Consider the following 230686-nt stretch of genomic DNA (forward strand, 5'->3'; position numbering starts at 1 on the left):
AAGCGCTGGAAAGGGCGGAAAAGTTTCGGCCGCAGATCGTGCTGCTCGATATCGGCCTGCCCGATCTGAGCGGTTACGAAGTCGCCAGACGGCTGCGCGAATTGCCGCAAACCCGGACTGCGCTGCTGATTGCCTTGACAGGGTACGGACAGTCCAAAGACATGGAACTGTCGCAGTCGGCAGGATTCGACCATCACTTGCTGAAACCGGTGGATTTCGACAAGCTGCTGGCATTGCTGCCTTCGTCCTGAAGCTCTCTGTTTTTAAAACGGGACCGATCCGGAAGATGCGAGCATCGAGCGCGAACGATACTCTGGAACCCAAGCGCTTCACAAAGCCCGGCGCCCGGACTTTTACCGACGGACTCTCAACAAACCGCTGGGCCTTTCACCGATCTATCGATAAAATGAGCGGCTTCTCTTAAAAACTTTAGTTCAGAGCGATAACGGCGCTAACAACTATTGGTCACCGCGAAAAACACCCATGTTTTTTATGAAAAATTTTTGACTCACCGGAACCTATCGTGATCATCGTCGCTGTTTTCTTTTTTTTCGCCGCCTTCGGACTGTTCGTAGCGGCCAGCCTCATTGTGGATCTGGCCTTGCCGCTACCGGCCGGAGCCGTGTTCAAGCTGGCTTCGATCCTGCTGCTGAGCGCCCTGCTCCTGTTATTGGCAACCGGCTTGTTGCTGATGGCCAAGACCGCCATAAGCTCCTGCTATCGATACTTTTCTTCCGCTCAGCGCATTCGGCGGCGGTGGCTGTTCATGCAAGGCGAGCAGGCCCGAACCGGCCGGCTGCTTTATTTTAGAAAGCAAACTCTCCGGTACGTGCATGGCCAGCGGATAAAGCGGCTGGAACAAGCCGATGAACGCCGGCACCTCCAGTCTCTGGCCAAGGCTGTCCACACGGATTTGATGGCCCGGAAAAAACATCTGCCGGTCACCCTCTTCAAAGAATTGCAGCGGGAGTACAGCCGTTACCGTACCAATCGGGACGGCGAAGCGTTGATCCGGCTGCAGCGAAAAATAGCCGACATGGCCTAAGCTATGGGACGCATTCGCAAATGGCTGGCCGATTGGATCGAAGTTTTTTATTCGGCCAAAGAGAAAAACCTACAGTGGCAATCGGCCAATCAGCAGTTAAAAGCCGATCTCAGACAGCGTCAGGCTCTCGCGGAACAGGCGCTGGCGGCCGAATTGAAAAAGAAGAGCGTGCAGCTCGAACACAACATTGCCTTGCTGAAAACCAAAAGCGCCGCCGAACTGTCGATGTTCAAGACCCGCTGCCGACAGGACGTCGAAGATTACAAGCAATATCTGGCCTCGCTCGACAAGTTGAAACAGTCGATCCGGAACAGCTATACGCATTTGCCTGAATCGGTCGCCTTTACCATTCACCATCACGCCAAATACCTGCTGCACAAGATGTGGGAGGCCGAAGATTTCGAAGAGAAAATGCGGCACGAAATGCAGTTGATCCAGTTCATGACCGCCGTGCATGAAGACGCCCGGCAATATCTGGAAGGCGCATCGGCCGAACATCTTCCGCAGAAAACGCTGAGCCTGATACAGCGGCAGTAGGCGGCTGATTCAGAGAGTCCGGATTTTCTCGGCGTTCCTCAATGAACTTCCGTCCGCTCCCGCGTTCGAATCGGGAAGTAAAAACGAACCGGACAATTCACATGGCTTTTTCGCAACATTCCGGCTCCGGCGCAGACAGTCCCATCCGTTTCGCCGTCGGCACCTCTTCGTTGGGCGCTGTTCTGGTGGCAGCGAGTCCCGAAGGCCTCCGCGTCATTTCGCTGGGCGACGACCCCGGCAGGTTGGTCCAGGAACTGCGCCAGCGTTTCCCCAAGGCCGAACGGGTCGACTACGACCCCGACTTCGGGCAACTGGTCGCCCAAGTAGTCCGTCTGATTGAAGCGCCCGCCGAGAACTTCGGCTTGCCGCTCGATCTTCAAGGCACCCCGTTTCAACGGCGGGTATGGCAGGCTCTTCGAGACATTCCGGCCGGCGACACCGTCAGTTACAGCGAGCTGGCCAGGCGCCTCGGCGTTCCGAAGTCGATCCGGGCCGTAGCCGGGGCCTGCGCCGCCAATCGGTTGGCGGTAGCGGTTCCATGCCATCGGGCGATTCGAAGCGACGGCACTCTGTCCGGCTACCGCTGGGGCGTGGAACGGAAGATCGAGCTGTTGAAGCGGGAAAAAAACAGGGTCTGATCCTGGACCATTGCCGCTCGGCTAAACGTCTGCCGGGTAGAGGCGAATTCATTCGCCCAAATTGCGCGCCGAGAGATTTCCTGCCGACAACACCGCCACTGCCGCCGCCGGCGCGCAGTCGGCAACGGTCAGCCCGGTCCCGGTTGATCTGATTTCGAACAAATCGGAAAAATCCAGATAGTCGTGGCCCATCGCATGCGCCAGCCTCCGCACCAGAAAGCGGCCGATCCCGGCGCCGATAAACGGACAACGGTTGTCCAGGTCCAGCCTCGATAATTGCCTTTCGCAGCCTTGCCGGATGGCGTGCAATTGCCGGCTGCGCAAGTGCTCGGCCAATTGACGCCAGCGCGGCAGCTCTTCGGGCCGAAAATCGCAGCCGATCATTCTCGACAACCGCCGGGCGCTGGCGGTTACGGTTTTTTCGCCGCCGTCGGCGGTATCGGATTGATCGTGGCGTTCGTCAAGCTCTCCGGTCAGGCGATAGACGTCGGCCGACGTCGCGAAATATTCGGCCATGAGCCCCACGGTTTTTCCGCGGTCGACCACGGAATGCGCCAGGGCCATGACCGCCGTCCTGACGACGCCGGTATAAATCAGCTCCCGGGAAATCAGGCGTTGATAATCGGTATAGCCTTCGGCCAGAACCTCTCCCCGATGCAGCAGCAGAATATCGGTGGTGGTGCTGCCGACGTCGACGAAAAGACCGTTGCCCGTTTTCCGCGCGGCGAAGGATGCGCTGGCCAGCCAGTTGGCGGAGGCAATGGCCTCGTGATGCCGTGCATCGATCTCACATGTCTTAAGAAAGCCCATGCGGCCGGCATAAATTCGGATATCGCAATTCGGGAAGAGATTCTCCATGGCGTTAATGATTCGCTCAACGCCGTCGCTCCGATGTTGAAACAAATCGACCAGCTCGCCGGTCATCGTCACGGCATGACGGTAACATCCCTCAGGCAGTGAGGATTCGATTCGTTTCACCGCGCTCTCCAGGCGCTCGATGCCCTGCCATAAAGGGCACGGTTCCTGATAAATTCCGAGCAGGACGCCGGCGCCGTCGGCGACCGCGGCTTTCAGATGAGCGCCGCCGACGTCCCAACCGATATTATACGAATTCATGAGTGTCCCGATGCAAAATAAGGGATACCGACTCGGAACGGCTCGGCCGAATCAGCGGGTCTCCGTCGAGTAGCCGCAACACCAGCGAGGCCGCATTAATGCCCAGGGCTCGGCCTATTCCGGCAAACGAGGTAGTCAGGCGCGGATTGATTTCCAGCACCAGAACGGTCTCCGGCGTTTCGATCAGATCGATGCCGGCATATCCCCATAATTCGGGAAAGGCTCGGGCCACGTCGGCCACCAGAGGCCGGAACGGCGTCAAGTCCCGCCCGTCATTGACGGCGATTTCGGCCAAATGATACTGCTGCCCGATCAGCTCGAATTTTTGCCGGTTGGCGCAGAGCAGCCAGCCCTCGCCGTTCCGGAACAAGCAGGACAAGCTGGTTTTGTCGCCCGCAACATGAGGCTGCACAATGTAGCGGCCTTTTCCCTGTATCTTTGACGATAAGGACTCCCGATCTTCTTTATCGATAATCACGTAACTGTCGGCACAGCCGATCCCGTCCACCGGCTTGACGATGTTTTCTCCCTGATAAAAACTGAAAGCCCGCTCTTCCAGCAACCGGGTCGGCACCGTGGCAATTCGATGTTCCAGGAGCCGGCGGTAGGTCGACAGCTTGTCGCCGGCAACCGAAACGGCCGACGAAGGCGACGTCAGCAATGTCACTTCTTTCCGTTCGACCGATCGGCACAGAGCCGACAGCACGCCGCCGTATTCCGGCGCTACCGGCCATACCGCATCGAACCGTTTGATAAGCCGGTCAAAACAGTCATGACAATCGTCTTCCCGGTCCACGACAACCGGAGTAAAACCGTGCAAGGGTATGGAATCGGCCAGACGCCGATCAAGCATCACCGTGACGTCGAGGCCTTTCATCGCCGCCAGGCCGTCGAGCAAGGCCTTAAGCATCCACCGGCCTTCCCGGGCCAGGGAAGCAGGCAATTCCTGACGGTTGAAACCGCCGCCGGTGATATACTCGAATACCAGTATTTTCATGTGGCTTCAGCGTTTGACTTGGGATAAAAAGATTAGAATCATGGACGGCAATCGAACGCCGGATAACCTGGAGTACGCGATTATTGTATCATTTGCCTTTCTTTTTACCGACCGAACACTGAACCCAGATGAAAATTATCCCGGTGATCGACTTGAAAGACGGCAGGGTCGTGCATGCCCGTCAGGGCCTGAGAGATCAGTACCGGCCGATCGATACCCCGTTGTGCCGGTCCCCGGAAATCGATCGAGTCATTCAGGCTTTTACGGAGCTGTACGACTTCGATACTTTTTATATAGCCGATTTGAATGCGCTCTGTTCGCAAGGCAATCACGATACGCTGCTCAGCCGGATCACGGCCCGGTTTCCCGGCAAGGAATTCTGGATAGACCGGGGCTATCGGCCGCCGTCTTCGCTGCTGGACTTTCCTGAAAACAACGTGCCGGTATTGGGCAGCGAATCGTTCGACGCCGGAACGGTTCATTTCCTGAAAAAATACCGGGAACGCTTTCTGTTATCGCTGGATTATTCGGTCTCGGGGACGCTCGGAGCCTCATCCTTGTTTACCGATTCGAACGCTTGGCCGGACTCCGTCATCATCATGACGCTGGCGCGGGTCGGCAGCGCTCAGGGGCCGGATCTCCCGAAATTAACGGACTATTGCCGGAACCATCCCGACAAAAACTTTATCGCGGCGGGCGGCATACGCAACCAACAGGATCTGATCGATTTGAAACGATTGGGCATACGAAGCGCTCTGGTGGCCAGCGCTTTGCATTCGGGCGCGCTTTCGGGCGAAGAAATTGCCGAACTGGCGGAAGATTGAAAAAGCCGGGGATTGCTTGCAGGGCCTGTGCTAAACTCGGGTTTTACTGAGATCTGTGCCTCCCCAGACTTTACTCAAGCCACCTTCCGGACAAAAAAATACCCCGATGAACGGGGTATTTTTTAACATCCTTACCTTACGGTAAAACTCAGTTAGGAGCAAACGGATGTTTTGCGGTGGCTTTGCCTTTTACGACTTCAGCAGCGGTCGGAGTGCCGGCAACGGCGCGTTTGATCGCTTCTTTGGTCGCTTCGTAGTTGTATTTCTGGATCTTGGCATCGTCTTCAGCCGCCCAGTGGATGAAAACACCGACGCTGACGAACAAATCATCGGCTTCATCGGCAGGAATGGTGCCGTCTTCTACGCAATCGGCAACAGCCATGGCAACACCGCGTTGAGCAGGGCCGAACATTTGAACTGCTTGTTTCGCGCCTTTAATGGTTACTTTATTGAACATTACTGTTGCAGGCTTAACCATCAGGTTAGGAGCAACTACAGCCAACAAACTGGAAAAACCGTCTTTGTTGTTTGTTAAGCAAATCGCAAATGCGCTTTCAGCAGCAGAACCTCTAGGCCCGATCATCAGGTCGATGTGAGCAACTTCGTTGCCTTCACCCACCAAAGACTCGCCAACGCACAATTTATTGATTTTTGCCATGCTTGTTTCCTCTATTGTAGAAAAATTCAAAAAATTTATCTGAAATTGATATGATTAATTCATCATATAATTATTGTAATTGCCGGGTGCCAGACTACCGGCAATCGTATTGCGAAGCACTGCGGCCATGCCCGAGGGCATCCTCCAACAATGCTGTTAACACCGTTGCTACGGTCAGATCGGCCGTCGTGCCAGGATTGATTCCTCGGCACTTGAAGTCCTGATCCATCCGGTAAAGCAACGGCAGAAGTTGCTCAGGATCGTCTGCTCTGTCGAGCGCATCACTAAGCGAAGCCATTTTGGCGGCTACCATCCCGGAAAATCGGTCACCGTATTTTCTTTCGATGTGACTGTCGGGAAACCGGCTGAGCAATCCTGCATAAACCGATACGGCTGCCCAATTCCGGCCAATCCTTTTACGCATAACATTGTAATACAAACCGATCGAAAAATCGAATATATCTTGATAATTTGTGCTATATTGAAAAGCTATGCGGTCGCGTTCGGCCGCGATTTTCATGGATTCCAGCAAGGTAACGGACGCTTTTTCCCTGACGTCTTCGGCGCAAGAACTGCCCAAACCGCCGGGCGCCGCCAGCGTAATGGCCCGGTAGGCCCAATCGGCATCGGCCACCGTGGTCTGGATTAACACCCGGGTCAGAGCCTGCCTGAGCGTCTCTCCGGAAGCCAGCATGGACGCCGCCTGAATCAGGGGAGCGCAGAGTAAGACAATGCCCAGATTGGTATTGCATCCCACCGCTTCGCGCGTCGCTTTGATCGAATAATAGATCTTCTCTCCCAGGGAATAGTCGGGCCGGCAAAGAGGACCGGCGCTGACCTCGGCGCTTGCCCTGAAATCGGCCACCGTCATGTCGTGGCCGTCGGCATAGACGCTGACGTTGCCGGGCTTGAAAGCCTGCAATTCGACTTCGCAGGCGGTCAGATACAGTTTTTGCAGAACTTCCAGGGCTATCATCATGCCGTTTCGGCCGCAAGACGCGGGCGTTGCGTCTTGAGGCAGCGGCCGATCAAGTCGTCGGCGAGCAAGTCGGCAATGTTGACGTCGCACACGCTTTGCAGCCCTTTCCACGCCGGAATGCTGTTGACTTCGATGATCGTGTAGCATCCTTCCTTATCGAGCATGATGTCGACCCCCGAATAATCCATGCCGAGAGTCCTGGTCGCCTCCACGGCCAGTCGGGCCATTTCCGAATCGGCATCGATCCATTCGCAGCTCGCTCCCTGGGCGACGTTATTCAACCAGGACTTTCCGCGCCGGCGCATTGCCGCGACGGACTGCCCGTTGATGACGAAAACGCGGTGATCGGAAAATCCGTCGCCCGAACAATGGACGAAGCGTTGCAGATAATAGACTCCGCCGCCGGCGGTCAGCCAGATCAAATCGGTCGTCTTTTCCAGTCGCCGGATACCCTCTCCCTGAGACCCGAACAAAGGCTTGCTGATCAAATGATGGCCGTTTTTCAGCTCGGTTTCGGCAATCGCCAGGGCTTCTTCGGTGTTGCGCAAAATCCAGGTCGGCGGCGTCGGCAGTCCTGCCCGATGCAGCAAAAAACTGGTCATGCCTTTGTCGACACTCCGCTCGATGGCGCGGCCATCGTTATAGACGGGGACGTTCATCAGCTTTAACGCATGGAGAATGTCCAGATACAGCACCACTTCCTCCAGGGTGCCGCCGGGCACGCCTCGGACGAATACGGCATCGGGAAGCGCGTGCTCGAATCCCGGCAGAATCACGGGCAGCCGGCCCGGCGCGACGGCGAAACGGCATTCCGTCAGCGAGATGAACTCGCCGTCAAAACCCCGGTCGGCGAAGGCAAGGCGCAACTGCTGGCCGTGCCAGCCGGGGTCGTCGGTGATGATGGCGATACGGCTCACTGTTTGCTCTAGGCTCCGAACGAAAGATCCAGCAACGCGTTATCCAGCTTGCCGGCGCGGAAACTCTTGCCCGATTCGACCGCCGTGACAATGACGCTGGCCGGGCTGAACAGCATCGCGTCGATCTTGAAAAAGTCGTAATTGTACTGTTTGAAAATTTCGGCAAACGGTTTGCCGTAATCTTTCGACGTCGAACTGGGCAGTTCGTTGGCCAATTGTTCGGCGGCGCTGTCGCTGCCTTTGACGAAAAGATGCACCTGTCCTGCGAACAGAATGGCGTCGTTGGTGCGTCCCATGGCCTTGACGAAGTTGGGATGAGGAGGACAGACCGGGGCGCTGCCGCTGCCGTCGATAATGTGTTCCAGCGGAAAATGCAGGGCGTGCGCCTTGTGCATCGCCACTTCCAGCACGCGCGCCACCACCTGAAGGCCGCCCGCCAGGCTGCTGGTCGGCGTGACGATGACGGTAAGCCTGGACGGATCGACCTGGCAGGCCGACGCCACTTTTTCGACGATCGGCAAAGGAGGAACGGCGTCGTTCTCGATCACCAGCACGGTGGCATCGGCTTCGTCGCGGTAATTTAATTCCTTATAGAGCTCTTCCACCGGTTCCAGTTGGCCGTCCTTGAGCTTGGTCGCCATGGCCCGGGCCGGACCCGAGCCCAGGGCGTAATATTTTTCATGGGAAAGGCTCCAGCCCGCGTACTGGCTGCCGAGACAGCCGAGTACGGGATTGCCGGTATGCACGTTGACCGTCAGCGGCCAGTTCGCTGTATAGGGACTGTGGCCGAGAGTCACCGTGCCCATGCCGCCGAGACAGATTTCGGCGATCAGCCGGCCCGCTTCCAGGCCGCCGGGGACGTTAATGCCGGCATCGATCACGGTGCAGCCGTTTTCCAGCGTCTGTACGGCCACTCTAAGCTTATCGGCATGAGTCTTGAGATGAGCCACCAGAGGTTGAGTCAATTTGTTAACGCTTGCTTTGTATTCCATGAGATTGAACCTTTATCATATTATTGACGATCTGTTGCCGGAGTTTCAGCAGGTCCACAACCTGCTGCGAATCGTTTTGGTGGGCAATGATACTGCAAACGGGTTGTCCTTTGCGACAAAGGCCTCCCTCGGCAGGCCGGTCGACGCAGCCTTCCGGCCACTCGAACCCGGCCGGAACCACCCAGTCCGACTCGGCATAGACGATCTGCATTCCCCTGACGCCGCTCCGCTCCGGTAGTTTGTCGGGAAACCGGCCCTGAGCGGCCAGGACGTGGCCGCTCAGCATGCCGTCATAAAGCTGCATGCTGGCCGAAGGCCTGGCGTTGATTTCCAGAACCAGGAGCCGGTCTCCGCTCTTGACGAAATCCAGAGAATTGATTCCTTTCAATCCAAACACCGGAACGCACCGCGAGAGCCAGCCCATAATTGCCGACCGTTGTCCACCGCTCAGCGGGCAGTCGTTGACGATTCCGGCAAAAACAAATTCCTGATCCGGCGGCAAAGCCACCGTCCACTGGGTATTAAAACCGACTATTCTCGCCTCTTGCCCGTTCGCCAGAAACAGCACCGAATGCGACGTACCCGGCTCAAACCTCTGCCAATAGACGGACGACGGAGCCGGGCAGTCGGGCCCGTACCGCCGGATGCCGAAGCCGCCCTGACCTTGCCTCGGCTTGACCAGCCAGCGTCCGTCCTTTTCCGGAGGAGCCGTAAAAACCACTTCCGGAAAAGGGATGTTCAGCTCGCTCAGAACCGAGAAAAATTCAACCTTGTTTTGCAACCGGATGAAGGTTTCCGGCGAATTGCCCAGGATGCGTATCCGGCCGTCTAAATCGCCGAGACTCTCCGGATGCGGCTCGATGCCGCTTCCGTACACCAGATGCCGGACGGGATAATGCCGCACAAAGTATTCCACCGACGCCATCAGATGCGCAGCATCCAGTGCCGGAACCGTGATGGAATCGATGGCGGAATTTCGCATATCGGCATCGCCGAACAGATCGACGACCAAAGGTTTCATGCCGGCCCTGGCCGACGCTTCGGCCAACGAGCGGCCGGAGCCGGCCACGATCAACAGGTATTCGGGAAAAACGGCCTCCGGCGCAGAGAATAAAGACGTATCGCTCTCGCCTGCCGGCCGTTTTGTCCGCCGGTCAGTCGATAAGGACATCGCCGCCCGTATTTCTGGCGCTGGCCGTTAAAAAGCTGAGCGTATTGTAATGGGCGAATTTCACCCTGGCCTCGCGGGTCAGCGTTTCGGCGAAGTCCGGTCCGTCCAGCGCGCAGAAGCCGGTCGGTCCCCACGAGGTCTGGCCTATCGCCACCGCCCCCCGCTCTGCGAGCCAGTGCATCGCCTCGGCCACTTCGGGACTGGTGAACACGCCGCCTTGAGCCGGAGCGAAATGTTCCCCCACCGACCGCTGCAAGCGGATAATCACTTCTCCGAATCGGACGATGTCGTTTTCGGCGACCGCGGGCAGAGCCTGCATTAATAGCAAATAGCACAGCCGCGCGGCTTCCTCTTGCGGAAACGGAGGCAGCCGGTCGAATGCCTGCACTTCCTGCACGCCGTGCAGCCCCTGACCGCGCTTGTCGAACGCCAGAATGAAACGCCAATCGGACGGCACGGCCATTCGCACCAGGAGCGGTGGCGTTACCGTATGTTCCCCGCGGCCACCGTCGACCACCAGTCCGCCCCGTTCGAATACGCCGATGCCGATGCCGGAACGCAGACCTCTGTCCAGAACCGAGGCGATGTCGCGCACGCTCAGCCCCAAACCGTAGCAGGCGTTCAGCGCGGAACCGATCGCCAGCGACATTTGCGTGCCCGAACCCAAACCGACGTGTTCCGGAATGGCCGAGTCGATGGTGATCTTTAACCGGTCCGGAACGTTCAATGCCCGGCACAGCATGTCCAGGCAGTGTTCGGCTCGTCGAGCCGAAGGACCGGTGACCGTACGCCGCGAAGCCTGAGCCACTGACAAGCGGATGGCGTGTTCATTGAGAGCAACGCCGATACTGCCGAAATGACGGCCTAACGATCCGCTTAAGTCCATAAACCCCATATGCAACCGGGCGGGGGCTATGACCGAGACTTTAGTATGTCGAACAAGCAAGGGCGATGACGGAAAAACAATGCTAAAAACGCCCATTATACACAACAAGAACCGCGCCGGATGCTCTTAATCGGAAATAATGGATTAATTCTCCGGAATGAAGCCGAAAAAACGCCGGCCTCACGGCAAACTCAAAAAGCATCCTGAAGTCATTCGCCCGCAAGCATTTTCTGCAATTGCGCAAGGTCGCCGGCTTGCAGAGTGCAAAGAGCGGCGGCCGGATGATTTGCAGGCGATGCCGACGGAATCAACGCCGACAAAGCGCCCGCCCTCGACGCAGCCAAAATGCCGACGGCAGAATCCTCCAGCACCAGGCATCGACCGGCCGGCACGCCCAGCCGTCTGGACGCCTGCAAAAAAAGATCCGGAGCGGGTTTGCCCTGCGCCACCTGATCGCGGCTGATCACGACCGGAAAAACTTGTTCCAGGCCGGCCCGCTCCAGGCATTCCCAAGCGTTCGCGCCATGACTGTTGGTCGCCAGGCAATAAGGAAGGCCTTCCTTAACCAGCCATTCAAGCAACGAGTGAAAGCCGTGTTTGACCTCGATGCCGTGAGCGGCGACGTGCCGCCGCCAGCTCAAAGCGCTCAATCGATTGAACTCGTCGACGTCGAAACCGGCGCCGCCCTGGGCTATTAAGGCGGCCATGACTTCTTCCGCCGGCAGGCCCGACAGACTTTCCCAGAACGACGTTGAAAACTCATGCCCCAGCTCCCGGGCTGCCTCGCGCCAAGCCAGCCGGAAGGTGCTTTCGGTATCGAGCACGAGACCGTCCAGATCGAAAATCACCGCGGAAAAATCGGCCCGGTTAACCATGGATGACCATGATGTGTTCGCCGTACGCTTCCCGGCTGGAGCCGACCACGATATGCCGGCTGCCGTCCGACGCTTCTTCGAGCAGGCCCGAGACTTCGACCAGCTCGCCGTTAAAAGCCTGTCCCGCATACGTCGCGGTGAAGCAAATTATCGAGCCGATGGCGTCGTATTCGATGCGATAGACCGCCGGATAATCGAAGGCTCGGCTATCGTCGGCGATTCGGCAGCGCAAGGTGACCGGCCCGAGTTTTTTATAGAGATCCGGCTCGCCGGCGTTCGGCTCGATCAGGCTTAAATCGAATTTACGACCGTTCACCACCGCTTTGTTGTATTTTCGCCGTTCGTGCCAGACATAATCGCCGTAGCTCAAGGAACAGCCGCGGCGCCGGTAGGATTCGCGCCAATCGCTGTCGTTCAAGGACTGCAATTGCCCCTGTTCGATCAATTCGCGGACCACCTCCCGGCAACGCAAAAACCCTTCCCTGCCGTAACAGACCAGATCGATGTCCGAACTGTCCCGTTGCACCCCGATCAGCAAGGAACCGGTCACCCCGACCTGCGCCAGATCCACGCCTTGCTCGGTCAGCAGCCCCGCCAACAGCAACACGTCGTCTTCGACGGCATCGCGCCCGCCGTCCTCCAGGATCGCCCGGAGCCGCCGCCTGGGCTGATGATGCTCGACAATTCGGGACGTTTCGACCGCGTGCAGGTGGGTATCGAGCCTCGGCGAATAATGCAGATAATCCGCATGCCGCTGACGCAAAAACAAGTTGGCTTCCTCGGTGGCTTTTTTGCGCCAGCCGCCGTCTTCCAGGACATAGCGTAAAAAGCAGAGCACCTTGCCTTGCTCCGGATGCGAATCGACCACGGCAAACACCAGCCCTTCGGCGGTTTCGATAAAATCTTTGGGATGGAACGTCGTCATGAGGAAGAGGCGGAGAAAGCTTGACCGAAACGATTATTTTTACGGGAGTAATTAACAAAGATCATTGTCAGCCTTTATAGTTCAGACCGCAGGCCAGGAAGATTTTTCTTTCAGATTGGCGATCGTTCTGCCCGGAACGATCGCATCGTGAAGAATCAATAGATAAAACCAAAGCTTGTCGCCATTAGTTTTTGCATATTCGTTCGCAAACCCGCACCGGCGGCAGGCTATATTTAACGATCGAGGCGGCGGTTGTCGTGACCATTACCGCCCCGCCAAGCTTCAGGCTGAAATACCGGCAGGCCCGGCGGGTCCCGGCGAGATCATCCGTCGGCACCGATGAGCGCCAAATATTCCTCCTCGCTCAGGATGGGCACGCCTTTTTCTCTGGCCGCATTGATTTTTGCCGCGCCGGCCTCGGATCCCGTCACCAGAAAATCGGTCTTGCCGGTAACCGAGCCGGCCACCTTGGCCCCCAGCCGCTTGGCATCGCGAATCATGTCGTCGCGAGTGCCTTTCAGCATGGTGCCGGTAAACACGAGAACCTTTCCGGCAATGGGGCTGCTGTTTTGGCGTTGTTCCGACAAGAGGGGCGTGGATGTCAGATTGAACCCCAACTGATAAAGCTGCATGAAATCCTGCCGGATGGTGGTCAGGCTGGTAACGACCGCTTCCGCCGTTTTCTCGGCAAAGCCTTCGATACTGACGATGTCGTCCCGGCTCAAATCGAAAATACCGGTCAGGCGGTAATGCTGCAGCAGCCGTTCGCAATTGCCCAGGCCCATCCGGTGAATGCCGAAAGCGCCGAGAAAACGCCAGTCTTCGATGGCCACGTTGCGGCTGCGTTGAAGTTCGCTCAGCAGATTCTGCGAGGTTTTTTCGCCGAAACCCATCGCCTGCAATTGCGGCAAGTCGAGTTGATAGACGGCAAATACCGAATTGACGCCGTGGGCGTGCAGCTTTTCGATGGTCTTCAATCCGAAACCGTCGACGTTCGCCAGCGTCCTGAAAAAATGTTCGATGCTGTTTTCGATCTGCGCCGGGCATTTCGTCGTGTTCGGGCAGAATAGATAATCGCCGTCCCAGATCAGTTCGCTGCCGCAGCGGGGGCAGCGCTCCGGAATTTGCGGCAAACTGGGCGCGACGACCCGTTCGATTTTCGGTATGACCATGCCGGAGCGGGTCAATTCGATAACCGTGCCTTCGCCGATGCCCATTTCCCGGACCATGCCGTAATGGTGCGCCGTCGCTCTCGAAATCAGCGCGCCGCTGAGCCGGGTCGGCTCCAGTTCCGCGACCGGATTGACCCGACCGGAACGCGAAGTCTGCGGAGTAACCCGCCTGACCTTGACCAGAGCCGTTTCGATGTTGCTTTTGTAGGCTATCTGCCAGCGATGGTGATGACGGGTAGCGCCGAGGAAACTTTTGAGCACCGGATCGAGCGCTTCGAGGATGAGGCCGTCGACGTCGTAGTCGACCATCTTTGGCACCTCCTGCACGATCGCCTCGAAGTCTTCGCGCAGCTTTTCGGCGGTCCCTTCCCATCCGGGCAGGACCGCAAACGGATAAAAGACCGCCGCCCGGTTCCGGATCGCCGCCAACGCGTGTTCTTCCAGGTCTTTTTCCTTGATGATGCTGGCCTGAAAATTCCGGGGATTTTCGAAATAAACCGCCAGATGGCTGTCGAAATAGCTGCGGCTGACGACGATCTCGCCGGCGCCCTGCCCTCTTTTTCCGTTGCCGGCGACGATCAGCCCGCGCTCGAAGACGCGGCTGATGTCGGTGCCTTTGCGTCCGTCGCCGCGCGTGTACAGCACGTGGCCGTCGTCGTAGGCGGCAAAGCCGTCCAGCTTGGGCGTCGCCTTGAAGCGCAGCGAAGCGAAATCGACCTGGCATTGCTCGGCCGCTTTTTCCAGACGGCTCAGCCACTTTTCGATGCCGTCCCGGGAATAGGTTTTTTCGGTCGACAGCATGTATTCCGGCAGGGTCACCGTCTTGCCGGCGAAGGCTTTTTCCGGTTCGACCGTTTCCAGATAGGGATGATTAGGATGCCTCCGCCGAAGCTCCTGCAAGAAAACGAAATCGTAATCGTAGTCGGAGATCAGCGGCGCGCCGCCGCGGTACAGGGCATTGCAGATTTGTAAAAACTCGACCAGTTGTTCGTCGGTCAATTGGGCAGTGTCGGCCTGTGCGGCCGTTTGCTCGATCTGCGCGATCGACAGGCGTGAAGGCGTCAGCCCGCTTCGTTCGAGAACCGCTCGTTGCTCGGCAGTCAGCATCGTTATGAAATTACAAACTTTGCCGGATCAACCGCACCGTGTCGTCGGTCAGAGGCTGGCGCTGATGATCCAGAATTCTTCCGTCCAGCTCCGCTGCGACCAGTTCGATCGTGTCCAGATAGTCTTCGAATACCGAGGCGGCATCTTCCAGTTCGGCCGGCTGCATGAAGAAAACGATGCCGGGACAGTAAAACGAGTCCAGATCCTGTTCGGGAAACGTGCCGGGAGGCACCATGCTGGCGACGCCGAAATCGACCAGGCGGTTGCCGTCGAGGCGTTCGAAAATTTTCAGGTTGCCGTATTCGAGTCCGGCCAATTGAAAAGCATTGACCAGGTCAAGGCCGTTGAATCCTTCTTCCGCCTTGGCGATCACGCTGAACTGAATGATTTGCGGGGCAATGAAGCGCGGCGGCGGCTCGTCTTCTTCGATCTCCGTTTCCGGTTCATCGATCTCCCATTCGGCCGGCTCTTCGTGCCGGGCATAGCGGTCGGGGATCTCCCGCTCGTCCGCCGTTTGCCCCGCCGGCCCCAGCGGAATGATGTCGAAATCGTCGTGATCGGTTTTGATGATCAGGGACTCGTCGATTTTTCCGATGACGTCGTCTCCGTAAAAATACGTATCGCGACGAGAACGCCGGCCTTTCAGGAAGGTCCACAGCAACATGCCGACGATGACCAGCAGGCCGGTTGCAATGATAACAATTCTTAACAATTCTTTATCCATTAGGTCTCTGCCAAACTTACTGCTTCTTCAATATCAACCGCAACCATTCGGGACACGCCCGGCTCTTTCATCGTCACGCCCGCCAGTTGCTGCGCAATTTCCATGGTCGCCTTGTTGTGCGAAATATAAAGAAACTGTACGGATGCCGACATTTCTTCAACCATTTTTGAAAAGCGACCGACGTTCGCGTCGTCCAACGGCGCATCCACTTCGTCGAGCAGGCAGAAAGGCGCCGGGTTCAGCTCGAAGATCGAGAAGACCAGCGCCACCGCGGTCAAGGCTTTTTCGCCGCCCGACAGCAGATGAATGGAGCTGTTTCTTTTACCGGGCGGGCGGGCGATAATGGCGACGCCGGCCTCCAGCGCATCCTGCTCGGTCAATTCCAGGTAAGCCTGCCCTCCTCCGAACAATTTCGGAAATTTTTCCTGCAAGCCGTTATTTATTTTATCGAAAGTTTCCTTAAAACGCAGCCGGCTTTCTTTATCAATTTGATTGATCGCCTGTTCCAGCGTCTGCAGGGCTTCCACCAGGTCCGCATGCTGGGCGTTCAAAAAACTCATCCGCTCGGATTGCGATTTGTATTCTTCGATAGCGGTCAGGTTGATCGTACCCAGACGTTCAATCTGGGCCGACAAATCATCGACCCTTTTTTTCCAGGCCGTCTCGTCGGCCTGTTCCGGCAAGCCTTTCAGCACCGTTTCCGGGTCGGCTTCGATTTCCCGCAACTGTTCATTGACGGTCTGCCGGCGGACCTGGCTTTCCTGCAGTTCGAAGCGCTTGGCGTCCAGCAGTTCCTTTTGTCTTTCCAGCGACCGCTGAAGGCGCGCCTGCTCTTCGGAGCGTTGCGTAATCTCGGCTTCGATGCGCTCCTGCAGCGTACGCTGCGCTTTCAATTGTTCCTCCAGGCTGTCCTTTTGCATCAGCAGCTCGTGCAAACGCGCTTTTTCATCATCGAGCGGCCGGATCGTTTGCTGCAATTTGTGTTCGAGTTCCTGAATGCGCTGGCCGGAAGCCTGATGCTGCGTCTGCAGGCGCTCGATCTGCCGGACCAGGGAGGTTTCGGACGAGCGCTGGGTTTCGATGCGGGTCTTGACCGCGTACACCTGATGGCGCGCTTCGCCGACGGCCTGCTCGGCCGCGGCCATCGCCCTCGTCAATTCTTCATTGACGGCTTCCAGATCCTGCTTTTTCAATTCCTGATCGAGCAGATTCCGCTCGGCCTGCTCTTGAAGGCTTTTCCATTCCGCCAGCCTTTCGCTGTTGTCGGCAGTGTCCCGGAAAATGTCTTCGATTTCGTTCAAGACGTGCTCAAGCCGGCGCTGCTGCTGTTCGAGCCGGGCCGATTGCGCGCTGAATTCCGCGCTTTTGACCGCCAGTTCATTGCCCAGGCGGCTGTCCTGCTGCTGCGCCTGATCTCGTTGCACTTCGGCTTCCTTCAATCCGGCTTCGGTGTTTTCCAGAGCTTCCTCCAGGCCCGCGATTTCAGTCCGCAATTCGTCCTGCCGCCGCTTTAACTGCCGCAGTTCCTTTTCGCGCTGTAAAACGCCGGCTTTACTGTCCTTGTCCCGAATGATCCTGACCCAACCCGGACCGAACCAGGCCCCGTCGGGCGTGACGATGGATTCGTAGGCCTTGATTTTCGCCGACGAAGCGCGGGCGATCTCGGCATTTTCGGCGCAATACACTCCCGTCAACAAACCGGACAGGCTCCACGGCGACGCTATCTTGTCCAGCAAGGGAACGAGCGGCCCCTGGACGGGAGCTGGGGCTTCGGCGCCGGTTTCGAAGAGCGTGACCGATTCGTCGTCCAGACTCTGCAAAAAAGAAACCGCCTGCTCGGCGCTGTCGAGGCAGATGGCGTCCAGATAGCCGCCCAGCACCGTTTCCACCGCCCTTTCCCAGCCGGACTGCACCTCCAGGAATTCGGCAAGGCGCCGATTGTCGTGCAGATGCACGGACTCCAGCCAGACGCTCAGTTTTTTGTTATCCTTGCCCATCGCATGCTGCTGCAATAATTCCAGCGAGGTGATCTTGCCCCGCACGCTCTGAAGTTCGGAACGGCGGCCGTGCAAATCGTCATGGATCTGTTTGAGCTGCTGCCGCCGGCTGCGAATCCGTTGATGCAATTCCTCGAGCTGGTCCCGCAGTTCGCTACGCTGGGCTTCGATCATTTCGACATGATTTTCCAGCGCTTCGATTTCGTCTTGCAAATGACTCGACTCCAGCTCGCTGCGTTCGCTTTGCAGCCTGTCCATGCGAATCTGCAACTGCCGATTCTGATCTTCCAGATGCTGAGCCTTGACCCGCTGCACTTCGGCCTGCTCCTTGTATTTTGAATTTTCGGTCCGGTAAGTTTCCCACTGCTGCTGCCAGGAACGCATTTTCTGCTGGGATTCCTGCTGCAACAGCAAGGTCTCCTGCTGGCGCTCCTCGGCGATCAGCAATTCTTCCTCAGCGGCGGACAGAGATTCCTTGATGCTTTCGAGCTGCTGCAAATCGGTTTCGAGCTCGACTCCGGACTGTTCGATCAGTTGCCGGGTGCGCTCGATTTCCCGCGAGGTTTCCTGCCGGCTGTTCTCGCTGTGCCTGATGGCCTGTTCCAGGCTGCCGACTTCGGCAACGGCACGGTAATAATCGCTTTGCGAACGGTTTAATTGCTGCTGCTGGCTTTTATGTTCCACCCGCTTGGCTTCAAGAAGGCTCTCCATCTCACGCAACTGAACGAACAATCGGTTGTGCTCGCCGGCCACTTCCTGAAGCCTGGCTTCCAGTGCTTTTCCGGCAAGATCATACGTATTCCAGCGCATCGCCAACAGTTCGAGCCTGAACTGGCGCTCCTGCTTCTTCAGTTCGGTGTATTTTTCCGCTTTTTCCGCCTGTTTTTGCAGATGTTTAAGCTGTTTATCGACTTCTTCGCGCACGTCCTCAAGCCGGTCGAGATTTTCTCGGGTATTGCGCATGCGGGTTTCCGTCTCCATGCGCCTTTCCTTATACTTGGAGATGCCGGCGGCTTCTTCGATGTGGACTCTCAAATCCTCCGGCTTGGCTTCGACCATCCTCGAAATCGTGCCTTGTTCGATGATCGCGTAGCTTCTGGAGCCGAGTCCGGTCCCCAGAAAAATGTCGGTAATGTCCTTGCGTCGGCAGCGCGCGCCGTTCAGCAAAAACAGGGACTGGCCGTCCCGGCTTACCTGGCGCTTTATGGAAATGGACGAATAATGGGCATATTCCCCGCCCAGTTTGCCTTCGCTGTTGTTGAACACCAGTTCGACCGAGGCGGTGCTGACCGGTTTGCGCGTGGACGAACCGTTAAAGATGACGTCGGCCATGCTGCCGCCGCGCAGGTGTTTGGCCGAGCTTTCGCCCATCACCCAGCGCACCGCGTCGATGATGTTCGATTTGCCGCAGCCGTTGGGACCGACGATGGCGGTCAGATTGCCGGAGATGGGGATCGCCGTCGGATCGACAAAAGATTTAAAACCCGAAAGTTTGATTTTTTCAAGCTTCATTAGGGGAGGAACCGTCGAGCGTTATGATTTATAACGAATAAACAAGCTATTATCGATGATATTGCATGATCTTTCGACTTTTTTATCGGCCCGCCGGGAAATGAGTTCAAGAAGGGCCTACTTTTCGGCCGCTCTTCCCTCACGCTCAAGCAGAGTTAATCAGCCGTGCGCCGATTCGGTAAAGCCGCGCCGTTAAAAGCTGTCCGCCTTGGCCCTGGCCTGACGGGCGCCTTTGTAGTCACGCCGCAATTCCCTGGCGTGGGCAATCAATAACCAACTGTGCCTTTTTAATTGCCTGTCCTTGCCGGCCAGCAGAGCGGATTTCTTCGCGAGATCTTCCGCTTCCTGAGGTTTCGACTGTTTTAGCCTTAACAAGGCCAGCTTGTAGTACAAAGCCGGATTTCTCGGCTCGATTTTAAGAGCCCGGTCGATGCTGGCCGCCGCCCCATCGACATTGCCGAGCTGGGTGCTCTGGTTGGCGGCAACGACTAACGCGCCGATCGCCGGCGATAAGGAGGCCGGAGGATCGATGGGCTGGAACGGAGTCATCGGCATGATCTCAGGCTCCGGAGCGATCTCCTGTTTTGGCGCTGCGGCCTGTTCGGGCGCAGGAACGGGAGCCGGCTTTTCCGTATCCGGAACCTCGGACGAAGGACTGTCGGTCTGAGACGGCTCCGGCTCGGCGAAAAATCCCTGTTGCTCCGAATCCTCGGCCCGTCCCTGATCCTGGACCGAACCGTCTTCCTGAGGCATCACTTCGATGGGCGTCAGTTTCTGCTCGAAGTTTTGAAGAGGCTCCGTTTTTACCACCGATTGCGGCGGCGCCGGCATGACCGGTTTAGTCATTGCCTGCGGGCTTTGCCTGGGGGGCGTAGCCTGAACGATTCTTCCTTGCCGGCCGCCGTATACGGGCGCAGGAGGCTGTTTTTCATATAAACCGGCGCAGCCCGCCAGCATCAAAGTAAAACAGAAAATCAAAAAAAATCGCTGATAGAACATGCTAATTCTCGATAAATTCCGGAATTTAACTTGGAAAGCCATTCAATTTCCGAACGGAGCCCTTTCCGTCGGCCCATAATAATTCATATCGGCAAGCATCCTGAGTTTCACGCCCTTGCCGTCGATGGCCAACCGTCGAAAGGCTTCGGAAATGACCATGCTTTTAATTCCGTCCACGGTACCATATCTGAGGCGAAACAATGTATTTTTCTTGCCTTCGGGCAGGCGGCTCATGAGTTCGGTTATTCTACGGTCGATCAGCTCTCTGGCGATTGCCAACTGTATTGCCGTCTCGTCCTTCGTTTCAGACCGGGAGCTTTTCCCGCATGAATCCGGGTTGCTCCGACTTCCTTTTCCAAAACGGCCGGCCATTTCACTCAATCGCTTGCTTTGACTCGGATCCAGGAGAGTGCGATGCTCGTCGACGTTTACTTTTAGTCGTTTTTTATCGTGGCTTTTTGAGTGATCTTCGGTCATCTCGAATTTTCGCTTTGGGAAATTAAATGCCGGCACCACACTAACGATTGTGGCTGCGCCGCTCGATGGGACGCCGTAAGATTAATCGCTTAGCAGCCATCAGGCCGGCAATCAACCGCCTCCTTTTTGCCCAGGAAAACAAAGAATCGGCCATCGGGAAGCGCGAAGGCAACCATCTCTCAATGGGTTTCCGAAAAAACAGGGTGGAGAATGAATGGGACTCGGCTCGCCCAGACTCTGCATCGAAAAGAATCTACCGATTCCAGCAATAATTACGGGAAAAGAAGAAAATAATGGTGAGGAAACACAAAACAAAGGCCGCTGCGGACTCGGTGCGAGCGGCCTAAGCATGACTTTATTTTGAAAACGGCTTATTGCTCGTCATCAGGATGTGGAGCAAATACCCATTTCAACAAGGCAAGCACTGCACCTACAACAACCAGTAAGCCAACAATGCCAGCCGGTGTTTTTAAAGTCTCAGTCAAATCTAAGATAAACCCCATATATGTCCTACCTATAATTTTAAATTTAAGAATTGCTAGATGATTAGCAAGTGGAAGCTACATAATACTTTAGGTGAAGCTAAAGTCAAGGCTTATTGTTGATGAAAGCGACTAAAAAACTCTATTATAGTTCATTATTGCCTTTGCAAAATAAATGCTCGATAGCCGTTGAGGTTTAGTTTAAACTTCGTGCTTTATTGATTTAAACAGGGCTGGAGATATGATCGAAAGATACATTAAAATAGCACCGCTGGCGGCGGTTTTTTGTGCTTTATCGGTGAATGCGGACGTCATGCTGAAAGACAAGTCCGAAATTCTCGGCAAATGGAAGTTGTATGCGGAAGCCGGCAAACTGGACGGAGAGAAAAAACATGTAGACATTGAGTGGGATTTTGCCAACGACGGTATTCTTCATACGACAGCGACGGATTCCCTTGGCCGGACCCAGGAAATGAAAATAGCGGTCAATTATTCGGTAGAAGACGGGTCGATCAAAAAGGAGATTGCTCCAGGCCGGGGAAAATACGAATACTGCAAGGTGGTCGAAAAAGACGACGCCAAAATGACGATAAAATGTACGTTTCAATACTTTTTTCTAACAAAAAAATAAAATAATAATTCACAAAAGGGTGTAGCTATGATCGGTGGTATAATAATGATTTTTACCGTTCTTTGGGTTTATCAATCGGCGGTAAAAGCGAAATCGGACAAAGTACTGATGTGGGTAGCCATCAGCGCCGGCGTGTTTTTTGCCGTGCAGATGCTGCTGGTCCAGGCCAATGTTTATATTCTCGAAGCAATCAGAGGCAGCGGTGCCGATAGCAATTACGAGCGGGATTTGCTGAGCGTGGGAGACCGCAAGAACGAAGGCGGTTTTCAAGGCGCCGGCGGATTTCTCCTGTCGGTATTTTTCGAATTAATGCCGCCTATCGCCGGCTTTCTGGCGGTAGCCGTGATGCGCCTCAAATTCATAACCAAAGAAAGCTTCAACGTCTCCAATTTGTTCGGCGGCATTAAAGACATGTTTAAAAGCGTGGCTCAAAGCTTCAAAGCGCCGGAATAAGGCTGTTCAGCCCATCATAAAAAAAAAGCTCAAGCCGGACTTGAGCTTTTTTTATGGGTTCGAATGAAGCCGGACTCTCAATACATTCGATCCCGGAAAAACCGTAACGAAAAATTACGAGCCGACAATCCTGGAAACAATGAAGATCAGCCCGCCGACAAAAAGCGCAATGAAAATCAATCCTGCAATGATATAAACGGGAAGCGAACCCTGTTCAAAATCCTTCAATCTGTTTTTATCGCTTTGCACGCCGAAGGCTGCTGACACTACGCTTTTAGCTACATCCAAAATTGTTGGTTTCGGCATACCGGTTTCCTCTCAAATGGAAAATACTATAGTGAATGATTGTCCTTCGAGCAATCCCGACTTGGGTCAACTGCATTAATCCGTGGCCGCCTTGATGAATAAAACCACTTTGTTAAAAAAGCAATTAGCGCAACGAATCCTGTTTCTCGACGGCGCCATGGGCACCATGATCCAGAGCTACAAACTCGATGAGAAGGACTACCGAGGCGAGCGCTTCGCCGCCTGGGACAGCGATCTTAAAGGCAACAACGACCTTCTGTCGCTGACTCAGCCGGCGATCATCAAGGCCATTCACAGCGCCTATCTGGACGCGGGCGCCGATATCATCGAAACCAATACCTTTAACGCCACCCGGATTGCGATGGCCGACTACCGCATGGAGTCACTGGCCTATGAAATCAATCTGGAATCCGCCCGCCTTGCGTGCGAAGCGGCGGCCGACTACAGCGCCAGGACACCGGCAAAACCACGCTTTGTCGCCGGCGTTCTAGGCCCGACCAACCGCACGGCGTCGATGTCGCCCGACGTCAACGATCCGGGTTTTCGCAACATCACCTTCGACGAACTGGCCGAGGCCTATACCGAATCGGTGCGGGGCCTGATCGACGGCGGCGCCGACATCCTTCTGATCGAAACGGTGTTCGATACCCTGAACGCCAAGGCGGCCATTTTCGCAGTCGAGCAGTATTTCGACTCGATCGGCTATAAATTGCCGGTCATGATCTCGGGCACCATTACCGACGCCTCCGGACGCACCCTGTCGGGGCAGACCGTCGCCGCCTTCTGGCATTCGTTAAAGCACGTCGAGCCCATCTCTTTCGGCTTCAACTGCGCCTTGGGCGCCCGGGAACTCCGCCAGCACATCGACGAACTGGCCTCGATTGCCGATACGCACGTTTCGGCTCACCCGAATGCCGGCCTGCCCAACGAATTCGGCGAATACGACGAAACGCCCGAAGCCATGGCCGAAGAACTCGCCGACTGGGCGCGAAGCGGCTATTTGAACGTCATCGGCGGCTGCTGCGGCACTACGCCCGACCATATCAGGGCCATCGTTGCCGCCGTGCAAAAATACCCGCCGAGAGCCCTTCCCGACATTCCGAAAGAATGCCGGCTCTCGGGGCTGGAAGCGATGTCGATAGGGCGGGACAGTCTGTTCGTCAACGTCGGCGAGCGTACCAACATCACCGGTTCGGCGGCGTTCAAGCGACTGATCGTCGAAGGCAACTACGAAGCGGCTCTGGACGTGGCGAAACAACAGGTCGAAAACGGCGCCCAGATCATCGACATCAACATGGACGAAGGCATGCTCGACTCCAAACAGGCGATGGTGCGCTTTTTGATGCTGATCGCCGCCGAGCCAGACATCGCCAAGGTGCCGATCATGCTGGATTCTTCCAAATGGGAAATCCTGGAGGCCGGGCTCAAATGCATCCAGGGCAAGGGCATCGTCAACTCCATCTCGCTGAAGGAAGGCGAAACCGTATTCATCGAACACGCCAAACGGGTCCGCCGTTACGGTGCGGCCGTGATTGTCATGGCCTTCGACGAACAGGGCCAGGCCGACACCCGGGCCAGAAAAGTCGAAATCTGCGCAAGAGCTTACCGCATTTTGACTCAAGAGGTCGGTTTTCCGCCCGAAGACATCATCTTCGACCCCAATATCTTTGCGATCGCTACCGGCATCGACGAGCACAATAACTACGGACTGGATTTTATCGAGGCCACCCGCGAAATCAAGCAAACGCTGCCTTACGCCCTGGTGTCCGGAGGCGTTTCCAACGTGTCCTTTTCCTTCCGGGGCAACAACCCGGTGCGGGAAGCGATCCATGCGGTGTTTCTGTATCATGCGATCCGGGCGGGCATGGACATGGGTATCGTCAACGCCGGACAACTGGCGATTTACGAAGACATTCCGCCCGACTTGCGGGACGCGGTCGAAACGGTGGTGCTCAACCTGCACTCGGGCGCCACCGAAGCCCTGCTGGAAATGGCCGAAAAATACCGCAGCATGGGCTCCGGAGAGGACGCCAGACAGGAACATCTGGAATGGCGGAGCTGGCCCGTCAAACAACGGCTGGAACACGCGCTGGTCAAAGGCATCACCGATTACATCGAGGAAGACACCGAACAGGCGCGTCTGGAAGCGGATAAGCCGCTGCAGGTCATCGAAGGGCCGCTGATGGACGGCATGAACGTCGTCGGCGACCTGTTCGGCGCCGGCAAGATGTTCCTGCCGCAAGTCGTCAAATCGGCACGGGTCATGAAAAAAGCGGTCGCTTATCTGATGCCGTTCATGGAAGCCGAACAGTCGGGCGAAAGGCAAACCAACGGCAAAATTCTAATGGCGACGGTAAAAGGCGACGTGCACGACATCGGCAAAAATATTGTCGGGGTGGTATTGCAATGCAACAACTACGAAGTCATCGATCTCGGCGTCATGGTGCCGGCGGAACAGATCCTGCAGACCGCGCGCCTGGAAAACGTCGACGCGATCGGCTTGAGCGGTCTGATTACGCCCTCGCTGGACGAAATGGTGCACATCGCACGGGAAATGCAGCGGCAAGGGTTTGCGATACCGCTTTTAATCGGAGGCGCGACCACGTCCCGCGCCCATACCGCGGTTAAAATCGAACCCAACTACGAAGGCCCCACGGTTTATGTTGCCGATGCCTCGCGCGCCGTCGGCGTGGCCGGCAGCCTGCTCAGCGCCGAACTGAAAGACAACTATATCGCCGGCGTGCGTCAGGAATACCGGGAAATCAGGGACCGCCACAAAGGCCGGGAAGCACAGAGCAGACAGCACAGCCTCGAGGAAGCGCGCAGAAACAAGGCCGTCTGGAGCCATTACGTGCCGGTCAGGCCGTCGTTTCTGGGCGTCAAGGTCATCGACCATTTTCCGCTGGAAACGCTGGTCTGGTATATCGACTGGTCTCCTTTCTTCCATACCTGGGAATTGGCGGGGCGCTATCCGAAGATTCTGGACGATCCTCTGGTCGGAACCGAAGCCAGAAAACTGTTCGACGACGCCCAGGTTATGCTGAAAAAAATCATCAGCGAACAGTGGCTGACCGCAAGAGCCGTCATCGGCTTTTTTCCGGCCAACAGCGAAGGCGACGACGTCATTCTGTACACGGACGAATCGCGAACCGAACAGCGCGAGATTCTGCGCCATTTGCGGCAGCAGAACGTCAAGGCGCCGGGCCGTCCGAACTATTGCCTGTCCGATTTCATCGCCCCGGCCGGCAGCGGCATTGCCGATTATCTGGGCGCTTTCGCGGTAACCACCGGCATCGGCATCGAACAAAAACTCCGGGAATTCGAACGCGAACACGACGACTACAGCGCGATCATGCTGAAAGCCCTGGCCGACCGGCTGGCCGAAGCCTTTGCCGAGTACATGCATCAGGCGGTCAGAAAGGACCATTGGGGCTATGCCAGGGACGAGAACTACGACAACGAGCAGTTGATCAATGAAACGTATCAGGGCATTCGCCCGGCTCCGGGCTACCCCGCCTGCCCCGACCACACGGAGAAGGCCAAATTGTTCGAATTGCTGAACGTGACCGAAAACACCGGCATAGAACTGACCGAAAGCTATGCGATGTATCCGGCTTCGGCGGTCAGCGGCTGGTATTTCGCCCATCCCGAGTCGCAGTATTTCAACGTCGGCAAAATCAACAAGGATCAGTTGCAGGACTACGCCCGACGCAAGGGCATCTCCGAAGAACTGGCCGAACGCTGGCTATCGGCTCATCTCAACCATTGAAACCCGAAACTCGCAAAATAACGGAAACTTTCATCAGGAACCTGAATTCATACGCATGACGACACAATCCCGCATTGAACGGACTTTGGAACGGCTGATGTACGCCAGCCGCTGGATACTGGCGCCCATTTATCTGGGCATGAGCCTGGCGCTGTTTACGCTGTTCGTCAAGTTTATCCAGGAACTGTATCATTTTATCCCCCATGTCCTGGAGATCAATGAATCCGATCTGATCCTGAAGCTGCTGACACTGGTCGACCTGAGCATGGTCGGCAGCCTTCTGGTTATCGTCATCTTCAGCGGCTACGAAAACTTCGTTTCCCGTCTCGACATCGAGGAGACTACGGAAAAGCTGGACTGGCTCGGCACGCACGACTACGGATCGCTGAAGATGAAAGTGGCCTCGTCGATCGTCGCCATTTCCTCGATTCATCTGCTGAAAGTGTTCATGAACATCATGGCCATCGATAACGCCAAGTTGACATGGTACGTGCTGATTCATCTCACCCTGGTCGTTTCGGCGCTGCTGATGGCCTTCCAAGACAAATTGACCAAGCATTGACCCTGCATCTGACGCTGTTCGGCACCGCCGGCTGCCACCTCTGCGAAGAAGCCGAACAGCTTCTCGGCGAGTACGATTCGTCCGGACGGAATAAGATTGCAGTCCGGACAATCGACATCGCCGAGCAGGAGGGCTGGCACGAACGTTATGCGCTCCGCATTCCGGTGCTGTCTCATCCCCAATCCGGCCTGGAACTGGCGTGGCCGTTCGACTTACTGCAATTGGAAGAATTCATCGCCAGAATCGGAAACTCGCTCCCGTAAGCCCGAGCCCATCGGGCTAATTCCGGATCTTTTTCGTTTAATTCATTTGCCTTCGAGGTCTGATCCAAGCAAAACAATTCGCCTCTACCCGGTGGGCAGCATCGAAAGGAAGACCTGCCAGGTTTTTAAAACCTGGCAGATCTCTTTTTAGGATGTGGCTAAAAATTACTTCCTGAAATGCAGCCCGATCGTTCCCACACTCTGCGCACCCTGAAGGGCATGAATGGGAACGCAGTTCGAACTGCTCTGCGGTTCGGGACGCCGAGCATCCTTGTCCCGAACCAGAAATTTTCGCACCAATATGGTTCAAACCCAACCGTGCCCACAGTAATTCTGGTGCATAAACCGGTCAACAGCACGAACCGAAACGCTCCGTTCCATCCATTAGCAATCAATAAACACGTAAAGTCCTCATAAAAATTAATTTGGCATACATTCTGCTTAATCTATTTACAAGATGTTCTCCTCGTGTGTTGTACCTTACCTAGGCGCTTTTCTCTCAAGAACAAGCGCCTTTTTTTAACAACATGCAAAGCAATTGGGTGCTCCCGGGCAAACGACTTTTTCGGAGGTGTGCGTTATGACGTCATTATGGGATTCCTACACCATCACCAATGCCTACGATGAAATGCGTTGCCCGGCGAATCAGGCGCGCGCCGCCGGCTACCATTTGAGCCGGTATCTGGACAATTTTGACGGGAACGCTCTGGTCGCCCGCAAAACGGCTGCCGAAAGGGCCATCATGGAAATGGGTATCACGTTTACCGTGTACAGCGACGAAGGCAATATCGACAGGGCCTGGCCGTTCGACATCATTCCCCGGATCATCGAATACAAAGAGTGGCAACGGGTCGAGAAGGGCCTGAAACAACGGCTGACCGCGCTCAACTGCTTCATCAACGACGTCTACAACGAGCAAGCCTTCATTAAGGAAGGGCTCATTCCCGAAGCGATTATCGCCAGCTCGAAAAACTATCTCAAAGAATGCGTGGGCATACGGCCCCAATACGGCATCTGGGCCAATATTTGCGGAAGCGATCTGGTCCGGGACAAGGACGGCACTTTTTATGTGCTCGAAGACAATTTGCGGGTGCCCTCCGGCGTATCCTATATGATCGAAAACCGGGTCATCACCAAGCGGGTGTTTCCCGAACTCTTCCAGGACCTGGACGTGCTGCCGGTCGACGAATATCCGGCTCATCTCTTCGAAATGCTGGTATCCATAGCACCGGAACGAACCGGCTCGCCCCGCATTGCCGTACTGACGCCCGGCGTATTCAATTCGGCCTATTTCGAGCATGCTTATCTGGCGCAACAGATCGGGGCCGAACTGGTGGAAGGCGAGGATCTGGTGGTCCAGGACGACGATTGCGTCTACATGCGCACCATTGACGGCCTGGAAAAAGTGGACGTCATTTACCGGCGCATCGACGATCAGTTTCTCGATCCGGAAGTGTTCCGCAAGGATTCCCTGCTCGGCGCCCCCGGGCTTCTGCGGGCCTGGAAAGCGGGCAACGTCGCTCTGGCCAATGCACCCGGCTCGGGCGTCGCCGACGATAAAGTGGTCTATGCCTACGTGCCGCAGATGATCCGTTATTATCTGAACGAAGAGCCGCTGCTGCCGAACGTTCCGACTTATTTATGCAGTAATTCGGATCAACTCGACTACGTATTGGCGCATCTTCCCGAACTGGTGGTAAAACCCGCCAACGAATCGGGAGGCTACGGCATGCTGGTCGGTCCGCACGCATCCGAAGAGGAAATCCGGAAGTTTCACAAAATCATTCGCGCGCAACCCCGCAACTACATCGCTCAGCCGACTTTGGCGCTGTCCACCTGCCCGACGCTCTGCAACCATCAACTGGAACCGCGCCATATCGATCTGCGCCCTTTCATCCTGCAAGGGGGAAAGAGCTTTGTGACGGCCGGAGGACTGACTCGGGTGGCGCTGAACAAAGGCTCGCTGGTGGTCAACTCGTCTCAAGGCGGCGGCAGTAAAGATACCTGGATCATCAATACGGATGCTTAAAGACATGTTATCACGCTCGGCAGAACGCCTCTACTGGCTCGCGCGCTATCTGGAACGGACCGAAAACACGGCACGATTGCTCAGCGTATACATGAATCTCATGTTCGATTTACCCATGAGCATAGAGTTGAGCTGGCGCAATCTGCTCAACATCTTCGGCGCGGAAGAAAAATTCTTTCAGACGTACAGCTTGCCCAACGAACAGAACACCATGCGCTTCCTGCTGGCCGATTCGGCCAATCCGGGCTCGCTGTTCTCTTCCCTGCATTTCGCCCGGGAAAATATCCGGACGTCTCGCGAACTGATGCCGGATGAAGCCTGGCAACAGGTCAACGAAATGTACCTCTTCGCCAAAAACGACGTCGATTCCATCGCCCATCGGCGCGGACGCCTGTTGCTGCTGAACAGGATCATGGAAGGATGTCAGCGTTTCACCGGTTTTCTCTCGGGCGCGATGAGCCGTAACGATGCGTTTCATTTTATCCAGATGGGACGGAACATCGAACGGGCCGACATGACCAGCCGGATTCTGGACGCCTGCCCTGTCCTTCTGGCCGACGACCGCAGTGCCAAAATGCGAGAATACGAAAGCAACCTCTGGCGGCATGTGCTGAAATCCCTCAGTGCCCTGCTGATGTACCGCAAACACCGGCGGCTCCACGTCAACGGCGGCGACGTGCTGGAGTATTTACTCAAGGACGGCGATTTTCCCCGCTCGGTGACCCATTGCATTCACGAAGTGCAAGACTGCATCACCCGTCTTCCGCACTCGGACGGGCTGATCGACAACCTGAAACGGCTGGACGACTTTATTGCCGACGTGGACGCGCACCACTTGTCTCCGGCGCAATTGCACGACTTGCTGGATGCCATCCAGGCCCGGCTGGGAATCACCCACAACCAGATTGCCTCGACCTGGTTTTTGTCGGAACCTGCGCCATGACGAAACGGTTGAGCTTCCACGAAACCGATGGCAAGGTAGTCCGTGCCCTCAGAGAAGACCGTATCGCTGTTGTCGGGGGTCCGGCTTGCCGCTTGATTTTCAGACTTCCGATGAGTAGGAAATAACTCAGAATGCACACGCACATGCCCTTAAGTTCCAGGCAACAGGATAGTTTCTTATGACCGTTCGCGTCGCCATACGCCATACTACCCGATACGGCTTCGACCGATCGGTCTCGCTGTCGCCGCACGTGTTCCGCCTCCGTCCCGCCGTGCACAGCCGGACGCCGATCCAGGGCTATAGCCTGCGCATCGAGCCCAAAGAGCATTTCATCAATTGGCAGCAGGATCCGTTCGGCAATTTCCTGGCGCGCGTTGTCTTCCCGAAAAAATGTCGGGAGCTGCGCGTGGAAGTGGAAGTGATCGCCGACATGACCGTGATCAACCCGTTCGACTTCTTTGTCGAGGATTATGCGAAAAACTATCCGTTCCGCTACGAAGATCAGCTCGTCAAGGAACTGCAACCCTATCTGGAAACCAATGAAAACGGACCGTTGTTAAGCGAATGGCTGACCCGGACCGATGCCTCGAAGCGAGGCATCATCGATTTTCTGGTGGACGTCAATCGCCGGCTGGCCGCCGAAATCGGATACAACATACGTCTGGAAGCCGGCATCCAAAGCTGCGAGGAAACCCTTGCCAAACGCAGCGGCTCCTGCCGGGACTCGGCCTGGCTGCTGGTGCAGATCCTGCGCCGTCAAGGTCTGGCGGCGCGCTTCGTGTCGGGCTATCTGATCCAGTTGACCGCCGACGTCAAACCGCTGGACGGGCCTTCAGGACCCGAACAGGATTTCACCGATCTGCATGCCTGGGCGGAAGTCTATATTCCGGGTGCGGGCTGGATCGGACTGGATCCGACTTCCGGGCTGCTGGCCGGGGAAGGCCACATACCGCTGGCCTGTACGCCCGACCCGGTCAGCGCCGCTCCGGTCACCGGAAAAACCGACCCGTGCGAGGTGCAGTTCGAATTCAGCAATACCGTCGAGCGGCTTTACGAATCGCCCCGCGTCACCAAACCGTACACCGACGAGCAATGGCATCAGATCGACATGCTCGGCCGGCAGGTGGACGAACGGTTGCTTGCCGACAACGTCAAGTTGACGATGGGCGGAGAGCCCACCTTCGTTTCCGTCGACGACATGGAAAGCGCGGAGTGGAACACGGCAGCCGACGGGGAACACAAGCGCGAACGGGCGCAGGAGCTGGCCAAGCGCCTTCGGGACGCTTTCGCTCAAGGCGCGTTGCTGCATCACGGACAAGGCAAATGGTATCCGGGCGAACCGCTGCCGCGCTGGCAATACGGCATTTTCTGGCGCAAGGACGGCACCTCTATCTGGCGTCATCCCGAATGGCTGGCCGATATCAACAAAACTTATGACCACACGGTCGACGACGCTTTATCGTTCGCAGAGCATCTGGCGCTGCACCTGGGGCTGATGCGCCATTATATTACTCCGGCTTACGAAGACATTTTTTATTGTCTTTGGCAGGAAGGCACTCTGCCGGACAACGTCGATCCTTACAAATACGATCTGAAGGATCCTCCGGAACGAAAAGCCGTCGCTCAATTGCTGGAAGCCGGTTTAGACCGGATTGTCGGATATGCACTGCCGCTCAAATGGAACGGCTACGGCCATTATTGGCAAAGCGGCCCCTGGAATTTCCGGCGCGGCCGCATGCATCTGATTCCGGGCTCCTCGCCGATGGGCATGCGCCTGCCTCTGAGCAGCCTGCCCTGGGTGGCTCCGGACAAGCGCGAGATCCAGGAACCGCAAAGCCTGTTCGCCGAGCTTCCGGAATTGACCGATTATTACGGCGACGTCGCCCGGCGCTACAGCCATTTCACGGCCCGCCTCGGCGATTATCCGCCGCGCATCGAACAGGAGCCCGGAGACGAGGAAACCGTACACGTCGAGGTTCCCCATACCGCCGTCTGCGTGGAGCCTCGGGACGGCCGGCTGCATGTCTTCATGCCGCCTCTGACCATGCTCGAACACTATCTGGATCTAGTGGCCGCCATCGAGGCGACGGCTGCCAAGCTGGGCCTTCCGGTCGTCATCGAAGGCTACGAACCGCCGCGCGATTACCGGCTCGAACGTCTGATGGTCACCCCGGACCCCGGCGTGATCGAAGTCAATATTCATCCTTCGGCAACTTGGCAGGAACTGGTCGAAAAAACCACGGTGCTGTACGATCAGGCGTTTCAGGTCCGGCTCGGCACGGAAAAATTCATGCTCGACGGCCGCCATACCGGCACCGGCGGCGGCAACCATATCACCGTCGGCGGCGCCACGCCTGCCGACAGCCCGGTCCTGCGCCGCCCCGACCTGCTGCAGAGCCTGATCACTTACTGGCAGCATCATCCGGGACTGTCGTATCTTTTTTCCGGCATGTTCATCGGTCCGACCAGTCAGGCGCCGCGCGTGGACGAAGGCCGGGACGAAAAGTTGTATGAGCTGGAAATTGCCTTCCAGCAGTTGCCTCAAGGCGAATCGCCGTCGCCCTGGCTCGTCGACCGCCTGCTCAGACACTTGCTCACCGACATCACCGGCAACACGCACCGGGCCGAGTTCTGCATCGATAAACTCTATTCTCCCGACAGTTCCACGGGCCGTCTCGGCATTCTTGAACTGCGCGCGTTCGAAATGCCGCCTCATGCGCGCATGGCGCTCGTCCAGATGCTGCTGCTGCGGGCATTGATCGCCTGGTTCTGGCGGGAACCCTACCGGCACGACCTGGTCCGCTGGGGCACGGAACTGCACGACCGTTTCATGCTGCCGCACTACGTCCGGGAAGACATGCGACACGTCGTCAACGATCTGCAACGCGCCGGCTACGGTTTCGAACTGGAATGGCTGGACCCGTTCTTCGAATTCCGCTTTCCGGCTTACGGCAGCACCGTGATCGACAACATGGAACTCGAGCTGCACTTCGCCATCGAGCCCTGGCACGTGCTCGGCGAAGAAGTCGGCAGCTCCGGCACGGCCCGCTTTGTCGATTCCTCGGTGGAACGGATGCAGGTTAAAATCGGCGGGTTTACCGAAGGCCGTTACGTGCTGGCCTGCAACGGCCGGCGTCTGCCGCTTCGAAACACGGGCCGCAAGGGAGAATACGTCGCGGGCGTCCGCTACCGCGCCTGGCAGCCGCCGTCGGCGCTGCATCCGACGATTTCACCGCACGTCCCTTTGGTGTTCGACGTCATCGATACCTGGAACGGCCATGCCGTCGGCGGCTGCACCTATCACGTCGCCCATCCCGGCGGCCGCAGTTACGATACTTTTCCGGTCAATGCCTTCGAAGCCGAAGCGCGGCGGATAACCCGCTTCTGGAATTACGGGCATACGCCAGGCGGCGTCATTCGGCCGCCCTTGCAGGCAATACTAACCGATTCGTCGAAAACGTCTGCCACGAGCCGATTCAGCGTCCACGATTCGGCGCCGAGACCCATGGCGCCGCCTCCGGAAGAACCCGGCATGGATTATCCTTTTACTCTGGATTTGCGTTACCAAGGACGTTGACTTATCGTAACGGAGATCGATAACGGTTCGGCAAAGACGCATAGATGAGCAACTCGATGACGATGGCGGTAATTTACGGATTCATTCCCGGTCTGTTGAGTAACAACTTTTAGGACATGGCCGTGCCTCCATCCGACAGCCCGATGATCACTCAATTTTATGACACGCGGCTCGGCGTCTACGACGAAATGTATGCGACCGAGCACAAGGTGCTGCCTTATTGGGAGCATTTTATCGAGGCGCTGGATGCGATGGGCGGCGAGGAACTGGAGCGCCGGCGGCGGGATGCGCAACGTCTGCTGCAAAAAAACGGAGTAACCTATAACGTCTACGGCGACTCGGTCAATCTGACCCGACCCTGGCGGCTCGATCCCATTCCTCTTCTGATCAGCGGCGAAGAATGGCAGACGATCGAAGCCGGGCTCAGGCAACGCGCCGAGCTGCTGGACCTGATCCTGAAAGACGTTTACGGCAGTCAGACTTTATTAAAAAAGGGATTGCTGCCTTTGGACCTGGTGCTGGCGCATCCCGGCTTTCTGCATTCCTGCGTGGGGGCGCTGCAACCTCAGCCAAGGCACTTGACGGTTTATTCGGCCAATCTTGCGCGCGGACCCGACGGCCGCATGTGGGTTCTGGCGGACCGCACCCAGGCGCCGTCCGGTTTCGGCTATGCGCTGGAAAACCGGCGCGCGATAAGCCGCGTACTGCCCGAAGTCATCCGGGATCATCCGGTGCGGCGCCTGTCCGATTTCTTCCGAACCTTTGCCGCCGGTCTGGCCGGCCTCGCCCGGCACCACAAGGAAAATCCCCGAATCGTCGTACTGACGCCGGGCCCCTTCAACGAAACTTATTTCGAACACGCGTACGTGGCTTCCTATCTGGGTTTTACGCTGGTTCAAGGGGACGACCTGACGGTCCGGGACGGCAAGGTCTGGCTTAAAACAATGGAAGGGCTGCAACCGGTCGACGTGATCCTGCGCCGTCTGGACGATACCTTTTGCGATCCTCTGGAATTGCGCAGCGATTCCCGCCTGGGCGTGGCGGGGTTGCTGGAAGCGGTGCGGCGAGGCAACGTGGCCATCGCCAATCCCCTGGGCAGCAGCGTTCTCGAAAACCCGGGGCTGCTCCCGTTCTTACCGGGACTGGCGCGTTATTTTTTCGGCGAGGATCTTATTCTGGACTCGGCCGCGACCTGGTGGTGCGGGCAACCGCGCGAACGCGATTTTGTCCTGCACAATCTGGATCGGCTGGTAATCAAAAGAATCTACCGGAACAGGGCCCACGGCACCTTGTTCGGCTGCAATCTGAACGCCAAGGAGAAGGAAGTCTTGCGCAAGGCCATCCTGGCCAAACCCTATCTGTTCGTCGGCCAGGAGCAAATCAGCTTTTCGACGGCGCCGTCGTTCATCAACCACCGTATCGAACCCCGTAATGCCATACTGCGCAATTTCGTCATCGCCCACGGCGACGATTACCGGATCATGCCCGGCGGTTTGACTCGAATCGCATCAGAAAAAAAGGCGCTCTTTGTTTCGAACCAGACAGGCGGCATGAGCAAGGATACCTGGATTCTGTCTGCCGGAGCCGAGTCCTCCCCCCTATTCCACCCGCAAACGGTTTCCGGTCCGCCGCTCAGCGCCGCTTCCGAGCCATTGACCAGCCGGGCCGCAGACAATTTGTTCTGGGTTGGGCGCTACCTCGAGCGCGGAGAAGCCACGGCCCGGCTGTTGCGCACCGTGCTGCTCAAATCGAGAGAAATTCCGGAGTACGAGGAAACGGCCCATGCCGACTGCCTGAAAATTTTGTGCTGCGCCTTGACCCACGTCACCGCGACTTATCCCGGTTTTGTCGATGCCGGCGAGCTGCTTCTGCAAGAGCCTCAGGCGGAATTATTGTCGCTGGCCACCGACGGTCAGCGGCCGGGATCCTTGACTGCCAATATTCAGGGATTTATTCAGGCGGCCTTCAACATACGCGATCTCTGGTCGCAGGATACCTGGCGGAGTATCGACACGATCCGCAGGCGCTGGCAGCAACGGGTATTCGCGAATGACGTCCGCATCGACCAGTTGCAGAGCTATCTGGAAGAATTGATCAACGGCATCGTGGCGTTCACCGGCTTGATCACCGAAAGCATGACCCGGGACAACGGCTGGCTGATGCTGGATTGCGGCCGCAGGCTGGAGCGGGCGTTGAATCTTATTGCACTGCTGCGCGCCACCCTAGTCAAACGGCACGACGAGGCGCTTCTGAATCAGGTGCTGGAATCGGTCCTGGTGTCCACCGACAGCTTGAACAATTATCTCAGGCGCTACCGCTCCGCCCTGCATCTGCCCCTGGCGCTGGATTTGCTGCTGGTCGATACCGCCCACCCCCGCTCCCTGGCCTATCAACTGTCGGAACTGTCGGCCCATATCGCCGCCTTGCCGAGAGAAAACGGCAAAAGCCGGCTGAGCGAAGAGGAACGGCTGATATTGAAAGCCCACACCGAGCTGCGCCTGTGCGGCGGCTTTGAACTGTTGAAAATTGGCGACGAAGAAGCCGCCTTTTCCGAACTCGACGCCTTGTTGTCCGGCACGGCCGAGCGTCTGTCGCGGACGGCCGAGGTCATTGCCCAGGCTTATTTCAGCCATTCGCAAACCTCTCAGCTCATGCCGGCGATGAAGACTCCCGAGGATGAGCTATGAAATACCGCGTTCTTCATACGACCGTTTACAGTTACAGCCAGACCGTCGTCCTGAGCCAGAACGAGGCACGGCTACAGCCGCGCAATCTGGGTCGGCAGACATGCCGTTCCAGCCGGCTCGAGATTTCGCCGACGCCGGTGGACCTTGAGGAGCATACCGATTTTTTCGGAAATCGCGTCGTTTATTTTGCCGTTCAGGAACCGCACAACCGATTGTCCGTCACCTCGCTCAGCGAAGTCTCGGTCGTTGCCGGACCGGAAGAGGAAACATCGGACGACCGATGCTCCTGGGAACAGGTGGGCCGCTGGTTGGGAGAAGCCTCTCCGCCGTTCCAGCCTCTCGGGTTAAAGATCGAACCAACTCCGGCGCCGGCCCTGGACGTCATGGAAGCCGGGCTGTACCGGCTGGATTCGCCGATGATTGCCGCCAGCGACGACCTTTACCATTATGCCAAGCCGTCGTTCCTGTCCGACCGCCCCCTGATCGATGCGGTACGGGATTTGATGCAGCGCATCCACCGGGATTTTACCTACGATCCCGTGTTCACGACGATCGCCACACCGCTCTCGGAAGTGCTGCATCATCGCCGCGGCGTCTGCCAGGACTTCGCTCATCTGGCGATCGGCTGCCTGCGCAGCTTCGGGATGGCCGCGCGCTATGTCAGCGGTTATATAGAAACCCGGCCCGAAGACGGCAGTCCGCGTCTGACCGGAGCCGATGCGTCCCATGCGTGGTTTGCCGTCTATTTGCCCGGCCGGGGTTGGCTGGAATTCGATCCGACCAACAATCAGCAGCCCGTGGACCAGCACATCACTCTTGGCTGGGGGCGCGATTTTTCCGATGTAACCCCTTTGAAAGGCATTGCCTTCGGAGGCGGCCAGCATACCTTGTCGGTATCGGTGGATGTGGCGCGTCTGGAAAGCGAGCCAGCCGAAGGCTGAGGCCAAATATCCGAATTTTCGTTTTTATCCGGGTCGAACACTGACTTATCCCCCAAGCAACTTGCTGGCCAGCAGAAAATAATCCGTGGAATCCGCCAATAAAGCGACCATGATCAGCAACGTATTCATAAAAATCGGACGCTGCGTAAAAGGTTTGTATACGGTCGCCTCGTCGTTCTCGATCATGCTTATCAACCGTTCCAACTGAGCACTGACGGGTCCGGACTGATCTTGCGACTGGAGTTTCATGGCCCGCAAGCGCAGCATGCTCAATGCGTTTTCGCGGGCCGTATCGGCCGCTCTCTTGAGACGCTGGTCCCAATACAGCAACCATCCTACGCAAAAGCCTATGCTCAGTTTCATATAGAACGGCATGATCCAATTATCGAAATAACTGGAACAGGCCAAGACGAGCAGCAAGGCGACGATCAGAGGAGAGCCGATGAAACCGTAGATTTGCCGGGTCAGTTCTCCGATAAAACGAACGCTGATCCATTCGTTCAAATGATTCCGGCTATCGGAAACCTCATACCGGATTGAAAATCGGGTCAGGGCGTCCGAAGGCCACCGGATTCGATGCTCGTCGGCATCGTCGAACAGACAACCCTCGACCAAGGCGACGGCAACGATGACCGCGTCGGAGACCAGGACCAGAAGAATCAGCGAGGCCGGCAACAACAACCCCTGCAACAAAAGAATGTTGAGCGAAAACAGTTCTTCGCCGCGAAAAGGGACACCGGGAAATCCTGAAAACCACAACACCGTGATTTCCAGGGAAAACAAAGCGATAAACCCCCAAATCCAATTGCGCTTGCAATGCTTTTCCTGCCAGCTTCGCCATTGATTCATTAACGGGAAATCGGCTGACTCAGCGGCGGGCAGCATTTTGTTTTGCTTCAGCCATTTCGAAAAGGCGCGTGGAAAATCGGAGACCCGGAGGATAAAAAACCCGGCTAAAATAAAGGCAAAAAAGCGTATTGCTTGTGAAGGCCACAGGCTGACTCCCTCCCAAAGCGCATACGGCTCTATGGGATTCAATAAACCGTTCGGTCTGACGAAAAACCAGATAATCCAGGCTCCTATCGCAATAACGGCCAGGTTCACCCCGAAGAAAAATTTTTTTCCGGCTCTTTCGGATGAATGAATACTCCCGCGAGGAGGCAACTTTTTGTCGAAACACACGATGCCGTACATTAAAACGGTATAGAGCCCTCCCAGGATCGTCAGCTTGAGCATCAGAAAGCCGTCGAAAATACCGTTCGGCACCGCAAAAAGCCCGCAATGGATGCCGGCCAGCAAACTCCAGCACAGCACTACCATGGACGCAATAAACCACAATCCGGACCTTTGCCCGAGAAATTCTCTTGAGGGTTTAAACAGGAATAAAACGAAGCCCAAAAATGCGTTTAAAGACAATAACGAAGCACCGTTCCAGCTCTGCTCGAGCGGTTCCGGATGCAGACAAGGCGTGGATTGTTGACAATCCTGACGGGTGCTCAAATCGAAAGACCGGGTGCGCCCCACTTCGAATCGTCTTGCCAAGGGTTTCATTCCGGGCATCAGCAGCCTGTCGAAATCGGGTTGCCGGCTTGTCCTCAGCATGGACCGAATAGTCTCATCAAAAAATAAATCTTCTTTTGCATACTTGTCGATCGCAGCATGACTGTCGAATTGTTCGGCCAGGGCCATTTGCGTGGCAAGAAAAAAAGCCGTTTGAATGTCGTCCCGAAAAGGAGGGATGTCCTTCTGTAAATCCCGATGCAGCGTCAAACCGTAGCCGGACGCAATGACTAGGTTCCGCGCCCATTCGTTGTTTTTCGGTTCGGTTAATCTGGCGTCGAAGCCATTGGTGAAAAATACCGCATCCGGAAACTTGCCGTGCAGCGCTTCGATGATCAATAACTTGTCGTACGCATCGCTGCCCAATACCCCGATGGCCTTGATTGCGTGGGGCTCGTGATAATTCCAGTCCGGATCATTGCGTATTTCCTGATCCAGCCTTTCGGTCTGTGCCGCAAGCCGCCGGATGTAATCGAGCTGGCTGTCGCCGTTTGACTCTTCGATAAAATCGATCGCTTCCTTCCCGCTGCCGGTATTGCGTTCATTGCGATGCTGAGACTTGGCGGCGCCGCTGTCCCAATTGGGTTTTTCTCCGTCCAGGCCTCGAAGATAACTGGCCTGGAGAATAAATTGATCCCGAAGCGGGATGTTCTTGTTTCCGTCAGGCTGTTTGATATTTATTTCTCTGACGCAACGGTTCGCCGGTTCCTTTCTGGTAAACACGTCTCGGAAGGTATTGGTTAAATGCCAGGTGTAGAGACTGTCCCATTCGCCAACCAGGAGTATGCGGTCGCGTTTACCGGGTTCGATTCCCCTCAGTTGAAGCTCGTGTTTGACGGTCAGAGCCAGATCCCAGTCGGTGGCGGCGACGCGTAAAAACGGCAGATGGCGGGCTTCGAAATAGGCTTGAAGATTGGGATAAATGCCGGGACTGGAAGAATTATCCGCTTTATCCGGCGTGATACTCCACAAAAAATTGCATTCCCAGACCGTGGCGCTGGGCGAGTAATAGCGATAATTGCCGCCGACTTCTGTGCTGGCCATTTCGCCGGCCAAATCCTGCAGGATGCCCGAATTGAGGGGTCCCAGCACGGCGACGCGGCCTATTTCCGCCGTTTTCTTTTGATCGGCCCGATCTTTGCCGGACTGGCCAAGATAGTCTTCAACCAAGTGCTTGATCTTTTCGTGAGGGGTCATTCCAAAATCGTCGTTATTCAGCCACAGCACCAGTACCGGCGGGCGTTCGTAAGATCTTTCAGTTTTTACCGGCGAAGATCGGCCTTGGCGGATCGGCGGGTAAATCAGCCATTCGTAGGCTACCCGGGAGCTTTTCAACATGTCCGTGGCTTTGGTATTGAAAAATTGAATATGGCTCGAATTTTCGGGCATGTAGCGCAAAGCCGCATTAAATCCGGACAGGACCGCGTAACGCAATTTGCGCCGGGTCTCGCTATCTTCATAGTAAACGCCTCCCGGCAGCATCACCGCGATCACGTTGATTTTATCGAGGCCATTCGCCGCCGCTTTATTTTCAATGTCTTCGCGGATATTCCCGATACCGTTCCGAATCTCTTCAAGATGATCGGAGCCTTCTTTGTTATCGATCTTATCGACGTAATACTCTATCGCTTCAAACGGATCCTGCCAGGGCCGGGCATTCACCTGATGTACGACGGCCGATTCCGCGTTGCGGGGCCGGGATTCGTGAAACGGCTTCTGAGTAATGAACAGAGTGCCGGCCAGCAACGCCAGCAAGAGATAGTTGATGTTGGGAAACCAGCTCCTTGGTTTAGAGCCGTTTTTAGTTTCTGACATAGAGGCCGCCTCCGTTAATCTGATGGGTGCAAGTCGAAAGCTTGTAAAGAACCTACGCCTTTCCTCAGCCGCGAAGAAGCAAAGGAGGCTTGCAATCAGGGCTTTCGGCAAATCCGTACAGTGACTCCCGTCCTTACAGCTATCCGGCGGTAAACAAAGCGAGAATAACACGCACCGGATTGATTTTTCAATATGAGCACCACCATTTTAACCAGGCTCATGCTTACGCTTTCGTTTCTGAACAAAAGAGCGGCTGCGGCCGGCTTCTCGTGAAAAAATCAATCGATACGCGTTACCGCCCAGGATAAGGGCCTCTTCTTTCGGAGGCAAACCCAATAATTTTATTTTGTGCAGTTCAAGTCCCGGATGAAGCCAGGGGCCATCGGATCCGAAGATAAGCTTGCCCGCGCCCGCCCTCCGGACCGCCTGCACCAGATAATCGAAGCGACGCACGCCGGAGGTGTCGCTGTAAACGTTGGGATATCGCGCCAACTGTTCGATCACCCGCTCGTGAGCGCGCCAGTCGTCGGCGAAACTGCCAAGATGAGGGATGATGAAATTCACGTCGGGGTATTGCGGCGCAAACATGTCGATCACATGCGCCTTGCCGGCAACATCGACGATCATGGGCAGATTGAAAGCCCGCGCCGCCTCGCAGACTTCGCGGGTAGGCATGGCCTCAAAGCCGTGAATCTTCAGCCCTTTCAGGTTGAGCCGAATCACCGCCTCGTGCAGCATTTCATGCACGCGCCCGGCATCGCTTTTGGCGTTGACCATGGCAAATCCGATCAATCGCGGATGCCATCGCGCTACAATGCCGGCCAGCTCGCGATTGGCTTCGGAGTAATCCGTATGAAAAGCCGGAAATACCACCGTATGTTCAATGCCCGCATAACCGGCACGACGAAAGTAGGTTTCCAAAGGCGCATCGGTATTCCACGGCGCGGTCATGACGTCGCCTCGCCCCGCATGGCAATGGCAATCGATAATCATGAGCCGCTCCGCACAGTGATGTTTTGTTGAAGAGGCGCCGTTGCGGGAAACTTGATGTTGAGAAGCCTTTCGATGGGCCTCAGCAGAGTACGATCCGCCATCGGCGAGCTCAGGCGCAGCCGACGGGCAGGAACGGCGAAAATGGTAACTGGGCAGCCGTAGAGGTCGCAGGCTCAGTACGGATTTTTTAATCGAATCGCTATCGAACAGCGGAGAAAACAAAGAACGGAAAACCCAAATGCCCCTGCCATGGCCCCCAATACATAGAAGCCCTGGCTTCGCGAAAACCGGCCGATCTCAATGCAGGCAGAATGTCCCAGCCGAAATTCTGGAAACAAAGCGCGCCTTCGCTGGACACCGGATTGCCGTGAAATTCGGGAGGCAAGTGGTGTTGAATGGAGCCGTCGCTGAGTACGGCGGCTCGTATTTGCGTTGCGGGCAGCGCCGGAAAAAACGGAATGGTAAAAACCAGCATGCCCTGTCTTGACAAGACGCGCGCGCATTCGGCAAAGGCGGCGTGATAGTCCGGGATGTGCTCGAAAACATCCTGGGTGATGACAAGATCGAACTCGCCGTTTCTAAAAGACAGCCGGGTCAAGTCCTCGTGGCGGACGTTCTCCCCGCTATGCGCTATGGTTGCCGTTTGGCCGGGAAGGTATTCCGGGCCGACAAATTCGCTGCCGACGACTTCGGGCCATAGTTTTCGGACGGCTCTGAAGCTTGGGGTGGTGCATTCCGCCATATAAACACGACTGAAACGGTGCAAGTCCGTCTTGCGTAACAAAAAATCAAACACCGCACGCATTCGGCTGTTCAAGCCGCATTGCTCGCAGGCAGCCGTTTCCGTCCAGGCCGGATGGATGCTGCCGTCGGCATTGGCGTAGCCATAATGCCAGGTTACCTGCATTGGAGTGATCCCGAGACAGGATGCGCAATAAGCCTTTAGAGAAAAGCCATGGCGGGAAATCAACAAACGGTCGTCAATCGAATCAAGTACGCTGTAAAGATCCCTCCGATCGGCCTGCCCTGCATCATACTGTTCTTTATCATTAAACTCGCCTAACCAGATGGAAGGAAAAAAGTTGTTGATTTTCATTAAATTCCTCGGCTATGAAACGAAACCGCGATACCGGCCGTCCACAGTGACAGTTTTCAAAACGCTGGTTAATCCCTTCCGGCATAATCCTTGATTTCATCAAGAGCTCGTAGACCATAACCAACAGACGTACCGGAAATCGATCGCCACCGGTCAAACCGTAGCGTACGATTTGCCCAAGCCGCGCCGCAGGCGCTAAACGGCCTCGACCCGAACGATAGCGTTGCGGATCGGCTCCGGAATGCGGTTTTTCATGGCGCCGCTACCGTAGCAATCGGTCGATCGACCGGCATTCTTCCCCGGTCAATTCGAATTCGAAAATCGCCAGATCTTCCTGCATATGCTGCCCGGAGGTCGTGCCGGTCAACGGAATGATGCCGATCTGGGTCAGAAAGCGGAAAAACACCTGCGCGCTGCTGCGCCCGTAGCGAGCGGCCAGATGATTCAAAGTCTTGTCTGCCAGTACGCCGGGGTTGGCGGTCAGCGTCCAGAAGCTCTGGTAAACGATGCCGTGCTGCCGGCAAAACTCGCGCAAGGTCCGATCGTAACCGGTCTCGGCATGGAAGCGGTTCTGCAGCACCGCCGGTTTGATCCCGGCGGCATCAAATAAAAATTCGAGCGTCGAACGATGGTAGCAATTGCTGATGCCGAGCTGTTTGACCCTGCCCTCGGTAACGGCTTGCTCCATGGATTGCCAGGCTTCCAGCAGTTGTTGGCGGCTCGGCAGCGGCGAATGCAGGATCAGGCCGTCCAGGTAAGACGTTTGCAGATTCTCCAGAGAACACCGGATCGATTGCGCCACCTGATCGCCAAGGCTCGCCTTCGGATCGTACGGTATTTTTTGCGGATTGTGTCCGTCCACCGGCGTGAACTTGGTTTGCAGGTACAGCTCTTCGCGCGCCAGGACGCCGGCCTGAAAGCACGCGGCGATGCCTTCGCCGACGCCGGCTTCGTGGTAGTGTTTGGGTTGGCAGGCGGTATCGACGCCGCGAAAACCGGTGCGGATCGCCTGCTCGACCAGGCCTGCGGTTTTTTCCCGCTTCCATGCCGTGCCGTAAATGATTCGCGGCATCCGGACGCCGGAGGCGGATAATAAAAAGTCGTCAGGGTTCATAACATACTCCAGCACAGAAGATAAGGTCTTAAAGCCCGCATTTCGCCGAACGGTGCATCCGGCATTGACAACTCGATCTTCAGGAATCTCATTTTCCGGATGCCCCGGAGGTCATCCGAACAACCGGCCGGAATAAGGCCGCCGCTTACAAGCCGCCCCGCAACGGTTTGGCGAAAGCCCGGTCGTAATGGGGCAAGGCAATGAAAGCCTTGCGCAGTTCCTCATGCCAGCGGCGCTTCAACAATAACAAATAGTCGTCGTCCGCATCGAAACAATAATATTCGTCGAACGAATAACTGTCTCTGCGGTATACTAGCAGTTCCACCGGCGGACCGACGCTGGCATTGCTGCGTATCGTGGAGTCCATCGAAATCAGGCTGCACAGGCCGGCCTCGTCGAGCGGCGTCGACATCGTGATGAAACGGTCCAGGATCGGCTTGCCGTATTTGCTTTCTCCGATCTGCAAATAAGGCGTTTGCCGGGAGGTGGTGATGCTGTTGCCTTCGGGATAAACCAGATACGCCCCCGGCGGTTCGTCGCCCACCTGCCCTGCAATGATGAAAGTCGCGGTCGGGTTGAAGCCGGATTGCCCTTCGTCCTCGGCGTGGCGTTTTTGTTTCTCCAGACTTACCTGGCCCAAATAGTCGGCGGCCTCGGACAAATACTGCACGGTATTCAGATTGACCGGCGCGTTTTCGCGCTTGTCGCGCCGTAAACGTTCGACCACCGCCTGGGTTGTCGCCAAGTTGCCGGCGCTGAGCAAAACCAGGCTACGCTCCTCGCGGGTAGCAAATACGTGCATTTTGCCGTACGTACTGACATTGTCGATTCCGGCATTGGTTCGCGAGTCGGATGTCAATACCAATCCTTCATCAACCGAAACAGCGATGCAATAGGTCATCCGATTCTTCTCCAGAAAAAATGACAAGTCTACCTTAAATCCGTTTGGCGAGTCCAGTTGGAACGAGGCCTGCAACCGTATACAATATCCGCCCCGATCCAGCCCGATTCGACCCGATTTCATTCCCGTCCTTCCTGCCGGTTAATCCCTGTTTTTTCTGCGATGCGTTCAGCCGCATCGGTACCCGAACCGCCTCCGGACAGCCGCACCCCGCTTGCCATCGGCGGCACGCATAATTTGTCATGCCCGGCCGGGTAAATGCTATGATTTATAGGGTATTGTAAAAGCCTTCGCAGGTTTGGGCATCGGCAAAAAATACAGGGGCGACCTCGCAAAACGGATCATTGACCCAGGCTTAAAGGAAGTAATTATCCGTTTTAATTTGTTCAAATCCCTACGGCTTCGCTGCAAGAGGCCCGTCCATCCATTTCGTATCAGGAACAGGAGATAGTTGATGTTTACCCCCGAGACACAACAGGCCGTTGTGCTTTTGATCATTTTCGGCATGATGACGGCTTTATTCAAGGACTGGGCAAAACCGGTGCTGATTTTTCTGGCGGCCAACATCATTTTTCTGATCCTGGGCATCACCAGTTCCTCCGAAATGCTTTCAGGACTCAGCAACGAACAATTGCTGAGCATCCTGTTGCTGCTGGTGATCAGCGATGTGTTGCGCAAATCCGGCCTGCTGGACGTTTTTTTCAAATCGCTGTTTCCTCACGATCTGAGCTACCGGAACTTTTTATTGCGCAAATCGGTGGTCGTCACCGCCATTTCGGGAGTCGTCAACAATACGCCGCTGGTCGCCATACTGATGCCCTATGTCTATGAATGGTGCCGGCATAAAGGCATTTCTCCTTCCAAAGTCATGCTGCCGTTGTCCTATACGACGTTGTTGGGAGGCACGCTCACGCTGGTAGGCACTTCCACTAACCTGGTCGTCAACGGCTTTGTCACGGAAGCCGGATTTCCGCCGCTTAAATTTTTCGATTTCACCCTGCCTGGAATCGGCGTGGCTTTAATCGGCGTTGGCTACATCGTCTTCATCATGCCCCGCTTTCTGCCCGATCGGAAGGGCCTACTCGAAAACTACAATCAATGCCTTCGGGAATATATCGTTGAAACGTACATAGCCGAAAATTCGCCGCTCGTCGATAAAACGATCGAACAGGCCGGCTTGAGAAATTTGAAAGGACTGTACCTGGCCGAGATCATCCGGGGCGAGGAACTGCTGCCGGCCGTGGGCCCCACCGAAAAACTCAAGGAAGGCGACATCCTGATTTTTGCCGGCGAAACGGCCACCATCGTCGATTTGCTGCAATTGAATCCGGGTCTGTCCTTGCCGGGTTCCATCATGAAGGAAGGAAAGGAAAAGGCCAACGTCGTCGAATGCATCATCTCGGCCCAATCGGCATTGATCGGCAAAACCTTCCGGGAATCCAATTTCCGCGCGTTGTTCGACGCGTCGGTGGTGGCGGTCAGCCGCAACGGCGAGCGCCTGCGCGGAAAACTGGGCGACCTGGTGCTGCAACAAGGCGACTTGCTGCTGCTGATGACGGGACACGATTTCGACGACCGCTCCAATGCCAGCAACGACCTGTTTGTCATCAACCGGCTGAAGGACATCACCAATTTCAGCCCGATGAAAAGCGCCTTGCTGGGCGTGGGCATCGCCGCGGCCTTTATCCTGAGCGCCTTTGGTATGTTTACCCTGTTCAAGGGATTGCTGCTGATCATGTGTCTGATCGCGCTGCTGAATTTCGGGCGCTACAATGAATTGAAAGCCAGCCTCGATCTGGACTTGTTTTTTGTGCTCGCGCTCGCTCTGGGATTCGCCAAAGCCATGCACAACAGCGGGCTGGACGCCACGATCGCGGCCCTGATCAAAGAGTCGGCGCTGGAGCTCGATCACCCGGTGGCCCTGCTGTTTATCGTTTACCTCGCCACCAACGTGCTGTCGATGCTGGTCTCCAACAAAGCCGGAGTCGCCATCATGTTTCCGGTCACCGTCTCGTTATTGAAGCTGATGGCCATTTCGGAGCCGGCGCCCTACTTTCTCGCGATCGCTTTTGCCGGTTCGGCCGAGTTCATGACCCCTTACGGCTATCAGACCAATTTGATGGTCTACGGCCCCGGCGGCTACCGTTTTCGCGATTACCTCCGCGCCGGCTGGGTGCTGTCGCTGATGTGCATGTTGGTGAGCGTCAGCATCCTGGCTTCCGTTTACCGATTGTGGTGAAATTGAGAAACGCCTCTTTGAATAAGGATTTCGTCAAAGTTAACTTGACGATGTGGCCGGCCCGCCGCGCCCACACAGTTTCGATTTCGGGAGGTTATTTTGGCTGAATTCCGAAGTAAAAACGCTTGATCGATTGAAAACGGCACGAGGCCTGCATCATTGAGTCTTGTCGTCCAACAGTTTTTAAAAACGGTTAGCCGGGAATACTTATCTTTCCCCCGCTCCTGGCTTTTTCACTCTTACGCTTGGCAGTCCGCTAACCCTCTCGGACGGTGCCCCAATAGCGCCGTTCCAAACCCGCAAAAACTTAAAGATGCAGTAGCGTCTGTTTCCCGTTAAAAATTTAAAGTGCTCGAAGATAAAACCGCTCGATCAAATTCGGCCGTGCGTTACGAGCGGTTTCATACGTTTCATTTTGATTCATATTGAATCAAAATATAGTTTCATTAAAACATATTATGAAACATTATTTCATACACAAGCCATCTCATTTATCCAAATATCTTATTATTAAACAATAATATATAAATTTTTCCGAAATTGGCACGAATATGGCGTAGTTAATTTCGAAGGCTGTAAAGACCGGCTTTCGTAACACAATAATCAACTACCAAATTTGGAGGATGCCAATGAACTTAAAATTAATCATCAGTGGAATCGGTATATGCCTGACGGTCGGCTGCGCGACCGCTACCCCGCCTGTTGAATCCGCAGCGGAAAGCGAACATTCGCATACGGCTCTAGCTTCTGCCGCACAACCCAAGTACAACCCGGTAATGAACCCCCGGCAAATCGAACATCCCAACACCCTGGGTTTTAACGATCTGCACATCCAGGCCAAGCGGCACTTGAAACCGGATGTCATGGACATCAAAGATCCCAAACTGAACGCCATCGTCCATCACCATTGCAAGGCCTATGACGACGGCACGCTGGTTTGTTTGATGTTCCCTTCCGGAATGAAGGCCCAGGATAAACCGATCGGTTTCGAATACATCATTACTACCGCGCAATTCAATTCGCTACCCGAAAAAGAAAAACATTACTGGCATTACCATAAAGACGAAGTAGGCCGGGCCTGCGCCACTTTCCCGGATCTGACCAAGGAAGAGACCGATAAGCTATTGCCGGCCATCCATGAAACGTACGGCAAAGTGATTTATTTCCAGAAGCCGGAAGACAAGTTTCCCTTAGGCGAACCCTATATCCTCAATGTTCATGAAATGCCGGATTTTAAAAAATAGCCTCCTCCAAATGATGCACGGTTAAGTGCCTATGGCTATCCGTCGGCGGGATGGACTTGTGGTCCCGCCGACGTTTTTTTCAATGATTAATCCCATACCGGGGGAGGAAAACGTCATGGTCGAATTCATGTTGAAAATCTTTTCCGCCATTACGGGCATCAATATGCGGGACCATCACGATACGCCGTTTGCCATGCCTTTATTATTCATGATTTTTGTGGCGTTCATGATTACGATAACGGTACTGCATTTTATCGATGACCGCAGCGAAGAACAGGAGGATCACTCCGACAAATAACTTTTGAATATTCGCTTCCGGCAACAAGGCGGTTAATGGCCGTGGCGCCGGAAGCAACCGGATGAACAGACCAAAAACATAACTCGACCCGAAAAGAACAACCCATGGCTAAAAGAACAGTCAGATTCAGGCTGAAGCGGCCGCCTCGCTGCCCGCCGGTTTATTTGTCCATTGTCTTGATAACGATAGCAAGCGCCGATGCGAACGCGGAGTGGCGAAGCCAAGTAAACGCCGGCTCCTATTACACCGACGATGTCGCCCTTTTTTCGGTGACGCGGCGGTTGTCTTTGCAGGACGATCCGACCCAACCCATCGTCGATCGTCCTCAACAAGGCGGCGATTTTGTCTTCGAGCCCAAAGCGGAACTTGCCCTGATGGGAACGAATTCCTGGGGTGAAGCCGAATTTTCGGCCAACGCCGACGGCTATTTGTTTACCGATCAAAGCGCCTATTCGCACGGATTATTCGAAGTCAAGCTCAGCCAGAAATGGATGGCCGGCACAAAAGTCCAGCTTGAATACAACCTTATCCCGGATTTGTTCATCGGTAAGAATGAATTCATCGACAGCGAGGGTCTGACGAAAGATTACGACGAAAAATTAACCAGCCATCTTTATGTCATTCAGGTCGAACAAGCCTTAAACGACAAGTTGACGGTACGTTTGCTCAGCCGTTACGGCGTGCGCAACTATAATGCGCCGTTCCGGCATCGGGACACCCGATTCTGGACGCTCGGCCCGCACCTGGAATGGATAATCACCCCGGAGATCGAATTATTGATCGGATACCATTACGAACAAGGTTCCGCAAAACCGGAACGCGCCGCCGGGTATGCCGATGACGTGTCGTATATCAATCATTACGCGTCCGCCGAACTCAAGGTTCTATTGGCGGAAAAATTAAGCGCCAATCTGATTTTCGACTTCGAAAAAAACGATTTCACGTCGGCCGATCCCCGTGATGAACATTATCGGGCCTTTGAAACGGTTTATCAGGGCGAAGCGGAGTTGGTTTATGAACTGAACAGCTCCCTGATGATGAAGCTCGGGTGGCAACACGGCCAACGTCGGTTAAGTTCCGAAGCACAAACAGTAACTAACAACAATATCTGGCTTGGGATTGAATATCTCCTTTGAGCAGATGAACGCCGCAGGAAGATCATGAAACTATTATTGCTGATAATCACAATTTTGTATTCCGTAAATATCCGGGCAAATCCCATGCTCGGCTTGCCCGAATTGGCAGTTCCCGCCGGCAATCCTCAAACCGAGGAGAAAATCGCATTGGGTAAGCTTTTTTTTCGCGACGCGCGTTTCAGCGCGGACGGCACGATCAGTTGCGCCAGTTGCCATCAGGAAACCCTGGCATTTACCGACGGCTTGCCGACCGCTGTCGGGTTCAGGCATCAGGCAGGCCGGCGCAATACGCCAACCCTTCTCAACGCTGCGTTCTATAACACCCTGTTTCTGGACGGCCGGGCCGATAATCTGGAAAGCCAGGCTCTGGGGCCTTTACTCAATCCAGCCGAACACGGCCTGAAAAATTTCGACAATCTGCTGGCTATTGTCCGGAATGACAAAGAATATAGCGAACCGGTCGGCAAAGCCTTCGGCACGGCTGCCGATAAGGTGACGATGGAGCACATTGTCAAAGCCATTGCCGCTTATGAGCGTACCTTGATTGCAGGAGACTCGGCATTCGACCGCTACTTGTTCGCCGGCGACAAATCGGCGTTGACGGCAAGCGCGGAACGCGGTTTAACCGTTTTTCAAGGCAAGGGAAACTGCGTTACCTGCCATGAAATTTCCTGGAACAACGCCTTGTTTACCGACAACCGTTTTTACAATATCGGTGTGGGTTTCAAGCGGTTGGCGCCTCTGTTGGACGCAATAAGGCAATTAGCAAAAGATGGTAAAAATCCGGATGAACTACCGCTAAACGCCGCACAACGGTCCGAACTCGGCCGGTTGAACGTCACGAAACAGCTGGCCGATCTGGGCAGATTCAGGACGCCGACTTTACGAAATATAGCCTTGACGGCGCCCTATATGCACGACGGCAGTATGAAAACACTGGCGGAAGTGATCGAGCACTACGATAAAGGGGAAAATCCGGCCGGATACACCGATCCCAAGATTTTTCCCCTCCATCTGACTCGGCAGGAGAAACAGGATCTGGTGGCATTCATGAATTCGTTGACCAGCCGAACCTTGCCTAAATAACCGAAGCCTTTCCGAAAGCGCATGCATTCGCCCAGATCTGCGCACCGAGGCGAACGAAACCGCTTCATTTCGGTATATCCTTGGGGCCGGTTTTCCGCCTTTATCGCAGAGTTTCTACAGCTCGATGCGAATGCCGAGCTCGACGACCCGATCCACGGGAATTTTGAAAAACTCGATGGGGCTTGAGGTATTATGAAACATGAATCGGAACAAGCCTCGGCGCCAGGACGGCATCGGGCTTCGGGTGCGAAACGAAAGCCGCTCGCTGCCGATGAAAAAGGATACTTTTTTGGGATCGAACACCAACCCTTCCTGAATGCACAGTTCCAGCGCCCGGCGCACGTCTGCGCTTTGTTTGAAGCCGTAGTACAGCTTGACCCGGTAAAAGTTACGGTGTTCTCCGAAGGCTCTGATCTTGACCCGGTGCGCTTCGTCGACGTACGGCTCATCGGTGGTAACGACGGTCATGACAATGACCTGCTCGTGCACGACGTGATTATGCTCGAGATTGTGCAGGAGCACCTGGGGCGCTCCGCGCAAGCTCCGGGCCAGATAAATGGCCGTGCCCTCGACCGTAACCAGGTTCTTTTTGATTTTCTGCTCCAGCTCCTCAAACAGCAAATGCTTTTCTTCCATGTATTCCCTAAGCAACAAGCGGCCTTTGATCCAGGTCGTCATCAACACGAACAGCGCGGCCGCCACCGCCAGCGGCAGCCAGCCGCCGCTCGGAATTTTCAGACTGTTGGCAGTCAGAAAGACCAGATCCAGCGTCAGAAACACCGTTAAAAAAGCCATGCCGGCGGCTTTCTGCCAGCGCCAGAGCGTCCGGAAGACGTGAACGGCCAGAAGAGTGTCGGCGATCATCACTCCCGTCACGGCAATGCCGTAGGCCGACGCCAGAGCCGATGAAGTCTGAAAACCGAGCATCAGGGCGAACACCGAGAGCATCAGCAGCCAGTTGACGGAAGGAATATAAATCTGCCCCATTTTATCGTCCGAGACATGCAGGATTTTGATCCGGGGGCAATAGCCGAGTTGAATGGCCTGGCGCGTCACCGAAAAAGTTCCCCAGATGACGGCCTGGGAAACGATCATGGCCGCCAGTATCGACAGAAGCAGCAGCGGCACCATCGCCCAGACCGGAGCCAGAAAATAAAAAGGGTTTTGTACGGCGGCGGGATCCGTCAGCAGCAAAGCGCCTTGCCCAAAATAATTCAGCAGCAGCGCCGGAAACACGAAACCGAACCAGGCGAAGCGAATCCGTGTCAGGCCGAAATAACCCATGTCCGCATACAAGACCTCGACGCCGGTAATCGCAAGAACGACCGCGCCCATGATGAAAAACCCCTCTCCTCCGGACTCGATCAACAAACGGACGGCGTACTGAGGATGAACCGCCGACAGTATTTCAGGCTGCCGAAGAATATGGATCACGCCCAGTCCGCCGAGCGTAACAAACCAGAGGCAAATGACCGACGAAAACAGCCGGCTGAACCTGACCGCTCCATTGACCTGCAATATGAACAGCCCGCCCAGCACCAGGATCGAAATCGGCAGTACGCCATCGGCCAGCGATGGCGCAATAACGTTCAGCCCTTCCACCGCGCTGAGTACCGAAATCGCCGGAGTCAGAATGCTGTCGCCGTAAAACAGCGCGGCCCCCAGCAAACCGACGGTGAGAATGAACGAGTTTTTTTGGGGATTGTCCTTGGTTCCCTGCAGCGCCAGCGTCGTCAGGGCCATGATGCCGCCTTCGCCCTTGTTGTTGGCGCGCATGATGAAAATGGCGTACTTGACGGCGACGACCAGCATCAGCGACCAGAAAATGAGCGATAGCGCACCAAAAATATGCGGCTTATCGACCGGCATGCCGTCGCCGAAGACTTGTTTCAATGCATACAAAGGGCTGGTGCCCAAATCACCGAAGATGACGCCGACGCTGCACAGCGCCAAGCCGGTCAGGGATTCTCTGGGGTGGTTGGCTGGAGTTGAGGGCATAAAAGAATAACCTCAAGAAAGAATGGAAGATCTTGCCGGCCAACAGACGCCGAGAGCCGTCGATGCCTTTTGCCTGGCACGGAGAATTAAACTTCGCAGCCCATACAATACCGGGCGAAATGTTTACATATTGTCCAGAATGGCTCTTTTCACGGCGTTCAACTCGGCTTCGATGGTCAAGGGCTGAGTCGCCGCGCACTGCCTGATCGCGGTATCGGGATCTTTCAAACCGACGCCGGTCAGCGTGCAGACGATCCGGCTGCCTTCGGGAATCTTGCCGCTGCGGATGTCCTTTAGGGCTCCGGCCAGGGACGTTGCCGAGGCCGGTTCGCAAAAAATACCCTCATACTGTGACAGCATTTTTTGTGCCGCCAATATCTCCTCGTCGGTGAATTTGTCGAACCAGCCGCCGGATTCCTTTTGCGCGGCCCAGGCATAATCCCAGGATTGCGGGTTGCCGATGCGGATCGCGGTCGCGACCGTCTCCGGATGCTCGATCGGATGGCCGGCCAGAAACGGCGCGGCGCCGGCGGCCTGATAGCCGCACATGACCGGACGTTTGCGGGTCACGGCCTGATGCGTCTCGCTGTCGGTCGAATACTCCTTGTAACCTTTCCAATAAGCAGTGATGTTGCCCGCGTTGCCGACCGGCAGACAGTGATAATCGGGCGCATCGCCCAAAGCGTCGATAATCTCGAACGAAGCGGTTTTCTGGCCGTCGATCCGGAACGGATTGATCGAGTTGACGATCGTCACCGGCGCATGGTCGGCAATTTCCTTGACCAGGGTCATGCCCTGGTCGAAGTTCCCCCGGATCTGGATGATCGTTGCATCGTACATCAGGGTTTGCGCCAGCTTGCCCAGAGCGATCTTGCCCTCGGGGATGATCACGAAGGCCTTGATGCCGGCGCGCGCGGCGTAGGCGGCGGCCGAGGCCGAAGTATTGCCGGTCGAGGCGCAGATAATGGCCCGGCTCCCCTCTTCCACCGCTTTGGTGACGGCCATGGTCATGCCCCGGTCCTTGAACGAGCCGGTCGGATTCAGCCCTTCGAACTTGACGTGGATGTCGACCTCCTTGCCGGTCAGGCGCGGAATGTTCTGCAACCGGATCAGAGGCGTGTTGCCTTCGTTCAGGCTGATAATACGGGTCGAGGCGCTGACCGGAAGGCGGTCGCGGTAACGCTCGATCAATCCGGTGTAATGTGGGTTCGTAGACATGAAATGAGTTATCCCAAGGTTTCCAGGCGAATCCGGTTGACTTTTCCGGTCACCGTTTTTAAAGCTTCGATTTTGACAATCGCGTCGTTGAGTTCTTTTTCCAGCGTGATTTGAGTCAACAGGATGATCGGCACCGCCGTCTCCTCGGCCGGAGGTTCTTTTTGAATGATGGCTTCGATGCTGATCCGGTGGTCGGCCAGAATCTTCGTGACGTCGGCCAGTACGCCGGGCTTGTCTTCGGCATGAAGCCTGAGATAGTAAGCCGATTTGAAACGGTCCGGCGGCAGCACCGGGGTATCGACGATGGCTTCGGGCTGAAAGGCCAGATGCGGCACCCGGTTTTCCGGGTCGCTGGTCAGGGCCCGCACGACGTCGATGACGTCGGCGACCACCGCCGAGGCGGTCGGTTCGGCTCCGGCGCCCGCTCCGTAATACAAAGTAGGTCCGACCGCATCGCCTTTGACCAGTACCGCGTTCATCACGCCGTTGACGTTGGCGATCAGCCGGCGCTCCGGGATCAGCGTCGGATGCACTCTCAGCTCGATGCCTTCCGGCGTTTGCCGGGCGATGCCCAGGTGCTTGATCCGGTAACCCAGTTGCTCGGCGTACTCGACGTCGACGCGGGTAATCTTGGTGATGCCTTCGGTATAGACTTTGTCGAATTGCAGGGGAATGCCGAACGCGATCGAGGCCAGAATCGTCAGTTTGTGACCGGCGTCGATGCCTTCGACGTCGAACGTAGGGTCGGCTTCGGCATAGCCCAACGCCTGCGCTTCGGCCAGGACGTCGTTAAAATCGCGGCCTTTTTCGCGCATCTCGGACAGGATGAAATTGCCGGTGCCGTTGATGATGCCGGCCAGCCACTGGATCCGGTTGCCGCTCAGTCCTTCACGGATGGCCTTGATGATCGGAATGCCGCCGGCGACGGCCGCTTCGAAGGCGACGATGACGCCCTTTTCGCTGGCTTTGGCGAAAATCTCGTTGCCGTGCAGGGCGATCAGCGATTTGTTGGCGGTAACCACGTGCTTGCCGTTGGCGATCGCCTTCAGCACCATGTCTTTGACGGGGCCCGCGCCGCCGATCAGTTCGAGTACGATGTCGATTTCCGGATCGTCGATGATTCCAAAAGGATCGGTCGTCAAACGTATTCCCGTGGTATCGCAGATACGCGGCTTGGTTATGTCCCTGGCGGAGGCGCTGGCGACCACGATTTCCCGGCCGGCTCTGCGGGCAATTTCCGCCGCATTGCGTTTCAACACGTTGACGGTGCCGCCGCCGACCGTACCCAATCCCAATATACCCACTTTTACCGGTTTCAATGCAAACTCCTGTGCGAAGTATTTTCAAACAAACGGGGTATTATACAACCTTGTCTTTTTTCATCATATTCCGAATACCGCGGACCGCCTGCCGGGTCCGATGCTCGTTCTCGATCAGGCCGAAACGGACGTGATCGTCGCCGTACTGGCCGAAACCGATGCCGGGAGCGACAGCCACCTTCGCTTCGATCAGCAGTTTTTTGGAAAACTCCAGTGAACCCATCGCCCGGTAAGGTTCGGGTATCGGCGCCCAGACGAACATGGTCGCCTTGGGCTTGGCGACCGGCCAGCCGGCTGCCGTCAGTCCTTCGCACAGAACGTCGCGGCGTTTCCTATACATGTCGGCGATGTCCCGGACGCAATTCTGCGGTCCTTCCAGAGCGGTGATCGCCGCGATCTGGATCGGGGTAAACGTACCGTAATCCAGGTAGGATTTGATGCGCGCCAGTGCCGAAACCAGTTGTTTGTTGCCGCACATGAAACCGACGCGCCAGCCGGGCATGTTGTAACTTTTCGATAGCGAGAAAAACTCCACGGCAATGTCTTTGGCGCCTTTGATCTGCAGAATGGAAGGCGCCTTGTAGCCGTCGAAAACGATGTCGATGTAGGCGATGTCGTGGACTACCCAGATGTTGTGCTCTTTGGCGATTTCGATGATTTTTTCGAAAAAATCCAGTTCGACGCACTGGCTGGTCGGGTTGCCCGGAAAATTCAGGATCAGCATTTTCGGTTTGGGCCAGGATTCGACGATCGCCCGATGCAGTTCCTCAATGAAATCCACGCCGGGAATCAAGGGAACGTGCCTGAGATCGGCGCCGGCGATAACGACGCCGTACGGATGGATCGGATAGGCGGGATTCGGCACCAGGACGACGTCGCCGGGCCCCAGGGTGGCCAGGGCCAGATGGGCCAGTCCTTCTTTCGAACCGATGGTGACGATGGCTTCGGTTTCGGGATCCAGATCCACGTCGAAACGGTGTTGGTACCAGTTGCAGATGGCTTTTCTCAATCTCGGAATGCCCCGGGAAACCGAATAACGGTGCGTATCTCCCCGCTTGGTCGCTTCGAGCAGCTTGTTGACGATATGGTCGGGCGTCGGCTGATCGGGGTTGCCCATGCCGAAATCGATAATATCTTCTCCCGCCGCTCGCGCTTTGGCTTTCAGCTCATTGACGATATTGAAAACATAGGGAGGCAAACGGCTGATACGTTGAAATTGTTCCATTACTGCTCTTGGGGAAACCGGATTAAGAGTTAAAATTTAAAAAATTATCTAAGTTACTGGCGTCACTCTAAAATGTCAATGATAGACGAACCCGGACGGGAAGATAAGATGATTTTATCGGCCGCCCGCCTACCTCGGCCGGTTCAATAGCCGTTCCACCCTCAAGAGATCTTCCGGCGTATCGACGCCCGGAGCCGGCACGGTCTTGACGATTTTCACGGCAACGGCCTCGCCGTGCCATAAAATCCTCAGTTGCTCCAGCGATTCGACGCCTTCGAGGGGAGAGGCTTCCCACCGGCAATAGCGGTCTAAAAAGCCCACGGTATATGCATACAACCCGACGTGCCGATAATAAGGCATTTTTCCCGACGGCGCGCCTCCGGCAAGAGTGAAACGGTCGCGATCCCAGGGTATCGGCGCGCGGCTGAAGTACAGCGCATAGCCTTCGCGATCCAGAACCACCTTGACCGCGTTCGGATTGAAAATTTCCTCGGCTTCGGTGATTTCCGCCGCCAGCGTGGCCATTCCGGCCCGTTTCCGAACGGCCAGCACGGAGGCCGCCTCGCGAATATACGAAGGATCCAGCAACGGCTCGTCCCCCTGCAGATTGACGATGACGTCCTCGGCCGGCCATCCCCGCTGCCGTGCGACTTCGGCAATCCGTTCCGTACCGCTGTGATGGTCCGACCTCGTCATCGCCGCCTGCAGGCCCAGTGCGGTGACGGCCTGATAAATCCGTTCGTCGTCGGTAGCCACGACAATCTCGTCGGCGCCCGCCTCCTTTGCCCTTTCGCAGACGTGAGCGATCATCGGCTTGCCCGCCAGGGGGAGCAATGGCTTGCCCGGCAACCGGGTGGAGCCGTACCGGGCCGGAATGACAACCTTGAATGGGAGCGTCATGGAATCGTCGTTTCCTTGGATGGGGTGTTGCCGGAGTTTTACCGCCGGTTTTTTAAGACTGTTTTATTTGGACAATGCCTCGGCTTCTTCAGGACTCAATACTCTGGCTTCGTCTTCGAGCATGACCGGAATATCGTCCCGGATCGGAAAAGCCAGGCGGTCGGGTTTGCAAATGAGCTCCTGGCGGGCTTTGTCGTAAATCAAGGAACTCTTGCAAATCGGGCAGGCCAGAATATCGAGTAGTTTTTTATCGACCATGTTGTTCTCTCAGTAGGTTTAGTAGGCGTTCGGAAAAAGCGGGCTCGGGAACCGCAACCACCGGAATTCTCCAATGCTGCTCGCCGGCAAACGGTTTACATTTTACCGCATCCTTATCGGTCATTAATACAGGCCGATGATCGCCGAATTCGATGTCGCCGCGCCGATAAAAGTAATGGTCGGGAAAAGCATGGGTCCGGCAAACGAGGCCCGCCCGGGCGAGCTGATCGAAAAACCGTTCGGGATTTCCTATGCCCGCGACGGCATGGCAACTCTCTCCGGCAAAATCCCGTAAAGGCTTTTCCTCGCCGCTGACCAGATTGACGGCCTGGTCGCCGTCAAGGCGCATGGAAAATTCATGTTCCGCCGGTGAGCCGCCGTTGACGATGACCAGATCGACCTCGCCGAGCCTAGCTGCCGGCTCGCGCAAGGGGCCTGCCGGCAGACAGTAACCGTTGCCGAAACGGCGCGTTCCGTCGACGACGGCGATTTCTATGTCTCGCTCCAGAGCGTAATGCTGAAGGCCGTCGTCGGACAAAAGGACGTCACAACGGGCCCGCTCAAGCAGCATTTTACCGGCCGCCGCCCGCACCGGCGCAACCGCCATGGGGCAGCCGCTCAAGCGGGCGATCAGCAAGGCTTCATCGCCCACGGTTCCGGGATTGCTGTTCGGATCGACCCATTGCGGCCAGTGCCGGGCCCGTCCGCCGTAGCCTCTGCTGACGATGCCGGGCCGGTAGCCCGCTTCTTTCAGAAATCTGGCCAGCCAGATAACCAGAGGCGTCTTGCCGGTGCCGCCGACGGTCAGGTTGCCGACGATGATCACGGGAACAGGCAGCCGGCATTTAGCCAATATCCCTCGTTGATACAATTGTTTCCGGAAGCGGACGGCTGCCGCATAGACGAGCCCCAAAGGGGACAGGCAACGGCCCAGCAGACTGTCCCGGTACCAGCTTTCCGCAATCCAGCCAGCAAGAGATTGGGTTACGGCTCTGATTTCGGCTGCTCCGCGGCGAAGGTAATCCGGGTAAAACCCGCCTGGCTTGCCATTTCCAGTGCGGTAATCACCGACTGATGCGGCGTTTTGCCGTCGGCGCTGATGATGAAAGGAAGCTGCGCCGAATGGGCCGCAATCTTTTGCAGCTCCCGCTTCAGGGTTTCGCCCTGCTGGTTGATCAGCTCGTGCGGCAGCCCGTCCGGGCCGGGCAAATAATAGACGCCGTCCGCATCGATAATCAATTTGACCGATTTTTGCTCTTCCACCGCTTCCGCGCCGTCAGCCTCGGGCAGTTTGATCTTGATCTGGGTTTGCCGATTGAAGGTGGTGGACACCATGAAAAATAGCAACAGCACAAAAAGCACGTCGATCATCGAGATCAGGGTGATATCGATTTTGCGCCTTTTTTTACGATGAAAATTCATCGCGATGCCTCGCGCTCGCCATGCATCATCTCGATCAACCTCATCGCTTCCATTTCCATCGAAATGACGTAATCATCCACCAGACGCTGGAAATAACGATGAAAAATCAGGCTGGGAATGGCCACGGCCAAACCGGTGGCGGTGGTAATCAACGCCACCGAAATGCCGCCGGCCAACACCGTCGGATCGCCCGCGCCGTGTTCCATCAACTGGGAGAAAATCTCGATCATTCCGAACACCGTGCCCAAAAGCCCCAGTAACGGCGACGTTTCGGCAATGGTGCCCAAGGCGTTCAAAAATCGCTCGAGATCGTGAGTGATTCTTCGCCCGACGTCCTCGATCGCTTCTTTCATTACCTCACGGCCGTGCTTGCTGTTGATCAGGCCCGCCGCAATGATCTCTCCCAGCGGAGAGCTGGCCTTGAGATTGCGCAGCGCGATCTCGTCGAGCCTGTTTTCCCGATAGAGTTTCCATACCTGCGCCAGCAGTTCCGGAGGCAGTATCTTTTTTCTCTGCAGCGACCACAAACGTTCCGCAATGATGGCCATGGCCCCGACCGAACAGATCATGAGCGGCCACATCATCCAGCCGCCGCTTTTAATTATTTCAAACACATTTCACCCAAGTTTAAATGGAAGACACGGATTACCGGCAGCGAAGGCCAGCCCCTTCGTAACCAACGGAACGGAAACACGTCCCGACCGCCGCGCGCCCGTATTTGCCGATGGTTTACTTTGAACGGTGCAGTCAAGGCTGCGCGTTTCGACAACCGCTTATTCTATCCTAATGCGAGGGCTTTAGGATATACTCCCGGCCGATCCAGAAATAAGCGATGGCAAACGCCAGATAACACAACAGTGCCGCCGTTGAATAAACGAACTCGGGACCCAGCCAATCCCAGAAATAACCGCTGTAAAGACTCCCTATCATGCCGCCGAGACCGAAACTCAGGCTGCTGTATAAAGCCTGCCCCTTGCCCTGATGTTCCCGGCCGAAATAATGATGAACCAGATGAATCGCGGCCACGTGCGCCGAGCCGAAACTGGCGGCATGCAGCAACTGGGCGGCAAACAACAGGACCGGATCGGCCGCGCCCCATCCGATCAGCATCCAGCGGAGGGTGGCCAGCAACAAGCTGACCAGCAGAATAGTCCTTAACGAATAGCGCGCCAGCAATGGCCGCATGTTGACGAACAGCACGATTTCCGCCAATACGCCCAGCGCCCAGAGACATCCTGTCAGCGTCGACGAATAATGAAACTGTTTGAGGTATATCGAATAAAAAACGTAATAGGGACCGTGCGCGACCTGAAGCAGCATACAGACCGTCAGAAAAGCCAGAACATCCGGTTTTTTAAGAATCTGCCAAAGGCCGACTTGCACAGGTCCCGTATGAGCCCCTCCCGGTTTCGGCAGGGTCAGCGTCACCAGCCAATTGGCGGCGAGGATTGCAGTAAGGGCGCCCGGCAGTACCGACACCGGCTGTTTGTCGAGAATCCAGCCTATGCCGAGCACCATGGCGATAAAGCCCACCGAGCCCCACAAGCGTATCCGGCTGTAACGGTACGGCTCCTCGGTCAAATAAGCCAGGGTGATCGCTTCGAATTGGGGCAAGGCGGCGTTCCAGAAGAATCCAAAACCCACGGTAATGCCGGCCATTGCCCGGTAGCCCCGTTCGAACAAAAACCCGGCAAAGATCAGGGCTCCCAAAAAAAGAGTGATGCGGATGATTGCGAGACTTCGGCCGGTACGGTCGGCGATCCAGCCCCATACCGTCGGAGCGACAATGCGGGTCGCTACCAGCAGCGCCGAAAGATTGCCGATTTCGACGGGACCGAAACCGCAGTCTTTCAGATAAAGTCCCCAGTACGGAAGATGGATGCCTAAAACGGCAAAATAAAAAAAATAAAAGCCGGATAACCGCCAAAAGGGAACAGACATAAGAATTAAGAGGCCGTCACCGTGAAGAATTTCGGGTTCACCGGAACCGGTCGGGCAGCTCTCCAGTCTCTTTGATCTTTAAGAAAGGCTCCCTGCCGGTACCGGCTATAAGGTTTTGCAAATAAAGAAAAAGACCGGCGTCTCTGCCGAACCACGGAGACTGAATCATCTCAATAAAGGCAGCCCGGAACGTACGTCGGCATTTTGCGCCCGATGCCGAAGAAAATGATCCATCAGGACGATGGCCATCATCGCTTCCGCAATCGGAGTGGCGCGTATGCCCACGCAGGGATCGTGGCGCCCTTCGGTCACCACCTCGACCGGTTCGCCGCGGCTGTTGATGCTCTTACCGGGCAGGCGCAGGCTGGACGTCGGCTTCAGGGCCATGCTGGCGACGACGTCCTGGCCGCTGGAAATGCCGCCCAAAATGCCGCCGGCGTGATTGCTGAGGAATCCATCCGGCGTCATCTCGTCCCGGAAGCGGGTGCCCTTCGCGTCGACGCAGGCAAAGCCGTCGCCGATTTCCACCCCTTTCACCGCGTTGATGCTCATCAGGGCATGGGCCAGATCGGCATCGAGCCGGTCGAAAATTGGCTCGCCAAGGCCCGGCGGCACCCGGGTCGCCACCACGTTGATCCGGGCGCCGATCGACTCGCCTTCCTTGCGCAGGGCGTCCATGTATTTTTCCATTTCGGGAACCTTGTCCGCATCGGGACAAAAAAACGGATTCTCGTTGACGATCGACCAATCGAATTTCTCGGCCCTGATCGGGCCCAACTGCGCGAGATAGCCGCGTATTTCGATGCCGGCCTGTTCGTACAGGTATTTTTTCGCAATAGCGCCGGCGGCGACGCGCATCGCGGTTTCCCGCGCCGAGGACCGGCCGCCGCCCCGGTAATCGCGAATGCCGTATTTGTGCTGATAGGTATAATCGGCATGGCCCGGTCTGTAGGTATCGGCGATTTTGGCGTAATCCTTGGAGCGCTGATCGGTGTTTTCGATCAACAAGCCGATCGGCGTCCCGGTGGTTTTGCCTTCGAAAACGCCCGACAGAATCCGGACTTCATCGGCCTCGCGGCGCTGGGTCGTGTGTCTTGAAGTTCCCGGCTTTCTGCGGTCGAGGTCATGCTGCAGATCGGCTTCGGTCAGCGTCAGACCCGGAGGGCAGCCGTCGACGATGCCGCCGAGGGCCGGTCCGTGGCTTTCGCCGAAAGTGGTGACGGTAAAAAGTTTTCCTATGGTATTTCCAGACATATTATTGAATCGCCGCGATAAAAAATTCGTGATACTGACTCAGTTGTTCGGCCGTCAGCAGAAATACGCCTTCTCCGCCTCGCTCGAAATCGAGCCAGTAAAAAGGCACGGCCGGAAACAGGGTCTGGAGAGTCTCGGCGCTGCTGCCGACTTCCACGATCAAAACGCCGTGCTCGGACAAAAACCGCCCGGCTTCGATCAGAATGCGGAGCACGAGGTCCAGACCGGAAGGGCCGCCCTGAAATCCCATATCGGGCTCGGCGCGATATTCGAGCGGCAACTGCTCCCATTCGGCCGTCGCCACGTAAGGCGGGTTGCTGACGATGACATCATATCGGCCCGACGGAAGCTGTTCGAACAGGTCCGAATGATAAAGGGTGACCGAGTCCGACAAGCCGTGTTTTTCGACGTTGATTTCGGCGACCGCGAGCGCCTCCAGCGATAAATCGACCGCATCGACCGAGGCCTCGGGAAAAGCATAGGCGCAAGCGATGGCAATGCAGGCGCTGCCGGTGCATAAATCCAGGATCCGGCCCACCCGGTCTTCGTCGATCCATGGCGCGAAACGCTGCTCGATCAATTCTGCGATCGGAGACCTCGGCACCAGAACGCGCTCATCGACATAAAACGGCAGTCCGGCAAAAACGGCTTCATGGGTGAGATACGCCGAGGGCTTTCTCTCGTTGATGCGCCTTTCGATGATTTCGACGACTTTTTGCCGTTCTTCCAGAGTCAAGGCGGCCGCCAGATAAAAATCCGACAGATCATAAGGTTGATGAACCGTGTGCAGTACCAGGGCGGCCGCTTCATCGAGTGCCGAAACCGATCCATGGCCGAAAAACACCCGGGCCTCTGCAAATCGGCTGGCGCTCCAACGGATGTAATCGCGAATCGACGACAAGGTCGTGATGACTTCGTAGTGAGATTTATTCATAGATCCAAAAGTTGCCTTAACGGCCGGCTCAACAGAAAAGGCGATTTTAAACTAAACTTGACGAATCCGTGCGATTTTTAAACCCGTAACAATGAACTCAGTTACCCGCCTTCCTGCCAGTTCAATCCCGCTGCGCCGCAACGCACTGCTCGTCGAGTGTCATCATTCTCTGCAAGCCAATCAACTGGTCCTGCCCACGCTCCCGGAAATCGCCTGCAAAATCCGCCGCGTCGTCAACGACGCCAATGCCAGTACTTCCACGATTGCCCGGGTGATACAAGTGGATCTTTCCATCACCGCGCGTCTGGTTCATATCGCCAACAGCCCGCTTTACCGCGGACGCAAACAAGTGGACAGTTGCCCGGAAGCCCTCACCCGGCTGGGGCTTAAAACCGCGCAAAACATCATTACGGCGTTTTCGCTCAAATCGACTTTTACTGCCAAATCGCCTTTCATCAATCATCAAATGATCGAATTATGGAAGCACAGCAGTTATGTAGCCGCACTCAGCGCCATCTTTGCGAATAAACTCTCGGGTTTCGATCCCGATCGCGCCATGCTGGCCGGGTTGATCCACGACATCGGCATCGTTCCGATCCTGATGCATGCCGATCGCCATATCGGATTAATCACTCATTCGGACGATCTGGCCGAAGCGGTGAAACAATTACGGACGGACATCGGTCTGGAACTCATCCGACAATGGGAGTTTCCCGCCGATTTTGAAAACGTCGTAATCCAGGCCGAAAACTGGCAGAAAAACGACGATAATCCGCTCGATTATTCGGACATTGTAATGATCGCGCAACTGCACAGCCTGATCGGAACCGTGGACAGGAAAATGCTGCCCAGTATCTGCGAATTGCCCGTTTACAACAAATTGGCGAATCATTTGCAGATCGACGACTGCATCTCCATTCTGGATAAAGCAAAATGCGAGATGGAATGCATCTGGAACCTGCTGAACTGAAGCCTGCATTCGGAAACAGAAACACTCTATTCCGCCATCTCCCGATCCTCGTCTTTTTGAATTTCCTGAAGCGACAAGCCTCCCGATAAACCGGCTTTGCCCCTGCCGCCCGGCGAATTCGACACGGCCGACCCGATGCCTTCACTGAGATTGATTTTTAACTTGAGGTTATTCGGCGAATCCGAATTTTGCAGCGCTTCTTCCAGGGAAATCCGCCCTTCCTTGAATAACCGCAGCAGATGGCTGTCGAAGGTCTGCATGCCGACATTCTCGGATTTTTCCATGACTTCCTTGATGCTGTGAATTTCGCCTTTATGAATCAGGTCGCGCACCAGCGGCGTCCCCAGCAAAATTTCAATGGCGGCCACGCGCTTGCCGTCGACGGTGGGCACCAGCCGCTGCGAGACGAACGCTCTCAGGTTCAGCGACAAATCCAGCAACAACTGGGTGCGCCGTTCTTCCGGAAAAAAGTTGATGATCCGGTCCAGCGCCTGGTTGGCGTTGTTGGCATGCAGCGTGGAAAGACACAAATGCCCCGTTTCGGCAAACGCGAGCGCGTGCTCCATCGTTTCCTGGGAACGGATTTCGCCGATCAGAATCACGTCGGGCGCTTGGCGCAAGGTGTTTTTTAAAGCGTCTTCGTAGCTTAACGTATCGACGCCTACTTCCCGCTGATTGACCAGGCATTTCTTGTGCGGATGGATGTATTCGATGGGATCCTCGATCGTAATGATGTGGCCGGACGAATGGCTGTTGCGATGGTCGATCAGTGCCGCCAGCGAGGTCGACTTGCCGGAACCGGTGCCGCCGACAAACAAAATCAGCCCCCGTTTTTCCATGATGGTATTCTTCAATACCTGGGGCAGGCCCAATTTGTCGGCATTGGGTATGTCCACTTTAATATTGCGAATGACCAGGGCAAAGTTATTGCGCTGCTTGAAGATGTTGACCCGGAACCGCCCGACGCCGGGCTCGGAGATGGCCAGGTTCAACTCGGGCACATGATCGAACGCTTTGCGCTGATCTTCGTCCATCAAACCGTAGGCAATTTCCCTGACCTGCTCCCGAGTCAATTTGACGTTTTCCAGAGGCTTGAGCGTTCCCTGGAACTTGGCGGCCGGCGGAGCGTCGGTGGTCAGATAAAGATCGGAGCCGTCGTGGGCGACGAGTATTTTTAAATAATCCTTGAAATCCATAGACCGGTGCCTGTCTTCTAGTTATAGAAAATAGAAAGTTTAGTAAACAACGGAAGAAGTTGAAGCTGACCGGCAAATTATTCGCGCGTATAATAGCCCGTTATTTTTTCCGGAGTGAACCGAGTTCGCCGTCGCTGTTTCGGCTTTCTGCGCGCCGTGCCTGGCCACGGGCGTATCCGAACGGTTCGGCGGTGGCGGTGATAGATTGAACTTATGAGCAAACAACGAAAAGCGGTGGCGCTGATTTCCGGCGGACTGGATTCCATGCTGGCGGCGAAAACGATCCTGGAACAAGGGATCCATGTCGAAGGCATCAACTTTTTCACCGGCTTCTGCGTGGAAGGCCACACCCATGCGATCCGGGACAAGGATCGGGCCAAACCCAAGCGCAACAATTCCCTGTGGGTGGCCGAACAGCTCGGCATCAGGCTGCACATCGTCGACGTCATCGAAGAATACAAAAACGTGCTGATCAATCCGAAGCACGGCTACGGAGCGCATCTGAACCCCTGCCTGGACTGCAAGATTTTCATGGTCAACAAGGCCAAACAATGGATCGCCGAAAACGGCTTCGATTTTATCATCACCGGAGAAGTCATCGGCCAGCGGCCGATGTCGCAGCGCAAGGCCACGATGCCGATTGTCGCCAAGGAATCGGGAGCGGACGATTTGTTGCTGAGGCCTTTGTGCGCGAAGAATTTACCGCCGACCCTGCCGGAGCGGGAAGGCTGGGTCGACCGGGAAAAACTGTACGACATCACCGGCCGCTCGCGCAAGCCGCAAATGGCCCTGGCGCAGCAATACGGCTTTACCGACTATTCGCAACCGGCGGGCGGCTGCTGCTTTTTGACCGATAAAAACTATTCGGCGAAACTGGTCGATTTATGGCAGGCGCAAGGCCATAAAAACTACGAGCTCGACGACGTCATGCTGCTGAAAGTCGGCCGCCACATCCGGCCGGGAAAAAATTTCAAGCTGATCGTCGCCCGTGAGGAAGGCGAAGGCCGGTTCCTCAAGGGCTACCAAAAAGACTTCATCAGCATGAGCAGCTCCAGTCATCCCGGTCCTCTGGTGCTGATCGACGGCTCGCCTTCGGCGGAAGATCTGACCCTTGCGGCTAGAATTACCGCGCGCTACGGCCAGGGGCGCGAGGCCGATCAGGTCGACGTCGACATCATCGACAAGAACGGCTCGCAAAGATCCGTCCGCGTTGCCCCGATGGCGCCGGACGCGATGCCTGAGGAGTGGTTCATATGATCAAGGAAACCCTCAATGCGCGCCGCTTGCTGTGCCCCCTGCCGGTCATCCGCACCCAGGACAAGGTCAAACAGATGAAGGCCGGAGATCAACTGGAAATCGTTTGCACCGATCCGGGCGTGATGCAGGATATTCCTGCCTGGTGCCGGATCAACGGCCATAAAGTGCTGCAAACCGTCTCCTCGGACAACGAATACGTCATCGTGCTGGAAGTGGGGCCGGGTTAACGGACGTCCGGCAAGGCAAGCGCCCGATTCATGCGGCCCGATGCAAATCATCTGTAATTTATCATTAACGAGGACTCCATCATGGCGGTAGGCCCATGCGATTTTCCCGACATGCCGGAACTATCCGGCATCCTGATAGGCACGGCCTGTGCGGGGATCAAACAAACGATCAAAGACGATATTGTGGTGTTTCAGATGGCGGAGCGCGCCACCGCTGCCGCGGTGTTCACCCAGAACGCGTTCTGCGCCGCGCCGGTAACGGTGGCGAAAGCCCATCTGCGCCAGCAGCCGCGCTGGCTGTTGATCAATTCGGGCAACGCCAATGCCGGCACCGGCGAACAAGGGCTTAGCGACGCTTTCGCTTGCTGTTCGGGTCTGGCGCAGGCAACCGGAGGAGAAGCCGAGCAAGTGCTTCCTTTTTCGACCGGCGTCATCGGCCAGCCGTTGCCGGTCGATAAAATCTCGGCGGCATTGCCGAAAGCGGTGTCCGATCTGGCTCCGGCCCATTGGGACAAAGCGGCCCAGGCGATCATGACCACCGATACCTTCGCCAAGGGAGCCACCCGTACTATCCTGCTGGACGGCCGGCCGGTCACGCTCAACGGCATTGCCAAAGGCGCCGGCATGATTCATCCAAACATGGCCACCATGCTGGCTTTTATCGCCACCGACGCCCGGCTTGCCCAACCCTTGCTGCAAACCTGTCTTGAACGGGCTGTGGAACAATCGTTTAATCGCATCACCGTCGACGGCGACACCTCGACCAACGATGCCTGCGTGGCGATGGCCAGCGGCCGTTCTTCCGCCCCCGAAATCGAAGCGGATGGAGAGTATTACCGCCTCTTTGCCGAGGCTCTGATGGCCGTTTGCAGAGAACTGGCCGAAGCCATCGTCCGGGACGGCGAAGGAGCCACCAAACTGATCCGGATCGTGGTCGACCAGGCGGAGAACGACGAGGAAGCCGTGCGCGTCGGCAAAACCATTGCGCATTCGCCGCTGGTCAAAACCGCCTTTTTCGCCAGCGATCCCAATTGGGGCCGGATCCTGGCGGCGGTCGGCCGTTCCGGAATCGACCATCTGGCATTGGATAACATCGAGATCTTTCTGGACGACGTCTGCATCGTCCGATCCGGAGGACGGGCCGATGATTACACGGAAGAAGCCGGACAGCGGGTCATGAACCGGCAGGAGATCACCATTACCGTTCATCTGGGTCGCGGCAAGGCTCGCCAGGAAGTGCTGACCTGCGATTTTTCCTACGACTATGTGCGCATCAATGCCGAATACCGAACGTAAATACGTCTTTCGTGCGGCTTCCTCTTCCCTTTACCCTTTGCCTGGACTGTTACGCGCTCTGAAATGAAAGTTATCCAGGTGGCCGTGGGGGTCGTCAAAAATGCCCAGGGCCGGATTTTGATTTCCCAAAGAGCACCCTCGCTGCATCAGGGAGGCTTGTGGGAATTTCCCGGCGGCAAAATAGAAGCGGGGGAATCGGAGGAACAGGCGCTCTGCCGGGAACTGCGGGAGGAACTCGACATTACGGTACGGCCGCCTGTCATGCCGCTGATCACCATTCATCATGACTATCCCGACAAGTCGGTACGGCTGCACGTCTTTGAGGTGGAGCATTTCCAGGGAAAAGTCCGGCACGGCCACGGCCAGCCGGTCCGGTGGGTTCATCCATCCGACTTGTCCGGCTACCTTTTTCCGGCGGCGAATCGCCCGATCATTACCGCGGTTTGTTTACCGTCCCGGTATGCGATCTGGAATGAGGCCGAGGAAACCGAGCTGTTGCCCAATCTGAACAAGATACTGGGCAACGGCGTCTGGCTCATCCAGGCCCGCTTGAAATCGTTCCCCCGGCAGCGCATCAAGACTTGTCTGGCCGAAGCATCTTCCTTGTGCCGGGAGCATGGGGCCATGCTCATGGTCAACTCCGGCGCTGTCTTTGCCGAAGAGGCATCCTGTGACCTGGAAACCGGATTCGACTCTCTTGCCGACGGCATTCATTTAACCAGCCGGCATCTGATGACGCTGGCAAAGCGGCCCGGCTCGTACCGCTGGGTGGCGGCTTCCTGCCACAATCTTCAGGAATTGCAGCACGCGCAGAAAATCGGCGTCGATTTTGCCGTGCTGGCACCGGTCCTGGCAACTGCGACGCATCCCGGCGCCGCGCCTCTCGGCTGGAGGCAATTTTCCGAATGGGTGGCTCAAGTCAATATGCCGGTTTACGCGCTGGGAGGCATGTCCGAGGCTTGCCTGGAGATCGCGCGCCGAGCGGGCGGGCAGGGCATTGCCGGGATTAGGACATTTCTGGCTTGAATCGGTTTGCCTCCCTGCGCGCAATCGGAAAAGACTCTGTTTTATAGTTTGCCGACATTTTCGGATACTCTCGATCTTAAACTGAGCTTTCAAGAAATAAGACCGTAATTTTTTTGTTCCGGGACGGAACTTACGGATCTCATTCCCCACTAAAACAAGTGATTGGATCGATGCGGTTCCGGGTGGAACCCATCATTCAATGGGCCTGGCTCACCAGGTTAAGAAAATATAGCGTATTGCCCGAAATTGATCGTCAGTTCTCGAACACTTCCTGATTTTCAGCCGCTAACCGGCTGTCATCCTCCGATTTTTCATCAGGCCTTCGTCTATTCTTGGAAATCATCCTTTGCGGAATAAAAACCCGGATCGCACCTGCCTGACGCCGGTTTGTCCCGCACTTTCTTTTCAGTTGATTAAATCAGTAACTTATGCCTCATCAAAGTCTTCTTCATAAAACATTGCCCTCCATTGATTCGTCGCTTGCTCAAATCTCAAGACAAGAACTCATTCAGACCGTATCGAGATTTGCCGAGCCCGATAATCGCAAGGCTTTATTCCAGATCGCCAATACGCTTCTACCCTATCTCGGCTTATGGGCTTTGATGATTGTTACAGTGGTGCAAGGATTTTCCTACTGGTTTACGCTTTTATTGGCCGCAGCGGCCGCGGGCTTTCTGGTCCGGACCTTCATACTGTTCCACGATTGCTGCCACAGTTCTTTTTTTTCTTCCCGCCTGGCCAACAAGATATTCGGTAATATTACCGGAATTTTGACTTTTACCTCGTTTGAAGATTGGAAACGCACCCACATCATTCATCATTCCGCCGCCGGGAACTTGGATCGGCGAGGTATTGGCGACATATGGACGCTTACGGTCGAGGAATATCTTTCCTCGTCACGACTCAAGCGCCTGATTTACCGCCTTTTCCGGAACCCTTTGGTGTTGTTCGTTTTCATTCCACCTTTTCTGTTTTTGATCATGCAACGTTTCACCAGTCTTAAAGCCGGAAAAAGAGAACGTTTCAACATCGTCATCACCAATCTGGCGATTCTATCGATTGTCCTCCTGATGAGTTTGACTTTGGGATTCTGGAATTATCTGATCATTCAATTGCCGGTTATTTTTATGGCCGCCAGCATGGGCATGTGGCTTTTTTATGTTCAACACCAGTATGAGGATGTGTATTGGGCGAGGCAGCCGGATTGGGATCTGACCAAATCCGGCCTGGAAGGGAGTTCTTATTATAAATTGCCCGCGGTACTGCAATGGATTGTCGGCAATATCGGCCTTCATCATATCCATCATGTCCGGGCCAACATTCCCAACTATCATCTTCAGCGTTGTTATGATGAAGTACCCGCGTTGCAGGCGGTGACTCCGCTAACGATACGATCGAGCCTCAAATCGCTATGGCTGAATCTCTGGGACGAACAGCGGCAAAAACTGGTAAGCTTCCGGTCTATCCGATGGATGCAGCGCCATCGCGCTGAAACCGCCGGTATATGATCCGGGAGCTTTGGAGACATTTCTCCGGCGGCAAGGAAAGCGCCTATTCGGCGGAAAAACGGATAAGCCGCCCGTTAATGCAGCGAAGAATTTCCGTCGTCCTGCCCTTCGGCATCCTGCGGTTCGCCGGGAATTCTTTTTTCTTCCATCACCCATTCCCCCAAATCGATGAGCTTGCAGCGTTCGGAACAGAACGGCTTGTATTTTTGTTCGGGCGTCCACGGAATCGGACGCTTACAGGTAGGACATTTTACAATAACCGGCTTGCCGCTTGCGGGCATCAGAATAAACAGCAAGTTAAAGCAAACGGGACATCCTCGGCGCTTTGCACGGGACGTTTCTCATCCGGAGAAGGCGCCATGAAACGGATGGTGCACCGGTGCCGGCCGCCGCTGATTTCGGCAAAATAAGGCAGCGATTCGTCCAGGCTGACTTTCAATAATTGATACGGCAGGTTTTTATCCAGCGCAATTTGATAAAAGCCGGCTTCCGCCACTTCCTGGGTGGCCAGATTGCTGTTTCTTATGAAATTAAGAATGATGTCGATGGCGGTCCGCATGTCGCCGAACGGACTGCTCCAGCGCTGGAGGTCGCGAAGGCGCAACGATTCGTCCTGTTCCAGCCAATAATGAAATTCGGGCAGATCGAACGAGCAGGTGCCGCCGGGTATCGAACTGCGTTGCGCAATGCTCTGAAACAATTCGCTTTCCATGACGTGAATGCCGATTTTACCACTGGCGGCATACAGTCTTTTACTGGTCTGGTGCAATTGATCCAGCAGGGATTCGACTTTTTCCGTGTCCACAGCCTGGTTGTTGGCGATTTTATGCAGCACTTTGCTGTGGCGTTCCATTTCTTTGAGAAGCTCGGACTTGATGTCGTTGCGGTTCAAAATGGTCATGATGTCGAGCAGGACGTTGATGGCCGCCCGCTTGTCCCACACGGTATCGCCTTCCAGAAAATGACTGAATTGCAAGAAGAGTTGTTCGAGCCTTATGAAAACCCGGATCCGTTCATTGAGAGGAAATTCATAGGTGATATTGTTGGCCACAGACTAATCTATCCTGGTTAAGTACTGAGTGAAAGATATAAATTGTGCAGTTTTTTTACCTGTTCTGCAAGCGGAATGGCTGTTTCCGAATTATCGATCAGATCGTCCGCACGCGCTCTTCTGAATGCCCTGGAAACCTGGCTGGCAATGATGGACCGGATCATTTCGACCGGAAGATGATCCCTTTTCTGCACGCGTTCGATCTGGGCCTCGAGCGGGCAGTCGACCACCAGAACACGGTCCACCAAAGAAGTCATGCGGGTTTCGAAAAGCAGCGGTATGGCAATGAGGCAGTAAGGCGCATCGATCCGCGCCAGCTCGTTCTCTATCGCCTGATAGACCAGAGGGTGCAGAATCGATTCCAGTTTTTGTTTCCGGCCGGCGTCGGCGAAGATGATGTTCTTGAGTTTTTGCCGATTTAAAGACCCTTCTTCGGTAAGAATGTCCGGCCCGAACTCGCGGGCTATTTTATTCAGCGCCGGCTGTCCTTTGGCGACCAGTTCACGGGCTATTTGATCGGCATCGACGACAGGAACGGATAGGGCCTCGAATAAGTTGGCTACCGTGGTTTTACCGCAGCCGATTCCACCGGTCAGGCCTATTTTTAACACACTCACTCCTTGACAAAATCATGAACGGCCTTACATTTTACCGGGGCGAGGCGCCCGCCGCATTAAAAACCGAAGCTCTCAAGATAAAACTGATTGAGATCGGCCCCCCAAAGCAATGCCAGCCATCCGGCCGCCGCCAGATAAGGACCGAAGGGAATGGGAACGCTATGATCGCGCTTTGTCAGAACGACCGTCGCAACGCCCAGGATTGCCCCTACGAGAGAGGACAATAAAATGATCAAAGGAAGATATTGCCAACCCAGCCAGGCGCCCAGCAAGGCCAGCAATTTGAAATCGCCGTAGCCCATGCCTTCCTTGCCGGTGGCCAGTTTGAACAGATGATAGACGATCCAGAGCGTGCCATAACCGGCGACCGACCCGATGATGCTGGCATGACTGTCGGTAAACAGTCCGAACAAACTCAAGAACAATCCCAGCCAGAGCATCGGCAGAGTAATAGAATCGGGCAGCAACTGGCAGTCGACATCGATAAAACTGAGCGTGATCAACGACCAGGTAAGCAACAGCGCAAACAGGGCTTCAGCGGCATAACCGAACCGCCAGGCCACGACGGCCGAAGTCACGGCGGTGAACAACTCGACCATCGGATAGCGCGGCGAGATGGCGGCTTGGCAATGCGCGCATCGGCCCTTCAAGAACAGGTAACTCAATACCGGAATGTTTTGATAGGGTTTGATCGGCGCACGGCAATGGGGACACCGGGACAAGGGAAAAACCAGATTGAAAGGTTCGTCCACAGCCAGGGGGGCTTCAATGCCGCCTTTTACGACGCCGCTTTCCGGGTCGGGACTTTGCCGAAGAAATTCCAGGCATTCCTTGCGCCATCCCCTCTGCATCATGATCGGCAGTCTGAAAATGACGACGTTCAGAAAGCTGCCGACCAATAAGCCTATCACGAAGACGAGCGCCGGAAAAAACGGAGGTTGTTCAATCATGCCAGCGGTATTGCCGAGAAAAGAAATTGCTCAACTTTAACTCAAATTGTCACGAGGCGTAAGCCATCAACCGACCGCCGAGCCCATTTTGAAAATGGGCAAATACATTGCGACGATCAGGCCGCCGACCAGAATTCCCAAAATAACCATGATGAAAGGTTCCATCAAACTGCTTAAATTATCGATCAGGTTGTCGACCTCTTCCTCATAAAAATCGGCTACCTTGGCCAGCATCGCGTCCATCGAACCGGATTCCTCTCCGATCGCAACCATTTGCTGAACCATGTGGGGAAACAGATTGGATTGGGTCATGGCGAACTGCAAACGTTGCCCGGTGGCGACTTCTTCGCGCATTTTCAGCACGGCATCGGCATAGATGATGTTGCCGCAAGCTCCGGACACCGATTCCAGAGCCTCCACCAGCGGCACGCCCGCCGCCGACATCGTGGAAAGCGTCCGGGCGAAGCGGGCGATCGCCGATTTGTTCAGAATCATGCCCACGACCGGTATTTTCAACATCGTCCGGTCCAGGAAATGATTGAATTGATGCGATCGCTTCTTGAAATAAATAAAGGCGTAAACCGCTCCGCCGAGAGAGCCGAAAACGATCCACCACCATTCCTGAAGCCATTTCGACATATTGATGACCATGCGGGTAAAACCCGGCAAATCGGCGCCGAAACTTTGGAACAGCTCCTCGAACACTGGCACGACGAACAGCAACAGAATGGCGGTGACGATAAAGGCGACGACGATGACGGCAATCGGATAGGTCAGCGCCTTTTTGATTTTCTTTTTAATGGATTCGGTTTTTTCCTTATAGGTGGCAATCTTGTCCAGCAGCGTTTCCAGCACCCCGGCCTGCTCTCCGGCCTCCACCAGATTGCAGAATAATTCGTCGAAATAGAGCGGTTTTTTTCTCAAAGCAGAGGCCAGCGTGTTGCCTCCTTCGATGTCCGCCTTGATCGACAGCAGCAATTCCTGCATGCTCGGATTTTCATGACCTTTTCCGATAATGTCGAAAGACTGCACCAGGGGAACCCCTGCTGCCAACATGGTCGCCAATTGCCGCGCAAAGACCGCAATATCGCCGGTCGTGATGGACTTGGTTTTCGCCTTGAACAGAGGTTTCGGCTTTTTTTTGATTGCGGTGACGCGAAACCCTTGCCGTTTCAACTCCGCTTTGGCTACCGTTTCGCTATGCGCCGAAATGATTCTTTTCGATATCTTGTTTCCGCTTTTATCGACACCGTTCCAGATAAAATCGATTTGTTCAGTCGGTTGCGCCATGATTATTCCTTCGTTACCCGGTCAATTTCTTCAAGGCTGGTGATGCCCATCCGTATTTTGTTCAATCCCGACGTCCGTAAGTCGTTGATGCCTTCCTTTTTAGCCTGATCCGCCAGTTGCAGCGCATTGCCCCCTTCCAAAATGAGTCTGCGCATGTCGTCGCTGAGCGTCATCACTTGATAAATGCCGACGCGCCCTTTATAACCGTTAGTGCATCGCTCGCAGCCCGTCGGACCGAATATTTGGAGCGTGGGCAACTCTTCGCTTGTGAAGCCCGCCGCCAGAAGGATCTTTTCAGGCAGCTCGACGCGGGTCTTGCAGTATTCGCATAACCGCCTGGCCAGCCGCTGGGCCATGATCAGATTGATCGCGGATACGATGTTGTAGGGGGGGATGCCCATCTGCATCAGCCGGTTCAAGGTTTGCGGGGCGTCGTTGGTATGCAGGGTCGACAGCACCAAATGGCCGGTTTGCGCGGCTTTTACGGCAATTTCGGCGGTTTCGATATCGCGGATTTCGCCGACCATGATGATGTCGGGATCCTGGCGCAAAAACGCTCTCAAGGCGCTGGCAAAGTTCAATCCCGCCTTGACGTTCACGTTGACCTGATTGATGCCTTCCACGGTAATTTCGACCGGATCTTCGGCGGTTGAAATATTGCGTTCGATCGAGTTGAGCAGATTCAACCCGGTATACAACGATACGGTCTTGCCGCTCCCGGTAGGCCCTGTTACCAAAACCAGACCGTACGGCTTGAAGATGGCCTCCAGAAATAATTTCTGCTGATCGGGTTCGAAACCCAATTTCTCGATGCCCAGTTGAGCGCTGCTGGGATCCAGAATACGCAGCACGACTTTTTCTCCGAACAGGGTCGGACAGGTATTGACTCGGAAATCGATGGCTCGATGTTTGGACAAAATCATCTTGATCCGCCCGTCCTGAGGCACTCTGCGCTCGGCAATGTCCATTTTTGCCATGACCTTGATTCTGGAGATAATCCGGTTGGAAATGCTGGCAGGGGGGCTGGCCACTTCGTGCAGCATGCCGTCGGACCGGAAGCGAATGCGGAAATTTTTCTCGTAGGGTTCCAGATGAATGTCGGATACCCCTTTTTTTATCGAATCCAGCAACAATTTGTTGACGAAACGGACGATGGGCGCATCTTCGATATCGGAATTGATGTCCTCCTTGACCTCGTCTTCCTCGCCGCCGGAGACGGAGAGATTGTCGAGATCTTCGTCCAGCAGATCGACCATCGAGTGTTCGGGCGCTTCCAATGCAACTTCAATGGCTCTGGCCAGCTTGTCTTCTTCTACCAGAATGAATTCGGGACTGAGCCGGCTTTGAAACTGAATGTCGTCCATCGCCTGGATGTTGGTCGGATCGGACACTCCGAGAAACAAGGACTTCCCCCGGGTAAACAAGGGAAGCGCCTGATGTTTTCGGATCAGTTTTTCGCTGATGCGCTTGACCGGAAGACTATGCCAATCGATGGCGTCCAGATCCAGATAGGGTACACCAAATTCAACCGAAACTTTTGAGGCGACAATCTTGCTATTGACGATTTTATTGGTGACGAGATAGCTGATTAAAGAAATTTTTTTCTTCTTTGCCTCCTGAGCATGAATTTGAGCATCGTTTTCAGAGAGAAGCCCTTCCTGAATCAAGCATTTTAAAAGTCCGCTAAATCGAAAATCGGTAGGTGCTGTAGCCATTGGATAAATTGTTCAACTTTAACCCCCAAACATAATAGTGAAATATAGATGAACAAAGATCAGGCTACAAGGAACCCCTTTCCAAAAATTCGCCGTTTTTTTACGCCAGACTGCGGATTCTACGTTGCTGCTCTTCCAGGTTCTTCAAGAGCGACTGCAATTCGGTCAGTTTCTGTTTTTCCTTGGCGATCACTTCCGCCGGAGCCTTGTCGGCGAACGCCGGATTATTGAGTTTGCCCTCGATTCTCGGCAAATCCTTGACGATTTTCTGAATTTCCTTGTCCAGGCGCGCCAGCTCGGCTTCCTTGTCGATCAAGCCCGCCATCGGGATCAGAATTTTCAGTTCGCCGACCAACGCAATCGCCGACTCCGGCGCCGGCTCGTCGTCCCGGAGCCAGCGGAGCGACTCCAGCCGGCCCATTTTCTCGAGATAGATCCGGTTGTTGTTCAGGATTTCCAGATCCTGGGCGCTGCCGTTCTGCAACAGTACAGGCAGCGGCTTGCCCGGAGCGATATTCATTTCTCCGCGGATCCTGCGCACGCCCAGGACGAAATTCATGACCCAATTGATTTCGGCGACGGCTTGCTCGTCGATTTGCGCCGGATCGGCGATCGGATAGGGTTGCAGCATGATGGTGTCGCCCTTGGCGCCGGCCAGCGGCGCCACCCGCTGCCAGATTTCCTCGGTAATGAACGGAATGATCGGATGCGCCAGACGCAGCGCGGTTTCCAGCACGGTCAACAGCGTCCGGCGTGCGCCCCGCTGCAACGCGGCATCGTCCGCCTGCAAAGAAATTTTCGCCAGCTCCAGGTACCAGTCGCAGAACTCGTTCCAGATAAACTCGTACAGGCTTTGTGCGGCCAGATCGAAACGGTAATGGTCGATCGCGGCGGTCGTGGCCTGGATAACCTGATTGAGCCGGGCAACGATCCAGCGGTCGACCTGAGTCAGGCGGCACGGCGCCTCCGGCAAACCATGGCCCTGCCCTTCCGTTCCCGTAATCGCTTTAGAGCCTGCATCTTCTTCGGTATTCATCAGCACAAACCGGGCGGCGTTCCAGAGCTTGTTGCAGAAGTTGCGGTAGCCTTCGGTGCGAGCCAGATCGAAGCGGATGTCGCGCCCTGTGGAAGCCAGCGAGGCAAAGGTAAAACGCAAGGCATCGGTGCCGAAGGATGGAATGCCCGCCGGAAACTGCTTGCGCGTCGCCTGTTCGATCTTTTTCGCCAGATGGGGCTGCATCATGCCGGAGATGCGTTTTTCGACCAAGCTTTCGAGATCGATGCCGTCGATCAGGTCGATGGGGTCGAGCACGTTGCCTTTGGACTTGGACATTTTCTGGCCTTCGGCATCGCGCACCAGACCGTGGATGTACACTTCCCTGAACGGCACGTCGCCCCGGAATTTCAGCCCCATCATGATCATCCGGGCCACCCAGAAGAAAATGATGTCGAAGCCGGTCACCAGCACGCTGGTCGGATAATGGCGTGCCAGTTCGGGCGTTTCTTGCGGCCAGCCCAGCGTCGAAAAAGGCCACAAGGCCGAAGAGAACCACGTATCCAGAACGTCTTCATCCTGTCGCAGCGAACATTCGGCCGGCAGATGATGCCGTTCGCGGATGGCCTGTTCCGAACGTCCGACATAAATATTGCCCTGATCGTCGTACCAGGCCGGAATCCGGTGTCCCCACCAGATTTGCCGGGAGATGCACCAGTCCTGAATATTGCGCATCCATTCGAAATAGGTGTTTTTCCAGTTGTCGGGAACGAATTTGATGTCGCCGTTTTCGACAGCTTCAATCGCCGGTTTGGCCAGCGGCTCGACCCGAACGTACCACTGATCGGTCAGGAACGGCTCGATCACCGCGCCGGTGCGGTCGCCGCGCGGCACCATCAGTTTGTGGTCGGCGATTTTCTCGAGCAATCCTCCGGCTTCGAGGTCGGCAACGATCCTTTTCCGCGCCTCGAAACGGTCGAGTCCCCGGTACTGGACGGGAATCAACTCATGGTCGGCCAAGCTGGCGTTGCTGGTCATGATGTTGATCAAGCCGCCGTGCGGCTGATTTTGCAGCGCCGTGCCGTCGCGGTGCCGAGTCCAGACCTCGTAGTCGTTGAAATCGTGGGCCGGCGTGATCTTGACGCAGCCGGTGCCGAATTCGGGATCGACGTAGTCGTCGGCGATAATAGGAATTCTGCGCCCGGTCAGCGGCAATTGCAGAAATTCTCCGATCAGATGCTTGTACCGTTCGTCGCCGGAATGGATCGCCACGGCGGCATCGCCGAGCAAAGTCTCCGGCCGCGTGGTGGCGACGATCAAATGCCCCTGCCCGTTCGACAAGGGATAGCGAATGTGCCACATCGAGCCGTTTTCTTCTTCCGACAGAACTTCCAGGTCGGAGACCGCGGTATGCAACACCGGATCCCAGTTGACCAGGCGCTTGCCCCGGTAAATCAGGCCTTCTTCGTAAAGCCGGATAAACACTTCCTGCACCGCCTCGGACATTCCCTGATCCATCGTGAAGCGCTCGCGGCTCCAATCGATCGACGAGCCCATGCGCCGCAGTTGGCGGGTAATCATGCCGCCGGATTCCTCCTTCCATTGCCACACCCGGTCGACGAAGGCTTCCCGGCCGTAATCGTGACGCGTTTTACCTTCGGCATTGCACAGCCTTTCCACGACCATTTGCGTGGCGATGCCGGCGTGATCGGTCCCCGCCTGCCATAAAGTGCTGTAGCCTTTCATCCGATGGTAGCGGATGAGGGCATCCATGATCGTGTCCTGAAACGCGTGCCCCATGTGCAGGCTGCCGGTGACGTTGGGCGGCGGAATCATGATGCAGTAGGATTCGCCGTCGGTTTTGGGGGCCGCCGAACCTGCTCCCGGCAGGTTTTCGGCATCCACACCATCCCTGGCGATAAAATAGCCGTTTTCTTCCCAGAGGTTGTACCAGCGTTGTTCGATTGAATGGGGGGAGTAAGTTTTATCCATGAGGAGGAAAATTAATAATTTTTAGATAGTAAAAAAATTGCGGAACCGGATCCCGAAAATTTATCGATTTTTTTATTGTAGAGGCGCAGAACCTGAAAGTATAGCCTTTAGCCGGCGAGGCCCCGCTCAGATCGTGTGGGTGGTAATTTCAATCCCTGCCTGACGATACTGCCGGTAGCGATGCCTTCCCGCACCCCGGACTTCTTCGTTGTCATACACTATTTCGAGAATCCGTTCGGCCCGTTCGTAATCTGCCGGCATGCGGGAAGACAGGTTGACCAGCGTTTTCCGCCACACCTCTGGCGGGTCGAGCGGAGAGATCAGGATGACCCGTTCGAGGCCGGGGAGCGATCCGTCGTAGCGTTGATGCGGCACGAAACTCCCGGCGCGGAAAGTCCACAGCAAATCGTCCAGAGCCTGCGCCTGTTCGTCGGTATCGGTCAGGACATAACAGATGTGTCCGTTGCGATAGGCTTTTTCGATCAGCCTGCATGCATAAAGAGAGCGTTCCTGTTCCGACGTCGTAGCCAAAACATAAAAACTGATTTCAGGCATGAACCGGCTTTTGAAGACTAGGCCTGAGCGCTTCGGGAGATCAGATATTGGCACAACAAAGGCACCGGCCGTCCGGTAGCGCCCTTGGTGGGGCCCGTTCGCCAGGCGGTTCCGGCAATGTCCAGGTGCGCCCAACGGAAATTCTCGGCAAACCGGGACAAAAAGCAGGCGGCGGTAATCGTTCCGGCGTCCTTGCCGCCGATATTGGCCATGTCGGCAAAGTTGGACTTCAGAAGCTCCTGATATTCTTCCCACAAAGGCAGACGCCAGAGGCTATCGCTGGCCGATTCGCCGGCCGCGATCAGATCGTTGCAAAGACCGTCGTCGTTCCCGAGCAAGCCGCTCGGCACCCGGCCCAGAGCCACCAGGCATGCGCCGGTCAGCGTGGCCAGATCGATCACCACGTCGGGATGATATCTTTCCGCATACGTCAGCGTATCGCAAAGGATCAGCCTTCCTTCGGCGTCGGTGTTCAATACTTCGATCGTTTTTCCGGACAGACTGGTGACGATGTCGCCCGGTTTGTTGGCGTTGCCGTCGGGAAGGTTTTCCGAAGCCGGAACCAGGCCGACGACGTTCAACGGCAACTGCAATTGCGCGGCCGCCTGCACGGTGGCCAGCACGGCCGCGCCGCCGCACATGTCGTATTTCATTTCATCCATGCCGAGGCCCGGCTTCAGGGAAATGCCGCCCGCATCGAAGGTGAGCCCCTTGCCGATCAGCACAATGGGCTTGCTGTTTTTGTCGCCGCCGTGATATTCGAGAGTAATCAGTTTGGGAGGCTGGCGGCTGCCGCGAGAAACCGACAACAGGGAGCCCATGCCCAGCTCCTTCATGTCGCTCTCTTCCAGGACATGGACGGTTATTTTGTCGTGTTTCTTGCCGATTTCGACCGCTTGCTCGGCAAGATAAGTCGGCGTACAAACATTGCCCGGCAGATCGGCGAGAAACTTGGTCAAATCGACCGCGGCGGCGATCGCCTGCCCTTGCGCCAGGCCCGCCTCGGCCAGGCTACGCTGGTCTTCGGATGCAGTGACGGCGACCTTCTGCAGTTTGCTTTCGGTTTCCTTGTCCGATTTCAGATGCACGAACTGATAAACGGCATCATTGAATACTTCGACGATTTGGCGGGTTTTCCATTGCAGGTCGGCCTTGGCCACGTCGCACTCGGCCAGGCAACACGCCGCCGATTGGATCGGGGTTTTCTTGAGGCCGGCAATTGCGGCGGCCAGCGCCTTGCGGTAATTTTTTTGTGATAGAATTTCCTTTTTGCCCAACCCGACCACTAAAATACGTTCAATTTGACTATCCGGCACGAAATTGATCAGTACGGTTTCGCCGTTCTTCCCGCTCAGATCCCCATGGCTCATAATGGCGGTTATCAATCCCCGGGTACTGTCGTTCAGAGCAATCGCCGACGGGCTAAGCTGCATATCTTGGTAAACGCCGACAATAATGCAATCATATTGCAGAGTTTCAGGCGCTGCGGTTTCAATAGAATAATCCATAACTGTATGTCCGATTGCTGATGATAAGGCTTTTCCGGACGAGCTTTTTAATAGGCTCGCACCGAAGACCGATCGCCAGATTATACAACATTTATTTTGAATTTGATTGAGGAGACAAACTTGGCAACAGATTGGCCTGGCGGCTATAAAACAAGGCGGCGGCAAGCGATCATTGTCCTTGATAGAATGATCGCTACGGACATCCTGCAGACTCTGTTCTCGGTCTGGTTGGTCGTCGTGATTATCATCGTCAGCAGAAAATTCATCAAAGTGCTGGAGCAAGCGGTAGAAGGCCAGATTTCCAATGAAACCCTGATGAAAATTTTCGGTTTGAAAACTCTGGTGGCCGGCATCGAATTTTTACCGGCCGCGCTGTTCATGGCCATCCTGATGGTTTTAGGAAGAATGTACAGAGATCAGGAAATGTCGGCCATCTCTTCCGCCGGCGGCGGTTCCGGAACCATTTACCGGGCCGTTTTTTTAGTCGTGTTTCCGCTATCCATGCTGGCGGTCGGCCTGTCGCTGTACAGTTCTCCCTGGGCCGAAGACCGGATGGAACACTTGATGTCGCAGGACGAACAATCCTCCGACGTCCGGGGCGTCGCCGAAGGCAAATTCAGCGAATACAGCCAGGGCGACCTAGTCTTCTATGTGGAAAAAATTTCCGACGACAAAGAAATGCATTCCGTTTTCGTACAGCAAAAACAGGGCACGGACCTGGGCATCATTAATGCCGAATCGGCTCGGTTGAAGGATCTGTCCGACGGCCGTTACGTCGTTTTCAAAGACGGCGAGCGCGTGCAGGGCCAACCCGGGCGGCAGGATTTCATCATCGAACAATTTGCCGAATACGGGGTAAGGATCGAGGAAAGGGAAGCGTCGATCCGATTCAACCGGGCCGCGGTAAAAACCGAAGTCTTGTGGCATTCGCCTATTAGCCATGACCAGGCCGAGCTGCAGCGCCGCATCTCGATACCGCTGGGCATGCTGCTGCTCAGCTTTCTCGCCGTTCCGCTGGCGCAGATTTCGCCGCGGGGTGGCGTTTACGGCAACATGATGGTCGGCTTCCTGATTTATTTTAGCTACGGCAATCTCATTCGCACCAGCCAGGCCTGGATTGTCAAAGGCACCGTTTCCGCGGGCATGGGCGGTTTCGGAGTGAATTTTTTAATGTTGTTGATCGGTATGGTCTTATTGGCAAGACTGTACGGATGGCAATGGCTTGTTGTCAGAATCAAGGAAAAGGTGTTCAAGTGGGCGTACTGACAGGCTACATCGTCAGAGAAATATTAAAAGGGTCGGCCATTGCCGTCCTGTTTATTTTGACTCTATTCAATTTGTTCACCTTCAGTGACGAACTCAAATCCCTGGGTCAGGGCGATTACGGCCTGAAACAGATTTTTCTTTATCTTGCCCTGACCTCGCCCCGGGTCTTTTATGAACTGGTGCCGGCGTCGGCCTTGTTGGGCAGCTTGTTCATCCTCGGCGCCATGGGCAATAACCGCGAGCTGATCGCCATGCAGGCGGCGGGCCTATCGGTTCCCAGAATCATCCTCGCCGTGATGGCGGCGGGAACGATCATGGTCATGGTTTCGCTATCGGTGGGCGAATTAATAGCGCCCATGACCGAACGCCAGGCGCAGCTTCTCAAGGTCACGGCCAAACACCAGGATGTACTCAAGCAGACCCGCTACGGCATCTGGATGCGCGAAGGCAAAAAATTCATCAACGTCAGGCGAATCGAAGACAACGGCAGCCTGGCCGACATCCATATCCACGAACTGGACGACAATAACCGACTGGTCGGAACGCTGTATGCCGAACGCGCCGTTTATCTAGGCCGGCAGCAGTGGAAACTGATCCATATCAGCGAAACGGAATTCTCTCATGAAAAAGTTTCCTCCAGCGTTCAAAACGAGGAGATCATCAAGTCTTCCATTGCGCCCGATATTCTGAAAATTGCCGTGGTCAGCCCGGACAATTTATCCCTGGTCGATCTGGCCTTGTATATCAATTTTTTGAAAAAGAATCATCAAAAATCGCAGATCTTCGAGATGGCTTTCTGGAGCCGCCTGGTCAATCCTTTCATCACCTTCGTCATGCTCCTGGTGTCGACTCCTTTCGTGATCGGCGTCAAGCGCGGCGTCAGCGTCGGCGCGCGGATGATGATCGGCGTGGTCATCGGCATGGGCTTCAACATCATCGACAGAATCGTGGGGCATATCGGCCTGATCTATGAACTCAACCCGGTGGTGATGGCCGTCGCCCCGAGCCTGACTTTTTTTCTGCTGGCCATGCTGGCTTTAAGGCGCTCCGTTTACTGAACCTTGGCCGCCCTGACGATGTGCTATATTTGAAGCTGAACCGAATCGATTGCCGGCATCGGATCGGTTTTTCCAGCTTCTCTTCGGTCGGTAAGAAATCCATGACGCCAATGAATGAAAACCTGAAAATCCCTTTTTACCCGACCGAGCAATCCTTCTCAGGCTGGCTGCTGGGACTTTCCATGGAGCAAGACCCTACTTCCTGCCGCCGGTTGCTGGCGGCATTGCAGGCTTTTGAAAACAGCGACCTGCCCCCGCAGCAACTTTTAACTTTTCTCCCCAAAATCGGCGCAAAACTGGACGTTATCGTCGACCGGCTGGAAAGGAATTATCTGGACAGCGGATTTCCGCTGTCGACGGAAGAACAATCCGCTGCGGATCTTGTCTCCGGCGCCTTTACCGCTTTGGCTGAACAGTATCTCGCCCTTGCCCGCAAATGGTTTGAACTTACCGGTTCGGAGGACGCCTCGGAAAAAGCCAATGTTTTGTATTGGTCTTTGGAGGCTCTCGGTAAAAGCCGGCTGCACCGTGCGAAAATTTACCATCCTCCTGCTCCGGGATTTTGGCTGAATTGCTACCGGATCTACCGATGGGCGGAAAATGCCCGGTTGCTGAATGTCGTTATCGCTCAGGATACAACCGGAGAAAGCACAATCAATACGGCATTCAAACACATTCTTTTATTCGACCTGGCCAATCCCGGACAATTCAGGCCCAGGGAAATGAAGGCGATTTATCATGCTCTGGAAGAATGCGCCGCTTCGAGCCTGCTGGAACCGGACAGTGCGCCATCGCCTTTGCCCCAATGCACGTTCAATCTGGGCCTGGACAAGCGCCCACAGATACTATTTTCACCGGCATTACCGAAAAGCGTGGATGCCGACACCCGCTATTTTTCGTCCGTACCGGCCGCGCGGGATCTTCATCAGTTACTCAAACAACAAGTTTCTTCGCAGAATGTCCTGAAATGGATTTATCAGTCTTCGTTCAGGCGCGCGCTCAAGTCGCTGAGCCTCACGCAAAGAAGAAAATTCAACAGAAAAGCAGAGCAACTGAATAAAACCTGCATCGTCGGTTTTCATCATGTCGTAAGCTATTTGTTCAAAACAAGCCCAATTGATTGGGAAGAATTCATCAAAAAACCTAAAAAAGATACTCGAATCGCCGGGAACTGGGAAGTACCGGATCTCGATCTTGTACCCATCGAGAAAGGCACGACTTATCAAATGAATGCTTTATTCAAGAAAAATACCACCGATAATTCCAAAATTGCCGATTTCTTAAGCGCCAATCGGGAAATCTCGAGCAAGAACGGGATCTGGGATCCCATCGAGCTAGAACAAAACAGACAGATGGATCTCATTCCTGTCGGCGAGGTCGACATTCTCGACAGCAGCGCTCACGGATTTCAGGTTTTATGGAAATCTCCCGAAGTAAAGGTTAAAGTCGGAGAGATCGTTGCCTTTCCGACTACAAAAGGCGACAGGATCGAAATCGGATTGATACGCCGCATCAGCCATTACCCGCAAGGCAATCTTTGTCTAGGCATCGAGATCATCGGCTTCGAATCCGAAGTGGTGGGATTGGGAAGACCCAGGCAGAGCCATTCGGTCCATACGGCCATTTTTCTACCGGGCATCCGCGCATTAAAGCAGGAAGACAGCATTATTTATAATAACTGCGATTTTTCAACCGGCGAATTTATCGTCATCCACCGCAAAAAACGCACCATTCCGTGCCGGCTGGAAAAGCTGGTCAATTCCACGCCGGCGATTACCCGGATGGAATTGTATTACCCCCCTTCTTCCGATTGAAGGACAGAACGAAAGACTGAACGTTGTTGCCGACGCCCCGATTTCACTCTCACTCTTTTCGGGAGCGCCCGGCCTGTGCCCCGTTCGGGCTGCCGGCTTTCACCGCCGCCATAAGCGATGCCTCACCTCAAACCTGCCCATTCTGTACGGCATTGACCTTCCGTATCGGTTTTCATACAATCCTCTTAAGATAAACCCAGGTTTGTCTTTACACAATCACACTAATTTCGGGGAGCACACATGGACAAATTAACAGCATTATCCTTGAGTATCGGCGTACTGGCGGGTGTCGCCACGTTTCTGGCGGTCGGTCCGTTGAGCGGCTTTTTTTTCATCTGGGCGGCAACGATCGCCTGGGCTGCTTATTTTGCCCTGGGTGCCAATGAGGCGGCATTGAAAAATACGATCATCTGCGGAATTTTCGGGGTGTTCATGGCCTGGCTGACGGCCATACTGCTGACCAACATACCTTCCACGGCCGTACTCGGGTTTCCGCTTATGGCGGCCATTACCGTGACCGTTGCGGTCGTAGTGCTGTGTCTTGCGGCGAGGCTTCCCCAACTGGCCGCCATACCCGCCAGCGTCTTCGGTTATTCGTCGACCTTTGCCTATCTTCTGCAAACGCCCGACCAACTGACCCAGAACAGCTTGCTCGGCGTTTCTTTCAGCAATCCTCTGGTGATTATTTCCGTTTCTTTTATTATCGGCACTTATTTCGGTCAATTTTCCGCTCAATGGGCCGCGAAAATGACCAGTGAGTCGTAATAAAAAAGTCTGACCTATTGAATAATTTACGTGATACAGCCTGAGCCCGGCCCGGTAACGCCTTAAGTTAGACGACATTCGCAAGGATGCAGGAAAGCCGGGCTCGCCTTTTTTCTCGGTGAATCCCGGCAATCACTGCCGGAATTCACTCTGTTTCCGTACTTAAGGGATGCTGTTGTTTTTGGCCAAACTTTCAAGCATCCACTCTTATCCCTCGGCTTGCGTGCTTAACTTTTCCAGTTCCTTCGCCAAAACCAGATAAGGAAACAAATTGACCGGCGTGGCACTGATTATCTCCTGATAAATTCGCCGATACCGGCTGATTTTCGGCCGTTCCGCCGGCAAATCAAAATATTCCGCACAGCCGGCTGCCTTGTTGACGAGAAGGTTCCTGATCAGAAGCCCTGCCATCGACTTGAAGTCTTCCTGCAGAGTCACGGTAACCTTTCGTTCCCAGTAATCGTGCGCCGGCAAATTTTTCAATCGTTCCCGAATGAGCTCAAGACCCAGAAAGCTATTGATTTCATTGAAGAGCTTTAATAGAGTAACGACGCTCTGATCCGTTTCCGAAGCCAATGACAAAATAAACGGAAAATCTTCCAGGCCGGCGATCAGCATCATGGTTTCTGCCAGCCTGTCGGGAACACCTGCCTGCTGATAGTGTGCCGCTTGAGCTTTCCAACGCTCTTTCTGAATGCCCTCGTATCGTCTCAGATAATTGACGTACTGCTTCAAGTAGCGCCGATAACCGTTGATGGTCCGTTCATCGGGCCGGATGACTCTATCGTGCAACAAGGCCCATCGGCAAAAATCCGCCAGTGCGGTTTCAAGAAGCAGCAACAATTGATATTGCACGCCCGTTGCCACTTTGTTGTCCAGGGCAAAAATCTTGCGCCGAATTGCATCGCCGTCCAGAACCCGATCGAAAGTCAGATAGCAGGCCACGTGATCGAGTTTGTTCGAATTGTCGCTGTCGATGTCCAGATTTAAAAAACCGCAGCCAGCCTGATTGATGATTTTATTGCTGACCATGGTGGCGGTGATTTCTCTGGCCAGAGGATGGCCGGAAAGATGTTCTCTATAGTGTTCGATGATCTGTTCCGGAAAATAGGACAACAAATAACAATCGCAGCAATCCTCCTCGAACAAGGCGGTCAAATGTTGAATTTGCTGGGTCAGGTACATTTTACCGGCGGCCATCAATACCGCCAGTTCGGGACGGGTCAGGTTTTTTCCAGGCCGCGCCAGAAGCTCCTTGGTGTGCGGAAAAGACTCGACGGTCCTGTCGAAATAGCCGCCCGCTTCGAGGCGCTCGGCCAACCGCAAATAGTCGGCAGGATCGCCGGCGCTGCGAAGTTGTTCCAGGGACAAACAGAGGCTCTGTGCATAATTGTTGGCCAGAACGAGCCGGCAGACGGCATCGGTCATGCTGATAAAAAATTGTTGATAATCGGAAATGACGTTTTTCTTTTGCAGGCCGGCCAGTAAAATTTTCAAATTCACCTCATGATCCGAGGTATCGACTCCGGCAGAGTTGTCGACGGCGTCGGTATTGATCCTGCCGCCCGACAAAGCGTATTCGATGCGCCCTTTTTGGGTAAATCCGAGGTTGGCCCCCTCGCCTACGATCCGGGCTTTCAAATCGACGGCGTCCACCCGCACATTGTCGTTGGCCCTGTCTCCGACTTCTTCGTGCTTTTCGGTGCCGGCCTTGACATAGGTGCCGATGCCGCCCAGCCACAGCAGTTCCACGGGCGCGGTCAACAGATAACGGATCAGCGATTCGCCATCCAGCGATTTATAGCGTATGCCGAGCCATTTTCTTAATTCGGGCGACACCGGGATGTCCATCGACGAGCGCAAATACACTCCGCCTCCCGGAGAAATCAGAGACCGGTCGTAATCGTTCCAGGTGGAACCCGGCAATTCGAACAGACGTTTGCGCTCGTTCAAAGGGCCGTCATTGTCGGCAGGATTCGGATCGATAAAAATATGCTGGCCGCTGAAAGCGGCCAGCAGCCGAATGTAAGGAGAGAGCAGCATGCTGTTGCCGAATACGTCGCCGTCCATGCTTCCGATGCCGACCACGGTGAAGGCCTCGTTCTGAATGTCCTTGCCGGCTTCGCGAAAATGCCTCTTTACGCATTCCCAGGCGCCCCGCGCCGTGATGCCCAATGCTTTGTGGTTGTAACCGCGCGACCCGCCGCTGGCGAACGCATCGCCCAGCCAGTAATGGTAATCGGCGGAAATCGAATTGGCCGTATCGGAAAATTGGGCGGTGCCTTTATCCGCCGCCACCACCAGATAAGGATCCGAATCGTCGTAAGCGATGATCCGGGGCGATCGAACAATTTCCTCGCCACTGTAATTGTCCGTCAAATCCAGCATGCCCTTGATCAGCCGGATGTAGGCATTTTTTCCGGCCGCAGCCCATGCCGGCTTCGAACCGTTTTTCTTGACGACAAACCCGCCCTTGGCGCCGGTGGGAATGATCAAGGCGTTTTTACTGATCTGGGTCTGCATCAGATCCAGGATTTCGGTCCGAAAATCATCGGCGCGATCGGACCAGCGTATGCCGCCCCTGGACACCTTGCCGGCCCGAAGATGGATGCCTTCCATATCGACCGCATGCACGTAAATTTCGTATTGGGGCTTCGGCACGGGCATGTCGATCACGCCCAGGCTATTGATCTTGAAGGCTATGAAATAGTCTTCGTGATTGAGGCGCAGGTGGAAGTTACAGCGCATCGTGGCATCGATCAGATTGAACAGGGTCCGCAAGACCCGGTCGTCGTTGATGTCGGCTACCGATTTCATGCTGCCCAGCAGTTGCAAGCGCAGCGGAAACAGAACCTGCTCCTCCCGGAGCGCCTGATCGTTCCACTCGGGCTTCGGCCGGAAGCGGGCCTCGAAATACCGGAAAAGGCAGAGCGTGACTTCCGGATTCCGGATCAGGGCGTGATGAATACTGGTGGGAGAAGTCCTGAGCTCCAGTTGCAAATAGTAATTCCGGTAAGCCCTCAAGGCATCCACTTCCTGCCAGCTCATGCCGGTCAGGACGATCAGTTTATTGAGCGGATCGTTTTCAACCCGCTCGTCCATGATCGCCTGGATCGCCTCCAGCATACGCTTCCTCAAGCGGAGAAAAATGTTTTCCCGGATGTTTTCCGCTTTAATAGTAAAGCTTTTTATGAACAGCGTTTCACCTTCGACCTCGACGGAAAACTGCACCTGATCCATCACTCTCAAATTCATGTTTTCCAGGACCGGAATGTATTCGTCCAGAAACTTTTCCTTTCGGCTGTAAAAATGCAAGCGGTAATGTTCGATGCCCTGGCATGGCTTCAACAGACTCACCGGTTGATAATGGCTCGTCGAAATCCGTTCGAGTTGCAGCATGTCCTTCAAGGCGTACCGGGGCGAAACCAGGTGTTGATAAAACGCGGAAAACAGGGATCGGTACTTTTCCTGCAGGCGGTGTCCTTCCTCTTCACCCAACGTCCTCGCGGACAATCGGAACAGAGACTGCTCCCAATGGTTGATCGATCTGTGCAATGTCTCACTCCGCCGATAAAAAAATGAATGCAATGCCGCCGAACGCCGGCGTTATTTTAGAAATTTTATGATTTCCAGAACGTTGCAATCGTTCTCTCTGAAATAACGAACCGAATCCATCAGCGTACGGATGAGAAAAATCCCCATGCCGCCTTCTTTCGGATGGTCAAAATCCGGGGTGGGAACCGATTCCAGATTGAAACCCTGGCCGTGATCGTAGACCCGGATGTTCAATTCATTCTCCTTGATGTGAATGGTAATCCTGACCTGGTCCTTGGGATTGTTGTAATTGGCATGTCGGATGGCGTTCGAAGTCGCTTCGGTCAAAACCAGGTTCAAATGATAAGCCAGAGCTTCACGGTCACCGCAAAAATTCTCCAGTTCCCTGGCGATATGCTCACCAATACTTCCGATTAAATTCAGGTATTTGGTTTGGGTCGGAATGATTACATCGACCTGAAAAACCGAATCGCACATACACCACCTTTAACTTTCATTATCAAAGATCTCGCTTAAATCGGCGTAAATATCAAAAATTCTGTTTAAACGAGTCAATTCGAACATCGATAAAACTTGCGGCTTGCAGCAAGCCAGGGCGAATTTTCCCGATTTGGCCACAGCGTTTTTATATCCGGACAACAAAGCGCCCAGCCCGGAACTGTCGATGAAGCGCACCGGCTCGAGCTGAACGACGATTTTCACCTCGCCCTGTTCGATCAGATGCAGGATAAACTCCTTCAAGGCCCCGGAATTGTGGGCATCTATTCTTTCTTCCTGAACAAAAAGAACACTGTAACCGTTGATTTTTTCCAAATTTAAATTTATCGACATTTTTTATTCTTTTCAGTATCTTGAACACAACGTTAACGATATGAACCTTGGCCGGCCACTGCATTATATAGCCAGGCCGGGCTGCTCGCGCATTTTTCTTTAATTTATTCTCAAACCCTTTTTCTTTTTCAAAGCCGGGAGATCGGCAACGACATTTTTTCCGGTTATTACTCCAGGCGCCTTAGTCACCGCGGGCTCCGGAACACTCGGTTGGTTTAGTCACGGGAATCTCCTTTCTTTTGGAATTTTATAATATATTGAAAATTCGAATTTTATTTGCAGGCTTTTGACTTTTTCCTCCGGACAGCCTGGCACTGGACATTCGAAGACCGGCTGATTATCATGCATTAGACACGGTTTTAACGACGGTGTTATCCCGACAATAATAATATTTATGAGGAGTGTTTCATGTTAGAAAATAATCAACCAGCCCCGATGTTCCGATCGCGAAACCAGGATAACCAGTTGGTCAGCCTGTCCGATTATGCGGGAGAAAAAAATATCGTATTGTATTTTTACCCGAAGGACGACACCCCCGGCTGCACCATTGAAGCCAATGACTTTACCCGACTGGCCGATGAATTCGCCGAACTGGATACGGCCGTAGTCGGCGTCAGCAAGGATACTTGCGAATGCCACGTGGAATTCATCAAGAAATACGACTTGAAAGTCGAATTACTGGCGGATACCAAAGGCGAAATGTGCGAAAACTACGACGTCTGGCGCGAAAAAGAAAAAAACGGCGTAAAAAGCATGGGCATCCTGAGATCCACTTTCATCATCGATAAAGAAGGCACGATCAAAGAAGCCATGTACGGGGTATCCCCGGAAGGACATGCCGAGGAAGTGCTGGAAAAAGTAAAAAACCTGGGCCGGGTAGAAGAAACAGAAGAAGAGCCTTCCGAATAGACGGCCGAGCTTAAATCCGGGTGGTCGCTGTCGGATGGGCTGTTCACATACGATCAGCGACTTCGAACGCGGGACACAAACCGAAAAATGCCCCATGAAGCCCTGCCGGTACCGACCGTTCCGGCAGGATGGGCGGAAAATAGACAACAGCGCCAGGGCCGGCGGTTTAATAAGGCAAACTTCGGGATGAAACATACCGATACGGATGATTCCCGGCAGCCATCCTTTCGGCAACGGCGAGGAACACTTCCTCGCCGTCTCCGGCATCCTGATGCATCCAAGTCTTTCCCGAAACTTGTTTTTTAACGCTAACCCCGAATTTCCGGCTGCTTCCGGTTATGGGGTTTCAACGCTCATATTGTCGAAAAGAACGGTACCGCCCCAGTTCTGGTTGGAGGCATCCATTACGTTCACGCTATTAAACGGCGGCTGAATGCCGGCGGTTATACTGGTGCATGACGTCGGCGCACCGTTGATCGATACGTCGAACGTACCTGAAACGGTATCGATCGTCAGCGTTACGGTCGACCAGGCATTGGCAGGCAACGATCCGCAGGTGGTATCGCCGCTCGGTACAGTATTGGCTACAAGCGCCGTGCTTCCGGGAGCCTGCTGCAAACGGATGCGCCGTCTGCCGATGGAAGAACCCGCGCCATTGATCGTCCAGATAAAGGAAGAGGCAGTGCTCGGCTTGATGTCGACCTGCGTAGTGAGATCGGTCGACGACGAGGAAACGGCACGGATGGCAATCAGAAACTCGCCGGTAGTCTTGCTCCCCTGAAGCTGCAGGACGTGACCGTGATCCGTCGTGTTGACGATGCTCACTTTACCGCGTCCGGCCGAAGAAATAGTCCAGTCGGCATTGAGCGCACCCAGAGCATCGTCTTCGAAATCTTCATCCAGCACCGTAGCCGCCCATCCATAGGAACCCAAACAGAGAAATAGGGCCAATGCCGATACGGTAGCACGAACCGCAGAGCGGTAATCGGGATTGAATGATCTTGCTTTCATAATGTGACCCTCGATGAAATTAAAAAAATCCCGTGGCAATGTGCGAACTTGAAGCAGGCTTGATTTCCGGTATTCGTCCCTTATTTTTTACAAATAAATTTTCTCAAACCGCAACGGATACGGCCGCCTGTGTCAATACGGCAAGTCCCTGTTCATCCAGGCAGAAAGGCCGAACTTAACACGCCAGAGTAGCGCCACTTTTTTCGTCCGCACGATTCCTATAAAAACTATCGTTTACTCCGTCTTAACTCAGGCGCCTGCCCTATTCCGTCGGTTTCGGATTCATCCCGGCGCACTTCTCCAAGACACGGTTAAGCTTGAGTAACAAGATTTACTCATCCGTTTCGGAAGATCAGAAAAGACGAGCGAAAATCTTTTCTCTCTGGAAACGAAACTCCGCCCATTTCCAATACGATTAATTCCATTGCCGACGTCAAAGGTTCATCTCGAAGTGAATTATTTTGGCTTTCCGGAATGACGGAATTGAACCAGGCCGCATCGAATTCAATTTGCCGTGACCGATTCGCGTCTGGAAACCGGGCTGCGTGACGTAAGGCCACTGAAATCATTCCCATAAGCAAACCGACGCCGGAACCTCAGCGCGTTGACATAAAATATCCCGTCAACCCGGCCGCGTGCAGGCGCAAACTTCTTCGGCGGTTTCCCCCTGTAGTAATCCTTCCCAGACTGAAACCCGAAATTTTCCTTTCAAGTATAAAAATTCGAAGACACGGTCCATAATAGCGTGGTTTATTTTCACTCTGACCCATCCGAACTCATGGCTTATCCGATAGAAAAAAAGCTCGTCATTGCCGTCTCGTCGAGCGCCCTGTTCGATTTGGGGGAATCGGACAAAATCTTTCGGGAGCAAGGGCCGAAAGCCTATAAAGAATATCAGGAAGACCAACTCGACGCCGTGCTGGAACGAGGCGTGGCGTTTCCGTTTATCCGCCGCTTTCTGAAAATCAATGAATGCTTCGCCGAGCAGCAGCCGGTGGAAGTGGTGCTGTTGTCCAGAAACTCGGCGGCAACCGGTCGGCGGGTATTTCGTTCGATCCATCATTACGGCCTAGCCATATCGAGAGCCGCTTTCACCGAAGGCAAATCGCCCTATGCCTATATTCCGGCTTTTAATGCTTCGTTGTTTCTTTCCGCCAATGAAAACGACGTGCAAAAAGCCATCGCGGCCGGATTCCCCGCCGGCACCGTTCTGCCTTCGCCGGTCGTCGATGACCTGGAAGACCTGGAATTAAGGGTCGCGTTCGATTTTGACGGCGTCATTGCCGACGACGAAGCCGAAACCGTCTACCGCAACGATCAACTGGAAGGCTTTCATCGGCATGAGCACGCCAATTCCCATATTCCGCACAATCCCGGCCCGCTGGCGAATCTGTTCACCCGGCTGTCCATTTTACAAAAACTCGAGGACAAAGCCGTCGAACAGGACCGTCATTACCGAAGAATACTGCGCACCGCCATCATCACCGCGCGGAATGCGCCGGCTCACGAACGGGTGGTGACCACGCTGGAAAGCTGGGGCGTCAGCGCCAACGAAACTTTTTTTCTGGGCGGCATGAAAAAGGGCCGGATTCTGACCATCCTGAAGCCGCATATGTTTTTCGACGACCAGAAAAGCCACCTGGGATATGAAAGCCTGGACGTGCCGATGGTGCACATCCCGTTCGGGGTGGCCAATCGATCGCCGATCGATCACAACGCTCCCGTTTTTTTAGCCGAAGCGGAGAGCCCCGATGAAAAAACAACAGGCAAAGTAAAGCCGAACGCCGGTTAAACAAACAAGAATGCAGAACCGAAGGAAGCCTGCCGCCGGCATCCCGAAGGCCTGGCTGCTCGCCAAGCGTCCGAACGTTCCGGTAGAATGAATGGTAGACTGCCGGAACGACCCGTTCTTGCCGTTGCAACGATTGTTGCCGCACCGCGGTTCTAGCCGCTGAGCAATACTATTTTATTTTCGAATCAAGATACTCATGGGCCCTCACTACCTCAGTCGTTTTTTCACGCCGAAATCGGTGGCCATCGTCGGCGCCTCGGAGCGCCAGGACAGCGTGGGTTACCGTTTGCTGCTCAACATGAAGGAAGCCGGATTCACCGGCGGTCTGTATCCGGTCAATCCTAAGCACGAGCAGCTGCTGGGTTTAAAAGCCTATCCCGACCTGAACGCCATTCCGGAAGATCTGGATCTGGCGGTCATTGCCACGCCGGCGGCCACCGTTCCCGGCATCGTCCGGCAATGCGGCGAAAAAAACGTGACTTCGGTCATCATCATCAGCGCCGGCTTTGTCGAACGGGATGCCGAAGGCAAACGGCTGCAACAGGAGCTGCTCGACATTGCCCATCGCTACGGCATCCGGATCATCGGCCCGAACTGTCTCGGGGTGATTTGCCCGGGCGGCCGACTGAACGCCAGTTTCGCCGACGGCTCCGTCAAGGACGGCAATCTGGCCCTGCTTTCGCAGTCGGGAGCCGTGTGCACGGCCATTCTCGATTGGGCCAAGTCGCAGGATATCGGCTTTTCCACGGTGGTCTCGATGGGCGGCGCGGCCGATATCGATTTCGGCGAAGTGCTGGACTATCTGGCGACCGACAGCCAAACCACCGGCATCCTGATGTATGTCGAAGGCATACGCGACGCCCGGCGCTTTTTGAGCGGACTCAAGGCGGCGGCGCGATTAAAGCCGGTAATCCTGATCAAAGCCGGCCGCCATGAAACCGGCGGCAAGGCGGTGATGTCCCATACCGGCGCACTGGTCGGAGGCGACAATGTTTTCGATGCCGCCATCGAACGGGCCGGCGTCGTGCGGGTGTACAGCATCTCGTCGCTGTTTTCCGCGGCGCGCGTGCTGTCTCACAATTACGAGGTCCGCGACGCCCGGCTGGCGATCATCACCAATGCCGGCGGCCCCGGCGTCATGAGCACCGACCGGGCCGAGGACGTCGGCGTCAAAATGGCCGTGCTGTCGGCCGAAAGCATCGATGCGCTGAATCTTGTCCTGCCGCCTCACTGGTCTCACGCCAATCCGGTCGACATCCTCGGCGACGCCACTTCCGAGCGCTACCGGGAAGCGCTCGACGTTTGCCTCAAGGATGCCAACGTCGACGGGGTTCTGGTCATTCTGACGCCTCAAGCGATGACCGATCCTGCGCAAGTGGCCGAATACATTATCGCCGGCGCCAAGGCCGGCAAAAAGCCGGTACTGGCGGCCTGGACCGGAGGCGCCCGGGTTCAGCAGGGCAGAAACCTGTTTGCCAACAGTCAAGTGGCTCACTTCAATACGCCGGAAACGGCGGTCGACGCCTTTTCGTTCCTGGCCAGCCATTCCCGCAATCAGATTCTGCTGAAACAAATCCCTTTACCTGCCGATCAACCGGCGGCTCCGGACATCGCCGGCGCGCGCCTGATCATCGAACGGGTGTTGGCGGAAGGCCGTCAGGTTCTGACCGCCCAGCAAGCCAAGGCCATCCTGGCGGCCTTCCGTATCCCCGTCAATCCGACGATCAAGGCGGCCAGTGCCAAAGACGCCATGATCGTCGGCGAAACCCTGGGCTTTCCGGTGGTATTGAAAATCGACATGGCCGAATTCACCCACAAGTCCGACATCGGCGGCGTCAGGGTCAACATCGACAGCGTGCAGGAAATCTCGCGCAACTTTATCGAAATGGAGGCCGCGGTCCGGCAGAAACACCCGGACGTCAAGGAAATCGGCATTACCGTCGAACCGATGTTCCGCTCACGCAGCGGCCGCGAACTGATGATCGGCGTGGTCCGGGATCCGGTGTTCGGGCCGGCGATCAGTTTCGGCCTGGGCGGCACAATGGTGGAAATTCTGCAGGATCGGGCCGTCGCCCTGCCCCCGCTGAATGCTTACATGGTGGAACAAATGATCGCCAAGACCAGAGCGGCCAAGTACATCGGTGCTTTCCGGCAATTACCGCCCGCCAACAGGCAAGCGCTGATCGATGTGCTCTTGAAAGTTTCGATGCTGGTCAGCGAACTGCCGGAAATACTGGAACTGGACATCAATCCGTTGATCGTCGACGAACGCGGAGCCATCGCCGTAGACGCGCGCATCCGGGCGCAGTTGTCCAGCCAGTTGACGCCGTATTCGCATATGGCGATTCATCCTTATCCCCATGAACTCACCCGGCATTATCAGTTGCCCAACGGCACCAACATTGTCATCCGTCCGATTCGGCCGGAAGATGCGGTCATGGAAAAAGATTTCGTACACCGCTTGTCCGATCGCAGCAAATATTTCCGGTTCATGCGGGCATTGCAGGAATTGACTCCGGAAATGGTGGTGCGCTTTACCCAAATCGATTACGACAGGGAAATGGCCTTCGTCGCCGTCACCGCCGACGAACAACTCCCTGTCGAGCTCGGCGTCGGCCGTTATCTGATGAATCCGGACGGCCGTTCCGTGGAATTCGCGGTCGTCGTCGCCGACGACTGCCAGTGCCAGGGCATCGGCACGCGCCTGATGAAAACCCTGATGCAGACGGCCAAGGACAAAGGCATGCTGTTTTTCGAAGGCGAAGTCCTGGCGGTCAACAAACCGATGTTGTCGATGATCAGGAAACTGGGCTTCAGCATCGAGACCATCCCCGGCGACAGTGAAGTCGTTCACGTCGTCAAGGATTTAAGGAATCTCTAACAACATGCTGCCAAATTTCCGGTTAAACACTTGTGTTGCTTGGTGAATGTTTCTCGAAGCGCCTATTATGACTGGTTAGATCGACCTCCGACGACGACCGAAAAAGAGGATCGAGCGTTGACGGGTGATTGTTAAGGCTTTCAAAAAGAGTCGGGCAAGTTATGGAACCCGACGGCTGAAAAGTTGGTTTGCACGGATGAATACGCCATTTATAACACGCTGCCCTCCTGGGGTTATGAATATAAAACGGTCAATTATGGACAAGGCGGATATGCCCGCGGCGAAGATGACGACGGATTTCATGAAGTTCATGTCAATACGATGGAGGTTTTTGGTCTTTATTTGTGGTCTCGGTTACGCCCGCATCGGGGAATTTCGCAAGAAAAACCGCTCTTTAACCGGGCTTTTTCGAATTCATATACAACATGAAGAAAAGAGGGAAATCCGTGCTCCAATCGCTACTGCAAACACTTATTGCTTAAGACCTTGGAATACATATTGAGCCAATGTCTTTAGGTACAAGAGCTCCGATTCAAAAGACTCCAATTCAATCGACCAGCCATAAGCATATTCGTACCAGCAAGCCCATATGGAAAACACAGCACAAATCATGAATGCATAGATCAAACGATTTATACTTTCTAATGGTTTATTTTCCATGGCGTTGGTCGCCTTAACCGTTAACTCTAAGTCATTGCATTCATTAGAAGAGCCGGGAGATGCAAGACGGAACCACATAAGCACCCGCAGCACAGAACGTGGAATCCGGTCTAGGGAGACCAGATTAAGCAGAACTTGAATCGAGTAAACGCCGCTCAGCAGAACAGCCAATGAACCAACCCCAATAGCTGCTATGGATGGCAGTGTATAGAAACTGCAGAAGACGACTATAATCAGCGTAAGAAAGAGGAAGCTTGTTTTTAAATTCGTGTTGGACCACCGAAAACCGCTAAGTCGCCGAACTACTAAATAGATCATCAGCACATGAAACACATAGGATCCAAAAAACGCGATACCTGCACCCTTCAAACTAAAATGACTCACGCATAACCATGCAAGCCCCAGATAGACCAAAGTCCAGGCCAACTCGGAAATAATCAGTAGATTTTGCATACCCTTAGCAACAATGATGAAACCCATTGGCCAGGAAATCACGCGAAGCGTCATGCCCAGACATAACCAGCGCAAAATTTCCACCGCACCTTCGAATTTAGGAGTATAGAAAAGTGTTATGACGAGCGACGCAAATGTTAGAGTTGCTATCACACCGGGACCGGCCAATAACAAACTGACATATGCCTGTTCATTGACTACCCGGTTGCATTCGGCATTGTCTTTTGCGATGGCTGTTAACCGCGGGTAGAAATCCGCGCCCATGGCCTGCAGAATGAACCCGATATATAACCCGCCCAGCGTCCAGGCAGATTGATACAATCCAGCGGCGTCGAAACCGACTTTGCGAACGATGATAAGACGCACCACATAGGCTGCCCCGGTCATCAGCAAACCACTGACCATGAAAGCAAAGCCAAGCTTCAACAAAGCAGCCGCTTCCTGACCCATCTGGGCAGTCGAAATTGAAGTGGTTTCTATTGGTATCTTCCGGCTATACCACCAAGATGTCAGAAGAGACAGTGCGGCAATCAGCATGAGTGAAGGAACCACACCTTTTTCGCGAAGAAAATATACCAAAGGGATAGTGATCAGAGTACCCAGAAGTGTACCCAATATGCCCATCTTGGCCAAATCAGATATTTGCCGCATACCCTGAATCAGAGCTCCCTGACCTGCGGATAACAGATTGAAGAATACGACGACTGACAGCAACGCAATAGCGGTTACGTGTTGATCGTTACCAAAGGTCAAAGTTGACACCGGCCTGGAAAAGCCGATCAGAAAAACAGCACCAAGCAACCCCAGAAAGATCGATATTCGTCGCAGCACTGTCGCAGTTCGAGCAATCTTCTCTGTATCGTCCGATCCAACCGCCTCGGCAATCTGACGAACACCACTGTTGTTAATACCCATGCCAGCTATGCTTATCGTAAAATCGGTTATCGATCCATACAAACCCATCAATCCGACACCGGATGGCCCCAGCAATATTGCCATAGCTTTTGTACGAACGACGCCAATGGCGATATTGATTATCGAGGATCCGCCGATTAACGCCGAGGACTTTAAAATTTGTCCGTAGGTGTGTTTTTCAGCCATTACAATTCCTGAATAGAAATATCTTCAACATAAGAACAAACTTCAAGTCGAAAACTTGTAATTATAGCTCAGACAAAAAACCGCTCTTAAAGTGATTTGTAATCGAAGCGTCGGCTAAAAAATTTAGAGAAGGATAAAGCGTCATATCCAAAGGAGAATGGATATTTAGAGCATTTTCAGATTGAATTAATGGCAACTTCTATCGGTAAGAAGCATCGAAGATTTATTTGAAGGAGAGAACCTCGTGCCTCAAGCTCATTCGATGGATTTGCGCCAGCGGATGATCGAAGCCCGCGAGGAAGGACAGACTGTAGCCCAGGTGGCGAAACGCTTCGCGGTCGGCCCGTTCTTTATTGAAAAGTTGCCGCAGCGGTGGCGGGAGTGCGGTACGCTGGAAGCCAAACCCCACGGCGGCGGAGACTAGCCCAAGCTATCCCCCGAACAGGACGAGAGGCGGCATACCCTGTTGAGAAAGAAGTCCGATACGACGCCGGTCGAGTTGCGGCAGAAGTTGGGGATCCAGGTTCACCTCTCGACGCTCTGGTATCGTCTTCGGCGTCTGGGCCCGACGTCTAAAAAAACACTGACAGCGGCCGAGCAAGAGTGTGAGGGCAGGCGCCTTCAGCGCGATGCCTGGCAAGCCGCGCAGCCGATGCTGGATCCGGCCCGACTGGTCTTCGTTGATGAGACCGGTCTCGATACGGCCATGGTGCGCCGCACCGGCTGGGGCGACTGCGGACAGCGGGTTCGCGGTTCGTCTTCACAGAAGCATTGGCATACGAGCACGTTCGTGGCCGTCTTAGGCCAGCGGGGATTGACCGCCCCGATGGTGAGCCGGGGACCGATGGACGGGTCCCTGTTCAAGCCGTAGGTGCAGGCGTTCCTCTGTCCGACGCTCGCACCGGGCGACATCGTGATCTGGGATAACTTGTCATCCCATCCGGTGGCGGCGGTTCGCGAGGCCATTGAAGCGGTCGGAGCGGTTCTCAAACCCTTGCCGCCTTACAGTCCGGATTTCAATCCCATCGAACAGTTCTCCTTCAAGTAAACCTTCGCTGCCTCTTACCGGCAGAAGTTGCCATTAATTCAATTTGAAAATACTCTAGAAGGGACCCATGAAGGATATGGTCTTTCTGCTTTCGCGTTAATGAGCAATAGCTATGAGTAAGACAGACGGGCTATTCCACCACCTTCGTCTGCTTGCCGCAACGCCAATGAGCGGTATTAAAATCGATTTTATTCATGGCCTGTTTTTCCATGCATTGCCAGTACGCTGCCGGTTTCAGCTTCTCCTCGCAGGCCGTGGACAGAGACGTTACCTCGGTTTTGGTATTGCCCTGAGCCTTTTCCTGTTGATCGAAAAGTTTGGTGGCGCGCAGGCAGAGTTGGTAAGCTTCGCTCTGCGATTCGCCGGAACCGGTATCTCCCGGTGAAGTTTTCACGGGCTCGGCGCTGGGCGGCAACGCCCCGGCGAAACGAATCGGCGCGGATTCCGGCGGTTGAACTTCGGTAGGTGCCTCGGTCTTGCCAACGATCGGTAAAACCATCATCAAAATAAATCCCGCAATTAATTTGTGCATGGGAAAACTCCTTTAAAAAACGGGTTTCAAGAATAAAACGATGCACTGTTGGAATTCGACATCGTTTCTATACCTCCTATATAAACCCTTCCTCTCAGGCAGTCCGTACGTTTCCGCACACAGTCTTCCGGCACGTCCTCTCCCGAACATGGTCGAAGAACTCCAGACCGTCGGCTTCCGATAATCAAGGCCGGAGCCGGAACAGAAAACCCGGCGGGTCTTTCATTTTTACGGCCAATTTCACGACTACAAATCAGTTTTGCCGCTTTCAAGGGCCAGCAAAGGCGAACGAATCTGCCTCCATTCGCGATAAGCCCACCTTCCATCTCCGCTCGGCAATCGATCAATGATACCGGATCATGGCTTGAATTCACCGGATTCGGATATTGTCCCGGTTTTGACATCGGGCGCCGAGTCGGACGCGCAATCTTCCGGAGTGGGAATGGGCTCGAAATGGTAGTTGTAAGCCCTTTTTTCATTCCTGCCGTAATTGAGATAGTGTTGAATGGGATCGACGCCGGCGTGCAGCACATCTCGGTTGATTAACAGATAAGACAGCACGTCGAAATCGGCCGGAAGATCGGGGTGATCTTTGGCCTCGCTCCGAGCGGCAACGCGAATGGCATGGGCAATGAGGGATTCCGTTTCGTCTCTGAAAGTTTTCAGTTTTTCAATCGCCCAGTTCAAAACTTGTTTTTCCACCGTGTTTTTTTGTTTCTCTTCCTCGTTCAATCGAACGATCGGTTCATTCTTGCCGGAAGAATACGGCAGCACCGACACGACGGGTTGATCCTCGAAAAAATAAGTATTTACCCAATGGACCTCGGGATTGAATCGTTCCTGCAATAAGTCGACGGTGGCCTGGCTGTACGAAGCCGGTTCCCCTCTGGCATCAGGATTGGCATAGATCAACAGGTCGGACAGTTCCATCGAGTAGGCCGCTCCCAGCGCTTTATTGACGGCAATCAAAATCTTGCGTTCTTCCTGGGTCAAACTGCGGTTGACTTGCCGGCTCTGGTCTCTGGGATCAATCCTGAAGGACGGATCGACGCCGAGAATGTCCAGAAATCCCCTGATCAAGTGAGCGCGTGCCTGGTCATAATGGACTACCTGAAGGTTCGACCGGGGCATTTCGGTCGCTATTCTCAAGAGAGATCGTCCATGTTGCCAGAATGCCTTGGTCACCCAGTCATCGAATAATTGATGCGCTCCATGACGTTTAATGATTTGGTCGTAGGCGGACTGAAAGAAGGGAATCACATTGCGCACGTAGAAAATGACCTTCAATTGCACGCCGATTCTTAGCGACGATTCATAGAGACGTTTCCAGCCGCCGGCGTTCAGTTCCGCCAAAAATTCGCTCGAACAAATGGCGTTGTCGCACCGTCCGAAGTAGCTTAGCAGCAGATTGTCGACGTCATCGTCCGCAAAAGTCGACGACGACATCAGATCGTACAACAGCCGGCCATTGGCATTGGCGATCTCATGCTCATGTTCGACAGGATACCGGTTCTCATAAGCAAATCCGAGATGTTCGAGTCGGGATACGTTGAAATAAAAAAAATTCTGTAAAGCGCTGGAACCTGTTTTTGAGCCTCCCGCATGAACGAATAAAGTTTTGTCAGCCATTATGAAATTTTTCAGTAACCGTGAATGAGAATGGAACCGCAAGAGCGACTAATCCTGGGCATTCGGCCTCCGCCATTTGTTAAACGACGCCGAATAGTCGGACAATATCAAAGATGTGTCAACTTCCGCTCCGGCATAAATACAGCCGTTAAAATACCCGCCTGAATTCATGCCCGTGCAGTATACCCTAACCTGAAGGCCCGAAAAACCGAACGCCATCGTTCGAATGAAGCGAGCCTCCGGGGAGCGGCTTCCCTTTCAATGAGCGTCTGTTCCGACGGAATTTATTGGGCGGCAAAAGAGTCGGATAAATAAAAGGAGCCTTCTTCCTGCAAACCCTCAACGGCAGCGAAGTCGTCGGTTAGCGCTACGGCATGGCCCCGGCCGGATCGTAGCCTGTATCTTTTCTGAAAATGGAGGCATGAGCATGATGAATTCATCTCCCTTTCGTCCTACCGGCTTATCCTTGTTTCTATTGCTGGCCTGGACCGGTTTGACTACGGCGCCGGCGCAGGAAAAACAGCCCCCGCCGGACACTGAAAAGAAACAGATCGAGCTCGAGAGAAAACAGCTCGAACTGGAAAAAAAACAGTTGGATCTGCAACGCCGGCAGTTGCAGCTCGAGGAAGCGGCCCGCAAGGAACTTCAGTTACAGGAAACCGAAAAGGCCGTGACCATGAAGCTGGAAAGCGACGTGCTGTTCGATTTCGGTAAAGCCGAGATCAAGCCCGAGGCGGAGCAGACGCTCGATAAGGTCGGGACGGTGATTGCCCAGTTCCCGGAAGGCCGGGTGCGCATCGAAGGTCACACCGACTCCAAAGGTTCCCGGAAAGTAAACCGCGAGCTTTCCAAACGCCGCGCCGAAGCGGTAAAAGACTGGCTGGTCAAGAAAAAGGACATCCCCGAATCGATCATTACAACCGTCGGCTTCGGAGAGATGAAGCCCGCCGCGCCGAACGCCAGCCCGGATGGCCGACAGCAGAACCGACGCGTCGAGATCACGGTGGAAAAATAAGGATTGACCGCTGTCGAAAGACGCCTCTTTTCGCCCGGCGGCTCAAAATATCTTTCTCGCCGATTTTATACGACGGTTTACTCAGCCCCGGAGAGTCCTCGATCAACGATTTTTACGACACTTCTTTCCCAAATTCTGATCGATGATTTCAAGGTCTGCGCCGTCGGTGAATCCGTCAAAGTTGAAATCGTACCAGCTCGACTCGCTCAGGCCGGCCCCATCGAGAAGCGCATAGATTTCCCAGTTGTAGAGATCGGTCGAGTTGACGAGCATATCCAGATTGCCGTCGCCGGGACAGCCCGCGTAGTTGAGGTTCGTGGCCAAATGAGGCTCGGAAGCCAGCAGCTTGTGCAAACGCGAATTCAGACGGTTATAGTTTTTCCGCTCCACAGGCGTCAGTCCGCCGGGGCGTTTCAGCAAATCCTTGTCCTCGTTGTCGAGCTTCGGATCGGGAGCGTTCTCGTCGACTTCGTAAAATTGATACTCGGCCACGTCCTTCGGAGGATTAAGACTTTCGTTGGCGGTGGAGCAGTCCGGAATCTGGGATACCACGAGTTTATAGCGATTGTTGCGAACCGCGGCCGAGAAATCCGGCACAATGCTGAAAGCCGGATCGGTCGCGTAATCGGTGCGGTTTTTGACTTCGCAGCAGGTGCTGAACTGATCGCCGTACCAGACGCCGTTTTCGTCATTGCACAACTTCTCCGACGAGAATTGCTGAAGGCATTTCTGTAAGGGTCCCGTAGGCGAGGCCAGAGGAATCACGCAAGGTCCGGGCAACTGGAATCCGGCCGTGATGTTGTTGCCGGTCTGAGTGAAATTGAACTTGCGAACGTTCCCGGTTTTGGGTCGGGTCAGATAGTTGAGCAGCGGTTTGGAGTCGAGCTTGTGAGATTTGGGTACGGCCTTATGCACGTCGATTCCGGCGATTTCGCCGAACAGTTCGAACAGATCGGCGATGTTGACCATCGCCGAAACCTCTCTATTGGGCGACTTGACCAGGGGGCCGGCAATGATCAGAGGCACCCAGGCTCCCGTTTGATAGGTAAACCCTTTGGAGCGCGCCGGGTTGAAGGGTGTTTTGACGACCGGCGCGAAAGAGCCGTTATCGCCCAGAATCACCAGCATTGTGTTGGTGTTCTCGGGATGGAAATCGAGGCTCCCGTCGGGCAGCCGACTGGCCAGGCCCGTTTCGACGAGCAACCGCCCGAGCTCGGAGTCCAGCGCTTCGATCATTTGGTTGCTGAGCGTCATCTGATCGGGAGAGGTGGACCCGCACTGGAGGCCGGCGTTGTTTTCGGTGCCGGACGGCAGCAGCTTCGGCGGCGGCTGTTGATAAGGCGAATGATCCGAAGAATAACTGACCGTCGCCATCCAGGGCCCGGAATGAGGCCGCTTGGCAATCCATTCGATCGCGCCGTCGGTTTCGACCTGAGTCCGGTATTTTCTGGACGTCACCGCTTCCGTCTTCTTGTCGCCGTCGATCACGACGAGCGGAGAGACATAATACCCGTTCAAGTGAGCACAGGTCTGAAAACTCGAAAAATCCACGTCCGGCCCGCCCGGTTCGCAGAAATTGGCCTTGTCGAACGGAGGTTCGGCCTCGCAGCTTGCGCTCGGGACGAAAATCCCCCCTTGTTCAAGGCATGAAAAACCGGGCGCGGGAGCTTCCGTCGTCGCGGCAATCGATTGGCATGAGTTATCGGCAAAATAGCAGGCGCCGGCAGCCGACCCGGTCACGAAACCGCAGGAATAGCTGCCGTCCGGGCCGACGCCTCCCGCCGTGGTGTCGATCGGGTTCGGCGCGCCGAGCAGGAACCCGTAAAAATAATCCCAGCCCAGAGCCCGCGGCGTGCGCTCGCCGAACGGATTGTTGTCGGGCCCGGCCAGATGGAATTTGCCGAACAAAGCGTTTTCGTAACCCACGCCGGCGAGCACCCGCGGCGTCGTGACCTCGTACAGGGACACCTGGGAATTGGCCAGGTCCAGCGACGTCAGAGCGGTAAAAATGTTGGTTCGGAACGGGAGGCGGCCTTCAAAGACGAGCGCGCGGCTCGGCGAACACTCCGGCATCGCCCAGGTATTCCGGAACTTGACGCCCGCTTTCGCCAGCGTATCGATGTTGGGGGTTTGCGGAATGCCTTCGGCCGGCGTGCCGCCGTAGCCGAAGATTTGCATCTGATCGATGCCCACGTCGTCCATGATGACAAACAGGATGTTCGGCGGCTGCGGCTTGCCCGGCCGGTTTTGCTGTGCGGAAACAAATCCGGAGGACAGGAACAAAGCCAAAATGATTGTACTGTTCAAGGCACACAAAACAAACCGACGTGCTTTCATAGCCTGCCCCAACCTGCCGAGTTAATGAAAAAATTATTATTATCATTTATTTAGATCAACAGCGATGGAGAATAAGCTTGTGAATGGCCATTGTCAATAAAAATTGACCGTAAAAGCCGTTGTTGGAATGCCTTAAAAATCAGCCAGGACCGTTCACTCGTCAATGACCGTTGCCGCAAGTCAACTTGTCCGGATGCAGACTTGCCGGAAGTCGATCAACCAATCATCCCGGCTGACGCTCTACCCATCAGGCGATATTCCTTTGCTGGAAAAACACGGCTATGCCGGCTGGTGAATAACGGCGGCCGGCCGCGTCTCTTTCTTTCCGATCGTCAACAGATCCCAGAACAGCAGCCCTCCCCCGGCAATTGTCATGACTCCGAATACGACCCGCCATGCCATCGCCTGCACGAACCAGGGATGGTTTTGCGCGGCGAAATAGCCCAGCCAGGTCGAGCCTTCGACGGCGCGTTCGATGAAGGATTGCTCGTAGCCGGCGATCAGCATCGCCACGGTCATGCCGACCACGCCCAGATTGAGCAGGGTCAAAGCCCATTTCCAGCGCCAGCCGTGCGGCAGGCCGCCGCCCATCCAGACGTTGCCGCGCGCCTGCTGCGCGGCAAGATAGAAAAAGGCGATGTTGATCGTCGCGTAGGCGCCGAAAAACGACAGGTGGCCGTGCGAAGCGGACCATTGGGTGCCGTGCGTATACAGATTGATCTGCGGCAGCGTGTGCATGAAGCCCCAGACGCCGGCTCCGAAAAAGTTGCCGAAGGCGTGGGCGATGACCCAGGCCAGCGCCGGATGATTGCTGTTTTTGAAGTTATGCACGCCGGAATCGTAAATCGAATGCACCACCATCGCCACCAGCGGAATCGGCTCCAGCGCTGAGAAGAAACCGCCGATCGAAAACCAGTATTCCGGCGTGCCGATCCAGAAATAATGATGGCCCAGACCCAATATGCCCGAACCGAACATCAGGGCGACTTCGATGTAGAGCCAGGTCTGCACCACCCGTCGGCGCACGCCGAGCAGATGCATCAGGCTCCAGGCCATGATGCAGCCGACCAGCACTTCCCAGGTCGCCTCCACCCAGAGATGAATCACCCACCACCACCAATACTGATCGACGCTGATGTTGGTGGCGTAAAACATGCCGGCCATGTACAAACCGGCCAGGGCGATCAGATCCAGCGTCAGCACGCCGGCGATGCCGGACCATTTGCCCTGGGCGAAGGTCGCCGCGACATTGTAGAAAAACACCAGCATCACCGCGACGATGCCGATGTCGGCCCAGCGCGGCGCTTCGATGTATTCGCGGCCTTCGTTGATGAACCAGAGCGTGGCGTCGTTGCCGCTGCCGACCTGCACCAGGAGGTAAACCAGCACCACCAGCACGACGGCGCCGGTCAATACCCAGAACGCCAGATGGCCCCATTTCAGGCCGACCACCGGCACGCCGCTTTCGTCCTCGAGAAACCAGTACACCGAGCCGATGAAGCCGTACAACATCCAGACCACCATCGCATTGATGTGAACCATGCGGTTGACGTTGAAATCGAGAATTTCATAAAGAAATCCCGGCCAGACGAACTGTAAGCCGGCCAGCAGCCCGAACAACAACTGCGCCATGAACAGGATCATGGCCACGGTAAAATAATGCACCGCCAGTTTTTGCCCGCCGGTGAGATGGGCATTGGCCATGAAATCTTCGTAGCGGGAACGCAGGCCGGCGTAGAATGCCGCCGCTCTTTGTCGATAAGTTGGTACGGTCATGATTATTCCTCCTCAGAGCCGATGGCTTTAAAGTTGTGCGGAAAACCGTTGGTATCGATGGCCGACATCCACTTCAAAAACGCCACGACGCCGCGGGCTTCTTCTTCAGTGATTCCCAGATTCGGCATTTTCCGGTTGGAGCCGTAAGTGCGCGCGTACTTTTCCGGATCCAGCAGGAACTGCACCATAGCCTCTTCATGGCCGGCTCCGCCCCACGCCTGATCCAGCCAGGCCTTGGTCAAGTCCGGCGCATAGTAAGCACCGTTGCCGAGCAAGGTATGGCAATTCATGCAGTTTTTCGCCTGGGTGGTTTTTTTACCCAGCGTCACCAGTTGCTCCGCTTCGGCTTCGCTCAAGGTTTTGCCGAACAGCGGCGCTTCGCCCCGGATAACCGGCTGGTAGCGCTGCTTCCGTTTGTCGAAAAGGTAGGTAATATCCTTGTTGATGACGCTGTACGCCGGAACCCTGGCGCCGCCGGGAGCAATTTTCGCCAGCGAGTCGAAAGTCAGAATGATCAATATGACGAAAGAACCCGCCGTGACCCAGATCGCGGTTTTTTTCCAGAAGGGTTCCGAAGCCCAGAAGGGAATGTGTTCAGTCATAAATCCTCCATCTTGGTTGATGAGTGTTCCGCTTCATGCGCGTGTGTTGCCGTGCACAAGCGCCATATCAAACGCGGCATCCACCAATAGCCGACTACCATCAAAACGACCAGAATCCGCCACTGGCCGTCCAGATGAAGCGCTTTCGCAAACACCGCCACACACGCCAGCAGCAGTCCGTAAGCCAGCCAGGAGCCGAAACGCAACAGGATGCCCCCGCGCAGTTTTTCCCATGCGAACAACGCCGCATAAACCGCCGCCGTCAAAATGATCAGCGCGCCGCTAAAGAAACCGATAAAAAAATCCGACAAGGCGATGGGTTCAATCATATCCCCCTCCTGGCCCAATAATACCCTTTCATCGGCAATCGGCACAATTGCTTTTGATCTCTTCCGTTGGCACCGATCCGTTTCACCTTTTGACAAAGCTGCAAACCAATTCGTTGAAATGTTGAGATAAAATTTGCCAATGCCGTCTCGAGCAGAATAACTAAGCCATAACTAACCAACCAGATTTTTGAAACTCTGCCGGTCTTCCAAGCCATATCAAACGACAACTTCAGCACGGTTTCGCCCGTGCCGAACCGTGAGCCCGCCGAGCAATCGAACCTCTTTCGGCAAGCGCAAGCTGCATGGTTTCAAGCCGTCAGGCCACTTCAATGACTCAATAGATCAATCGCCTCATCCATTTTTGTACTGGCCGGGCGCGGACTCAGATAACGGATTTCCGGCAGCACCACTTCCCAGCGGCTGCACCTTAACGATTCCGGATCCCCAGGCTTTCTTTGCCGAGCTAAAATGGCCGCAACCCGGACGTCGACAATTTCCCCTTTCGGCGGCGTAAAAGCCTGAGCCATCCGCGCGACCGTCACCCCGGTGAGGTCGGCCAGCTCCCAACCCGGTTTGCCGTCGCTTCTGCCGCGCAACGTCAATGGGCTGCCGTAATCCAGTTCCGCGACGGCTCGATGAACCGGGCTTTGAGGCGCATGATAGCCCGGCCAGGAGAGCACGACCTGCGCGGGATCGGCTAGCCAGACGCGCTCGTCCTGCGCATGAGCCTCGCCAGACGGTATCGGCCGCGATTTAAGACAGAGATCCTCGCAGTCCCTGACGAAAGGATGGCGACATCCTTGCCGTGCGCACAAGGTCAGGGTTTTACGCGCACGGGTCATCGCCACGTAATACAAACGCCGTTCCGGGTCATTCGCCGCAGGCCAGCCGCCGGCGTCCAGAATCGCGACGTGATCGAACTCCAGGCCCTTGGCCCGGTGCGCGGTCAGCAACAGCAGCGGCGCATGCCGGCTGCCGCTCGCGCCCGGCGGATCGCCGGCGCGGAATTCATAAAACGCTTCGATCGCCTCGCCGACGACATGCGGCGAGCCCGGTGCGGCCGCTTCGCAGCCGAGGATGAATCGGGCGAGCAGGGCCCGGTACGGCTGCTCGATCGGCTCGTCGACCGTCTGCCGGTAGCGGCGCCTGAACCAGCGGGACAATGTTCCCCACTTCAACATGACGTGAGATTTCCGGGTACCTTGCAATCGCGACAACAGGCCATGCCCTTCGCGAGTGGCGTACAGATCGAGCAGCTCACCGTCCCTTATCAATCGCACGGGAATGGCTTTTTGACGGCACAACGCCGCGATCGGTTCCAGCGCTTGCCAATGCCGGGCGATCACCGCAAACTGTCCCCAAAAACCGGCCTGCCCCGAGTGTTTCAGCCGGTTCAGGCGAATCAGCTCGGACAGCGCCGCCTCGGCTTCCTCGGCTACCTGCGCCGGCGTTTCCAGAACATGTACCCGGCCCTGGGTCAAACTGTCCAGTTCGGCGAAATCGCCGCCGTCGGGCGCGCCGCGGCGCGCATGATCGACCCGGAGAATTTGCCGGAATTTCATGCGCTCCCCGAGCGGCGCGACGACCCGATTGGCGCAATGAATGATGTGCGCCGTCGAGCGGTAGTTTTCAATCAGATAATGCGTCCTGGCCTGATAATCACTGGCGAACTGCCTGATGAAACGAACGTTGGCGCCGCCGAAAGCATAAATATTCTGATCGTCGTCGCCTACCGCCAGCAGCGACAATTTGTCTTCTTCGCTGTTCAGGGACCGTCCCGCGAAGGCGCCGATCAATTCGTAATGTTCGGCATTGATGTCCTGGTATTCATCGACCAGGAGATAACGCAATCCCGACAATAAACGGTCGCGCTGTGCGGAAGGCCCGGTGTCGCCGTCCGTTTCCGCCTTTTTCAATTGCGCCGTCGCGGTTTTGATCACCGAAGAAAACTCGATGCTCTCGCCGCGCTCCGCCGCCACGGCGTAACTGGTGCCGGTCAGCCGCATCGCCAGACCGTGCAGAGTCTGCACCCCGACGCCCGCGGCATCGGCGCCGACCAGATCCCACAGGCGCTTCTTGATTTCGACGGCCGCCGAGCGGTTAAAGCTGAGCACCAGGATCTCTTCCGGCGGCACCAGGCATTCGCGCAACAGCCAAGCCACCCGGTGCACGATCACTCTGGTCTTGCCGGAGCCGGGTCCCGCCAGCACCAGATGGCTTCCCTCCGGCGGCGCCGCGACAATCGCCTGCTGCTCGGGATTGCTAAGATCGGTCAAAATGCGCCGGTGCGCCGCTTCGGTCGTCGCCATTTCCAGAATATCCTGGCGGCCGGCAAAATAGCGGCGCACGAACTCGCCGCGGTCCATGCCGAAATAATCGACGATAAACGCCATCGCCGCCTGAATCTTGCCCAGCGCCAGACGGGCATATTCGGCCATCACGTGCACCTGAATGATCTTGTCCTTGTAATGCAGGGCCAATTCGGCGTAGTCGGATTTCTTGAATTGCCGGCGGCGAGCCTCGGCATTGAGCCGGATGCTCATCGCAGTGTGGAACACCGCCTTGCCGCGCGCCAGATGCAGCACTTCGTTGGCGTCCAGATAAAGCAAAGCCGCCGACAACGCTGCATTCCAATCGCGTACCTCCAGATCCTGCAAGACCGGATCCGTCTGCAGGACCGCTTCCAGCTCGCCCTGTTTGCAAACGACCAGCAAGTTGTTGCCCTGGCGGTGGCGGATAAAATGATCGATCAACGCCTGAGCCAGTTTCATGCGCCGATGACGGATGAGTTCGATGTCCTGCCAACTTCGCAACAACTTCACGTAGCGATGGTCTTGCCCGGCCAGCCGTACGGCGAAAAAACCGCGTTGCCCGGAGCCGCTGCCGAAGGATTCGGCAAACGACTTCATCAACCGGGAGAGCCGATCCGGCCTTAAGTCGACGCCGGTATTCCGGCGCAAGGTATCGCAAAGCCGCCGGACGTTGAGCATCTGCCATTCTTCCGGGTCGGCATCGGGCGCGGCCTCGCGCAGAGCAGCGATCAAGGCGTCTTCCAATTTGCGCAAGTCTTCTGCCCGTTCCAACGTATCCGGATCGCGGTACAGCGTCACGCCGATCTCGGTATCGTTGGCAATCAGTTTCAGACGGTCGAGTTCGTGCAGCATTCGCTGCACCTCATGCGAATCGCGTCCCGTCACCAGCATCAAATCGTCGGTGCTGATGCCTTCGTCCTCGTCGCTGTAAAACAACTGCGCCAGGAGCGTCATATAAGGTTCCGCATCGGCGTTCGGCGCCAGTTTTTTCTCCAGTAGCGCTCGGGCTTCGTCCAGGCTGGCGACCTGCAAACTGCCGGGAAATACCCGCGTATGATTCTCTCGGCGTTCCAGGAGACGGGCTTCTTCGAGCCAGGCCACGGCGATGCGCACTTTCGTGTCGGCATCGGGCGCGTCCGGATCGATGCCGTGCCGGTCCGGAATTTCCAGCAAAATCTCGCCGCTGGTGACCACCATGGTACCTTCGGCGCGGTCTTTTTTCTCGATGCTTCGCAGCGCCCTCAAAATGGCATGGATGTCGTGCCGGGTCAGCCTGGCGTTGCGCAGCAGGCGAAACTGAACGTCCAGATCGGCATCGTCATACAATAAGACGCAGCGGGCCGGAGCCTGATCCCGTCCGGCGCGGCCGGCTTCCTGCAGATAATTTTCCAGCGAGCCCGGCGTATCCAGATGAATCACCAGCCGCACGTCGGCCTTGTCGACGCCCATGCCGAACGCATTGGTGGCCGCAATCACCCGCAATTCGCCTTTAATGAAGGCTTCCTGTACCCGGCGTTTTTCTTCGGGCAGCATGCCGCCGTGAAAATAACCGCAATCCAGCCCGGCCTGTTTCAAAAATTCGGCCATGTCTTCGACTGTCTTCTGTCGGGCGCAAAACACGATGGCGCCGCCCTCTTCCCGCAGTGACTCCTGCAACAGCCGCAGCGCTTCCGGATATTTGGCTTGCGCCGGCACCGCATAAACCTCATACAGCAGATTCTCGCGGCGAATACCTCCGCTCAAGGTATGCAGCGTCATGTTCAGGCGCCGGCGAAAATGCTCGACAATGTCCTGCACGACGTCCGGTTTGGCGGTAGCGGTAAAGCAGAACACCGGAGAAGGTGTATCTTTTTGCCGGGCTTTGATGAAGCGCGAAACGTACAAATAGTCCGGACGGAAATCATGCCCCCATTTCGACAGACAGTGCGCTTCGTCGAAGATCCAGGCCGCGACCTCCCGGTGCGCCAGGGCATTGGCAAATGCGCTGCTCCGGAATTGCTCCGGCGCCACAAAGATCAATCCCAGATCGCCGAGTCTCAGCTTGTCCAGCATGAGGCGCCGTTCCAGCGGATTGAGTAGACTGTTCAGATAACCGGCGCAGGCGATCCCGCGCGCCTCGAGATTATCGACCTGATCCTTCATCAACGACTGCAGCGGCGACACGATCACCGTCAGACTGCCGTTACGATAAAAACGGGCCAGCGCCGGCAGTTGATAACACAGCGACTTGCCGCCGCCGGTCGGCAAAATGGCAAGCGTGGGTTCCCTTTTAAAGCCGTGTTCAACGACGGCCTGTTGCAGCGGCCGGCCGTCGGCAAGGGCAGGAACAGGCCGAAACTCGGCAATGCCCGGAAAATAGCGCGGCAGGAGCTTGAGCAGATCGTGCTGCTCGGAACACCAGATGCAATCCGGATCGCGGCAAGGTACATCGCGAAGGATGGCGATCAGCTCGCGCGTTTGCGGGAAGGACCGGCCGACCCAGGGCGGCAGCACCGAATTGCCGCCGGCGACGCGCAGCCAGGTCAGTACGTAGGCCAGCGGCCGGTGCCAGTTACAATCGGCCAGATGGCGCTCGGCCACCTGTTGTTGCGCGATGCGGCAGACCTTGCCTTCGGTGATCCGCCGCCAGGCCGTTCGGGCTTCTTCCAGAGGCGGGCGCAAGGCCCCTCTCAACGCCGCGAAGAAACTGGCCATGCCCCTGCCGTTTTCCGGTGTCAGCAGGAAATGCAGACAGAGCAACTCGTCCGGATGTTCTTCGGCCCGCTGCCGTAAGGCATCGGCTTGATCGAGAAACAGCTCGTACGCCAGCTCGGCATCGCGCACCGGGTCGTTGCGCGTCGTCGTGCACAGCTTGTAATCCTTGACCAGGCGGTGATAGGGGTTTTGCGGAAACGCCACCGGCGACAGTTCCAGGGTATCGACCAGCGGCAGCCGGTGCAGCGCCAGATCGGGATGCAGCAGCGACAAGGCCGGCTGATCGAAGGCGACGACGTTGTGCCCGAGCACGAACGTTGCTCCCTCGGTGATTCGATCCAACTGCTGCTTTAAATCGACGGCTTTGCCGGGTATCCGCAGCCGAACGCCGGTATCGGGCCGGTAAGCGCCGATTTCCCGGACCCGCAAGCGATCCTGCCGGGCCGTTTCGATGTCGAGACAAAGGCATCGGGCGTGTGATTTTTCTGACTTTTGCGACATTAAGGATTCAAGGAGATTTCCTTCAAGATGTTGGAGCCGTTTTTTATCTCAGTATAATCGATAACGTCCGGGTTAACTCCTGAACTTGAAGATCCGGCGCCTTCCAGGCCGTTAGACCCTGGACGGCGCCGCGGCTTTATTCACTCGCTCTTTTTGTCTCCAGTCTCGGCCGTCTTCGCCCAGACGCGAAGAATTTCCGCCACGCTCCAGGCCTGAGCGATGCATCCCCTCGGCGTAAACGCTCCCTCGGCATCGGCAATTTCGCTGACCGAGCCGATGCAGGCTTCGTACAGATGCCGCTCCAGCAATTGGTCGAGAAATTCCCGTATTTCCTGGCGTTGAGCCGGATAAATGCGCAGCCAGGCGTCGACGTAGGGGCCTATCAGCCAGGGCCAGACGGTACCCTGATGGTAGGCGGCATCGCGGGTCCGAAGATCGCCGTGGTAATTGGCTTTGTAGTCCGGATGGTCCGGCGACAGGGTTCTAAGGCCCACGGGCGTCAACAGCCGGGATTTGGCGTTATGGAACACCGATTCCCAATAATCCTGGGCCAGAACCGGATTATCCAGCGATAGCGCAAACAATTGGTTGGGCCGACAGGCCGGATCGTTCTGACCGTTTTCACCGTCGACCACGTCGTACAGACAGCCCGTCTCCGGATTCCAGAAGCGCCGGTTGAAGCTGTCGCGAGCAAGATCGGCCACGTGGACGATTTCATTCAACGGCGCATTCAGATTTTCTTCCTTTGCCCACTTTTCCATAAGACGAAGCGCGTTATACCACAAGGCATTGATTTCCACTGCCTTGCCCCGGCGCGGAGTAACGATCCAGTCGGGCAGTTTGGCATCCATCCAGGTCAGCGCGTAGCGCGGATCGCCCTGGATCAGCAGGCCGTCCTCAGCATCGCAGTGAATGCCGAAGCGCGTACCGTGAAGATGGTGCTCGATGATGTCCAGCAGCTTGTGCAGCAAATCCCTGAGCAGGCCGCGGTCTCCGGTAATCCGGACATAACGTTCGATCGCATGGAAATACCAGAGGGTCGCATCGGCGGTATTGTACTGGCCTTCGCTTTCACCTTCCGGAAACATGTTGGGAATGAGGCCTTCCCGAAGATGGTAGGCAAACGTGCGCAGGATATGGCCGGCCTCGACGTGACGCCCGGTCAGCAAAGTCAATCCTTCCAGGCTGATCATGGTGTCCCGTCCCCAATCGGTGAACCAGTGGTAGCCGGCGATAATGGTTCTGACGTCGCCGCCGGTGGCGCGGATACGTGCCGTCTCGGCGACGCGGTCGAGCGGAGCGATGACGAACTGATCGGCCGCCAGCACCAATTGTCTGGCAGAGCCTTTGTCCAGTGCCGGGCTGGCCGTCGCCAGCAAGCGCCGGCGCCGTTCCAGTTCCGCCTGAAGCGCTTCTGCGGGAGACAGCGCCATGATGCTTTCCCAATTTTCCGAGGAAGCTACCAGCGTAACGTTTCTATTCGGAACGAGATCCACGCGAAAATAGCCGGGACTCCATAGATTGCCCTGAGCTTCGTAGCCTCTCTGCTCTTCGATCCGGTACAGAATATTGCTAAAGCGCCGGGCTTCAATGGTAAAGGCCGGATTTTCGCCGTCAATGTAAAGGCACAGGGGAGGAATGGACGTTCCGTGCACCTCGAGGTGCCCGGCGGAGACTTTAAGGTCGTACAGATGCAGCGGCAGTCCTTCGGCCAAAGACGTGTCGTGCCGCCGGAAATGGACGGCCACCCGGATTTTAAGGCGCACCGGCCCGTTTCCAGAGACCAGGCGGTAGCCGACGTGAACTGTGTTGCTCATGTAGGGCATCAACACCCATTTCTCAATCACGTGGTCGCCCAGGTCGTAGCGCCAGACCGGCATGCCGGAGTCCAGGCGAAATTCGCGCAGCGTGGACATGCCGTAAACGTCCAGGGCGCCTCCGGCCAGTTCGATGCCGCCGATCTTCTGAGTGCTGCCATCGGGCAGCCGAACCATCTCGCTCAGTTGATTGAGCATCACGTAGCGCCCGTGCGGTTCGGACAGCGCCGCCGTCAACAGGCTATGGTAGCGGCGGGTCGGCACCCCCGAGATCGTCCCGGAGGCGTAACTGCCGAGACCGTTCGTCACCAGCCATTCGTGCTTGAGCAGAGATTCCAGTTCCGCCGGATCTCCGGTCCAGTTCGTGCGAATAACAATGTCACTGTTCATGGTTATCGGTATCCTTTGTCGGTTTAACAGGATGGAGCGCCACGGCGGATTCGCCCTGAAGATACCAGTTGCCTTGTCTCGGCCAGGGAGGCATGCCGAGACCGCCGTAGCGGGGATTCTCGCTGGACCACAGGATGTCCCAGACATGCTCCAGAGGCGGAGCCAGCAGCGGTTCCGGAGAAGGAACCAAATGAATGTCCCGGCTCAGATTCACCAGTAAAAGACGATCGTCTTCCCGATTTTCGCCGAAAAAACGTATCACCAACGCATCCGGGCCCAGAACGGCGCCGTCGACGCGCTGGTTCTTCTGGGCGGCCAGAAACACGGGGTCGGTGCGCCGAAGATGCAATAAATCGGCGTGCAGCGCGTAGCTCTCTTTATGCTGATAACGTTCGTTCAAGTTCAGCTTGGAATGACTGAAAGTCATGGGATCGCCGGGATCCGGCAGCCGGGCCTGCATTTCGGGCGTGGCCAGCGAACGGAATTGAGCCAGAAAATCGGAACGCCCCTGAGCCACCAGATGAGCGATTTCGTCCTTATGATCGGCAAAATAGAAAAACGGACTGAGGGCCGCAAACTCCTGGCCCTGAAACAGCATGGGCGTTTGCGGGGCCAGAAGAAACAAGGCCGTCAAGGCCCGATATCGGCTGGGACTGGTCAACAGATGAAGCCGTTTGCCGCTGCCCGAATTGGCCACCTGATCGTGATTCTGGATGAAGTTGACGAACTTGCAGGGAGCGATGTGCAGCGCCTCGGTGCCCCGTGCTTTCTTCTGCCAGGAATACCATTGGCCCTGATACAAAAACCCCCGCTTCAACGCCGAGACGAATTCCTGAGGAGCGCCCCGGTGATCGCTGTAATAGGCGTCGGCGCGGCCGGTCGCGGCCACCATCGCGGTATGGTGAAAATCGTCGTTCCACAAGGCGTCGATGCCGAAACCGCCTTGTGCTTCCGGCAAAAACAACCGGACGTTTTGCGGCTCGTTCTCGGCCACGAGGAAGGTTTTGCGGGGAGCCCCCGCCCTACGCACCGTTTCCGCGATGGCGGCGATAATGTGCCGAGGCGAACTGTCGAAAATCTGCTGGGTCGCATCGAGGCGCAGCCCGTCGAGATGGAACTCTTCGATCCAGTAGGCCGCATTCGCGAGCACGTAATCGCGTACCGGCCCCGAGTTCGGTCCGTCGAAATTCAGGGCCGCTCCCCAGTCGCACTGGTAACGATCGGTAAAATAATCGTTCGAAAACTTCTCGAGATAATTGCCGTCCGGACCGAAATGATTGAATACGACGTCCAGAATGACGCCGAGACCGGCCGCATGAGCCTGATTGACGAAACGGCGAAAGTCGTCCGGCGTTCCGTAAAGTCGCGTCGGGGCAAACCAGTTGACGCCGTCGTAGCCCCAGCCGAACCGGCCGGGAAAATCGGCCACCGGCATGATCTCCAGAATCGTCATTCCCACCGCCGCCAGTTCGGGCAGTTCTTTGGCTGCGGCCAGCCAGGTGCCTTCCTGAGTGAAGGTGCCGACGTGCATTTCGTAGATGACCTGGCCATGGGCTTCAATTCCCTGCCAGGCGGAATCCGTCCATTCGAACGCCGGTGCGTCGACGACCTGCGAAGGTCCGTGCGGGCCTTGAGGCTGAAAACGCGAGGCCGGATCGGGATAAAGCTGCGGATCGTCGTCCAGTTGATAACGGTACAAGGTTTCTGCACGGGCTTCTTTCACCAGAGTCGAAAAATAACCGCCGCCTTCCTTTTGCATGTCGATTCTGATTGGCGAATGAAGAGCTTCGCTGTTTTCTCCGTTTGCATTCAGAACCAGTTTTACCGTCTTTCGCTCAGGCGCCCAGACACGAAAATGCACGCCTTGATCCTGTACGAGCTCTGCTCCGACGGGAAATCTCCGGTTGTTCACTGATTCCATAGCTCGCCGTACGCTCATAGTCTTAGCCCAACCCAATCAGAAAAACTCAGTCGTTACTGTTCCGAGGCTTTTACTGCACAACCTCGGAAATTAGGCAATCCGGAAGCCGGATAGTTCTTTCCAGCCGGGCAAATTATGCGGCGGCCGCAAACAGCGCGACGATTCATTTGGGCGAGCAGTACGACTCAGCGGCATTCGGCCGTTTCCCTAATGACCGATACCTATTGCTCGTTTTCTCCGATCCGAAGAATTCGCCGAGAGCCCTTCAAACCGGAGAAAACAGAGGCCGCCGTCACTTGAAGCCGGCCGCAAGATTTAAAACAACGCCCTTTCAGATCCCGTCAAGGCTTGACGCGATAGAACTGATTGAGTTGCTTGCGCTGCTCGTCCCATTGCGTCGTACTGACAGGCCAATGGTCTTCATCGAAACCGGGCGCATTTTTTAAAGCCTCCTTGTCCATATTCAGCACGTAATAATCCTGATCGGCACTCCAGCGCAGCGCCGACCATGGAATTGCAAAAAGCTTGTCGCCCATGCCCAGAAGTCCGCCGTACGAAACGACGACGTAAACGACGTTACCGCGCATGGGATTCAGCACCAGATCCTTGATGTCGCCCAGATCCTCCCCTTTCATGTTTTTGACGTCGGTGCCGATGATTTTGGTGGCGCGGCTGACGTCCTGCATCTGTTCATTGGCTTCTTTCCTCATTTCCTTCTGTTTCTCCCTGACGTCCCGTTGTTCTTCCCGCATTTCCTCTCTTTTTTCCTGGACGTCGGTCGCCGCGTAGGCGGTAGCTCCCAGAATCGCACTCAAAACGGATACGGTTACGATAGCTCTTGATGATTTCATGGTCTTGCTCCAGCTTTATTAAATGAAGGGGGTCTCGATAAGTTTCGAGAGCGGCTGAATACACTGTCACGTTTCAGACGTACGACGTAAAAATTAATCCAAGCTTCAATCGGCGTCTGTACGTTAACAAACACAATCAGGATTCTCCCTGCCTGTTCGTTGCACGAACCGCATGCTTGTTCTTTCAGTCAATCCAATCAGGAAAATCATGGAAATATTGACCGCCCGATAGAAAAGGATGTACGTTAACCGGATCCGGACTTGCCGGACGGCGGAGTAGAAAGGGAGGTTCCATGTCATCTTTTAATGAAGTAGCTGAAAACGTCAGCTTGGTGATTGACGGTGCCGGAGTTCTCGTCATCGTTCTGGGCCTGTTGGCGGCTTTAGCCAGATTTACAATATTCAGAAAATCGGCCGATCCCTACCGGCAACTTCGACAGGATATCGGACGAGGCATTCTTCTCGGGCTGGAACTTTTGGTGGCCGCCGACATTATTCGCACAGTAGCCGTTACGCCCACCCTGCAAGGCGTGCTGGTCCTGGGGCTTATCGTCTTGATCCGGACGTTCCTGAGCATGGCCTTACAGGTCGAGCTGGAAGGCCGATGGCCATGGCAACAGCAGTCTCCTCAACATGTCGTTCACTCGGACAGGCAACAGCGTCCCCCGGTTTAAGCGACTCGTTGAACAGGAGCTTTTATAAGCCATTCGCTGCTTCGGATCGATTTTTACCGGCTTTCCGCGGTCGAATGCGCTATCGGTAAACCAATTTTCGAGAAGTCAGCATGAAATTCGACACCGCATCTCAACTCGGCCATATTCTGTTCATTCCTCACGGAGGCGGTCCCTTGCCTTTGTTCGGCGACCCAGGGCATCGGCATTTGTTCGGATTTCTTCAGGAAATAACGCCCTCCTTGGGGCAGCCCTCGGCCATTCTGGTGATTAGCGCCCATTGGGAAGAGGCTCTCGCCACGGTTACCCACGGCGAACATCCTTCGCTGATTTACGATTATTACGGTTTTCCCGAAGCGGCTTATCAAATTCGGTATCCGGCTCCGGGTTCGCCCGCGCTGGCCGATAAAATTTTTCAACTGTTGAATCTTAATGGCATCGAAGCACGGCTCGACAGCGAACGCGGCTTCGACCACGGCCTGTTCGTACCGTTAAAAATCATGTATCCGGAGGCGGATATTCCTTGTGTCCAATTGTCTCTGCTCCGGAGCCTGGATCCTGCGGTTCATCTTCATATCGGCAAGGCTCTATCGCCATTACGGCGGGAGAACGTGCTTGTCCTCGGTTCCGGCTTTTCGTTTCACAACCTCGAAGCTTTTTTTGCGCCGACGAGCGGTGCGCCTGATTTGAAGAACGAGGCATTCGAAGAATGGCTGATAGACAGTTGCACCAATCCAAATCTGTCGGCCGAAGAAAGGGAAACAAGACTCGTCCGCTGGCGGGAGGCGCCCTTTGCTTCTTACTGCCATCCCCGAGAAGAACATTTACTGCCGTTACACGTTTGCCTGGGCTTGTCGGACGCTCCGGCCAGACTGGCGTTCAGCGGCGACGTATCGGGCAAAAGAGCCAGTGCTTTTCTGTGGTGACTCTGTCCGAATTTTACAGAGTCAATTTTGCAGGATCAGCCCCTCTTTAAACGTTGACACGTATCAGCAATACGTAGCAGAAATTAACCCAGCCGTTCATCCCTGCCTGTACGATAGCCAAACAGAACCGGTTGCGGCTTATGTCAGTTGTCCGTTCCGATAATCGGCAAGCGCCTGCTCGATTTCATCCCGTGTGTTCATCACGAGCGGACCATACTGTGGACGACCGGCTCGCGCATCGGAATGAATGATGACTCTGCCGGCGGTCATCCATTGCACCGTTCCGCTTTTTAAATTTCCCCGGTTTCCCGGATGGTCCCTGTACAGCATGCGGCCTTTGCATGTACGTCACCGTTTCGAATCCACGATGCGGATGATCCGGAAAACCGGCGATAGAGTCCTCGGCATTCATCGAAAATAAACTCGTCCAGCATCAGGAAAGGATCGAGGTGCAATCCCGGGATGGACCGAGACTGCGCAGCAGTTTCACGCCTCCGCCGTCGGTAGTCGGTAAGGCATGAATCGTTTGTTTCAACGTTCGCACGGACATATCGTCCTACTCAAAAGATGCGATGGCCAATTTTCCAAGCCGCCAACAGAGCGAGCTTCCGCCAGGCTTCGGCCAAAGCCGACGCTTTGCCGGCTTCGCCCATATTAAAACCTTCGGCACAAACAAATTCGACGTCGGCAATGCCTCAAAAGCAGGAAAAGTCCCGCACGTAGCGGGTCTGGCCGTCGAGCCGCGTTGTTGACGGAGGCCTCATTAAACTCCCTATTTCATAGATAAAAAATTATAATATTTCGTCTTAAAAGTTCTAATAATTCGATAGATTAATGACACCCCATATCACTCTCGAACAATGGCGCTCTCTCATCGCGGTGGTGGACGCCGGCGGTTACGCCCAGGCCGCCGGGATCCTGCACAAAAGCCAGTCGGCCGTTACCTATGCGGTGCAAAAAATCGAATCGTCCTTGTCGGTGAAAGTCTTCGCCATCGAAGGGCGCAAAGCCATGCTCACGCCGATCGGACAGATGCTTTACCGGCGCGCGCTGGCGCTGGTGGAAGAAGCCGGCGATCTGGAACGGGCCGCGCACAGGCTGTCGGCAGGCTGGGAAGCGGAGATTCGTCTGGCGGCCGAAATTCTCTTTCCCTCCCGACTCCTGCTGTCCTGCCTGGATCGTTTCGGGCAGGACAGCCCGGGAACGAGAATCGAATTGATCGAGTCCGTGCTGGGCGGCACGGACGATGCGTTACTCAAGGGAGAAGCCGATCTGGTGATTTCCCCGCGGCAGCCGGCCGGTTTTCCGGGCGAACTGCTGATGCGGATGCGTTTGATCCCGGTCGCGCACGCCGAGCATCCGCTGCATCGACTGGGCCGAGCGCTGACCTCTCGGGATCTGCGCGCCCATCGGCATGTGGTGGTGCGAGATACCGGCAGCCGGCGCGATCGCCGTGCGGTATCGGTCGAAGTCGACCGGCGCTGGACGGTGAGCCAGATCGCGACGTCGATTAAGGCCGTCTCTCTCGGCTTCGGTTTCGCCTGGCTGCCGGAAGAGCATATCCGAGAAGAATTAAGCAACGGTTCACTCAAGCCTTTACCGTTAAGAGCGGGCGGAATCCTTGAAATTCCTCTCTACATGATTCTGGCCAATCCGGACTTTGCCGGCCCCGGCGTCAAACGCCTGGCCGAGATCATCAGGGAATCGGCGGAATCCGGCGGCCCGGCCGGTAGAATCGACGCCGTCCAGTAAAGCCGGAGCCGAATTTTTTTATCGGAGTGACAAAGCTCGCTTTGTCATTGGCAAAATCGGCTTTGCAACTCCCGTTAGCCGACAGCTTAACGTAACGAGGTTGTGTCGATAAATCCGGAGACTCCCTGAATGAAGTATTTCCGCTTCAACGAGCCGATTTTCTTCAGGTCGGGCGCGGGCTCGCTATCTTTCTTCTCGTAAGCGTCCAGTCATCTCGCAGCAAGTTTAATGCTCACTTGAGAGGTGGCCCCAAAGCTTTGAACAGATATCTCCGAAATTAAGGTGGAATCCTGCTGTTGATTAGGCTGCCATTTTGACCGGTGGCAACATGCCGGTATAAGCTTGATAGGGCGTTTTCCGACCCAGGCTGGAATGTGGCCTGGCTCGATTGTACCATTCCACATAGTTCATGACCGAGGTTCTTGCCTGAGCGACCGACTCGTCAGCATGGAGATAAACGCACTCGTATTTCACTGAGCGCCACACGCGTTCGACGAAGACATTATCTCGCCAAGCTCCCCGGCCGTCCATGCGCAGCTTGCAACCGTTTTCCAGCACCGTATCGACAAACACCTGGGCAGTCAATTGACTCCCCTGGTCCGTGTTGACGATCTCGGGTGTGCCGTACCGCCTGAATGCTTCCTGAAGCACATCCACCGCATGGCAGGCTTCCAGGGTAATCGCCAGTTTGGCCGCCAATACTTTGCGGCTGGCCCAGTCCACCACGGCCGTCAGGTAAGCAAAGCCTTTGGCCAGTCGAATATAAGTCGTATCCAGTGCCCACACCTGATTAGAACGATGAATCGCCATGCCACGCAACAAGTAAGGATAGATTTTATGTCCAGGTTGCTGCTTACTGGTGTTGGGCTTGCAATACAGCGCCGCCATACCCATCCGCTGCATCAGGGTTTTGACATGCTTGCGACCGACCGCGATGCCTTGGTCATGCAATTGATCGCGCAACATTCTCGCCCCCATGAACGGGTGTTTCAAATGCAGTTCATCCAGCCGCCGCATCAGCTCCAAATCACGCTCCGAGACCGATTTGGGCAAATAATAGACGCTACCCCGGCTCATATTGAGCAAGTCGGCCTGACGGCTGATCGACAGTTTCGAGTCACGGTCTATCATCGCTTTGCGCTCAGCAATCCCGCCTTGCTGAGCGCGCCTTCTACCCAAAGGGCACAAGTAAAAAATCATTCTCCAACGTCAATTGCCCGATCTTGGCATGCAACGCCTGCAGATCGACAGCGGGCGACGCCGTTTCAGGCGATTTGCCAAAGACCTCGGCCGCCCGCTCCGTCAGTTGTCGCTTCCAGTCGGTAATCTGGTTTGGGTGAACTTCGAATTCCTGAGCCAGCTGCGCCAGGGTTTTATCACCCGCCAGCGCCGCCATGGCAACTTTGGCCTTGAAAGCCGGTGAGTGTTTTCTTCTCGTTTTGAGTGACATCTTCTGCTCCGTTTTAACGTCCTTCTGGACATTCTACAGTAGCAGGTCTTCCACTTAACAGGCTGTTCAATTTTTCGGCTCCACCTCTTTGAGCAATGCGATGCCTGGTTAACACACAAAAATAAACTGCGCTACTGGTGTGCTTGGCGAAAAGTGAGACAGGACGCTATTTCCTCTGGTTTGGTGCCATTAATTGAGGGTATCGAACAAGGGTATACGGATGGTTTATCCGCAAAAGAGTTGTTATTGGTTAATTATTCACGTTGGTGGGTAAATTCGGTTATTGATCATGACGAGGTATTGAGAAATTTTATTCCGGCTGAGCATCGTCAAAAAATCCGAATATATCATCAGTTAGATACAGACTTTATGCAACTTACTCAGGAATATGTCAAAGCGCTGTTAGCTACCGGTATTCCTAAAGCACAAGACATTCAGAAAGGATCTGAATGGGGCGTGTTAGCGCGTGAGATTCAAAAGAAAACACGTCATATGCCGCTCCGCCAATTGATGAGTCAAATGCCCGAGGTGATTACCAAATTGACCCCTTGCGTGATGATGAGTCCTATGAGTATAGCGCAATACCTTCCGGCTAATAGTAAGGCATTTGATGTGGTGATCTTTGATGAGGCAAGTCAAATTACTGTACCTGATGCCATTGGCGCAGTCGCCAGAGCTAAACAGGCGATTGTAGTCGGCGATCCAAAGCAGCTTTCGCCTAGCTCCTTCTTTGCTAAGAAATCAGGCAATGATGAGTACTCCGATGATTTTGAAGAGGATATGGAGTCCATTTTAGATGAATGTTTAGCCGCAAACATTCCTTGTATGCATCTAAATTGGCATTACCGCTCGCGCTGTGAATCGTTAATTACTTTCTCTAATCATAAATACTATGGTGGCAAGCTGGTTACCTTTCCGAATAATGATACTCGTGGCATGTCAGTGCATTATCATGCGGTCGATTCAATCTATAAGGAAGGTCAGAATCGCATCAATCGAGGTGAAGCGGAAGCGATTGTCGAGAATATCGTTACCAAATTACGCCAGCCTGGCTTTAATAAATCCATTGGCATTGTGACATTTAATATGGAGCAACAGAAATTAATTAGTGATTTATTTGAAGCCGCGCGCAGCCGGTACCCAGAAATAGAACCGCATTTTGCTGAAGATAAGTTTGATTCCGTGTTTGTTAAAAATTTGGAAAGTGTTCAGGGAGATGAGCGTGATTTGATTTATTTCTCTATCACCTTCGGTAAAGATGCCGCCGGCAAGTTGAGTATGAATTTCGGCCCGATGAATCAAGCCGGTGGTATGCGCAGATTAAATGTTGCGGTGACTAGGGCCAAAGAAGAAATGCATGTGTTTACTTCAGGGCACCTCGAAAAACCCAAGGCTATGAGAAAATAGCATTTTCAAATGGATAGCCGGTAAAGCGATGATTAAAGAGAGCCTGTTTGCAGCCGAAGAACGAGAAGCCAAGCTGGATAAGCTGGGCGACATTCTGCAGGTGTTGGAGAAACACGTGGACTTCAAAGCCTTGTCGCAAGCGATTGATCAATCGGCGCCACGGCCCGACCGAACCCAAGGCGGTCGCCCGCCGTTTCCGACGGAAGTCATAGTTAGAGTGGTCGTGTTACAGCAACTCTACAATCTGAGCGACGAACAAATGGAGTTTCAACTGCTGGACAGGCTAAGCTTCCAGCGGTTTGTCGGTTTGCGTCAGAGCAGCCAAATTCCCGACCGGACGACCCTGTGGACCTTCAAGGAACGGTTGGTTGAGGCCAATGCCAGCGAAACCTTATTCGACGCCGTCAACCGGGAATTGAACAAACACGGCTACCTCGCACGTTGCGGGCAAATCGTTGATGCCACCCTCGTCCCCGCGCCACGGCAGCGGCTCAACAAAGACGAGAAAGTGTTGGTCAAACAGGATGCCATGCCGATCGATTGGACGCCTGCGCAACGTCGGCAGAAAGACATCGACGCCACCTGGACCAAGAAACACGGCAAATCGTACTATGGCTACAAGTTATCCACGAGCGCCGACAAACGCTATAAGCTGATCCGCAAACTCAAAGTCAGCACCGCCAGCGAACACGACACGCATCATCTGGAAGCCGTGCTGGATACGGGCAACACGAGCCGTGATGTTTATGCCGACAAAGGTTACGTGGACAGCGAGCGTGAAGCCCGACTGCAAGAGGACGGTTGGCGCACGCATATCCAGCGCAAAGCGCCCAAGGGCAAACCATTATCGGACTGTCAACAGCGACGCAATCAGCGGATTGCCAAAAGTCGTGCCCGGGTCGAACACGTCTATGCCAGCCTGCAACAGATGGGCGGCAAGGGCTTGCGCTGTATTGGCCTGGATCGGGCTGTGTTGCAGCTCAATCTGAAGGCGGCCACTTATAACTTACGCCGTTTATGTAGCCTGAAAACCAGCGGCGTGGCCTCGGCTTTTGCCTGTTAGCAGGCAAAGTGCGCCTGAAGGGCGGATAGAGATCGCCTTCAGGCTGAAAAAAAACCGCTCCAGGCGGGTGAAAAATAGCCTGTTTCCAGCTGGCATTGGTTGATTGGCTATATCAACTGTGACTTGATGGCTAATTTGGGTGGTTTTTCGAGGTACCCTTCATTAAAACCGGAACAAATTGATTTATCACGTACCGGTGCTGAAGGTATCAGAGATTTAAAGCATTTTCTTGAATATGCGCAACGAGGCATTTCCGCTCTGACTGAAGCAGTAGGCGCGCCCGGCGGCTTTTTTGATTCGCCATTTGAACAAGCCGTTGCTGAAAAGCTGCATGCGAAAGGTTGGGTAACCCATTCTCAAGTGGGTGTATCTGGATTCCGGATTGATCTTGGCGTGATTAATCCTGATGCTCCTGGTCAGTATCTGTGTGCTGTCGAGTGTGATGGTGCCAGTTACCATAGCTCTGCTACCGCAAGAGATCGTGATTTTTTAAGAGAGCAGGTGTTAAGAGGTTTGGGTTGGGAGGTAATCCGTATCTGGTCGACAGATTGGTGGATTGATTCCGAATCGGCTTTAAAACATGTTGATGAGCAATTACATAAGCTGCTGGTAGAGTATCGGGCGGAAAATGTTGGCCCAATTTTATTTGCTGATGCGTAAGAAATCTCGGGGTTATCTATCGGAATGCGCGAAAAGCCCTGTCGTTCAGGACGGGGATGAATAGCATGAACGGCAGCGCCGTCCTCTAAATTTAATGTGGTATAAGCAGTAACGCGATAACCTTTCTAAGCGGCGTAAGCGGTAATTGTCAAAACTGTCGCCTCAAAAATTTCCCGAAAGAGAATTTTAGAAGACAACCATGAAAGAAACTTACAGTGACGGCTACAAAGAACAAGTTTTGGTCAAAGTGTATAATCGCAGAATTAACCCGGATATTTCATCAAAAAAGAGTCGGCACTGTCTTGAAACTCGCATAAAATCTACTTGCGAATTAAATTTTGTGAAGGGGCTCTGCCGATGGCAAATTGTACCGCAGACTCAATGAATTTTGGACGCCTGGGGCGACGAATCATCGAGGTTAATTTTCAGGGTGACGCCATCAGTTCCGATGGCGGTCTGATGCTATTACGTCAAGTCGACCAGCGCATCGGCTTGTCCAAAGCCGTCGCTGACTGGGAGTCCGAATTGGAAGCAGCGTACCCCCAAAGCCACGGCAAACAGCGGATGATTCGTGAGTTCCGGCCGCCGTCCTGGAAGACGGAACCGCGCCTGGTGACGCGGCTCGAATTCGGCAGTCAAGGGCGTATCCGCGCTTCGTGGTCACCAACCTCGAACGACCGGCGGCGCTTTACGACGAATTATATTGCCGGTGCGGCAAAGCCGAAAACCGGATCAAGGAAGCCCTACCGGATTTGTTCGGCACCCGAGCCAGTTGTCATACGTTCCTGGCCAACTGGCTGCGGCTGTTGCTCAATGACGAGGCATCGCTGCCGAACTGCCCTTGTTTTCCAGCCAGTAGCGAAAACCCGGTAAATCGGAGTGAATGACTTCGAGGCTCCCGTTCACCGTAACGGCAGACTAGGTCTGGCAGTCTTCCGCGGTAAAAACTGCCTGGACGGAGTCCAGAGACGCAATTCCGGGGATGCTGAACCCACCGGCGTTCGAGGTCAGGGATGAACATTTCATTGGCTTGTTCTCGGATGGGTGAGCCGATCGGAATGATAGGGTCCTTATAAAATCGAAAGCGAAATTGCGGCAAATTCGTTCAATCGCCTGACGTCCGGCCTTTTTCCTGAGAATCAGAATAAAACATCAACTGCAAATTTTTATTCCGCATCAATCTGGATAGATTCTGAATAGAATTTCTGTCACTCTATCTGAAAGCTCCGATTTTCCAGACAGAGTCTCAGGCTTCCCCGAATAGTTCGTCCGTCGACAGATTGGCGGCGATGAATTTGCCCAGGCGTTCCTTGGCGCCGGTAAAGGCGCCGAATTCTTCTTCCGGCCGCCGGTCCACGCTGGACTCCATGTTGACCAGCTCCCTGAGCAGCCTGATCTGAGACTTTATCCGTTCCCGCGGGCGGCTCATGTCGGCGATCCGGTCCTTGCTCCGGACATAATTCTCCAAACGCCCGGTCAGCTCCGCATCGAAGATAGTCAACACAGGATTCAGATTTTTGATCGTCGAAATCATCCCGTCGATGGCAAAGGCAAAATTGGCAAAGTTCTCTTCATTGGGATCGTTTTCGAAAGACTGAAAAGCGAGATGGCAATTATGCATGGATCCGTACAGAGTATTGATGGCCTTCGCCAGACTCTGCTTCTTCGGTGATACGGTTTCGTTCCATCTTTTTTCGACGATGTCGATCAGTTGGGTCCACATGGCCACCTCCTCGATGCGGCAAACAATCGGCGGGCGGGAGTTCTTCTCGCGAAGGATCTCCGCTTTCAGACAGCTGCAAATAAGACCGGCATCGTTCGCAAGAATTCCATTGCCTTAACAGCGGACGGTTAAGCAGCCTTCCGGCGGCTTCTTTTCGGTTGAGTTTTTCGATAGGTCCGCGCGCTGTCGGCCTCATCCTTTCAATCGGGCGCAACCGTAAAGAAACAGGCGGGTGGCCCGCTTCGCCCAAACCTCGATCTCTTCTTCGGTCGGAGTGATTTCCAGTCCGAGTTGCAGTTTCTGAAAGCGCTCGCTGCGCAATCCGCTTAAAAACTGGTCCGCCAGAAAATAGGGCTCGATCGCGGCAAAAAATCCAGCTTCTTGCTGCCGGGCAAAAAACTGGGCCAGATGATCCAGAGTGCGTTGCGGGCCTTGTTCGTAAAACTGGATGGCCAGGTCCGGAAAACGCGGCGACTCCCCGATCAGGATCGAACGCATGCGCACGACGTCGGGCCGGGTAATGCGAAACAGAAACGCCCTGGCGAAAGCGACCAGAGCCGCTTCCGGCTCCCCTTGAAGAGACAGCGTTTCGACGAACTGATCGCTACAGCGCCTGATCAGAGCGCCGAACAGGCCGGCCTTGCTGCCGAACTGGCTGTAAATCGTCCTCAACGACACCCTCGCCTCCCTGGCGATGGCTTCCATGCCGAGGTTGCCGTAGCCGTGCTCGAGAAAATGCGTCAAGGCCGTATCGAGCACGCGGTCTCGGCTTAACAATTCGCTGCCCTTGGCGGGGCGTCCACATTTGATCATTGCAGGGTGCTCATAATAATTGTTTGTCTCTGATGAAATAATCTTAATCATAACCTAGAATAAATGGTAATATATATTACCGTTATTAATTCAATGACACTCAGGCAATCATCAGGATGAACATTTACAGAGGCGGTTCCGAGTTTGTTGATTCCGAAAATTCCTGCATGGAATCCTTCGTTTCGACTATCCCCCATCAGGTCATCTTCCGAAAACGGCCGCTGCCCAGGGCACGGCTGGCAGGTCTGGCCGCGATTGCTCTGGCCGCCGTCAGCGGCTGCCGAAGCGGCGATGCTCCCGGCAATCAACCGCCGCAAGGACCGCCGCCCACGGTAAAAACAGCCCAGCCGATAAGCCGTGACGTGACCGAGTGGGATGAATACACCGGCCGCATCGAAGCGGTGGAATCGGTCGATATCCGCGCCCGGGTCGGCGGCTATCTGGACAAAGTCAACTTCAAGGACGGAGAGACCGTCAAAAAAGGCGACCTGCTGTTCGTGATCGATCCCCGCCCGTTCAAGGCGCAACTGGACTATGCGGCGGCGGAACTGGAGCGGGTCCGGTCCCGGAAGGAACTGGCCGCCAACGACATGGCGCGGGCCGAACGATTGTTCCGGGTCAAGGCGATTTCCAAAGAAGAGTACGATGCCCGGCAGAAAGGGCTGCGCGAAGCTTCCTCGGTGGTCGAATCGGCTTCGGCCAACGTCGTAACCGCCCGGCTGAATCTGGAATTCACCCAGGTGCGGGCCCCGATTGACGGACGCATCGGCAGGGAATTGATTACGCCCGGCAACCTGGTCAAAAGCGACGAGACGCTGCTGACCACGATCGTCTCCACCGATCCGGTCTATGTCTACGTCGATGCGGACGAACGCGCGGTGTTGAAATACCGTCGGTTAAGACAGCAGCAAGGCCGGCCCGATGCCGGCGTCGAAGGCACCCCGGTCGAGCTGGCGCTGGCCGATGAAAGCGACTTCCCGCATCGGGGCGTGCTCGATTACATCGCGCCGCGCGAGGATACTTCCACCGGTACGGTGACCCTGCGCGGCGTCTTCCCCAACGACAACGAATTGTTGAGTCCCGGTTTTTTTGCCCGCCTGAGAGTCCGCGCCGGCGCGCCTTATCCTGCGCTGCTGCTTCCGGACCGGGCGATCGGGACCGATCAGGCGCAGCGCTTCATCTGGGTAATGAATCAAAAAAACCAGGTGGAATACCGCAAAATCGAACTGGGCGCCCATATCGGTCAGACCCGCGTAATCAAAAAAGGCCTCGACGCCGGGGAATGGGTGGTCGTCGAAGGCTTGCAGAAACTCAGACCCGGCATTCAGGTCAATCCCGAGCGGATTTCGCTTGCCGAATCTCAACAGGAACCGTAGCCCATGGATCGATTCACTCATTTCTTCATCGATCGGCCGATCTTCGCATCGGTCCTGTCCATCCTGATCCTGTTGGTCGGAGGACTGGCGCTGCTCGCGCTGCCTATCGCCCAGTATCCGGAAATCGCACCGCCCACCGTGGTCATCAGCACCACTTATCCCGGCGCCAACGCCCAGGTGGTCGCGGAAACGGTGGCCACGCCGATCGAACAGGAAGTCAACGGCGTCGAAGACATGCTGTATCTGTCTTCGCAATCCACCAACAGCGGCAGCATGTCGCTGACGGTCACCTTCAAGCCGGGCACGAATCTCGATAAAGCCCAGGTGCTGGTGCAGAACCGCGTGGCTCTGGCCGAGCCCAAACTGCCGGAAGAAGTCCGCCGGCAGGGCATCAGCGTCAAAAAGCGCAGCCCGGACCTGAGTCTGGTGGTCAACCTGATCTCGCCCGACAAGCGCTACGACAGCGTTTATCTCAGCAATTACGCCTTGCTGCAGATCAAGGATATTCTGGCGCGACTGCCCGGCGTCGGCGAAATTCTGGTGTTCGGCGCCCGGGATTACAGCATGCGCCTGTGGCTTAATCCCGAGCAAGTGGCGGCGCGCAACCTGACCGCGAGCGACGTGGTCAACGCGATTCGGGAGCAGAACATTCAGGTCGCGGCCGGTATCGTAGGGCAGCAACCGGCGAAAAAGAGCCCGGACTTTCAATATACGGTCAGTACGCTGGGGCGGCTGATGGAAGCCGATCAGTTCGCCGACATCGTGATCAAAAAAGGCGAGGACGGCCGGATCACCCGCCTTAAGGACGTGGCGCGCATCGAACTCGGCGCCAAGGATTACAACTCCGGACTGGTGCTGGACGGCGAACCGACCGTCGGGCTCGCCCTTTTCCAGTTGCCAGGCTCCAACGCGCTGGACACCAAAAAGGCCGTCGTCGAAGCAATGGAAAAACTGAAAACCCGGTTTCCGGAAGGGCTCGAATACAACCTGGTCTACGATACCGTAGTGTTCGTGCAAGAATCCATCGATGCGGTGGTCAAAACGCTGTTCGAAGCCCTGTTGCTGGTCGTGATCGTGGTCGTGGTGTTTCTGCAGAACTGGCGCGCGACGATCATTCCCCTGCTGGCCGTACCGGTTTCCCTGATCGGCACCTTCGCGGTGATGGCCGCGCTGGGCCTGTCCTTGAATACCTTGTCCCTGTTCGGTCTGGTGCTGGCGATCGGCATTGTCGTCGACGACGCCATCGTCGTCGTCGAAAACGTCGAGCGCCATATCGCATCGGGCCTGAAAGCCAGGGAAGCCACGCGCAAGGCGATGTCCGAAGTCGTCGGCCCGATTATCGCGACGGCGCTGGTCCTGGTGGCCGTGTTCGTGCCCACCGCCTTCATCACCGGCGTCTCCGGTGCATTCTACAAGCAGTTTGCGCTCACGATCGCGGTTTCGACGATCATTTCGGCGTTCAACTCGCTGACGCTGAGCCCGGCCTTGTGCGCCTTGCTGCTGGATCGGGCGCACGGCGACAAGGACCGGCTGACGCGCGTCATCGACGGTTTGTTCGGCTGGTTCTTCAAGAGCTTCAACCGGTTTTTCGACTGGTTCGGCGCCGGCTACGCGCGCCTGGTCGGCCGATTGATCCGCATCACCGCCGTCGTGCTGGTTCTTTATCTCGGACTCAACGCTCTCAACTTCGTGGCCTTCGAAAAAGTCCCCACCGGCTTCATTCCGCAACAAGACCAGGGCTATCTGATCCTGTACGCTCAGTTGCCGGACGCCGCTTCCCTGGCCCGCACTCAGGACGTCGTACAGAAGGCGACGCGCATCGTGCTGGACACCGAAGGCGTCAAGCACCTGAATGCCTACGCCGGCTTTTCGATCCTGAGCGGATCCAGCCAATCCAACGTCGCCACGATGTTTGCGAGGCTCGACGATTTCGATGAGCGCGCCGGGCATCCCGAGCTTCATGCCGATGCGGTGGTCAAAAATCTTCAGCAGCGCCTGGCTTCCGTCGAGGACGCCTACATCGCCGTGTTCGCACCGCCGCCGATCCGGGGCATGAGTTCGGTCGGAGGCTTCAAGCTGCAAATCCAGGATCGGACCAACGCCGGCATCGAAGCCCTTCAGCAAGTGAACAACGAGATGATCGCCGAAGGCAACCGGCAGCCCGGACTGGCGGGCTTGTTCACGACCTTCAGGGCCGGCGTGCCCCAGTTGTTTCTGGACGTAGACCGCACGCGCGCCAAATCGATGGACGTTCCCCTGAAAGAAATTTTCGACACCCTGCAGATTTATCTGGGCTCGCTGTACGTCAACGATTTCAACGCTTTCGGACGCATCTACCAGGTCGTCGCCCAGGCCGACTCCGAGTTCCGGATGAAGCCTTCGGACATCGTGGAACTGAAGACGCGCAATCTTCAGGGCGGCATGGTGCCGCTCGGATCGCTGGTCGACGTGAAACCGATCGTCGGGCCGGACAAAATTACCCGCTACAACATGTACCCGGCGGCCGAAATCAACGGCAGCACGCTGCCCGGCGTCAGTTCCGGCCAGGCCATCGAGATCATGGACAAAGTGCTGAACGACAAGCTTCCGCCGGGATTCGGCTTCGAATGGACCGAACTCAGCCTGCAGCAGGTACTGGCCGGCAACGTCGCGATGCTGGTTTTTCCGCTCAGCGTGATCTTCGTCTTTCTGGCACTCGCCGCCCAGTACGAGAGTTGGTCGCTGCCGTTCGCGGTGATCCTGATCGTGCCGATGTGTATCCTGTCCTCGATGGCCGGAGTCTGGCTGCGCGACATGGACAACAACATTTTCACCCAGGTGGGCTTTATTGTTCTGGTGGGCCTGGCCAGCAAGAACGCGATTTTAATCGTCGAATTCGCGAAACGCCGACAGGAAGAGGGACTTGACCGGTTCGACGCCGCGGTCGAGGCGGCTGGCATTCGGCTGCGTCCGATTCTGATGACTTCGTTCGCCTTCATCATGGGCGTATTTCCGCTGGTGGTCGCCGAAGGCGCGGGCTCCGAAGCGCGCCGAATCCTGGGTACCGCAGTATTCAGCGGCATGGCCGGAGTCACCTTGTTCGGGCTGTTGCTGACGCCGGTTTTCTACGTCACCGTGCAGGGCCTGGCGCACCGGATCGCATCGTCCAGGCTGAAAACCGGCCAGGCGCCGGCCGCTCCCACTTCTTCGAGCTCAGAATCATGATTCGATTGGCAATAACTTCCCGTATCCGGATGGCTTTCGGGCGGAGTCTTTTCATCCTTTCCTGGTCGAGCGCGATCGGGTTGGCCGGCTGCGCCGTCGGCCCCGATTATAAAACGCCGGCAGCGGCCCCTCCGCCCGTTTTCACCAATGCCCGCCATGCCGAATATTCAGGGCAGGCCGCGCAAAAAGAATGGTGGAAAATCTTTAACGATGCCGAGCTGAATGCGCTGGTCGACCAGGCCCTCAGGCATAACTACGACCTTAAAAGCGCCCTTGCCAATCTGCGCGAGGCCCGGGCGCTGTATCTGGAATCCGGCTTGAACCTGGCGCCGATCGTTACGTCGCACGCCAACTATACCGACCAGAAACGCAGCGTCGGCGCGCTGAACAACCGGAATTTCGTGCCGAGAGGGCTGAAATTGTACAACGTCGGCTTCGACGCCTTCTGGGAAGTCGATTTTTTCGGCCGCGTACGCCGCGACATCGAAGCCAGCCGGGATGAAGTCGAGGCGCAGGAAGCCAGCCTGCGCGATCTCGGCGTCAGCGTGATCGCCGAAGTGGCCCGGAATTATTTCGAATTGCGAGGACTTCAAAACCAGCTCGCCGTTGCGCAAAAAAACGCCGAAAACCAGGCGCAGACGCTGGAAATTACCCAGGCCAGGCTCGACATCGGCCGCGGCACCGAACTGGACACGTCGAGAGCTTCAGCTCAGCTCAATACGACCCGGGCCAGAATTCCGCTGCAGGAAGCGGCGATTAAACGGGCGATCCACCGGCTCGGCGTACTCACCGGCCAGCCGCCCGGCACCCTGACCGTAAAACTGTCGCAGCCACAGCCCATGCCGAAGCTGCCGGAAACGATCGCCGTCGGCAACCCGGCCGAACTGTTGCGCCGCCGTCCCGACATCCGCATCGCCGAGCGCACGCTGGCGGCGGCGACCGCCCGCATCGGGGTGGCGACCGCCGACCTGTTTCCGCGCGTGACCTTCGTCGGCACCTTGTCGCTGGAAGCGAATACGCTTTCGGGCCTGGGCGCGGCCGGCGCCGACGCCTACTCCCTGGGCCCCAGAATCAGTTGGGCGGCGCTGGATCTCGGCCGGGTCTATGCCCGCATCAAAGCCGCCGATGCCAGTGCCGAAGCCGATCTGGCGCAATACGAACAAACCGTGCTGAATGCGCTGGAGGAAACCGAAAACACCCTGGTCGCCTATAACCGGGAGCGCAACCGGCGGGCGCTGCTCGCCACGGCGGCCCGGGACAGCGAAAAGGCCCACCATCTGGCCCATCTCCGGTTCGAGGAAGGCATTGCCGACTTTCTGACCGTGCTGGACAGCGAAACTCGGCTGCTGGAAGATCAGAGCCAGCTCGCTTTGAGCGAAACCGAAACGGCAACCGCGCTGATTGCCGTTTACAAGGCTCTGGGCGGAGGCTGGGAAACGATGCTTTCGGAGAAGAGCCCGGAATGAGCCCCGGCTGTTCTCGGGATTTCCGGATTTCGCGTCTTCGCATGTCCCGAACGGCATGACGATTTTCCGGCAACCGCCGAGGGCGAAACGATATTTATCGGAAAGGATCGCCTCGCTCGGGAATCATTTACCGCGAGGGCTTTCTAACTCATTGCCGACGTTATCCATCACTCAAAGGAAAATCAGATGAACAATAAAATTTCAGTCGCCATCATCGGCTGCTCGCTCAGCTTTTCCGCTGTGGCCGCAGAGCAATACACGGTCGATCCCCGCCATACCTTTCCCAGTTTCGAGGTCAGCCATCTGGGCTTTTCCATTCAGCGCGGCCGCTTCAACGAAACCGCCGGCAAAGTGACGCTCGATCCCGAAAACAATGCCGGCCGCATCGACGTCGAGATCGCTACCGATTCGATCAGCACCGGACTCGCCGAACTGGAAAAACATCTGCGCAGTCCGGATTTTCTCGACGCGGCCCGCTATCCGAAAATCACATTCCGTTCGGACAAGCTGACTTATAAGGACGGGCAACTGGCCGCGGCCGACGGCAATCTGACAATGCACGGAGTCACCCGACCGGTCCGGCTGACGGTCGACCACTTCCATTGCGGATTGAACCTGATCAACCTGAAGAATACCTGCGGCGCCAACGCCGTGACGGTCATCAAGCGCTCGGAATTCGGCGTCGACAAATACGTGCCGGCCGTGTCCGACGAAGTCAAAATCGAAATTCAGATCGAAGCCATCAAAGACTGATACGTTCCTTAACCCGACCTACCGGAGGAGAATACCATGAAGCTTTACTACAGTCCGGGCACGTGCGCCCTCTCGCCTCACATTGTAGCGAATGAGTTGTCCCTGCCGCTCAAACTGATAAAAGTCGATTTGAAAAGCAAGCGGACCGAAGACGGCGAGGATTTCACCCAAATCAACCCCAACGGCTACGTGCCGGTGCTGGTGCTCGAAGACGGCAAGCAACTGACCGAAGGGCCCGCCATCGTCCAGTATCTGGCCGACCTCAAGCCGGAGCATCGTCTGGCCCCGCCGGCCGGATCGTTCGAGCGTTACCGGCTCCAGCAGTGGCTGAATTTTATTACCTCGGAAATTCACAAAGGCTTCTCGCCGCTGTTCAATCCCGCCTTTCCGAACGATGCCAAACAGGTGGTGAAAAACCAGCTCACCGCGAGGATCGGCACGGCAGCCGACCATCTGGCCAAGCAGCCTTATCTGCTGGGCGAACAGTTCACCGTGGCCGATGCCTATCTGTTCGTCACGCTGAGTTGGTGTCCTCATGTCGGCATCGATTTATCGCAGTGGCCGGTACTGAAGAGCTATTACGAAAAAATAGCCGGGCGGCCGGCCGTCCGGAAGGCGATGCAGGAACAGGGCCTCGTTTGACGGCACACCGGAGGATTGCGGATGCAATCCTCCGGTGGACGGAGCCTTTAACAGGCTCAATTCTTTCAAGTCAATCATTGTCGGGTAACAGCCATGAACGATAAACCGCTCACTCATCAGGATACGGAAAAACTCGAATCATTAAAGAAACTGACGGCGCTGGTCTATCTTTGCCAGGTATTGACCTTCGGTTTCGCCGGCCTGCCGCTGCTGATCGGGCTGGCCATCAATTTTGCCAAGCGGAAGGAAGTGGCCGGGACCTGGCTGGAATCTCATTTCGACTGGCAGGTCAATTCGGTATGGATCACCCTGGCCGGGCTGGCCTTGTCCGGCCTCACGCTCGGCACGGGCATCGGCATCTTCATTCTGTTACCGACGCTGATACTGCTGATTTATCGAATCGTCGTCGGCTGGATGGCGTTGAATTCGGACAAGCCGGTCAAGGCCGAGTAATAATCGGAGCCGAAGCGTCGCATGCTTCAGCTCCTCACGCCTTTGGCCCTGCTGTAATTGTCCAGCAGGGCAAGATAGTTCGAGCGGTCGAAGATGCCCGGATCGGCGCAACGCTCCCGGCTCAAATAGCCTTTGACGTCGGCAATCGACCGGTATTCGTTCCGGTCCAGCCAGGCGATCATGTTCTGTTGGATCGTCGCCAGATGGCCGGGGCCTTTTTCCAGCAACACCGAGCACAACTGCGTGACGTCGGCGCCGGCCAGAATCAGTTTCAGCGCATCGTCCGCGGTATGAACGCCGCTCGTGGTCGCCAGCGACAGCCCGACTTTGCCGTAGAGCAAAGCCACCCAGCGCAACGGCAACTGGACGTCGACGGAACGGGACCAGGTCAGTTGCGAGGTGACCTGTAAATTGTCGAGATCGATGTCGGGTTGATAGAAGCGGTTGAACAAGACCACGCCGTCGGCTCCGGCCTGTTCGAGACAGGCAACGAAATGCGCAAGTCCCGAGAAATAAGGGGACAGTTTCATCGAGATCGGCACCGAGACCTGTTTGCGCAGCGCCCGCAGCAATTCCAGATAACGCTCTTCCACCTCGGCGCCGGACTCGTTCGGATCGGCGCAAAGATAGTAGATGTTCAGTTCCAAAGCGTCGGCGCCGGCTTCCTCCAGCCATCGGCCGTGATCGACCCAGCCGTCCAGCGAAGTACCGTTCAGGCTGGCGATCACGGGAATGTCCAAGGTCCGCTTCAATGCCGCCAGTTGTTCCAGATATTGATCCAGACCGTGCCGGTAGCCGCTGTCGAACGGCAGGAAACTGTCGGCCTCGCCGTGTCCGATACCGGCATTGATCAAGAATCGGGAAGCCGCCTCTTCCTGATGATGCAGTTCTTCCTCGAACAAGGAATACATGACGACCGCCCCGGCGCCGGCGTCTTCAAGCCGCTTCGCCGTATCGAGGCTGCGGGACAAGGGCGAGGCCGAGGCGACCAAGGGGCTGAATAACCGGAGGCCCAGATAGTCGGTGCTCAAATCGATTCGGTTCATGCGTTGTCTCCTTCTTTTGCGGGGGCGGCTTCGGTCCCGGCCTTGCCTTCGGCCGGTTTATCGAAAACCTTGTCCGCCAGTTCCCGGTAACGGCGGTAGCGTTCGGCGGCGTCCTGCTGGGACTGGCGTAGGAAACGCTCCGACGCCTCGGGATGGGTCCGGCTCAACAGACTGAAACGGGCCTCGGTCATCGCGAAGTCGCGATACGGCAGCGACGGTTTCTGGCTGTCGAGCTGCATCGGATTGTTGCCTTCCGCCAGCCGGCGCGGATCGTAGCGGAGCAAGGGCCAGTGCCCGCTCTGCACCGCCATCGTCTGCTGCCGGAGATTGTTGGACAGATCGACGCCGTGGGCGATGCACGGGCTGTAGGCGATGATCAGCGAGGGGCCGGGGTAGGATTCGGCTTCCAGAAAGGCGCGCAGCGTTTGAGTGTCCTTGGCGCCGTAAGCGACCTGGGCGACGTACACCTGCTCGTAATCCATCGCCAGCCGCGCCAGATCCTTTTTCGGCGTGTTCTTGCCGCCGGCCGCAAACTTCGCGACCGCGCCGCGCGGCGTCGCCTTGGAGGTCTGGCCGCCGGTATTGGAATACACTTCGGTATCGAGCAGCAGAATGTTGACGTCGCGTCCCGACGCCAGCACATGATCGAGGCCGCCGTAGCCGATATCGTAGCCCCAGCCATCGCCGCCGATGATCCAGACGCTGCGCTTGATCAAGGTGTCGGCCACCGCCAGCAGCCGTTTCGCCGGCTCGTTCGCCAGCTCCGCCAGGCGCTGCTTCAGGACCGCCACCCGTTCGCGCTGTTCGTAAATGCCGGCCTCGCCGCTCTGGTCGGCGCCGGTCAGCGCATCGGCCAGCTCCGGCCCGATTTCAGCACGTAACAAGCCCAACAGTTCCTCGGCATATTCTTTCTGCTTGTCGATGGCGATGCGCATGCCGAGGCCGAATTCGGCGTTGTCCTCGAACAGCGAATTGGCCCACGCAGGCCCTCTCCCCTCGGCGTTTTTGCTCCAGGGCGTGGTCGGCAGATTGCCGCCGTAAATCGACGAACAGCCGGTGGCGTTGGCGACCACCATCCGGTCCCCGAACAACTGCGTGGCGAGCCGGATGTAGGGCGTTTCGCCGCAGCCGGCGCAGGCGCTCGGAAACTCGAACAAAGGCCGAAGGTGCATCGCTTCCGGAAGCTTGTTGTGGTGCAGCGCGCCCCGATCGGTTTCCCTGATCCGTTCGAAAAATCGCCAGTTGATTTTCTCCTGTTCTCTCAGAGGCGGCTGCGGCCTCATATTGACCGCCTTGCGCTCTGGCAGTTTCGGATCGCGAATCGGGCAAACGTCGACGCACAGGCTGCAGCCGGTGCAGTCTTCCGGCGACACCTGATAACTGATCAGAAGATTTTCGAACGCCTTGCTTTTGGCTTCCACGTATTTGAACGCCGGCGGCGCATTCTTGACCTGATCCTGTGTGAACAGCTTGCTGCGGATCACGCTGTGCGGGCAGACGAATACGCACTTGCCGCACTGGGTGCAGAGATCGCTTTCCCAGACCGGAATTTCGAGCGCCAGATTGCGTTTGTCCCAGACCGACGTGGCGGTCGGAAAAGTGCCGTCGTCGGCCAGCAAACTGACCGGCACCGCATCGCCCCGCCCTGCAATGATTTCGGCGGTGACCTTGCGGATGAACTCGGGCGCTTCGTCCGGAACCGGCGGAGGAATTTCGAACGCGCTGTCGGCTTCCGCCGGCACCGTCACCCGGTGCAGATTGGCCAGGGCTTCGTCGATGGCCTTGAGATTGGCCTCGAGAATGCGCCGGCCCGCTTTGATATAGGTTTTATGCACCGCCTGCTTGATCGCCGCAATCGCCTCCTCTTTCGGTAGGATGTCGATCAGCGCGAAAAAACAGCTCTGCATCACCGTATTGATCAGCCGGCCGAGGCCGCAGGACTGCGCGATCGCATAGGCGTCCACGGCATAAACAGCGATGTTTTTGTCGATCACAGCCTCCTGCAGGCTGCGCGGAAACGTCGCCCAGACTTGCTCGGACGGCACTGAGGAATTGATCAGAAAGACGCTGCCGGGCGCCGCTTTATCGAGCATCCGGTAGCGCTCCAGAAACACCGACTGGTGGCAGGCGACAAAATCGGCCTCGTCGCTGCCGATCAGATAGCTGGAGCGGATTTTCTCGCGTCCGAAGCGCAGATGGGAAACGGTGACCGCGCCCGATTTTCTCGAATCGTAAACGAAATACCCCTGGGCATAACCCTGAGTCCGGTCGCCGATGATCTTGATCGAATTCTTGTTGGCGCTGACGGTGCCGTCGCTGCCCAAACCATAAAACAGCGCATTGAACGTTTTTGTCGAGGCGTCGGTGCGAAAAGCAGGATCCCAGGCCAGGCTCGAATGGCTGACGTCGTCGTCGATGCCGATCGTAAACTGGTTTTTCGGTTTGGCTTTGTCCAGTTCGTCGAAAACCGCCTTGACCATGCCCGGCGTGAATTCTTTCGAGGACAGCCCGTAGCGGCCGCCGATCACTTTCGGCAATTGCGCGAATCTCGGTTGATCGCCCAACAGGTTCTGCGCCAGCGCCGCCAGCACGTCCTTGTACAAAGGCTCGCCGCCGGCACCGGCCTCTTTGGTCCGGTCCAAGACCGCAATCGCGCGCACGGTCGCCGGCAACGCCGCCAGCAAGGCTTCTTCGGCAAACGGCCGGAACAAACGCACCTTGACCAGTCCGATTTTTTCGCCTCGGGCCGTGCCGTGTTCGACCGTTTCCTCGACCGTCTCGGCGCCCGAGCCCATCAGAATGATGATTTTTTCGGCGTCTTCGGCGCCGACATAATCGAACAGCCGATAGGAACGGCCGCTGATTTCGGCAAACCGGTCCATTGCCTGCTGCACGATGGCCGGCATCGCCTGATAATACGGATTGACCGTTTCCCGCGCCTGAAAATAAATATCGGGGTTTTGCGCCGAGCCGCGCAGGACCGGCTGTTCGGGCGACAGAGCCCGTCCGCGGTGCGCCGCAATCCATTCGTCGTCGATCATCGTCCGCGCCGCCGCCTCGTCGACCGGTTCAATGCCGGCGATTTCGTGCGAGGTGCGGAAACCGTCGAAAAAATGTACGATCGGTATGCGTCCCGCCAGGGTCGCCGCTTGCGCGATCAGGGCGAAATCCTGCGCTTCCTGAACCGAGTTGGACGCCAGCAAGGCAAATCCGGTTGTTCTCGCCGCCATTACGTCGCTGTGGTCGCCGAAAATCGACAAGGCCTGGCTGGCCAGCGATCTGGCCGCGACGTGGAAAACCGTGGGCGTCAGTTCGCCGGCGATTTTATACATGTTGGGTATCATCAACAGCAGGCCTTGCGAAGCGGTAAACGTGGTCGTCAAGGCCCCGTTCTGAAGCGCGCCGTGGATGGCTCCGGCCGCGCCGCCCTCGCTCTGCATCTCGACGATGCTCGGCGTGGTGCCCCACAAATTCCTGCGGCCTTCCGAAGCCCATTTGTCCGCCAGCTCGCCCATCGGCGAAGCCGGCGTGATCGGATAAATCGCGATCACTTCATTGGTTAAATAAGCCATCCGGGCGGCTGCCTCGTTGCCGTCGATGGTCATTTTGACTGTCTGCATATTCTGTAACCTGTGGAACTGAAAGGAAGGCCCCGGCCGGAATCGTGAGCCTCATCGTCATGCCTGGCGTTTTTCAAGTGCATGCCGGGCAAAAGGATTGGCCCTTGTCGAACAAGCCGAGCGCTAGCCGGAAAGGCTTGGAATGAAATAAGACTATCCATCAGCCAAACGGGTTCTTCGGAAAATAATAAAACGTTTCCGGCCGGCAAGAAAAGCCGAAGTTCATTTATTATTCACGAAAAATTGTGGATAGGCGGATTCGTCCGAACAAAAAAAATCCCATGTATCAAATTGAGCGATGGGATTAGAGGAGGATTATTATGGCGTCCCCAAGGAAACGGGTTTAGTAATAGCTATCGGCGAACGGAGGATGATTTCGCTTTCTACCCGGCGGCGCGCTGCCCTCTTTTAGAGGCCTCGTCACGCCCGCAAGGCGTAGTGCCTGAACGGGCCTGACGAGATGGGTGCAACACAGTTGAAAAGATCGCTTATTGAATACGTCAGGACACTTTCAGCCAATACAACGAATAAACCATGATGATCAGGATGTATACATAAAATTCGATCAACAGTTTATTCTGTTTGTCCGCCGTTTCCTGGGTCAATGACGACGTCTTGTCGGTCGCTCTCTGCATAGAGCCCGATTGCAGATTTTGTGAATAAAAGGCGACGTCCATGATCGGAGCCATAGGCGACTGGTTATGGGTTTCCGTCTTTGCGCCGTTCCCGAACGCAAAGGCATCCAGCGACAACGCCAACGCTGCCATGAAAATTATAATTGTTTTTATCATCTTCTATCCTCCTCGCGGTATCAGAAAAGGTATCGATCATATATAATATCGATACGATATTATTTTGCCGATTTTATGATATGAAAACAACACATTTTTTCGAATTTGTTTCCGGCAGGATAAAAAGAGGAATGGCCGCTCAATTACGCTCGGCCGGGAAAGCCTGAAATTAGTGAGATCAGGCTCTTTTTTCCGCTGTAAAATCGCCTTTTATTTGATAAACAGGAATTGGTAGAGCGGTAAAAAAAGTGCCGACGGCCGTTCGTCAGTGCGGCAATGGATGCTTTGCCCCGGCTTACCGGCACTGCCATTAAGTTAAGCAACCTTTGGGAGCGGTAAAGGTCGTAGAAGGATTTGGAGGCCGTCATGGACAAAAAAGCAGGCGTTGAACCGGAGCCGAGAGAAAATCAGCGATGAGGTTTTCAAGCGGCGGCACTCGGCGACGGACCGAGCCTTCACCCGGTTGCGCAGCTTGCCTTTCAGTTTAGTGCTGGTAATGGTGCTCCGGAACAGTGTGAAGGCCCTCCAGAACGTGGTGAACGAGGTCATGGCGTGGTTGGAGCAGTGCCCGGTGACTGCCAGCGCGTACTCACAAGCCCGCTACAAATTCAAACATACGGCTTTCATCGAACTGAACGAGGAAGCCGTGGTGCGGGCGATGTATGGAAGCAACTATCTGACGTTCTGGGGGATGCGCATTCTGGCTGTGGACGGTTCCCGCCTGATCCTGCCGAACACCGAAGAGGTCAGGCAAGCGTTCGGAACACTCCCCCACACGAATGGCCGGGACGCGGGACGGCTTGGGGAACATCCCTACGCCACGGCGTCGGTGCTGTTTGATGTTCTGAATCGCGTGGCGTTGGACGCGACGCTGGGATGCGCTAAGGCCTACGAAGTAGATCTCGCCGTGGCGCACCTGCCCCATACCCGCCCAGGCGACCTTCTGATCATGGACCGGAATTATGCATCCTACCGGATTCTCGCGGAGTTCGTCCATCACGGACGTGATTTCGTGATCCGCTGTTCTGCGGCCTCATTCGGGCCTGCGCAAAGGATGATGAGAGGAGAAGGGCCTGACAGCCAGATCGTCACGCTGGTTCCGTGCGCTGCGCAAGCGGGTCCGGTTCGCCAGCTTGGCCTGCCCGCATCCATCAAGGCGAGGTTTGTGCGCGTCCTGCTGAATACGGGTGAGTGGGAGGTGCTGGTCACCTCCTTGCTCGACGAAATCCGATATTCCACGACAGAATTTCGGTCGCTCTATGCCTGGCGTTGGGGGATTGAAACATTTTACGGCTTGCTTAAAACCCGGCTGGAATTGGAGAACTTCACGGGTAACGGCGCCGAGGCCGTGCGTCAGGACTTCCACGCCACCATTTACCTGTCCGGCTTGGAATCCATCCTGACCGAACCGGCCCAAGCCCGCTTGGACGCGAGGACAACCCGTTATCCACAAGCCGTGAACCGCTCGGTCTCCTTCAATGCCATCAAGATGGCCGCTCTGGAATTGCTCTCCAGTGATCTCAACTTGGAGCCGCTGCTGGAACGGTTGACTCAGTTATTCCAGACCAGCCCCGTAACGGTCCGGCCAGACCGTTCCCCTCCGCGCCGGAAGCCTTCCGACCGCGTTTCGCTGAATTTCCATAAGCGCAAGAAAAAGCACGGTTTATAGGACTGGCAAACCTTAACTTAATGACAGTGCGGCTTACCGGGAGTCAAATCCTGAAAAAAGCGGCTGAGCGGATTAAGAGGATGGAATAAAGAGAGAAAAGCCTGCCTACAATAACGGGCTGGCGCATAAGGAAATATTAATGGGAATTTCCAAGTCAATCAATAAAGGCGGCCGTCAAATTGTTTTCGGTTTACCTATGGGATCCCCGAGTGGGGCGAAATATCTCGTCCGGATGGATAAAACCGAAGATAAAACAATTCGGCTCGGCGACCGATATGGAAACGCTCTAATCCCAGCGATCGTCCCTGACCTGCACTCTGCCGTTTTCGATGCGCACCGGAAAACAGGCGATGTCTTCGTAGGCGGGCGGCGCTTTGACCTCGCCGGTTTTAACGCAAAAACGCGCGCCATGGCGGGGACAAATGATTTCGTCGCCGTCCAGTTCGCCGCTGGCGATTTCGGCGCCGTCGTGCGTGCAGACGTCCTCGATCGCGTAAAACCGGCCGTCGATTTTAAATACCGCGACGTCGACGCCGTCGACGTCGACCACCACATGTTCTCCATCGGCCAAAGCGTTTTCGCCGACTGCGTCTACCCATTCGGACATGGTCAATTTCCTTCAATTCGAGTCTTTCAAATACACATCGTAACGCAATAATTTTCCGCGAAAGCTTTCGCTCGGCTTACCGCCTAGGGGTTCGGCGTAATCCGGGCTTTTCACCACCACGCGCTTGCCGGCCGCCTTGAACGCCGCGGCAAACAGGGCCTCCTTGTCCGGATCGTCGCCCACCAGATCGTGCAAAAGAGCCATCGATTTTCGGGTAAGCGCCGACTTTTTTCTTTTCGGAGGAAACATCGGATCGAGATAAATGCAGTCGGGCCGAAGGGTCAACTCCGCCAGAAAAGCGATCGCATCGCCGACTACCAATTCGGGCGGTTCCAGATTCAGTCTCCGCATCCAGTCCAGGCCGGCCAGACGCCGAAAGCCGTCGGCCAGCAATTCTCCCATGACCGGCGATCGTTCGAGGCACCGCACTTCGTAGCCCATGCGGAAGATGGCCAGGCTGTCCTGGCCCCAGCCGGCGGTCGCATCGATCACGGTCCGGGTTTTACGCCCGATGGCCTGCGCCAGAATGTTCTGTTTGGGCGCCGGCCAGGAACGCTGCTCGCCCTGGCGGGGGTCGACCTCGACGAACAAACCGCCTTTTTTCAATAGCTCTTGATCGAGCAGTTTCAAACAGCCCTCGCGCCAGCTTAAAAACAAGCGTTCATCGTCGGAGCCGACGTCGGCGGATGAAACCAGAGGCACGGCCAGCCGTTCCGCCAGTTGCCGAAACGGCAGGACATCGCCCTGGCCTTCGTAGAGCACGGCCAGTTTTTCAAAAGGCCCTCGATCATTCCGGCAATCCGGAGCAATGACGGGGATCACTCGGTGGAAACGGCGGCGGCTTGATTCTTCAATGCGGCGTCGAGCGTATGCCAGGCCAAGGTGGCGCATTTCACCCGGGCCGGATAATCGCGCACGCCGGCCAGGACGGCCAGTTTTCCGACCGCTTCGAGACGGACATTTTCCTCCTTGCCGGTCGTCATCTCGTGGAATTTTTTGAACAATTCTTCGGCTTCGCGCTCGGTCTTGCCTTTGATGATTTCGGTCATCAGCGACACCGAGGCCGTGGAAATGGCGCAGCCCGATCCTTGAAAACTGGCGTCGGCAATGACATTGCCGTCCATTTTCAAATACAGGGTCAGACGGTCGCCGCACAGCGGATTGAAGCCTTCCACCTTCCGGTCCGCATCGTCGATGATGCGAAAATTCCTGGGATTCCGGTTGTGGTCAAAAATGACCTCCTGGTAGAGGTCGCGCAACTCGTCAAACATCAGCCAAATACCTTTATTATCGAATCCAACCCTTGTATCAACACGTCGATCTCTTCTTTCGTGTTGTACATTGCAAAGGACGCTCTTGCCGTCGCCGGAACCTTGAAAAAATCCATCAGCGGCATCGTGCAATGGTGCCCCGCCCTGATGGCGATGCCCAAACTGTCGAGCATGGTGCCGATGTCGTGCGGATGAATCCTGTCCAGCACGAAAGAGAGAATCGCGCCTTTGTGTTCGGCTTCGCCGATGATTCTGAGTCCCTTGACCAATTTGGCCTGCTCGGTGGCGTAGGCCAATAGCTCGGCCTCATAGGCAGCGATGTTTGCCATGCCGATTGCATTCAAATAGTCGATGGCGGCGCCCAGGCCGATCACGTCGGCAATGCTCGGCGTGCCCGCTTCGAACTTGTAAGGCAGCGTATTGTATTCGGTTTCTTCGAAGGTCACCTTGCGGATCATGTCGCCGCCGCCCTGGTACGGCGGCATCGCTTCGAGCAGGCCCTGTTTCCCGTAGAGCACGCCGACGCCGGACGGCCCGTACAGCTTGTGGCCGGAAAACGCATAGAATTCGCAGTCCAGCTCCCGGACGTCGACCGGCATGTGCGGAATCGCCTGGGCGCCGTCGAGCAAGACCGGTATGGCCCTGGCATGCGCCGCGGCAATGAGCCTTTTGACCGGGTTGATCGTGCCCAGCGCGTTGGACATGTGCACGACCGAAACCAGGCGCGTTCTGTCGCTCAAAAGTTGCTCGAACTGTTCGACAAGCAATTCTCCTTGCAGCGAAATGGGCGCGACTTTCAGCACCGCGCCGGTCTGTTGGCACAGGATCTGCCACGGCACGATGTTGGAATGATGCTCCATCGCGGTAATCAGGATCTCGTCGCCGGCTTTGAGCTGGCTTCTGCCGTAGCTTTGCGCGACCAGATTGATCGCTTCGGTGGCGCCCCTGACAAAGATGATCTCTTTTTCGCTGGCGGCGTTGATGAAGGTTTTGACCTTGCTTCGGGCGCCTTCGAAAAGATCGGTCGAGCGCACGCTCAGCGTATGGACGCCGCGATGCACGTTGGCGTAATCGTGGCTGTAAAGATGCACGAGGCTGTCGATGACGGCTTTCGGCTTCTGGCAGGTGGCGGCGTTGTCCAGATAAACCAGCGGCTTGGTGCGGAGGACTTCCTGCAGGATCGGGAAATCCGAACGAATTTTCTCTATGGGAAACTGTGTCATAAGTAGTGTCTATCGATTCCGATAGGCGGATTTCTTCAGAATCCGCCTAACCATTTACTCTTAATTCCGGGCGGATGGATCGGCCGGGGTCCGAGAGGCGGCTTGCCATCGGACAAAACCTCTCCGCCAGGGCTACAACCAATCCTTATCGACGCCTTCCTGCGGGAAGCGCGCCAATACCTGGGCGAGCACCTGATCGTGCAGGCTGCCGATCCCGATCTTTCCGACCATTTCATTGGCAAAGGCGAAGGTCAGCATGTTCCGGGCCGTTTCTTCGTCGACGCAGCGCGATTGCAGGTAAAAAACCGATTTTTCGTCGAGCTGGCCCACGGTGACGCCGTGGCCGCATTTGACGTCGTCCGCGTAAATTTCCAGTTGCGGCTTGGTATCCGCTTCGGCGTCTTCGGACAACAACAGGTTGCGGTTATTCATTTGCGCATCGGTTTTTTGCGCATCTTCCGCAACGACGATCCGTCCCTGAAACACCCCGCGCGCCCGGTCGTCGAGCACGCCCTTGTAGATTTCCCGGCTGCTGGCGTAGGGCTTCCGGTGATTGATCCGGGTATGGTTGTCGAGATGCTGGCGCTTGACGCCCAGATACAAACCGTTCAGTTCGCAGTCGGCGGCCTGATCCAGATCGGTATGAACGTCGCTCCGGGCCAGCAAGCCGCCGAAGGCGAAGTTGTGATGAACCAGGCGCGCGTCGCGTTCCTGCTTCACGTAAAGCCCGCCGAAATGATAAGCTTTGGCCGATTCGCACTGCATTTTATAGAAAGTCAGGCCGGCATTGGCTCCGACGAACGCTTCGGTCACGGCCGCGACCAGATAGGCGTTGTCCGGACCGACAAAGGTCTCGATCACCCGGGCTTCGCCGCCCTGTTCCACCACGACCAGATTGCGCGCGGCCGCCAGGCCGTCGGCTCCGGTCACGACGTGCAGCAACTGAATCGGCTTGGCCGGCGTTGCTCCGGCAGGGATTCTGATCAATAGACCGTCGCTGAACCAGGCCGTATTGAAAGCGACAAACCCGTTCTCCTCCGGGCCGACGACCCGCCCCAAATACGGCTCGACCCAGTCCGGACGGGCTTGCAGAGCTTTGGCCATGCTCATCACGGTCACGGACTCGGGCAATCCTTCCAGGCGGGAAAGCTCGGCGGAGAAATGGCCGTTCACCAGCACCGCCGACCAGGCATCGGGCAGGCGGTAGCCGTCCAGCCAGGCTGTATCGACCGCGCCAATATTAGGCCGACCCTGCGGCACGAACCGTTTTTTTTCGATGGCGGAGACATTGGTATAGCGCCATTCCTCCTCCCTGGGCGAGGGAAAGCCGTGCGCGGAAAAATGGGCCAGGGCCTCGCTCCTAAGCTGCGTCAGCCAGGACAGACCGCCGCCCGGCAACGCCGGCGCCAGCGTTTGGTAATCCTCTCGATAGGAACTCACGATCGCCGAACTCATCACGCCGCCTCGACCCAGCCGTAACCTTTCTCTTCCAGTTCCAGCGCGAGCTCGGGACCACCGGATTTGACGATCCGCCCGTGGGCCAGCACATGGACAACGTCCGGCTTGATGTAATCGAGCAGACGCTGGTAATGGGTGACCATGATGAAGGAACGCTCCTTAGAACGCAGCGAATTGACCCCGTCGGCGACGATTTTCAAGGCATCGATGTCGAGACCCGAATCGGTTTCGTCGAGAATGCAGAGCCTGGGTTCCAGGATCGCCATCTGCAGGATTTCGTTGCGCTTTTTTTCGCCGCCGGAAAAGCCTTCGTTGACCGCGCGGTACAGGAACTTTTCATCCATGTCCAGCAAGCGGACCTTGTCTTTCACCAGCGTCAGAAAATCCATCGCGTCGACCTCGGGTTTGCCCTGGTGCTTGCGAATCGCATTCAGCGCCGCCTTCAGCAGATAGATGTTGCTGACGCCGGGAATTTCCACCGGATACTGAAACGCCAGAAAAACGCCTTCGCGCGCGCGGACTTCGGGCGCCATGTCGATCAGATCCCGGCCATCGTAGCTGACCGAACCCTTCGTCACGGTATAACCGCTCTTGCCCGACAGGATATGCGCCAGCGTACTCTTGCCGGAACCGTTGGGGCCCATGATGGCATGGATTTCGCCGGGGTTCACCCCAAGATCGATGCCTTTGAGGATGGGCTTGTCGTTCACGCTGACGTGAAGGTTTTCTATGTGGAGCATGTTGATTTTTACCTGTGTTATTTAACGGGTTTTACACCCAAATCTTTACAAATCTTATTCGCCAAAATATCTTGAATTTCAGTATGCCTCGGAATCGCTGAACGTTTATTCTGTGCCGGATTATGCCGCCATAAATGCCGCCCGCCTTCTCTTAAAAATTCGCAGCCTTGTGCACCGTCAGGTATTTGATCAGTTCGGCCCGCTTCACAGCGCAATCAGTTCTTCGTGATACCGGGTTTCTGCATTGGCTAAAGCTTCTTCACGATTAAAAACCAAGGCTTCCTGCAAAGTGATTTTCAGGCTTTCGATCAATTCGTCATGCGTTGCGTTCTGACAATTGATGCCCGGAATCTATTCGATCCAGCCCAGCCACCAGTCGCCGTCCTGTTTGATTACTGCGGTGTAATGGTTATTCATAAATCATCATTAAAAAATTGATGTGCCGTTTTATTCACTTAAACAGGATGGTTCAGGCATACAATAAACGCCCTTTGGGTTCCGGAATTGGCCGGCCCAGTTCCACCGCAGTCTCTATCCACTCGGCAATGACTTGTTCGGCATTCCTGACGGCTTCCTGATAACTGTTCCCGTCCGCCATGCAACCGGCCAGTTCCGGCACTTCGGCGATATAAGCCTGATCTTCCTCGCTCCAATAAATAATCATTTCATATTTGGTCATCATCTAACCTCAAACGATAACGGACAATAATGTGCCGGATTTGCTTGACTTGATACGCTTTCGCCATTGAACCGGTTGGCTGTATATTCAAAATTTCGGCAATTCCATCTTTAGTGAAAATATGATGGTCGCCCCGAATTCGTTCCTGAAAATCCAAACGCAACAACAATTGCCTCAATTCGAAAAACGGAATATTGGCATCGGAACGTCCATGAAGAATCCTCTGCAGGATCTTGTCGTATTTACCCACTAACCAACCGAACCTTCCAGACTCAATCCCAACAACGCCTGCGCTTCCACGGCGAACTCCATCGGCAGTTCCTTGAATACCGCCTTGCAGAAGCCGTTGACGATCATCGACACCGCATCTTCGGCCGACAGGCCGCGCTGCTGGCAGAAGAACAACTGGTCCTCGCTGATTTTCGAGGTCGTCGCTTCGTGTTCGACCTGAGCCGACGGCTGCCGGACTTCGACGTACGGAAAGGTATGCGCGCCGCAGCGGTCGCCGATCAGCAGCGAATCGCACTGGGTATAGTTACGGGCGTTTTCCGCGCTTTTCAACACCTTGACCAGACCGCGGTAAGTGTTCTGCGCCTTGCCCGCCGAGATGCCTTTCGATACGATCGTGCTGCGGGTATTTTTGCCGATATGGATCATTTTGGTGCCGGTATCGGCCTGCTGAAAATTGTTGGTCAGCGCCACCGAATAAAACTCGCCGACCGAATTGTCGCCGGTCAGAATGCAGCTTGGATACTTCCAGGTGATCGCCGAACCGGTTTCGACCTGGGTCCAGGACACCTTGGAATTTTCGCCCAGGCAATGAGCGCGTTTGGTTACAAAGTTGTAAATGCCGCCCTTGCCTTCCTTGTCGCCCGGATACCAGTTTTGCACGGTCGAATACTTGATCGTGGCGTCCTTCAGCGCGACCAGCTCGACCACCGCCGCATGCAGTTGGTTCTCGTCGCGCATCGGCGCGGTGCAGCCTTCCAGATAGGAGACGTGGCTGCCTTCGTCGGCGATGATCAGCGTCCGTTCGAACTGGCCGGTATTGGCGGCGTTGATCCGGAAATAGGTCGACAATTCCATCGGGCAGCGCACGCCTTTCGGGATGTAGACGAACGAACCGTCGGTGAACACCGCCGAATTCAGCGCCGCGAAAAAATTGTCGGTGTGCGGCACGACCGAGCCCAGATACTGCTTGACCAGTTCCGGATAATCGCGCAGCGCTTCCGAAATCGGGCAGAAAATAACGCCGGCTTCCTTCAGTTTGCCTTTGAACGTGGTCGCCACCGAGACGCTGTCGAACACCGCGTCGACCGCGACGCCGGCCAGCCGTTCCTGCTCGTCGAGAGGAATGCCCAGTTTTTTGTAGGCGCTGAGCACTTCGGGATCGATGTCGTCGAGGCTTTTCGGCCGGTCTTCCTTGCGTTTCGGCGCGGAATAATAGCTGATCGCCTGATAATCGATCGGGTCGAACTTGACGAAAGCCCATTCGGGACTCTTCATCGTCTGCCAGTGGCGGAACGCCTTCAGCCGGTATTCGAGCATGAACTCGGGTTCTTTCTTGACCTCCGACAGCTTGCGGATCACTTCTTCGTCGAGACCGGGAGGAAAGGTCTCGGTTTCCACCACGGTGACAAAGCCCTGTTTGTATTCCTGGCTGATCAGATTCTGGATTTCTTGAGCACTTGCGGACATAAAAAACTCTCTATAAATTTCGGGTAAGCCATACCACCGGACAATACTGCGGGCTTTCTTGCTAACGATATAAACTGGCCACCGGAATCAGGATCTCTTCGGGCACCATCGCAGGCCGAATCAGATCCGCCAGCGTTACCGACTCCAGGGCATCGTGGATGGCCTGATTGATCACGCTCCAGTTGCTGCGAATCCCGCAGCCGGAAGCCTGCTCGCAGCCCTGATGGGAAATGCTGCATTCGGTCAGGGCGATCGGGCCTTCCAGCGCGCAGATCACCGCCGCGACGGTAATGCGTTCCGGCTCGCTGGCCAGCGCATAACCGCCTTTGGCGCCGCGTGTGGAACTCAGCACTTCGGCGTTGACCAGCAGTTTCAATATCTTGCTGACCGTGGGCAGGGCGATGCCGGTCGCCGCCGCGATTTCCATGGCCGCATGCACCTGTTTGCTGTCTCTGGCCATGAAACTCAAGATAACCGTGGCATAATCAGTCAACTTGCTTAATCGTAACATATCCCGCTCCTGAAAATTGAGGACTATTTTAGTACTATTTAAAACCAGAGTAAAGAGGTTGGTTATTGGTAGAAAGAAAAAGTGAAAGGTTCAAGACGAAAAACGCAGCGCTTCCAGGCCGTTTTTACCGCGATGCCACGAAAACTCCAGCCGAACTTTTTCCAAATCTGGTATGATTGCGCCCCACTTTTCAATCATTGTCATAAGGATTCTTTATGTCGGAATTTGTCAACGTATCCGTCGTCAAAAAAGCCAACGTCTACTTCGACGGCAAGGTCAGCAGCCGTACCCTGCATTTTGCCGGCGGCGCGGTAAAAACCCTGGGCTTCATGCTACCCGGCGAATACACCTTTAATACGGCGGACCCGGAATTGATGGAAATCATCGACGGCGAACTCGAAGTGTTATTGCCCGGTTCGGACGAGTGGCAGCCGGTCGCCGCAGGCGGCTCTTTTCACGTGCCGGCTAATGCCCGGTTCACGGTAAAAATCAAAACGCCGACCGACTATTGCTGTTCCTTTCTCAAATAACGGGAACAGCGCCACCTTCGGCGACGGCTGCGGCTTTCGGGCGAAAATCAAGAATGAATAATCGCCCTGACCGGCCGGCCGTTGCCACTGGCATCTTTCGATTTTCACAGTAATTCTTTCCGATCATGAGCTTCTGGAAAACGAAAAAACTCGGCGAAATGACGACCGAGGAATGGGAGTCGTTATGCGACCGCTGCGGCAAGTGCTGCCTGATCAAGCTGGAGGACGAAGACACCCGCGAAATCCATTTTACCAGCGTCGTCTGTAAATACATCGACCTGAAAACCTGCCGATGCACCCGCTATGACGAGCGCACCCGGCTGGTTCCTCAGTGTCTGGATTTAAAACAGCATGACTTCGCCGAATTCAATTGGCTCCCTTCCACCTGCGCCTACCGCCTGCTGAGCGACGGCGAAGACCTGCCCGCCTGGCATCCCTTGCTGACTGGGAACGGAAAAAGCGTCGAGAAGGCTGGCATTTCGATCAAAAGCTACGCGATGAAAGAAACCGAAATCGACCGTCCGGAAGAGCACATCATCAGATGGCTGGATTGAGCAATCGGTGAATCCGATGAATTCGGCTCGTTCTTGCGCCCACCGTTTCGGTTATTCGGGACATCCTTGCCCCCTTTCCGGTCGATAGATTTCTTCAATTAAAGGTAGGCCGAGGGTCAGGATAAGACAGCTTTCCAGAATGGGCTTAATGAAAGAATGCATGGCTATATTCCTCTTGAATTCGGCGGTGTGGTGTATTAATGCAGGGCGACCCCATGCCCGGTTTCTGTCCGCTATCCTTTCCGTTGCATGCGTTTTGGCCGGTTCAATCGGTACGCGATGAATCCGTATTGGATGTATTTTATTTTTATCAAACAGCCTCGTAACGGAGACAGCCGAAAAGGAAGGCATCCGGTTGCCGCTCCCCGACACATTACAGAATGAATGTAAAGGGTAAGAGAGATTATTCGATTTCTTCAGAGCTTCATTGAAAGCGCGATATGATTTCGTAGACGATCAAGATTCGGCCTTTATCACTTCGTTCCGACAGTGTACAAGAGGCCTGCCGACTTTATAAATCCCGCAATCGGGCGCACAGGATTCGATAAAGCGCCTGGTGGGCTTCCACCATCGCATTGTCCAGCCCGCAACCGAAGACGACATCCAGATGATCGAATCGACGGCCTGTGCTGTCCTCCGCTTTTTCCCAGTACCATTTCCCCGTTTCGAGTTGTTCTCTCCGCAAAACGCCTTCGCCGCCGACCGGATGATTCCCCGCCGTGAAAGGATATCTCTGGGAAATAGAACTGACGGCGCCGTCGTTTTCCTGCCATTTTCCGGCCGTCAAGTCGCCGCTGCCCCAGCCGGGTATGGGCGGTTCATTGAAGCCGGGGAAAACTCCCTGGTACATTCCTGAAAGGGCCAGCAGAGGGTTTAATCCCCATTCAGGAACTTGTCGTCCGAAAAGCTCTTCCTTTCGGGTTTGAGAGGTAACGAAGGACAGATAGTAGGTATCGGGATGCGTAGTAAACTGTTTGTTGGCTTTCCAGCAGCCCTGTAACGAAAGATCGAAGGCGAGATTATCCTCGCCTTGGGCAAAACGGCTAGCGCTGAGAGCTGAAGTCAAATCCTCCAGGTTGCCCGGCGTTTTATCGCCGAGCCACTGGTCCAGTTTGAAGTCGTAGAATTCCTTAACCGGTCCTTGAGCGGCCAAACCGATCACTTCGACCCCTTTCCCGAGAAAATGACCTACCGGGCCAGTCAGCAAGCCGGTGGATTGATCGCAGCCGAGCAGATAAGGCAGCGTCGACCCGTTCAAAACGCCCGCTATTGAAATAATGGCTTCGATCCACCCCGCACTCGAACCGCAGTCCCAGTAATCTTCCGCCAGCAATCGCTGAAGCTGCATGCAGGTTTGGGCACCGGCACTGTGGCCGACTAGAATGACGGGATTATCTTCCGACCAATCCTTGACGAAACACTGTCCGCCAAAACGTTTCGATGTCCTTTTGTGTCCTTCGTTCAGGCTATGTTGCGCCCCATAATCCACCGGTACGCCCTTGATTTGGGCGAATACCTCGCAGGCCCGGTCGTGAAAGGAGCTCACCGGCCCGCAGCAAGCCTCGTGAACCGCAAAATCCTCCTTGAACGCCTCCATGGCATGGCCCCAATACGGCATCCCGCCCAGTTCTCCCGGTCCCCAACCGAACAAGCCGTGTACGAATACGATGTTTTTTGATTTCATTGCTGGATCCTCCGTTTTTGATTATCGGGTCATGCCGGACAGAAGTCGAAACTGCCGGGCGCAAACCGAGGCATTTCGTTTATTGTCTTCTCCGGTTGTTGTCACAGTTGCATCGTGTTTCCGGGATAACCGGTGACCTCAAGCCAATGGCTTACATTTTGCCGGGCCAGCTCGAATTCCTGCAAAAACATCGCGCCGATCCTTCCGAAACACCGTTATGAACAAACCGGAGCCGCCGGAACGGCAAGCAGCCGGTGTGTTGCTGCCGACTATGACCGAATTGATTATCAAATAAAATATCCCATAAGCTCAGGCCTGATTTTTAAAAAACGGTCAAGTTATTCCCTTGGAATGATTGCCTTCCGCCTTCCGACCTTCCGTTCGTTATAAGGCTAATACTTTTATCGGCCGGTGCGTAGCCGTTCGTTACCCGTAGAAAAAAGGCCTAGATCGTACGGACAGTTGAAAGCCGGCACCCATGCGATTAATCTGTCATTGCACCGGGACCGTCGTTTTTATTCGGCAGGCCGAACCGATCCGGGCGGCCGGAGAGCCGGCGAAACCGAGCGCCCCCGGCCTCGATGAATTGATACTTTTATTCAAGGTGAAACCGTGAACGGCATAGAGCAACAATTCCGCGATGAAATCGAGGTGGAACGCCTGTGGGTGGTCACGGGGCACGGCCAATACGTTTTTTTCTCGATGTTGCTGGTATCCGGCCTCCTGGTTTTCGGGCTCTGGGATACGGCTTCGCAGAAACTGCTGCTAGGCTGGTTTTTATTGCTGACTGCCATCAATTTCTGCAAATGGATGGCGTTGAATTTTTACCACCGGCACAAGGAGGTGCTGAGCGCGAGCAGGAGACGATTCAAGCGGATCATCCTGACGATCGCCGCGTTGACCGGCCTGTGCTGGGGATTGTGCGTGATTTGGTTTATGACGCCCGCGCAACCGCTGAACGTCTTGCTCGTCAGCCTGACTCTGATCATCGAGATCGTGGGCGCCATGCTCACCTGGACCTGCTATCTGCCCGCGGTGATCGCCATTTCGTTGCCGCCGGCCTTGCCTTTGGTCAGTCTGCTTCTGCTCCAGGGCGGCCAGATGTATGCCGCGGCCGCGCTCATTCTGGCCATTCTGACGGTATTAGGCGTGGTCAGCAGCTTGAAACTGGCGGACACGTTGAATCATGCATTGATCCTGAATTTCGAGAACGTCGCGTTGCGCCGGGAATCCGAAGAGAAATCGGTGCTGCTGGAAACGGCTCTGGAAAACATGAGCCAGGGCATCAGCATGACGGACGGCGACGACCGGCTGCGGATGTGGAACCGGCAATTCATCCGGCTGCTCGGCCCGGCGGGAGAACGCGTCTCGGCCGATGCCCATCTGGCCTCGATTCTCCAGGCGGCCGACCCTCGCCTGACGATGGCTTCCGAAGACCGCTCCGAATACCGGTTGGCCGAAGGCCAAGTCTACGAGATCCGGCAGTCGAAACTGGCACAAGGAGGACGGGTGCTCACTTTCACCGACATCAGCGATTTAAACAAACGCGAACAGGCGCTTGAAAAAGCGCGTAAGGAAGCCGAGCAGGCGAATGCGGCCAAAACCCGTTTTCTGGCGGCCGCCAGCCACGATCTCAGGCAACCCATTCATGCCTTGGGCTTGTTTTTCGCCGAACTGTCGGACCGGGTTCATGGCCCGGAAACGGCACGAGTCATCGGCCAGATCGACGATGCCATCGCCTCCATCAATTCCATGCTGAATGCCTTGCTGGACATTTCCAAACTGGATGCCGGCGTCGTCAAACCCGCCGTCCAGCCGCTGGCTCTTCCCGGCCTGTTCGCCCGCCTGCAAACCGAATTTCAAGCGATTGCCTGGGAAAACCGCAACGACTTGCACTTCCGTCCGGCGGGCGCCCTTGTGGAAACGGATCCGGCCATGCTCGAACGAATGCTGCGCAATCTGATAGGAAATGCTTTGCGCTATACCGAAAACGGCCGCGTTTTAGTAGGCGGCCGCCGGCGCGGAGACTGCGTCGAAATTCAGGTGATCGACAATGGACCGGGTATTCCGGAAGACCAACTGGATGACATTTTTATCGAATTCCATCAGTTGCAGAATCCGGCGCGCGACCGGCGGCAGGGTCTGGGCCTGGGTCTGGCCATCGTCAAACGCCTTGCTGCGTTACTAGGCCATGAGATCAAAGTGGCTTCGCGCCGGGGCCGAGGTTCCTGTTTCTCGATCACCTTGCCGCTGACTCGCGCGGCAAACCAGCCGGCATCGGCGCATTCGTATGAACAAGCCTATTATCCGAACGACTCGCTGTCGGGACGGCAGGTCTGGGTGGTGGAGGACGACACGGCCGTTCTGGCGGGCATGGAGGCGCTGCTGACTCGCTGGGGATGCCGGGTCATCACCGCCGCATCGCCGGCCGAAGCGGAGGAAAAACTGGCCGCTCACGGGCAGCCTCTGGAATTGCTGATCGTCGACTACCGTCTTCCGGGCACTGTCTCGGGCATCGACTTCGCAAGACGCCTGCAAGCCCGGTTGGACTGTCCGTTCGAAGTATTGGTCATTACCGGCGACACCGGTCCTGAACGTTTACGCGACGCCGACGCCAGCGGTTATCCGCTGTTGCACAAGCCGGTGCAGCCCGCCAAGCTGCGCAGCACGCTGCACTATTTGACCGGCAAGCTGATCAAAGGACATGCCTGACCGGCTCGCGTTCCGGCCGGGTTTCGCTCATTCCTCGGAGACGGCAACAGGGCCCGGCACCAGACCGAGCCGCGACGCTTCGATGACCGCTCCGGTCCGATTGCGGGCGCCAAGACAGCGCATGATGGCGGAAACATGCAGTTTGACCGTGCCTTCCGCCAAATTCAAAGTATTCGCAATGGATTTGTTCGGTAGCCCGCGCGCCATCAGTTTAAGCACTTCGATCTGGCGGGAAGTCAGCGGAACGGGCGGTGCCTCAAACCCGCCGGCAGCAGGCGCCGAGAGCCGGGCTCCTTCCAATTTGCCCAGCAAGCGGGGCGGAACGTAGATGTCCCCCTGCAGGATCAGGCGCAGCGCGGCCAGCATCTCATGGCTGCTGCACGACTTCGGAACATAGCCGACGGCCCCGCTGTCCAGGGCCCGTTTCACGTGGGAAGACGTTTCCGAACCCGAAAGCACGACGATCGGCACCGTCGGCGCCAGTTCCCGCAAGTTCGGCAAAGCGGTCAGGCCGTCGACGTCGGGCAGGTCGATGTCCAGCAGGACGAGATCGAGCGTGCGCATGCGGACGATCCATTGCGCCGCTTCCTCGGCATTGGCGGCTTCGAGCACGACGGTTTGCGGGTCGATTTGATGCAGCACGTGGAGCAGCGCTTCCCTGAACAAGGTATGGTCGTCTACCAGCAAGATATGCATACAGTCAACTCCTATCCGATCGTTATGGGAACAGTCTCTCTCTTCCGGACAGCACGGCACTTCCGGTTGCTCCCGGAGCACCGCGCCGGACTCAAGCGCCAAAGGATAAAGCAGGATAATCGGCGCAAGGAAAGCGGGCTGCTTTACGATCGCCAGTATAACAAGAGCCTTCGGGGAACGCATAATCGAATTAAGGGCGTTTCTGACCGTTAAATCGGAGAAAGATGACCCGGAAAATAGCCGGCGGCAAGCCGCTTGTTTTTTATCGGCGGTCTCGAATCCGTCATAAATGTTCGCTACGCTTTTATTTTTGCCGGCGCTAACGGATAATCGGCTTTCCGAGCATCCTTGGTGATCGCCGTTCAGAGTGGTTTTAGAGCCTCCTCCGCTAAGCACAGGCTCCGCGACCACTCTCTCCCTCTTTGACGTCCGACAACTCGACGGGGCTTCTTCGATGAAAACAAGCGAATTTTTTCGGCCCGACATGGCCAAGAGACTGGACGGCCTGGCCGAACTGGCCACCGATTGCCGTTATACCTGGGCGCACGGCGCCGATGAAATCTGGCGGGCTCTTAATGAAGAACTATGGAATCTGACCCGAAATCCCTGGCTGGTGCTGCAATCGGTATCGCATGCGCATCTGGAAGAGCTGGCCGACGACCGGTATTTTCTCGAACAGCTCCGTTCCGCCGTCTCCGCGCATCGCCTCGCGTTGTCGGAAGCGCGCTGGTTTCAGCAATGCCACGAGCAAAAAGCCGAACTGAAAAAAATCGCTTATTTCAGCATGGAGTTCGGGCTCAGCGAAGCGCTGCCGCTTTATTCCGGCGGCCTCGGACTGTTGGCGGGCGACCATTTGAAAGCCGCGAGCGATTTGGGCCTGCCGTTGGTCGGCGTGGGCCTTCTGTATCAGAACGGCTATTTTCGCCAGGATTTCGATGCGGACGGTAATCAGATTGCACTCTATCCGTCGAGCAACGTCAGCGACATGCCGATCACGCCGGTGCGCGACGCCAACGGCGAATGGCTGCGCATTAAATTATTGACGCCGTATCAGCTTTGGGTCCGGGTCTGGCAAGCGCAAATCGGCCGCATCAGTTTATATCTATTGGACACCAACGATCCTATCAATCACCCGGTCGACCGCTGCATCGCCACCGAACTGTACGGCGGCGGTTCCACCCATCGGCTGGCGCAGGAGATTTTGCTGGGCATCGGCGGGTGGCGGGTATTGCGGGCCTTGGGCCATGTCCCCGACGTCTGCCATCTCAATGAAGGCCATGCCGCCTTCGTGGTGCTGGAACGTGCCCGCGATTTGATGCGCGAAATCAACATCGATTTCGCCGCCGCCCTGACCATCACCCGCGCCGGCAACCTGTTTACCACGCACACGCCGGTCGAGGCCGGCTTCGATCGGTTCAACCCCGAACTCGTCAACACCCAGTTGGGCTTGTACGCGAAAGAACTGGACATCGATCTGGCCACTTTGTTAAGCCTGGGCAGAAAGCCCGGAAACAGCGATCCGAAAGAGCCTTTCAACATGGCCTATCTGGCCATCCACGGCAGCGCGGCGGTTAACGGCGTCAGCCGTCTGCACGGCGAAGTCAGCCGGGAAATTTTCAGCCCGTTGTTTCCGTCGTGGTCGAAATACGAAATCCCCGTCACGCATGTAACCAACGGCGTCCACGTGCCGACCTGGGACTCGAAAGAAGCGGACGAGCTGTGGACTCATTTTTGCGGCAAGGACCGCTGGCTGTACGACTCGGCCCGACTTACCGAACAGTTCCGGCCCGTCTCGGATCGGGAACTCTGGCAGTTGCGGGCGAACAACCGGGCCCGGCTGGTGCAGTTCGTCCGGGACGAATACGGCCGGGAACTGAACATTCACAGTAATCTGTCCGAAAGCGAACTCGAAAAACGGGTGCTCAGGATCTTCGATCCCAACGTCATGACCATCGGTTTCGCTCGTCGATTCGCGACCTACAAGCGCCCCAACCTGCTGTTGACCGATCCCGACCGGCTCGCCCGGATACTCTGCAATCCTTCCCGCCCCGTGCAACTGGTCATTTCCGGCAAAGCGCATCCGGCCGATCTTCCCGGCCAGCAGCTCATCAGAGCCTGGCAACAGTTCATGCACCGGCCGGAAATTCGCGAGCGCGCCGTCTTCCTCAGCGATTACGACATGATCACCGCGGAATTTCTGGTCCAGGGTGTCGATTTGTGGATCAATACGCCCCGGCGCCCGTGGGAAGCCTGCGGCACCAGCGGCATGAAAATTCTGGTCAACGGCGGCCTGAATCTTTCAGAAATGGACGGCTGGTGGGCCGAAGCCTATACTCCCGAGGTAGGCTGGTCTTTAAATGGAGAAGAAGGAGAACACAGCGATCGGGAACAGGCGGAATTGCTGTATCGCCTGCTGGAAGAAGAAATCGTCCCCACTTTTTATGACCGTAACGAAAACGGTCTTCCCGAGCGGTGGACAAAAATCATGCGCGCCAGCATGACCACTCTGACCCCTCATTTTTCGGCTAACCGGATGGCTCGCGAATACACCGAGCATTTTTATCTGCCGTTGTCCGGCAGCTATCGGGAAAGAGCCGCCGACGGCGCCGAACGGGGCATCGGTCTGGCCCACTGGCTGCAGCGGATAAACGTCTCCTGGGCGAAAATTCATGTTACCCAAGTACAAATCGAGAATCGGGAGGCTGAGCATTTTTTCTGCCTGCACCTCTACCTGGGCGATCTGACTCCGGAAGACGTCTCCGTGCAATTGTTTTCGGAGCCCGCTCCGGGCATCACGGACTCTATCCATGACGTCGAAACCGGCCGGCCGATTCCCGGAGCCGTCAACGGTTACGTCTATGCCATTACGATTCCCGCCGTCCGCCCCATCGGCGACTATACGCCCAGAATCATACCCCGCCATGCCGGCTGCCGGGTGCCGATGGAGACACAGCGTATTTTATGGATAAAATAATGGCTTCCAAGCCGATTCCCGATACGTCCTCCGTGCGCGCCTGATCGTTCTCCCGTTTTCCAGGCTTGCGCTTGCGGGAGAGCCGTTCTTGTCCGCGGAGCCGAAGTGTTGCGAGACTTTGAACGAAACTGAAAAAACCGATAGACGATCGATGCAGCGAACGGATTGAACAACATGACGAACAGGCCACAACGCTCCGCTTCTCACCCGGCACTGCCTTATTTCGACCACTTGCTCAAACTTCTTGAGCGGGAAGACCGCCGCGCCATCGAACAAAGCTTCGGACGTCATGTCCATTGGGGTTACTGGCAAACGCCCGAACAGGCCGAACCGACTCCGGAAGATTTCGCCAGGGCGGCGGAAAATTTAACCGCCGAGCTCTGCCGGGCCGGACAAATAATCGACGGCCTGAGGGTTCTGGACGTCGGCTGCGGTTTTGGCGGCACGCTGGCCCATATCGACGAGCATTACTCGCGTATGACGCTGACCGGCCTGAATCTGGACGAGCGCCAGTTGCAAAGGGCCAGAAAATTGCTCCGGCCTTCTCCCGGCAATCATCTCGCCTTCGTTCAGGGCGATGCCTGCCGCCTGTCGTTTCCCGACCGCTCTTTCGACGTCGTGCTGGCGGTCGAATGCATTTTCCATTTTCCGAGCCGGGCACGTTTTTTTCAGGAAGCCTACCGAGTGCTGGCGCCCGGCGGCCGTCTGGCGCTGTCCGATTTCATTCCGACGCCGGCGATTGCGCCGTTGGCCGGCATCCGGCTGCCGGAGCGCCTGAGCCGGGGTTTTTACGGCCGCTGCAACGTGCAATGCACCGATCGCGGCTATCGCCGGCTGGCCGAGCAAAACCGGTTTGGAATCCTGACCGTCCGCGACATTACCTCTCAGACGCTGCCCACCTACGCTTATTTGCGGCGCTTGGCTCGGCAAACCTCGTTCTATAACGGCTTCGCCCTGATCGAAACGGCCGCCCTGGAAATGCTCAGCCGCCTGCGCTGGATGAACTACTGCATCTATGCCTTCCGGAAGCGCGGCTGAGCTCAGGCTTTATTCGTTTGAGACATTCCCTCTCTTAATCCGCTGAAATTCTTTCCCCGCTCACCGGAAGACCGGTCCTGGAACTAATACCCTTACTTTCTGTCGTATTTTTGACACCATATTAGAATATAAGGAGGGTGTTATGAAAACGCATAAAGAAAAAATGGTAAAGGTCTGGATTATGTTGGCTTTTTCATTGATGGCTATTCTGGCTTCGATGAGTGCCGGCGCACGAGAAGATATCGATCATGAAAGCGAAACCGGGATAATTTATCAGAACAGCTTCGGCCACCACGGCATTTACGGTTATCCGAGCAGCGTACCGAGCAAGGCTTCCGATAGTCCGGAAATCGTTTATGTCAGCCTGGCGTACGGCCCGGCTATTTATAGCTATGTCCATCCCGGTACGGAAAAGGTCGTGCCGTGGAATGTCGAGTACGTGGATCCCGCCTACGGTCCGGCAATTTACAGTTACGATCGGGCGCAAAAGAACGGCGAGGTAAAAGTATTACCGTTCCTGTATCAATGATCTTTGACGGAAACGCCTTCCCGGAAGCGAATATCGAAGAGTTTGTCGGAAATGACCGTTAAAAACTCTCGTCCGTTGCTGCTTTAACCGGGAAGGCGTTTCTACCAAGAAACATTCATTAAAATGGACAGACGGCTATCCGGAGCGTCGGTTTATCTTTTTCTGAAAAATATATAAAGTAAAGCGGACCCGTAACTTTTTCCGGATGCCGTAACCCTTTCGGCAACGAACGCCAGGCTCACAGCATGACTTGCACCAAACCGCGCATCAAAGTCGTCATCATGGGCGCCGCAGGGCGCGATTTTCATAATTTCAACGTCGTTTACCGAGACGATCCGTCGACCGAAGTCGTTGCCTTTACCGCCGCCCAGATTCCGGATATTGCCGGTCGGCGATATCCGCCGCTGCTGGCCGGACCCCATTATCCCGGCGGCATTCCGATCGCCGATGAAGCCGATTTAGCCGCGCTATGCCGTACCCATGCGGTCGACCGGGTGATCTTTTCGTACAGCGACGTCGCGCACGAGCAAGTGATGCACAAAGCCTCTCTGGTGCTGGCCAACGGCGCCGATTTCATGCTGCTGGGCCCGAACCGGACCATGCTCCGGGCCCGCGTTCCGGTGATCGCCTGCTGCGCCGTGCGCACCGGCTGCGGCAAATCGCAGACGACGCGCTGGCTGTCGCGCCGGTTGAAAGCCTGCGGCCTCAAGGTGGCGGTCATTCGTCACCCGATGCCTTACGGCGATCTCGAAAAACAGGCCGTGCAGCGTTTTGCCGACCGAAGCGATCTGGATCGGGCAGACTGTACGATCGAAGAGCGCGAAGAATACGAACCGCATCTGGCGGCCGGCAACGTCGTATTCGCCGGCGTCGATTATGCCAAAATCGTCGCTCTGGCCGAACAGGAAGCCGACGTCATTCTTTGGGACGGCGGCAACAACGACTTTTCGTTCATCCGCCCCGACCTGCACATCGTTCTGGTCGATCCTCTGCGTCCCGGCAACGAAACCAGCCATCATCCGGGCGAGGCGGTGTTGCGCATGGCGGACGTCGTTCTGATCGGCAAAGTGAATTCGGCCGCCGAGGCCGATGTTCAGAAGGTCGCCGACAACGTGCGGGCGATCGTTCCCCAGGCGCCGGTGATCCGCGGCGCTTCGATCGTGCAATTGAGCCGGCCCGAACGGGTTCGGGGGAAACGGGCGCTCGTGGTCGAGGACGGTCCGACGCTCACGCACGGCGGCATGCCGTACGGTGCGGGCTACGTCGCCGCCGTCGAGGCGCGGGCGGCCGAAATCGTCGATCCCAGGAATTACGCGGCTCCGGAGATCAGCGAAATCTACCGCCAATACTCTCATATCGGCAAAGTTCTGCCGGCAGTCGGCTACCATCCCAAACAGTTGCTCGACCTGCAACAGACCCTCCAGGCCGCCGACGCCGACGTCGTCGTAACCGCGACGCCGTGCGATCTGGCCGCCCTGATCGACATCGGCAAACCGGTCGTTCGGGCCGCTTACGAATACGCCGAAACGACGGAGCCCGGCCTTGGCGAACTGGTCGAATCGTTTCTGATGAAAAAAGGGTTGATAGCGGCCGAAACACGGTAGGCCTTGTCCGGGCCGCTAATAAGAATTTTGGGCTACGGTCGGCAGTGGATCCCATGGCAATCCGACGAGATCAGGGTGCCGGCAGTTCCTTTGAGAATATTCCCCGCCTCGTTCAGTCGGCCGATGCCGGCCCGCCCTCCGGTCCGTTCCACGAATTCGCAGGCGGCCTCGACTTTCGGCGCCATCGACCCTTCGGCAAAAATTATTTTCCGAAGGGCTTCCGGAGAAGCGGCGCGGACCGGTCGGGCTCTTGTCGCGCCCCAGTCCAGATACACGGCATCGACGTCGGTCAGCATCAGGAACAGGTCGGCGCCCAGCTCGCGGGCCAGCAGCGCGCTGGCCAGATCCTTGTCGATGACCGCTTCGACGCCGGCCAACCGCCCCTGTCCGTCCCGCACGACCGGAATGCCTCCGCCGCCTGCGCAAATCACGATAATGCCGGCGGCCACGAGCAATTCGATCACGTCGAGTTCCAGAATTCTCCGGGGGCGCGGCGACGGCACCACACGCCGGTAATTTTCTCCGTCCCGGGCGATCTGCCAGCCACGATCTTTTACCAGTTTGTCCGCCGCCGGTCCGGAGTAAACGGGACCGATCGGTTTACCGGGTGCGGCAAAAGCCGGATCGTCCGCGGCCACTTCAATCTGGGTCAACAAAGTGGCGCAGCGGCGCGATGCGGGCAGACGGTTGCGCAGCTCCTGTTCGATCAAATAGCCGATCATGCCTTCGGTTTCGGCGTCGAGAATATCCAGAGGATAACTTTCATCGGGATTGTAGGCCGCGCCCTGCAATGCCAGCAGGCCGACCTGCGGGCCGTTGCCGTGAGTGATGATGAGCTCGTGCTTGTTGGCCAGCGGCGCCAGCGCGGCGGCAGCGGCCTGAACGTTTCGGCGCTGGTTTTCCGGCGTCAGGGCTTCGCCCCGGCGCAGCAGCGCATTGCCGCCCAACGCGGCGACGATTCTCACGGCGCGTCCCCTATCCCTCGTCCGGCGCCGAAATGCCGGCATCGGCCGTACAGTGCATCAAACATCGGATTCATTCTCTTAAAAGAAAGAAAACTCAAAATCAGGCCGTCCCTGTCTCTAAAAGCCCTGGTTCATGCCATACCGCTAAACCAGAACCCGCTCCTGCAACAACTTGATCTCGTCGCGGATTTTCGCCGCCTGCTCGAACTCCAGATCCTTTGCATGCCGGTACATGGCTTCTTCAAGCTGCCTGATTTTCTTGCCGAGCTGCTTCGGCGTCATGGCCTGATAATGCGGCTGGGCTTCGGCGACTTTTTTACCGGCGATAGCCGGCGCAAATCCCGAACCCGGAATGGCGGTCTGCAGAATGTCGGTCACCGATTTATAAACGGTGGCCGGCGTGATTCGATGGTCTTCGTTGAATCTCCGCTGTTTTTCGCGGCGCCGCTCGGTTTCGTCGATCGCCTGCTGCATCGATTTGGTGATCCGGTCGGCGTACAGAATCGCCTTGCCGTGCACGTTGCGCGCCACCCGGCCGATGGTCTGCACCAGCGATACCGTGGAGCGGAGGAAGCCTTCCTTGTCGGCGTCCAGGATCGCGACCAGCGACACCTCCGGAATGTCGAGGCCTTCGCGCAACAGATTGATCCCGACCAGTACGTCGAACTGGCCGAGGCGCAGGTCGCGGATGATTTCGACCCGTTCGACGGTTTCGACGTCGGAGTGCAGATAGCGGACCCGGATGCCGTGTTCGCCGAGGTATTCGGTCAAATCTTCGGCCATGCGCTTGGTCAGCGTGGTCACCAGCACCCGTTCTTTCAGGGCAATCCGCTTCGTGATTTCCGACAACAAATCGTCGACCTGGGTCGTCGCCGGCCGCACTTCGACTTCGGGATCGAGCAAGCCCGTGGGCCTGACCACCTGTTCGACGAAAACGCCCGAATGCTCCTTTTCGTAAGGACCCGGCGTCGCCGAAACATAAATCCGCTGCGGCGATTTGAGTTCGAATTCAGCGAAGGTCAAGGGCCGGTTGTCGAGCGCCGAAGGCAGCCGGAAACCGTATTCGACCAAAGTTTCCTTGCGCGATCGGTCGCCCTTGTACATCGCCCCGATCTGGGGAACGGTGACGTGGCTTTCGTCGATCACGATGATCGCGTTGTCGGGCAGATAATCGAACATCGTCGGGGGCGGCTCGCCCGCGCTCCGTCCCGACAGATAACGCGAATAATTTTCGATGCCCGAACAATACCCCATCTCCAGAATCATTTCGATGTCGAATAGCGTTCTTTGTTCCAGGCGCTGCGCTTCGACCAGCTTGTTCAACGAGCGCAATTGCTCGAGGCGCTGCTTGAGTTCGATTTTGATCCGGTCGACCGCGGTCAACAATTGCTCGCGCGGCGTGACGTAATGGTTCTTCGGATACACGGTGTAGCGGGCCACTCGGCGCAAAATTTCGCCGGTTAGAGGATCGAACAACGACAGGCGCTCGACCTCGTCGTCGAACAACTCCACCCTGAGCGCTTCCTGATCGGACTCCGCCGGGAAGATGTCGATCACTTCGCCGCGCACCCGGTAGGTGGCCCGGCGCAAATCCAGATCGTTGCGCGTGTATTGCATTTCGGCGAGGCGGCGCAGAATGCTGCGCTGATCGATTAGATCGCCCTTGACCAGATGCAGCACCATCTTGAAATAGGACTCCGGCTCGCCCAGGCCGTAGATCGCCGACACAGTCGCCACCACCACGGTATCCTCGCGTTCGATCAGGGCTTTGGTCGCCGACAGCCGCATTTGTTCGATGTGTTCGTTCAGCGACGCATCCTTGTCGATATAGGTATCGGAGGCCGGCACATAGGCTTCCGGCTGGTAATAATCGTAATAGGAGACGAAATATTCGACGCTGTTTTCCGGAAAGAACTCCTTCATTTCGCCGTACAACTGCGCGGCCAGGGTTTTGTTGGGCGCCAGAATCATCGCCGGGCGCTGCACCTGTTGGATCACATTGGCGATGGTGAAGGTTTTACCGGAACCGGTGACGCCCAGCAGAGTCTGATGGACTTCGCCGTCGCCGAGGCCTTCGATCAGTTTTGCAATCGCCGACGGCTGGTCTCCGGCCGGCTGAAACCGGCTGTGCAGTTTAAATTCTTTTTTCACTCGCTATTTACTCGAAAAATTGTTTTTTAACAACAGATTGTTAGCAAATTCGGACACTTGGGGTATAATTCCCTATGTTTTTACACATCGATTTTACACGGCGGAACATGAGCATCAAACTTTCTAACAGAGTCCAGTCAGTCAAACCTTCACCCACTCTGGCGATTACCGCCCGAGCCGCGCAAATGCGCGCGGCCGGCAAGGACATCGTCGGCCTCGGCGCGGGCGAACCCGATTTCGATACGCCCGAGCACATCAAGGCGGCCGCCGTTCAGGCACTCGCCAAAGGCTTTACCAAATACACCGCTGTGGACGGCATCCCCAGCCTGAAAAAAGCCATCATCGACAAATTCAAAAAGGACAACGGCCTGGACTATCAAGCCAAACAGATTCTGGTATCCTGCGGCGGCAAACAAAGCTCCTTCAATCTGACCCAGGCTTTGTTGAATCCGGGCGACGAAGTGATCATTCCGGCCCCGTTCTGGGTTTCCTACCCCGACATGGTGCTGCTGGCCGATGGCGTTCCGGTAATTATCGACACCACCCAGGCCCAGCGGTTCAAAATTTCGCCGGAGCAACTGCGCGCCGCGATCACTCCGAAGACCCGGCTGATTTTCATCAACAGCCCGTCCAATCCTTCCGGCATCGCCTATACGCTGGACGAATTGAAGGTCTTGGGCAACGTGCTGAAAGAGCATCCGAACATCATTATCGCCACCGACGACATGTACGAGCACATCCTCTGGAAGGAAGGCACTTTCGTCAACATTTTGAACGCGCATCCCGATCTGTACGACCGCACCGTCGTGATGAACGGCGTGTCGAAAGCCTATTCGATGACCGGATGGCGCATCGGTTACGCGGCGGGGCCGGCCGACCTGATCGAAGCGATGACGACCGTGCAGTCGCAAAGCACTTCCAATCCGACTTCGATCTCGCAAGTAGCGGCGGAAGCGGCGCTGACCGGCGATCAAAGCTTCATTCACGACATGTGCGTCGAATTCAAGCAACGCCATGATTACGTGGTTGCCGAACTGAACAAGATCGACGGCATCGACTGCATGGAAACCGACGGCACTTTTTACGTCTTCCCCAACGTCGAAAAACTGCTGGCGCGCCTGGACGGGATCGACGACGATCTGGCGTTTTCCGAATATCTGATCGAACAGGCCGGCGTCGCGCTGGTGCCCGGCTCCGCCTTCGGCACGCCCGGCCATATCCGGATTTCGATCGCCACCAGCATGGCCAATCTGGAAAAAGCGCTGGAGCGGATCCGAAACGCCGTTTAAATTTCATCGCGGGCAAAATTTATTTGCCCGCGCTTCAAGGTCTTGGCCTTTCAATCCGGGCAAAGCCAAATCGTCTACTCAGACCGGACTGCCTTTATCGGGCAGTCCCTTTCCCGATGTTGATCACCAGCTTCCGGTATTCGCCATCGATGCCCACGGTTCCTGCGGAGCCAAAGCTTCCCCTTTCTGTAAAAATTCAATCGATATCAGATCGGGCGAGCGCACGAAAGCCATGTGGCCGTCACGGGGCGGCCGATTGATCACGACGCCCGCTTCCATCAGTTTTCGGCAGGTTTGATAAATGTCGTCGACTTCAAAGGCAAGATGGCCGAAATTGCGGCCGCCGGCATACTCTTCCGGATCCCAGTTGAAAGTCAGCTCGATTTCGGGCGCGTGCGTTTTCTCCGCCTGCTCGGTATCGAGCGGCGCATGCAGATACACCAGGGTAAAACGTCCGGCCTCGCTGTGATAACGTCGGCTCTCGACCAGCCCCAGTTTGTTGCAATAAAAGTCCAGCGATTCGTCCAGATCGCGCACCCGGATCATCGTATGTAAATAGCGCATGGCATCGGCTCCTGATTGAAGATATTTAAGAATAGTCACCCAATTGATGACCGCAATATTTGCAGAATTCCGCGTCGAAATCATGGCCTGTTCTGCCGCAATCGGGACAGGCGTCGTTTCTGATTTTTTCCTCGTTGTACGTTTTGATCAGTTCGGCGCTGTAAATGCCGGTCGGCACCGCAATGATGCCGTAACCCATGATCATGATGAGCGACGCCAAAAACTGGCCGAGCGGCGTTTGCGGAGAAATGTCCCCGTAACCCACGGTGGTCAGGGTGACGATCGCCCAGTAAATGGAGACCGGAATGCTGGTGAAGCCCGCCTCGCTGCTTTCGACGACGTACATCAGGGTGCCGCAGACCACCACCAGCATGAGCACGGCGTAAAGAAACACCGTGATCTTGCGGACGCTTTTACTTAACGCCGCCATCATCAACTGGGCTTCCGACAGATACTCCGACAATTTGAAGATCCGGAAAATCCTGAGCAGCCGAAGGACCCGGATCGACAGCAGACCCTGGCCTCCGGGAACCACCAGAATGAGATAGGACGGCAGAATGGCCAGCAAATCCACCAGTCTGAAGAAACTTTTAAAATACAGCCAGGGCCTTCGCACCGTGATCAGACGAAGAACGTACTCGATCGTGAACAGGACGGTGAAAAACCATTCCATAACAAAGAGCGCCTCGGTATGACGCTTGTGAATGAAATCGACGCTTTCCAGCATGACCACCAGCACGCTGAGCAGGATGCAGATGCTCAAGCCCAGATCGAAAATTTTCCCTTTCAGCGTCTCCGAACCGAAAATGATGGTGTTCAGGGATTCCCGCCAGGGAGAGAGGGAATTTCCTTCGTTGTAGCGAGCTTTATTGCTTGGCAGATTCTTTGCCGGCCTTTTATCGTGCCGTTGGAAACTCATCTTTCGTCTGAAAAATCGAGAGTGCGAGGAAACCGGGTTTTAATTTCATGATGCCTGAAACAGTCGATCGTATGATCGTTGACCATGCCGGTCGCCTGCATGTGGGCATAACAAATCGTGCTGCCGACGAACTTGAAACCTCTTTTCTTGAGATCGTTGCTGATGATCTCGGAGACGCGGGTCGACGCCGGAAGTTCCTCGTGGCGGGTCCAGGCGTTGTGTACGGGCTCGCCGTTGACGAATCGCCAGATGTACTCGTCGAAACTGCCGAACTCCTGTTGAACCCTGATAAAGGCCCGGGCATTGTTGACCGCCGCCCGGATTTTCAACCGATTCCGGACGATGCCGGGATCGACGAGCAGTGCTTCGATCCTGGCCTCGTCGAAAGCCGCCACCGCTTCCGCGTCGAAATCGGCAAAAGCCTTCCGGTAACCTTCCCGCTTGTTTAAAATGGTCGACCAGCTTAACCCGGCCTGCGCACCTTCCAGCACCAGAAACTCGAAGAGCCGCCGGTCGTCGTGCACCGGCACGCCCCATTCCAGATCGTGATAACGTTCCATCAGCGGGCTGCTCAGCGCCCAACGGCATTTGTTCATGACATCACTCGATTTCGAAAGACGGAAATAATATGCCAACGGCAAAACGGCTGTAAAGGCCGGCAAGTTGACAATAGGCCGATTAATCCTCATGATCAACGGCAAAAAACCACGAGTCCTGTTCGCCCATGAGTACCGACACCCTGCAATTGCGCCGCATCGCCATCGACACGTATCACGAAAACGTCGCTTACCTGCACAGAGAATGTCCCATTTACCGCGCCGAAGGCTTTCAGGCGCTGTCGAAAATATTGGTCAGTGCCAACGGCAGCAAAGTCCTGGCGGTGCTCAACGTGGTCGACGACAACGGCATCGTGCTGCCGGATCAGTTGGGCCTATCCGAGCAGGCCTTCCAGCAGCTCAGCATGAGCGAAGGGACCTTGGTCACGGTCTATCATGCCGAACCGCCGAAATCGATGGATGCGGTCCGGCGCAAAATCAACGGCGAGCGTCTCGATCTGGACGATTTCATGCTGATTACCAACGATATCGTCGAAAGCCGCTATTCCAAAATGGAAATGGCCGCCTTTCTGGTCGCGACCGGACAGAACAATCTCGACCGCGACGAACTGCTCTATCTGACCCGGGCCATGCTGGCCTCCGGCGACCGGATGGACTGGGAAGAAGCGCTGGTGGCGGACAAGCATTGCATCGGCGGTATTCCCGGCAACCGGACGTCCATGCTGGTCGTTCCCATCGTCGCCGCCCACGGCATGTTGATTCCGAAAACCTCCAGCCGCGCGATTACGTCGCCGGCAGGCACCGCCGACACCATGGAAATGCTGGCGGAAGTCAACCTCACGCCCGGCCAGTTGCACGACATCGTACGCAAGGAACGCGGCTGCCTGGCCTGGGGTGGCACCGCCCGGCTGGCGCCGGTCGACGACATGCTGATTTCGGTCGAGCGGCCTCTGGGCATCGATTCGCAAGGGCAAATGGTGGCTTCCATTCTATCGAAAAAACTGGCCGCCGGCTCCACGCATCTCCTGGTCGACATTCCGGTCGGGCCGACCGCGAAAGTTCGGCAAATGCGCCAGGCGCTGGCCCTGCGCAAGTTGTTCGAATTTGTCGGCGACCGGATCAATCTTCATCTGGAAGTGATGATTACCGACGGCCGCCAGCCGATCGGCCGCGGCATCGGCCCGGTGCTGGAAGCGCGGGACGTCATGCAGGTGCTGCAGAACGATCCTGAAGCGCCCGCCGATCTGCGCCAGAAATCGCTGCAACTGGCCGGAAGGATTCTCGAATTCGATCCCGACGTGCGCGGCGGGCAAGGCTATGCCATCGCCAGAGACATTCTGGAATCCGGGCGCGCCTGCGTCAAGATGAATGCCTTGATCAAGGCGCAAGGCCAAAAACCGGTCGATTTCCGTCCCGGTTCGTTGTGCCATGAAGTCATTGCCGACGGCGACGGCATCGTCACCGAGATAGACAACCTACAGATGGCGAAAATCGCCCGTCTGGCCGGCGCCCCGATGATGAGAAGAGCAGGCGTCGATTTATTGAAAAAGCTGGGCAACCCGGTCAAGAAAGGCGACATCCTGTACCGGATTTATGCCGAGTTCCCGGCCGACTTTAAATTCGCCCGGCAACTGGCCACGCAAAATAACGGTTATACTTTCGGCAGCGATGTCGAACTGATCAAACCGCTGCTTGCTTATTAAAACTTTACCGCCCTTATGCTGATACTCGCCTTTCCGGATTATCTTGACCAGACCCGGGCTCTTGCAGCTCATTTGCAAGCGCCTGTCGCCGAAGTGTATCTGCACCGTTTTCCCGACGGCGAAAGCTTCGTCGAACTGCCGGCCTCTCTGCCCGAGCACGTCGTTTTCTGCCGCAGCCTGAATCAGCCGAACGATAAGCTGGTTGAACTGCTCCTCGGCGCATCGACGGCCAAGGCAATGGGAGCCAAACGGCTTTCGCTGGTGGCGCCTTACCTGTGCTACATGCGCCAGGATTTCGCCAACCGCCCGGGAGTCGCCGTCAGCCAGAAGATCATCGGCCGCCTTTTGGCCGATCTGTTCGACGAGGTTCTGACCGTCGATCCCCACTTGCACCGGACTCCGACGCTCGCTCAGGCCATTCCCTGCAAAACGCCGGTGACGCTGTCCGCCTCCGACGCCATCGCCGGGTTTCTCGCCGGACAATTCGAACAGGCGCTGCTTTTGGGGCCTGACAGCGAGTCGGAACAATGGGTGGCATCGATCGGGAAGAAAACCGGCTTTGATTACGCCGTAGCTACGAAAAAGCGGCTGGGCGACAAGGAAATCGAACTTACCCTGCCCGAGCGCGATTATCGAGGTCAACCCGTCGTCATCGTCGACGACATGGCCAGCACCGGCAGAACGCTGGCTTCGGCATCGAGAAGTTTACAGGCGCAAGCGGCCCCCGCCGTCTATGCCGTGGTCACCCATGCGGTCTTTTGCGGCGATGCCGAGGCACAAATCCGTCAAGCCGGCGTCCAGGCCGTCTGGAGCACCGACAGCATCAATCACCCGACTTCACGCATCCGGCTCGGTCCACTGCTGGCCGAAGCTCTGGCCGCTCTCCGCTCTTGATCCGGCCCGATGGCGTCTTGATCCGGATTTGCCATGGACACGGCAGAAGAGACTGATTTACATTTCCCGTAACAGACCTGTCAGGTTTTAGAAACCTGGCAGGTCCTTATTCATGCGGCCTGTCTTGCTACCTCTGAGAAATTGAAATCGAAACTTTCGCCGGCGCGCTGCTCAAGCTGCCGTTGTTCGCCGTAAAGGTAAAGCTGTCCGTACCGGTCACATTGCGCGTCGGCGTATAAGTCAATACAGAGCCGGAAAGTGAGCTTAGCGTTCCTTTAAGCGGTTGCGTGGCAATGCTGTAGGTCAAAGAATTGCCTTCCGGATCGGAACCGCTCAGCGTAATGGTTTTGGCGGTATTTTTCTTGATTCTCACGCTCTGAGTATTGGCGGTGGGCGCTAAATTCGACGGTGTTTCCACGCCCATGACCCGATCAAGAAAAGCCTCGATATATGCGGCGACGGTCGGGTTCGGGGTTGAGCTCTCCTGAGTGCTGCCTATGTTGAGAAACAGCTTGACGTCGCCATGGCCGCTTCCGGAAACGAGGTGATACTCGCTGTCGGCGCCTGCGCCAAGCAAAGCGGTATTCAAATCCCGGGAAGCCTGCCAGGGTGCGAGCGTATCCTTGTCACCGGCAATCAACAGAGTCATCAGGGCGCCCGTAGTTACGTAATTGATGGGATTGGCGTTTTGATAATTGCCGGCTCCGGCATAAGCCTGGTAATTGGTCAGACTGCTCCCCGCCAGAAGATCGTAGCTGTAAACGCCGCTGGTTCCGATCATCGCCACGATCGGCGCGGCAGGATAAGCCGTGGAACCACCGAACCCGCCGGAAACATTTTGCGCCAGAGAGGCCAGCATGCCGAGATGTCCGCCGGCAGAGTGTCCGTAAATAATGAACTCCTGCGCTCCGTAATTGGTTTGCAGATAGTTGAGCAATCGGAGAATATTGTCCGGGTCGGTCGGATATTGGGCCGGGGTGGGGTATTCCATATTGACGGATGGAAATCCATGGTCACGGAACCATTTTGCCTCGTTGGCAAATTGTTCTTTCTGTCCTCCGATCCATCCGCCGCCGTGAACGACGAGCACAAAGGTATCGGGAAACCCTTTTGCCGTATAAAAATCGAATATCTGTTTAGGATCGCTTCCATAAGATACATTGGCCAGATCCGTCGAAGGCAATCGGTCATTACAGGATAACGCAGAGGAAAACATGGCAATTCCTGCATACACAATGGCCAGGAATTTTTTATTATGTTTTTTCATAAGGCATTTCCTTTATGGAATTTAAATTAAGACTGGAAGTATATAACGGGCATCTTAAGTGGAGCTTACGCGAATCATGGCCTTGTAAAGGACACTTGAAGAGACGGAGAATGCCGGAGAGGAATGGAAATAAAATCAGTGACGCGTCCTGGTTAGCGCCAATACCTGCCGGCCACCCCAGCCGTTACACCCTGGCGTATTTTGCGGAACCTATGGAGTCTTCAACCAGGACGCCGTCAATTGTCGTTTGCCTGGCATGAAAGAATGACCCGGGATAACGTCCGCGATCTTGTGGTGATCAAAGTGTCGGCACGGACTCGTTTCAGCCTTTATTTTGCCTGACTTTCAAAGCCGGCTTTTTATCCTTGGGCCAACGGCTGCGGAGTTGTCAATCAAACGGATCTTTTTATTCGCCATTTTCAAGGATTTGAAGGCGCCAAGAAAAACTTCGGCATGCCGATTGTCTGATTTATTGTTTTCCGGGACGGGAGTGAATTTGGAGAAACAGGATCGCCGGTTTACCATGCTTGATCGAAAGCTAGTAAACCGGCGACGAGAGGTAGTTTTTCGAAGCAACTCTTAATTGGTCACGTTAAAACTGTGCTCCGCGGAGGTGGAAAGGCCGCTCGAAGTGTTGATGATCGAAAAGCCTCTCGGGCCGGTCGGTGCGCCGCTCAAGATGTTCAGGTTCAGTTTGACCGCGGTGGAACTCACATACTCTACCGATTCGATCGCGCACCCTGCCGGACGAGGCAACACGGCCGCGGTGAAGTCGGGCTCGAATCCGGAACCGGTCAGGGTGACGGTCACTTTTGTACCCTTCTGGCCTGAAGCCGGCGAAATGCTGGAAATTGCGGGTCCTTCACAGGCATCGCCGGTGCCGTCGTTATCGCTGTCGATCTGGTCGGCGTTCGCTACGGCCGGGCAATTATCCAGAGCATCGGCAATGCCGTCCGCATCGCCGTCGGGATCGGCTACCGGCACGTCGACGGCCAGCAACGTCCAGGCATTTTTATCGGTAGGCAGCGTGGCGACGACTTGCTCCAGCGCGGTGTCGATCACCGATACCGTGCCGTCGGGCGGATTGGCTACGAAAGCGCGGCTGCCGATGCTGTCCAGAACCGTCCAGTAAGGACCTGTGCCTACGGGGATTTTTTTCGTTACCGACAGCGTGGGAACGTCGATGACCACGGTCGAATTGCTGTTGGCCGGCGAAAGATAAGCTTTCTGGCTATCTGGCGACACCACGATCTCCCAGGGCGTCGGGCCCACGGCCAGCGTAGCCAGTACGGGATGCTCTCCGGTAGGCGATGTGTCGTTGCCGCCGTTATACCACCAGTCCCACCAATCCCACCAATCATTTGAATTGCCCGAATTGCTGCTGCTTTCCATTTCGGTCGTGTCGACAATCGATACGGTCCCGTCGCCGTGATTGACCACGAACACCTTGGTGCCGTCGGGCGATATGTTCAGATTGACCGGCGAATTGCCGACCGGCGTCTTCGCTATAACGGACTGTGTCGCCAGATCCACCGTGGCCAAAGAATTTTCCCCCCAAACGCAGATATAGATCCGGCTGCCGTCCGGAGAGAGCACCATGCCGGTGGGATACGAACCCACTTTGAGTGTTTTTTTGACCGTATGACTGGCCACCTCGATGATATCGACTTTGTTGGAATCCCTGCCGCCGACATAAACGTATTGACCGTCCGGCGTCGCATTGATGAATCTGGGATTGTCCGAGACGCCGATGGTTTTGATGACGGTGTTGGTGGCGGTGTCGATTACCGACACCGTGTTCTCTTTATTATTGGACACATACACTTCGGATCCGTCCGGAGTGATCGTGGAAAATTCGGGTTCGTTGCCGACGGGCACCGAGGCCAGAACGGTATTGGATTCGGTATCGATTACCGAAACGAAATCCCCTTCCCTGTTGTTGACATAGACTCTGGTACCGTCGGGGCTGGCGGCCAGACGGGTGGGGTGCCCACCGCCGACCAGAATGGTTTTGAGCACCGTGTTGCTGCCCGGATCCACCACGCTGACGGTGCCGGGCACCGTATTGTTTGCTACATAGGTCAACGTTTTGGTCGCCGCTCCGGCAACCTGGGCGCCTTCCAGAATCAAGAGAAGCGACAATGCGGATATCTGTGAAATTTTCATACCGTGTTTTCCTTAAACTTCAATGTTAATCACTGGCAACCGAACCGATCGAGCGTGTCCATGGATTTTGACCACCAACCTCCTTCCTGGAATACGTTTCCGACGACTCTCTCCGGTTCTTACCGTCAGGTCATTTCGACGTCAATGTATCTCCTCCACTGCTTCCAATTCCTGAAAGACCGCTTCCGAGAACATGGGATCAGTGTAAATTAACCCTGTATCTTGAACATCCGGCGAATGTCACGATTTTTATGGTGATTTGTCCCTCGGAATTTCGGTACGAATCGGGATCTTTGTCCCATCGGCCAGCGGCTGAAAAACCGAAGCTATAACGGAAATTTATAGAAATGGGAAGTTTGGCGATGGGCTTCGTCGAATCATGCCGGAAAGAAGCCGGCAGTTCCTTGATGCCGAACTGTTTGTTAACATGGGTAGAGGCGAATTCATTCGCCCTCCCCGTGATATGAAAATGTTCCAGGAATTTCCGCTGCAAAAGCGGCGCCGACCGGCGGCGTCAATCCGACAAATAATATTCCACGGTGGAGACAACCCGGATTTTCTTGATGTGCGGATTGTTTTTGTCGCGGGGATCAATCGTGAACTGTCCCTGCGAGGCCTGCTTGATTTTTCCGAGCTTGCTGTTCGAGTCTTCCGCAAACTTGAGCGCCACCTCCCTGGCCTTGGTGGTGGCTTCCTGGATCATTTCCGGCTTTATCTGGTTCAGACCGGTGAACAGATATTCGGTCGGATTGTCGTAGTCTCCGCCTTTAAAGGCGATTCCCTGCTTGCCCAATTCCGCCAGATCGTTCATCGCCTGCCGGACTTTGGCGACTTTCGAGGAATAGACCGTCACCGTCTGCACGGCGGTATAGCGAAATTCGTCCTTCTGGCCGCTGCTGAACTGCTGGGCCGACTTGTCGGTAATCGACGGCAGGGAATGGGAAATTTCGGCCGGCTCGATGCCTTTCGAAACCAGAAAGCCTTCGATGCTCTTTTTGGCGGTTTCGATCGATTTGTAAAGCGCGCCGAGGTCGTTGCCGGCCTCGGTGAAAACGATCGGCCAGATCACGATATCGGCCGGCATCTCCCGCTCGGACAGGCCTTTGACCGCAACACTGCGCTCGTACTCCTTGAAGTGGACGGCGGCCCGGCCGAGCAGATAACCCAGCGAGGTCAGTCCAAGAAAAATCGACAATCCCAAAATCACGGCGTTTGCTTTATTGGTTTGATTCATTGCTTGGCCCCTTCTGTTCAATAAGATATTTCTCCGGTCCTCGACAGTCTCCGGAATCGGCTGCTATTAAATACCAACACAGACTTATTCACCAGTTTTTTACTTCATTTTCGGGCCGGTACCGTAGCTTACAGGCGTGCGTAGCTAATCGTTACGATGGGATTCGTGCCTCAACCCATGGTTCTACCAGGCTGGTGCGCGAATAGGATAGAGTGGGACACCGGGAACGGTGAGCCAGGATTGGTTCGAAACGGAGAAGGAGGCGGTGGCTGCTTGCGGAAAGCAATGCGAGGCCAAATTGAAAAAAGGGTATCGGTCCAGAATATGGAGCAGCTTTATTCGAAGAACTCTTCGTCGATCTTTCTGATATGGATAGTGTCTTCAATCCTGCATCCGACATTATGGCGGATCATAAGCCTAGCGAACTGTTCGCCATCAATGAGAACAATTCTTTTGCTTAAAAAGTCTGCGGTTTCCTTGGCTGACGGCGAGAAAGTCGAGGTCGTCACAAACAGGCCCTTTGCAGCTTTATGACGGTCGAGACTTCCGAAGAAGTCGCGAATATCACCCGCTCCAACGGTGTTGCCTGCGGCGTATCGTTTGGCTTGAATGTAAACGCGGTCCAAGCCAAGCGCGTCCTGATCGATGACGCCATCAACTCCGTTATCGCCGCTACGCCCTAAAGCCCGCCCTGCCTCGGTTGCCGATCCACCATAACCCATGTTCAGGAGCAAATTGACGATAAGCCGCTCAAAGAAATCCGATGGTGAATTACGGATACGGTCCAGCAAGTCTTGCGCAAGAGAGGCTTCGATCTTGCGATGAGCCTCCCTCATGATCTCATCGGGAGTTTGTTTTTGATCCTCCAAAGAAGAAACGTCGCCATCCATCCTGTCTTCCGTTGTATTTGTTCTTTCTCTGAATTGTTTGAATTCCTCATATTGCAAAAGGAATGCGTTATCTATACGGGAGGGGCTGGACTTCAAGGCATCCAAACCTCGCTGCGTGATCTTGAAATGGCCGCGCCGCGTGATCGCCACAAGACCAGCCTTGTTGAGATAGGATTTTGCCCAATGGACACGGTTGCTGAATAAAGTTTGCTTCCCGGAAGGCAGGAGTTCCGTGCGTTCATCAGGAGTAAGTCCTAACTGATTGGCAAGTTCTTCGACCACCTGCCCGATCCGGATTTCGCCTTTCGATGAAGTCTGGAGGACGGGAAGCATGAGTGACTGGTAGTCTGGTATAGGCATGCCGATTCTTTGCTATTGGGTTCGGATATTATTATGAATAGCGCTCGGTATTATTCCGCAGCCATTGCTCAAGCGCTTCAAATCTGAATTCATTCCCTTCGTATAATTCGGCGAGAAACGCATAAGTGCTTTGCGCGTCGGCGGTGATCTCGACGCCGTTGATCGCCAGAAAGGTATAAACACAGGCAAAGGCCGTGCGTTTGTTGCCGTCGATAAAGGGATGGTTTTGCGATAGACTTTCCCACAATGCCGCGGCCTCGCCGATCACATCGGCGTAATAACCCGATTGCATACGAAACAACGCCGCCTCAAGCTGGCCCGGATCGCGGATACCGTGCGCACCGCCGTAGATTTCGATTTGGATCCGCATGGATCGCCAGAACCTCGGCAACCGTCAGATAATCGGTCATTTGGCCAGTTTTTCATAAAGATCGGCATAGCGGCCATGACTGGCTTGATAGATGGCCATGACGTGCGCGCGCGGGCGGGTTTTGCGGTGTTTTTCCAGCAAATCGGCCAAAGCCTCATCGACCAGCGCCTGTATCTGACGACCTTCGGTTTTGGCCAATTCCCGCACCTCGGCCAATAAGGCTGAATCCACTTGCGTGGCGAATTTTTCGCGAACTTCCGGCATGGCGGCCTCCTCTAAATCAGGTTTTGCGGACATTGCAATCTATCATGAAGCGTCATGATAGATCAATATAAGCGATTTTAAGAGACATTTTATAATGTGGCCGCGTTCGCGTTCTCCAAATTAGTTTTTAAAATCAACGTCATCGTGCGGCGTTTCCGTCAACCCGCATGGTCGAGTAGTCCCCAAGGAACTGCCCCTTGAGGCTCTCACGGAACCGGACGTGAAACTCTCGCTCCATCCGGCCCTTATCATTCAACCTTAAATTTACCAATGGGCAAACAACCCGGGATTTCTCCCTTTGAAAGCACTGACTCGTCTAATGGCTTGCCCAGCCAGTAGCCCGGATGAAACGCAGTGGAATCCGGGATAATCGGGGCCCATTCGCCCCGGATTCCGCAAGCTCCATCCGGGCTACCGGCTACTGGCTTTTTTGTAGCCGGCAATCACTTGGCAAAGCATTAGAAATGCCGATGCCGTAAATCGCCTAAATCCGGTTGCCGCATGAGAATGCACTTCATGACTCACCCCCAAAGCAACGGCTTTTCGACCATCAGATAAACGATCGCCACCATCGCGGAGAACGCCGGCACGCCCAGCCAGAACCAGTAGCGGGCATAGCGGAAATAACGTTCGGATAGCGAAAGATTCCGTCCGGCGGCCTCCTCAGCCATGTTGCGCATGCGGATTTGCAGCACCACCACCGGCAGCCAGCAGGCCCCCGCAATCAGATACAGCACGATCGAAACCAAGAGCCAGGGCGTCATCAGCGGCAAACCGCTTTGCGCAAGCATCAGGTAGCCGGTTATCGGCTGGATCACGACGGTCGGCGTGGTAAACCACCAATCGGCCAGAACGACGTGGCGGTTGGTCGCCGCAATTGCCCGCACGTCGCCGTGGCGGTCGGCCATGAATTTGTAGAAGGCGCTGCCAAGCCCGGTACCGAACAACAGCACCAGGCTAAAGATGTGCAGGGTTTTCACGGTGAGATAACTCATGGCTTTTCCTCTTCAAGGACTAACAATACGAAGCTTGCTGCCAGCAACGGCAGGTTTTTGGTCAAGGGCCCGAACGGATGCGCCCAGTACTCGGGCAGGGTTGCCGTAATCACGATCATGTAAATCAGCATCAGCGCCACCTGACAATAAACAACCGGTCTTAACCGCCAGCCGATCAGCGTGGCGACGCCGAGGGCGAAATCCAGCGCCGATGCGCCGTAAAGAAAGACCGGATGCAGCATGGCCGGAACGCCGACCTGTTCGAGCAGCCGGTAGCTGTCGGCCACGGGATACACGAAAGCGGACACCCAGCCCGTCCACAGCCAGACGAACGAGATCGCCAGCCGGAGCATCGGCCTCATGAAATACAGCCGGGCATGCCAGCGATCGGCCTGACCGTGGGCGGATTCGCGCAAGGCCTGATCCAGGCTTTTCGGCAGGCGCCCCAGCCGTTTCGCGAACGGTTCGGCATCGGCCGTGTTGCCCTGTTTCAGCATGACGACCGCTTCCTTGTTCAACGCGGGTTCGTTCAGCCAGGCGCCGACGAGAGGCAGCGCCTTGACCAGGACTTCGGGCGCCGAAAAGAACTTCGCTTCGGGCTTCCCGAGCCACAGCCTTTGTTTTTGCAGCAAATCGGCAAGAGTGACCGGAGCAGGCCCCACGGCATTTATACTAAGGCGAGAAGGAACGCCATCCTGCAGGCAGCTCAGCACCAGATCGACCAGATCGTCGATATGGACCGGTTGCAGCCATTGCCGGCCGTCGCCGAGCAGCGGAATGCGGGGCAGCGCCGCCAGCCCCCGCAGCAGACCCATCGATTTGGCTCCCGGACCGTAAACCAGAGAAGGCTTAATGATGAACCAGTCGAGATCGAGCCGGCTCAGTTCTTCGTCCGCCCTGCCCTTGCTTGCGTAATAGCCGGTGGCGCCGGCGCTGTCGGCTCCCGCGGCGGAAATCTGGATGACGCGTCCGACTCCCGCCCGTTCGCTCGCCTTGAACAAAGCCAGCGGCGCGTCGGTATGGATACGGCCGAACGACTGGGCCGGCGTTTCCTGGATGAGACCGACCGCGTTAATGACGGCATCGATGCCGTTCAGATGGGGCTGCCAATCCGCGATGGCGACGGCCTGGCCGAAGTCGATTGGCAGCGTTTCGATGTCGGGATAGAGTTCCCTCAATCGCTCAGGGCTGCGGGTACAGGCAATAATATGATGGCCCTGCGCGTACAGTTTCCGGAGAAGATGCCCTCCGATAAAGCCGGTCGCGCCGGCAAGCAAAATTTTCATTGGGTATACTCCGATAGTTCCGTCATTTGAGAAATGAGCGGGCAAACATAAATTCTGCCCGATCGAAAGCGGGGCCTCAGGGTTTTACCTTCAGTAATTTCACGACGCTGTCGCCCAGCCTGACCAGTTGCATCAGGGTGTCGTTCGGCAGTTTTCTGAGCCGGTCGTACCAGTTCGTCATCACCTCCAGAAAATTCAACATGTCGGCGATGCGTTTTTTCACTTCGGGATCGGTTTCGGCGTCCCGGTCGGCCTCTATGCACAGATCGCGCAACAAGGTCAGGGTCGGGTCGATTTCCCGGCGCCGGCGCGCTTCCACCACCTGATTGAACATATCCTGCACGTCTTTGTGCGCTTCGAAGTGATCGCGCCGGTCGCCGACCACCACGTGGATGACTTTAATCAGGCCCCAGCTTTGCAGTTCCTTTAAACTGGTCGATACGTTCGAGCGGGCCAGAGACAGCGTTTCGGCGATTTCTTCGGCATTCAACGGCTTGGGCGACAAATAAAGCAGGGCATGGACCTGGGCGACCGAACGGTTCACGCCCCAGCGCGTCCCCATCTCTCCCCAGTGCAGAATAAAGCGTTCCATCGGCGGCGTCAGTTTCATAATTTTCTTTAATTTCTGTATTTACAGAAATTAAAAACCATACCGGCGCCGATGTCAAGAAGTTGAACGGACCGGCGGATAACAGGATCTAAAGGTCGACAGTACTTTAACGAATCCGGATGAGCTTGCCCGGTTCTCACGTATTTTTATGCGAAGGCCAAGTAAAGATAGGGTTCTCGAGACAGTAAGCGTACAATGCAATCGTCAACATCAGAGGCAAACCATCATGAAAAAAACAAGTTTAGCGCCGGCCCTGCTGGCTTTATCTCTCTTTACAAGCTCCGTTCTGGCCGATATCGAACTGAAATCCAAAGACGAGATAGCGGGCACCTGGAAACTGCAATACACCAAAAACTCGGCAACGGCCAAAGAAAACATTAACCGGGAAGACACCTGGGTATTCAAGGACGGCAAGGTCACCATCCTCAACATTCCGCGCGAAGGCAGCCATTATGACCAGCAGCCCGTCACTTACGAAATCGACAACGGCAAACTGAAAATCCCTTACGTGGGCAGATCCGGCTTCGATACCTTCTCTTTGGTCGAAATCAACGACAAGGCCATGGTTCTGAAAGGTAAATTCGGCGAAATTTATTATTTCACCAAAAAATAGAATGTTAAGAATCCTGGATTATTGCCGGAGACGGCAGTAATCCAGTACCGCCTCATTTAACGAGCGGTTTCTCTGCCTTCAAACCCCGCAATCTTTCCGCGCGCTATTTTCGCGCCGATCAGTTTTTCGACCAGGCGCAGCGCGTTGTTTTCGTCCTGAGAAATCAGCGACACCGCAAGCCCACCCCGCCCGGCCCGTCCGGTGCGACCGATGCGGTGCACGTAATCGGCGGAAGAACGCGGCAATTCATAGTTGACGACGTGCGGCAGATGGGCAATGTCGATCCCGCGCGCGGCCACGTCGGTGGCGACCAGAACGCGAATCTCTCCGGCCTTGAAACCGGCCAAAGCGCTGGTTCGGGCGCCCTGGCTTTTGTTGCCGTGTATCGCTTTCGCGGAAATTTGAGCGGAATTAAGTTTTTCGGTCAGGCGGTTGGCGCCGTGTTTGGTGCTGGTAAAAACCAGAACCTGCCGCCAGCCGTTGCTTTTGATCAGATGCGTCAGGAGCGCGGTTTTCGCGGTCTTGTCGACCGAATAGGCAATCTGCTCGACCGTATCGGCCGGTGCGTTTTCAACCGCGACTTCGATCTGCACCGGATTGACCAGCAATTTTTGCGTCAATTGGCGGATGTCGGCGGAAAACGTGGCCGAGAACAGCAGGTTTTGCCGCTTTTTGGGCAACAAAGCCAGAATTTTATTGATGTCCCGGATAAAGCCCATGTCCAGCATGCGGTCCGCTTCATCCAGCACCAGGATTTCGACTTGATTCAATTTGACCGCGTTCTGGGCAACCAGATCGAGCAGGCGCCCCGGCGTCGCGGTCAGGATGTCGACGCCACCGCGCAGGCGCATCATCTGCGGATTGATGTTGACGCCGCCGAACACAACGTCCGATTTCAGCCGCGGCATCAGATGCGCTCCGTATTTGACGACCGATTCGCCCACCTGGGCGGCCAGTTCGCGGGTCGGCGTTAAAATGAGCGCTCGCACTGGGCGATTGCGGTCGTAATGTTTATCCGCCAGGCGATGCAGGATCGGCAGGGTAAAGCCCGCGGTTTTTCCGGTGCCGGTCTGGGCGGCCGCCAGCAGATCGCGGCCCGACAACACCGAAGGAATGGCTTTTTGCTGTATCGGCGTGGGCGTGGTGTATCCTGAGTCGCCGACGGCGCGCAACAAGGGCTCGGACAGGCCGAGAGAAGAAAATGACATAGAAATTCTCGATTGGGAGGGATCAACATCCCTGTAGGGTTGGATTACGGCGCGCATCGGTGATTGGAACCGGACAATCGAAACGGTCCCGCCTTAGCGACCGCGCCGCATCTCGAAAAAGGCAGAAGAAATTTTAAGAAAACCGCTACCGGCGTCTGCCTTTTCTGCCGGAAGAGTCTTCAAAGTTGACTTTGAGCGGCTTGCCGCCATACAGAAAGCCGCTGAGTTTGGCGATGGCTGCTCTGGCTTCGTGGCCTTCCATGCCGATATAGCCAAAACCCTTGCATCTGCCGCTGAACAGATCGGTGACGAGTTCGATGGAATGCACTCTGCCGAACTCCGAGAATAAAGCCGTGACACTGGCTTCGGTCGCGTCGCTGGGCAGGTTTCCCACAAATAATCTTTTCAAAAGGTGTCCTTGGTGTGTGTGAAAAAGACTGTATGCGACCGGCGTTTTAACCCGGCATACAGCAAAGGGCGCTACGCTGATGGATTCGTCGCAGAAAAGAGGCAAGTCATCAGTTTGCTTGCAATCCCCTGGGCAAGCATAGCGTGAATTCGGGATTGGAGAAGACGTTTCATCGATTTCAACGATCTCCTCTGCCTCCAGTGTTGAAGGGGGACTTGGTATTGCGGCGACAATCCAAAGATCTGGCCGGCTTCAGTCATTCATAACAATAGAACTAGACCAAAGCTTAACTAGAAAGTTCACTACCTTTCCGATTATATGACACTTAGTCTCTTTACATCAATGTACGATACGCTTCATTTGATTCGTAGCCTGCTCCCCGAAGGAAAAATCCCGGACCGGCTTTTGAGTAAGACTAAATGGTGCGTCGACGTTATTGGAGCAGAAAGGTGGCAAAGAGATCCCATACGCCCGTCGTCGCCAGTTGCATGATCAGCGCGTCGGAGAGCACGAGTCCGCCGTATCCCCACACCAGCCAGGGATTTAAAGACCGCGTCGGCAGCCATTTAACCGCCAGGAAGAGCGCGCCGATTGCTAAAGTCGTAAAAAACGGCCCGAATACCGCTTCCCAGATCGTGCCCTGATACAGGCTGTTGAGGAAATCGATGCGACTGACCGCGGCCGACATAACGGCCAGGGTGGCCAGCAGCATCATCGATCGGTGAACCTCCGGTTGCCGCCGTTTGCTCACGCCGAGAATGACGAAACCGGAGAAGATCAGAATACTGATGATCGGCACAGCCAGAAATTGTTTCGAAGCCAAACCCCAGATTCTCAAATCGGGCGGACTGAGAAGCGTCGATTCGATCCCGAGCCGAAAGCTAAGGACGACCATGACGGCCGCAAGCCCGGCCCCGATTCGGCCGAGCAGCCGGTGAACGCGGCGGTTACCGGCCAGAATCAGGAGCGGCTGGGCCACAAACAGCACCATCCACGACGTCATGCCGATGCCGTGCAGAATCAGCAACGTCCGGATCGGCGGGGCGAGTTCACGGCCGGGATAGGCTTTGCCGTACAGATAGAACTGCCGGAAACCAAGAAACATCAGTATCAACAGCAATACCGATACGCCCGGATAAAACAGGCGGCGATAATTCGGCGAAGGCAGCTCCTTCGCCATGAGCTTTTCGAGCATTGGCATGGGATGAGTTTTTCTTGTTGTTATGATCGGCAGTTGTTTGCATGTTAAGCCCGAGTTTTCCTCACCGGCCTACTCTCAAGCGGTCATTATGGTAAAACCTGAGCGCGGCGCTCGGAAACTCGCTGCAAAGCGGCATTATAACGCCGCGCCGATAGAATGCAATCGGTATCGGTACGATTGAATCCGCTCATTCAAAATCCAGTCCTTCTTTTTTCCAGGCCTCCGTGCCGCCTTCCAGATTGGTCAGGTTACGGTAACCCAATTCATACAGAGATTTTGCCGCTTCGTTGCCCATGCGTCCGCTTCTGCAATAGAGATAAATCGCGGCATTTTTATCTTGAGGCAGCTTGTCCAGGTGTTTCCCGATTTCGTCGTACGGAATGAACAGATCGGTGCCGCGGATATGGCGTTGTTCCGGCGTATGCACGTCCACCAGAAAAACATCTTCGCTCTGCATGAGCCGGTTGAGTTCGGCCGGCGTTATCATCGTCAGATAATCGGGCTTTTGCTCCCGGCAGCCGGCAACGGTAACAAGAAAACACAGGAGAAAAAGGAAATTTTTAGCAGCCATGGATTTGAAGTTCGTAAAATAAAAGTTTTGAAAGCCGGGGTCTGGTACGGACAGGAGAAAATTGTCTCGCCCGGGTTTGTGTATGCCGAAGTCGAATGAATTCGCCGCTACCCGGCCGCTGAAAAAAACGGAGCCCTGGGGCTCCGTTCGTTTATTCGTGAGATGCGATGCTGATTTTCTTGGGCTTGACCGCTTCCCTTTTAGGTATGACGATCTCCAGCACGCCGTACTTCGATTTGGCGCTGATCGCTTCGGCATTGGCGGTATCGGGCAGACTGAATCGGCGGTAAAAAGATCCGTAAGTCCGCTCGATGCGCTTGTAGCCTTCGTGTTGGGCTTTGGCCCCGGTTTGCTTTTCACCTTTGATGGTCAAGACGCCGTTTTCCATGCTGACGTCGATGTCTTCGGGCCTGACTCCGGGAACGTCGGCCTGCAGCACGAATTTGTCGGGTTCTTCCTTGATGTCGACCGCCGGAGACCATTCGGCCGTCGCGACGGCGCCTTCGCCCGCACCGGCTTCGCGAGCGCGTTCCAGCTCTTTCTGCAATTGATCCAATAAACTCCAGGGTTGGTAGGTATAGGCCATAACAGCTTCCTCATGGTGATCGTTTTACTTCGGTTGCCCGGTAAAATCGGGGCGGCTCTGCGGCTTTTCAAGACGAAGCTCTGCAAATTGCGAAAAATGTTCTCCGCCTTGCTAAAACGACACTAACGATATCAAGTAAAGGCCCACTCCTAAAATCACCAGCCATTTGATCTTGTCCAGGGCGTCTATGGAATGCCAGTAAGAAACGGTACGGAGTTTATAATTGGCACAAGCCTGGGTCAGCCTGTCCAGACAGCGGCGGCCCCAGGAGATCAGCCCACGCAGCAGGCGATAGCCGATATAAAGGCCGGGAACCAGCATGATGTAAAAAACAATCGTTTGAGTGACGTGCAGGCTGGTTTCGAAAAAATGCTCGATCAGATGATCCAGCCCCATTTCGATCGCCTCGAACATCAAATGGCCCAATTCAAGCGATACTTCGAGAATATGATGAAACAGTTCGAGTAAAAATCCGAAAATTTCCGCAGGGAAAAGAATAAGGAGCAACACTCCAAGCAGAACGGACCCGTAATAAATTTTTCGATAAAGGGATGGATTCATTGGCGATCCTGATAATCCACAACATTTAAATCAAAGACCGGACTCCGTGCCTGTCTCCGATTTCAGAAATCCGGACCGACGCCGATTCCTTCTCCGAAAAAACGACAGCAGGCGTCTGTCTACGGTTCATACTCCGCCCCCCATTCCTGATGACTCATCCCGCAAGATGAAATCATCCGATCAACACGCATGGAATGCGATCCACCGGGCACGGCGCCGGCAACAGAAAGTTGCCGGCTCCTCTTGATTGATCCCGGATAAATGACCCGGCCACGCCATGAGAGTTTCCTTGATCGATCGATTATCCCAGCCACACCCTGGCGTTCCGGAACATTCTCATCCAGGGACCGTACTCGCCCCAATCGTCCGGATGCCACGAATTCTGCACGGTCCGGAAGCAGCGCTCCGGATGAGGCATCATGATGGTGAAACGGCCGTCGGCCGTGGTCAGACCGGCAATGCCGAACGGTGAACCGTTGGGATTGGCGGGAAAATCGGCGGTTTTCGCTCCGTAATGATCGACATGGCATAAGGCCACGGCCTGCCGTTCCAGAGCGGTCAGAGGATCGATCGAAAATTCGGCGCGTCCTTCCCCGTGCGCGACGGCGACCGGCATTCTGGAGCCCGCCATGCCGGCGAACAGGATCGACGGCGACTTCTGTACTTCCACCATCGACACCCGGGCTTCAAATTGTTCCGACGTATTGCGCAGGAAGCGCGGCCACAATTCGGCACCCGGAATGATGTCCTTCAATCCCGACATCATCTGGCAGCCGTTGCAGACGCCGAGGCCGAAGGTGTCCTGCCTTAGGAAGAATTCGGCGAACTGATCGCGCGCGCGCGAATTGAACAGAATCGATTTGGCCCAGCCGCCGCCTGCGCCCAGCACGTCGCCGTAGGAAAATCCGCCGCAGGCGGCCAGTCCGGTGAACTCGGCAAGGCTCACCCTGCCGCCGAGAATGTCGGTCATGTGCACGTCGATGCTGGTGAAGCCGGCGCGGTCGAACGCCGCCGCCATCTCGACATGGCCGTTGACGCCCTGCTCGCGCAGAATCGCAATGCGGGGCCTGGCGGACGCAATAAACGGCGCGGCAACGTCCTCTTTGACGTCGAAGGTCAAATGGGCGTTGAGCCCCGGATCCTTGTCGTCCCGAATGCGCTCGAACTGCTGTCTGGCGCACTCCGGATTATCGCGCAGAGCCTGCATCCGGTAACTGACTTCCGACCAGCAGGATTGAAGTTCCCCGCGGCTGGACGCGTACAGGGCTTTGCCGCCCTGAACGACCGTCAATTGCGGCCGATCGGTCACCTCGGCGACGACGTGGCTGCAATGGCCGAGACCCGCCTCCGCCAGAAGCGCCATGACGGCATCCAGATCGCTGCGGCGAACCTGGATCACGGCACCGAGTTCTTCATTGAACAAAATACCCGGCACGTCATTGCCCAGGCCGTCCAGCATCAGCTCCACGCCTTTTCGGCCGGCAAACATCATCTCGGCGACCGCCGCCAAGAGGCCGCCGTCGGAACGGTCGTGATAGGCCAGCAATTTGCCCTGATCATTCAACGTTTGGATCGTTCCGAAAAAAGCTTTGAAACCGGCAACATGGTCCAGATCGGGGCACTCGTCGCCCATTTGTCCGCAAACCTGGGCCAGCACTGAACCGCCCAGGCGGTTTCTGCCTTCGCCGAGGTCGATCAAAACCAAGACGCTGCCTTCTTCGACGTGCCGCAGTTGCGGCGTCAGGGTTCTGCCGACGTCGGAGACCGGCGCGAAGGCCGTGATAATCAACGACAGCGGCGCGGTCATGACTTTTTCGCCCTGCCCGTCCCGCCACACGGTTTTCATCGACAGCGAATCCTTGCCGACCGGTATCGCAATGCCGAGCGCCGGGCATAATTCCATGCCGACGGCTTTGACCGTGTCGAACAGCGCCGCGTCCTCGCCTTCGAAACCGGCCGCCGCCATCCAGTTGGCCGACAATTTGACGTCGGACAAGGACGCCACCCTGGCCGCCGCCAGATTGGTCAGCGCCTCGCCGATCGCCATCCGTCCCGAGGCCGGCGCATCGATGACGGCCAACGGCGTTCTCTCGCCCATCGCCATCGCCTCGCCGGTCAGCGCGTGAAAGCCCGAGGCCGTGACCGCGACGTCGGCGACCGGCACCTGCCAGGGACCGACCATTTGATCTCTGGCGACGAGGCCTGTCACCGAGCGGTCGCCGATATGGATCAGAAAGCTTTTATCGGCCACGGCCGGAAAGGACAGCACGCGCTGGATCGCTTGTTCGAGGTCGATGCCGGCAAGATCCAGCGGCGCCAGGCGTTTGGCCCGGCGCTGGATCGTCCGTTGCATTTTCGGCGGTTTGCCGAACAGAATCGGCATCGGCAAGTCGACCGGCTTCTCGCCGAGCAGCGCATCGTTCAGCAGAAGATGCTCTTCGGAGGTGGCCTCGCCGATGACGGCATAGGGGCAGTGTTCCCGCTCGCAAAACGAGCGGAACAGTTCGAGAGAGTCCGGGCGGATGGCGACCACGTAGCGCTCCTGCGACTCGTTGCACCAGATCTGCATCGGCGACATGCCCTTGTCGGCATTGTGCACTTCGCGCAATTCGAAGCGCCCGCCCCGGCCTGAGTCGTGAATGATTTCCGGCACCGCGTTGGACAAGCCGCCCGCGCCGATGTCGTGAATCGAGATGATCGGCGATTCGCCGCCCAGGGCATTGCAATGGTTGATCACTTCCTGGCAGCGCCGCTCCATTTCGGGGTTTTCGCGCTGCACCGAGGCGAAATCCAGATCCTCGGAGCCGGCCCCCGAGGCCTGAGAAGATGCCGCGCCGCCACCCAGCCCGATCAGCATGGCCGGCCCGCCCAGAATGATGATCAAGGATCCCGGCGGTATTTCCTGTTTGTTGACCAGCATGGGTCGAATGTTGCCCATGCCGCCGGCGATCATGATGGGTTTGTGGTAGCCCTGAAGCTGCCGGCCGTCGCTTCCGGGCGTGGGCTGCTCGAAACTGCGGAAATAACCGGCCAGATTGGGACGGCCGAATTCGTTGTTGAAGGCGGCGCCGCCGATGGGGCCTTCCAGCATGATGTCCAGCGCCGAAGCGATGCGGCCCGGCTTGCCGTGATCGGCTTCCCAGGGCTGAGGAAAACCCGGAATTTTCAAATGGGACACGGAAAATCCGGTCAGTCCGGCCTTGGGCGTCGAGCCGCGCCCGGTCGCCCCTTCGTCCCGGATTTCGCCGCCGGAGCCGGTGGCCGCTCCCGGATGGGGCGAGATCGCGGTCGGATGATTGTGCGTTTCGACTTTCATCAGAAGATGCGCGGCCTCCTCGACATAACCGTATTGGCCGGTCACCGGGTGGCGCAGGAACACCCGAGTCTCCGGCCCCGCGACGACCGACGCGTTGTCGCTGTAGGCGGACAGGATGCCCCCGGGGCTTTTTTCGGCGGTATTGCGAATCATCCGGAACAGGGACTGCGCCTGTTCCACGCCGTCGATCGTCCAGGACGCGTTAAAGATCTTGTGCCGGCAATGTTCGGAATTGGCCTGGGCGAACATCATCAATTCGACGTCGGTCGGATTCCTGCCCAGCTCCCGGAAACTGTGCGTCAGATAATTGATTTCATCGTCCGACAGGGCCAGGCCCAAATCGCCGTTGGCCTGAACCAGTGCCTCGCGCCCGCGTTCGACGACCGCCACTCTCGACAAAGGCTGAGGCTCGTGATGGCTGAACAAATCCGGTTCGGCCTCGCCGAGCAGCACGCTCTGGGTCATCCTGTCGTGCACCAGAGACGCCACCTGTTGCAAAACCGCATCGGCCAGCGGCGCGCCCGCTTCCAGTCGGTATTCGACGCCCCGCTCGATGCGGTTGACTTTGGCCAGGCCGCACCGGTTCGCGATCTCGGAGGCCTTACTGGACCAGGGGGAAATCGTGCCCGGCCTCGGCACAACCAACAATCTTTCTCCTCCCGAGACGGTATTTCCCTGTCCGGATCCATAGGCGAGCAATTGCCGGAGCAGATCGTCTTCGAGCTCGTTCAAGCGCTCGCTCAAATCGACAAAGTGCAGATAAACCGCCGAAACCGAGTGGATGGAGGCGTCGGCGTCTTGCAGCCTGTCTAACAATTTGCGGATACGAAAGTCGGAGAGAGCGGAGGTTCCAGGGATAATTAACATGAGACGGTGACAATAATGAAATTAAAAATACCTTGTGGACAGTAGAAGACCCGTTTGCCGCCTCCGGGAAGAAAGCCCGGCCCGGACCGGCTACCGATCGGCAACGGAACAAGCCCTATCGGGCCCGATCGGCATTGATCGTTTTCTGTATCAACTTCAGCAAGCGCAGGGCCGCCTCGTTTGCCATCGGCTTTCCTGCCCGATTGAGGACGGCCAGATCGGTCCGCTGATGATCCTCGACCAGTTTGAGCCAGTACTGATTATCCTTAGCTTCAACCCCGCCGAATATAAACAGGAATTCGTCCAGGAAAGAATCTTCCCTGTATGGTTTCTCTTCCGGATCATACCGGACGATGAACAAACCGTCTTCGGCATTCCGTTCGATCACTTCCAGAGAGTTTCGGCTCAACGCTTTGCCGACCTCGTTCCAGGCGACGACTTTTCCTGCGGGGATTCTGAGCCGGCTTTCGCCGTCGTCGTAAACCACGAACTCCACGCGCATTGCTTCGCTTTTGGCGGACGTCTGATCGTCAGGCTCGGCCGAGGGCGCGACCGTCTCGGCCGAGCCTTCGGCTTCCGTAGGAGCGGCATCCTCGGGGCGCGCTTCGGACTCCGGCGATGCCGGTTCCGGGCTTGAGGACTCCGTTTCGGAACGAGCCTGTCCGGACGCATTCGGCTCGATGTTCGAAGCCGGCTCGGCGTCGGCCCCGGAATCGGCCGGATTCTCACTCTTTATGGGCGGCAAATTGGCTTCGTCGAAGCGGCTCTCGGTCCGTGTTGAGGTGGCCGCGTCCGGTGGCGCGGTTTCCGCTGAAGGCGTTTCCGGCCGTTTGAAAACAGGATTTTCGCTGAGTTGCGGCGGAACCACCAGCGGCGGAATTTCGGTGGTGTACTGGTAATCCTTTTCCTTGTCCGGGAAAAGTCCTTGAATATAGCTGCAAGCCGACAAATTGACGAAAGCAGCCGCAAAAATAACGGGCAGAACCGGGCGTAGCGTCATCATGCCTCAAATCACTTCGGCCTGGCGCATCGCATCGCGCACCGCGTCATGGCAGTCGGGCGTCAGCCAGGTCAACGGCAGACGGATGCCTTTTTTCATCAGGCCCATTTCGGCGACGGCCCATTTCACCGGGATCGGGTTGGATTGAATGAACAGAGTTTTATGCAGGGCCGCCAGTTTTTGGTCGATTTTCAAGGCCTTCTCGCGGTCGCCCGCGAGCGCGGCGGCGATCATCTCGTGCACCAGGCGGGGCGCCACGTTGCCGGTCACGGTGATGCTGCCGTTGCCGCCCAGCAAGCAAAACTCGCGACTGGTCGCGTCGTCGCCGGTGTAAAGGGCAAATTCATCGCCGCTCAGCTCCCGGATCTTTGCGACTCGGGAAAGATCGCCGGTCGCTTCCTTGACGCCGACGATGTTTTTCAGACGGGACAGGCGGCCGACGGTTTCCGGCAACATGTCGCAGGCGGTCCGGCCCGGTACGTTGTATAAAATCTGGGGAATATCGACCGCATCGTTGATGGCTTTATGATGCAGGTACAGGCCTTCCTGGGTCGGCTTGTTGTAGTACGGCGTCACGATCAGGCAGGCATCCGCGCCCAATTCCCGAGCTTTCCGGGTCAGAGCGATGGCTTCGGTCGTCGAGTTGGCGCCGGTGCCGGCGATCACCGGAATTCTGCCTCGTGCGTAGTCGATCACCGATTTGATCACGTCGCAATGCTCCGCTTCGTCCAGCGTGGCCGACTCTCCGGTCGTGCCGACCGCGACCACCGCGTCGGTCCCTTCGGCAATGTGAAATTCGATCAATCTTCTCAGACTTTCCTTATCCACCGCGCCGGTTTCATCCATCGGCGTGACTAATGCAACGATACTACCTTGAATCATGAACTCTCTCGAACGGAAATGTTACTTTTAAATAATTTGGACATTATACCAAGCAAAGAGTCAAAAAGATAAAAGCGCATCGACGTAGGCCGGACTTTTCAGACAGACGGCGAAAGCCGAAAACCGTCATTTTTCTTTTCGCGGTTAAGACAGATTTAATGACTTTCAATTCAAATGACATTGAATTCATAAGAAAATTTGAATCCCATACAAACTTCATAGCATCAGCGTCATCGTATGCAGAATGACCAAGCGGAGGTATCCCATGCAAAACAATACCTGGTATTCCGGGTTTGCAAAAACCGCAGCCCGTTTCTGTGGCCAGCCGCGCGTGTTTATCGTGGCCGTCGGCATTATTGCGGTTTGGGCAATTGTCGGACCCGTCTTTCACTTCAGCGACACCTGGCAACTGGTAGTCAATACCGGCACCACGATTGTCACGTTCCTGATGGTATTTTTAATCCAGAACACGCAAAACCGCGACACGGAAGCCATCCAGCTCAAGCTCGACGAGCTGATCCGGGCCACCAAAGGCGCTCATAATACGCTTCTGGGTCTGGAAGAACTGGCCGAGGACGAGATGGAAGCGTTTCGAAAAAAATATCGGGCGCTCGCCAGAGAAGCCAAAAAAGAACTGGATCAGGGATACCGCGATACCGGCACGCCGGAACCTTAAGCCGCGGATACTTTTCCGCATCGACAACGTTTTCAGACACTGTTCAAGGAGCATCGAATACAGCCATCGGCATGGCTCCCGGAGCCGGCCCGTCAACCGGTCGGATTCTCTCTTTCCTTCCTTGCTTCGATGATCGATTGTTGAAGTTCCCGAAGCATCGCCATCGTCTCCGCTTCAAACTCCAGGCTCAAAGCGTCGCCGATTTCATTCAGCAACTGCGAGTCGATCTCGTCCAGGCTAGTCAGCAGCACTTCTTCTCCATCTTCCGCAAAAGACGCTTTGATTTGCGTCACCATCTCCTCGACCGCCACTTTTTCGGGATCGGGCGATGACGGCATGTCGCCCAGTCGGTACATCCTGGGCGCCAGTTTATCGACCAGCGTTTCCCGATGCAGAGCCCGTTTGTGGAGACAGGATTTCAGTCGTTCATCGTGGCCGGCATCGGCGACCCAGTGATAATGTTCGATCGATTTGCGGCTTGAGTTGATCACCGTATCGAGCGCAACTTGTTTTTCAGTTCTCAGCATGGCCGGTTTTCTCCTGTTTGAAATAATGCTCGGGAACATACACCTGCAGACCGTTCGGCCGCAGTTCGAAACAGGCGGGCGTCTGCGAAATGAATTCCCCGTCCGCCCAGATGTCCAGAATCTTTGACGTATGGATCCGGATGCGCTCGCCGCTGCGCAGAAAAACTCCTTCGCGGCCTTGCAACTTCCCGCCCAGCATGACGACGCTATGGCTGAGAAAGCTCCAGAAACTTTGCGGTTCGAGGCTGAACAACCCCAATTTGTGGTCGTCGACCGCCGCTTCTTCCGATAGCGCCATGCCGCCTCCGTAGAAACGGCCGTTGGCCACGGTGATGTGAATCGAATGCACGCTGAAGCTTTCGCCGTCGCAGACGATATCCGCACGATAAGAACGCATCGACCGAAAGGAGTCGATCAGGCTTTTGGCGTAACTGAAGCGTCCCCAGCGGGATTTCAGGTCGGGGGTCAGGTTGCGGTTTACTCGGACGCCCAGCCCGATATGCGCGGCATTGATAAAAAAACGGTCATTCACCTTGCCGAGATCGATGGCATGCAGGCGGCCCTCGGCAATGATCGCAGCGGCGGCTTCGGGAGATTCCGGAATAGCCAGAGTGCGGGCCAGATCGTTGGCCGTGCCCGTCGGCAGAATGCCCAGCGCAAGGCCGCATTCGGAAAGCGTTCCGGCCGCCGAGCTCATGGTTCCGTCTCCGCCCGCCAGAACGACGGCGGCGACTTCGTTCCGGCGCTGCCTGATCAATTCGTTAATATGGGCAGGATCTTCGGATTCTTCTTTGATCAGAACCATTCCGGATTCTTCAAGAATCCGGACGGCGCCTTCGAGCTCATTCGGTTGTGCCCTGCCGCTTTTTTGATTGGCGATGAAAAGCGCCTTGCGTTCAGTCATTCAAGCCGTTCCGGTCGGATAAAACGTTGATCTTGCGCCCGAAGGCTCTTCCGAAAATCGTCGGACTTGCCCGCAAGTTAAAGCCATTGTTCGCTCGAATCGGGAACAGATGCTCGGACAATGTTTTTCCGGAATCGTTTAAGCCGTAAAGCGTTTTGCCATTGTCGAGAACCAATCTCCGCCCGTTCAGCCGCCCGGTCATTTCACGGCGCCTCGTTTGCGTTTGAGTCGAGGCGGTTCCGTCTTGCTCTTTTTGGCTGCATCGATCAGCGCATGACATTCGCTGTTTTCCTCCAAACCCAGTTCGATCCAAGGAATAATCGCGGCTGCCGGCGTCAACAGCGCGCCGAGCGCGACGGAAGCGGCAGCCTTCGCTCCCAGAGTCTTGGGATCCGGATAGACGTCGGGTTCCTTGAAAGAGCCTTTGATGATCAGCGGCGCCTGGGCGCTCAGGATCGTCGGCGTCTTGGGATGAGCGGTCAGCACCAGATCGAGCGTTTCATCGCCGAGGTTGACTCCGCCTGTCCCGACGATATTGCTTTTGTTGGTATCCACCAGCAAAAGCTGAGGTTCCATGAGGCCTTGGCTCACGCTGAAATCGGCGATGACGCAGTGGATCGGAATGCTCGGATCGTGGGTCAACACCAATGCAAGCGATCTGGCGATATCGAGGCCGATCAATTCGACCAGAAGGTTGCTGATGCGGCCGTTTTCCATGATCAGCGCCACGTCGCCGTCGGCATGGCCCAGCATTTCCGCTACCGAATTGCCGATGGCGGCAAGATTGGCGCGGCCCAGAAAGCTGCCCGCGCTCTGTTCCGCAAAACGGGTCCCGGCCAGTAATCTTTTGAATGGAACTTTGCGAATTTCGAGATTGGCCTTGGTCTCGATCTTTTCCTCTCGGGCGTCCAGGCTGATGCGGGAGGTGATCTTGCCGACGTCGATGCCGAAATTCAAAGGATCCAGCGTTAACCGGCCGTGCTCCAGCTTCAGATGAGCCACGAATTCGTCGACCGGAAAATTGGGCGTGATGATGTTCTTACTGCGCAATTTAACGTCGGCGTCGCCCGCCCGCAACGCTTTGGGATCGTACGGATCGTCGGGAAACAGCCGCCGGCTTTCTTCTTTTTTCGGCGCCGTATCGGCTCCCAGGAAGCCGGCCAGATCCTTCATGTCGAGCCTCTTCGAAGCGAGGTCCGCCCGCAGAAAAGGCCGCCGGTCTCGAGTGCTGTAGGTCAGGTCGCCGGCCAGGTCGCTGCTGCCGACGTCGCCTTGAAAATTCTTTACGTTCCATTGCTCCCCCTTGCGCGTGACGTGGCCCGAAAGCCGATAGGGCGGCGTTTTCGGCAGCGACACGCCGAGCAAAGGCTGCAATTCGGACAAATCGGGGCCTTTCAAGGTGAGATTCAAATCGGGTTCCTCGAATTGCGCCGGGTCTTTCACCGTGCCTTTGGCCGTAATCAGGGTTTCCCCCAGAGCCAATTCGATATCGACCGGATAAGGCATCTTTTTTTCCTTGAGTTCCGACAACGCACCTCCGGTAGCTTCGATCTTCAGCTTCGCCTCCTGGTAGCGGCCTCGGCCCTGTATTTTGACGAACTGTTGCCGGGCCGAGGCGATGCCGCTCGCCACCGAAACGTCGATCTCGGTGACCGGATCCCGGTAGAGAAGTTGACCGTCGTCGATCGCCAGCAAGCCGATTTCGGGAAGGCTCGCCGATTCGTCACCGGATTCCTGTTCGGCGCTCCCGAACTCCCAATTGACCTCTCCCTTGCCGTTCTTTTCCAGGACGAGCCGGGGCTTGATCAGGCGAACCTCGGGAAGTACCACCTTGCCGCCCAATAGATCCTTGAGGCGAATGCTGAATTCGAGCCGATCGAGAGTGAACATTTCGGGCCGGCTGCCCCAGGGCGTATTGGCCAGTTCGATTTGATCGACGGTAATGCGCGGTGTGGTCGACACGTCGACGGACAGATCGCCCTTGATCGCAAAGCGCCGATCCAACGAAGTGCTGATCGCAGACGACAGCGGGCCACGCAGCCAGTTCCAGTCGAAAAAGGCCGCCAGCAGCACGCCGGCAATGACCAGCACCGCAATGACGATTCCCGTCCATTTCAAGATTTGTCGCATCGTTTCTCTCCCGGCACATGAAAAAAACTCCGCTTCCCCGGCAGGCCGGGAGTTTTCCTCCCGAAGAAGCCACAATAAACACTATTAAAGTGTTCCGTTCGAACTTCGCCTTTCGGTGGGCCGGAAGGCGCAAACTATTGAATCGAAAAAAAGCTTGTCCAATCTTCAGGAAACTTTCCGTTTCCTTTCAGATTGAGGCCCTGAGGCCCGAATGGCTAACTCTTTCTGCACACTTGAACGCCGACCGTTCAATAAATCAGCCCCACCGGCCGATTCCCGCGCGGAACGACGGTAATGCCCGAAGCATCGACATAATAGTGTTGAGCGTCTTGCTCACGATCGAAGCCGATTCGGGAGCCCGGTTCGATGATGTTTTTCTTGTCGACGACGGTTCGCCGCAGCTTGCTGCCCTTGCCGATCTTTACGTAATCGAGAATGATGCACTCGTCCAGTTCCACGCCTTCCTCCAGCACCACCTCGCGCCCGACGATGGAGCGGCGGACCGACGCGGCGCCCACCCAGCAGCCGGATCCGATCAGACTGTCTTCCACGCAAAGCCCGACAATTTTTGCGCAGGGACCGTCGTAGCGGGAAGAACGAACGGGCCAGTGCGGATTGAACAAATCGAACAGTGGCTTTTGTCCGAGAAGATCCAGATGCGCTTTCCAGTAGGATTCGAGCGTGCCGACGTCGCGCCAGTAAGCGGTTTCTTCATACGCTTTGGTGCCCGGCACCCGGTTGGAGGTGAAATCGTAAGCCAGCATGCGGTGCGTCTGAAACAGGCGGGGCAGGATTTCGCTGCCGAAGTCGACCTCCTTCCGCTGGTGCGCCTCCTCGACGATGCTCCTCAATTTTTCGGTCTTGAACAGATAATTGCCCATCGACACATAAGCTCTCCCGGAGTCGCCGGGCATCGGTTTCGGCTGGGCCGGCTTTTCCCGGAAAGCGCAAATCCGGCCTGCCTCGTCGGTTTCCAGCACTCCGAACGAGGTCGCTTCGGCCAACGGCACCGAACGCGCCGCCACGGTGATGTCCGCATCGTTGGCGCAATGAAACTCCGCCATTTGCCGTACGTCCATGCGGTAGACGTGATCGGAGCCGAATACGGCCACCAGATCGGATTGATGCCGGTCCAGCAGCTCGAGGTTTTGATAAACGGCATTGGCCGTGCCTTGAAACCAGTCGTCGCCAAGATGCCTTTGCGGCGGCACTTCCATGACGAAACCGGTGGAAACCCGGGACGTTTCCCAGCTCTTGTGCAGGTGCTCGATCAGAGACTGGGACTTGTACTGGACCAGCACGTAAATCAAATCCACGCTCGAATTGATCAGATTGCTGATCACGAAGTCCACCAGACGGTATTTTCCTCCGAACGGAACCGCCGGCTTCGAACGATGGGAAGTGAGCGGATGAAGACGGGCGCCTTCCCCGCCGGCAAGCACCAGCGCCACTATTCTATCGGTATTTTCCATAACGGCCTCGGCAAAATCTGAAAAATGGCCGCGTCTTGAACGCGGTTTCAATTTTAGACGGCGGTCGGGGTGTCGAGTTCACCCGGGCAAGGACTGCTTAAATAACCTGTTTTTGCCTGGCAGAGAAAGAAAGAGAGGCCCGGCTTCGGGTGGTGGATACCCCAGGACACAAATGCGCCTGGCTTAACTGCAATAATCTGCTTCCCGTTCCGGCCGGCCTTTTGTTAATCTTTCCGGATGCGGCAGAGCGTCTTCCCGGCAATCGAAGCGGCTCGACCTTTCAAAGGTCGCAACATTCTTCTTATCATCAACAAATCGGCCGATGCATGTTTGACTTATCCGCTCCCGTCGTGGCTTTGCTGACACCCTTCGACCGCAAGGGCAGGATCGACCGGCGGGCTTTCGCGCCCTATTTGTCGGCGCTTTCCGGCTGGGGCGTGCGCTCGGCCGTATGCAACGGCACGACCGCCGAATTTCCGTCGCTGACTCTGACCGAGCGGCAAAACCTTCTCGAATTCGCGAGAGGCCATTTTTCGGGAACGCTGATCAATAACGTCAGCTCGACCTGCGTGAAAGACAGCCGGAAACTGATCCGCGGCACGCAAGGACTCGGCGATGCCGTTTTGCTGCTGCCTCCGTATTATTATGCCGGAGCTGGTCACGAAGGGCTGTGCCGCTTTTTTGCCGAAACGCTGGCGGGTGTTTCGCTGCCGGTCTTTCTGTATAATTTTCCGCAGCATACCGGCAATCCGGTCGACGGCCATTTGATAGGCAGGCTTCTCGGCCGGGGCATCGAACTGGCTGGAATCAAGGATTCGAGCGGCCGCCTGGAACATGCCGCCGCTTATCAAGCGCAATTTCCGCAACTGAAAATATTCCATGCGAACGACTTCGAAGCCCTGGCAGCCTTGCAAGCCGGCTTGACGGGATCGGTCAGCGGCGGCGCCAATCCCCTGCCCGAATTTTTGCTTGCCGTCCGAAAATATTTCGGCGCTGCGGACGGCAAGGCGCAAGCGCTTCAGCGCGCTTTCAACGTCTGGAACGATTACCGGACCGGAAGCTCTTTTCCCGAGATTCCTCTGGTGAAAGCAGCGATGGGCGCGCGTCTTGCCGACTTCCCGATCCACGTCCGGGCGCCGTTTACCGCCCTTCCCGCCGAAGCCCTGGGCCCGGTTCGGGCAAAAGTCGAAGCATGTCTGGCCGCGCTGGACGTCGTTCTTGACAATCGGTCGTGAAAGCGCCCCCCCGAACGTGTCCCAATAAAGAAGATAGGTCTTAAAAGCTGAATCGCTGAAAACTCGGCGGCTTTTCAATGCTTACTGCATCACAAGTAAATCTGCGCCATCCGCCGCCAGAATCGGCCCTGGTGGGCCCGCCCGTCCCATTCGTGCAGAACGTGCCCGATGCCTTTGGACCACAACAGATGGCTCAGATGGTGATTGTTGCCGAGAAACGGATCCTCTTTGCCGACCGCGAGCACGATGTCCATCCGGCGCAAATGCTCGAGGCGCCAGGGACAATCGAGACCCGAAAGAAAATGGGTAGGCGTGTTGAAGTAGATGTTGTCGTCATAATAGCCGTTAAACAGGTTGTGGAAGCTTTCCACTGCCAGCGTCAGATCGTAGCGGCCGGAAAACGCACACAGCTTCTGAAACAGATGCGGGTGGCGAAAAGCGATGTTGGCGGCATGAAAAGCACCCAGGCTGCAACCGTGTGCAATCGTGCAGGGATGGGCGTTCCTGCTCGCGAGAAAGGGCAGAACCTCCTGCAGTACGTATTCCTCGAACTGGATATGGCGCTGAATCCGGTCTGCCGGATGGCGCCAATCGCAGTAAAAAGTCTCCCGGTCGATACTGTCCACGCACGCCAGTTGCAGATGCCCCGCGTTGATTTTATCGGCCAACACGTCGACGATGCCGAGATTTTCATATTCGTAAAAACGCCCTTCCCTCGTCGGAAAGATCAGAACTTTCGCTCCGGCATGGCCGAACAACAGCAATTCCATGTTCCGTTCAAGGCGGTGACTATACCAATAGTGGTATTCCCGATTCATAATTCGCTGAAAAAATGATGCAATTCCGCTAACAACGCGTTTTCCTGTTCAACCCGGCGGGGATAATCCAGATGGCCCTTGTCGAGAACGAACAAACGTTTTTCTCCAGGCAACCCATTGTAAATGCTGAACTGGCCCGGCGGTGCCACGGCCGGGTCGGCCAGCGCCGCCGCCACGTGCACGGGAATACGGATATATTGCGCGGCAACGGCGGCATCGTAATAGCTCAAGATGTCGAGAATATGACCGTGCTCTCGCTGATAAACCTGTACCGCGGCGGCACTGCCCGTGCTCGGCAGTTGCAGGCGCAGAGGATGATGGCCGAAGGTAGGCACATTGAAATGGGCGCGCCGGATGCGAAGATCCCAGGGCAGCGCCAGCGCGCCGATGCCGCCGCCGAAGCTGATGCCCAGATAAGCCACATGACCGGCCACTGCGGGAAACAGCCGGAGCAAAGCGGACACCGCCAGCCACAGGTCTTCCACACAGCCACCCAGAATGTATCGGTCTTTTTTATGAATGTTGTGCAGGACGTGGTAGTGGGGATTGTCCGAAATGGGCCAGCGGCGGCTGCGCGACAGGCCGCGAAAACAGGGAAACAAAAAGGCGGCGCCGGCAATGGGAAGATGGTAATCCGGTCCGTCCCGGCCGCCGTAACCGTGCCCGACCACCACGCCTCGGGTCACCGGGCCGCGTTTGGGAATCAGCGCCCAGCCGCCGATTTCGAAATCGCCGGTGGATCGATAGGCAAGGTCGTAACAGTCGTAATCCGGATGCGATCCGTTGCCGGGAGTGAGCCGCGGTTGCGGCTCCAATTGCATGGCCCGCTCGTATCGGCTCCGCCAGAACGACTCGAAATCCCAGGGCTGGGGCGGCGGAGCGATGCGCAGCAGTTGCTCCAAAGTATATCCGTAAGAAGGGTCGAAACCGGGCATGAAAAAAAAAGTGACATTTGAAGAAGAAATTGTACATTAAGAATAGAGTAAAAAGGACCTCCTTCGGTGAAAGTCTTGCTTTGCCCGCCTTTTCCACGCTCCGGCAGAAAAAGGAAGATTTTGTCGCAGGGGAAGCTTGTTGTTCAGAGAAGGCTATTTTTTTGCCTTTCAAGCTCAGACAGGGTAATTACGCCGGATGCCGGGATGGGTCGTACCTGAATGACGGATTCCCGTGCCATGCCTCAGCCTCCGGTTTCGAAGCCGGGATACAGCGTCATGCCGCCGTCGACGAACAGGCTGACCCCATGGACGTAATCCGCATCGTCGGAAGCCAACCAGACCACGGCGCGGGCGACGTCCTCGGGTTCGCCGATGCGTTTGTAAGGCACCAGTTTCATCAATTCCGCATACGCTTCCTGCGTCCCCCACGCATCCCTATTGATAGGGGTGCGGATGGCGCCCGGACAGACGCTGTTGATCCGGATGCGATACGGCGCGACCTCCTGGGCGATGCTTTTGGTCATCAACATTACGCCGCCCTTGGAAGCGGCATAATTGACGTGACCGGCCCAGGGAATGACCTCGTGCACCGAACTCATGCTGATGATCTTGCCCGCCGCGCAGGAAACTGCGGGCACCACGCCGCGGCGCTTGAATTCCCGCACCGCTTCACGGGCGCATAAAAATTGGCCGGTCAGATTGACGCCAAGGACCGTGTTCCACTGGCTCAGCGTCATTTCTTCAAACGGGGAATCTTTCTGCAGGCCGGCATTGTTGACCAGAATGTCGATAGTGCCGAATTCGGCAATCGCCCGTCGAAACATGGCCTGGACCTGTTCTTCATCGGAAACGTCCGCCTTGACGGCGATGGCGGCGCCACCTTTGGCCTCGATTTCCTCGACGAGGTCACGTGCGCCCGCATCGTTGGAAGCATAATTGATAACTACGGAGGCCCCTTCCTGTGCCATATGAATGGCGACGGCCCTGCCGATTCCGGAGACGGCGCCGGTAACCAGAGCTTTTTGTCCTCGTAGCATTTGGCGGACCGGGCAGAAAGGCATGACGACGTCGGGCAAGGGTTCAGAGTTGCTCATCGGGAAATCTCCTTGGCAATGGTTGGTGAAAGAGGGCATGACGGCCTAATCAGGCTTGCGGCAGGGTTGGATCAATTTGGCGACCGCGCCCGTCCAGCCGGTCTGGTGGGAGGCTCCCACGCCACGGCCGTTGTCGCCGTGGAAATATTCGTAAAACAGGATATAGTCCCTGAAGTGCGGATCGGACTGAAGTTTTTCATAATGGCCGAACACCGGTCTGCGGCCATTTTCGTCTTTCAGGAACAATCGCGTCAGGCGCCGGGACAGTTCCTCGGCCGCCTCGTGGATGCTGACAAAGTAACCGGAGCCGGTGGGACATTCGATTTTGAAATCGGCGCCGTAGTAATGATGAAAGCGCTGCAAGGACTCGATCACCAGGTAATTGACCGGAAACCAGACAGGTCCCCGCCAATTGGAGTTGCCGCCGAACAGTCCGGTGAGCGACTCGGCAGGCACGTAAGACACGCTCAAGGGATTGCCCGCGCATTCGAACACATAGGGCTGTTCCCTATGAACGCGAGACAGGGAGCGCAGCCCGTAATCGGACAGGAACTCGGTGCTGTCCAATGCGCGCCGGAGCAGAAGCTTCATGCGATGGCCGCGCAACAGCGACAAAAGACGCCGCTCGCCCAAGCCGGGTTCCTCCCAACGCGAGACCAACTTGCACAGATCGGGACGGTAGTTCAAAAACCACTTCAGCCGACGTTGGAAATCCGGCAGCCGGTCCAACAAATCCTGTTCCAGAACTTCCACGGCAAACAAGGGAATCAAGCTGACCATGGAACGCACTTTCAGCGGCACGATCCGGCCGTCGGACAGATTGAGTTCGTCATAGTAGAACTGGTCTTCCTCGCTCCAAAGACCGATGCCTTCGTCGCCGATGTTATTCATGGCTTCGGCGATGTGCAGAAAATGCTCGAAGAATTTGGTGGCGATGTCCTCGTAAACGGGATTGTGCAGGGCCAACTCCAAGGCGATGCGCATCAGATTCAGAGAATACATCGCCATCCAGCTCGTGCCGTCCGCCTGATTGATGAAACCGCCGGTCGGCAACGGCGCGCTGCGGTCGAACACGCCGATGTTATCCAGTCCCAGAAAACCGCCTTGAAAGATGTTGCGGCCCTCAACGTCCTTACGATTGACCCACCAGGTAAAATTGAGCATCAATTTGTGTAAGATCCGTTCCAGAAAGGCCAGATCGCCCTGATCGCCGCGCTGCTTGCGGTCGATCTGGAACACCCGCCAGGCGGCCCAGGCATGGACCGGCGGATTGACGTCGCCGAAGGCCCATTCGTAAGCCGGCAACTGGCCGTTGGGATGCATGTACCATTCGCGGGTGAGCAGCAACAACTGATCCTTGGCGAAATCGGCATCGATCATCGCCAAAGGCAAGCAGTGAAAGGCCAGATCCCAGGCGGCGTACCAAGGGTATTCCCATTTGTCGGGCATGGACAGAACGTCGGCATTGTTCAGATGCCGCCATTCGAAGTTGCGGCCGTGGCAACGGGAGGCAGGGGGCGGAGGCTGGGTCGAATCGCCGTGCAGCCATTCGGGAACGTCGTAGTAATAAAACTGTTTGCTCCAAATCATCCCCGCCAGAGCCTGACGCTGCACGAGGCGGGCATCCTCGGCGGCGATTTCCGCCTGGAGTTGCGCGTAAAATGCATCGGCTTCCCCGCGCCGGGCCGCGAACACCTGATCGAAATCGGCGAACGGCTGCGTGACGGTATTCTTGCTGAGCCGTAACCGCACTTGCACCGCTTCCCCCGGGGCAACGGAAAAACGATAATGCGCCGCCGCCTTGGTGCCCGCGCGCCGAGGATTTACGGCCCGTGAGTCGCCCCGCACGATGGCGTCGTGAAAAGCGTCTTTGAAATAACCGGCGGATGCCATGCCGTAGAGACGCCGGCCGTTGGTCTCATTGTCACAGAACAGCAGAGTCGATGCGCCGTCGGCGTAAAACTGATAATCGCCCCAATCCCGATGCCGGATCTTGACAACCTCGTTCCCGGCAGCGGCCAATGCAGGTTTATAGGCGTCCCGGTGCCAGGACCAGGTATTGCGAAACCAAATCTGCGGCAAGAGATGCAGGGGCGCGGCCTCTGCTCCGCGATTGTGCGCCGTGACCAGCATCAGAATGTCGTCTACCCCGGCCTTGGCGTATTCCACAAAGACGTCGAAATAGCGATCGTCGTCGAAAATGCCCGTATCGAGCAACTCGAATTCCAACTGATCGCTTCCGCGCCGGCGGTTTTCCTCGGTCAGGCTATCGTAGGGAAAAGCCTCCTGTGGATATTTATAAAGCATCTTCAGATAGGAATGCGTGGGAGTGGCGTCCAGGTAGTAATAGAGCTCCTTGACGTCCTCCCCGTGGTTGCCTTCTCCGTTGGTCAGACCGAACAGGCGTTCTTTCAGGATGGGATCGCGTTCGTTCCACAAGGCCAGGGCCAGACAAAGGGTCTGCTTGTCGTCGCAGAAGCCGGCGATGCCGTCCTCGCCCCAGCGGTAGGCTCGGCTGCGGGCCTGGTCATGGGTGAAATAATCCCAGGCGGCGCCCTCGGCGCTGTAATCTTCGCGGACCGTGCCCCATTGGCGCTCGCTGAGATAGGGTCCCCAGCGCCGCCAATTCTGTTTGGCCAGGCGCTGTTCCTGCAAACGACGCTGCTCGGCATTAAGTGATGTCATGTCAATAAGTTCCTCTCTCGGTTACGTGTAAAGCTTTTTCGCAATGGCTATGCCAACAGTTTCGAGCCAGAACACGAACAATCGGCGCGAGTCGTGGTCAGAACTAAGTCACCGATAGCGTGCTGTATCTGCGCAATGTGATCATGTGAGTCCCAGGCCGCCATCGACGGTGATCACCTGTCCGGTGACCCATTCGGAGCCGGGATCTGCGAGCGATACGATCCATCGGGCGACTTCCTCCGGGATGCCTCTGCGGCCGAGCGGAATCTGTTCGCGCTCCCGCTCCTTGACGACCTCGGCCTGGTCCGGAGAGAGTCCCATCATTTCTGTCAACGCCCAGGTCTCAGTGGGACCGGCCGCGACCGCGTTGACGCGCACGCCTTGCGACGCAAGCTCAAGCGCCCAGCAACGCGTCAAGTGATCCAGCGCGGCCTTGCTCGCCGCGTAGTGGGATAGTCCGGCCGCCGGTTTCTGGCCGAACGTACTCGATACGTTGACGATGGCCCCTTTCGACGCCGTCAGGTAGGGAAGCGCCGCCGCGGACAGCAGACTCGGCCCGAGCACATTGACGGCGAAGATCCTGGCGATCTTCTCGGCCGTGCCGTCCGCCATCGGAAGAATTGCACCGGCCCCGGCATTGTTCACCAGGATGTCCAGGCGTCCCCAGATACTGAGCGTTTCGTTGATCGTTCGGGCGGCGTCGGCCGGCACTGAAACGTCCGCCGTGAACCCTGCGATGTTCGGATGGTCGCTCATCGCCTCCTTGATGGAGCCGGCGCGTCGCCCGGTGATAACGATCTTCGCTCCTTGCTTTGCGAAGCCAAGCGCCGCGGCGCGCCCGATGCCCGAGGTTCCACCCGTAACGATGACGACCTTGTCCTTCAATCCCTGCATGTCAAGCCGTGTGAACATCTGGTGCTCCTGGGTTGATATGAATACTTGCGCTTGAACCGCTCAGGGTTGTGCCCGTGCGAGCCACGCCTAAGAATAGGAAATACAGTGGGCCGAATCGCCCATTTCGACCCCATGCGAATTGGGGAAGAAACGCAGTCAAGCTCAAAGATGGCTATGGCCGCACCTTCAGGTACAAGCTGCGCTGCCGCGCGCAGAGCGGCGCGATTGTACGACCCACGACGAAGACTGCCGGCGATGCCGAGAATGTGAGCGGGTTTGTTCATGCATGCTCTCCTTTGATTCATTCTATGTCGTTCGCGAATAAGTTTTTTTCGTCACTATCGACGACAAGGACGGACAGCAGGTATTCGCCCGATGCAGCGGGCAAGTTCCCTGCGCCGTTTCAGTACCGTCCGAATGTCAGCAACTCCTGTCGGCACGCTTCGCTAAAGTCCCGTAGCGGATCGACGTGCCTATCGATCCAATTTGCCCGCATCTCTTCCATCGTAATGTTCGGCGCAAGATAGGTATCGACGATGATGCGAACCACGGAGTCGGCGGCCTCGACGACGTGCGGCGACGAGATAAGGCGTATTCGGTTCGTCAGCGCGTAAATACCGATCAATCCGGTGATATCGTCTCGTCTGTTTTGCAGAGCATCGGAATACAGCTTTGCCGCCTCGTCCAGAAACCTGCCGAACAGCGCGGCTCGGCTCTCCCTCTCGGCGGCAAGCCGCTGGCACTTGGCTTGTGCCTGTTGCGTTATCCATGAGGTTGCAAACGAAGTCAGTCCGCCGATGGCGGTTCCCGCCAGCGCTGCAAAGGCCGATATGTATGCTCCGTCCATCGAGGTCCACCGGCTCTGCTCATTTTTCGATCGGAGTCGTCAGTTCCGTCTCGTTCGTATCCGCGACGAACACCGCGAGAAGCTTGGCCGGCTTTGTCTCGCTGGCATTGGCGCTGACGCCGTGGCGGTCGCCGGGCAGCTCGGAGAAACTCTGCCCTGCTTCGTAAGTCGTCACCGGTCCGTCGTTGACTTGACTGCGGATTGCGCCCTCAAGCACGGTCGCGTAGATGAAAGCGGAATTGGCATGCCGATGGCCGGGCGAGTAGCCGCCCGGGCCGTATTCGACCAGCACGCCCTTGATGCTCTTGCCGGGAACGTTCGGCAGCTCGTGCTGGTAGACGAGGGTCACCTTGGCGCTCTTCGACTTCGCCTCATTGGCGAGAAGGTTGCTGAACGGCAGGGTGGCGACGAGCAGCGAATACAAAATGCGTTTCATAAAAGTCTCTCCTTCGGTAGGTGGATAGAAAATCAGGCTCTCACCTGGGAGCGGCGGAACCATTCGTCGAACCCGATGCGGCCGAGGCGCGCTTCGCCCAGCGGCACGAGCGAACGCTCCTCGACGCGGCCGCCGAAGTAGCGGGCCTCGGGGTCGCTCACGACCTCGCGCGGGTCGCCGACGGCCTTCAAGTAACGGGCGACGATTTCGTTGAACGGGGCCCGTTCCGGGCCGGCGATCTCGACGATGCCGTTTCGCGGAGCCGCGAGCGCCACATCGGCGACGATGGCGGCCACGTCGTCCGCCGCGATGGGCTGGAACAGGCCGGGCGAAAGCCTGACCGTATTGCCGTCCGTGCTCGAAGCGGCGATGCCGCCGAGAAATTCCAGAAACTGGGTCGAGCGGATGATGGTGTAGGGGATGCCGGAAGCCTCGATCAGTTTTTCTTGCGCGACCTTGGCCCGGAAATAGCCATTGTCGGGCGTCCGGTCGGTTCCGACGATGGATAACGCGACATGGTGCCGGACGCCGGCCGCGGCCTCCGCCGCGAGCAGGTTGCGGCCGGAGGTCTCGAAGAATTCCAGCACCGCCCCGTCTTCAAATGAAGGCGAATTGGCGAGGTCGATCACTCCCTGCGCACCGGCCACGGCCTCCTGGAGGCCTTCGCCGGTGAGGGTGTTGACGCCGGTATTGGGCGAGGCGGCGACAACCTCGTGGCCGCCCTGGCGTAGTATGGCGACGGTTTTCGAGCCGATCAGGCCGGTTCCGCCGATGACGATGATTTTCATGTTGGTCTCCTCTGTGACGTGTTTGATCGTGGGCACAGAATACCGAACCATCGGGCGAAATTCTTTGCGGTGAGCTTGAATTATGATTTAATTTCACTTGTTTATTCGTCCAGGAAAGCCACTGACGAGTGGTGTCCGACGACTTCGGCCCGGCACGACGATGCTCCCGACGCTGCTTGCCCCAACCGATGGCATCGGCTTGTCTCGGCCAAGTCCCGACCGCTGCACGCGTCAAGGAGAACCGGAATGCAGTATCTATTTGAAGATTGCGTGCTCGACCCTGAACGTCGGGAACTCATGCGCGCATCCGAAGCCATTGCCGTCGGGCCGCAAGTTTTCGATCTGTTGCTCTATCTGGTGCAGAATCGCGAGCACGTCGTCAGCAAGGACGCCCTCCTGAAAACGGTGTGGAAGGAGTGGATCGTCTCCGAATCGACCCTCGCCAGCCACGCTAATTCGGCGCAGGCGCCTACGCCGTTACCTGCACCGCCTGACCGTTCGCTTGCAGCTTCACCTCGATGTTGCCGCACGTCGCCTTGGAGTAAGGGCAGATGGTGTGCGCCTTGGCGACGAGCGCTTCGGCCTGCGTCTGGGGGATGCCTTGCAGCTCGGCGTTCAAGGTCACGTCCAGAAAATAGCCGCTCTCGTCCTGATTCAGGTTCACCGTCGCGGTGACCTTGACGTTGCCGGGCTTGAGGACAATCTTCGCGAGGCCTGCGGCTGCCCCGATTGCGCCGCCGAAGCAGGCCGAGTAGCCGGCCCCGAACAACTGTTCCGGGTTGGTGCCGGGGCCGTTTGAACCGGGCGGGGAAAGGTCGAGGTTGATCTTGCCGTCCGGGCTGGCGGCTTTGCCGGCACGGCCCGCGGTGGCGCTGGCGGTTTCGGATGCGAGTAGAGTCATGGCTGTTCTCCTGTCAAGTTGCGTTGGGATTGATTTGTTTGGACGAACCATCGCCCGGCAGAGCCCAGATCGCGTCGGGGACCGGGTCAGGGCGAAGGTCGCGCTCCATGGCTTCCCGGAACAGCCTGACCACCGGCCGGCCACGGGCGGGCAAAGACACGCAGGTGCTCGACCTGCCCTGCACCGTCTTCGGCGACGTGCAGGTCAAACTGGATCGGGTGGCCGTCGACGGCGCCGTCATAGGGGACGATGTAGCGCCCGTCCGGGTTCCAGAATTCCTCCACGTTTCGGGACAGGCCGACGTGAGAACTTAATAGCCCCGGCTGTCAAGCTCCGAATCTGGCCGAATCCCTGCAAACTGTGTTATAATGATCAGTTAAACATTTCTTCAGGCACATCAGCCGGCGCTTGTCATCCATCTCTTCTTACAAGGTAACCTTTTCATGTCCAACGACGTTTCACTATTACCCTCTTTCCGCGATTTGGCACTGATCGATCCGGTGCTGAAAGCGCTGGATGATGTCGGTTATGAAACACCCTCCCCGATTCAGGCCCAATGCATTCCATACATGCTCGAAGGCCGAGACGTTCTCGGCCAGGCGCAAACGGGAACCGGCAAGACCGCGGCGTTTGCCCTGCCCATTCTGTCCCGCATCGATCTGAAGCGGAAAGAGCCCCAGGTGCTGGTGCTGGCGCCGACGCGCGAACTGGCCATTCAGGTGGCCGAAGCGTTTCAGCGCTATGCCGCGCACATGAAAGGCTTCCATGTCCTGCCGATCTATGGCGGGCAGGACTACACCTCGCAATTGCGGCAACTTGGCCGGGGCGCCCACGTGGTCGTGGGCACGCCGGGGCGGGTCATGGACCACATGCGGCGAGGCACCTTGAAACTGGACAATCTGAGCGTGCTGGTTCTCGACGAAGCCGACGAAATGCTGCGCATGGGCTTTATCGACGACGTCGAATGGATTCTCGAACAAACGCCCGACACCCGACAGACGGCCTTGTTCTCCGCGACCATGCCGGCGCCGATCCGAAAAATCGCCCACGATTATCTCAACAACCCCGAACAGATCACGATCAAGGTCGCCACGATGACGGCGGAAAACATCCGCCAGCGCTACTGGGTGGTCAGCGGCATCCACAAACTGGACGCCCTGACCCGCATTCTGGAAGTCGAAACCTTCGACGGCATGATCATTTTCGTCCGAACCAAGACCGCCACGGTCGAGCTCGCGGAAAAACTGGAAGCCCGTGGCTTTTCCGCCGCCGCGATCAACGGCGACATGTCGCAGGCACTCAGGGAACGCGCCATCGCCAACCTCAAAAGCGGCAAGCTGGACATCCTGATCGCGACCGACGTGGCCGCGCGCGGACTCGACGTGGACCGGATCACCCACGTGGTCAATTACGACATTCCCTACGATACCGAATCGTACATCCACCGTATCGGACGGACCGGCCGCGCCGGTCGCACCGGCGACGCCATCCTGTTCGTCGCGCCCAGAGAGCGGCGGCTGCTCAGCAACATCGAGAAAGCCACCAAACAAAAAGTGGAAGAGATGGGCCTGCCGTCCACCGAAGCCATCAACAACAAGCGCATCGCCCGCTTCAAGCAGAACATAACCGATACTCTGGCTGAGGAAGGGCTGAGCTTCTACACTCAACTGATCGAGCAGTACCAGCAGGAACATAACGTGAGCGCGCTGGAAATCGCATCGGCCTTGGCCAAACTGGTGCAGGGCGACACGCCCTTGCTGATGCAGAACCCGCCGAAAAAACCGGCGGAGTTCCGGGAAGAAAAAGGACATCGGGAAGGCAAACCCGGCAAGGAGCGCAAACCCCGGCGCAGCTTCGGCGCGGACATCGAAATGGAGCTGTTCCGCATCGAAGTGGGCCATATCCACGGCGTCAAGCCGGGCAACATCGTCGGCGCCATCGCCAACGAGACCGGAATCGACGGCGACCACATCGCCCGCATCAAGATCGAGAACGATTACAGCACCGTCGAGCTTCCGGCCGGCATGCCGAAAGAACTGTTGAAGGAATTGAAAAAAATCCGGGTGGCCGGCCAGCCGCTGAACATTTCCAGAATGGCCGACTCCGCCGGTAACCAGGCCAAGGAAGCCGCCGCCAAGAAACTGGCGAAAAGCAAAAAACGCGTGGGCTCCACTTCGAAGCGGGCCAAATAGGGGAACCGCTTTCGAGGCTAGCGCGCGTTCCGGTTCATCAGGTTCCAGATCGAGCCCACGTCCGACCTCGGTATCGCTAAATAAAGCGTAATCGCAATCTGCTCGATCGCAGCCAAAAGGCAGATGACCGCCGCCGTCCGGAACGGCCAGGCAGGCCCGCCCAGGAACAGCACATACAAGGTCAGTCCCACCGATGCGGCCGCCAGCTTGACTCCCCACGTGTGATAGCTGGTCAGTTGCCCGAATTTGAGGAATCCGGCGATCGGGGGCAGCAGGAAGCTGGCGATGATGAAGCTCACGAACAGCGCTTCCCTCCGGACTATGTCGGGCCACAGCCACCAGCAGCTCACCGATATCGTTAAATAATTGACGATATCGGCCCAACTGTCGAGTTTCGCTCCGAAATCGCTGACCTGATGGGTCAGGCGGGCAACGAAACCGTCCAGCACGTCGGTCAGGAAAGCCACTGCCAATAAAGCCATAAAGGCGAAGCCGCGCCCGTTCCAGGCCAGCCACAACAAGACCGGCGCCGCGACGAAGCGGAATCCGGTCAGCAGGTTGGGAATGCTCATTCTGGATTGTTCAGAGTCGGTTTTGACGATCATAATGCAAAAGAAGCTGCTAACGGCGCATGATCGGAGAGCATGCGCCAGGGTTTATGAGAAAGCCGTTCACAACTGATTGGAGTCAATCCGCGAAAATAAATTCGATCCATCGGTAAGATCGGCAGCCAGGAAGGAAAGGTGCGGGCGTATCCGCCATGGGTCACGCGGAAGACTTCCTGCAAGCCGAGATGGTCGTGAAAAAAAGATTCGGCCCGCCCCATCCAGTCGTTGAAATCGCCCGCCACGATCAGCGGCGCGTCCCGGGGCACGTGGCTTTCGATGCGGTCGCACAGGCGGGTCAACTGCATGCTCCGCTCCTTGCCGGTCAAGCCGAAATGAATGCAGACGATATGCACTTCCGTTCCGCTTTTCGGGTCCTGAATGACGCCGTGCAATACGCTTCGGCTCGCCCAGGGATAGGGCGATACGTTGATGTTTTCCCAACTGACGAAAGGAAAACGGCTCAGGATGGCGTTGCCGTGATGGCCTGCGTTATAGACCGCGTTTTTCCCGTAAATATAGAAAGGCCAGAGCCCTTCGGCGATAAACTCGAACTGGGACAGTTTGGGCCAGTTTTCAATCAGTCTTTCATGATGGCGGTGCTCGCCCTGCATCTCCTGAAGAAACAGCAGATCGGCGTCGGCTTCCGCCAGGGCGTCGCGAATCTGATGCAGGACAAAGCTGCGGTTGCCCGGATTGAAACCCTTATGAACGTTATAAGATATCACCCGCAATCCTTTCTCTTTCATCGGCACCCAACCTGTCTATTGACGATAGGCGAATCATAAACCGAATGATTTCCGCTGTCTAATAGGGCCGTTTTTTGATGCGCAGCCTATAAAGTATCGGGGAACCCCACTCCTCGATCAGTAAAAAGCCCATGGCGACCAGGGCGATATCGCTCCAGCTCAAGCCCAAAGCCTCTTTCAGCAATAATGACGGGAGCACCGATTCCGGCAGCGTGTCGAGCCCCCTGGCCCGGCTGCTTTCCTTCAGGTTCAAACGCCGCTTGAGAAAACTTGACAGCAAATCGCCGAGCATGGCGTAGAGCGCAAACAGCGTACCGGTGGCCCATTCCCATCCGACCAGCCCGGAAGCGGCCACGGTCATCGCGACGGAAGCCGCGAGCCCCCGCCACGTTTTGGCCCTGCCGAACAAGGGCCGGCCGTCCGGCAGCGCCAGACCGGCATCGATAGGCCCGGCACAGCGTCGCCCCCATAGCCGGTCGGCCAGGACCGGAGCGCCGTTGGCGACGACCAACAGCATTAATACCTGAAACAGACATTCCCAACAAACCATAACCGACTATCGAGCGAATTCCCGGAATTTCTTAGCCTATCCTAAAACCCGTCCGTTAAAGAAAAATTTCAATATCGCTTGGACAACGAAATGCTTACCGGGTTTTCCGGGCTCGAAATAGGGCAGCGCACTCTCCAGAACGAGCAAGATGGCGCCTGGACGAATCAAAAAGTGGACAAAGCCGGCGCTCTCAAGCCCGGCATCTACAACCTTTATCTGGCGGAACAAGCGGACAAAACAAAGCGTTACGATGGCGTCATCGTGCATGTCGACAGCAACCACATACCAGCAAATAGAAAAGAAATTCGTTCTACATTCCCGGAATGATTTCGATAGCGTACCTGCTATCGGGAATATTAAAAGCATCAGTTCAACGATCAAGGCGAGGCTGTGGTTTCGTCCGATGCAGTTAAAATCAGCAGGGATCTGTAGTAATTCAAATCTAATCGGACAGTGACTGGTGTTTTAGCGGTGTCTGTCCGGTTAAATTCAGCCTAGATCTTTTTCATTCCAGACTGTTTTACCAGCGATCAGGGTTGCCATTGGCGTTCGCCCACAGCACATTTTACCCTGATGCGTTCGCTGATTATTGTAGACATCGAGCCAGTCGTCCAGGTCTTTTTGCAAGGCCGCCAGATCGTTATACAGGTGCTTGCGCAAGGTGACCTGATAAAACTCCTGCAGGATCGTCTTGTGGAAGCGTTCGCAGATGCCATTGGTCTGCGGGGATTTGACCTTGGTCTTGCTGTATTCGATGTCGTTGATCGCCAGATAGAGCTGGTAATCGTGGGTTTCTGCCCGGCCACAGTATTCGCTGCCCCGATCGGTCAGAATGCGCAGCATCGGTAGCTGCTCCGCCTCGAAGAACGGCAGCCCCTTGTCGTTCAACAGATCAGCGGCCGTGATCGGGGTTTTGGTGGTATAGAGCTTGGCAAAGGCGACTTTGGAGTAGGTATCGACAAAGGTCTGCTGATACACCCGCCCGACGCCTTTAAAGGTGCCGACATAGAAGGTGTCTTGGGAACCCAGATAGCCCGGATGCGCCGTCTCGATTTCCCCGCTGACTTCGTCATCCTGCTTTTTCTTTTCCAGGGCGGCGACTTGCGCTTCGGTCAGGATCAACCCTTGCTCCGCTACCTTCGCTTCCAGGGCTTTCAAACGCGCCTTGAAGCTCGCCAGGTCATGCCGCAGCCAGATGCTGCGCACACCGCTGGGCGAAACGAACACGCCGGCCTTGCGCAACTCATTGCTCACCCTGACTGGCCGTAGGCAGGATAATCCAGGGCATGGGTCAATACGGCTCGTTCCGTGGCTTCATCGACTCGGTTCTTCAGGTTCGGCTGGCGTCGGCTCTTGTCGAACAGGGCTTCAATCCCACCTGTAATTTTCTAAATTATTTGGCGCAGATTTTTTGGCATTATTTGGCGCCTCAGGATTCGACTCTCTTGCCTTGGGTGTAGCAATAGAAAAGACCTGTTTTCGTTTTTTATGTTTTTTATTAGGGCAGGGGTCATGATCGACTCCAAGGATATAGGACGTAAAAAATTGTTGGCCTTATCCTATCCGAGACAGTTACCGTGGATCGTCGGCGAGCTGGGAAGATGCACTCACGGATTTGTGCCAGCGGGGACTGAAGACGGCACCGAAATTGGCTGTCGGAGACGGGGCGTTGGGGCTCTGGAAAGCTGTCGCCAAACTTTGACCGGAGACCGGGTTCAAGAAATCAGTTAAAGAGTGGATAGACTGGCAAGCAACGCCTTAATGTCGGTTTTTTTGCGGCTTTGCGGCAAGCCGATGGCATAAATCTGGCGGCTGATTTCAGGATTGGCTAAATAGCGGCACTGCACGTCCTGAGCGTTCAAAGGCAGCGTATACTCCGGCATCAATGCGACGCCAAGGTCGGCGCGAATCAGATTAATGATCCAGTCTTCGCTGTTGCTTCGGTAAGAAGCGTAGAGGTTGATCTCTTGATCCTGGCAGACTGCCTTGAGTTTTTCCCTTAATTCGCAGTTGAGCCGATCCAGATACGGTTCTGTCTGTATTTCTTTCAAGTCTATCCGGGACAGGCGATTAAAGCGGTGGTTGCTGTGAAAAGCCACGACGTAGCGTTCCGTATAGAGTAGCGTTGATTGATAAGGCGGCGCCAAGAGTTGAGTCGGGGCGCTGATCACCACATCCAGCAAATCCGCTTCCAGTTGCTTCAGCAAATCGGTCTCAGTGCCGATAATCAGTTCAAATTCGATATTGGGGAATTCTTGCCGGTAATGGGCAAAGACAGGACCTAACCGTTGTGCGCCTACGGTTTCCATCATGCCTATCCGCAGCGGAACACTGTTCAACCGGGTAAAGCGGATCGCATCGGCTTTGGTGGCCAAGGTTTCTTTGTATATTTTCCGTAAATTAGGCTCGACCATTCGGCCGAGGGGAGTCAGTAAGCATCCTGAACGGTCCCGCGTGAATAATTCACCGCCTAATTCATCCTCCAGTTTTTTGATGGCCTGGGTCAACGACGGCTGGGATATATAGCTGAATTGCGCGGCGCGGGTAAAACTGCCATGATCGCAGACAGCCAAAAAATAACGGATTTGGTGCAGTTCCATAAGTGCTCGCTCCGATCATTATAGTTAAAAACTATTCTTTCATAGACAGTTTGTATTTTACAATCCTTATATTTCAATCCTATCATACTCCACATCATAAACAAATGCTATGAAAGGAGAGATTATGAAAGCGGCAAAATTAATAGTCATGTATCCCACACCATCCGATGTGGCCGTGTTCGAACGCCGCTATGCACAGGAACACGTGCCGATGGCGGTCGAAAAACTGGCCGGAAAAATTCGTTTTGACGCCAACTTGATTACCTCGGCACCGGGACGGGAGCAGGCGCCTTATCACCGGATCGCCGAAGTGTATTTCCCCTCCATGACGGCGTTGGAAGACTGCCTGATGTCACCCGGTGGTCAGGAAACGGCGGCGCATGCGGTCGAAATTTCGAGCGGGGGGGCGCCTTTGTTCCTGATTGCAGAAGTCGAAACCTTCGTTTTTTAAGCGGACTACCAGGGATTATTCCAAGGGCTCTTATGTCTTACCTGCCTTCAAATCCGGAGATGGCCACGCTGGCCGAATTATTGGCTCAATATCCCCGAAGCGGCATCCTGTTGTGGAAGCTGTTGGAAAACGTCAAGGCGAGTTTTTCGCCGCAAGACCGCGGGATGGGTGAACTGCTGATCGCCTACATCTCGGGACTCAATCAGTCGGCGTTCTGCTATGAGGTGCATAAGCGTTCAGCCATGCAATTAGGGGTTGAAGCGGTCGTCTTCGGCCAATTAAAAGTCGACATCGACAGGGCGAATATGGAGACGAAATTAAAGCCGATCCTGCAGTTTGTAAAAAAACTGACATTAACCCCGCAGCTGATCTCTCAGGCGGATGTTAAGGCCATTTTTGAGGCAGGGTGGGACGAACGCCGCTTTCTTGACGCAATTTGCCTGTGCGCGGTTGTCAACTGCATGAATCGGCTGGCCATAGGGATTGGCATCGATCAAACAATATCCGACTCGCCAACGCTGTTGTCTGTGACCAGGCTGGTACGGGTCGGCCTCCTTCATTAATTGTTTCTTTTGACTGCGATCAACCGACGAGGTGAAGTCGATGAGCACGCTCCTCCTGTTCTTTTTTAGATTATTGATTATTTCAGCGCCCGTGGTTTTGTTGGTGGGTTTGTTCAAACCCGAATGGCTTAGGTGGCGCAGCAAACAGCCGGACCCCCTGATGACTTTCGTGTTGGCTGCAGGTCTGTTCATGGCGGGTTTTACCGGAGCGAGCAAAACCTACTTTTCCGCCGATGAAGAGGTTGTGGAAGCGGCTAAGGAAGATGTGATACCGGCGGCCGCAGACTATACGGATCGCCTCGCTGCGGCAGGCTGTCAACCTGGCTCTAAACCGGGCCCGGCCGGCGCCAGCGACGAGGAAGAAACAGATGACGGCATTCGTTTTTCGGTCAGGACACCCACCAATTATAAAGATACCATCGCCCATCCTTTACTGGTGGTGTATGCGCCGGCCGGCAGGGATCGGGAAGAAGCCGAAGCATTTACCCATTTGACCCGGGAAGCCACGGCGGCAGGCTTTATTGTCGCGTATGCGGATCACCGCAGGTTATCGCCTGAAGAGGCGGTGCGTCTGGCCCAACTACCCAAAGCGGTTGAAGAAAAATGGTGCATCGACAGTAAGAGGGTTTTTCTGACCGGACACTCCGACGGCGGCACAACCACGATGGCTATCGCCTTTTTCAACGGTACCAAGCATATACCCGCCGCCATCGCACCGAGCGCGGTAGGCATCCGTGGGGATGATCTGACAGACCGCAATTGTGTGAAGCCCATACCGGTCATGCTGATGCACAGCCGCCGCGACAAGCTGTTCCCGAATTATGGAAAAGAAGCGATTGAATGGTGGGCGAACTGCAATAAATGCGCCACCAAAAAGTACAACCTGGAGGACCGCAAATCCTTATCCGGCAAGCCCATGCGCTGGGAAAGCTATTATCGGCACGAACTTGAACAAAAAGCCAAAGATCTGAAAATCGGCCAACCTTTACCCAATACCATTCCCGTCCAAGGCGTAGAAGGGTGCGTGGCTTACAGCGGCTGTAAAGACGGCGTGCAAACCTGGTATTGCGAAGGCAGCGGCCCGCATCCCGAATGGCCGGGTAGGAATAAAGCGATGATCGAGTTTTTCAAAGCCGTGAAAACCGACAGGTGAAACCAATCCCTTCACTCTCATCGTGTTTTCTTCGATTGATGCTTTTGGTAATGAGCAGACGGATAACATTTTATATCGGTCTTCATTTAGATCGGAGGAGCGTGAGGTTATGAAAGATGTTAAAAAATTATTACTGGTGCTGGGTTTGCTGTTTTTATTGATTCAGTTGATTACCCTGTTCTTGGTTGGAACCAAAGGCATTGAGCTATGATCGGTCCATGGCTTGTAATTTTCTACATTATTTGGCGCATCAGTTTTCGACTTTCTTGCTTTGGGTGTAGCGATAGAAAGTGGTTCTGGCAATGCCCAGTGTCTTGCAGATCGCCGCGACACTCTGGCTGGGGTCGTCCCGCAAGGCCTGGGCCATGCGCCGTTTATCTTCACTGAGCAACCTCGGTCGTCCGCCCTGTCTCCCGCGCGCTCTGGCGGCCTTGAGGCCTGCGCGGGTACGCTCCCGGATCAGGGTACGCTCAAACTCCGCCAGGGCCGCGAAGATATGGAAGACCAACTTCCCTCCGCTCGTGGTCGTATCGATGGCTTCGGTGACGCTCTGAAATCCAACGCCCACGGTCTCGAGCTGCTCAACCGTTTCAATCAGGTGCTTGAGCGAGCGGCCAAGCCGGTCCAGCCGCCAAACCACGAGGGTATCGCCAGGGCGCAACGCTTCGAACAGGCGAAGCAGCTCCGGCCGGTCCACTTTGCCGCCGGATTCCTTTTCTTCGTATACGCGCTCGCACCCCGCAAGCCGAAGGGCATCTCGCTGCAGATCGAGGTTCTGATCATCGCTGCTGACCCGTGCATAACCGATTTTCATCGTACAAGTGTACCAGAAGTCAGCACTTTGTCGAGGGTTTAGGCATATTGATAGGGGGACGGATTGTGGAACAGGAAGCGGCTCAAATCAGGCCAATTTTCGTCTTGTTTCAGCCCCGGCTTGCCAGTGTTCCATAAACGAACGTTTTTGGTACGCTAGCCCGTATGCCCGATCACGAGACTCTCTCGGGCCGCCTCAACCGCCTGACGGTTGACGTGCGGCAGTTCGTTGATCATCACGATGCGCTCTGTCTGCGCCAGGAGTCGGCCGAGCAGGCGGAAGTTGCCGCCCGTAATCCGTACGATGGCGGCTGTGGTCTCTTCATCCAACGGCGGAAGACGAACGCCAGGCGGTGTCCAGGGCACTGCCAGAAGAGAACGCACCTCCGTCGCACTGAGTGGACGGAACTCGTGAACAAAACCGATGCGGGAATAGAATTGCGGATAACGTGCCAGGCGTTTCTCTATCCCTGGCATACCGATGAGGATCAGCCCGATTTGGCTGCGGTCGAAGCTATCGCGAAGGGTTTCTAAACCCGCCATCTTCAGCCGATCGGCTTCATCGACCAGCACCAGAGTGGTCGGATCGACAATGGCTTTTTCGCGTTGGACGCAGCGTCGAGCCATCTCGTCGTAAGCCGGCGCCTCTGGCGGCGGCTTCTGCTCACCGAACAGGTTAAACCAGTCTCCGTCTGCAAAATACGCGTCCCTGGCTTCCTCATAGCGGTCCCGCTGTTGGTCAAGCGTTGCCTTATGCTCTCGAAGGACGGGTTCACGGACGATCTGGTAGAGATGATTGCGTGCCTGCGCGAGGCCCGCTTCAATACTCTTGGGGGTACTGGTTACCGATACGGTATAAAGAAGCGTATCCGGTTGGCCTGTAGCGAGGAGTGTCTTTAGTTCTTCGTCCGGGAGGGTATAAACATTTACGTCTCGGATCGTGTCCCACCGGGCGTAATAGCGTGCCGAGAGCGTCTTACCGACGCCGGCAGCCCCATAACACAGCCCCACATAGCGGTAACGTCGGCAGGCTTCGCAGAACTCGGCGAAGCGCCGATATTCCAAGGTCTCAACGAAGTGCGCCGGATCATTCATTAAGGTAGCGGCGCAGGGCGGGCTGTTCGCGCGCTTCTCTGTCAGAAGGCGGGCACTCGGTGTTTGCCGAAGGCGTGCTTTGGCTGCTACCCTGCTTCAGTTCCAGCAAGGTATCAACGGCTTTCTTGCGGTCCTGCAATTGAGTGCGCAACTCATGGCGACGCTGATTCCGCGCCCGCACGACCTCGCGCAACGGGATGGTTTCGCCGGCCAGCTCGGGACAAATGGCCCGGCAAAGGAAACGCCCCTGATGGAAGAGACGCACCTCGGCCACGTCCCGCGGATCATAGCGCAGCATCACCGACTCGCCCACGAAGGCGGCCAGGGTCGTGTCGATATAGCGCAACCCCTGGAAATGAATGCCGTCGGGATGCACCTTGCGTGCTTTGGCTACCGTCAGCAACAGAAGATCCAGTTGCTCCAGTGAATCGGGCAGGCGCGGCAAGAAGCCCTCATGTTCCCAACGCGATTGAGGGGCAATACCCGTTTCGCTGTGCTTCCGGAGATGGTAGTCTCCCAGAATAAAATCCCTCAACTTCGTATCCAATTCCGGCAGCGTCAGCGTCGGCTGACCGCAGAGGCCGCCTTCCGGCGTGTATCCGGGAAGGCCGGACAAAAACATCGAATTGATCACCCCGAAAAAGCGTTCGATGCGGCCTCTGCCGCGGGGTTTGCCGGGCGTCGAGAAAACAAGCTGCATCTTGATGTCCGCCGCGACTTGTTCCAGATGGTGCGAGGTAAAATCGCTGCCGTTGTCGGTATAGAGGACGTCTGGAATGCCGCACACCTGCCATCTCGCCTCCGCTTTGCGCCAGATCGCTTGATGCAGCGCAAGCGCCGTTTGGATCGCCGAGGGCGCTTCGAAAGAGAGGAAGTAACCCGCGATGGCCCGACTGTAATCGTCAATGATCACGGTCAACCACGGCTTGGCGGCCTTTCCCTTCTCGTGCCGGATCAAAATGTCGAGTCGCGTGTGGTCGGCTTGCCAGAGGGCATTAGGTCGTTCGGCTTCGCGGCGATGGACGAGTTCAAAGGCATCGGCATAGGCCTTTGAGCCTTCATGGGCCAGCATGACCAGATCCGCCGGGAGTTGGCGAACAATAGCATAGACGACCGCGTAACTGGGAGGCTCCTCGTTCTGCTGTACAGCAAGTCGATAGACCTGACGATAAAGCGTGGCGATAGGAAGCGGCGGCTTCTGGAGCGCTAAGCCCTCCACAACTTTATGTAGCTGGGGCGAGAGGGAACGCCGGGTACCGCGATCCGTGCGGCCTTTTCGTGCCAACGCAGCGAGTCCAAAGCGGTGATAGAGAGCCACCCAGCGTTGAGCCGTCCGGTAGGGAATGCCCGCGTTGCGGGCCACCAGCGTCAGAGGCACACCTGCCTCCAGATGCGGTTCGAGCATATGAAACCGCGCCAATGCTTTTTGACGATCCTCTTCTGATAAGGTAGACAGTTCGCTCATCGATATCCTGTCCGCTTGGTACAGATAGGCAGTATATGATACGCCAAATAATTCCTAAAGATCCATGCCAAATAATGTAGAAAATTACACCCACCCGTCTCGACGGCGGCCTTGTAACGGTAAAACGTGTCCCGCGATAAGCCCATGGTCTTGCAGGCTTTGGCGACATTGCCGAGTTCTTCGGCCAGATTCAGCAAGCCGATTTTATGTTTGATGATTCTTACGTTATTCTCAAGCATGAGGGTTACCTCTCATGGTGTGATAATAAGCAGACACTTCTATCTCACCAGTAACCCTCGCTCTTTTCAAGCGCGGTGTCCGATCAAATCTGAACTATTCCACATTATGTTCATCATGGTCTCTTTGCTGGCGGCGATGGTGACGTTGAGCGTTCTTTCCGCTTTGTTTTTGGCGTCATCGCTCCATCGGTGGACGGACTTCCAGCTCTTCCTTGAAGCGAGCCAGGATTTCCTGCTGAGCGGCAGCGCTGTCCCGCATCAACCGCTCGTTGATGATGTGCAGAATCAAGATCGGATCGCCTCGGACCACGACGATGCCGTGTTTGACGGCGATTTCCTTGATGGTTTCTTCGATCTTGTCGGCCGCCATCATAGCACCGCCGCATTTTCCAGTTGTCCGAAGAGCTGGGTTCGAACGATCTTGAGGCATCTTGCCGGGTAAGCAGTTGATTAAAGCCGTCGGCTTGATTATCCTTTGCCGGAAACTCTGCCGCAGGCCGGATACGAGCCGGAATTTTCCGACGGCCCGGCGGCACTTCCCTCAACAGTCCGGAAAAAACCATGCCCATACCCGTTACGCCCTTGCTTGCTGCCGACATACTGATCGAACTGATCGACCTGCCGGAACGGCCGTTCATACTGATCGAACGCGCCTATCCGCCGCTGGGCTGGGCCATTCCCGGAGGCTTTGTCGACGTCGGCGAAACCGTGGAACAGGCGGCGGTGCGCGAAGCGAAAGAAGAAGTTTGCCTCGACGTCAGGCTGAAGATTCTGCTGGGCATTTATTCGAATCCGGCTAGAGACCCGCGCAACCATACCGTCACCGCGGTTTATCTGGCCGAAGCGAAAGGGATGCCGAAGGCGGCCGACGACGCCAAGCACTGCGGCATTTTTACGTTCGACACCCTGCCCGGCGAACTGGCCTTCGATCACGCTCAGGTCCTGAAGGACTATGAACATTATCTGGCCACCGGAAACGTCGCGCCTCTGCGCTGACCCTTTCGATATTCTCCGCCCGTAAAAAGGCCGCTCGGCGCGGGGATCGTCCGTTCGGAATTCCCGCAATGTGCGTTAACGTACCGAAAGGTTCGGATTTTGCGCATATTCTCTTAACCGATTGTTCATCATCGATTAGGAGAAAACCATGATTCAAACTAACCAGATCCAACCCGATATGCCTGTGGTCTGTTCCGAAGGCGGCCAATTTGCCACCGTCGATCATATGGAAGGTTCGAATACCATCAAGTTGAAAAAGGATCAGAGCGGCCAGCACCATTATATTCCGTTAAACTGGGTAACTTCGGTCGAAGACGGACAGGTTAACGTAGATCGTCCAGGGAATCAGGCGATGCGCGAATGGTCGGATACGCCGCCGAGCGAAATGCCCCAAGCCTGAGCCCGTTTATCGGCACGGGCTGAACACGGTTTTTAGAGCATTTTCAGTTTCCGTGTACGGCTCCAGCAAGGGCGAATTCACTCGTGCCTTTAGGGTATTCGCCTTCGATGAACCCACCAAGCGAACGAATTCGCCCTTGCAAACGATATGAAAATGCTCTAGATCAATCGAAACGGCGGTTATCCACGTAATAAGAAGGAAGGACGGGATATTGACGGCCGTTGTGTTTTAAACGGTAGATATGCTGACTGGCCGCATTCAGCTTTTTGTTCAATATCCGCTTTTCCTTGCGGCTTAACCAGCCGTCGCTTTTAAAGCGGTTTTCAAGGCGCGCAATTTTATCCTGCTGTCGATCCAGTTTCGCCCACTCCCTCGGCGTGAGCCGGCCGCTCTCGATGCCCTGCGCAATACGCTGCTGCTGTTGGTACTGTCTTTTATCCACACGGTCCGGAGTATTATAATAATGCGACGCATACTGCGGGTAATCACCGTTCGTATGGGCATGGGCCGAAGCCATCGACAATAAGCCGGCAATCAATGCGATTATTGTGTTGTGTTTCACGGTTTTTCTCCACTGTTGAAGTTGACTGTAAAATAGCACCCGTCCGCTGAATTCCCACTGAATAAAACGAATGGACCATGAGAGCATTGACCGCCGACCTGCCTGAAGACCGGAGCAGAATTTATTCTGTCAGCCAGCTTAACCGTGAAACCGGCCTGCTGCTGGGCGAGTATTTCCGGACGATCCGGGTCGAAGGAGAAATATCCAACCTGAGCGCGCCCTCTTCCGGCCATCTGTATTTCTCGCTGAAAGACGCCACCGCGCAAATACGCTGCGCGATGTTTCGCAACCAGCAGCGGAAGCTGGGATTCAGACCGGAAAACGGCAAGCAGGTCATCGTCACCGCGGAAGTCGGCCTGTACGAGCCCCGCGGCGATTATCAATTGATCGTCGAGGCCATAGAAGAAGCCGGCCACGGCCTCCTGCAAAGAGCCTTCGATGCCCTGAAATTGAAACTGTCTCAGGAAGGGCTGTTCGATCCTGCCCGCAAGCAACCCCTCCCCGCCCTGCCCCAAGCCATAGGCATCGTGACGACGCCGACGGGAGCCGCGATCCGGGACATCCTGAGCGTATTGAAACGCCGTTTCGCCGCGATACCGGTGATTATTTATCCCTCCGCCGTACAGGGAGAAAACGCCAAAGTCGAACTGGTCAAAGCCATCGAAGCCGCCAACCGGCACGATCGGTGCGACGTGCTGATTCTGGCGCGCGGCGGCGGATCGCTGGAAGATCTCTGGGCTTTCAACGAAGAAATCGTGGCCCGGGCGATTTTCAACAGCCGGATTCCGGTCATTTCCGGCGTGGGCCACGAAACCGACGTCACCATCGCCGATTTTGCCGCCGACTTCAGGGCCGCCACGCCCACCGCGGCCGCGGAGCACGCCACGCCCGATCAACAGCAATGGCTGGCCCGCTATCAGGCTCTGGAAGGACGGCTTGAGCTGCAACTCAAAAGAAAACTCAGGGAAAAACAGCAATCGCTGGACTGGCTGCACAAACGGCTTCATCAGCAGCATCCGGGACAAAAATTGAACCGCAATAAGCTGCGCATGGAAGAACTGGAATTGAGGCTCGGGCAGGCCATGCAGCGGAAAATGCTGCACCAGCGCAGCGTTCTGGACGCCCGAATCGCCGCCTTATGGCAATTCAATCCGAAGAACGCCCTCAAGAATTACCGGCAGCGGCAACACTATCTAAGCGAAAAACTGACCGCCGCCATGCGCTGCCAACTGGACCGGTTCGGGCAACAACTGGCGAAATCGAGCCGGACCCTGCATGCGGTCAGCCCGCTGGCCACTTTAAATCGGGGGTATGCGCTGGCCGTGCGCCAGCCCGACGGCGCTCTCGTCCGTTCGACCGAGCAACTGGCGGTAGGCGACAGCGTCCGAACCCGCGTCTCCGACGGGCAGTTTACCAGCCGGGTGACGGCCATTGAAAAATGTTCACCGTTTTATGAAACTCCGGATATCACCGGACAGTTTCAAACATTCGTTCGAAACGAGCCGGACATGAACGATCTCGGCAAGTAGCCTCGATGTAACGAAGTGTAATCGAGGAATCGGAGCCGAAAAACCCTCGATTCCGTTTTACTCCACCGAGGCTGCTCGGCCGTCCAACCATTTTATGTTATGAATTTCAAAGAAAAAGAGAGGTTCGCGATGGCTCGTTTCTGGTGTTATCAATGCGTACGGAGCCTGGCAACAGGCGTTCTGGCGGTGGGACTCCTTTTGATGGCGATGCCGATCTCCGCAAAATCGAGGCTCTCCCCCTGGGACGTCTTCGTTGATCAATTCATCGAAAGCTATTTCGTTTTGCACCCGTCTTTCGCAGTCAATGCCGGCCGCCATGAATTCGACGGCAAATTGCCCGGCTGGAGTCCGGCGGATTTGACTAGGGAAATACAGTGGCTGAAAGCCGAACGAAAAAAAGCCGCCCGATACCGGGACGCCAAACTGAAGGCATCCCAACGCTTCGAGCGTCAATACCTGCTCGCGGTAATCGACGAGAAATTGTTCTGGCTGCAAACCGCAGACCAGCCCTACAAAAACCCTTTATTCTATTCCCCGGCCTTGGATCCCAGCGTGTACGTAAGCCGTCCCTATGCTCCGGCCGAACTGCGGCTACAGGCTTTTATCGACTATGCCAAAAACATTCCCAAAGCGGTCGCGCAAATCCGCGCCAATCTGCGGCCGCCTTTTCCTAGGACCTATATCGATCTCGGTAAGACAGTATTCGGCGGTCTCGCCAAGTTCTACGAAAAGGATGCCAAAGCGGCCTTTGCTGCGGTCACCGATCCACAATTGAAGAAAGCACTGGATTCGGCAATTCCCGTGGCGGCCAAGTCGATGCAGGAGTTAACGGCCTGGATGGAGCACCAGCGCGCGCAGGCAACCGACGACTTCGCCCTGGGTGCAGCGCGTTTTCAGCAAATGCTCAAGGCTACGGAAGGCGTCGATTTACCGTTGGCTGTCCTGGAAAAAGCGGGACGCGAGGATCTCCAACGCAATCTCGAAGCGCTCGGTGACGCCTGTAAGCGCTATGCGCCCAATGCCTCGGTTCAAGCTTGCGTAGGAGAGGTTGAATCGCGGAAACCGCCCGAGGGAGCCGTCGCCGAAGCGCGCCGGCAGCTTGTTGCTTTGAAAGCGTTTGTGGCCGAAAAAAATCTTGTCTCGATCGCGTCTCCGGAGGAGGCTGCCGTGGCCGAATCCCCGCCTTTCAACCGTTGGAATTTAGCCTATATCGACATTCCGGGACCCTTCGAACACAAGCTGTCTTCGATCTATTATGTAGCGCCGCCGGACCCGGCCTGGAGCCCGGCCGAACAAGCGGCTTACGTGCCCGGCAAGGCGAATCTGCTTTTTATCTCCGTTCACGAGGTGTGGCCCGGCCATTTTCTGCAAGGATTGCACGCCCATCGGGCGAACTCGAAATTCGGCCAGTTATTCGGCAGTTATGCTTTCTCCGAAGGCTGGGCGCATTATGCGGAAGAGTTGATGTGGGAGGCCGGCTTGAATGCCGAAGATGCCGAAACGCATATCGGTCAATTGATCAACGCGCTGATACGGAATGTTCGTTTTCTCTCGGCAATCGGCCTGCATACCCAGGGAATGACCGTGGCCACTTCCGAAAAGATGTTTCGGGAACTGGCGTTCCGCGATGAAGGCAATGCGCGGCAACAGGCGGCACGCGGCACTTCCGATCCCGCCTATCTCAATTACACCTTGGGTAAATTGATGATTCGTAAACTCCGGGACGACTGGACCGCAACACGAGGCGGACAAACGGCATGGAAGGCTTTTCACGATGCCTTTTTGTCTTACGGTGCTCCGCCGATCCCTTTAGTGCGAAAGACCATGCTAGCCGGCGGCAGCGGATCAGATCTTTGATCCATTTGCAGCGAATTCATCAAGCCGGGACTTTTACGGATGATTACCTGCTATTTCCGCCAGAACTCCGGCAAAAACAGAATAATAATCGAGAAAATCTGCACGCGGCCCAGCAGCATCGCAAAGATGCAGACGCCGGTCTGGTAATCGGTCAGGCTGGCGTAATTCGTCGCCGGGCCGACTTCATTCAGACCGGGACCGGCGTTATTGAAACAGGCGATGATCGCGCTCAAGGCGGTGACGAATTCCATCCCGCTCAGCAAGAGCATGAATATCAGGATGACGATGCAGATAAAATACATGAAGATGAAGCCGGTGACCGACGTCACGATCTCGTTGCCGATGACTTTGTCGCCTATTTTCAGCGATTTCACCGCATTCGGATGAATGAACTTGAACAGTTCCAGCCGCGACTGCTTCAAGAGAATGATCGTACGGATCATCCGGATGCCGCCTCCGGTCGAACCCGAAGACGCCGAAAGGCAGCTCAAAAACAGCATCCACATCGGCACGAAAATCGGCCATTGGCTGAAATCCTGCGTGGCGAAGCCGCAATCGGTCGCGATCGTCACCAGATTAAAGGTGGCGTGACGCAGCGCGGTAAAAAAATCCGGGTACGTGCCTTTCTGCCACAGCACCGAAGCCGCCAGCACGCAACTGCCCAGCACCAGAGCCAGGAAACTGCGTGCTTCCATGTCGACCCTATAGGGCTTGAAGGTGGATTTTCGCAGTGCGACGAAATGCGTGGCGAAGTTGATCGCAGCCACCAGTTGAAAGAAGGTCAACACCATTTCGATCGGCAGCGAATTGAAATAGCCGACGTTCGCGTCATGGGTCGAAAAGCCGCCCAGGCTCATCGCGGCGAACGCGTGACAAATCGCATCGAACCAGCTCATGCCGGCCAATTTGAGTCCGAGAATGCAGGCGATCGAGATGCCGGCATAGACCATCCACAACGCTTTCGCCGTTTGTGCGATTCGCGGGGGCAAATCGGATTCCTTGACCGAGCCCGGCGTTTCGGCGATATACAACTGCATGCCGCCGATGCCCAAAATCGGCAGAATCGCCACCGCGAAAATGATGATGCCCATGCCGGCGATCCAGTTCAGTTCGTGCCGCCACAGATTGATCGACATCGGCAACTGATCGAGACCGGACATCACGGTTGCTCCGGTCGTGGTCAGCCCCGAAACGACTTCGAAATAAGCATCGAGAAAACCCATTTCGGGGAACTGTATCAACAGCGGCAACGTGCAAAAGACCGGCGTCAGGGACCAGGTAATCGCGACCAGCAGGAATCCGGTCTGTCTCGACACTTTTTTGGGAACTTGCCAGGTCGAAAAAAACAGCAACGCCCCGAATAACAGAGTGATTAAAGTGCCATCCCAAAAAGCCTGGGTCGCCCCGTCCTGGGCAATGGCCGAGGTCAACAGGCAGGTTGACATCAAGCCGCTGAACCCCATGACGACCAGACCAAAAATATGGACGATAGTTAAAAAGGCATTCATGAATGTAGATGCAAGGAAAATGAGAATGGTAGACCGGAAAGACGCAACATCGGCATTGGCACAGGAGGCGGCCGGCGAAAATCGAGAGCCTCGAAAGCTCCGCTAAACGCTGTCGACGCCGGCTTTGTGTTTTTTATCGAAAGGCTGAAAGATCCGTTCGATGTTGCTGACCAATTTTTTGT

At 56.0% G+C, this 230686-nt stretch carries 198 protein-coding genes and 9 pseudogenes (2 of these 207 running past the window's edge); 78 read left to right on the plus strand and 129 right to left on the minus strand.

Features of this window, described 5'->3' with window-relative positions; translation table 11 throughout:
• From A3OW_RS0106245 to A3OW_RS24240, 4 genes are all read left to right on the plus strand, one after another.
• Window positions 1-251, plus strand: the 3' portion of a protein-coding gene (locus A3OW_RS0106245; protein ID WP_020562567.1) for a PAS domain S-box protein. 2392 nt of this gene lie to the left of the window's left edge; only the last 251 of its 2643 coding nucleotides appear in the window; its start codon lies off the left edge, out of view; the stop codon is at window positions 249-251.
• Window positions 252-523: 272 nt separating this feature from the next.
• Window positions 524-1045, plus strand: a complete 522-nt coding sequence (locus tag A3OW_RS0106250) for a hypothetical protein (protein WP_020562568.1) — start codon at window positions 524-526, stop codon at window positions 1043-1045.
• 3 nt (window positions 1046-1048) lie between these two features.
• Complete coding sequence (locus tag A3OW_RS0106255) at window positions 1049-1582, plus strand: hypothetical protein (protein WP_020562569.1); 534 nt, start codon at window positions 1049-1051, stop codon at window positions 1580-1582.
• 101 nt (window positions 1583-1683) lie between these two features.
• The gene (locus tag A3OW_RS24240; protein WP_020562570.1) at window positions 1684-2220 is read left to right on the plus strand and encodes a methylated-DNA--[protein]-cysteine S-methyltransferase; all 537 of its coding nucleotides are present in this window, start codon (window positions 1684-1686) and stop codon (window positions 2218-2220) included.
• A gap of 48 nt (window positions 2221-2268) precedes the next feature.
• Here A3OW_RS24240 and A3OW_RS0106265 read toward each other — a convergent pair whose 3' ends face one another.
• Window positions 2269-3336, minus strand: a complete 1068-nt coding sequence (locus A3OW_RS0106265; protein WP_020562571.1) for a hydantoinase/oxoprolinase family protein — start codon at window positions 3334-3336, stop codon at window positions 2269-2271.
• Window positions 3323-4333: an ATP-grasp domain-containing protein gene (locus A3OW_RS0106270; protein ID WP_020562572.1), complete on the minus strand. Its 1011-nt coding sequence runs from the start codon at window positions 4331-4333 to the stop codon at window positions 3323-3325. The genes A3OW_RS0106265 and A3OW_RS0106270 overlap by 14 nt, the downstream gene beginning before the upstream one ends.
• Before the next feature lie 128 nt (window positions 4334-4461).
• Here A3OW_RS0106270 and A3OW_RS0106275 point away from each other — a divergent pair, with 128 nt between their 5' ends.
• On the plus strand, window positions 4462-5157 hold the full coding sequence (locus A3OW_RS0106275; protein ID WP_020562573.1) for a HisA/HisF-related TIM barrel protein: 696 nt from the start codon (window positions 4462-4464) through the stop codon (window positions 5155-5157).
• Window positions 5158-5305: 148 nt separating this feature from the next.
• Here the strand turns inward: A3OW_RS0106275 and fae are convergent, their stop codons facing one another.
• The 13 genes from fae to A3OW_RS0106340 form a co-directional block, all read right to left on the minus strand.
• Window positions 5306-5815 carry a formaldehyde-activating enzyme gene (gene fae, locus A3OW_RS0106280; RefSeq protein WP_020562574.1) on the minus strand — a complete coding sequence of 170 codons (510 nt, stop codon included), beginning with the start codon at window positions 5813-5815 and terminating at the stop codon, window positions 5306-5308.
• Window positions 5816-5909: 94 nt separating this feature from the next.
• Complete coding sequence (locus tag A3OW_RS0106285; RefSeq protein WP_020562575.1) at window positions 5910-6791, minus strand: triphosphoribosyl-dephospho-CoA synthase; 882 nt, start codon at window positions 6789-6791, stop codon at window positions 5910-5912.
• Window positions 6791-7711 (minus strand): ATP-grasp domain-containing protein, encoded by a 921-nt coding sequence (locus tag A3OW_RS0106290; RefSeq protein WP_020562576.1) that lies wholly within the window; start codon window positions 7709-7711, stop codon window positions 6791-6793. Before A3OW_RS0106290 ends, A3OW_RS0106285 begins: the two co-directional genes overlap by 1 nt.
• A gap of 8 nt (window positions 7712-7719) precedes the next feature.
• Window positions 7720-8703, minus strand: coding sequence for a methenyltetrahydromethanopterin cyclohydrolase (gene mch / locus A3OW_RS0106295; protein WP_020562577.1), 984 nt, complete (start codon window positions 8701-8703; stop codon window positions 7720-7722).
• Window positions 8681-9874 carry an ATP-grasp domain-containing protein gene (locus tag A3OW_RS0106300; RefSeq protein WP_020562578.1) on the minus strand — a complete coding sequence of 398 codons (1194 nt, stop codon included), beginning with the start codon at window positions 9872-9874 and terminating at the stop codon, window positions 8681-8683. The genes mch and A3OW_RS0106300 overlap by 23 nt, the downstream gene beginning before the upstream one ends.
• Window positions 9858-10760, minus strand: a complete 903-nt coding sequence (locus A3OW_RS0106305) for a beta-ribofuranosylaminobenzene 5'-phosphate synthase family protein (RefSeq protein ID WP_020562579.1) — start codon at window positions 10758-10760, stop codon at window positions 9858-9860. The genes A3OW_RS0106300 and A3OW_RS0106305 overlap by 17 nt, the downstream gene beginning before the upstream one ends.
• Before the next feature lie 209 nt (window positions 10761-10969).
• Window positions 10970-11635: an HAD family hydrolase gene (locus tag A3OW_RS0106310; protein ID WP_020562580.1), complete on the minus strand. Its 666-nt coding sequence runs from the start codon at window positions 11633-11635 to the stop codon at window positions 10970-10972.
• Window positions 11628-12560, minus strand: a complete 933-nt coding sequence (locus A3OW_RS0106315; RefSeq protein ID WP_020562581.1) for a hypothetical protein — start codon at window positions 12558-12560, stop codon at window positions 11628-11630. The genes A3OW_RS0106310 and A3OW_RS0106315 overlap by 8 nt, the downstream gene beginning before the upstream one ends.
• Window positions 12561-12883: 323 nt before the next feature.
• Window positions 12884-14839: a BRCT domain-containing protein gene (locus tag A3OW_RS0106320; protein ID WP_020562582.1), complete on the minus strand. Its 1956-nt coding sequence runs from the start codon at window positions 14837-14839 to the stop codon at window positions 12884-12886.
• 10 nt (window positions 14840-14849) lie between these two features.
• Window positions 14850-15563 carry a cell division protein ZipA C-terminal FtsZ-binding domain-containing protein gene (locus A3OW_RS0106325; RefSeq protein ID WP_020562583.1) on the minus strand — a complete coding sequence of 238 codons (714 nt, stop codon included), beginning with the start codon at window positions 15561-15563 and terminating at the stop codon, window positions 14850-14852.
• Complete coding sequence (smc, locus tag A3OW_RS0106330) at window positions 15563-19072, minus strand: chromosome segregation protein SMC (protein WP_020562584.1); 3510 nt, start codon at window positions 19070-19072, stop codon at window positions 15563-15565. Before smc ends, A3OW_RS0106325 begins: the two co-directional genes overlap by 1 nt.
• Before the next feature lie 192 nt (window positions 19073-19264).
• Window positions 19265-20113: a tetratricopeptide repeat protein gene (locus tag A3OW_RS26290; RefSeq protein ID WP_157385803.1), complete on the minus strand. Its 849-nt coding sequence runs from the start codon at window positions 20111-20113 to the stop codon at window positions 19265-19267.
• Window positions 20114-20548, minus strand: coding sequence for a hypothetical protein (locus tag A3OW_RS0106340; RefSeq protein ID WP_020562586.1), 435 nt, complete (start codon window positions 20546-20548; stop codon window positions 20114-20116). It abuts the gene before it with no gap.
• Window positions 20549-21271: 723 nt separating this feature from the next.
• Here A3OW_RS0106340 and A3OW_RS0106350 point away from each other — a divergent pair.
• Window positions 21272-21661 carry a hypothetical protein gene (locus tag A3OW_RS0106350; RefSeq protein WP_020562588.1) on the plus strand — a complete coding sequence of 130 codons (390 nt, stop codon included), beginning with the start codon at window positions 21272-21274 and terminating at the stop codon, window positions 21659-21661.
• Between the two features lie 45 nt (window positions 21662-21706).
• Window positions 21707-22114, plus strand: coding sequence for a hypothetical protein (locus tag A3OW_RS0106355; RefSeq protein WP_020562589.1), 408 nt, complete (start codon window positions 21707-21709; stop codon window positions 22112-22114).
• A gap of 114 nt (window positions 22115-22228) precedes the next feature.
• Here A3OW_RS0106355 and A3OW_RS26950 read toward each other — a convergent pair whose 3' ends face one another.
• Window positions 22229-22420 carry a DUF2970 domain-containing protein gene (locus A3OW_RS26950; protein ID WP_083918152.1) on the minus strand — a complete coding sequence of 64 codons (192 nt, stop codon included), beginning with the start codon at window positions 22418-22420 and terminating at the stop codon, window positions 22229-22231.
• 94 nt (window positions 22421-22514) lie between these two features.
• Between A3OW_RS26950 and metH the strand changes: the two genes are divergently transcribed.
• From metH to A3OW_RS0106400, 8 genes are all read left to right on the plus strand, one after another.
• Window positions 22515-26189, plus strand: coding sequence for a methionine synthase (gene metH / locus A3OW_RS0106365; protein ID WP_020562591.1), 3675 nt, complete (start codon window positions 22515-22517; stop codon window positions 26187-26189).
• Between the two features lie 55 nt (window positions 26190-26244).
• The gene (locus tag A3OW_RS0106370; RefSeq protein ID WP_020562592.1) at window positions 26245-26751 is read left to right on the plus strand and encodes a TIGR00645 family protein; all 507 of its coding nucleotides are present in this window, start codon (window positions 26245-26247) and stop codon (window positions 26749-26751) included.
• A complete protein-coding gene (locus tag A3OW_RS0106375) occupies window positions 26748-27014 on the plus strand; it encodes a glutaredoxin family protein (RefSeq protein ID WP_020562593.1) in 267 nt (88 codons plus the stop codon). The genes A3OW_RS0106370 and A3OW_RS0106375 overlap by 4 nt, the downstream gene beginning before the upstream one ends.
• A 580-nt stretch (window positions 27015-27594) precedes the next feature.
• Window positions 27595-29043, plus strand: a complete 1449-nt coding sequence (locus tag A3OW_RS0106380) for a circularly permuted type 2 ATP-grasp protein (RefSeq protein ID WP_020562594.1) — start codon at window positions 27595-27597, stop codon at window positions 29041-29043.
• Between the two features lie 4 nt (window positions 29044-29047).
• Window positions 29048-29986, plus strand: coding sequence for an alpha-E domain-containing protein (locus tag A3OW_RS0106385; protein WP_026223377.1), 939 nt, complete (start codon window positions 29048-29050; stop codon window positions 29984-29986).
• A gap of 178 nt (window positions 29987-30164) precedes the next feature.
• Window positions 30165-33563, plus strand: coding sequence for a transglutaminase family protein (locus A3OW_RS0106390; protein WP_020562596.1), 3399 nt, complete (start codon window positions 30165-30167; stop codon window positions 33561-33563).
• Between the two features lie 116 nt (window positions 33564-33679).
• Window positions 33680-36250, plus strand: a complete 2571-nt coding sequence (locus A3OW_RS0106395) for a circularly permuted type 2 ATP-grasp protein (protein ID WP_026223378.1) — start codon at window positions 33680-33682, stop codon at window positions 36248-36250.
• Window positions 36247-37191, plus strand: coding sequence for a transglutaminase family protein (locus tag A3OW_RS0106400; RefSeq protein ID WP_020562598.1), 945 nt, complete (start codon window positions 36247-36249; stop codon window positions 37189-37191). The genes A3OW_RS0106395 and A3OW_RS0106400 overlap by 4 nt, the downstream gene beginning before the upstream one ends.
• Window positions 37192-37236: 45 nt before the next feature.
• On the opposite strand, the gene A3OW_RS0106405 is transcribed toward A3OW_RS0106400, so the two are convergent.
• The 5 genes from A3OW_RS0106405 to A3OW_RS0106430 all read right to left on the minus strand — a co-directional run bounded on the left by A3OW_RS0106405 (window position 37237) and on the right by A3OW_RS0106430 (window position 44670).
• Window positions 37237-40566, minus strand: coding sequence for a hypothetical protein (locus A3OW_RS0106405; RefSeq protein ID WP_157385805.1), 3330 nt, complete (start codon window positions 40564-40566; stop codon window positions 37237-37239).
• 207 nt (window positions 40567-40773) lie between these two features.
• Complete coding sequence (locus A3OW_RS0106415) at window positions 40774-41559, minus strand: amidohydrolase family protein (RefSeq protein ID WP_020562601.1); 786 nt, start codon at window positions 41557-41559, stop codon at window positions 40774-40776.
• A 199-nt stretch (window positions 41560-41758) separates the two neighbouring features.
• Window positions 41759-42655, minus strand: a complete 897-nt coding sequence (locus tag A3OW_RS26295; protein ID WP_020562602.1) for a class I SAM-dependent methyltransferase — start codon at window positions 42653-42655, stop codon at window positions 41759-41761.
• Between the two features lie 262 nt (window positions 42656-42917).
• On the minus strand, window positions 42918-43769 hold the full coding sequence (locus A3OW_RS0106425; protein WP_020562603.1) for an aldo/keto reductase family protein: 852 nt from the start codon (window positions 43767-43769) through the stop codon (window positions 42918-42920).
• A gap of 145 nt (window positions 43770-43914) precedes the next feature.
• Window positions 43915-44670: a peptidase gene (locus tag A3OW_RS0106430; RefSeq protein WP_026223379.1), complete on the minus strand. Its 756-nt coding sequence runs from the start codon at window positions 44668-44670 to the stop codon at window positions 43915-43917.
• Between the two features lie 454 nt (window positions 44671-45124).
• On the opposite strand from A3OW_RS0106430, the gene A3OW_RS0106440 reads away from it, so the two are divergent.
• The 5 genes from A3OW_RS0106440 (at window position 45125) to A3OW_RS0106460 (ending at window position 50673) form a co-directional block, all read left to right on the plus strand.
• Window positions 45125-46909 (plus strand): SLC13 family permease, encoded by a 1785-nt coding sequence (locus tag A3OW_RS0106440; protein ID WP_020562606.1) that lies wholly within the window; start codon window positions 45125-45127, stop codon window positions 46907-46909.
• 629 nt (window positions 46910-47538) lie between these two features.
• Window positions 47539-48153 carry a DUF1264 domain-containing protein gene (locus A3OW_RS0106445; RefSeq protein WP_157385806.1) on the plus strand — a complete coding sequence of 205 codons (615 nt, stop codon included), beginning with the start codon at window positions 47539-47541 and terminating at the stop codon, window positions 48151-48153.
• Between the two features lie 82 nt (window positions 48154-48235).
• Window positions 48236-48451 carry a hypothetical protein gene (locus A3OW_RS24255; RefSeq protein ID WP_020562607.1) on the plus strand — a complete coding sequence of 72 codons (216 nt, stop codon included), beginning with the start codon at window positions 48236-48238 and terminating at the stop codon, window positions 48449-48451.
• A gap of 104 nt (window positions 48452-48555) precedes the next feature.
• Window positions 48556-49587 (plus strand): outer membrane beta-barrel protein, encoded by a 1032-nt coding sequence (locus A3OW_RS0106455; protein ID WP_020562608.1) that lies wholly within the window; start codon window positions 48556-48558, stop codon window positions 49585-49587.
• A gap of 24 nt (window positions 49588-49611) precedes the next feature.
• Window positions 49612-50673, plus strand: a complete 1062-nt coding sequence (locus A3OW_RS0106460; protein WP_020562609.1) for a cytochrome-c peroxidase — start codon at window positions 49612-49614, stop codon at window positions 50671-50673.
• A 114-nt stretch (window positions 50674-50787) separates the two neighbouring features.
• Here the strand turns inward: A3OW_RS0106460 and A3OW_RS0106465 are convergent, their stop codons facing one another.
• From A3OW_RS0106465 to prmB, 12 genes are all read right to left on the minus strand, one after another.
• Window positions 50788-52671, minus strand: a complete 1884-nt coding sequence (locus tag A3OW_RS0106465; protein WP_020562610.1) for a potassium transporter Kup — start codon at window positions 52669-52671, stop codon at window positions 50788-50790.
• Window positions 52672-52794: 123 nt separating this feature from the next.
• The gene (gene thrC / locus A3OW_RS0106470) at window positions 52795-53889 is read right to left on the minus strand and encodes a threonine synthase (RefSeq protein WP_020562611.1); all 1095 of its coding nucleotides are present in this window, start codon (window positions 53887-53889) and stop codon (window positions 52795-52797) included.
• An 8-nt stretch (window positions 53890-53897) separates the two neighbouring features.
• A complete protein-coding gene (locus tag A3OW_RS0106475) occupies window positions 53898-55208 on the minus strand; it encodes a homoserine dehydrogenase (RefSeq protein WP_020562612.1) in 1311 nt (436 codons plus the stop codon).
• A gap of 40 nt (window positions 55209-55248) precedes the next feature.
• The gene (gene alaC / locus A3OW_RS0106480; RefSeq protein WP_020562613.1) at window positions 55249-56433 is read right to left on the minus strand and encodes an alanine transaminase; all 1185 of its coding nucleotides are present in this window, start codon (window positions 56431-56433) and stop codon (window positions 55249-55251) included.
• A 129-nt stretch (window positions 56434-56562) separates the two neighbouring features.
• Complete coding sequence (kdsB, locus tag A3OW_RS0106485) at window positions 56563-57333, minus strand: 3-deoxy-manno-octulosonate cytidylyltransferase (RefSeq protein WP_020562614.1); 771 nt, start codon at window positions 57331-57333, stop codon at window positions 56563-56565.
• Between the two features lie 63 nt (window positions 57334-57396).
• The gene (locus A3OW_RS0106490; protein ID WP_020562615.1) at window positions 57397-57591 is read right to left on the minus strand and encodes a Trm112 family protein; all 195 of its coding nucleotides are present in this window, start codon (window positions 57589-57591) and stop codon (window positions 57397-57399) included.
• Window positions 57581-58588: a tetraacyldisaccharide 4'-kinase gene (lpxK, locus tag A3OW_RS0106495; protein ID WP_198291364.1), complete on the minus strand. Its 1008-nt coding sequence runs from the start codon at window positions 58586-58588 to the stop codon at window positions 57581-57583. Before lpxK ends, A3OW_RS0106490 begins: the two co-directional genes overlap by 11 nt.
• A complete protein-coding gene (locus A3OW_RS0106500) occupies window positions 58576-59013 on the minus strand; it encodes an ExbD/TolR family protein (RefSeq protein ID WP_020562617.1) in 438 nt (145 codons plus the stop codon). The genes lpxK and A3OW_RS0106500 overlap by 13 nt, the downstream gene beginning before the upstream one ends.
• A complete protein-coding gene (locus A3OW_RS0106505) occupies window positions 59010-59627 on the minus strand; it encodes a MotA/TolQ/ExbB proton channel family protein (RefSeq protein ID WP_020562618.1) in 618 nt (205 codons plus the stop codon). Before A3OW_RS0106505 ends, A3OW_RS0106500 begins: the two co-directional genes overlap by 4 nt.
• Before the next feature lie 169 nt (window positions 59628-59796).
• Entirely contained in the window at window positions 59797-60954 is a 1158-nt protein-coding gene (locus A3OW_RS0106510; RefSeq protein WP_020562619.1) for an MFS transporter, read from the minus strand.
• Between the two features lie 165 nt (window positions 60955-61119).
• Window positions 61120-62208, minus strand: a complete 1089-nt coding sequence (gene aroC, locus A3OW_RS0106520) for a chorismate synthase (RefSeq protein WP_020562621.1) — start codon at window positions 62206-62208, stop codon at window positions 61120-61122.
• Between the two features lies 1 nt (window position 62209).
• Window positions 62210-63142, minus strand: a complete 933-nt coding sequence (gene prmB / locus A3OW_RS0106525; protein ID WP_020562622.1) for a 50S ribosomal protein L3 N(5)-glutamine methyltransferase — start codon at window positions 63140-63142, stop codon at window positions 62210-62212.
• A 91-nt stretch (window positions 63143-63233) separates the two neighbouring features.
• Between prmB and A3OW_RS0106530 the strand changes: the two genes are divergently transcribed.
• The gene (locus tag A3OW_RS0106530; RefSeq protein WP_020562623.1) at window positions 63234-64112 is read left to right on the plus strand and encodes an HDOD domain-containing protein; all 879 of its coding nucleotides are present in this window, start codon (window positions 63234-63236) and stop codon (window positions 64110-64112) included.
• A gap of 26 nt (window positions 64113-64138) precedes the next feature.
• Here A3OW_RS0106530 and A3OW_RS0106535 read toward each other — a convergent pair whose 3' ends face one another.
• Window positions 64139-65308, minus strand: a complete 1170-nt coding sequence (locus A3OW_RS0106535) for a PilT/PilU family type 4a pilus ATPase (protein WP_020562624.1) — start codon at window positions 65306-65308, stop codon at window positions 64139-64141.
• A 213-nt stretch (window positions 65309-65521) separates the two neighbouring features.
• Between A3OW_RS0106535 and A3OW_RS0106540 the strand changes: the two genes are divergently transcribed.
• From A3OW_RS0106540 to A3OW_RS0106560, 5 genes are all read left to right on the plus strand, one after another.
• A complete protein-coding gene (locus tag A3OW_RS0106540) occupies window positions 65522-66565 on the plus strand; it encodes a tRNA (5-methylaminomethyl-2-thiouridylate)-methyltransferase (RefSeq protein ID WP_020562625.1) in 1044 nt (347 codons plus the stop codon).
• Window positions 66562-66792 (plus strand): sulfurtransferase TusA family protein, encoded by a 231-nt coding sequence (locus tag A3OW_RS0106545; RefSeq protein ID WP_020562626.1) that lies wholly within the window; start codon window positions 66562-66564, stop codon window positions 66790-66792. The genes A3OW_RS0106540 and A3OW_RS0106545 overlap by 4 nt, the downstream gene beginning before the upstream one ends.
• Window positions 66793-66873: 81 nt before the next feature.
• Window positions 66874-68088 carry a bifunctional glutamate N-acetyltransferase/amino-acid acetyltransferase ArgJ gene (gene argJ, locus A3OW_RS0106550; RefSeq protein WP_020562627.1) on the plus strand — a complete coding sequence of 405 codons (1215 nt, stop codon included), beginning with the start codon at window positions 66874-66876 and terminating at the stop codon, window positions 68086-68088.
• 63 nt (window positions 68089-68151) lie between these two features.
• Window positions 68152-69114, plus strand: a complete 963-nt coding sequence (locus tag A3OW_RS0106555; protein ID WP_020562628.1) for a Nudix family hydrolase — start codon at window positions 68152-68154, stop codon at window positions 69112-69114.
• A gap of 428 nt (window positions 69115-69542) precedes the next feature.
• Window positions 69543-70622 (plus strand): fatty acid desaturase, encoded by a 1080-nt coding sequence (locus tag A3OW_RS0106560; RefSeq protein WP_020562629.1) that lies wholly within the window; start codon window positions 69543-69545, stop codon window positions 70620-70622.
• A gap of 74 nt (window positions 70623-70696) precedes the next feature.
• Here the strand turns inward: A3OW_RS0106560 and yacG are convergent, their stop codons facing one another.
• The 9 genes from yacG to A3OW_RS0106605 all read right to left on the minus strand — a co-directional run bounded on the left by yacG (window position 70697) and on the right by A3OW_RS0106605 (window position 81294).
• Window positions 70697-70903 (minus strand): DNA gyrase inhibitor YacG, encoded by a 207-nt coding sequence (yacG, locus tag A3OW_RS0106565; protein ID WP_020562630.1) that lies wholly within the window; start codon window positions 70901-70903, stop codon window positions 70697-70699.
• Window positions 70903-71673, minus strand: coding sequence for a cell division protein ZapD (zapD, locus tag A3OW_RS0106570; RefSeq protein ID WP_020562631.1), 771 nt, complete (start codon window positions 71671-71673; stop codon window positions 70903-70905). Before zapD ends, yacG begins: the two co-directional genes overlap by 1 nt.
• Window positions 71674-71690: 17 nt before the next feature.
• Window positions 71691-72284, minus strand: a complete 594-nt coding sequence (coaE, locus tag A3OW_RS0106575) for a dephospho-CoA kinase (protein ID WP_020562632.1) — start codon at window positions 72282-72284, stop codon at window positions 71691-71693.
• A gap of 62 nt (window positions 72285-72346) precedes the next feature.
• The gene (locus A3OW_RS0106580) at window positions 72347-73240 is read right to left on the minus strand and encodes a prepilin peptidase (RefSeq protein ID WP_020562633.1); all 894 of its coding nucleotides are present in this window, start codon (window positions 73238-73240) and stop codon (window positions 72347-72349) included.
• Between the two features lie 66 nt (window positions 73241-73306).
• Window positions 73307-74530: a type II secretion system F family protein gene (locus tag A3OW_RS0106585; protein ID WP_020562634.1), complete on the minus strand. Its 1224-nt coding sequence runs from the start codon at window positions 74528-74530 to the stop codon at window positions 73307-73309.
• 2 nt (window positions 74531-74532) lie between these two features.
• A complete protein-coding gene (pilB, locus tag A3OW_RS0106590) occupies window positions 74533-76245 on the minus strand; it encodes a type IV-A pilus assembly ATPase PilB (RefSeq protein WP_026223383.1) in 1713 nt (570 codons plus the stop codon).
• A gap of 100 nt (window positions 76246-76345) precedes the next feature.
• The gene (locus tag A3OW_RS0106595; RefSeq protein ID WP_020562636.1) at window positions 76346-79231 is read right to left on the minus strand and encodes a valine--tRNA ligase; all 2886 of its coding nucleotides are present in this window, start codon (window positions 79229-79231) and stop codon (window positions 76346-76348) included.
• Window positions 79232-79357: 126 nt separating this feature from the next.
• Entirely contained in the window at window positions 79358-79786 is a 429-nt protein-coding gene (locus tag A3OW_RS0106600; RefSeq protein WP_020562637.1) for a DNA polymerase III subunit chi, read from the minus strand.
• Window positions 79787-79803: 17 nt separating this feature from the next.
• Window positions 79804-81294 (minus strand): leucyl aminopeptidase, encoded by a 1491-nt coding sequence (locus tag A3OW_RS0106605; protein WP_020562638.1) that lies wholly within the window; start codon window positions 81292-81294, stop codon window positions 79804-79806.
• Window positions 81295-81480: 186 nt separating this feature from the next.
• Here A3OW_RS0106605 and lptF point away from each other — a divergent pair, with 186 nt between their 5' ends.
• The 4 genes from lptF to A3OW_RS0106625 all read left to right on the plus strand — a co-directional run bounded on the left by lptF (window position 81481) and on the right by A3OW_RS0106625 (window position 86197).
• On the plus strand, window positions 81481-82560 hold the full coding sequence (gene lptF, locus A3OW_RS0106610) for an LPS export ABC transporter permease LptF (protein ID WP_020562639.1): 1080 nt from the start codon (window positions 81481-81483) through the stop codon (window positions 82558-82560).
• The gene (lptG, locus tag A3OW_RS0106615) at window positions 82548-83618 is read left to right on the plus strand and encodes an LPS export ABC transporter permease LptG (RefSeq protein WP_020562640.1); all 1071 of its coding nucleotides are present in this window, start codon (window positions 82548-82550) and stop codon (window positions 83616-83618) included. The genes lptF and lptG overlap by 13 nt, the downstream gene beginning before the upstream one ends.
• A gap of 101 nt (window positions 83619-83719) precedes the next feature.
• Window positions 83720-85432 (plus strand): hypothetical protein, encoded by a 1713-nt coding sequence (locus A3OW_RS0106620; RefSeq protein ID WP_157385807.1) that lies wholly within the window; start codon window positions 83720-83722, stop codon window positions 85430-85432.
• 240 nt (window positions 85433-85672) lie between these two features.
• Window positions 85673-86197, plus strand: coding sequence for a DUF1097 domain-containing protein (locus A3OW_RS0106625; protein WP_020562642.1), 525 nt, complete (start codon window positions 85673-85675; stop codon window positions 86195-86197).
• A gap of 207 nt (window positions 86198-86404) precedes the next feature.
• Here A3OW_RS0106625 and A3OW_RS0106630 read toward each other — a convergent pair whose 3' ends face one another.
• The 3 genes from A3OW_RS0106630 to A3OW_RS0106640 are packed head-to-tail and all read right to left on the minus strand — an operon-like array spanning window position 86405 to window position 90577.
• On the minus strand, window positions 86405-89752 hold the full coding sequence (locus A3OW_RS0106630) for an NAD-glutamate dehydrogenase domain-containing protein (protein ID WP_020562643.1): 3348 nt from the start codon (window positions 89750-89752) through the stop codon (window positions 86405-86407).
• Window positions 89753-89803: 51 nt separating this feature from the next.
• Complete coding sequence (locus A3OW_RS0106635) at window positions 89804-90229, minus strand: ATP-binding protein (protein WP_020562644.1); 426 nt, start codon at window positions 90227-90229, stop codon at window positions 89804-89806.
• A gap of 9 nt (window positions 90230-90238) precedes the next feature.
• Window positions 90239-90577 carry an STAS domain-containing protein gene (locus tag A3OW_RS0106640; protein WP_026223385.1) on the minus strand — a complete coding sequence of 113 codons (339 nt, stop codon included), beginning with the start codon at window positions 90575-90577 and terminating at the stop codon, window positions 90239-90241.
• 414 nt (window positions 90578-90991) lie between these two features.
• On the opposite strand from A3OW_RS0106640, the gene A3OW_RS0106645 reads away from it, so the two are divergent.
• Window positions 90992-91492, plus strand: a complete 501-nt coding sequence (locus A3OW_RS0106645) for a peroxiredoxin (RefSeq protein ID WP_026223386.1) — start codon at window positions 90992-90994, stop codon at window positions 91490-91492.
• 336 nt (window positions 91493-91828) lie between these two features.
• Here the strand turns inward: A3OW_RS0106645 and A3OW_RS0106650 are convergent, their stop codons facing one another.
• The gene (locus A3OW_RS0106650; RefSeq protein WP_157385808.1) at window positions 91829-92503 is read right to left on the minus strand and encodes a hypothetical protein; all 675 of its coding nucleotides are present in this window, start codon (window positions 92501-92503) and stop codon (window positions 91829-91831) included.
• A 778-nt stretch (window positions 92504-93281) separates the two neighbouring features.
• On the opposite strand from A3OW_RS0106650, the gene A3OW_RS0106660 reads away from it, so the two are divergent.
• Together A3OW_RS0106660 and A3OW_RS0106665 are read left to right on the plus strand one after the other, a co-directional pair.
• The gene (locus A3OW_RS0106660) at window positions 93282-94295 is read left to right on the plus strand and encodes a 5'-nucleotidase (protein WP_020562649.1); all 1014 of its coding nucleotides are present in this window, start codon (window positions 93282-93284) and stop codon (window positions 94293-94295) included.
• A gap of 196 nt (window positions 94296-94491) precedes the next feature.
• The gene (locus A3OW_RS0106665) at window positions 94492-97176 is read left to right on the plus strand and encodes a bifunctional acetate--CoA ligase family protein/GNAT family N-acetyltransferase (protein ID WP_020562650.1); all 2685 of its coding nucleotides are present in this window, start codon (window positions 94492-94494) and stop codon (window positions 97174-97176) included.
• A gap of 471 nt (window positions 97177-97647) precedes the next feature.
• Here the strand turns inward: A3OW_RS0106665 and A3OW_RS0106675 are convergent, their stop codons facing one another.
• Complete coding sequence (locus tag A3OW_RS0106675) at window positions 97648-99390, minus strand: O-antigen translocase (protein WP_020562651.1); 1743 nt, start codon at window positions 99388-99390, stop codon at window positions 97648-97650.
• Between the two features lie 244 nt (window positions 99391-99634).
• On the opposite strand from A3OW_RS0106675, the gene A3OW_RS27670 reads away from it, so the two are divergent.
• Together A3OW_RS27670 and A3OW_RS0106685 are read left to right on the plus strand one after the other, a co-directional pair.
• Window positions 99635-99814 carry a hypothetical protein gene (locus A3OW_RS27670; RefSeq protein ID WP_157385809.1) on the plus strand — a complete coding sequence of 60 codons (180 nt, stop codon included), beginning with the start codon at window positions 99635-99637 and terminating at the stop codon, window positions 99812-99814.
• 387 nt (window positions 99815-100201) lie between these two features.
• Window positions 100202-100420, plus strand: a pseudogene (locus A3OW_RS0106685) (transposase); the annotation flags it as partial.
• A gap of 148 nt (window positions 100421-100568) precedes the next feature.
• Here A3OW_RS0106685 and A3OW_RS0106690 read toward each other — a convergent pair.
• Window positions 100569-100970 (minus strand): hypothetical protein, encoded by a 402-nt coding sequence (locus A3OW_RS0106690; RefSeq protein ID WP_020562655.1) that lies wholly within the window; start codon window positions 100968-100970, stop codon window positions 100569-100571.
• Between the two features lie 357 nt (window positions 100971-101327).
• A complete protein-coding gene (locus A3OW_RS0106695) occupies window positions 101328-102599 on the minus strand; it encodes a hypothetical protein (RefSeq protein WP_020562656.1) in 1272 nt (423 codons plus the stop codon).
• Between the two features lie 427 nt (window positions 102600-103026).
• Between A3OW_RS0106695 and A3OW_RS24270 the strand changes: the two genes are divergently transcribed.
• Entirely contained in the window at window positions 103027-103614 is a 588-nt protein-coding gene (locus A3OW_RS24270; protein ID WP_157385811.1) for an OmpA family protein, read from the plus strand.
• A 102-nt stretch (window positions 103615-103716) separates the two neighbouring features.
• On the opposite strand, the gene A3OW_RS24275 is transcribed toward A3OW_RS24270, so the two are convergent.
• The 8 genes from A3OW_RS24275 to A3OW_RS0106750 form a co-directional block, all read right to left on the minus strand.
• Entirely contained in the window at window positions 103717-105951 is a 2235-nt protein-coding gene (locus A3OW_RS24275; RefSeq protein WP_083918155.1) for a sulfatase-like hydrolase/transferase, read from the minus strand.
• Window positions 105952-106230: 279 nt separating this feature from the next.
• Window positions 106231-107727, minus strand: coding sequence for a cbb3-type cytochrome c oxidase subunit I (locus A3OW_RS0106715; protein WP_020562660.1), 1497 nt, complete (start codon window positions 107725-107727; stop codon window positions 106231-106233).
• A gap of 2 nt (window positions 107728-107729) precedes the next feature.
• Window positions 107730-108329: a cytochrome c gene (locus A3OW_RS0106720; protein ID WP_020562661.1), complete on the minus strand. Its 600-nt coding sequence runs from the start codon at window positions 108327-108329 to the stop codon at window positions 107730-107732.
• Entirely contained in the window at window positions 108326-108658 is a 333-nt protein-coding gene (locus A3OW_RS0106725) for a hypothetical protein (protein WP_020562662.1), read from the minus strand. The genes A3OW_RS0106720 and A3OW_RS0106725 overlap by 4 nt, the downstream gene beginning before the upstream one ends.
• 326 nt (window positions 108659-108984) lie before the next feature.
• A complete protein-coding gene (locus A3OW_RS0106735) occupies window positions 108985-114165 on the minus strand; it encodes a RecQ family ATP-dependent DNA helicase (RefSeq protein WP_020562664.1) in 5181 nt (1726 codons plus the stop codon).
• A gap of 140 nt (window positions 114166-114305) precedes the next feature.
• The gene (locus A3OW_RS0106740) at window positions 114306-116372 is read right to left on the minus strand and encodes an amylo-alpha-1,6-glucosidase (RefSeq protein ID WP_020562665.1); all 2067 of its coding nucleotides are present in this window, start codon (window positions 116370-116372) and stop codon (window positions 114306-114308) included.
• Window positions 116362-118293 carry a malto-oligosyltrehalose trehalohydrolase gene (gene treZ / locus A3OW_RS0106745; RefSeq protein ID WP_020562666.1) on the minus strand — a complete coding sequence of 644 codons (1932 nt, stop codon included), beginning with the start codon at window positions 118291-118293 and terminating at the stop codon, window positions 116362-116364. The genes A3OW_RS0106740 and treZ overlap by 11 nt, the downstream gene beginning before the upstream one ends.
• Window positions 118294-118634: 341 nt before the next feature.
• Entirely contained in the window at window positions 118635-119144 is a 510-nt protein-coding gene (locus A3OW_RS0106750; protein WP_020562667.1) for a PRC-barrel domain-containing protein, read from the minus strand.
• 293 nt (window positions 119145-119437) lie between these two features.
• Between A3OW_RS0106750 and A3OW_RS0106755 the strand changes: the two genes are divergently transcribed.
• Window positions 119438-119818, plus strand: coding sequence for a DUF1622 domain-containing protein (locus tag A3OW_RS0106755; protein ID WP_020562668.1), 381 nt, complete (start codon window positions 119438-119440; stop codon window positions 119816-119818).
• Between the two features lie 110 nt (window positions 119819-119928).
• Window positions 119929-120741, plus strand: a complete 813-nt coding sequence (locus tag A3OW_RS0106760; protein ID WP_020562669.1) for a DODA-type extradiol aromatic ring-opening family dioxygenase — start codon at window positions 119929-119931, stop codon at window positions 120739-120741.
• A gap of 138 nt (window positions 120742-120879) precedes the next feature.
• Here A3OW_RS0106760 and A3OW_RS29025 read toward each other — a convergent pair whose 3' ends face one another.
• Window positions 120880-120993, minus strand: a complete 114-nt coding sequence (locus tag A3OW_RS29025; RefSeq protein ID WP_408605668.1) for a pirin-like C-terminal cupin domain-containing protein — start codon at window positions 120991-120993, stop codon at window positions 120880-120882.
• Window positions 120979-121153 (minus strand): annotated as a pseudogene (locus tag A3OW_RS28495) (pirin family protein); the annotation flags it as partial. The pseudogene A3OW_RS28495 and the gene A3OW_RS29025, both read right to left, overlap by 15 nt.
• A gap of 422 nt (window positions 121154-121575) precedes the next feature.
• On the opposite strand from A3OW_RS28495, the gene A3OW_RS0106775 reads away from it, so the two are divergent.
• Window positions 121576-122493 carry a LysR family transcriptional regulator gene (locus A3OW_RS0106775; protein WP_020562672.1) on the plus strand — a complete coding sequence of 306 codons (918 nt, stop codon included), beginning with the start codon at window positions 121576-121578 and terminating at the stop codon, window positions 122491-122493.
• Between the two features lie 300 nt (window positions 122494-122793).
• On the opposite strand, the pseudogene A3OW_RS0106780 reads toward A3OW_RS0106775, so the two are convergent.
• A pseudogene (locus A3OW_RS0106780) lies at window positions 122794-123943 on the minus strand (IS3 family transposase).
• A 153-nt stretch (window positions 123944-124096) separates the two neighbouring features.
• On the opposite strand from A3OW_RS0106780, the gene A3OW_RS0106790 reads away from it, so the two are divergent.
• The 5 genes and pseudogenes from A3OW_RS0106790 to A3OW_RS28215 all read left to right on the plus strand — a co-directional run bounded on the left by A3OW_RS0106790 (window position 124097) and on the right by A3OW_RS28215 (window position 127960).
• Window positions 124097-125350: a DEAD/DEAH box helicase gene (locus A3OW_RS0106790; protein ID WP_157385812.1), complete on the plus strand. Its 1254-nt coding sequence runs from the start codon at window positions 124097-124099 to the stop codon at window positions 125348-125350.
• A 28-nt stretch (window positions 125351-125378) separates the two neighbouring features.
• The gene (locus A3OW_RS0106795) at window positions 125379-126413 is read left to right on the plus strand and encodes an IS5 family transposase (protein ID WP_020562675.1); all 1035 of its coding nucleotides are present in this window, start codon (window positions 125379-125381) and stop codon (window positions 126411-126413) included.
• 126 nt (window positions 126414-126539) lie between these two features.
• The gene (locus A3OW_RS27675) at window positions 126540-127073 is read left to right on the plus strand and encodes a DUF559 domain-containing protein (RefSeq protein ID WP_157385813.1); all 534 of its coding nucleotides are present in this window, start codon (window positions 126540-126542) and stop codon (window positions 127071-127073) included.
• 459 nt (window positions 127074-127532) lie between these two features.
• Window positions 127533-127586: pseudogene (locus tag A3OW_RS29030) on the plus strand (hypothetical protein); the annotation flags it as partial.
• A 143-nt stretch (window positions 127587-127729) separates the two neighbouring features.
• Window positions 127730-127960, plus strand: a complete 231-nt coding sequence (locus A3OW_RS28215; protein ID WP_020562678.1) for a transposase — start codon at window positions 127730-127732, stop codon at window positions 127958-127960.
• A 359-nt stretch (window positions 127961-128319) separates the two neighbouring features.
• Here the strand turns inward: A3OW_RS28215 and A3OW_RS0106815 are convergent, their stop codons facing one another.
• Both A3OW_RS0106815 and A3OW_RS0106820 read right to left on the minus strand, forming a co-directional pair.
• Window positions 128320-128796, minus strand: a complete 477-nt coding sequence (locus A3OW_RS0106815) for a hypothetical protein (protein WP_020562679.1) — start codon at window positions 128794-128796, stop codon at window positions 128320-128322.
• Between the two features lie 192 nt (window positions 128797-128988).
• Entirely contained in the window at window positions 128989-129609 is a 621-nt protein-coding gene (locus tag A3OW_RS0106820; RefSeq protein WP_020562680.1) for a TetR/AcrR family transcriptional regulator, read from the minus strand.
• Window positions 129610-129725: 116 nt separating this feature from the next.
• Between A3OW_RS0106820 and A3OW_RS0106825 the strand changes: the two genes are divergently transcribed.
• From A3OW_RS0106825 to A3OW_RS0106850, 6 genes are all read left to right on the plus strand, one after another.
• Complete coding sequence (locus A3OW_RS0106825) at window positions 129726-130985, plus strand: efflux RND transporter periplasmic adaptor subunit (protein ID WP_020562681.1); 1260 nt, start codon at window positions 129726-129728, stop codon at window positions 130983-130985.
• Window positions 130986-130988: 3 nt separating this feature from the next.
• Window positions 130989-134189 carry an efflux RND transporter permease subunit gene (locus A3OW_RS0106830; RefSeq protein ID WP_020562682.1) on the plus strand — a complete coding sequence of 1067 codons (3201 nt, stop codon included), beginning with the start codon at window positions 130989-130991 and terminating at the stop codon, window positions 134187-134189.
• 29 nt (window positions 134190-134218) lie between these two features.
• Window positions 134219-135655 carry an efflux transporter outer membrane subunit gene (locus A3OW_RS0106835; protein WP_020562683.1) on the plus strand — a complete coding sequence of 479 codons (1437 nt, stop codon included), beginning with the start codon at window positions 134219-134221 and terminating at the stop codon, window positions 135653-135655.
• Window positions 135656-135841: 186 nt separating this feature from the next.
• The gene (locus tag A3OW_RS0106840) at window positions 135842-136408 is read left to right on the plus strand and encodes a YceI family protein (protein WP_020562684.1); all 567 of its coding nucleotides are present in this window, start codon (window positions 135842-135844) and stop codon (window positions 136406-136408) included.
• 36 nt (window positions 136409-136444) lie between these two features.
• Complete coding sequence (gene gstA, locus A3OW_RS0106845) at window positions 136445-137050, plus strand: glutathione transferase GstA (RefSeq protein WP_020562685.1); 606 nt, start codon at window positions 136445-136447, stop codon at window positions 137048-137050.
• Window positions 137051-137143: 93 nt separating this feature from the next.
• Window positions 137144-137503: a DUF4870 family protein gene (locus A3OW_RS0106850; RefSeq protein WP_020562686.1), complete on the plus strand. Its 360-nt coding sequence runs from the start codon at window positions 137144-137146 to the stop codon at window positions 137501-137503.
• Window positions 137504-137529: 26 nt separating this feature from the next.
• Here the strand turns inward: A3OW_RS0106850 and A3OW_RS0106855 are convergent, their stop codons facing one another.
• From A3OW_RS0106855 to A3OW_RS0106865, 3 genes are all read right to left on the minus strand, one after another.
• Complete coding sequence (locus tag A3OW_RS0106855; protein WP_020562687.1) at window positions 137530-138549, minus strand: dihydroorotate dehydrogenase-like protein; 1020 nt, start codon at window positions 138547-138549, stop codon at window positions 137530-137532.
• Window positions 138546-142169 (minus strand): pyruvate:ferredoxin (flavodoxin) oxidoreductase, encoded by a 3624-nt coding sequence (nifJ, locus tag A3OW_RS0106860; RefSeq protein WP_020562688.1) that lies wholly within the window; start codon window positions 142167-142169, stop codon window positions 138546-138548. Before nifJ ends, A3OW_RS0106855 begins: the two co-directional genes overlap by 4 nt.
• 500 nt (window positions 142170-142669) lie before the next feature.
• Window positions 142670-142960 (minus strand): hypothetical protein, encoded by a 291-nt coding sequence (locus A3OW_RS0106865; protein ID WP_020562689.1) that lies wholly within the window; start codon window positions 142958-142960, stop codon window positions 142670-142672.
• Between the two features lie 385 nt (window positions 142961-143345).
• Between A3OW_RS0106865 and A3OW_RS26300 the strand changes: the two genes are divergently transcribed.
• Entirely contained in the window at window positions 143346-144629 is a 1284-nt protein-coding gene (locus tag A3OW_RS26300; RefSeq protein ID WP_020562690.1) for an IS4 family transposase, read from the plus strand.
• 286 nt (window positions 144630-144915) lie between these two features.
• Here A3OW_RS26300 and A3OW_RS0106875 read toward each other — a convergent pair whose 3' ends face one another.
• The 10 genes from A3OW_RS0106875 to A3OW_RS0106925 form a co-directional block, all read right to left on the minus strand.
• Window positions 144916-145236, minus strand: coding sequence for a non-heme iron oxygenase ferredoxin subunit (locus A3OW_RS0106875; protein ID WP_020562691.1), 321 nt, complete (start codon window positions 145234-145236; stop codon window positions 144916-144918).
• A 12-nt stretch (window positions 145237-145248) separates the two neighbouring features.
• The gene (locus A3OW_RS0106880; RefSeq protein WP_020562692.1) at window positions 145249-146058 is read right to left on the minus strand and encodes a class I SAM-dependent methyltransferase; all 810 of its coding nucleotides are present in this window, start codon (window positions 146056-146058) and stop codon (window positions 145249-145251) included.
• Entirely contained in the window at window positions 146055-146507 is a 453-nt protein-coding gene (gene sufU / locus A3OW_RS0106885; RefSeq protein WP_020562693.1) for a Fe-S cluster assembly sulfur transfer protein SufU, read from the minus strand. Before sufU ends, A3OW_RS0106880 begins: the two co-directional genes overlap by 4 nt.
• The gene (locus A3OW_RS0106890) at window positions 146507-147730 is read right to left on the minus strand and encodes a cysteine desulfurase (protein ID WP_020562694.1); all 1224 of its coding nucleotides are present in this window, start codon (window positions 147728-147730) and stop codon (window positions 146507-146509) included. The genes sufU and A3OW_RS0106890 overlap by 1 nt, the downstream gene beginning before the upstream one ends.
• A 132-nt stretch (window positions 147731-147862) precedes the next feature.
• A complete protein-coding gene (gene sufD, locus A3OW_RS0106895) occupies window positions 147863-149185 on the minus strand; it encodes a Fe-S cluster assembly protein SufD (RefSeq protein ID WP_020562695.1) in 1323 nt (440 codons plus the stop codon).
• Window positions 149185-149928 carry a Fe-S cluster assembly ATPase SufC gene (gene sufC, locus A3OW_RS0106900; RefSeq protein ID WP_020562696.1) on the minus strand — a complete coding sequence of 248 codons (744 nt, stop codon included), beginning with the start codon at window positions 149926-149928 and terminating at the stop codon, window positions 149185-149187. Before sufC ends, sufD begins: the two co-directional genes overlap by 1 nt.
• A 469-nt stretch (window positions 149929-150397) precedes the next feature.
• On the minus strand, window positions 150398-150610 hold the full coding sequence (locus A3OW_RS0106910) for a type II toxin-antitoxin system HicB family antitoxin (protein ID WP_020562698.1): 213 nt from the start codon (window positions 150608-150610) through the stop codon (window positions 150398-150400).
• Complete coding sequence (locus A3OW_RS26975) at window positions 150594-150857, minus strand: toxin HicA (protein WP_083918158.1); 264 nt, start codon at window positions 150855-150857, stop codon at window positions 150594-150596. Before A3OW_RS26975 ends, A3OW_RS0106910 begins: the two co-directional genes overlap by 17 nt.
• On the minus strand, window positions 150857-152305 hold the full coding sequence (gene sufB, locus A3OW_RS0106920; protein ID WP_020562700.1) for a Fe-S cluster assembly protein SufB: 1449 nt from the start codon (window positions 152303-152305) through the stop codon (window positions 150857-150859). Before sufB ends, A3OW_RS26975 begins: the two co-directional genes overlap by 1 nt.
• Window positions 152306-152366: 61 nt before the next feature.
• Entirely contained in the window at window positions 152367-152816 is a 450-nt protein-coding gene (locus A3OW_RS0106925; RefSeq protein WP_020562701.1) for an SUF system Fe-S cluster assembly regulator, read from the minus strand.
• Between the two features lie 215 nt (window positions 152817-153031).
• Here A3OW_RS0106925 and ppnP point away from each other — a divergent pair, with 215 nt between their 5' ends.
• Both ppnP and A3OW_RS0106940 read left to right on the plus strand, forming a co-directional pair.
• On the plus strand, window positions 153032-153346 hold the full coding sequence (gene ppnP, locus A3OW_RS0106935) for a pyrimidine/purine nucleoside phosphorylase (RefSeq protein ID WP_020562703.1): 315 nt from the start codon (window positions 153032-153034) through the stop codon (window positions 153344-153346).
• 125 nt (window positions 153347-153471) lie between these two features.
• Window positions 153472-153900 (plus strand): YcgN family cysteine cluster protein, encoded by a 429-nt coding sequence (locus A3OW_RS0106940; protein WP_020562704.1) that lies wholly within the window; start codon window positions 153472-153474, stop codon window positions 153898-153900.
• Between the two features lie 511 nt (window positions 153901-154411).
• Here A3OW_RS0106940 and A3OW_RS0106945 read toward each other — a convergent pair.
• Complete coding sequence (locus A3OW_RS0106945; RefSeq protein WP_020562705.1) at window positions 154412-155584, minus strand: lipase-like domain-containing protein; 1173 nt, start codon at window positions 155582-155584, stop codon at window positions 154412-154414.
• 612 nt (window positions 155585-156196) lie between these two features.
• On the opposite strand from A3OW_RS0106945, the gene A3OW_RS0106960 reads away from it, so the two are divergent.
• Complete coding sequence (locus tag A3OW_RS0106960) at window positions 156197-158296, plus strand: hybrid sensor histidine kinase/response regulator (RefSeq protein ID WP_020562708.1); 2100 nt, start codon at window positions 156197-156199, stop codon at window positions 158294-158296.
• 27 nt (window positions 158297-158323) lie between these two features.
• On the opposite strand, the gene A3OW_RS26980 is transcribed toward A3OW_RS0106960, so the two are convergent.
• The gene (locus A3OW_RS26980) at window positions 158324-158992 is read right to left on the minus strand and encodes a response regulator (protein WP_033412228.1); all 669 of its coding nucleotides are present in this window, start codon (window positions 158990-158992) and stop codon (window positions 158324-158326) included.
• Window positions 158993-159446: 454 nt separating this feature from the next.
• On the opposite strand from A3OW_RS26980, the gene glgP reads away from it, so the two are divergent.
• The 4 genes from glgP (at window position 159447) to A3OW_RS0106985 (ending at window position 165137) form a co-directional block, all read left to right on the plus strand.
• Window positions 159447-161966 (plus strand): alpha-glucan family phosphorylase, encoded by a 2520-nt coding sequence (glgP, locus tag A3OW_RS0106970; protein WP_020562710.1) that lies wholly within the window; start codon window positions 159447-159449, stop codon window positions 161964-161966.
• Window positions 161967-162140: 174 nt separating this feature from the next.
• A complete protein-coding gene (locus A3OW_RS0106975; protein WP_020562711.1) occupies window positions 162141-163004 on the plus strand; it encodes a class I SAM-dependent methyltransferase in 864 nt (287 codons plus the stop codon).
• A 142-nt stretch (window positions 163005-163146) separates the two neighbouring features.
• Window positions 163147-163533: a hypothetical protein gene (locus tag A3OW_RS24290; RefSeq protein WP_020562712.1), complete on the plus strand. Its 387-nt coding sequence runs from the start codon at window positions 163147-163149 to the stop codon at window positions 163531-163533.
• A gap of 245 nt (window positions 163534-163778) precedes the next feature.
• Window positions 163779-165137 carry a cyclic 2,3-diphosphoglycerate synthase gene (locus A3OW_RS0106985; RefSeq protein WP_020562713.1) on the plus strand — a complete coding sequence of 453 codons (1359 nt, stop codon included), beginning with the start codon at window positions 163779-163781 and terminating at the stop codon, window positions 165135-165137.
• A 32-nt stretch (window positions 165138-165169) separates the two neighbouring features.
• On the opposite strand, the gene arcC is transcribed toward A3OW_RS0106985, so the two are convergent.
• Both arcC and uvrB read right to left on the minus strand, forming a co-directional pair.
• The gene (gene arcC / locus A3OW_RS0106990) at window positions 165170-166102 is read right to left on the minus strand and encodes a carbamate kinase (protein ID WP_020562714.1); all 933 of its coding nucleotides are present in this window, start codon (window positions 166100-166102) and stop codon (window positions 165170-165172) included.
• Between the two features lie 144 nt (window positions 166103-166246).
• Window positions 166247-168253: an excinuclease ABC subunit UvrB gene (gene uvrB, locus A3OW_RS0106995; RefSeq protein WP_020562715.1), complete on the minus strand. Its 2007-nt coding sequence runs from the start codon at window positions 168251-168253 to the stop codon at window positions 166247-166249.
• Between the two features lie 107 nt (window positions 168254-168360).
• On the opposite strand from uvrB, the gene A3OW_RS0107000 reads away from it, so the two are divergent.
• Window positions 168361-169542, plus strand: a complete 1182-nt coding sequence (locus tag A3OW_RS0107000) for a pyridoxal phosphate-dependent aminotransferase (protein ID WP_020562716.1) — start codon at window positions 168361-168363, stop codon at window positions 169540-169542.
• Between the two features lie 123 nt (window positions 169543-169665).
• On the opposite strand, the gene A3OW_RS0107005 is transcribed toward A3OW_RS0107000, so the two are convergent.
• From A3OW_RS0107005 to A3OW_RS24295, 3 genes are read right to left on the minus strand one after another with little or no spacing between them, the layout of a single operon-like run.
• The gene (locus A3OW_RS0107005) at window positions 169666-170106 is read right to left on the minus strand and encodes a VOC family protein (RefSeq protein ID WP_020562717.1); all 441 of its coding nucleotides are present in this window, start codon (window positions 170104-170106) and stop codon (window positions 169666-169668) included.
• Between the two features lie 25 nt (window positions 170107-170131).
• Window positions 170132-171025 (minus strand): ion transporter, encoded by an 894-nt coding sequence (locus A3OW_RS0107010; protein WP_020562718.1) that lies wholly within the window; start codon window positions 171023-171025, stop codon window positions 170132-170134.
• Window positions 171022-171621 carry a DNA-3-methyladenine glycosylase I gene (locus tag A3OW_RS24295; protein WP_051091849.1) on the minus strand — a complete coding sequence of 200 codons (600 nt, stop codon included), beginning with the start codon at window positions 171619-171621 and terminating at the stop codon, window positions 171022-171024. The genes A3OW_RS0107010 and A3OW_RS24295 overlap by 4 nt, the downstream gene beginning before the upstream one ends.
• A 128-nt stretch (window positions 171622-171749) precedes the next feature.
• Here A3OW_RS24295 and A3OW_RS0107020 point away from each other — a divergent pair, with 128 nt between their 5' ends.
• Both A3OW_RS0107020 and A3OW_RS0107025 read left to right on the plus strand, forming a co-directional pair.
• A complete protein-coding gene (locus A3OW_RS0107020) occupies window positions 171750-173285 on the plus strand; it encodes a thymidine phosphorylase family protein (protein ID WP_020562720.1) in 1536 nt (511 codons plus the stop codon).
• Between the two features lie 15 nt (window positions 173286-173300).
• On the plus strand, window positions 173301-174179 hold the full coding sequence (locus tag A3OW_RS0107025) for a ribose-phosphate diphosphokinase (RefSeq protein WP_020562721.1): 879 nt from the start codon (window positions 173301-173303) through the stop codon (window positions 174177-174179).
• Between the two features lie 127 nt (window positions 174180-174306).
• Here the strand turns inward: A3OW_RS0107025 and A3OW_RS26310 are convergent, their stop codons facing one another.
• From A3OW_RS26310 to A3OW_RS0107055, 3 genes are all read right to left on the minus strand, one after another.
• Complete coding sequence (locus tag A3OW_RS26310; RefSeq protein WP_020562722.1) at window positions 174307-175446, minus strand: Ig-like domain-containing protein; 1140 nt, start codon at window positions 175444-175446, stop codon at window positions 174307-174309.
• A 579-nt stretch (window positions 175447-176025) separates the two neighbouring features.
• Entirely contained in the window at window positions 176026-177612 is a 1587-nt protein-coding gene (locus A3OW_RS0107045) for a beta-propeller fold lactonase family protein (RefSeq protein ID WP_020562725.1), read from the minus strand.
• A 514-nt stretch (window positions 177613-178126) separates the two neighbouring features.
• Window positions 178127-178846, minus strand: coding sequence for an SIMPL domain-containing protein (locus A3OW_RS0107055; protein ID WP_020562727.1), 720 nt, complete (start codon window positions 178844-178846; stop codon window positions 178127-178129).
• Between the two features lie 226 nt (window positions 178847-179072).
• Between A3OW_RS0107055 and A3OW_RS29035 the strand changes: the two are divergent.
• Window positions 179073-179213 (plus strand): annotated as a pseudogene (locus tag A3OW_RS29035) (hypothetical protein); the annotation flags it as partial.
• Here the strand turns inward: A3OW_RS29035 and A3OW_RS0107060 are convergent.
• The 6 genes from A3OW_RS0107060 to A3OW_RS0107085 all read right to left on the minus strand — a co-directional run bounded on the left by A3OW_RS0107060 (window position 179182) and on the right by A3OW_RS0107085 (window position 183621).
• Complete coding sequence (locus tag A3OW_RS0107060; protein ID WP_026223389.1) at window positions 179182-180096, minus strand: restriction endonuclease; 915 nt, start codon at window positions 180094-180096, stop codon at window positions 179182-179184. The pseudogene A3OW_RS29035 and the gene A3OW_RS0107060 overlap by 32 nt on opposite strands.
• Before the next feature lie 31 nt (window positions 180097-180127).
• Window positions 180128-180466 carry a type II toxin-antitoxin system death-on-curing family toxin gene (locus A3OW_RS25900; protein WP_020562729.1) on the minus strand — a complete coding sequence of 113 codons (339 nt, stop codon included), beginning with the start codon at window positions 180464-180466 and terminating at the stop codon, window positions 180128-180130.
• Between the two features lie 36 nt (window positions 180467-180502).
• Entirely contained in the window at window positions 180503-180763 is a 261-nt protein-coding gene (locus A3OW_RS0107070) for a hypothetical protein (RefSeq protein WP_198291292.1), read from the minus strand.
• Between the two features lie 488 nt (window positions 180764-181251).
• Window positions 181252-181725 (minus strand): DUF2269 family protein, encoded by a 474-nt coding sequence (locus A3OW_RS0107075; protein WP_020562731.1) that lies wholly within the window; start codon window positions 181723-181725, stop codon window positions 181252-181254.
• Window positions 181722-183011: an SDR family oxidoreductase gene (locus A3OW_RS0107080; RefSeq protein WP_020562732.1), complete on the minus strand. Its 1290-nt coding sequence runs from the start codon at window positions 183009-183011 to the stop codon at window positions 181722-181724. Before A3OW_RS0107080 ends, A3OW_RS0107075 begins: the two co-directional genes overlap by 4 nt.
• Window positions 183012-183087: 76 nt before the next feature.
• Complete coding sequence (locus A3OW_RS0107085; protein WP_020562733.1) at window positions 183088-183621, minus strand: GbsR/MarR family transcriptional regulator; 534 nt, start codon at window positions 183619-183621, stop codon at window positions 183088-183090.
• Between the two features lie 226 nt (window positions 183622-183847).
• Between A3OW_RS0107085 and A3OW_RS0107090 the strand changes: the two genes are divergently transcribed.
• Window positions 183848-184234: a lipocalin family protein gene (locus A3OW_RS0107090; protein WP_020562734.1), complete on the plus strand. Its 387-nt coding sequence runs from the start codon at window positions 183848-183850 to the stop codon at window positions 184232-184234.
• Window positions 184235-184290: 56 nt separating this feature from the next.
• On the opposite strand, the gene A3OW_RS0107095 is transcribed toward A3OW_RS0107090, so the two are convergent.
• The 9 genes from A3OW_RS0107095 to dapA all read right to left on the minus strand — a co-directional run bounded on the left by A3OW_RS0107095 (window position 184291) and on the right by dapA (window position 194835).
• A complete protein-coding gene (locus tag A3OW_RS0107095; protein ID WP_020562735.1) occupies window positions 184291-185442 on the minus strand; it encodes a DEAD/DEAH box helicase in 1152 nt (383 codons plus the stop codon).
• 145 nt (window positions 185443-185587) lie between these two features.
• Window positions 185588-185851 (minus strand): RNA recognition motif domain-containing protein, encoded by a 264-nt coding sequence (locus A3OW_RS0107100; RefSeq protein WP_020562736.1) that lies wholly within the window; start codon window positions 185849-185851, stop codon window positions 185588-185590.
• Window positions 185852-186284: 433 nt separating this feature from the next.
• Window positions 186285-187052 carry a hypothetical protein gene (locus A3OW_RS0107105; protein ID WP_157385815.1) on the minus strand — a complete coding sequence of 256 codons (768 nt, stop codon included), beginning with the start codon at window positions 187050-187052 and terminating at the stop codon, window positions 186285-186287.
• Between the two features lie 187 nt (window positions 187053-187239).
• Window positions 187240-187623, minus strand: a complete 384-nt coding sequence (locus A3OW_RS0107110; RefSeq protein ID WP_020562738.1) for a rhodanese-like domain-containing protein — start codon at window positions 187621-187623, stop codon at window positions 187240-187242.
• 151 nt (window positions 187624-187774) lie between these two features.
• The gene (locus tag A3OW_RS0107115) at window positions 187775-188209 is read right to left on the minus strand and encodes an Hsp20/alpha crystallin family protein (RefSeq protein WP_020562739.1); all 435 of its coding nucleotides are present in this window, start codon (window positions 188207-188209) and stop codon (window positions 187775-187777) included.
• A 111-nt stretch (window positions 188210-188320) separates the two neighbouring features.
• Entirely contained in the window at window positions 188321-188770 is a 450-nt protein-coding gene (locus A3OW_RS0107120; protein ID WP_020562740.1) for a hypothetical protein, read from the minus strand.
• 301 nt (window positions 188771-189071) lie between these two features.
• Window positions 189072-192953 (minus strand): phosphoribosylformylglycinamidine synthase, encoded by a 3882-nt coding sequence (purL, locus tag A3OW_RS0107125; protein WP_026223390.1) that lies wholly within the window; start codon window positions 192951-192953, stop codon window positions 189072-189074.
• Window positions 192954-193068: 115 nt separating this feature from the next.
• Window positions 193069-193956: an outer membrane protein assembly factor BamC gene (gene bamC, locus A3OW_RS26315; protein ID WP_020562742.1), complete on the minus strand. Its 888-nt coding sequence runs from the start codon at window positions 193954-193956 to the stop codon at window positions 193069-193071.
• A gap of 3 nt (window positions 193957-193959) precedes the next feature.
• The gene (dapA, locus tag A3OW_RS0107135; protein ID WP_026223391.1) at window positions 193960-194835 is read right to left on the minus strand and encodes a 4-hydroxy-tetrahydrodipicolinate synthase; all 876 of its coding nucleotides are present in this window, start codon (window positions 194833-194835) and stop codon (window positions 193960-193962) included.
• Window positions 194836-195100: 265 nt separating this feature from the next.
• Here dapA and A3OW_RS0107140 point away from each other — a divergent pair, with 265 nt between their 5' ends.
• Window positions 195101-195511 carry a low affinity iron permease family protein gene (locus tag A3OW_RS0107140; RefSeq protein ID WP_020562744.1) on the plus strand — a complete coding sequence of 137 codons (411 nt, stop codon included), beginning with the start codon at window positions 195101-195103 and terminating at the stop codon, window positions 195509-195511.
• 92 nt (window positions 195512-195603) lie between these two features.
• Here A3OW_RS0107140 and A3OW_RS0107145 read toward each other — a convergent pair whose 3' ends face one another.
• The 4 genes from A3OW_RS0107145 to A3OW_RS0107165 form a co-directional block, all read right to left on the minus strand.
• On the minus strand, window positions 195604-196038 hold the full coding sequence (locus A3OW_RS0107145) for a DUF2383 domain-containing protein (protein ID WP_020562745.1): 435 nt from the start codon (window positions 196036-196038) through the stop codon (window positions 195604-195606).
• Window positions 196025-196942, minus strand: a complete 918-nt coding sequence (locus tag A3OW_RS0107150) for a lipid kinase (protein ID WP_020562746.1) — start codon at window positions 196940-196942, stop codon at window positions 196025-196027. The genes A3OW_RS0107145 and A3OW_RS0107150 overlap by 14 nt, the downstream gene beginning before the upstream one ends.
• A 198-nt stretch (window positions 196943-197140) precedes the next feature.
• Window positions 197141-199072 carry an AsmA family protein gene (locus tag A3OW_RS0107160; RefSeq protein WP_020562748.1) on the minus strand — a complete coding sequence of 644 codons (1932 nt, stop codon included), beginning with the start codon at window positions 199070-199072 and terminating at the stop codon, window positions 197141-197143.
• A 248-nt stretch (window positions 199073-199320) separates the two neighbouring features.
• On the minus strand, window positions 199321-200544 hold the full coding sequence (locus A3OW_RS0107165; RefSeq protein ID WP_033412234.1) for a glucose-1-phosphate adenylyltransferase: 1224 nt from the start codon (window positions 200542-200544) through the stop codon (window positions 199321-199323).
• A gap of 326 nt (window positions 200545-200870) precedes the next feature.
• Between A3OW_RS0107165 and A3OW_RS0107170 the strand changes: the two genes are divergently transcribed.
• Window positions 200871-201779 (plus strand): dihydrodipicolinate synthase family protein, encoded by a 909-nt coding sequence (locus A3OW_RS0107170; protein ID WP_157385816.1) that lies wholly within the window; start codon window positions 200871-200873, stop codon window positions 201777-201779.
• An 89-nt stretch (window positions 201780-201868) separates the two neighbouring features.
• Here A3OW_RS0107170 and A3OW_RS0107175 read toward each other — a convergent pair whose 3' ends face one another.
• The 9 genes from A3OW_RS0107175 to A3OW_RS0107210 all read right to left on the minus strand — a co-directional run bounded on the left by A3OW_RS0107175 (window position 201869) and on the right by A3OW_RS0107210 (window position 210276).
• Window positions 201869-202549: an esterase family protein gene (locus tag A3OW_RS0107175; protein WP_020562751.1), complete on the minus strand. Its 681-nt coding sequence runs from the start codon at window positions 202547-202549 to the stop codon at window positions 201869-201871.
• Window positions 202550-202593: 44 nt separating this feature from the next.
• Complete coding sequence (locus A3OW_RS0107180) at window positions 202594-203499, minus strand: acetylxylan esterase (RefSeq protein WP_020562752.1); 906 nt, start codon at window positions 203497-203499, stop codon at window positions 202594-202596.
• A 275-nt stretch (window positions 203500-203774) separates the two neighbouring features.
• On the minus strand, window positions 203775-204626 hold the full coding sequence (locus A3OW_RS0107185; RefSeq protein ID WP_020562753.1) for an SDR family oxidoreductase: 852 nt from the start codon (window positions 204624-204626) through the stop codon (window positions 203775-203777).
• Between the two features lie 45 nt (window positions 204627-204671).
• Window positions 204672-207311, minus strand: coding sequence for an MGH1-like glycoside hydrolase domain-containing protein (locus tag A3OW_RS0107190; protein WP_020562754.1), 2640 nt, complete (start codon window positions 207309-207311; stop codon window positions 204672-204674).
• A gap of 141 nt (window positions 207312-207452) precedes the next feature.
• Entirely contained in the window at window positions 207453-208223 is a 771-nt protein-coding gene (locus tag A3OW_RS0107195; RefSeq protein ID WP_198291294.1) for an SDR family NAD(P)-dependent oxidoreductase, read from the minus strand.
• Window positions 208193-208510: an NAD(P)H-dependent oxidoreductase gene (locus A3OW_RS29040; protein ID WP_408605645.1), complete on the minus strand. Its 318-nt coding sequence runs from the start codon at window positions 208508-208510 to the stop codon at window positions 208193-208195. The genes A3OW_RS0107195 and A3OW_RS29040 overlap by 31 nt, the downstream gene beginning before the upstream one ends.
• A 98-nt stretch (window positions 208511-208608) precedes the next feature.
• Window positions 208609-209052 (minus strand): hypothetical protein, encoded by a 444-nt coding sequence (locus A3OW_RS0107200; protein ID WP_020562756.1) that lies wholly within the window; start codon window positions 209050-209052, stop codon window positions 208609-208611.
• Window positions 209053-209071: 19 nt separating this feature from the next.
• Window positions 209072-209488, minus strand: coding sequence for a cupin domain-containing protein (locus A3OW_RS0107205; protein ID WP_020562757.1), 417 nt, complete (start codon window positions 209486-209488; stop codon window positions 209072-209074).
• A 32-nt stretch (window positions 209489-209520) separates the two neighbouring features.
• Window positions 209521-210276 (minus strand): SDR family oxidoreductase, encoded by a 756-nt coding sequence (locus A3OW_RS0107210; protein WP_020562758.1) that lies wholly within the window; start codon window positions 210274-210276, stop codon window positions 209521-209523.
• A gap of 297 nt (window positions 210277-210573) precedes the next feature.
• On the opposite strand from A3OW_RS0107210, the pseudogene A3OW_RS28505 reads away from it, so the two are divergent.
• Window positions 210574-210714, plus strand: a pseudogene (locus tag A3OW_RS28505) (winged helix-turn-helix domain-containing protein); the annotation flags it as partial.
• 31 nt (window positions 210715-210745) lie between these two features.
• Here A3OW_RS28505 and A3OW_RS24315 read toward each other — a convergent pair.
• Window positions 210746-211177 (minus strand): Ohr family peroxiredoxin, encoded by a 432-nt coding sequence (locus A3OW_RS24315; RefSeq protein ID WP_020562760.1) that lies wholly within the window; start codon window positions 211175-211177, stop codon window positions 210746-210748.
• Between A3OW_RS24315 and A3OW_RS27685 the strand changes: the two genes are divergently transcribed.
• Together A3OW_RS27685 and A3OW_RS0107230 are read left to right on the plus strand one after the other, a co-directional pair.
• A complete protein-coding gene (locus tag A3OW_RS27685) occupies window positions 211162-211491 on the plus strand; it encodes a hypothetical protein (protein ID WP_157385817.1) in 330 nt (109 codons plus the stop codon). The two genes, A3OW_RS24315 and A3OW_RS27685, sit on opposite strands and share 16 nt — an antisense overlap.
• 129 nt (window positions 211492-211620) lie before the next feature.
• A complete protein-coding gene (locus tag A3OW_RS0107230; RefSeq protein ID WP_020562762.1) occupies window positions 211621-213369 on the plus strand; it encodes a DEAD/DEAH box helicase in 1749 nt (582 codons plus the stop codon).
• Window positions 213370-213386: 17 nt separating this feature from the next.
• Here the strand turns inward: A3OW_RS0107230 and A3OW_RS0107235 are convergent, their stop codons facing one another.
• Genes A3OW_RS0107235 through A3OW_RS0107245 form a run of 3 tightly spaced genes read right to left on the minus strand, consistent with a single transcriptional unit; the run spans window position 213387 to window position 215273 of the window.
• The gene (locus A3OW_RS0107235) at window positions 213387-213941 is read right to left on the minus strand and encodes a CDP-alcohol phosphatidyltransferase family protein (RefSeq protein ID WP_232422341.1); all 555 of its coding nucleotides are present in this window, start codon (window positions 213939-213941) and stop codon (window positions 213387-213389) included.
• A 29-nt stretch (window positions 213942-213970) separates the two neighbouring features.
• Window positions 213971-214723 carry an endonuclease/exonuclease/phosphatase family protein gene (locus tag A3OW_RS0107240; protein WP_020562764.1) on the minus strand — a complete coding sequence of 251 codons (753 nt, stop codon included), beginning with the start codon at window positions 214721-214723 and terminating at the stop codon, window positions 213971-213973.
• Window positions 214724-214781: 58 nt separating this feature from the next.
• Window positions 214782-215273 (minus strand): CDP-archaeol synthase, encoded by a 492-nt coding sequence (locus A3OW_RS0107245; protein ID WP_157385818.1) that lies wholly within the window; start codon window positions 215271-215273, stop codon window positions 214782-214784.
• Window positions 215274-215363: 90 nt separating this feature from the next.
• On the opposite strand from A3OW_RS0107245, the gene A3OW_RS25905 reads away from it, so the two are divergent.
• A complete protein-coding gene (locus A3OW_RS25905) occupies window positions 215364-215600 on the plus strand; it encodes a KfrB domain-containing protein (protein WP_232422343.1) in 237 nt (78 codons plus the stop codon).
• Entirely contained in the window at window positions 215539-215730 is a 192-nt protein-coding gene (locus A3OW_RS29220; RefSeq protein ID WP_456297475.1) for a KfrB domain-containing protein, read from the plus strand. Before A3OW_RS25905 ends, A3OW_RS29220 begins: the two co-directional genes overlap by 62 nt.
• A 32-nt stretch (window positions 215731-215762) precedes the next feature.
• Here the strand turns inward: A3OW_RS29220 and A3OW_RS25910 are convergent.
• Window positions 215763-216652: pseudogene (locus tag A3OW_RS25910) on the minus strand (IS481 family transposase); the annotation flags it as partial.
• 182 nt (window positions 216653-216834) lie between these two features.
• Between A3OW_RS25910 and A3OW_RS28510 the strand changes: the two are divergent.
• Window positions 216835-216969, plus strand: a pseudogene (locus tag A3OW_RS28510) (IS256 family transposase); the annotation flags it as partial.
• A 31-nt stretch (window positions 216970-217000) separates the two neighbouring features.
• Here A3OW_RS28510 and A3OW_RS0107265 read toward each other — a convergent pair.
• Window positions 217001-217873, minus strand: a complete 873-nt coding sequence (locus A3OW_RS0107265) for a LysR family transcriptional regulator (RefSeq protein ID WP_020562768.1) — start codon at window positions 217871-217873, stop codon at window positions 217001-217003.
• 124 nt (window positions 217874-217997) lie between these two features.
• On the opposite strand from A3OW_RS0107265, the gene A3OW_RS0107270 reads away from it, so the two are divergent.
• The 3 genes from A3OW_RS0107270 to A3OW_RS0107280 are packed head-to-tail and all read left to right on the plus strand — an operon-like array spanning window position 217998 to window position 220040.
• Complete coding sequence (locus A3OW_RS0107270) at window positions 217998-218324, plus strand: EthD family reductase (RefSeq protein WP_020562769.1); 327 nt, start codon at window positions 217998-218000, stop codon at window positions 218322-218324.
• A 32-nt stretch (window positions 218325-218356) separates the two neighbouring features.
• Entirely contained in the window at window positions 218357-218887 is a 531-nt protein-coding gene (locus A3OW_RS0107275; RefSeq protein ID WP_026223395.1) for a carboxymuconolactone decarboxylase family protein, read from the plus strand.
• Between the two features lie 40 nt (window positions 218888-218927).
• Entirely contained in the window at window positions 218928-220040 is a 1113-nt protein-coding gene (locus A3OW_RS0107280; RefSeq protein ID WP_020562771.1) for an alpha/beta hydrolase family esterase, read from the plus strand.
• 250 nt (window positions 220041-220290) lie between these two features.
• On the opposite strand, the gene A3OW_RS0107290 is transcribed toward A3OW_RS0107280, so the two are convergent.
• From A3OW_RS0107290 to A3OW_RS25915, 6 genes and pseudogenes are all read right to left on the minus strand, one after another.
• Window positions 220291-220854, minus strand: coding sequence for a recombinase family protein (locus A3OW_RS0107290; protein WP_020562773.1), 564 nt, complete (start codon window positions 220852-220854; stop codon window positions 220291-220293).
• Window positions 220855-221009: 155 nt separating this feature from the next.
• Complete coding sequence (locus tag A3OW_RS0107295; RefSeq protein ID WP_020562774.1) at window positions 221010-221948, minus strand: AAA family ATPase; 939 nt, start codon at window positions 221946-221948, stop codon at window positions 221010-221012.
• Complete coding sequence (locus tag A3OW_RS0107300; RefSeq protein WP_020562775.1) at window positions 221941-223413, minus strand: Mu transposase C-terminal domain-containing protein; 1473 nt, start codon at window positions 223411-223413, stop codon at window positions 221941-221943. The genes A3OW_RS0107295 and A3OW_RS0107300 overlap by 8 nt, the downstream gene beginning before the upstream one ends.
• A gap of 77 nt (window positions 223414-223490) precedes the next feature.
• Window positions 223491-223652: pseudogene (locus tag A3OW_RS27000) on the minus strand (helix-turn-helix domain-containing protein); the annotation flags it as partial.
• Between the two features lie 66 nt (window positions 223653-223718).
• Window positions 223719-223898, minus strand: coding sequence for a hypothetical protein (locus A3OW_RS29225; RefSeq protein WP_456297480.1), 180 nt, complete (start codon window positions 223896-223898; stop codon window positions 223719-223721).
• A complete protein-coding gene (locus A3OW_RS25915; RefSeq protein ID WP_456297476.1) occupies window positions 223828-224025 on the minus strand; it encodes a hypothetical protein in 198 nt (65 codons plus the stop codon). Before A3OW_RS25915 ends, A3OW_RS29225 begins: the two co-directional genes overlap by 71 nt.
• Before the next feature lie 188 nt (window positions 224026-224213).
• On the opposite strand from A3OW_RS25915, the gene A3OW_RS0107315 reads away from it, so the two are divergent.
• Both A3OW_RS0107315 and A3OW_RS0107320 read left to right on the plus strand, forming a co-directional pair.
• Complete coding sequence (locus A3OW_RS0107315) at window positions 224214-224648, plus strand: NUDIX domain-containing protein (RefSeq protein WP_020562777.1); 435 nt, start codon at window positions 224214-224216, stop codon at window positions 224646-224648.
• A 148-nt stretch (window positions 224649-224796) separates the two neighbouring features.
• Window positions 224797-225048 carry a DUF2171 domain-containing protein gene (locus tag A3OW_RS0107320; protein WP_020562778.1) on the plus strand — a complete coding sequence of 84 codons (252 nt, stop codon included), beginning with the start codon at window positions 224797-224799 and terminating at the stop codon, window positions 225046-225048.
• 163 nt (window positions 225049-225211) lie between these two features.
• Here the strand turns inward: A3OW_RS0107320 and A3OW_RS24340 are convergent, their stop codons facing one another.
• The gene (locus A3OW_RS24340; protein WP_157385819.1) at window positions 225212-225610 is read right to left on the minus strand and encodes a hypothetical protein; all 399 of its coding nucleotides are present in this window, start codon (window positions 225608-225610) and stop codon (window positions 225212-225214) included.
• 77 nt (window positions 225611-225687) lie between these two features.
• Between A3OW_RS24340 and xseA the strand changes: the two genes are divergently transcribed.
• Window positions 225688-227139 carry an exodeoxyribonuclease VII large subunit gene (gene xseA, locus A3OW_RS0107330; RefSeq protein WP_020562780.1) on the plus strand — a complete coding sequence of 484 codons (1452 nt, stop codon included), beginning with the start codon at window positions 225688-225690 and terminating at the stop codon, window positions 227137-227139.
• A 129-nt stretch (window positions 227140-227268) separates the two neighbouring features.
• Window positions 227269-228996 carry a DUF885 domain-containing protein gene (locus A3OW_RS0107335; RefSeq protein WP_157385820.1) on the plus strand — a complete coding sequence of 576 codons (1728 nt, stop codon included), beginning with the start codon at window positions 227269-227271 and terminating at the stop codon, window positions 228994-228996.
• Between the two features lie 50 nt (window positions 228997-229046).
• On the opposite strand, the gene A3OW_RS0107340 is transcribed toward A3OW_RS0107335, so the two are convergent.
• Both A3OW_RS0107340 and trkA read right to left on the minus strand, forming a co-directional pair.
• Window positions 229047-230504, minus strand: coding sequence for a TrkH family potassium uptake protein (locus A3OW_RS0107340; protein ID WP_020562782.1), 1458 nt, complete (start codon window positions 230502-230504; stop codon window positions 229047-229049).
• 102 nt (window positions 230505-230606) lie between these two features.
• On the minus strand, window positions 230607-230686 hold the 3' end of the coding sequence (trkA, locus tag A3OW_RS24345; RefSeq protein WP_033412240.1) for a Trk system potassium transporter TrkA. Its footprint extends 1321 nt past the window's final position; only the last 80 of its 1401 coding nucleotides appear in the window; its start codon lies beyond the right edge, outside the window; the stop codon is at window positions 230607-230609.

Source organism: Methylosarcina fibrata AML-C10, assembly GCF_000372865.1.
GTDB classification, from domain to species: Bacteria; Pseudomonadota; Gammaproteobacteria; order Methylococcales; family Methylomonadaceae; genus Methylosarcina; species Methylosarcina fibrata.

What these genes read in the sequence shown, in the direction of transcription:
- A3OW_RS0106380 (WP_020562594.1), top strand. Translation starts at nt 27,595, where the DNA reads ATGACGTCATTATGGGATTCCTACACCATCACCAATGCCTACGATGAA.
- A3OW_RS0106625 (WP_020562642.1), top strand. Translation starts at nt 85,673, where the DNA reads ATGGACAAATTAACAGCATTATCCTTGAGTATCGGCGTACTGGCGGGT.
- A3OW_RS0107175 (WP_020562751.1), bottom strand. Translation starts at nt 202,549, where the DNA reads ATGGAATTGCTGTTGTTCGGCCATGCCGGAGCGAAAGTTCTGATCTTT.
- A3OW_RS0107145 (WP_020562745.1), bottom strand. Translation starts at nt 196,038, where the DNA reads ATGCTGAGAACTGAAAAACAAGTTGCGCTCGATACGGTGATCAACTCA.
- A3OW_RS0107170 (WP_157385816.1), top strand. Translation starts at nt 200,871, where the DNA reads ATGTTTGACTTATCCGCTCCCGTCGTGGCTTTGCTGACACCCTTCGAC.
- A3OW_RS0107085 (WP_020562733.1), bottom strand. Translation starts at nt 183,621, where the DNA reads ATGAAACTGACGCCGCCGATGGAACGCTTTATTCTGCACTGGGGAGAG.
- A3OW_RS25900 (WP_020562729.1), bottom strand. Translation starts at nt 180,466, where the DNA reads ATGCGGATCCAAATCGAAATCTACGGCGGTGCGCACGGTATCCGCGAT.
- A3OW_RS0106500 (WP_020562617.1), bottom strand. Translation starts at nt 59,013, where the DNA reads ATGAATTTTCATCGTAAAAAAAGGCGCAAAATCGATATCACCCTGATC.
- A3OW_RS0107335 (WP_157385820.1), top strand. Translation starts at nt 227,269, where the DNA reads ATGGCTCGTTTCTGGTGTTATCAATGCGTACGGAGCCTGGCAACAGGC.
- A3OW_RS0107105 (WP_157385815.1), bottom strand. Translation starts at nt 187,052, where the DNA reads ATGCCAATGCTCGAAAAGCTCATGGCGAAGGAGCTGCCTTCGCCGAAT.
- A3OW_RS26295 (WP_020562602.1), bottom strand. Translation starts at nt 42,655, where the DNA reads ATGAAAATCAACAACTTTTTTCCTTCCATCTGGTTAGGCGAGTTTAAT.
- A3OW_RS0107275 (WP_026223395.1), top strand. Translation starts at nt 218,357, where the DNA reads ATGTCTTACCTGCCTTCAAATCCGGAGATGGCCACGCTGGCCGAATTA.
- A3OW_RS0106415 (WP_020562601.1), bottom strand. Translation starts at nt 41,559, where the DNA reads ATGATTATCGATTGCCATTGCCATGCGGGGCGAGGCGACGTCATGACC.
- A3OW_RS0106855 (WP_020562687.1), bottom strand. Translation starts at nt 138,549, where the DNA reads ATGAACCGAATCGATTTGAGCACCGACTATCTGGGCCTCCGGTTATTC.
- A3OW_RS0106430 (WP_026223379.1), bottom strand. Translation starts at nt 44,670, where the DNA reads ATGACCTATTGCATCGCTGTTTCGGTTGATGAAGGATTGGTATTGACA.
- metH (WP_020562591.1), top strand. Translation starts at nt 22,515, where the DNA reads ATGAATAAAACCACTTTGTTAAAAAAGCAATTAGCGCAACGAATCCTG.
- A3OW_RS0106510 (WP_020562619.1), bottom strand. Translation starts at nt 60,954, where the DNA reads ATGTCTGTTCCCTTTTGGCGGTTATCCGGCTTTTATTTTTTTTATTTT.
- A3OW_RS0106585 (WP_020562634.1), bottom strand. Translation starts at nt 74,530, where the DNA reads ATGGCGCAACCGACTGAACAAATCGATTTTATCTGGAACGGTGTCGAT.
- xseA (WP_020562780.1), top strand. Translation starts at nt 225,688, where the DNA reads ATGAGAGCATTGACCGCCGACCTGCCTGAAGACCGGAGCAGAATTTAT.
- A3OW_RS0106795 (WP_020562675.1), top strand. Translation starts at nt 125,379, where the DNA reads ATGATTAAAGAGAGCCTGTTTGCAGCCGAAGAACGAGAAGCCAAGCTG.
- A3OW_RS0107165 (WP_033412234.1), bottom strand. Translation starts at nt 200,544, where the DNA reads ATGGAAAATACCGATAGAATAGTGGCGCTGGTGCTTGCCGGCGGGGAA.
- A3OW_RS0106255 (WP_020562569.1), top strand. Translation starts at nt 1,049, where the DNA reads ATGGGACGCATTCGCAAATGGCTGGCCGATTGGATCGAAGTTTTTTAT.
- A3OW_RS0106775 (WP_020562672.1), top strand. Translation starts at nt 121,576, where the DNA reads ATGACACCCCATATCACTCTCGAACAATGGCGCTCTCTCATCGCGGTG.
- A3OW_RS0106305 (WP_020562579.1), bottom strand. Translation starts at nt 10,760, where the DNA reads ATGGACTTAAGCGGATCGTTAGGCCGTCATTTCGGCAGTATCGGCGTT.
- A3OW_RS0106720 (WP_020562661.1), bottom strand. Translation starts at nt 108,329, where the DNA reads ATGACTGAACACATTCCCTTCTGGGCTTCGGAACCCTTCTGGAAAAAA.
- A3OW_RS0106910 (WP_020562698.1), bottom strand. Translation starts at nt 150,610, where the DNA reads ATGATGACCAAATATGAAATGATTATTTATTGGAGCGAGGAAGATCAG.
- A3OW_RS0107070 (WP_198291292.1), bottom strand. Translation starts at nt 180,763, where the DNA reads ATGTCCGCAAAACCTGATTTAGAGGAGGCCGCCATGCCGGAAGTTCGC.
- A3OW_RS0107110 (WP_020562738.1), bottom strand. Translation starts at nt 187,623, where the DNA reads ATGGCTGCTAAAAATTTCCTTTTTCTCCTGTGTTTTCTTGTTACCGTT.
- A3OW_RS0107090 (WP_020562734.1), top strand. Translation starts at nt 183,848, where the DNA reads ATGAAAAAAACAAGTTTAGCGCCGGCCCTGCTGGCTTTATCTCTCTTT.
- A3OW_RS0106285 (WP_020562575.1), bottom strand. Translation starts at nt 6,791, where the DNA reads ATGATAGCCCTGGAAGTTCTGCAAAAACTGTATCTGACCGCCTGCGAA.
- A3OW_RS0106665 (WP_020562650.1), top strand. Translation starts at nt 94,492, where the DNA reads ATGGGCCCTCACTACCTCAGTCGTTTTTTCACGCCGAAATCGGTGGCC.
- A3OW_RS0107205 (WP_020562757.1), bottom strand. Translation starts at nt 209,488, where the DNA reads ATGAAACGCATTTTGTATTCGCTGCTCGTCGCCACCCTGCCGTTCAGC.
- A3OW_RS0106820 (WP_020562680.1), bottom strand. Translation starts at nt 129,609, where the DNA reads ATGATCAAATGTGGACGCCCCGCCAAGGGCAGCGAATTGTTAAGCCGA.
- pilB (WP_026223383.1), bottom strand. Translation starts at nt 76,245, where the DNA reads ATGGCTACAGCACCTACCGATTTTCGATTTAGCGGACTTTTAAAATGC.
- A3OW_RS0106875 (WP_020562691.1), bottom strand. Translation starts at nt 145,236, where the DNA reads ATGTCCGAATGGGTAGACGCAGTCGGCGAAAACGCTTTGGCCGATGGA.
- A3OW_RS0106865 (WP_020562689.1), bottom strand. Translation starts at nt 142,960, where the DNA reads ATGATAAAAACAATTATAATTTTCATGGCAGCGTTGGCGTTGTCGCTG.
- A3OW_RS24275 (WP_083918155.1), bottom strand. Translation starts at nt 105,951, where the DNA reads ATGAAAGCACGTCGGTTTGTTTTGTGTGCCTTGAACAGTACAATCATT.
- A3OW_RS0107320 (WP_020562778.1), top strand. Translation starts at nt 224,797, where the DNA reads ATGATTCAAACTAACCAGATCCAACCCGATATGCCTGTGGTCTGTTCC.
- A3OW_RS0106535 (WP_020562624.1), bottom strand. Translation starts at nt 65,308, where the DNA reads ATGGATTTCAAGGATTATTTAAAAATACTCGTCGCCCACGACGGCTCC.
- A3OW_RS0107010 (WP_020562718.1), bottom strand. Translation starts at nt 171,025, where the DNA reads ATGAGTTTCCAACGGCACGATAAAAGGCCGGCAAAGAATCTGCCAAGC.
- A3OW_RS0106595 (WP_020562636.1), bottom strand. Translation starts at nt 79,231, where the DNA reads ATGGATAAAACTTACTCCCCCCATTCAATCGAACAACGCTGGTACAAC.
- A3OW_RS0106695 (WP_020562656.1), bottom strand. Translation starts at nt 102,599, where the DNA reads ATGGCTGACAAAACTTTATTCGTTCATGCGGGAGGCTCAAAAACAGGT.
- A3OW_RS0106460 (WP_020562609.1), top strand. Translation starts at nt 49,612, where the DNA reads ATGAAACTATTATTGCTGATAATCACAATTTTGTATTCCGTAAATATC.
- A3OW_RS0106580 (WP_020562633.1), bottom strand. Translation starts at nt 73,240, where the DNA reads ATGATTGAACAACCTCCGTTTTTTCCGGCGCTCGTCTTCGTGATAGGC.
- A3OW_RS26290 (WP_157385803.1), bottom strand. Translation starts at nt 20,113, where the DNA reads ATGGCTTTCCAAGTTAAATTCCGGAATTTATCGAGAATTAGCATGTTC.
- A3OW_RS0106925 (WP_020562701.1), bottom strand. Translation starts at nt 152,816, where the DNA reads ATGTTACGATTAAGCAAGTTGACTGATTATGCCACGGTTATCTTGAGT.
- A3OW_RS0107300 (WP_020562775.1), bottom strand. Translation starts at nt 223,413, where the DNA reads ATGAGCGAACTGTCTACCTTATCAGAAGAGGATCGTCAAAAAGCATTG.
- A3OW_RS0107120 (WP_020562740.1), bottom strand. Translation starts at nt 188,770, where the DNA reads ATGAATCCATCCCTTTATCGAAAAATTTATTACGGGTCCGTTCTGCTT.
- purL (WP_026223390.1), bottom strand. Translation starts at nt 192,953, where the DNA reads ATGTTAATTATCCCTGGAACCTCCGCTCTCTCCGACTTTCGTATCCGC.
- A3OW_RS0107340 (WP_020562782.1), bottom strand. Translation starts at nt 230,504, where the DNA reads ATGAATGCCTTTTTAACTATCGTCCATATTTTTGGTCTGGTCGTCATG.
- A3OW_RS0107245 (WP_157385818.1), bottom strand. Translation starts at nt 215,273, where the DNA reads ATGGTTTGTTGGGAATGTCTGTTTCAGGTATTAATGCTGTTGGTCGTC.
- A3OW_RS0106445 (WP_157385806.1), top strand. Translation starts at nt 47,539, where the DNA reads ATGAACTTAAAATTAATCATCAGTGGAATCGGTATATGCCTGACGGTC.
- A3OW_RS0106300 (WP_020562578.1), bottom strand. Translation starts at nt 9,874, where the DNA reads ATGTCCTTATCGACTGACCGGCGGACAAAACGGCCGGCAGGCGAGAGC.
- thrC (WP_020562611.1), bottom strand. Translation starts at nt 53,889, where the DNA reads ATGTCTACGAACCCACATTACACCGGATTGATCGAGCGTTACCGCGAC.
- bamC (WP_020562742.1), bottom strand. Translation starts at nt 193,956, where the DNA reads ATGATGACGCTACGCCCGGTTCTGCCCGTTATTTTTGCGGCTGCTTTC.
- A3OW_RS25905 (WP_232422343.1), top strand. Translation starts at nt 215,364, where the DNA reads ATGCTTACCGGGTTTTCCGGGCTCGAAATAGGGCAGCGCACTCTCCAG.
- A3OW_RS0106490 (WP_020562615.1), bottom strand. Translation starts at nt 57,591, where the DNA reads ATGGTCGATAAAAAACTACTCGATATTCTGGCCTGCCCGATTTGCAAG.
- A3OW_RS0107150 (WP_020562746.1), bottom strand. Translation starts at nt 196,942, where the DNA reads ATGACTGAACGCAAGGCGCTTTTCATCGCCAATCAAAAAAGCGGCAGG.
- fae (WP_020562574.1), bottom strand. Translation starts at nt 5,815, where the DNA reads ATGGCAAAAATCAATAAATTGTGCGTTGGCGAGTCTTTGGTGGGTGAA.
- A3OW_RS0106425 (WP_020562603.1), bottom strand. Translation starts at nt 43,769, where the DNA reads ATGAACCCTGACGACTTTTTATTATCCGCCTCCGGCGTCCGGATGCCG.
- A3OW_RS0106605 (WP_020562638.1), bottom strand. Translation starts at nt 81,294, where the DNA reads ATGGATTATTCTATTGAAACCGCAGCGCCTGAAACTCTGCAATATGAT.
- A3OW_RS0106645 (WP_026223386.1), top strand. Translation starts at nt 90,992, where the DNA reads ATGTTAGAAAATAATCAACCAGCCCCGATGTTCCGATCGCGAAACCAG.
- A3OW_RS0107295 (WP_020562774.1), bottom strand. Translation starts at nt 221,948, where the DNA reads ATGAATGATCCGGCGCACTTCGTTGAGACCTTGGAATATCGGCGCTTC.
- dapA (WP_026223391.1), bottom strand. Translation starts at nt 194,835, where the DNA reads ATGATTCAAGGTAGTATCGTTGCATTAGTCACGCCGATGGATGAAACC.
- A3OW_RS0106620 (WP_157385807.1), top strand. Translation starts at nt 83,720, where the DNA reads ATGACGCCAATGAATGAAAACCTGAAAATCCCTTTTTACCCGACCGAG.
- A3OW_RS0106325 (WP_020562583.1), bottom strand. Translation starts at nt 15,563, where the DNA reads ATGGATAAAGAATTGTTAAGAATTGTTATCATTGCAACCGGCCTGCTG.
- A3OW_RS0107315 (WP_020562777.1), top strand. Translation starts at nt 224,214, where the DNA reads ATGCCCATACCCGTTACGCCCTTGCTTGCTGCCGACATACTGATCGAA.
- A3OW_RS0107270 (WP_020562769.1), top strand. Translation starts at nt 217,998, where the DNA reads ATGAAAGCGGCAAAATTAATAGTCATGTATCCCACACCATCCGATGTG.
- sufU (WP_020562693.1), bottom strand. Translation starts at nt 146,507, where the DNA reads ATGTTTGACGAGTTGCGCGACCTCTACCAGGAGGTCATTTTTGACCAC.
- A3OW_RS0106350 (WP_020562588.1), top strand. Translation starts at nt 21,272, where the DNA reads ATGATCGAAAGATACATTAAAATAGCACCGCTGGCGGCGGTTTTTTGT.
- A3OW_RS0106740 (WP_020562665.1), bottom strand. Translation starts at nt 116,372, where the DNA reads ATGAACAGTGACATTGTTATTCGCACGAACTGGACCGGAGATCCGGCG.
- A3OW_RS24240 (WP_020562570.1), top strand. Translation starts at nt 1,684, where the DNA reads ATGGCTTTTTCGCAACATTCCGGCTCCGGCGCAGACAGTCCCATCCGT.
- A3OW_RS0106675 (WP_020562651.1), bottom strand. Translation starts at nt 99,390, where the DNA reads ATGGCTGAAAAACACACCTACGGACAAATTTTAAAGTCCTCGGCGTTA.
- A3OW_RS0106815 (WP_020562679.1), bottom strand. Translation starts at nt 128,796, where the DNA reads ATGTGGACCCAACTGATCGACATCGTCGAAAAAAGATGGAACGAAACC.
- smc (WP_020562584.1), bottom strand. Translation starts at nt 19,072, where the DNA reads ATGAAGCTTGAAAAAATCAAACTTTCGGGTTTTAAATCTTTTGTCGAT.
- A3OW_RS0106370 (WP_020562592.1), top strand. Translation starts at nt 26,245, where the DNA reads ATGACGACACAATCCCGCATTGAACGGACTTTGGAACGGCTGATGTAC.
- A3OW_RS0106465 (WP_020562610.1), bottom strand. Translation starts at nt 52,671, where the DNA reads ATGCCCTCAACTCCAGCCAACCACCCCAGAGAATCCCTGACCGGCTTG.
- A3OW_RS24255 (WP_020562607.1), top strand. Translation starts at nt 48,236, where the DNA reads ATGATTAATCCCATACCGGGGGAGGAAAACGTCATGGTCGAATTCATG.
- A3OW_RS0107095 (WP_020562735.1), bottom strand. Translation starts at nt 185,442, where the DNA reads ATGTCATTTTCTTCTCTCGGCCTGTCCGAGCCCTTGTTGCGCGCCGTC.
- A3OW_RS0106725 (WP_020562662.1), bottom strand. Translation starts at nt 108,658, where the DNA reads ATGATTGAACCCATCGCCTTGTCGGATTTTTTTATCGGTTTCTTTAGC.
- A3OW_RS0106275 (WP_020562573.1), top strand. Translation starts at nt 4,462, where the DNA reads ATGAAAATTATCCCGGTGATCGACTTGAAAGACGGCAGGGTCGTGCAT.
- A3OW_RS0106760 (WP_020562669.1), top strand. Translation starts at nt 119,929, where the DNA reads ATGAAATTCGACACCGCATCTCAACTCGGCCATATTCTGTTCATTCCT.
- A3OW_RS25915 (WP_456297476.1), bottom strand. Translation starts at nt 224,025, where the DNA reads ATGATGGCGGCCGACAAGATCGAAGAAACCATCAAGGAAATCGCCGTC.
- A3OW_RS0106315 (WP_020562581.1), bottom strand. Translation starts at nt 12,560, where the DNA reads ATGACGACGTTCCATCCCAAAGATTTTATCGAAACCGCCGAAGGGCTG.
- A3OW_RS0107045 (WP_020562725.1), bottom strand. Translation starts at nt 177,612, where the DNA reads ATGAAAATTTCACAGATATCCGCATTGTCGCTTCTCTTGATTCTGGAA.
- A3OW_RS0107240 (WP_020562764.1), bottom strand. Translation starts at nt 214,723, where the DNA reads ATGAAAGAGAAAGGATTGCGGGTGATATCTTATAACGTTCATAAGGGT.
- A3OW_RS0106405 (WP_157385805.1), bottom strand. Translation starts at nt 40,566, where the DNA reads ATGTCAGAAACTAAAAACGGCTCTAAACCAAGGAGCTGGTTTCCCAAC.
- A3OW_RS0106555 (WP_020562628.1), top strand. Translation starts at nt 68,152, where the DNA reads ATGAAAGTTATCCAGGTGGCCGTGGGGGTCGTCAAAAATGCCCAGGGC.
- A3OW_RS0106310 (WP_020562580.1), bottom strand. Translation starts at nt 11,635, where the DNA reads ATGGTTAACCGGGCCGATTTTTCCGCGGTGATTTTCGATCTGGACGGT.
- A3OW_RS0106840 (WP_020562684.1), top strand. Translation starts at nt 135,842, where the DNA reads ATGAACAATAAAATTTCAGTCGCCATCATCGGCTGCTCGCTCAGCTTT.
- A3OW_RS26310 (WP_020562722.1), bottom strand. Translation starts at nt 175,446, where the DNA reads ATGAAAAAACATAATAAAAAATTCCTGGCCATTGTGTATGCAGGAATT.
- A3OW_RS0106985 (WP_020562713.1), top strand. Translation starts at nt 163,779, where the DNA reads ATGACTTGCACCAAACCGCGCATCAAAGTCGTCATCATGGGCGCCGCA.
- A3OW_RS0106340 (WP_020562586.1), bottom strand. Translation starts at nt 20,548, where the DNA reads ATGACCGAAGATCACTCAAAAAGCCACGATAAAAAACGACTAAAAGTA.
- A3OW_RS0107080 (WP_020562732.1), bottom strand. Translation starts at nt 183,011, where the DNA reads ATGAAAATTTTGCTTGCCGGCGCGACCGGCTTTATCGGAGGGCATCTT.
- A3OW_RS26950 (WP_083918152.1), bottom strand. Translation starts at nt 22,420, where the DNA reads ATGCCGAAACCAACAATTTTGGATGTAGCTAAAAGCGTAGTGTCAGCA.
- A3OW_RS0106270 (WP_020562572.1), bottom strand. Translation starts at nt 4,333, where the DNA reads ATGAAAATACTGGTATTCGAGTATATCACCGGCGGCGGTTTCAACCGT.
- A3OW_RS27675 (WP_157385813.1), top strand. Translation starts at nt 126,540, where the DNA reads ATGGCTAATTTGGGTGGTTTTTCGAGGTACCCTTCATTAAAACCGGAA.
- A3OW_RS24295 (WP_051091849.1), bottom strand. Translation starts at nt 171,621, where the DNA reads ATGAACAAATGCCGTTGGGCGCTGAGCAGCCCGCTGATGGAACGTTAT.
- A3OW_RS0106735 (WP_020562664.1), bottom strand. Translation starts at nt 114,165, where the DNA reads ATGTCGCAAAAGTCAGAAAAATCACACGCCCGATGCCTTTGTCTCGAC.
- A3OW_RS0106650 (WP_157385808.1), bottom strand. Translation starts at nt 92,503, where the DNA reads ATGAAAGCAAGATCATTCAATCCCGATTACCGCTCTGCGGTTCGTGCT.
- lptF (WP_020562639.1), top strand. Translation starts at nt 81,481, where the DNA reads ATGATCGCTACGGACATCCTGCAGACTCTGTTCTCGGTCTGGTTGGTC.
- A3OW_RS0107140 (WP_020562744.1), top strand. Translation starts at nt 195,101, where the DNA reads ATGCAAAACAATACCTGGTATTCCGGGTTTGCAAAAACCGCAGCCCGT.
- kdsB (WP_020562614.1), bottom strand. Translation starts at nt 57,333, where the DNA reads ATGACGCTCCCATTCAAGGTTGTCATTCCGGCCCGGTACGGCTCCACC.
- A3OW_RS0106540 (WP_020562625.1), top strand. Translation starts at nt 65,522, where the DNA reads ATGAGCAAACAACGAAAAGCGGTGGCGCTGATTTCCGGCGGACTGGAT.
- A3OW_RS0106395 (WP_026223378.1), top strand. Translation starts at nt 33,680, where the DNA reads ATGGCCGTGCCTCCATCCGACAGCCCGATGATCACTCAATTTTATGAC.
- A3OW_RS0106660 (WP_020562649.1), top strand. Translation starts at nt 93,282, where the DNA reads ATGGCTTATCCGATAGAAAAAAAGCTCGTCATTGCCGTCTCGTCGAGC.
- A3OW_RS0107195 (WP_198291294.1), bottom strand. Translation starts at nt 208,223, where the DNA reads ATGTTCACACGGCTTGACATGCAGGGATTGAAGGACAAGGTCGTCATC.
- gstA (WP_020562685.1), top strand. Translation starts at nt 136,445, where the DNA reads ATGAAGCTTTACTACAGTCCGGGCACGTGCGCCCTCTCGCCTCACATT.
- A3OW_RS0106455 (WP_020562608.1), top strand. Translation starts at nt 48,556, where the DNA reads ATGGCTAAAAGAACAGTCAGATTCAGGCTGAAGCGGCCGCCTCGCTGC.
- A3OW_RS0107290 (WP_020562773.1), bottom strand. Translation starts at nt 220,854, where the DNA reads ATGAAAATCGGTTATGCACGGGTCAGCAGCGATGATCAGAACCTCGAT.
- sufC (WP_020562696.1), bottom strand. Translation starts at nt 149,928, where the DNA reads ATGCTCCACATAGAAAACCTTCACGTCAGCGTGAACGACAAGCCCATC.
- A3OW_RS0106265 (WP_020562571.1), bottom strand. Translation starts at nt 3,336, where the DNA reads ATGAATTCGTATAATATCGGTTGGGACGTCGGCGGCGCTCATCTGAAA.
- sufD (WP_020562695.1), bottom strand. Translation starts at nt 149,185, where the DNA reads ATGAGTTCGGCGATCGTGAGTTCCTATCGAGAGGATTACCAAACGCTG.
- A3OW_RS0107265 (WP_020562768.1), bottom strand. Translation starts at nt 217,873, where the DNA reads ATGGAACTGCACCAAATCCGTTATTTTTTGGCTGTCTGCGATCATGGC.
- A3OW_RS0106530 (WP_020562623.1), top strand. Translation starts at nt 63,234, where the DNA reads ATGAACTCAGTTACCCGCCTTCCTGCCAGTTCAATCCCGCTGCGCCGC.
- A3OW_RS0107000 (WP_020562716.1), top strand. Translation starts at nt 168,361, where the DNA reads ATGAGCATCAAACTTTCTAACAGAGTCCAGTCAGTCAAACCTTCACCC.
- A3OW_RS0106750 (WP_020562667.1), bottom strand. Translation starts at nt 119,144, where the DNA reads ATGAAATCATCAAGAGCTATCGTAACCGTATCCGTTTTGAGTGCGATT.
- nifJ (WP_020562688.1), bottom strand. Translation starts at nt 142,169, where the DNA reads ATGCAGACAGTCAAAATGACCATCGACGGCAACGAGGCAGCCGCCCGG.
- A3OW_RS24315 (WP_020562760.1), bottom strand. Translation starts at nt 211,177, where the DNA reads ATGACTCTACTCGCATCCGAAACCGCCAGCGCCACCGCGGGCCGTGCC.
- A3OW_RS27685 (WP_157385817.1), top strand. Translation starts at nt 211,162, where the DNA reads ATGCGAGTAGAGTCATGGCTGTTCTCCTGTCAAGTTGCGTTGGGATTG.
- A3OW_RS0106890 (WP_020562694.1), bottom strand. Translation starts at nt 147,730, where the DNA reads ATGACACAGTTTCCCATAGAGAAAATTCGTTCGGATTTCCCGATCCTG.
- A3OW_RS0106385 (WP_026223377.1), top strand. Translation starts at nt 29,048, where the DNA reads ATGTTATCACGCTCGGCAGAACGCCTCTACTGGCTCGCGCGCTATCTG.
- A3OW_RS0106975 (WP_020562711.1), top strand. Translation starts at nt 162,141, where the DNA reads ATGACGAACAGGCCACAACGCTCCGCTTCTCACCCGGCACTGCCTTAT.
- A3OW_RS0107160 (WP_020562748.1), bottom strand. Translation starts at nt 199,072, where the DNA reads ATGCGACAAATCTTGAAATGGACGGGAATCGTCATTGCGGTGCTGGTC.
- aroC (WP_020562621.1), bottom strand. Translation starts at nt 62,208, where the DNA reads ATGTCTGGAAATACCATAGGAAAACTTTTTACCGTCACCACTTTCGGC.
- A3OW_RS0107235 (WP_232422341.1), bottom strand. Translation starts at nt 213,941, where the DNA reads ATGAGCATTCCCAACCTGCTGACCGGATTCCGCTTCGTCGCGGCGCCG.
- A3OW_RS0107020 (WP_020562720.1), top strand. Translation starts at nt 171,750, where the DNA reads ATGAGTACCGACACCCTGCAATTGCGCCGCATCGCCATCGACACGTAT.
- A3OW_RS0107200 (WP_020562756.1), bottom strand. Translation starts at nt 209,052, where the DNA reads ATGGACGGAGCATACATATCGGCCTTTGCAGCGCTGGCGGGAACCGCC.
- A3OW_RS26980 (WP_033412228.1), bottom strand. Translation starts at nt 158,992, where the DNA reads ATGCATATCTTGCTGGTAGACGACCATACCTTGTTCAGGGAAGCGCTG.
- A3OW_RS0106830 (WP_020562682.1), top strand. Translation starts at nt 130,989, where the DNA reads ATGGATCGATTCACTCATTTCTTCATCGATCGGCCGATCTTCGCATCG.
- ppnP (WP_020562703.1), top strand. Translation starts at nt 153,032, where the DNA reads ATGTCGGAATTTGTCAACGTATCCGTCGTCAAAAAAGCCAACGTCTAC.
- A3OW_RS0106600 (WP_020562637.1), bottom strand. Translation starts at nt 79,786, where the DNA reads ATGCCTGAAATCAGTTTTTATGTTTTGGCTACGACGTCGGAACAGGAA.
- sufB (WP_020562700.1), bottom strand. Translation starts at nt 152,305, where the DNA reads ATGTCCGCAAGTGCTCAAGAAATCCAGAATCTGATCAGCCAGGAATAC.
- A3OW_RS0107005 (WP_020562717.1), bottom strand. Translation starts at nt 170,106, where the DNA reads ATGCGCTATTTACATACGATGATCCGGGTGCGCGATCTGGACGAATCG.
- A3OW_RS0107075 (WP_020562731.1), bottom strand. Translation starts at nt 181,725, where the DNA reads ATGAGTTATCTCACCGTGAAAACCCTGCACATCTTTAGCCTGGTGCTG.
- A3OW_RS0106545 (WP_020562626.1), top strand. Translation starts at nt 66,562, where the DNA reads ATGATCAAGGAAACCCTCAATGCGCGCCGCTTGCTGTGCCCCCTGCCG.
- A3OW_RS0106320 (WP_020562582.1), bottom strand. Translation starts at nt 14,839, where the DNA reads ATGCTGACTGCCGAGCAACGAGCGGTTCTCGAACGAAGCGGGCTGACG.
- alaC (WP_020562613.1), bottom strand. Translation starts at nt 56,433, where the DNA reads ATGGAACAATTTCAACGTATCAGCCGTTTGCCTCCCTATGTTTTCAAT.
- A3OW_RS24270 (WP_157385811.1), top strand. Translation starts at nt 103,027, where the DNA reads ATGATGAATTCATCTCCCTTTCGTCCTACCGGCTTATCCTTGTTTCTA.
- glgP (WP_020562710.1), top strand. Translation starts at nt 159,447, where the DNA reads ATGAAAACAAGCGAATTTTTTCGGCCCGACATGGCCAAGAGACTGGAC.
- A3OW_RS0107280 (WP_020562771.1), top strand. Translation starts at nt 218,928, where the DNA reads ATGAGCACGCTCCTCCTGTTCTTTTTTAGATTATTGATTATTTCAGCG.
- argJ (WP_020562627.1), top strand. Translation starts at nt 66,874, where the DNA reads ATGGCGGTAGGCCCATGCGATTTTCCCGACATGCCGGAACTATCCGGC.
- A3OW_RS0106560 (WP_020562629.1), top strand. Translation starts at nt 69,543, where the DNA reads ATGCCTCATCAAAGTCTTCTTCATAAAACATTGCCCTCCATTGATTCG.
- A3OW_RS0106635 (WP_020562644.1), bottom strand. Translation starts at nt 90,229, where the DNA reads ATGTGCGATTCGGTTTTTCAGGTCGATGTAATCATTCCGACCCAAACC.
- A3OW_RS0106715 (WP_020562660.1), bottom strand. Translation starts at nt 107,727, where the DNA reads ATGACCGTACCAACTTATCGACAAAGAGCGGCGGCATTCTACGCCGGC.
- A3OW_RS0106755 (WP_020562668.1), top strand. Translation starts at nt 119,438, where the DNA reads ATGTCATCTTTTAATGAAGTAGCTGAAAACGTCAGCTTGGTGATTGAC.
- A3OW_RS29220 (WP_456297475.1), top strand. Translation starts at nt 215,539, where the DNA reads ATGTCGACAGCAACCACATACCAGCAAATAGAAAAGAAATTCGTTCTA.
- A3OW_RS0106945 (WP_020562705.1), bottom strand. Translation starts at nt 155,584, where the DNA reads ATGAAATCAAAAAACATCGTATTCGTACACGGCTTGTTCGGTTGGGGA.
- prmB (WP_020562622.1), bottom strand. Translation starts at nt 63,142, where the DNA reads ATGAATAAATCTCACTACGAAGTCATCACGACCTTGTCGTCGATTCGC.
- A3OW_RS24290 (WP_020562712.1), top strand. Translation starts at nt 163,147, where the DNA reads ATGAAAACGCATAAAGAAAAAATGGTAAAGGTCTGGATTATGTTGGCT.
- A3OW_RS0107055 (WP_020562727.1), bottom strand. Translation starts at nt 178,846, where the DNA reads ATGAATCAAACCAATAAAGCAAACGCCGTGATTTTGGGATTGTCGATT.
- A3OW_RS0107210 (WP_020562758.1), bottom strand. Translation starts at nt 210,276, where the DNA reads ATGAAAATCATCGTCATCGGCGGAACCGGCCTGATCGGCTCGAAAACC.
- A3OW_RS0106390 (WP_020562596.1), top strand. Translation starts at nt 30,165, where the DNA reads ATGACCGTTCGCGTCGCCATACGCCATACTACCCGATACGGCTTCGAC.
- A3OW_RS0106825 (WP_020562681.1), top strand. Translation starts at nt 129,726, where the DNA reads ATGAACATTTACAGAGGCGGTTCCGAGTTTGTTGATTCCGAAAATTCC.
- A3OW_RS0106690 (WP_020562655.1), bottom strand. Translation starts at nt 100,970, where the DNA reads ATGCACAAATTAATTGCGGGATTTATTTTGATGATGGTTTTACCGATC.
- A3OW_RS0106940 (WP_020562704.1), top strand. Translation starts at nt 153,472, where the DNA reads ATGAGCTTCTGGAAAACGAAAAAACTCGGCGAAATGACGACCGAGGAA.
- A3OW_RS0106400 (WP_020562598.1), top strand. Translation starts at nt 36,247, where the DNA reads ATGAAATACCGCGTTCTTCATACGACCGTTTACAGTTACAGCCAGACC.
- treZ (WP_020562666.1), bottom strand. Translation starts at nt 118,293, where the DNA reads ATGGAATCAGTGAACAACCGGAGATTTCCCGTCGGAGCAGAGCTCGTA.
- A3OW_RS0106835 (WP_020562683.1), top strand. Translation starts at nt 134,219, where the DNA reads ATGGCTTTCGGGCGGAGTCTTTTCATCCTTTCCTGGTCGAGCGCGATC.
- A3OW_RS0106850 (WP_020562686.1), top strand. Translation starts at nt 137,144, where the DNA reads ATGAACGATAAACCGCTCACTCATCAGGATACGGAAAAACTCGAATCA.
- A3OW_RS0106355 (WP_020562589.1), top strand. Translation starts at nt 21,707, where the DNA reads ATGATTTTTACCGTTCTTTGGGTTTATCAATCGGCGGTAAAAGCGAAA.
- yacG (WP_020562630.1), bottom strand. Translation starts at nt 70,903, where the DNA reads ATGCCCGCAAGCGGCAAGCCGGTTATTGTAAAATGTCCTACCTGTAAG.
- A3OW_RS0107025 (WP_020562721.1), top strand. Translation starts at nt 173,301, where the DNA reads ATGCTGATACTCGCCTTTCCGGATTATCTTGACCAGACCCGGGCTCTT.
- A3OW_RS0107185 (WP_020562753.1), bottom strand. Translation starts at nt 204,626, where the DNA reads ATGAGCAACTCTGAACCCTTGCCCGACGTCGTCATGCCTTTCTGCCCG.
- A3OW_RS0107115 (WP_020562739.1), bottom strand. Translation starts at nt 188,209, where the DNA reads ATGGCCTATACCTACCAACCCTGGAGTTTATTGGATCAATTGCAGAAA.
- mch (WP_020562577.1), bottom strand. Translation starts at nt 8,703, where the DNA reads ATGGAATACAAAGCAAGCGTTAACAAATTGACTCAACCTCTGGTGGCT.
- A3OW_RS29040 (WP_408605645.1), bottom strand. Translation starts at nt 208,510, where the DNA reads ATGAATCAAAGGAGAGCATGCATGAACAAACCCGCTCACATTCTCGGC.
- A3OW_RS0107060 (WP_026223389.1), bottom strand. Translation starts at nt 180,096, where the DNA reads ATGCCTATACCAGACTACCAGTCACTCATGCTTCCCGTCCTCCAGACT.
- A3OW_RS0107190 (WP_020562754.1), bottom strand. Translation starts at nt 207,311, where the DNA reads ATGACATCACTTAATGCCGAGCAGCGTCGTTTGCAGGAACAGCGCCTG.
- A3OW_RS0106440 (WP_020562606.1), top strand. Translation starts at nt 45,125, where the DNA reads ATGTTTACCCCCGAGACACAACAGGCCGTTGTGCTTTTGATCATTTTC.
- A3OW_RS0107230 (WP_020562762.1), top strand. Translation starts at nt 211,621, where the DNA reads ATGTCCAACGACGTTTCACTATTACCCTCTTTCCGCGATTTGGCACTG.